We start from the raw sequence: 230686 nt of genomic DNA on the forward strand, positions 1-230686 counted from the left end.
TGCGCCACCGCCACACCATCTTCTTCAGACGGCCGCTGTTGTCGCCGGGCCTGGTGTTGGAGATCTCGTCGTAGCCGAGACGCCGCGCGATCCACTGCCCCAGGTTCTCGTCGCCCTGACCGGTCCGGTTCGCGTTCGTGCCAGTCCCGGGGGCGGCGGCCCGTGTGACGGATTCGACCGAGATCGGGTGGCTGTTGCCCAGGTAGCGGCCGTAGTACCGGGGGGTCCCCTGGTCGGGAGGGTTGGCGGTGAACGGGTCGGTGAAGTCGATCCGCTGCGGGAGGCTGCCACGAGACGACTTGAGACCGCCCATCAGCGTGATCTCCACCCCGTCGGGGATGGTCTCGGGAACGCCCGGGGCGTCGTCTATGGCCAGGGTGACGTTGAGGTCGGCCCGGTAGTCCTGGCCGTCGCCGACCATCTCGGTCGTCCGTGAGACGGTCTGACCGGTCTCGCTGGACTGCTGCCAGGTACTGGATTTGTATCCCGCGCTGAACCGGAATCCCGGCAGCGGCGTGAACGCTCCGGAGGCCAGGAAGTGTCCGCTGAACCCCGCCCCGATGCGTTTCGGGTTGCCGCTCATGGTCGCGGTGGACTGCGCGTTCTGCTCCTGGAGGTCGTGCAGTCCCTTGTACTGGGCCCTCCGGGTGTCGGACCGGCCGGGGATGCTGCCGGGGCGCCACGCGTTGTCCCGGGAGGCCAGGTTCAGGGTGTGGGTCCGCCCGCCGGAGTCCGTGACGGTGACTCCCCCGGGGCGGAAGAAGGGGCGGGGGTCCCTGGCGAGCAGATCGCGGAACCTTTCGAGGACCTGGTCGTCGGTCCGGTTCGGAATCCGCTCCCCGACCACACGGAGGACCTCGTCGGAGTTGACCCGGACACCGTACGACTCGATCCACATGGTCGTGATCAGGTAGTCCAACTGGTGGGTCGGGTCCTCGGTCGAGGAGGCGGTGGCCTCCGGCGGGGAGGCAGGCGGAGCCGGGACGATCCGCAGTTCCTCGTCTTCGGGGATGCTCTGCAGATCGGCGGGTGGCACCGGTTGCTGTTCGGAGGTCTGGTCGCCCCGGGAGGCGGCGGTCTCTTCGGTGGGGGGTGTGGCGGGTGGTCTGTTCTCGTTTGTCCGTGCTGTCTCCGTGGTGGTCCGGGTGGTGTTCGGGACGGGGGGCGGGGTGGTCTCTTCGGTGGGAGGTGCGGGGGGTGTGGGGACGGCGGGGCGGGGTGTCTGGGTTGGAGGGGTGGTGTTTTCGGAGACGGGGGTCTCGTTGGTGGTGGCGGGGTGGTCGGTGAGGAGGGGAGGGGTGTCCTCCTGCGCTGCCGGGGCGGTCTCCCCGGCGGAGGCGGTGTCCGCCGGAGGGGCGGCAGCGGAGTTGCCCGTCGTGGCCGGAGGCGGGGAGACAGGAACGGATCTTGGGGAGAAGGCCCCCCGAAGCGTGCGGAAGACGCTCCGAGCGGAGAAGACGAGGGGGTTGGTGTTGACGAAATCCCTGAGCATGGCGGTCAGGGTGGCGTCGGCAGCCCGGAAGGCGGCCTCGGCGCGAAGTGCCCGGGAGAGTTCCGCGGCGAGTTCGTGCTTCACCCGGTCGGGCTCGGAGGTGGTGGCGAGTTCGCTCTGCAACTGCTGGACCCGCTCCCAACTGGTGCGGGCGTCGCGGAGGTGGGTGAGCACGACCTCGTTGAGGCGGCGCACAGTGTCCAGGGAGGGGCGCTGGGTGGACGGAGAGTTCTCCCGCGTGGACGGCTGGGACTCGGCTCCGTGCGGGGCGGACGGTGCCGTCTGCTCGGGAGCGGGGGCGAGCTGGTCGCGGATGTCCCCGTACCGCTCGTCGGAGTCGTGCGGGGACTCGCCCTCGTCATCGCGGGGGCTGTCGTCCATCTCCACGTCGGAGTCGTACGGGTTCGACGCCTCGTCCTCGGTGTCCCGGTCACCGTGGGAGCCGTTGTCCGTCTCCGTGTCGGTGCCGGGGTTGCCGTGGGGGGTGAGGTGGGTGAGGGCGGTGTGGAGTGCGCCCGAGTCGTGCCAGGTGGCCCATTGGGTCTGTGTGATCTGGGCCATCTGGTCGGGGGTGAGGGTGGTGCTGGTGTAGGGGGCGACGACCTCGGGCAGCGGCAGGCCGGTGATGTGGTGGTTGTGGTAGGCGGTGAACAGGGGCAGGATCGAGCGTTCGTTGAGGAACGGCAGCCGGTGGGGGGAGAGAGTCTGGACGACGGCGTGGCGGATGTGCTCGGGCAGGTCGGAGGGGAGCAGGGGACGGCTGCCGTTGTCGGGGGTGTCCGTGTCCGGGCGCGGGGACTCGGTCGCGTCCCAGTCGATCTCGGAGGCGCGGTCCTCCCACCCGTCCGGACCGGTCTCGGGTCGGTCGGCGGAGGCCGTGGGCTGCGGTGCGGTGACGGACTGCTCGTCCTCGGGGAGGTAGCCGGTGTGGGCGTCGCCGAGGGGGGAGGGTTCCCAGTCCTCGGAGGGTTCCCAGCCGTGGGGGACGATCTCGGCCTCGATGAACCAGACGTTTTCGATGGGGCCGTTCTCGGTGCGCTGTGCGGGGCGTTGGTAGGCGGCGTGGACGACGAAGCGGGTGTCGCGGGGCAGCAGGATCTCGCGTTCGCTGGGGGCCTCGGACAGGGAGCGGACGTTGAGGCCGGGGTGTCCCTGGGGGACGCGGATCATGAGGTAGGCGTCGCGGTGGGCGGCGGCGCGGGTACCGATGCTGGTCGAGGCGAAGCTGTTGTCGGTGTGGACGGTGCCGACCAGGTTCCTGACGGCGTCGGTGTCGAGTCGGCCGCCGGGGTTGTGGGTCTCGGCCATGCGTCTGATGTAGTCCCACTCCACGCCGCGGTGGACGATGAGGGGAGCGGGCAGGGCGGACTTGGCGACGGCCTGGTCCAGGTTGTTGACGAGGGACAGGAAGTCGTCGTGTCGGTAGGCGCTGACGTCGCCGTCACGTAGTCCTTTCTTGACCAGGGTGTAGTCGGCGCCGGTGTAGTCGACGACGGCGTTGCGTTCGGCACCGGTGAGCACGGCTGTTCCCTGTGGTACGGGGGTGTGCGGTGGGGCCGCGGCCACGCGCAGGCGTTGGTCGGCCCAGGCCGTGGCCTGGTCGTTGTTGGTGAAGCGTAGGGCGTGGTGCATGCCCACACCGCCGGGTTCGTCTGGGTGGCCGTGCCAGTGGGGTGCCGGGGGGACCTGGTGGCGGATGTCGTCCTCGCCTCGCAGCACCTCGCCGTCGGAGTCGTCGGCCTCCGAGTCGGCCTCGGAGTCGCTGTCGGAGGTGTCCATGGGGTCGGGGCGGTCGGCGGAGGCCGTGGGCTGTGGTGCGGTGACGGACTGCTCGTCCTCGGGGAGGTAGCCGGTGTGGGCGTCGCCGAGGGGGGTGGGTTCCCAGTCCTCGGAGGGTTCCCAGTTGTGGGGGACGATCTCGGCTTCGATGAACCAGATGTCCTGTGGTTCGGTGTTGCCGCTGCCGGGGCGGATGGCTGGGCGTTGGTAGGCGGCGTGGATGACGAAGTGGGTGTTGCGGGGGAGCAGGATCTCGCGTTCCTCGTCCTGGTACTCCGCGCCGTCCCTGACTGCCATGACATTGAACGCCGGGTGCCCCTGGGGGATGCGGAGCATGAGGTAGGCGTCGTAGTTGAGGGGGGAGTGGGTGCCCAGGGAGGTGGAGGAGTAGCTGAGCTCGTTGTGGACGGTGCCGACCAGGTCGCGCATGGAGAGCGGGTCGTTGAGGTCGGCGCCCAGGCCCGCGATGTAGTTGGTGCTCACTCCCCGGTGGACGAGGACGGGCGCGGGCAGGTGCGAGTGGGTGAAGAGGCTGTCGAGCTCCGTCACGAGGTCGAGGAATTCCTCCTCGCTGCGGTCGGGGTCGTCCACCCGTCCGTGGCGCAGGCCGGACTTGAGGAAGTCGTAGCCCTCGTCGGTGTAGTCGTGGACCGAGGCGGCCTGGTCCTCGGTCAGGTCGGGCACCGGCAGGTAGTGGGCGGCCCAGGCGACGGCCTGGTCGTCGTCGTGGAAGCGGAGGGCGTGCGGCATGCCGGTGCCGCCGGGTTCGTCCGAGTGGCCGGGCCATTGCGGGGCCGGGGGGAGGAGGTCGCGGATGTCGCCGTACCGTTCGCCGCCGTGCTGGCCCGCTGCCTCGCCGCCGCTGCGGGAGCCGTCGTCCGTCTCCGCGTCGGTGTCGGGACCGCCGTGGGGGGCGAGGTGGGCGAGGGCGTTGTCGAGGGCCCCGGTGTTCTGCCACCGCTGCCACTGGGCGCGCATGATGTCGGCCATCTGCTCGGGGGAGAGGGAGGCGCTGCTGTAGCGGGCGACGACCTCGGGCAGGGGCAGGCCGGTGACGTGGTGGTTGTGGTAGGCGATGAACAGCGGGAGGACGGAGCGTTCGTTGAGGAAGGGCAGGCGGTGGTGGGAGAGTTCCTCGGCGATGGTGTCGCGGATGTCCTCGGGCAGGTCGGAGGGGAGCAGCGGACGGCTGTCGGCCTCGGCTTCGGGACTGCCCGTGTCCGCGCGGGGAGACCCGGCCGGGTTCCGGTCGGTCACGGAGGAGTCGCTGGACGTGTCCATGGGGTCGGGGCTGTCGCCGGGATCGTCCGCGCCCGCGTGCACGGGGCCGCCCGTGTTCCAGTCGACGTGGAGCATGTTGACCTGGACGGTGGGGTTCTGCTGCCACTGGGCGAGGGCGGCGTCGGCGGCTGCCTGGACCTCCGGGGCGGGAGCGGTGTGGGTGGGGGCCGGTGTCGGGGTCTGCTGGCTGGTGTGGGTCTCGCCGGGGGCGGGTGGTGTGGTGTCGGTGGGGGGTTGGGGGGGGCGGTGGGGGGTGCCGTCGGGGTTCCAGGTTCCTCCGTGGTCGGTGAAGGTTTGGCGGGCCTGGGCCAGGTCGGTGAGGGCGCGGTCGAGTTCGCGGGTGGCGCGGGTGAACTCTTCCTGGGCGGTGAGGGTGGCGGTGCGGTTGCCGCGTGCGGCGTCCAGGTGGGCGGCGGCGAGGTCGAGTTCGGCGTTGGCGGCGTCGACCCTGAGTTGGGCGGCCTCCACCTTTCCGCCGAGGTGGTACGGGTCGGTGTCCGCGAGCGCGAAGTTGGTGCGGGCGTCTTCGAGGTCGGTCTCGAAGCGGACCACGTCGGTCTGGGCGCGGGCCACCCGCACCCGCGCCTCGTCGGCCGCCGGGCCGCTCGGCTCGGAGCGGGAAGCGGGCTCGGTGGTGTCAGGTCGGGGAGCGGGGGCGGCGCCGTTCCAGGTGACGGGAGGCGTGAGCGCCATGAAGACCTGCGGTCCGCCGTCCCGCCTCGCGACGAGGGCGAGGAAGTCCCGGCTCGCCCGGAGGGCCTCGTCCTGGAGTAGGTCGGCGAGGCGGTTCAGGCCGGGGGCCTCGTCGGGGAAGGGAAAGGCGTCGGTGTCCGCCCGTTGGGCGAGGTCCCGGAGGAGAGACGCGTCCTCGGTGGCCCGGAGCGCCCGCCGGTGGGCGTCGTGGAGGGCGGGGCTGTCGTCGGGGCCGGGAGCCTGGGTCCGGAAGGGGTGGTTGGGGCCGAGGGCCGCGGGACGCAGACCGAGGGTGCGGGCGAGTCCCAGCGCGCGGGAGCGGTAGTCGTCGATGGTCTGGAGGGCCTCGTCGTCCGGGTTGTCCTCGGAGAGCAGGGGTTCGGCGCGCTGCCGGACGTCGGCCAGCGCCGCGGCCACGTAGTTCCGGAACTCCCGGTCGGCCCTGTCGCGGAACCAGCCGGCGAGGTCGTTCAGGCCGGGGGTCTCGTCGGGGTAGAGGAAAGAGGGGTCGGTGTTCGCCCGTTGGGTGAGGATTTCGAGGGAGGCAGCCTGGGCGTTGAGTTCCTCCGCCCGCCGGTGGGCGTCGTGGAGGGCGGGGCTGTCGTCGGGCCGGGGGGTCAGAACCCGGAGCGGGTGGCTGTCGGGGAGCCTCGCGAGGCGCAGGCCGAGGGCGCGGGCGAGGCCCACCGCGCGGTAGCGGTAGTGGTCGATGGTCTGGAGGGCCTCGTCGTCCGGGTTGTCCTCGGAGAGCAGGGGTTCGGCGCGCTGCCGGGCGTCGGCCAGCGCCGCGGCCACGTAGTTCCGGAACTCCCGGATGCTCTCGCCGCGGAGCCGTCCGGCGAGGTGCTCCAGGCCGGGGGTCTCGTCGGGGGAGAGAAAAGAGGGGTCGGTGCTCGCCTCGCGGACGAGGGCTTCGAGGGAAGAGGCCCGGGTATCGAGCCGGGACAATCGCAGGTAGGCGTCGAGAACGGCGGGGGCGTCGCCGGGGAGGGGGCCCAAACCCTGGAACCGGTCGTTGTCGGTGAGGCGCTCGAAGTCCAGGTTGAAGGCGAGGGCGAGCGACTCCGCGCTTCTGCCGTAGTCGTCGATGGTCTGGAGGGCCTCGTCGTCCGGGTTGTCCTCGGAGAGCAGGGGTTCGGCGCGCTGCCGGGCGTCGGCCAGCGCCGCGGCCGCGTAGGCCCGGACCGCCCGTTCGGCCTCGGCGGTGGAGCGGGCGGCGAGGTCGTTCAGGGCGGCGACTTCGTCGGGGTCGAGGAAGGACACGGTGTCCGCGGTGTCGGCGAGGGCCTGGAGGAGAGCGGCCTGCCGGTCGGCGGTCGACGCCTGCTGGTACCTGGTGGTGAGGAGCGGATGCAGAGGGCGGAATATCCGCGCCCGCGTTGTGAACGAAATGTCCTCGCGGGGAGCCAGATCGAGGAACCCGGCCAGGACGAGGGCCAGATCGCGGTAGTCGGCCTCGGCCTGGTGGGCCTCGTCCCGGAGTCGGGCGACCGTCTGCCGGTGCCGGTCGAGGTCGGCCCGGTCGCTTCCGGAGTCTCGGGCGGCTTCGTGGTTGTCGATGGCCTCGCGCCAGGCCGCGCTTTCGGTGGCGGCGCGTTCGCGGGCTTCGGCCAGCGCCGTGGCGAGGCCGGTGCGGAAGGCACGGTCGGCTTCCTCCCAGAGGCGGTCGGCCTCGTTGCGGAGACGGTTGGCCTCGTCGCGGAGCCAGGCGGCCTCGTGGGGAAAACCGGTGGTGGCCGCGTTGGCGGCCCACAGTGCGTACTCGGCGGCGCTGTCGCGGAGCCGGGCGGAGTCGGAGAACGTGTTGACGATCCGGAAGCGCTGCTTCTCCGGGAGAGCCCGGAGTCCGGAGGGCACTCTCCGCTCGTCGGAGGTGGTGGGGGAGACGACTCCCAGGGCCTGGGCCTGTTCGCGGGCGAGACGCTGGTACAGGTCGGTGAGGGTGTCGAGCTGTGCGGCCAGGTCGGCGCGCTGGTCGTGATCGGTGGGGGCGAGTTCGTCGATCTGTCGACGGAGGTGGTCGATGGCGTGGCGGGTACGGGCCAGGTGGCGGCCGCGCCGCTCCACGGCCACCGGCTCGGGTGAGCGCTCGCCGAAGCCGTCCTCGTCGGGGCGGTATTCGGGGGCGGGATCGGAGTCTGGGGCGGGGTCGGGATCAAGGTCGGTGTCGGTGAGGAACGCTTCGGCGGCGTCGGGGGTGACCAGCGGAGCGAGGACGTAGTGCACCAGCCGGGTGTAGGCGTCGGTGATGAGCTCGTTCAGGTTGGACCTTCCTCCGAGGAACTCGAGGTTGGCCCGCGCCACGTCGGTGTTCCAGGAGTTGAGGTCGTCCCAGGAGGGGGTGTCTCCCAGATCGAACAGCCGTCCCTGCCAGTACTCGAGCTGCTGCTCCAGGTTCTGCCCCACCGCGGTCTCGGCGCGGTGGAGGTCGCGCAGCCGGTTGGCGGTCTCGGCGCTGGACAGGTCGGTGGTGACGCCCAGGACCCGGGCCAGTTCGGTGGCGGACTCCCTGCCCCGTTCGCTGGCCTCCCTGACCTGGGTGGTCAGGTTCTCGTACTCCGTCAGTCCCTGTTGTGCCTGGGCGAGGTGGAATTCGGCGTCCCTGGTCGCGGTCTCGACACGGTTGCGCAGATCGGTGAGCTGCTGGTCGCGGTCGGCCCCGTCGTCGGGAGCGGGTGTGGTGTCGTACTGGAGTTGCAGGGCCCGTCTGCGGGCTCGGTGGTAGTTGGCGCGGGCACGCTGGGCGCGCGCCTGGTCGCGCAGTCGGGTGTAGTCGCTCTCCAGGTCCCGGACGGTCTGGAGCAGACCGCTGCGGGCGGCGGTGTCGCTCGTCCGGGCGAGTTCCGCCTGGGCGCTGACGAGGGAGGCGAGAATCCTGTTGGCCTCGCTCTCGTACTCGCGGGCCTCGTTGCGGAGTTCGGTGGCCTGGCGCTGGGCGTCCTCGATGAGGGCGGAGTAGTCGGGAGTGGGGGCGACCCGACCGGGGTAGGGCGGCGGGGCGGTGACGTCGGGGGCGCTGCCGAGGTCGGCGAGTTCCTCCTCGTGGGCTTCGCGCAGGCGTTGCTGTTCTTCGTAGTGGGCGTGGTGGTCCTGCGAGTTCCGAAGCGTCTCGTCGGCCCGTCGGCGCAGGTTGAGGAGGTCGGTGACGGTGGACGAGAGCTCCTCCGAGCGGTTGCCGACGTTCTGGACGAGTTCGCTGATCTCCGTGTGTGCCTGCTCCAGGTCCTGGTGGGCGAGGTCGCGGCTCGCCTGGAGGATGGTTGTGTCGGTGCGGGTGGATTCGGCGGCCTGGAACTGGGCGTCCAGCGCGTACCAGGTGCGGGCGTGTCCGGCGGCGTTCAGGTAGGCGTCCCGCATCGCGGACGCCGGGGGCGCCAGGTCGGGGTCGCCCTCGGCCAGTAGCGGGTCGGTGTATCTCAACAGGTCGGCCAGTTGCCGGGCGCGGTCGTGGTAGTCGTGCAGCAGGGCGTGACCGCTGTCGGGGGATTCCGGGTTGCCACGGAACTCGCTCACCGCGTCTGAGATGAGGTTCCGGCGGTCCTCGGGAGTGGCCGTGTCCGGCAGGCGGTCGAGGACAAAACGCCCGTAGTCGCGCAGCATCCCCGCACTCAACTGCCAGGCGCGGGCCTCAACGGGGGGGAGGTCGTCCGGACACTCCCGCTCGATGAGGGCGTCGACATCGGACAGGATCTGGTCGGTGTCCGGTCGGCCGGGGGAGGCGAGAGCCGTGTGGATGAGGTTGGCCGCGTCCTCGAAGACCTGGAAGGCCGGATGCAGCAGACTCCGCGACTCCGTGGAGGAGGCCGTGTCCGAAGCGGCTACGGGGATGTTGTCGTCGTTGCTGTCGGAGTCGCTGGGGGCGAAGTCGCTGTCAGGGCTGCTGGGGACGAAGTCGTTGTCGGTGGGCGGGGGGAGGCTGTCGGAGTCGCTGGGGACGGAGTCGCTGTCGGGGACGTTGGGGACGGAGCCGTCGTCGGTGGGCGGGGGGAGGCTGCCGGAGTCGTTCTGGAGGGCGGTGTCGAGGTGGCCGTCGCCTGTGGGGCCGCTGTCGGGAACGGTGGCGGCGTTCTCCGGCGCCTCGGAGGAGGACTGGGTCCGGGGAATGTCGACGGGAACGGCGGGGGGCTGCGCGGGGGTGTCCGTGGCGGCCTGCGGCTCGTTGGAAGGAGGTGCGGGAGGAGCGGTGTCGGGCGCGGGAGCATGCCGACGCGGGAGGACCAGGTCCCTGAGCCGGCGTCCGGCTCTCCTCAGGTTCGCGCGGACCGGGAAGGCCGTGAGCTGGACTGGCTCGGTGGGGCCGCCAAGCATCCACTGCTTCTGGGCGAGCACGATTTCCTGGTACCGGTCCAGGGCGTTGCCGGCCCGGTCACGGGCGTCGGCGAGCTCCTGTTCCAGCCGGGCGGCGTCCGGGGAGTGGTCCGCTTTGGTGAGCGCGTTCTCCAGTCGGGTGGCGTCCTTGAGGCTGTCGGCCCCGTCGTTGAGCCGGTCCAGGGCGAGATCGGTGAGGAAGCGGAGCGTGTCCCAGGATCGGAAGACGTTGGGCGGCGCCGGGGTGTCGCTGTTCTGGTCGCCCCGGTCGTCGGGGTGTGCCGGGATGTCGGCCTGGGACTCCGCGTCGGGATTCCGGCCTTCTCCGGTGGAGACGGTCCCGGACGGAGGGGGGCTGTTGTGGCCACTCCGGTCGTCGGCGCGTGCTGGGGCGTCGGGCGTGGACACCGTGGCGGGAGGAGTGCTACCAGCATCCGGGGTGAGGGCCATCCGGAACACGTCCGAGTAGCCACCGTCGCCCGTCGACTCGGTCGGAGGGACGGCCGTGTCGCCGAGCGTGCTTCCCGGAACGCTCGACGGGGTCGGGGAGACAGCCGAGACGTCAGCGGACGTGGACGCGTCGGAGGACGACGGTCGGGTGTTCTCCGGGGTGAGCGGTGTCTGTCCGCCGGAGGAGTCGGAGTCCTGGGGGGAGGCCGACCGGGAGTCATGGGACGGGTCCGTCTCGGCTCTGGTGGGCTTCGCGGAAGATCCCGTCGGGGTAGCTGTCCGGTCGCGGCGGCCCGCCCCCGGGTCCCGATCGCCCGCCGCCTGGTCCGTGGGCTGGACGGTGGAGGGCCCGGCGGGTGGCGCGGGAAGGTGTTCGGCCGTGGTCGGCGCTTCGGAGGTCCGGGCCACCGGGCCGGTCGGGGACCCTGCCTGCGGTGCGGTGCCAGAACGCGGACTGCCCGCGCCGTCCACCGGGGCCGTGGTCTCCACGGAGGAGGGGGCGGGGCGCGGACCGGGAACGCCGTCCGTCCGGCCGGGGGAACCGGGAGCGTCCGCGGCCGGGCCGGGGGTCCCGTCGCTGAGGCGGGGAGTGGCGTCAGCGTGGATGCCGGTGGAGGGAGGTCCGCTTCTGCCGGTGCTGTCCCCGAGAGTGTCGGGGGCGCTGGACGGGTCTCCGGAGACGGCCTCCGGGGTGCTTCCGTCGACGGTGTCCGTTGCGGTGTGTTCGGGGTGGGATTCCGAGGAGCGGTGGATCGACGTGTCGTCTCCGGACCTTCCGGAAGCCGAACCATCCGGGGAGGTCTGGGGCGGGAGGGACGTCTCTGTGGGTGCGGGGTTCTGTTGGGAGGTCGCGGTGGAGGGGTGCGGGCCCCGGGAGACGCCTTCCTGCCCGTCTTCCGATTCGACACGGACCGGCGGGGTGTCGGTGGGGGACTGGCCACTCTGGGAGGAGAGGGTCTGCGAGGGCCGTCCGGTCGACGGGGTCGTCCGGGGGTCGGTGGTGGGGGTGTCGGTGGAGCGGTTCTGCGGTTGTGCGCCTGCGGTGGTCTGGTGGTTTCCGTTGTTGGTGGGGGCGGGCTGCGGGGTGGTGCCGGGGGGTGTGGTGGTGCCGGGGAGGGGGGAGGTGGCGCCGGGAACCAGGGAGGTGCCGTTGTCCTGTGCGGAGTCCGGGGTGATGTCGTGCAGGGCGAAGGCGGTGAGGGGCGGGGGGGTGGGGATGGTGAGGCCTGCGAGGGGACCGTGGCCGTTGGACTGGGCGGTGCGGAGGGAGTTGATGAACTCTTCGGCGGCCGATCTGTTTCGGGCTGGGTCGTGCGTTTCGCCGTCGTGGGACTCCTGAGAGTCCGGGGTGTTGTCCTGGGAGGTGTCGCGGGCCGGTCTGTCGTTCCCGGTGGTGTTCTTGGGGTCGGTGTTTCCGGAGCTGTCGGGGGTGGTGGTCCGGATGTCGGGCGGGGTGACGGTGAGGTCGGGGGTGTGTGAGCCGTCGGAGGCCGTCCGGGACGGAGCGGGGGACGGAGGAGGCGTGGAGCGGTTCTGGTCGTCGTTGGAGCCGCCGTGGTTCTGGTCGGGGTCGCTTTTTTCGGTGGGGGTGTTGGGTGGGGGTGGGAGGGTGATGTCTCCCATGTTTTTGAGGGTGTCGATGGTTGTGAGGCCGCCGAGGGTGGCGAGGTTTTGCAGGGCTGCGGTGGAGGCTCCGGCGACGGCGGACATGCCGGAGGCTTCCCAGCCTTTGTCGGTGAAGAGGAGGTTGGTGAGTCCTTCGCCGACGTAGCCCTCGATGGCGCCGGTGCCGGCGGCGAGTCCGGCGTCGCGGAAGCGGTGGGCCCAGGTGGTGCCGTAGGTGTCGAGGGTGGTGGTGAGGGCGTCGGGGATGTTGTGGGAGAGGTGGTTGCGGAGGCCGGGGGGCAGGTTGGTGGTGGTGAGGGCGTCGTCGAGGCTGGTGCGGAGGTGGGGGGTGCCCCAGTTCTTGGTGAAGGTGTGGGCGTAGGTGTCGCCGATGGTGCGGGCCTGGTGGGCGCCGAGGGTGGTGCCGAGGTGTTTTTCGAAGAGGTTGGCGAGGTCGTCGCGGAACTGTTGGGCGGTTTTGGGGTTGAGCCAGCCGGTGTCGTTGCGCCAGGGGGCGAGGAGTTCGTTGCTGTTGTTGCTCAGGAGGGTGGACAGGTCCTGGTGGAAGTCGGGGCCGAGGTCGGGGTCGCCGTCGGGTGTGGGTGTGGTGTCGGGTGTGGGTGTGGGGTTGGGGACGGTGTCGGGGGTGGGGTTGGTGGTGGGGGTGGGGTCGGGTCGGTAGGGCGGGGGTGGGTCGGTGATGTCTTTGTAGGCGGGGGGTGGGTCGAGTTTGGGGAGGTTGTTGAGGTTCTTGGTGAGGATGCCGGTGAGTTCTTTGCTGATGAAGGCGTCGATGCCGGTGGTGAGGGCGGCGGAGATGAGGCCTTCGATGAGGGCTCCGGCGGCGGCCATGCGGGTGAGTTCTTTGTCCCACTCGTCGCGGTTGCCCTGGTCCTGCTGGATGCGTTGGATGAGCAGGTCCATGGTGACGCCGAAGAACTGGGCGATGAAGAGGTTGCCCAGGAGGGTCCAGGTGAGCCAGTTGAGGATGCGGCGGATGGCCTGGTGGCGGATGAATTTGAAGAAGGCGATCCAGGTGAGGGAGGCGCCGAAGGTCCATTGGGCCATGGCGATGGCCCAGGCGATCTCGATGGCCAGTTGGATGAGTTGGCCGATGATCATCCATTTGGCGTATTCGACCTGGTTGGCGGCGTTGCGGGCGTATTTTTCGATGTCGGCGGCGAGTTGGGCGGCTTTGCCGACGTAGTTGCGTTCTCCTGCGGTGAATTGTTCGAGGGATTTCTCGAAGTATTCGGTGGCGTGGCCGTCGAAGGTGACGCTGACTTTGCGGCGGAGGACGATGATGAGTTCGGGGAGTTCGGTGTCGAGGATGTGGCGGGTGACGGAGTAGACGTCGCCGAGTACGCGGAGTTTGTCCTCGTCGGCGCTGGGCCATTTGGTTCCGGTCAGGCCGTAGAACAGGTCCCGCAACTCGTCCGGCAACTCCATACCCATGGCCGGCTACCAGGCTCGCGAGGAACGGAGGGAATCCCTGTGGAAACGGACGGTGTCCAGAAAGGAAACGGATTGTCCGCTGCCGCCTCCGATCGAGGCCGTTCCACGGAAAAGGCAGCACTGCGGCACAGGTGAACCCCTTCGCGTCCGGAAAAGACAGTCGCTTCTGCCGCACCGAAGTTATTACACCAGATTTACTCTGCCGCCTTCTGCAAGAAACTATTTCCTGCTTCTTCGTCCGTTGTTAGTCTCTGGTAGCTCATGGCGATACGCGGAACGGGGCCGGGCGGGGAGGGAGCCGGGAGGGAGACGCGGTCCGGGGAGGTGGATCCGGGCGGCGTATCACCTCCGGTGGAACGACAGCTCCGGGCGGGGCCCGATGGCCTCCCACAGTTCCTCGACCGCGTCGGGGACGCCCTGGATCTCGACCTCGTGCTGGGAGACCAGCTCCGTCAGGGAGACCTCGCCGAGCACCAGCCTCGTCAGAGCCTCGGTGGACAGCCGCATCCCGGCGAGCCACTCGGGTGGCACCCCCTCGTGGACCCGGAGCACGCTGTTGCGCAGCAGCAGGCCGAACTGCTCACCGGTGTCGCTCATCTCCACGCCGATGCTCACCGTCCGGTCCCCGGCCTGTTCCGGTATCACCCGGAACCGCAGGTTCTCGAGGAGCACGTGCGCGGGGAGGGGAAACAGCCGCTTGACGGCGTCCCGGACGTCGGAGAGTCGCAGATCCCCCGATGCGTCCATCGCCGCGCAGTGGTACCAGTTGCGCCGCAGGGGATTGGACTCCTGGTCGCCCAGGGCGTGCAGTGCGCGGGACAGCGCCGCGCGTCCGGCCTCGTCCTCCGGACCGGCGGCCACCACCAGGCGCGCCAGTTCCGCCGCCCACTGCGGGTCGCCGCCGTCCAACGCCTCGGCCGAGGCGGCCAGTACGCGTTCCTGTCCGCCCATCAGCGCGATGCTGCGCCGGGCGTGCTCCGCGCGCGGGGTGGGCGCCAGGTCCACGGCGTTGCCGGAGAACCAGCCCACGTACCTGGAGTGGTGCTGCAGCGCGCTTCCCGTGAAGTTCCCGTGGAGCGGTCGGGAGAACGGCCCTTTCAGCACCTCCTCGGGGAGGGTGATCTGATGGGCGATCTCGTCCGCGGGTGCCCCGCTCAGGATGTGCCGGACGGTCTGGTCGTGGAGGTAGTCGATGGCGTCCAGGTAGGTGGAGAGCATGTCGCGGATCCGCCGCGTGCCCAGCAGGGGCTCCATCCGGGTGCTGGCGAGGCGTTGCAGGTCCATCGTGGACAGGTGGGTGAGCAGGGCGTGCCAGCTTGCGGAGACCTCCGCCCGCGCCCCCTCGATGGCCATGAAGTTGCCCGGTGTGGCGTGGAAGTCGTTCGCGATGACCGCCGTCCGGTACTGGGGCAGGTGGAGCCCGAGCGAGGCGTCGAAGAAGAGGCCCGTGCTGAAACAGCGGATGCGCAGCCCGGCCAGGCTGACCTCCTCGCCGTGCCGCACGGTGACCGTGGGCGCGATGTGGGGGGCCGGGGGCAGGCTGTCGGTGAGGGCGCGGCGCAGCATCTGGGGGAGGTCGTCCGTCTCCCACAGTTCGGAGCCGTACTGGAGCGTGGCCATGGTCACCTTGAGGTAGATGATCTCCCGGAGCGGTGCCTCGGGATGCCTGCCCCAGGACTCGTGGGCGATGACGGGGATGTGCTCGTTCCGCTGTTCCTTGAGGAGCGCTTCGACGCCCGTGCAGTGGGAGCTGACCGGTTCTCCCAGGATCACGGCCTCGACCGGTTTGTCGAAACGGGCGGCGAGGGTCCGGGCGATGGCTCGCCCCTGTTCGGGACTCCGCCCGCTGCCCAGGAGGACGAGGCCGTCAGGGCCTTCGATGACCACGCAGTTGACGAGCGAGCCGTTCGCGGCCCGCAGGTTCCAGACGGACGTGCCCTCGACCGGAACGGGTTCCGGCGGCTGTGCGCTGTCCCCCCGCGGGGCTCGGCGGGAGAATGTCTGCTGTACCGGTTTCGAGTAAGACGACGGGTGGGACAACATTCCTCCCCTGGCGTTGTCCGTTGTCCGGCATCACGCGGCGGCTCCGGTAGGCACTGGTCGGTCCGGTCGGAAGCCGACGCCGTACTCGTGGTCGGCACGGCTACCCACAGAACATCCATGCTGCTCCCAAGAGGGTCAGAGCCGCTCCAATCCCGTCTCACGAATTCACAAATGCTCAAAAGAGGGGATTCCGGAGGGTGCGGCGGCGCCCGTCAGGCGCGGGAGCGCCGGGAGGGGAGAGGAGGAAGCGCGGACGCCGCTCCGCGCGTTCACCGCCAGCCGTAGCGTTCCCGTAGCACCGCCGCCACGCGCCAGAACGTGTCGGAGTCGACGATCGCGCCCTCGCGGCGGATCTCGTGCTCCTCCAACTCGAACAGGCGGTCCAGTCTCACGTAGGAGACCCGCCCAGCGCGGTCCCAGGCGCCCGAGCCGAGCAGCAGCCAGTCCTGCTCCTCCCAGTGGTCGGGCTCCCGGCTGGAGAGCATCAGCGCGTGCAGAGCGCTGCCCCTGCGGCCCACCACCAGCAGGGGGCGGTCCTTGCCCAGGGCGGGGTCCTCCTCGAAGGGAACCCAGGTCCACACGACCTCGCCCGCGTCAGCGAGGCCGTCGCGTTCGGGCGCATAGGCCAGGACCGTGGCGTTGCGCAGGGTCGGGACCTCGCGGATGGCTCCCTCGTGGGGGTGGGGCGGCCGTGCCCCGGAGTCGGCGGAAAGATTGTCCACGGAGACGATCTTAGGGACGTTCCGCCGGAGTGCTCCGGGACTGCGCTGCCCGGGTTCCGGGCGGGACCGCCGCACCGGCCGGTCGACGACCGCGTCCGCGGACCGGTTCAGGGCGCCGTCGAGAAGTCCAGCAGGGACAGTTGCCCCGTCCCGCGGCGTTCCAGGGCCAGCAGCCACTTCTTGCGTTCCAGGCCGCCGCCGTATCCGGTGAGGTCGCCCGAGGCGCCCACCACCCGGTGGCAGGGCACGATGATGCCGATCGGATTGCGTCCGTTGGCCAGTCCCACGGCGCGGGAGGCGGAGGGGTTGCCGATCCGCTCGGCGAGCTGGCCGTAGGAGAGCGTCTCGCCGTAGGGGATCTCCAGGAGGGCGTCCCACACCGTGCGCTGGAACGGGGTGCCCTCGGGCGCCAACGGCACGTCGAACGCGGTCCGCCGCCCCGCGAAGTACTCCGCCAGCTGGGTCTCGACCTCGGTGAACGGCGTCGGATCGGGACGGCCGAAGAACTCCTCGGCCGGTCGGTGACGCTGTTCGGCCAGGTACAGGCCGACCAGCGCGCGGTCGGCGGCCACCAGGGTCAGCGGACCGATCGGGCTGTCGGTGACGGTGTGGACGCGCTCCCGCGTCGGAATCACGGCGGTCAAGATCACTCCTCGGCGTCGGCCTGCTCGTGGGGTGGCGCTCCTCTCCAGTATCGACGCGGGAAGCGGTCCGGTCGTGCGTTCTCCGTCCGGACGGCTCCGTGCGCGGGACCGCGCCGTGTACGACGCGTCCACGCCGGGGCCGTCCGGACGGTCGCCGGAGCGGTCAGCGGTTCTCGTTGTCGGAGTTGTGGTTGGGCAGGGGCTCCTCGGAGCGCCCGTCGCGATGGCCGTTCAGGTCCTCGGGCAGGTTCCGCGACGTCGGGATCCACAGGCGCATGGCGCCGCGGCGCAGCTTCCGGGAGGCCTCGGGGCGCTGCTCGGAGTCGGACCGGCCCGCGGAGGGGGAGCGCAGCGTTCCCGCGCCCAGGGAGATGAACAGGATCAGCAGGGCCGGGATCACCAGCGCGGAGGCCAGTCCGACACGGTCGGCGGCGAAGCCGATCATGGGCGGTCCGAGGAGCGGGCCGAAGTAGCCGATCGCCGCGACCGTGGAGAGGTCGCGGCCCGACCGGGCGGGGTTGTCGTTGGCCGCCGCGTTGAACAGTTGCGGCACGATGCCGGACAGGCCCACGCCCACCAGTGCGAAGCCGATGACCACGGGGATCTGGAGGGGCAGGACCAGGGCGAGGAACAGTCCGGTCGAGGCGAGCAGGGCCCCGCTCCGTACGACGATGACCGGACCGACCAGGGCGACGAGGCGGTCTCCGACGAGGCGGCCCGCCGCCATCATGGTGGCGTAGGCGGCGTAGGTCGCCGACGCCGCCGTCTCGGAGCCGCCCACCGCCTCGCGGGTGTACAGGGCGCTCCAGTCCGTGGCGGCGCCCTCGGCGAGCATGCAGCACAGGGCGAGCAGGCCCAGCAGCATGATTCTGCCCCGGGGAAGGGAGAGGCGGCGGAGCCGCGGCGCGGTGCGTGCGCTCCGGACGGGGGGAAGCGGGTGGTCGGTCAGCCACTTGCGCACCGCCAGCGAGAGGAAGGCCAGCAGGGACGCCGCCCCGATGAAGGTCGTCGTGACCTCCAGGCCCGCCTTCACGCAGAGCGTGCCCGCGATGGCGCCCAGACCGCCACCGATCGAACAGACGGCGTGAAAAGAGACCATGATCGGACGTCCCCATTCGCGCTGCAGCCGTGCCGCCTGCAGGTTGGCGGACACGTTGAGCAGGGCGTGGCTCGATCCGAGCAGGAGCAGGGACAGCACCAACTGCTCCAGGTTGGTGGCGTAGCCGGGGGCGACGAGTGCGGCGCTGGTGGCCAGGGCGGTGGCCGGTACCACCGTCCGGCCGTCGAAGCGGTCCAGCAGGCCGCCCATCAGGCGGATGGTCAGCACCCCGCCCAGTGCCAGGGCGAGCAGGGCGATGCCCAGTTCCCCCTCGTCGACCCCTGTCTGGCGCTTCACCGCGGGGATGCGCGAGGCCCAAATCGCGATGACCGATCCGGTGACGAAGAAGTACGCGTACAGCGCGATTCTGGCTCGTCGTAGCCGACGTGGAACGGGGCGTCCGCCGCGTGGGCGGGAGGGGCCGACGGGCTGGCTCTCAGACATGCGCTCATCACCTTCTCGAAATTGCAGATTCTGGACATGGCGCACTGTTGTGGGTTCGACAGTGGGGGCCTGCGCACGGGAAGGGGCCGTGACGGCGATGAACGCGGCTCACCCGAGCCGGACGCCGCCTCCGGGGAAACGGCCGGGATCCGAGGTGGATTCACATGTGTTCTGTAAAGAACCCGGTAATTGGAGGCTACCCAGAAAGTAGCTTCGAAGAAGCCGGAACGAAGGAAAACCTGCGCTCCCAGACCCCTCCGGAGCAGGGAAGATGCCCGAGAATCCGTGCCAGCAAACGGGTTCGGAGAGACGGATTATTTCTGGTTGAAGTCTGAACTTCCCTCTGCTCAACAAGAGGTTGAGCGGCATCGGCGAGCAATTCACCCATTTGTTGGATTCGGTATTTGTGGCCGCTGTGCCGAGAATGCGAGGGACCGAACACCTCGGGGCAAGAGTCCGAAATTCCCGTCCGGGTGCGCCGGAGGCCCGGCCGGAGCGGAGGCGGTGTGCGACACGCGACAGGTCGGCCCGGAACGGGCCGGGAGGCGGAAACGCCGGACGGGACGGTCTGGACCGTCCCGTCATCAGGTCACAACATGCGATGCGCCACACCGGAGAAGCTTCCGAGTGTGGCGCCAACGGTGGCCCCAGCAGGATTCGAACCTGCGACACCCGCTTTAGGAGAGCGGTGCTCTGTCCCCTGAGCTATGAGGCCGGACCCTCTCTAGGGTAACGGAATCGACGAGTGGATGTGGCAGAGCCGTGAAGACGGGACAAGCAGGGCGAATCGTTGAGTAATCTTCGTAGCGATCGGGTTGTCACGGCTGTCAGGTGATGTCCGCCACACGTCGCTGTGGGCGGCGCCCCCCAAGCGGCAGACTCGGGGACACAGAGTCGAGGCTTATCCCCGGAACCACCCATGATCAGCAGAAACGACAGGAGTGGCGGCCTGCCCGCAAACAGGTGCCGCCCCGGTCGTACGGGCTTTCGCTTCGTCGCCATGTCCGCATGCGGTCATGGAGTATGTTGCGGTCCGGCCACGTGAACCATCAGAGCCAAGGCAGCGGAGGAGCCACGTGCCGTTCGTTCTCGATGTCGGGCGGAGTCGTTGCCGCGCGGCGAGGAACGGGACACCGTCCGTCTCGAACAGTCGGTCCCGGTCGCGAGCCGTGGTGACGGTGCTGCTCACCCTCGTTCTGACCGTGCTGGTGAACACCGGAGTGTCGCCGCTGCCCGTCCGGGCGGACGACGAACTGGAGTCCCTCAGGCAGCAGGCCGAGCAGGCCAGGGAGGAACTGGAACAGGCCACCGAGGAGTACACCGAGCGTCAGGAGGCGCTGGAGGAGGCCCAGGACGAGCTGGTCAAGACGCTGCACGAGCTGCAGCAGACCGAGGGCAAGATCGCCGACATGCGCGTCCCCCTCGTCGAGCTCGCCATCACCCTCTACAAGCAGCCCGACGTGGGCATCCTGGGGTTCTTGACCTCCGACACGATCGAGGGCGACCTCCGGGCCGAGGCGCACGTCCTGAAGCTCTCCTACGACCAGGAGGAGCTGCTGGAGGAGGCCGACGCACTGCGCGACGAGCAGATCGAGCTGACCGAGCAGGCCCAGGAGTTGCAGTCGCAGACCCAGTTGGAGCGGGTCGAACTCGAGGACGACCTGGAGGAGCTGCGCAGGCAGTCCGAGGAGAGCACCGAGGCGCTCACCCAGGAACTGGAGGACCGGGGGCTGTCCGTGGACGCCTACATGGCCGGGGTGGAGTGCGATCCCAGCGCGAGCGCGAAGGCGGCAGGCTACCCCAACGGGCTGCTGCCCACCGAGTCCCTGTGCGAACTGCACGTCGACGGCCACTACCTGCGCGCCGACGCGGCGACGGACTTCCTGAGAATGAACCAGGCCTACATCCAGGAGTTCGGCACCGACATGTGTGTGACCAGCTCCTACCGGGACCTGCAGAACCAGCACCGCGTCTACGCCCAGCAGCCGCCGGGGTACGCTGCCGTGCCCGGTACCAGCAACCACGGCCTCGGCATGGCGGTCGACCTGTGCGGCGGGGTGCAGAACCAGGGGTCAGCGCAGTTCAACTGGCTGGAGGCGCACTCCCGCGAATACGGCTGGTTCCACCCGCAGTGGGCCTACTCCAGCCCCTTCGAGCCCTGGCACTGGGAGTACGACCCCTCCTGACCGGTCCGGGCCGTTGCCGCCCGAGGCGGCCCACCCGCACGGGGTGGGCCGCCGCCGACGTCACACTCCCATCTTCTCGGGCACGATCTCGCTGGTGCAGTACGCGCACCGGATGGCCTTCCTGCTGATCTGGCTGAAGCAGGACGGGCACTCGCGGTGGGTGGCCTCCTCGTCCCTGGCGAAGCGCTCCATCACCTTGGTCATGGGCAGCACGATGAGGAAGTAGAGGATGGTGGCGGTCAGCACGAAGGAGATCAGGGCGTCGATGAACGCGCCGTACTGGAACTCGCTGTTGTTGACCGTGAAGGTCAGGTCGGCGAACTTCGGCACTCTGCCGAAGATCCCCAGCAGCGGGGTGACGAAGGCGGTGGTGAACGCGGTGACCAGCTCGGAGAAGACCGCTCCGATGACAACCGCCACGGCGAGCTGGACCAGGTTGCCCTGGAAGAGGAACTTCTTGAACCCGTTCATCCGAACGGCTCGCTTTCTGTAGGGGGATACGGGGGGACGGGTGCGCGCCGTGCGGCGGCGCGCACGGCGCTCAGCGTATCCGTCAACCGCGGATGGCGATCGACAGTCGACCGGCTCCGGCGTGACCCGCCAGGGAACGCGCCTCCTCCTCGGTGACCGCGAGCACGACCAGCGCCCCCGCCTCCCCCGCCGCCGGGTCCGCGGAGGGAACGGCGACCACCGGGCGGTCCGCCACGATCGTGCGGGCGGCGACCGCGCCGTCCCCGGCGAATCCGGCGGCCAGCGGGTCGCCGACGGCGGCGAGCACGTCGATCCGGCTGCCCGGCCGAAGCAACGCGACCGCGTCGGCGTCGGCGAGACGCACCGGAGCCGCCACCAGGTCGGCGCCGTAGCCCGCCGCCGGAGGGTCGGCCAACCGGACCTCGGTGAGGATCTCGCCCGCGCGCACCGGGGACCGCAGCGACACCCCCTCGACCCGGTGCCCGGCGGGCAGCGCCCCCTCGGGCAGCAGGGCCTCGGGGACCTCGCGCACGACCGTGTCCGCCCCGGTCAACGGGGCGAGGCCGGACAGGTCGCGGGCGGCCACCAGGACCTCGGCCGCGGGCGGCGGGGGAGGGCGCAGCACCAGCAGCGCCCCGGCCGCGGCCGTGGCCGCGGACAGGGCGCCCAGAAGCCGCCGCCAGCGATGCCAGCGGAACCGGAGCGGACGCCGGGAGGAGTCGGATGTGGCGTTCATGGACACCGAAGGTAGACGGGCCGAGGCAGCGTGGATCAAGGCTGTCCACAGGGAATCCCGCCGCTCGCCCGGGACCCGGATCGGTCGGCCCGCGGAGGACGGACCCGCGCGGCGTCTCGCGGGGTGCGCGGACCGATGATCCCGGCACCAGGGGACTGCTTTCCGCGCTTCCCGACCCCTGGTGTCGATCCCGACGCCCGCGCCCCCACCGACGGAAAGGTCCGAGGACATCCCGCACCACCAGGACCGGGAAAGGAACACGGCACGCGAAAGCCCCCGCACCCCTGAGGGCTGGCGGTGGAGTGGCCGGCGCGCGAAGCGCCTGAGCCGTCCACGCCCCCGCCCTCCGCACTGCGAAGGCGATCCCACACCACAGGGAGAAAGGACACCGACCACCGTCGGAAGAGACGCAGCCCTCGCACACCCGACCCGCCCCGGTGGTATCGCCTCGACCAGGCCGGTGCCAAGACTTCACCGGGTTCTCGGTGACACGGAGCACCCCCTGGAAGGGGAGTGCCCCGCCTGGGAGGCTCGGGTATGTCGTCGATGTTTGGGGGATTGCGATGGACATGCCAGTGGTGAACTCGTGCGAGGCGGAAGCCTGCGTGTACAACACCGACCGCGCCTGCCGCGCGCTGGCCATCACCGTGGGCGACGTCCGCCATGCCTACTGCGACACCTTCTTCGACGCCCCGGCCAAGGGCGGCGATCCCGCCACCACGGGCCACGTCGGCGCCTGCAAGATGTCCGACTGCCAGCACAACGTCCAGTTCGAATGCCAGGCTTCGGGCATCGCCGTCGGCTACCGGCAGGAGCAGGCGGACTGCCTCACCTACTCGCCCGCCTGAACGGCGGTTCCATGCCGGCCCCGTACTTCCGGGCGGCGGCCGCGCTGCCGGGCGCGCCGGGGCGGCGTACCGGCGAAGGCCGCGAGCAGCGCCACGGGTCCGCACGTCCGAACCGGTGGTCATCCCCGTCGACGGACAGTCCGCGGGTGCTCGTCGCAGGCCCGGTGCGGTGGAGGCGGCGCGGACCCCGCCGCGCACACCGTGAGGGCCGTCCCCCGCGGACGGGGAACGACCCTCACGGGCAGGTTCGGGGTGCGCCAGGGCGCGGATCTCAGGCGGCGGAGGGGGCCTTCGTGCCGCCGGAGTCGCCGGACGAGGAGGACTCGGAGGACGAGGACTCGGCCTTGGCGGGCTTGTCGCTCTTGGAGGAGCCCGTCAGCGCGGAGCTGTTGGAGCTGGACGTGCTGTCGGTGCGGTAGAAGCCCGACCCCTTGAAGACGATGCCGACAGCGGAGTACACCTTGCGCAGCTTGCCCTGGCACTCGGGGCAGGTGGTCAGCGGGTCGTCGCTGAAGCTCTGCACGACCTCGAGATCGGCGCCGCACTCGGTGCAAGCGTACTGGTACGTAGGCACGGGTCCTCCTAGCTGGCACTCTCACCCGACGACTGCTAAATAGTACGCCGTCGGGCCACATGATCGCGACAACGGGGTGGTGACGCCGTCTCGACCGGGAACTACTCGCCGGGAGCAACGCGGCGGTGTCCACCGTTCGTGCCCCGTGTCGGAGGTGAGATCCGACACGCTGGAGTTCGGCTTCCGGCGCTCCTAGCGGTTCCCCAACCACACCACCCCGCGCCCGGGAGTCACCGCCCCCCGGACCGGGCGGTCGTGCTCCTCGGTGGGCACCGACTCCACCAGTTCGGTGTCGTAGACCACGGCCAGCGACACCGCCCCCTCGCCCGCCCGGGCCAGCGCCCGGTCGTAGCAGCCCGCCCCCCGACCGAGCCGGTACCCCGCGGCGTCCACCGCCAGGGCCGGGCAGACCAGCGCCGAGACCCCGCGCACCGCGTCCACCCCGAGACGCGGACCGGTCGGCTCCACCAGGCCGTGCCCGGCGGGAGCCAGCGAGTCGGGACCGGTGTAGGGCGCCCAGTCCAACTCCCCGCCGTCCAGGAACACCGGCAGCAGCACGGTGCCGCCGCGCTCGGACAGGGCCGCCACCAGCGGGCGGGTGTCCGGCTCCGAGCCCACCGCGTAGTAGACCGCCACAGTGCGGCCCGAGGACACCTCCGGCAGCGCCAGCACGGCGTCCCGGATCGCCGCCCCGGCCGCCGCGCGCGCCCGTCCGGACAGTTCACGTCGCGCCGCGAGCACCCGCCGCCGCAGCTCACGCTTGCTCAACACGCCGTCCATGGTCGGCAAGTCTGCCAGCGGCGCCGGAGGGAATGAACGCGAGGTGACGCGGCCACGAAATCACAGCGGGGAAAACGCCGGTGCCCATCCGTGATACGTGTCTGACATGACGGTGTCTTATGGTGCGGATCATGGCAGATGAACAGCACACCGTAACCCAGGTCACCAAAGCGGTGATCCCCGTCGCCGGACTGGGCACCCGATTCCTGCCCGCCACCAAGTCCACACCCAAGGAGATGCTGCCGATCGTCGACAAACCGGCGATCCAGTACGTCGTCGAGGAGGCCGTCTCCGCGGGACTCGGCGACGTCCTGATGATCACCGGACGCAACAAGCGCTCCATCGAGGACCACTTCGACCGGGCCTACGAACTGGAGGAGGCGCTGCGCGTCAAGGACGACATCGACCGGCTCAACGCGGTCCGCGAGTCCAGCGAACTCGCCCAGGTGCACTACGTGCGCCAGGGCGAGCCGCGCGGACTGGGCCACGCGGTGCTGTGCGGCGCCGCGCACGTGGGCGACGAACCGTTCGCGGTGCTGCTCGGCGACGACCTCATCGGCGCCCGCGAGACCCTCCTCAAGCGGATGATCGAGGTCCGCCAGACCTACGGGGGCAGCGTCATCGCGCTCATGGAGGTCGCCCCCGAACAGGCCTCGCTGTACGGGTGCGCCGCGATCCGGCCCACCGACGAGTCCGACGTGGTGACCGTCACCGACCTCGTGGAGAAGCCCCCGGTCGGCCAGGCGCCGAGCCGCTGGGCGATCATCGGCCGCTACATCTGCGACCCGGCGGTCTTCGACGTACTGCGCAAGACGCCTCCGGGCCGCGGCGGAGAGATCCAGTTGACCGACGCGCTGCGCGAACTCGCCCGGAGCGGCCCAGAGCAGGGCGGCCCCGTCCACGGCGTGCTGTTCCGCGGCCAGCGCTACGACACCGGCAACAAGATCGACTACCTTCGCACCGTGGTGGAATTCGCTTGCGACCGCCCGGACCTGGCCGAGGAGTTCCTTCCATGGCTGCGTGACTTCCTCGCGGAGCACGGGACCGACTCCACCGAGTAGGCCGAACGAACGAACACGGCGGGGGAAGCCGATGAAGAGCGTCGAACAGCACGTCAACGACATCCTGGCGGTGGTCACCCCACCCGAGCCGATCGAACTGGACCTGCTCCGGGCGCACGGAGCGGTCCTCGCCGAGCCGGTCACGGCACAGGTCGCGCTTCCCCCGTTCGACAACTCCGCCATGGACGGCTACGCGGTCCGCGCCGCCGACGTGGCCGCGGCCACCGCGGAGGCTCCGGTGTCGTTGCCGGTCGTGGCGGACATCCCCGCGGGGGACTCCTTCACCTCGGCCATCCCCGAGGGCTGCTGCGTGCGCATCATGACCGGTGCGCCGATGCCGGTGGGCGCGGACGCGGTGGTTCCCGTGGAGTGGACCGACGGCGGCGTGGCCACCGTGGCGATCCACCGCGCGGCCGAGGCGGGCAACGCGGTCCGCCTGGCGGGCGGAGACGTGGAGAAGGGCGCCGAACTGCTGCCGCCCGGAGTCCGGATCGGACCCGCGGAACTCGCGGCGCTCGCCTCGGCCGGCCGCCGCTCGGCGCGGGTCTACCCGCGTCCCCGGGTTGTCGTCCTCGCCACCGGTGAGGAGCTGGTGGAGCCGGGGCGCCCCCTCGGGCCCGGCCAGATCTGGGACTCCAACAGCTTCATGCTCACCGCCGCCGCGATCGAGGCGGGCTGTGAGGCCTACCGGTACGGCTTCGTCGGCGACGACCCGGCCACCGTGGCCGCCACCCTCCAGGACGCGCTGGTGCAGGCCGACATCGTCATCACCAGCGGAGGCGTCAGCATGGGCGCCTACGACGTGGTCAAGGACGTGCTCCTGCGCATGGGGACGGTCCGCTTCGAGAAGGTGGCCGTGCAACCGGGCATGCCGCAGGGCTACGGCACCGTGGGCAGGGACCGCGGCGTGCCCATCATCACGCTCCCCGGCAACCCGGTCAGCGCCTACGTCTCCTTCCACCTGTTCGTGCTGCCCGCCCTGCGCAAGATGAGCGGTCTGCCCCAGGAGCAGCTACCGTCGGTGCGGGCCCGGCTGCTGGCCCCGGTGCCCTCCTCCCCCAGGGGCAGGCGCTCCTACCTGCGCGCGGTACTGGACTACGACGCCTCCGAGGGGGAGATCGCCTACACGGCGCTGCCCGCCACCCGGCAGGGCTCGCACCAGTTGTCCGCGCTCGCGGCGACGAACGCGCTCGTGGTGGTCCCCGAACAGGTCACCGAACTGCCCGCGGGCAGTGTTGTCGAGGCGGTCCGGCTCCCCTACCGGTAAGCTCCCGCTCGTATCCCGAACCAGGAGAGCCCACAACCACTCATGTCCAACGCGCACCCTTCCGGTTTTCCGCATCTCGACCCCTCCGGCGCGGCCCGCATGGTCGACGTGTCCGCCAAGGAGGCCACCGCCCGCTCCGCCGTCGCGACCGGCCGGGTCCTGCTGTCGGCCGAGACGGTCGCGGCCCTGCGCGGAGGCGGGGTGCCCAAGGGCGACGCGCTCGCCGTGGCCCGTATCGCCGGGATCCAGGGCGCCAAGCGGACCCCCGACCTCGTCCCGCTGTGCCACCCCATCGCGGTGCACGGTGTCGACGTCGACCTGACGGTGACCGACAGCGGGGTCGACATCAGGGCCGCCGTGCGCACCGCGGACCGCACCGGCGTCGAGATGGAGGCGCTGACCTGCGTGATGACGGCCGCACTGGGGCTCATCGACATGGTCAAGGCCCTCGACCCGGAGGCGGTCGTCACCGACGTCCGGGTGGAGGAGAAGACCGGAGGCAAGACCGGCCACTGGCGGCGCTCCGCATGAGCGGCGCGACCGTCCCCCGGGTGGTGGTCGTCACCGCGTCGGACCGGGCTGCGGCCGGGGTGTACGAGGACCGGTCGGGGCGGCTGCTCGCCGACCTGGTCGCCGAGACGGGCTGCACGGTCGACGGGCCGTGGGTGGTGCCCGACGGCGAGCCCGTCGCCGAGGCGCTGCGCCGCGCGCTGTCCGAGGGCTACGACGCGGCGCTGACCACCGGTGGCACCGGGCTGGGACCGCACGACGCCACCCCCGAGGCCACCCGGCCGCTGCTGGAGTACGAGATTCCCGGACTCGCCGAGGCGCTGCGCGCGGCGGGCCGCGACAGGGGAGTGCCCGCCGCGGTGCTCTCCCGGGGACTGGCCGGGGTGGCCCGTGCCGGGGACCACCGCATGCTCGTGGTCAACCTGCCCGGATCCTCCGGCGGGGTACGCGACGGCATGGCGGTGCTCGCTCCCGTCCTGGTCCACGCCGTCGACCAGATCCGGGGCGGCGACCACCCCCGCCCGTGACCACCGGAACGGGAACTTTTCCGGGATCGTCTTCCCGATCGGCGGGTGAAGGAGAATGATGGGTCGTGGAGGGCGACACGAGGACGGTGAGACGGATGCGTGGTTGGCCGGTGTCCCTGGCCGAGGGGGATGTCGGGCTGCGTCCGCTCAGGCTGCGTGACGCCGCCGCACTGCGCGAGACCCGTGCCCGCAACGCCGAGTGGCTGCGTCCCTGGGAGCCCACCCACCCCGAGACGCCGCTGCAGCAGGACGGACTGCTGCCCTACCTGGTCATGGTGCAGTCGATCCGCAGGGAGGCCCGCCACGGCGTCGCGATGCCGTGGGCGATCACCTGGGCGGACCGGTTCGTCGGTCAGCTCACGGTCGGCGCGATCACCTGGGGGGCGGCGCGTTCGGCGCAGGTCGGCTACTGGATCGACAGCGCCTACGCCGGACACGGGATCATGCCCACGGCCGTCGCGTTGGCGGTCGACCACTCCTTCTTCACCGTGGGCCTGCACCGGATCGAGGCCAGTATCCGCCCGGAGAACCACAAGAGCCGCCGCGTGGTCGAGAAGCTCGGGTTCCGTGAGGAGGGGCTGCGCGAACGGCAGTTGCACATCGACGGCGCGTGGCGGGACCACCTCTGCTACGCCCTCACCGTCGAGGACGTCCCCGAGGGGCTGCTCGCGCGGTGGCGGCGGACCCGGATGCGCCAGAGTGAGGCGGGGAAGGCGCGGGGAGCGGTGCGGAGCCGGTTCGAGCACCCCTGAAACGGCGCGGGGACCTCTTCCGGGACGATCCGGATCCGGAACGCGCGCCACGGCTTCGGTCGAGTTCCGGGCATGGGGAGCGCCAGTTTGCTACTCTCCGTATCTGTTGGGCGGCTTTCTGTCCGGTCCGTCTTGACCAGTGCCTTCTCCGGGAAAACGGGGGCCGGAGATAAAGGACAAGAATAGATCTCACGACACTCCGGTTCCAATACCGCGCATTCCTGGACACCGGGTCGTACGGTGCGAATGGGCGCATCAGTGATGCGGACAGTGTGTACATATGGTGCGTGGGGACGGCAGGATGACGAGTGGCAGGGTGACTCCAGGGCTCACCGTGCCCTGGCCTGCGGGTCTCCCCTCCGCGGAATGAGCGCGCCCGTGAGGTCGGCACCGGAGCACACGCGAGAGGGACGCCGGACGACGTTCATGGACCGGCGATGCGAGGAGGGGCGTTGAGCAGCTCTCCTCTGTATCTGGCGATCGTGGCCGTGTGGATTCTTGTCCTCGTGCCGATGCTGCTGCGCCGCGACGCCGCCGACCCCGCCGCTGACGGACTCCGCCGCGACCCGGTCGAGGACGGCGAGGCCGGGGACGGGCCCGACGGAGAATCCGAGGCCGCCGAGGCGACCGGGGAGGTGCCCGAGGACGACGCGGTGGCGGAGACGGACGTGGAGCACTCCTCGCACCGGTCGGTCACGCACACCACACGGTCCGAGCCGCCCCCCGTGGTCACCCGGCCGGTCCGCGCCAGCCGGGCCAGGATCATCGCGCGTCGCCGTCGCCGCACCAGCGGGCTGGTGCTGCTGCTGCTCGCCACCGGGGTGGCCGTGGCCGTGGACCTGGGGCCGTGGTGGGTGCTCGTTCCGCCCGCTGTGCTGATGGCGGGGCATCTGGCGCTGCTGCGCGAGGCGGCCAGGGCCGACGCGGAGCGGCGCGCCGCCGAACTGGCCAGGCGGCGCCGCCGCGAGAGGACGCGCGCCCGCCGCGCCGCGGACGCCGCACGCCAGGCCGAGATCGTCGAGATCACCGACCGGCGCAACCAGGTCTACGACCAGTACACCGACGCCCAGCGCCGTGCCGCGGGCGACTGAGGGGACGCCGCTCCGGCGCCCCCGGGGTCCGGCGGAGCCTCGTGTCCCGGTGGACCCCGATCCGTTCGAAACAGCGCTGCGAAGCTGGTAACCTCTTAGACGTCGTCTCGCGGCGACAGGCAAGGGGCTATAGCGCAGTCCGGTAGCGCACCTCGTTCGCATCGAGGGGGTCAGGGGTTCAAATCCCCTTAGCTCCACATCAGAAGGCCCGTCCCATCCGCTGGGGCGGGCCTTCGCCGTACACGCGCGCCGATTCTCTTTCCGGTGGGACTTCGGGGCGCCGAGGCCGGTCCAACCGCGTCCACAAAGATCATCACCGGTTTATCGCACCGCGGCCGAGGACGGGAAACAGAACCGAATTCCGACCGCGGGCCGACGGCAAATCGGTGATCCCCGACAGCGCCGCCCGAGGTGAATAGCCGCCCGCCGACCGGAGCGGCCCGCGCCGGTCGAGCCCACCGGAACTCCGCTTTTCCCGGCTTGTACCGGGGACCGCGCAACTCATTGGGCCCAATGGGCGAGAGCCGTACCGGTGGCCGGAGCGTCCCGCACCACTTCGGTCCCGCAGGCGCCGTCCGGCAACGCACATGCCCCGGACGCCAGGAGGACCGCGGCGCTCCCACCACCACCGAAAGGCGCCCCGCCGGAGTCCCGCGGGTTCCGGCGGGCGGGAGAACTCCGGCTTTCACCGTGCTTCGGGAGCAGAAGCCCAGCTCCCGAATAGTGACTATCAGCGCGAAGAATCTCATTGCGGCTGAACCGTGAAAATTGGGCTCTTCTGGGTATTGTGCACTTCCCGCCCTATAGGCCATCTTGTGACACGGGGATGGACATGAGTGACAACCGAAGGGTGCATTGTGATCAAGAAGATCTGCGTAGTGGCCGCCTTGACCACCGCGGCCATATTCGGCTCGGCCGGTGCGGCGTCGGCTGACGCACCGGGTACCGAGTTCAGAGGCTGGACCTGGTGGTTGGGGACCGGGACCACCGAAATCGCCGACGAAATCGCCGACGCCGTCGTGGCGGAGAGCGACGACGACGGCGGGTTCACCATCCTCGGCTGGACCTGGTGGTAAAGACCACGACCCCGACGCACTCGTGACTCCGGCGCCCGGTTCCGCGCTCCGCGGGCCGGGCGTCCGTCCGTCCCGCAGCCCGGGTGTGTCCACTCCAACGGCGATGACCGAACCACCGAAACGGAGGACCGTAACCGCCGCCGGTGCTTCGGATGGTTCCGTGGCCGCGGCCACCACACGGCCACAGCCTGCCCGAACCGACGGCAGCCACGCCTCCGCCCGCCGTGGGGGATTGACGGACACGGCCGCCGGTCATGCTTCTGGACGACCTCGCGGCGCGCGAGGACACCACACAGCCGGGCTCGGCCCCCGGCCGGTTGCTGTCCCGCCCGGCGCGGCCACGAACGGGAGGGAGCGACGTGACAGACCGGTCGGAGCAGCACGACGAGGGCGGATACTACTTCGTCGACGACACGTCGGAGAACGTCGCCGACCCGTCGACCGAGGCGGCCTCCGCGGAACCGGAGCCGCCCGCCGCGGAACCGGAACGCAGCTTCCGACGCACGACTCCGGCACAGCTCAAGAGCATCCGCCCGGAACGGCCCAAGGGGTACTGGGGGCTGGTCTCCGGAACCGGGCTGTACGTGGTGGCCTCGGCGGGAAGCGCCGCCTACCTCCCGGTCGGCGTGCGTCTCACCGGGCACGCCGTGTTCTGGCTGGCCCTCGGGGCCGCGCTGCTGGCGACCGTCCACCGGGAACGGACACACGGATGGGAGCCCGGGCCCCGGTGGCCGTGGGCCGCCGCGCTCGTCTGCGGCACCCTCGCCGTCGAGGTGCTCGTCGCGGCGGTGAGCCCGCTGTGGATCATCATCGGTTCGGCGGTGGTGCTGTCCGTGGTCGTGCTGATCCTGCTGATGCTGGGATGACAGCGCGGCGGACGGGAGACCCGCCCCGCACGGGCCGCGACCGCCCCGGCCGTCAGGTGGCCTCGTCGTCGAAGGGCGGACGCCGGCCGTTCAACCGCGCCGACACGCTCAGCGGAGCCGCGTCCTCCTCGTCCGAGGCCTCCCAGAAGTGCTTCTGCACGAACCGTTTGGGGTTGAGGTCCTCGACGTCGAAGTCCCTGTACTCGGGCCCCAGTCCCTCGCGGATGTCCTTCTTGGCGTTGTCGGCCAGACGGCGCAGTTGCCGCAGCGCCCGACCGGCCTGCGCCGCGAACTTGGGAAGCTGGTCGGGCCCCAGGACCAGGAGCGCGAGAATCCCCAGGACGAGGAACTCGCCCGCCCCGATATTGAACATGCGCCTTCCTCCACAGAGCCCACACGATCCGGCCTCCTAGCAGATTAACCCTTCCCGGAGGGCCCACCCGCCAGCACCCGACCGTTCCCGCCACGTCCCGGTGACCCCGCTCGGCTCCCCGGTCCCAGCACCAGCCTGGCCGTCAGCAGCACCACCGCGCCCAGCAGCCAGCCGCCCAGCGACTCGCTGAGCCAGTGGTAGTCCAGGACGGTCATCATCGTGCCTACCGCGGCCACGGGAACAAGCGAGAAACCCAGGGCGAACCGCAGCCGTCGGGGGTGGGGAAACAGCCCGCTGCCGCCGAAGAGCAGCCACGCCGCCAGCGGATAGGTGAGCGCGGCGTTCGCCGAGTGCCCCGAGGGAAAGGAGACGTATCCCTCGTACGACCCCGCACCGGAGAGGAGCGCGGCGCCCGCCCAGTCCACCACGTTGCCCCACCCCGGTGCGACGACGTCCACCCCGAGCACCGGGGGAGTGCGGCCGACCGCCACCTTCAGCAGGGTGCCCATGACCGCCAGCGATCCCAGGCCGGTCAGCACCGCCAGGATCGGCCGAGGACCGTTCCCGCGCAGCACCGCCCACAGGCCCAGGCCGACCAGCAGCGGAACCGTCACCAGGCGCTGCCCCAACCGCGCCACGGCCACCGCCAGCGCCAGTAGCGGCCCCTCCGGCTGGCGCGGGTCGACCAACGCGTGGACCGGCCAGTCCAGCGCGGTCAGCGGCCCCTGCACCAGCACCTGCCAGGTCACCACCGCCAGCGCCGCCACCGCCGCGGCCAGCCAGCCCACCAGGGACAGCGGCCGGGCAGGGGACCCGTCCGGGGAAGCGGTCCGGTGCGACGTCACTGCCCGTCCTTTCCACGGATCGACTCGGCGGAGTTCAGCCTAGATCCCGTACCCCCGGACAGGGGGCAACCGGACTCCCCGTCCGGGCACCGCCGCCCTCCCGGCGGACGGAACGGGACGTACCGGAGGCCTCGGGCGCTTCACGCTGCCCCCGCACCGACACGTTAGGGTGACCCGGAAAACACACGGGACGAACGGGGGAACAGGTGGCGGGCTGGGGGCTGCGGGAACAGGTGGCCGGGCTCGTCGACTCCCGGTGGTTCCAGAACACCGTCATCGCGATGATCGTGGTCAACGGGATCATCCTGGGACTGGAGACCTACGAGGCCCGCTTCGAGTTGCTGGACCACAACTGGATGCTGGTGGAGGGCTGCTTCCTCGCCTTCTTCGCCACCGAACTGGCACTCAAGATCCTCGCGCGCGGAGCCGCGTTCTTCAGGGACGCCTGGAACTGGTTCGACCTGGTCGTGGTGGGAATCGCCCTGGTCCCCCTGACGGGAAGCTTCGCGGTCCTGCGGCTGGTGCGGGTGCTGCGCCTGCTCCGCCTGGTCAGCGTCATCCCCAGCCTGCGGCACATCGTCAACGCGCTGTTCCGCTCCGTTCCCGGCCTGGGCACCGTCATCGCGCTGCTGTTCGCCGTCATGTACACCGCGGCGGTCATGGGCGAGCAGCTGTTCGGGGAGATCTCCCCCGGCTACTTCGGCAACCTGGGAGTCAGCCTCTACACCCTGTTCATGCTGCTGACCACGGAGAACTGGCCGGACATCTCCGACTCGGTGATCGACCAGGCCCCCTACGCCTGGATCTTCTTCGTCAGCTACATCGTGATCAGCGCCTTCATCGTGCTCAACCTGATCATCGGTGTGATCGTGACCACGATGGAGGAGGAGGTCAACGCCCACCGCTGGGAGGAGGACCAGGAGTTGGAACTGGCGCAGCACCGAACGGTCATGCTGCGCCTGGACCAGTTGAGCGAACAGGTCGCCATCCTCTCCGCGCAGTTGAGAACGCTCGGCGTGGCCGTCGAGGAGGCGAGCGTCCAGCAGGACGGACACGAACGCGTGCAGAACACGAAGCGGCCCCCCGCCGGAAGGAGGCGGAGGGCCAGAAGAAGAAACAGGCGACGCTGAACGCTTAGAGCGCCCGAACGTCAGACGCCTGGGGGCCCTTGGGGCCCTGGGTGATCTCGAACTCGACAGCCTGGTTCTCTTCCAGGTTCCGGAAGCCAGTACCCGCGATCGCCGAGTAGTGCACGAACACGTCCGGGCCGCCGCCGTCAACGGCGATGAACCCGAAACCCTTCTCAGAGTTGAACCACTTCACGGTGCCCTGAGCCATCTGCTCTCCCTTGGGGACTACAGCGGGACCGCACTCTGCTGGTCCCGGGTTGCTGAGCGCCCGTCCCCGGGAGTCACCACCCAACCGACCAGCGCCCACGTGAGTTCCGCGAGGCGCCTGGGGCATCCATGGAAACTACAACCGCAACCGGGTTCGACCCTACCAGCAGCAAACCGGAAATGCAGAGACTCCAACGCCGTGATTTCCGGAGAAAAGTCCGCATTTGTCCGAGTGGCGTTCCTAACATTTGCCGCCACCGAATTCTGTGCTAGGGCCTGTTCGGCGGAGCCGTCCGGACCAGCGAGCGGCCGTCCGCGGCGCCCCCCGACGGCCGAGGACCCGGAACGACCCGCCGGACAGGCCCCGAAGCGGTCAGTCGCCCCCGCCGCTGCCGTAGATCCAGGTGGAGAACCACATCCGGTCCGCCCACTCCTGGTGCGGGATCACCTCGGCGCTCAACACCGGGTACAGGTAGGTGAAGTTCGCGATGGCCAGCAGCATGAGAACCCCGTAGACCACCCCGCCGACCACCCGGGACCACGGCGAGAACCCGGGACGGTCCCCGGCCGGCCCCAGCAGCAGCCCCATCATCAGCACGATGGCCAGCACCAGGAAGGGCAGCATCGGCAGCGCGTAGAACAGGAACATCGTGCGCTCCGGGAAGGCGAACCACGGAAGCCAGCCCGCGGCCACGCCCAGCAGCGCCGCACCGGCCCGCCAGTCCCGGTACGTCACCCACCATCCCAGCATCACCACACAGGCCACGATGGACAGCCACCACACGGCCGGGGTGCCGATGCTCAGAATCGCACTGGAGCACGACGCCGCCCCGCACCCGGTCACGTCGCCGTCGTAGTAGAACGCCACCGGAGTGCGCATGATCAGCCACTCCCACGGCTGGGAGGCGTAGTCGTGACCGGCGTTCAGGTCACTGTGGAAGCTCCAGATCCGCCAGTGGTAGTACCCCAGACTGATCAGCGCGTTCGCCGCCTCACGCAGCGGGTCCGGCAGGAAACCGGTGTAGGAGCCGACCTGGGGGGTCTGGTTCGCCCACTGCCGACCCCAGCCGCCGTCGGTGAGCAGCCAGCCGGTCCACGTCGTCAGGTAGACGACCACGGCCACCCCCACGGTCTGGAAGAACGCGGGGATCGCGTCGAAGGACAGCCAGCGCCCCCACACCCGCCGCTGCCCCACACTGCGCCGGGCCCCGTAGTCCCACGCCACCGTGAGCAGACCGAACGCCGCGAGATAGAACAGCGCCGTCCACTTCGTGCCGCACGCCAGTCCCAGGCACACTCCCGCGGCGATCCGCCACCAGCGCACCCCCAGCCAGCGGACCGCGACCCCCTCCGGGGAACGCGCCCGTTCCAGACGCGCCGCCGCGGCAGCGGCCCACCGCTGCCGCAGCCCCGGCCGGGGCTGCGGTCCCGCCTGCTCCGCCGTCTCCACCGCCGCGGCGGGCACGGGTGCGGGCGCCAGCGCCCGCGCCGCGTCGGAGACCAGCGTCCACCAGAACACCGCGAACGCGCTGACGGTGCCGCGCCCCGCCTCGGTGGCCGAGGCCAGCCGGGCCCGGGCGCGGTCCCGGTCGATGACCAGGCAGCCGAACCCCGCCAGGATCCAGAAGGTCAGGAAGATGTCCACCATGGCGATCCGGCTCAGGGTGAAATGCAGCCCGTCCACCGCCATGATGACCCCGGCGGACGCCCCCAGCAGCACCGAACGGGTCATCCGCAGCGCGATGCGCACCAGCAGCAGCACCGACAGCGCGCCGAACAGCGCCGCCGCGATCCGCCACCCCGTCGGGGTCATGCTCTCCCCGAACGACAGCAGACCCCACAGGGTGTCGCCCAGGGCGATCAGCCACTTGCCGAACGGCGGGTGCACCACGAAGTCGCCGCCGCCGCTGAAGATCTCGGACGCGCCGTGGTTCAGCAACTCGTCGGCGTTGTCCACGGTCTCGTGCTCGTAGCCGTACTCGCGCAGCGCGAAGGCGTCCTTGGCGTAGTACGTCTCGTCGAAGTAGATCTGGTCCGGCTCCCCGAGCCGGATGAACCGCAGCGCTCCGGCGAACGCGGCGACCAGCAGCGCGGCGACCCATCCCGCCCACGCGGGGGCGGGCATCTCCGGTACCAGTCGCTCGCGCAGCGACGGCCGCTTCGAGGGAGGGGGCGGAACCTCGTCCAGTAGGGCTGTGGTGCTCATGCGCTTGGTTGGCGAGTACGTCCCCGGGACGCGCGACGCGTCCGGGAAAGACGCCGACTCCTTTCCGTTGACCCGCTGACGGGACGGTCCCCGCCGGTCCACCGGATCGTGCCCGTTCGACCGGACGCGACCGGGACAACGCCTGGTGGACGTAGCCGCACATCATTCGGTCACGTCGGATCGCGCAGTGTCTCGACGGAGTGCCGGAACGTCACGGTGGGAGGGCCGGGCGTCCCGTCACCGGTCGAAGCGACAGCGCGGTCCCGGCCATACTAGAGCGAAAAGAGGGGCGGACAGCAGGGGCGGGGAACCCCTCGAACCATCCTCTTACCCATCACCCAACGGAACGGCGGGGACGGAGAGCCAGTGGCCGACCAACCCAACGACGTGCGGCCGGGAACGCTGACCCTGGCCGGGCTGCCGATCGGACACCGCGACGACACCACACCACGGCTGCGCGCGGCCCTGGAGAACGCCGAGATCATCGCGGCCGAGGACACCCGGCGGCTGCGCCAGTTCGCCGCCAGGCTGGGCGTACGGCCCGGCGGTGAGACCGGAGCCAGGATCGTCTCCTACTACGACGCCAACGAACGCGACCGGGCCGAGGAGCTGCTCACCGACCTCAGGGGCGGCCGCGACGTGCTCGTCGTCACCGACGCGGGCATGCCCGGCGTCTCCGACCCCGGATACCGCCTGGTCACCGCGTGCGTGGCGGCCGACGTGCCGATCACCGTCATCCCCGGCCCCTCGGCGGTCACCACCGCCCTGGTGCTGTCGGGCCTGCCCACCGACCGCTTCTGCTTCGAGGGCTTCCCGCCCCGCAAAGGGCTGGCCACCTACCTCGCCGACCTCGCCGACGAACGCCGCACCATGGTCTTCTTCGAGTCCCCGCACCGGGTGGCCGCCACCCTCGCCGCCATGGCCCGCGCGTTCGGCCCCGACCGGCCCGCCGCGCTCTGCCGCGAACTCACCAAGACCTACGAGGAGGTCCGCCGCGGCGGACTCGCCGAACTCGCCGAATGGGCGGCGGAACACGCCCGCGGCGAGATCACCCTGGTCGTGCGGGGCGCGCAGAGAACGGCCGGCGCGCGCGCACCGGAGGACCTCGCCGCGGCGGTGGCCGCCTACGAGGAGGAGGGGAGTCCCCGCAAGCAGGCCATCCAACAGGTGGCCAGGGAACGCGGCCTCCCCAAACGCGAGGTCTACGACGCGGTGCACCGCACCCCCGGCGACTGACCCGCGCCGTCCCGGAACGGCGACGGGGGCGCGGTCCGCCACGGATCGCGCCCCCGCCGGGAGTCGGCGCCTCCCGACTACACCACCGCGCCGTCGGTCTTCTCGCGGGCGACCCGCAGCTCCTTGCGCTGCTTGGTCTTGCGCTCCTTGACCACGTGCGGCGGCGGCGTCCTGTCGAACCGCTGCAACCAGATCGCCAGCGGCACCGCCACGAAGACCGTGGAGAACATGCCGGAGACCAGGCCCACCAGCATCGCGATCGAGAAGTCGGTGAGCGAGGACCCGCCGAACACCGCCAGAGCGGCCAGGATGAACAGGCCGCCCATACCGGAGTTCACCGTGCGGGGCAGCGTGTGCAGGATCGCCGTGTTCGCGATCGAGCGGAACGACCCCTTCGGGTTGTGCGCCCACTCGTCACGCACCCGGTCGAACACCACCACCGAGTCGTTCACCGAGAAACCGATGATGCTCAGCACCGCGGCGAGGAACACGCCGTCGATCGGCTTGCCCAGCCACGCGAACAGGCCCACCACCAGCACGATGTCGAAGGCCAGCGCCGCCATCGTGGACACGCCGAAGGACCAGCGGAACCGCCACGCCAGATACGCCATCTGCAGCACCAGCGCCGCGATCAACGCGATCAGCGCCTTGTTGCGAAGCTCGTCGCCCATGCTCGGGCCGATCTTCTCGTCACTGATCCGCTGGACCGTGCCGCCCTCCTCGGCGAGCGCCTCCTCGATCTGGGCGGCCTCGCCGTCGGAGATCTGCCCGGTGCGCACCGAGATGTCGCCGTCCTCGACCTCCTGGACCACCGCCTCGGGGTAGCCCGCGTCCGCGACGATCTCCCGCGCCTGGTCGGCGCTGAGCGACTCGGTGACGGAGAAGTTCATCGACCGGCCGCCGGTGAACTCCACACCGAAGTTCGGCGAACGCACGAACAGGCCGAGGATCGCCACCAGCGCGACGGCCGCGGTGACACCCAGCCACAGCGAGCTGCGCTTCATCAGGTCCGGGTTGGTCGCCACCAGCCACCTGCGGATCATGCTGGTCCGGGCGATACCGCTGCTGGCGGGGAACTTCCGCACGATCAGCGGGACGACCGCCACCGACACCGCCAGCACACCCAGCGCGCCCGACACGAGCAGCAGCGGGTTGTCCAGGCTCAGGCCGTCGGACAGCACCGCCACCAGCGCCACGGCCAGCGCCGCCACACCGACGAGCCACAGCCGACGCGCCGGGGTGGACCGGGAGACCGCCCACTCCATCAGCACGCGGGCGATGAGCAGCGCCGAGATCATCGACGCGATCGTGCCCAGCCCCAGCGTCACGCCGAAGCCCTGGACGGTGCCCGACGCGAAGAAGAACAGCAGGACCGCCGCGATGAGCGTGGTGACGTTGGTGTCCAGAACGGCGCTCCACGCCTTCTGCGAACCGGTCGTGAACGCCTTGAGCAGGTTCGGCGGGATCGCGCGCCGCCGACGCCGGGTCAGCACCCCGGCCGCGGCCTCGTCCTGCTCCTTCTCGGTGGCGTCCGCCATGCCCGCCGACTTGTTGGCCTGGTAGACCTTGTCCTGCCGCTGGTACTCCTCACGCGCCCGCTCGAAGATCAGCACGTTGGCGTCGATCGCCATGCCGATGGCCAGCACGAAACCGGCCAGACCGGGCAGGGTGAGCGTCGCCCCCAGCGCCACCAGCGCCGCGTAGGCGATGACGGTGTAGCACAGCAGCGCGATGGAGGCGAGGAAGCCCGCGAAGCGGTAGGTGACGCTGATGTAGACGGCGGTCAGCGCGACACCGATGAGACCGGCGATGAAGCTGGCCCGGATGGCCTCGGCGCCCAGGGTCGGGCCGACCGTCTGGCGCTGCACCTCCTCGACCGGCAGCGGCAGCGAACCGCCCTCGATCAGCAGGGCCAGTTCGTTGGCGGTCTCGCTGTCGAAGCCACCGGTGATGGAGGTGCGTCCGCCGGACATGCCCACGTCGCAGGCGACGTCGGTCGCGTCGACCTCGGGCGAGGAGATGATCTCGTTGTCCAGCACGATCGCGATGCGCCGCTTCGGGTCGCCCGACGGGTTGCAGGCGGCGTCGCCGGTCAGCTCCTGCCAGGCGTCGCGGCCGTCGCCCCTGAACTCGACGTTGACCATCCACTCGGTCTGCAGTTCGTTGAGCGCGGCCTCGGCGCTGGCGACCTGCTCGCCGGTGAGCGCGGCCTCACCGAGCTGCAGCATGGCGCCGGACTCGTCGGCGAGCGTCAGCGCGACGTCCTCGGGGTTGGCGGGCTGGGCGGACGGCTGCTCGGGAGCCTGCTCGGCGCCCTCACCCTCGGCGGGGGCCTCCTCGGCGCCCTCGTCCTCGGCGGGGGCCTCTTCGGTGCCGTCGGCGGGGGCGTTGGCCTCGTCGGCGGGCGCGTTGCCGAAGTCGCCGAACATCCCGCCCGTGCCGGCGTCCTGCTGCATCCCCAGCACCGGGTGGATGGTCAACTGGGCGGTCTGGCCGAGCACCTCGGCGGCCTCGGTGGGGTCCTGGACACCGGGAAGCTCGACGATGATCCGGTTCTCCCCGGAACGGGACAGCGTCGCCTCGCTGACACCGAGGGAGTCGATCCGGTTGCGCAGCACCTCGACGACCCGGTCGGTGTTCTCGGCGGTGGCCTCGGTCCCGTCGTCGGCGTCCCGGGTCTCCAGGATGATCTGGGTGCCGCCGCTGAGGTCGAGCCCCAGCGTCGGCTTCATGAACCAGCCGGCGGCGAACGCGCCGGCCATGATGAGCAGGGATATGAGCGCACGCAGCCAGCGCGCTCCGGACCCTGGTGAACTGGTCAAGACGGACTACCTCTCACGACTCTGAAGGGGAAAGAAAGGGGGAGTGCGGCGGCACGGGGGGAACCGCGCGCCGTCGGGGGTGCTCACACGAGCGTCGTGAGTGGCGGAGCCCGAACCGGGGGCAGGCCGACGAGCGCGCCGGAGACGGGGACGGGAGCGGACGCCGACGGGGACACCCGCCACGCGCTTCCCGGAACCGGGACCGACACCGGGGACGGCGCGTACCCGTCGGGCAGGTCGCGCGGGGAGGCGGCCTGCTTCCCGTGCCACTTGGCCAGCGCCAGGGAGACGGCGGTGGAGTCGTTGGCGGGTTTGACCACCGCGTGCGGCCACGGCTTCGCGACGGCGACCGCGGTGGCGGGCACGGACCCGCTCCCCGTCCTCGGCTTCGGCGCCGACGGAGACTGCCCGACCGCCAACAGCACGGCCAGAACAGCGGCCAGAACACGGGAGACCGTGGTGACCACCTTCTTCCAACGCGTGACGAACGGACAGTGAAGTTACGGACACACACCCTATCCGTGTGACAGAAGAAAAGAGACGGGCAGACGAGCACCGATTCCGGACGTTCCCACCCGGGAGGAACCGCAGGCGGAGCGGTTCCCGGCGGGTGGGCGGATGAAGACCGCCCGGCTTGGCTCTAGGCTTGAGGCATGTCGTCGAAACGCCACATTCTGACTGCGGTGGCCTGGCCCTACGCCAACGGCCCCCGCCACATCGGGCATGTTTCCGGGTTCGGGGTCCCCTCCGACGTCTTCGCGCGCTTCCAGCGAATGTCCGGCAACGACGTGCTCATGGTCAGTGGCACCGACGAACACGGAACGCCGATCCAGGTGCTGGCCGACCAGGAGGGCATGACCGCCCGCGAGCTGGCCGACCGCTACAACCGGATCATCGCCGAGGACCTCGTCGCGCTCGGACTGTCCTACGACCTGTTCACCCGCACCACGACCGCCAACCACTACGCGGTGGCGCAGGAGCTGTTCACCGGTCTGCACCGCAACGGCTACATCTTCGGCAAGACCACCAAGGGCGCGATCTCGCCGTCCACGGGCCGTACGCTGCCCGACCGCTACGTCGAGGGCACCTGCCCCATCTGCGGCTACGACGGCGCGCGCGGGGACCAGTGCGACAACTGCGGCAACCAGCTCGACCCGATCGACCTGATCAACCCGAGGTCCAGGATCAACGGCGAGACGCCGGAGTTCGTCGACACCGAGCACTTCATGCTGGACCTGCCCGCCTTCGCCGAGATCCTCGGCGAGTGGCTGAAGAGCAAGCAGGGCCAGTGGCGGCCCAACGTCCTGAAGTTCTCGCTGAACCTGCTCGACGAACTGCAGCCCAGGGCGATCACCCGCGACCTCGACTGGGGCGTGCCGATTCCGCTGGAGGGGTGGCGCGACCAGCCCAACAAGCGCCTCTACGTCTGGTTCGACGCGGTCATCGGATACCTGTCCGCCTCCATCGAGTGGGCCAGGCGCACCGGCGACCCCGAGGCGTGGCGCAGGTGGTGGCAGAACGACGAGGCCGAGTCCTTCTACTTCATGGGCAAGGACAACATCGTCTTCCACTCCGAGATCTGGCCCGCCATGCTGCTCGGCTACAGCGGCAGGGGAGCCAGGGACGGCGAGCCCGGGTCGCTGGGCGCGCTGAACCTGCCCACCGAGGTGGTCTCCAGCGAGTTCCTGACGATGGAGGGCCGCAAGTTCTCCTCGTCGCGCCGCGTCGTCATCTACGTGCGCGACTTCCTGGAGCGCTACGACGCCGACGCGCTGCGCTACTACATCATCGCGGCCGGACCCGAGACCCAGGACACCGACTTCACCTGGGCCGAGTTCGTGCGCCGCAACAACGACGAACTCGTGGCGGCCTGGGGCAACCTGGTCAACCGGTCCATCTCGATGGCGGCCAAGAACATCGGCCACATCCCCGAGGCGGGCGAGCTCACCGACGTCGACCGCGCGGTGCTGGACACCTCGAAGGCGGCGTTCGCGACCGTGGGCGAGCGGCTGAACCGGTCGCAGTTCAAGGCCGCCCTCCAGGAGGCCATGCGCACGGTCGCCGAGGCCAACAAGTACATCTCCGACCAGGCGCCCTGGAAGCTGAAGAAGACCGACCCGGAGCGGATGGCGACCGTCCTGCACGTCGCCCTCCAACTGGTGAGCGACGCCAAGACGCTGCTCACCCCGTTCCTGCCCGCCTCGTCGAACAGGGTCCACGAGATGCTCGGCGGCCAGGGCACGTGGACGGGCATGCCGCGCCTGGAGGAGGTCACCGACGCGATCGGCGGCGAGGAGGGCGTGTCCACCTATCCGGTGATCACCGGCGACTACGCCGACAACGAGGCGCGCTGGGAGTCGGTGCCGATCGTGCCCGGCACCCCGCTGAAGCCGCCGACGCCGCTGTTCCGCAAGCTCGACCAGTCCGTGGTCGACGAGGAGCTGGCCCGACTGGAGGAGGCGGCCGGATAGCGGTCCTCCCCTCCGTCCGGTCCTGACGCCGCGGCCACTCCCGAACGCCGGGAGTGGCCGCGGCGTCGTTTCGGGGGTCAGGGCAGGAGTCCGGCGGCCAGCAGGGTGAGCAGGCTTCCGGCGGCGAAGGCGAGCGCGGGGGCGGCGGCGCACAGGGCGTCGGCGATGCGGCGGCGCAGCGGGGTGCGGAGTCTGCGGGCGTAGTAGTCCTCGGTGGCGTGGGCGGGCCAGTGCCGGCCGGTCCGGTGGGTGCCGCAGGCCAGGGCGCGCAGGTGGGCGATGTGGTCGGTGGTGGCCGGGCCGTCGGCCGGTTCACGCTGCTCACGCTCCCCGAGCACACCGCACCCGGCCTCGTCTACATCGAATACAGCTACGGTAGCCTCTACCTTGATCGCAAAGACGACCTCAAGCGCTACTCCTGGATGTTCGAGCAGCTTCACGCCGACGCTTTGGCCCCCAGCGCGACCTCGTCTCTCATCCGGCAGGTGATGAAGGAACTCTCATGACCAACGCCGAGTCTTCCAGACCTCTCCAAGACGCGGTTCTCCCTCCCACCTCATGGCGAAAGAGTTCCTACAGCGGCGGAACCGGCGGCTCCTGTGTGGAGGTCGCCACCGCTCCCGACGTCTCGGCCGTCCGCGACACCCGGCACCGGCACCTGGGGTATCTGGAGTTCCCCATCGCCGAGTGGGCCGCCTTCCTCACCGCCGCCAGGCGCGAAGCCCTCTGATTGACGTGACGCTGCCACGTCAAGCGGCGAGTTGGTGGGTGGTGTGGAGGGCGTGACCTTGACGTGAGAGGGCGGTAACCGCAGTTCACAGCCTTCATCCGTCAAGATCATCGGTGTTGGGGGCGGCGGGTGGCCACGGACCGGGGCTCGGGTGGACGGTGAACCGGCCGGTGTGCTTCGGCCGGGAGGCCCGGCAGCCTTACCGGGGGCTTGGGTGGTGGAGGGGCTGGGAGGTGAGGCGCCGCGGTGGTAGTCCCTCCGGGGACCGGAGCGGCGGTCAGGGTTGCCGCGCCTCGCGGCCGAAGCACCACCGCCACCCGACCGCCGACCCCGGCCCTGACCTCGTTGATCCTGACACAGTGGGCCGCCCGACCGCGTTCCGGTGCCCGCTGCCGTCAGGACCACGCCCGTCGGGACCAGGCCCAGAAGTCCAGGGCCGGGTCGGCCAGTGCCTCGACCACATCGGGATCGCCCAGGACGGCCGCCGCACCGGGAAGATGACGGTCGCGCAGGATCGAACGCATGCACACGAACGCGGCGGCGCGATCCCGCGTGAGAGCGGCGCGGTTGAGGCCGAAGACCTCGATGGTCGCCTCGCCCCGTTCGGACAGCGCCTCGTACTCCCCGAGGGTCAGCAGCAGGCTGAGAAGCAGGTAGCGTCCTCGACGCTCGGATCGACCAGCCGTGGGGTCCCGCCGTCCGCCCGAGGGAAGCGTTCGCGCTTCTCGTGGCTGTTGCAACGGGAGTAGGCGAGCAGGTGATCGCACCAGTCGAAGGTGCGCGGCGGAGTCTCGGCGATGGGTTCGGAGTGACCGATGTCGGTGCCGAGACTGTCGCCGCAGTACATGCACCGGTCGATGCCGGTGGCCATCGTGGAGAGCAGGTCCCGCACTGCTCTGCGGACGTCCCGCGCCGCCTGCCGCCTGCTCCGCGCCGTCTTGGGCGTGGCCCCGGCGCTCCGTAGCGCTTTTGTGCTCATGGTCAGCCGGTCACTCACTGAGGTTTGAGTGGTGGGTGCTGTGGTGGGTGCGGGTTGCTTTCCGGAAGGGTCGGGGGAGGGGGTATTCCGCCTGGGTGTTCGGGGTGGCGGGCCACCGGGGGCTGGACTGGAATACCCCGGCCGGGGCCTGGCTGGGACACCCCCGGCGGGGGTGCGGAGTGGGCCGGGGGACTGGACGGGCGTGCGTGGTTCCCGCAGACCCGGTCCTCCACGGGAATCCCGCCATCAAACCCCGGTCAGTTGTTCGGGCAGTCCCACCCGCCGGATGCGGATCAGGTCAGGTCCGGTTGATCCGTCCCGCAACCTCGTCCACCCGAGCGGTGAGCGAACTCGTCAGGGTCTTCCTCAACCGCTCGTACTCGCTCACCTCTTCGGGAACGGCAGTGCCGCGCAGCACGGCGGACTCCAGGCGCGCCAGCCGCCGTCGCTTCTCCTCGGCACGTTCCGAGTAGGGCGAGTCGGTCCCGAACAGTTCGGTGAGTAGCGCGTCGTCGCCGCTGCCGTAGACCACCCGCTCGTACAGGTCCTCGGAGACCACGCGGGGCGGTTCGTCCTCGTCCACGCCGGGCAGGTGGATCAGGCCGCCCGGGTCGGCGCTGCGGCAGATGTGGGGACTGTGCGTGGACACGACGAACTGGACGCGGGGGAAGTGCCGCTTCAGCCAGTCGCCGATGGTCCGCTGCCAGCCCGCGTGCAGGTGCGCCTCGACCTCGTCGACCAGCACCACGCCGGGGCAGACCACGGCCGGGGAGCCGCCGTGCTCGCCGACCATCCCGGGGCCGAACACCTCGAAGGCGTGCCGCACCAGGTCCGCCACCAGCGCCACGACCACGCGGTGGCCGTCGCCCAACTCCCCGAGCGGGAACTCCTCGCCGCCGCGGGCCACCCACAGGCCGTCGCCGTCCAACCGCACCACCCGGAACCCGTCGGGCAGCAGGCCGTCGTCGAGTAGCGAGAGCACGAACCCCGGCAGTTCGGCGAAGCCCTCCCGCCACCCCAGGTGGACGCCGGTCAGCCACCGCAGACCCTCGGCGAGCGAGGAGTCCGCGCCGAACAGGTCGGCGAGCCGGGACACCGACCCCGGCACGGGCACCGGCCGCCCCGACCGCGGCCATCCCCCGTCCGGCCGCCGGAACGGGCCGTAGCCGACGACGAACCAGCCCCGGGGCTCCTCCGTCCACGGGCCGTTCTCCAGCAGGACCGTCCGGTCCGGTTCGATGAGGAACTGCGGCCGGGCGCCGCCGAAGTCACTCCAGTACAGTTCGGCCTCGAACGGCTCCCGCAGCACATCCCGCCCTCTGGAGCCGCGGTCCCAGTCCGGGTCCGGCCGGACCAGCGCGCGCACCCGGCCGTCCGTCTCCCCCCGCGACAGCCAGCCCCGGAAGTCCGACACCAGGCCGCGCCCCACCGTAGGCCCGACCAGCGCCAACGCCAGCGCGCGCAGCAGCGTCGTCTTCCCCGCCCCGTTGGGTCCCGCCAGCACCGTCCAGCCCGCGTGGCCGCCGTCGGGGCGGGTGAGCCGCAGTTCGGCGCTGCGCGCACCGTGGAACCCGCGGATTCCGGAGACAGCCAGCTCTGCGACGTACAAGAAGCGCTCCGAGCACGGGGTGGGGAGGGGGGACCGTACCCCGCCAGGATAGGTGCGTTCCGCCCCGGCCCCGTGGCCCACGCCGCAGAGCGGGGAGTCCGCACCCTCCATAGACTTGCCTTCCGTGAGCAAGAGCAAGCGCCAGCGAGAGAACCGGGACCGGGCACGCACGGAGCCGCCGCCGCTGCCCGAACCGCTGCGGGTGGCGGTGCCCGACTGCCACACCCACATGGACATGCAGGGCGGCGACGTCGCGGCGATCGTGGCCAGGGCCGCCTCGGTCGGGATCACCCCGCTCGTGCAGGTCGGCTGCGACCTGCCCGGGTCGCGGTGGGCGGTGCGGGCCGCGACCGAGCACGACACGGTGTGGGCGGCCGTGGCGCTGCACCCCAACGAGGCCCCGCGCATCGTGCACGGCGTCACGGCGGAGGAGGCCACCGAGTGGGACCCGGTGCGTCCCGCCGGGGGAGAGGCCGCCCTGGACGAGGCGCTCGCCGAGATCGACGCCCTCGCCGCCCACGAGCGGGTGCGCGCCGTCGGCGAGACCGGGCTGGACCACTACCGCACCGGCCCCGAGGGCCGGGCCGCCCAGGAGCGGTCCTTCCGGGCCCACATCGCCATCGCCAAGAGGCACGGCAAGGCGCTGATGATCCACGACCGCGACGCCCACGACGACGTGCTGCGCGTCCTCGCCGAGGAGGGCGCCCCCGAACGGGTGGTGTTCCACTGCTTCTCCGGCGACGCCGAGATGGTCAAGGTCTGCGCCGACCGCGGCTACTACATGAGCTTCGCGGGCAACGTCACCTTCGCCAGCGCCCAGCAGCTGCGCGACGCCGCCGCCGTCGCCCCGCCGGACCTGCTGCTGGTCGAGACCGACGCGCCGTTCCTCACCCCCAAGCCGTACCGGGGCCGCCCCAACGCCCCCTACCTCGTCCCGCACACCCTGCGCGCCCTGGCCGAGGTCAGGGGCACGGCCGAGGACGACCTCGCCGAGGCCGTGGCCGCCAACGCCCGCCGCGCCTTCGACCTGCCCTGACCCGCGACGCCGGAAGTGGACACGGCCGTGCTCCCGGAGCCACCGGGAACGGCCGAAGGCAACTCCGGGAGCACGACCACGTCGGGGCTCAGAGGTCCACGCCCCACTCCTTCAGGGTCTCCGCCAGGTCGGGCGCCGCCGTGCCGGGGGCGCGCGTGTTCCGGCCGGGGGTGCGGCTGAACCGCGGCGCGGGGCCCGGGTAGACGACGTCGCCGTCGCGCACGACCGACCCGCGCGCCCTGACGTGCGGGTGGTCGGCGGCCTCGGCCATGCTCAGTACGGGCGACACGCACGCGTCGGTGTCGGCGAAGACCTCCGCCCACTCGTCGCGGGTCCGCGTGCGCAGTACGGCGGCGAAGCGCTCCCGCAGCACCGGCCAGCCCGAGGCGTTCCACTGCTCGGGCAGTCCGGCCGCGTCCAGACCGGTCCGCTCCAGAAACACCGCGTAGAACTGCGGCTCCAGACAGGCCACCGCCAGGTGGCGGCCGTCGGCGCACTCGTAGACGTCGTAGAACGGCGCGCCCGTGTCCAGGTAGTTGGCGCCGCGCTCGTCACTCCACAGCCCCTGGGCGCGGTCCTCGTACATCATCGACATCAGCAGGGCGCTGCCGTCCACCATGGCCGCGTCCACCACCTGGCCCCGTCCCGACCGGCCGCGCTCCACCAGGGCGGCGAGGATGCCGGTGACCGCGAACATGCTTCCGCCGCCGAAGTCGCCGAGCAGGTTGACCGGCGGAACGGGGGCCTGCCCCCGGCGGCCCACGCTGTGCAGCGCCCCGTTCAGGGAGATGTAGTTCATGTCGTGCCCGGCCCGCCGGGCCAGCGGCCCGTCCTGGCCCCAGCCGGTCATCCGGGCGTACACCAGCCGCGGGTTGGCCGCCAGGCACTCCTCGGGCCCCAGTCCGAGCCGTTCCATCACCCCGGGCCGGAACCCCTCCAGCAGGACGTCGGCGGCGGCGACCACGGCACGCACCGAGCCGATCCCCTCCGGTGACTTCAGGTCGGCCTCCAGGGTCGGGCGTCCCGCGCTCATCTGCGGCCGCCGCGCCCCCGGGGCGAGCGCGGGAGAGCCGGGGCGGTCCACCCGGACGACATCGGCCCCCAGGTCGGACAGCAGCATGGCCGCCATCGGCCCCGGCCCGATCCCGGCGAACTCCACGACGCGGATCCCGTTGAGCGGTCCCATGCAGCAGCCTCCGAAGTGCGACGAACCAAACTGGAAAAAGACGCGCTCCCATTGTGCTCCCCGGCGGGGAGCGGCCGTGGGCGGGGCGGCCGTGCTCCCGCGGACCACGGGTGGGACACGCCATTCGGAAAGGACAACAGCGGGTAGAATTACCAGGAAAGCAGAATTTCTCCAAGTGACGGCATCGGTCCCGAAAAACGCGAATCTCCCGGCCATTTCCTCCCGCAATCCCGCGGCAACGCAGAAAGAGATCCGCTGGCGTGTCCGTTCCCTCCACCGTGCCCTCCGCCCCCGACTGGCAGTTGCGCGTCCGAACGTTCGACGGCGATACGGCGGGCGCCGGGGTTCTCGTCTCGCCGCGCCACGTCCTCACCTGCGCCCACGTGGTCTGCGCGGCCCTGGGAAGACCCTGGGAGGAGGCCGGTACGCCGCGCCCCGCGGAACCGGTGGCGCTGGACGCGCCCCGCGGCGGTGGCGCCTGGCAGGCCGCCGCGACGGTCCTCGACGACGGCTGGTTCGTCGACCGCTCCCCCTGGGACGCCGCGGTGCTGCTGCTCGACCGCCCGGCCCCGGCCGCCCCGCCCACGCTCCGGAGCCGCGGCGGCGCCGACCGGCCGGGGCGCGCGGTGAGCATGGTGGGCTTCTCCGCCGACGAGGCGCCCGCCGGGGTGTGGTCCCACGGGGTGCTGATCGGCCGGGGCGGGCGCCACCACGAGCACGTCCAGTTCGACATCAGGTCCTCGACGAGCGCCCGGATCACCGGCGGATTCAGCGGCAGCGGTGTCCGGGAGGACCCCGGTGGGGCGCTGGTCGGCATCGTCTGCGACGCCCACCAGGACGACAGGGGACTCGGGGTGAGCGGCTGGATGATCCCCGTCGAGACCGTTCCCAACGTGTGGGGCGGCGACGTCTCCGCTCCGCCGTCGCAACCGCTCCGGGACAGCCCTCGGACGGTGCACGCCCTCGCCCTCGCCCTGGCCGAGACGCCCACGGTTGCCGATCCGGAGGCCAGGCGGGAGTTCTACCGCCTCCTCGCCCCCCGGATCCGCCGCAGCCTCCGCGTCGACCTCGCCCCCGGGCTCTTCGCCTCCCGGCTCGTCGGGGTGGCGCGGGACCACGGACTGCTGCACGAGGCGGTCGCCGCGCTCGACCTGCTGGAAGAGGGCAGTCCGCCGATGCGGCGGGTCTGGGAGGCGGCCGGACCGCTGCTGGACCGGGAATGAAGCGCGCCCGCGCGAAACTGGTGAAGGCGCTGTGCGACGTGCCGTCGGTGTACGACGGGACACGGCGGAGCATCCTGTGGGAGTACCTCCCCGAGCAGACCAGGGGCCTTCTCAGGACGGAGGGGGCGGCGAAGGACTTCGCCGAGATTCTGGTCTCCCTGTGCGTCAGGCAGCGGAGACTGTGGACGGTGCTGCGCTGGATCCGCGACCTCGAGGACGACTCCCTGCCCGTGCGGGGCGCGTTCGACGCCGCCGACCCCCTCCTGGAGGACGAGGAGTGGGAGCTGTTCGGCCTGGTCCCCGAGGACCGGTACGGGGTGGAGGCATGGCGGGAGCTGCGCCGGGCACTGCACGCGCTCCCCTGCACCGGCCGGATACACGACGCCTACGAGAGCGCCGTGGCGCACCTGCTGCTGAGACCCGAGACCCCCGAACCCGTGACCGCGTGGGAGGCCTACCTCGACCTACGGGACATCGGTCCCGACCTGCAGAACAGGAACCCGGACGGGGTCTTCCTGCACTGGGTCGCGAAGCTGACGTCCGAGGCCGGCGGTGTCGGGGCCGTGCACCGGTGGCTCTCCCACCGGGAGGCGCTCTTCGGCGAGGCGTCGCGGGAACCGGAGGAGGAGCCGTCCGTCGCGGACGACTCGCCGCCGAGGCTCCTCATCGAGGTGGTCCCCGACCCGGACCCGAACAGGCTGCGGATCACCCACTGGACGGTGACGCGCCCCCTCGTCGGCGCGGAACCGGTCTTCAGCGCCACCGAGGAGCTGACCGGGATCACCGAACAGGAACTGCCCCACCGGGTCTCCGCCCTGATCAGCAGAGCGGAGAGGCAGCAGCGACGGATAAGTCATGAGAGATTCCGACTGGAATTCATATTTCCGTTTTCGCTGCTCTTCCGGTTCGCCGTGCAGCACTGGCGGCTGAGCGCACCGGAAGGCGTCGATCCGCCGCGGATCGGCTCGCGGTACGAGATAATCCTCCGCAGTAGAGAATTCGTCCGCGGTGAGAACGAGGAATACCTGTACGCCCGGGGCTCCTGCGAGCGGCGCTGGCAACTCCTGGAAGACGGGGAGGAGCACGGGTTGGCCAAGAGCGCGTCGGAGGACGACATGCCTCCCGGAAGAAGCATGACCGAGTATCTCGGCGATGAGCGTATCGTGGCCTTCATCGCCTGCGAACGCCCCGACGCCGACTGGAAAAGCCAGGTGCATACGGCCGTGTACTGCGGGGTGCCGGTGGTGGCGTGGCAGAGGACGGAGAACGGCAGGGACCTTCGGCCCCGGTTCCGCGAGCTTCTCACGTGTGAGGGGGAGAGAGTGTACAGGGCGGGTATCAAGAACCTACCGAAGAACCTGTACGTCTCCCGCTCCAGAAACAGCACCCCGGAGGAGCGGGAGAGTTCCGGTGAAAGCTATGCCCTCTCCGTGATTCATCACGACTGCCAGCAGATATTCCTCGGCCAGGGGGACATGCTCTCCACCGGAAACATCCAGTAGACCCGAAGACCGGCACGAGGGGCACGCCAATGGCCGTATCCGAAACACCGGGTTCCGGAGCACCCCATTCCACGGAAGAGGGAACGGCGGTTCCCGAATGGTGGATCTTCCACGGCACCGGACGTCCGCGGCCCCACCTCGACCTCGCCGCGGAACTCCCGCCCCCGCCCCGGTGGCGCACCTACGGCGGCGGCCCGCACCTGCCGCCCCCGCCACCGGTCGACGAGGACGAGGAGACCGGACGCGTGCTCGGCGTCGCCCCGACGGCCCTCGCGCCGCGCCGCCCCCTCGGGGAGAACGAACGCGCACGCCTGTCGAAGGTCAACGCCGCCCTGTACCTGCGCCGCCCCCTGCTGGTCCAGGGGCCGCCCGGGGTCGGCAAGTCCGCTCTGGCCGCCCAGCTCGCGCGGGAGCTCAACCTCGGCCGGGTGCTGCGGTGGACCGTCGACAGCCGCAGCACACTCCGCTCCGGAGTCTATGACTACGATCCGATCTCCCAGATCCACGACCTGAACCTGGAGAGCGTCCGGTGCGGACCGCGCACGGCCGCGGACCGCCGCTACGCGCCCACCGACGAGGAGACCGCGCACCTGCGCAGCAGCGCCCAGCGGATCGGGCGCTACCTGCGCCTGGGGCCCCTCGGCACCGCCTTCCTGCCCTACCGGCTGCCCCGGGTCCTCCTCATCGAGGGCCTCGACCGGGGCGACTACGACCTCGCCACAGACCTGCTCACCCTCCTGGAGCGCGGCGGCTACACCATCCCCGAACTGCACCGGCTGCGCACGGTCGCACCCGAGATCACCGTCCCCACCAACGACCCGCGGCGCGAGGCGACCATCACCGACGGAGAGGTCCGCTGCTCCGCCTTCCCGGTCGTGGTCATCACCTGCGGTACGGAACGCCCCTTCCCGCCCGAGTTCCTGCGCAGATGCATCCCGGTGGAGCACACCACACCGACCGGGGCGGAACTCGCCGACATCGTCGCGGCCCACTTCTCCGGCGGGCTGCCCGCCCACGCGAACTCCCTGATCACCGACTTCCTGCGGCGCGGCGCCGAAGGATCGACGCTGGCCGTCGACCAACTGCTGAACGCGGTCCACCTGGCCACGGTCATCGACCCCGGAGCGGACGGGGCACTCGACGAGGACCTCCTGCGCGAGCTCTCCGCGCTGCTGTGGCACCGGCTCACGGACACGCTCGGATGAGCGACCCCCGCCACGCCCCCGAGCCGGACCGCGCGGCGCGACGGCCCCGGTCCGGACCGACGCGGGGATCCGGCGACACGCCTCCGCCGGTCGCCGGATGGGAACTCGCCGACGCGGTCTACCTCGCGGCCTGGCGGGAGGCGAGGAGTCCCGGCGGCGTCCACCCGGCCGACACCGCACCGACCGCACCGGTCCCGGCGGAACGGCCGCCGGAGTCCGCCTCCGCCGACCCGGGCAGGCCGGGGACCGCCTTCCCGGCACTGCCCGACCGCCAGGGCCTGGTCCGCGCACTGCGCCCGTTCCACCTGCGCCTCCCCGACCCCCACTGGCCGCGGTTCGACCCCGAGACGACCGCACGCGACCACGCCCAAAACCTGCTGACCGCGGCGGAGACCCCGGGGACGCGCGGCCACGGGCCGGTTCCGCTCGTGCCCCGGTCGACGCCGGACACCCGGCCGGGGGTCCGCCTCACGGTCCTCGCCGACGAGAGCGTCTCCATGCTCTTCCAACAGCAGGTGGTCAAGGACCTCGTCGGCCTGCTGCGCTCCTCGGGGGCCTTCCGCTCGGTGCGGCTGCGGCGCTTCGAGTCCGACACGGCGACCCCCGCCCGTGTCGTCGTCCACGGCCCCGACGACGACACCGCCCCCGACCAGGGCGCGCTGCGCGTCGCCGTGGTCCTCAGCGACGGCGTCGGACAGGGCTGGGCCACGGGAAGCGTGCAGAGCTGGCTCGGCGGCCTCGCGCGCCGCCTGCCAGTCGGCGTCGTCCACCTGCTCGCCCCCCGCCAGTGGCGCAGAACCGGCATCCGCCCCGAACCGATGGAGGTGACCGCCTCCGCCGCGTCGCGCGCCCCCGCCAACCGGCACTACTCGGCGCGCCCGTTCCAGTGGCCGGAGGAACTCCCCCTCCCGGAGACCGGGGCAGCGCCCCCGGAGTCCTCGCTGGTCCTGCCCGTCCTGCCGCTGCGCGCCGAAGCCATCCGGACATGGGCCGAGTTCGTCATGGGCCGGCGCGCCGGACGGACCCTCAACGTCAGCGCGCTGCGGGTGGTCCCCGACGACGCCGCCGCCAACGCCGTCGCCCCCGAACGCGGAACCGGGACCGACACCCCGGTCGAAGCGGTGCGGCGCTTCCACCACAACTCCTCCGCGGCGGCGTTCCAGCTCGCGGTGGACCTGGCCGCGGTACCCCTGACCGGCCCGGCGATCGACACCGTGTGCCGGTGGGGCTCGGGCCGCTCCCCGGTCCCCGAACTCACCGAGATCCTCTTCAGCGGACTGGTCCGCGCGGTCGACTCCGCAACCGCCACCCCGGCCCGGCGGATCGAGTGGGAGTACCGGACCGGCATCCGCAGAACACTGCTGTCCCTCGGCGGACGCCGATCCCGCATCCGCAGCGTGCTGGCCCTGCTGGCCTCCTCCTTCGCAGACGCCGACCCCTGGTTCCGGGTGCTCGGCCAGATCCTCGTCGGTGACGACGTCCGGCTGCCCGAACTCGACGAGACGTCGCTGCGGCTCGCCGACGACACCCTGCCCGCCCTCGAATGCATCGGACTGACCAGCGGATACCGCGAACTGGTGCGGAGCGTCAGCGGGCGCACACTGCCCGGGGGAGAGGTCGTCTACCAGGGGCGCCACTCCGTCCACCTCGACCGGGCGTACGGCGCGGAGGCGACGGCGCGGCGACCGGGCGTCGCCGTCGGCGGCCGTTCCGGAGAAGCCGCCCGGGCGCCGCACCTGTCCAACACTTCCCCTACTCCCACAGCCGAGAGCACCACGACGTCCCAGGGGGCCGCTTCGATGCCAGGAAACCCGTCAGACAGCACCGGTTCACGCCGCACCCGCCGCTTCGGGAGCGCCGCCACCGCATGGGGGAGCATCCCGCCGCGCAACCCCATGTTCACCGGCCGCGGCGAACTGCTCACGAGCCTGCGGGGACAGCTGGTCGCCAACTCCGAGCAGGGACGGATGGTGCCGAGCGTGCTGAACGGCATGCCCGGCATCGGCAAGACGCAACTGGCGACGGAGTACCTGTACCGCTACAGCGAGGACTACGACCTCATCTGGTGGGTGCGTGCCAACCAGGCCAACCAGATCCACGAGGCCTACGCCCTCCTCGCCCAGGAGTTGGGGGTGTTCCAGCCGGGCTCCTCCATCAGCAGCATGGTGCACACCGTCCGCGAGGCGCTGCGCCGAGGCGAACCCTACGCGCGGTGGCTGCTGGTCTTCGACGACGCCCAGAAGCCCGAGGACGTCGCCCCCTACCTGCCGGTCGGCGGCGACGGGCACATCGTCATCACCTCCCGCAACATGGTGTGGGCGGCGCGCGGCTACCACGCCACGCTGACCGTGGACGTCTTCAGCCGCCAGGAGAGCATCGACCTGCTCCGCAAGTGCGGTCCCGAGGACCTCACCGACAGCGAGGCCGACGAACTCGCCGATGTCCTGGACGACCTGCCGATCGCCCTCCGGCAGGCGGCGGCGTGGATGAACGAGACCGCCACCCCCGCCTCCGAGTACCTGGCGCAGTTCCGGGAGAAGCGGTCGGAGGTCCTGCCGACGCTCAGCCCGGCCGATCCCGACTACCCCGTCACGGTGGTCACCGCGTGGAACGTCTCCCTGGACAAGCTCGCCACCACCAACCCGGCGGCACTGCAACTGCTCCAGGTCTGCTCGTTCTTCTCCACCGCGCCCATCCCCCGCTACCTCTTCGCCTACGCCCGGGACATCCCCGCGCCCCCCGCGCTCAGCGAGGCGCTGGGCAACCCCACCAAGCTGGGGCGCGCCTTCGGCGAGATCAGCCGCTACGGACTGGCGCAGATCAACCACCGTACACACACCCTCCAACTGCACCTGCTGGTGCAGCGCGCGCTGCGGTTCTCCCTGTCGGAGGAGGAACGGAGGTACCTCCGGCACTGCGCGCACATGCTGCTCGCCAAGAGCGACCCGCACGACACCTCCCCCGAGGCGCGGAGCCGCTACGCCCAGCTCCTCCCCCACATCTGGGCCTCCGAGGCGTGGGAGTGCGACGACCCCTGGGTGCGTGAGCTCGTCATCCAGCAGATCTACGTCACCGACCTGCGCGGCGAGTACGACGACGCCAGGAAGCTCGCGAAGACCGCGCTGGCGGCGTGGCGGACGCGGCTCGGCGCGACCGCTCCGGAGACCCTCCGCGCCGAACTGCGCCTGGTGCGCGTCCTGCGGAACCTCGGCGAGCACCGCAGGGCCTACGAGCTGTGCGAGCGGGTGCTGAACATCCTCACCGAGCGGCACGGCCCCGACGCGGGAGAGACGCTGGAGGCCAGCAACGAGTTCATCCGCGACCTGCGGTTCGCGGGAAGGTTTCGGGAGTCCACGGAGCTCGCCCGCACGGTCTACGACAAGTACCGGCGGCTGCTGGGACCGGACGATCCCGAGACGCTGGAGGCCACCCACCGCTACGCCTACGCGCTGCTGCTCAGCGGCGACCACCGGCGGGCCGCCGAGCTGTTCTGGGAGGCCTACCAGAACAAGGAGATGATCCTGGGGCCCAACGAGCCCACGACGCTGGCGTCGGTCGACGGCTACGCCGACGCGCTGATAGAGGCGGGCGACTACACCGAGGCCCTGCGGCTGCAACGGGAGAACACCGAGCGGGTGCGGGAGCTCTTCGGACTCAGGCACCAGGGCACGCTCAGCAACATGGGCTCGCTCTCGGCCATGCTGCGCCGCGCCGGTCACCTGGACGAGGCGGTCAGCCTCTCCGAGACCGTCTGGCGGGAGGCGAGCAACCGGTTCGGCGCCGAGAGCCGCGTGGCGTTGTACGCCGCCTCCAACTACGCGACGTCCCTGCGGACTGTCAACCGCTACCGCGAGGCCCTGGAACTCGCCGAGGAGGCGTGCCGCCGGTACGCCGACCTGCTCGGTGAGGACCACCCCCACGTCGCGGCGGCCAACGTGAACCGGGCGGTGACCCTGCGCGTCCTGGGCCGGGCTGCCGAGGCCCGCGCGATCGACGAGCAGGCGCTGCGGGTGCTCACCGAACGGCTTGGGGAGGAGCACACCAGTACGCTCGCCTGCGCGGTCAACCTGGCCAGCGACCTCTTCGCCCTCGGAGACGTCTCCGGGGCGCTGCGCCGCGACTCCGAGGTGCTGGAACGCTGCCGCGGGATGCTGACCGACCGGCACCCGCTCACCCTCCTGGCGCGGCGCAACCTCGTCCTGGACCGGCGGGGGGCGGGCGAGGACGTCGCCGAGGAACTCGCCGTGGTCGAGCAGTTGTACGTCGAGATCATGGGGGACCAGCATCCGGCGACGCTGTCGGTGCGGCAGGGAATACGCGGAAACGCCGACGTCTATCTCGGCCCGCTGTGAGGGCGGGGAAACGGAACAGGGCGGAACGGACAACGGAACGGAAACCCGAACCGGCCTCGCGGCCGGTTCAGAAACCGTGGAATTTCACCTGGTGGATGAACGAGACCCACTCCTCTGCCGGGACGGGGATCTCCGTGGAATCCGGGTGGACCGAATCACGCATCACCACGGCTCTCCAGCGCGGAAAACGCACCTCGACACATGCGTTCCCGTTATTTTCCTCGGAGTGGCTCGATTTCCGCCAGGACGTTCTCTCCTGACCGGAAGCGGCGGGGGGAACCGGGACGCGCTCCCCCGGGGCACACGCGTCCCGGTTGACACTGGACTCCATTCGGCTACCCGTCGTCGTCTGGTCCTCTGACACCGTTCTCGACCCGTGACAGCGCCATTGCGGTGCACGGTCCTCCCTCACCGGAGAATTCAGCCGGTTGTCGACTATCGGGTTATATCCCCAAAACCCGTAAACTTCAGTCACTCGAATGCGGGGCGGCTCCGACCCGGAAAAACCCGTTGCCACCGGTCTTCTCCGCCCCCGCGACCGGGAAAGGAACGCAGATGACCCAACTCGTCGCCCTCACCGTCGACAACGAGACGGAAATCCTCGTCGAACCCGCGGGAACCCGCAGCGGCCCCGTCAATGTGGCCCGGCCCGGTGTCCGGCAGGCGCGCAGACACCTGGAGCAGGTTTTCGGGCAGGTCCGCCAGATCGCCGAGACCGTCGCCGACAAGATCCGGGACCTGCCGCAGCGCCCCGACGAGGTGACCGTGGAACTCGGTGTCGGACTCACCACCACCGCCGACGTGTTCATCGCCCAGTCCACCGCGAACGCCGCGTTCAAGGTGACGCTCACCTGGAAGGCGGCCTCCCGGGAGGAGTGAACCCCACCCGCACCCGCCTGCCACAATGGGCGGGTGACCGAACCCGACAGCGCCGACGTCCGCCTGCTCACCCCCGCCGACGTGCGGCGGCTCGCCGACAGGCTGGGGGTGCGCCCCACCAAGACCCTCGGCCAGAACTTCGTCATCGACCCCGGCACCGTACGACGGATCGTACGCGCCGCGCAGGTCGGCCCCGACGACGTCGTCGTCGAGGTCGGCCCCGGACTCGGTTCGCTCACCCTGGCGCTGCTGCCCCACGTGCGCCACGTCACCGCGGTCGAGATCGACCCCCGCCTCGCCGAGGCGCTGCCCGAGACCGTCGCCGCCCACGCCCCCGACCTCGCCCACCGGCTGCGGGTGGTCGCCGCCGACGCCCTGCGCGTCACCGAACTGCCCGACCCCCAGCCCACCGCGCTGGTCGCCAACCTCCCCTACAACGTGGCCGTCCCCGTGGTGCTGCACCTGCTGCGCCTGCTGCCCTCACTCGACAGGGGGCTGGTCATGGTGCAGGCCGAGGTCGCCGACCGGTTGGCCGCACCCCCCGGTGGACGCTCCTACGGCGCGCCGTCGGTCAAGGCCGCCTGGTACGCCGAGGTGCGCCGCGCCGGAGCGATCGGCCGCACCGTGTTCTGGCCGGCGCCCAACGTCGACTCCGGACTCGTCGCGCTGCGCCGCCGTCCCGCGCCCGACACCGAAGCCACCCGCGAGGAGGTCTTCGCGGTCGTCGACGCCGCCTTCGCGCAGCGCCGCAAGACGCTGCGCGCCGCCCTGGCCGGCTGGGCGGGGTCGGCGGCCGCCGCGGAGGCCGCCCTGCGCGCCGCCGGAGTGGACCCCAGGGCCCGCGGGGAGGCACTGGAGGTCACCGACTTCGCCCGGATCGCCGAACACCGCCCCTGACTGAGGCCGCGGGACCCTACACCGGCTGGCCGTTGTCCAACCCGAAGGTCATCCCGTGGCTGTCCCGCGAACCGCGCAGTGTCAGAGACTGCGGTTCGCCGGCGATGGGAACCAGGAAGACGAGCCGCCCCTCGACGGTCTCGCCCTGGCCGATGGGACCGTCCCAGAGCGGGTCGAGCAGCTCCTCGCTGCGGGGCGGCTCGGCCTCGATCTCCTCGCCCCCCAGATCGAGGGTCTGCAGTTCGGGGGAGAACTCCAACGGCACGCTCGAGACGTTGCGCACCTCGATCCGGAACACGCAGTACTCGAAGGGGCCGTTGATGATCCGGCGTCCCCCGGCCGAGTCCGAGCACTCCGTTTCGAGAACCCGGGACTCCAGGACACCGTCGGACTTCAGCCCTCCGTCCGACTCGGACCTGCCCGGAGGGTCCTCCTTGGACTCCTCGGGAGCGGCGGGCGCGTCCTGGCCCTGCTCCCCCTGGGAGTCGCTCCCGCCGAACGGGAACCCGTTCACGAACGACACCGCGACCATGCCGAGGAGCACCGCCAGCAGTACCGCCCCGACCACCACGAGGGCCACGACCAGCCGGGCCGGACGGCCGTCCGGGCGCATCGGCCGGTGCGGCGGAAGCGGATTCGGCGGCACGTACGGGCGCGCCTGGACCCCGCCCGTCGCGGACTGCTGCGGTGGTGCGCCGGGTGGCTGCCCCCCACCGCCCGTGTTCGGCGGAACGGCCGGGAACTGCCCCGTGTGGTGCGGTCCAGGCGGCCCCTGGCGCTGCGGCATCGGGGAGTTCTGCGGCGGCCCCTGCGCGCCCGCGGGCGGATGCGACGGCATCGGCCCGGGAGCCCCCTGCTGCGGGTAGGGCTGCGGCACGACCGCGGTCTGCGGAGGCCGCATCCCGGTGTGCGCCTGGTGGGCGCCCGGCGGCGGATACCCCGGCGGCACCGGAGGCAGGTTCGGCCGCCACGACTGGTGCAGCGCATGGCTGACCATGTCGTTGGCGTCGTTGTTCGCCGCCCCTCCGGCCAGCTCCAGCAGCAGCTCCTGCGCGCTGGGACGCTGGTCGGGGTCCTTCGCCAACGCCCTGGCGACCAACCGGTCCAACGGGGCGTCCAGACCGCCGATGTCGGGCTCGGCGAACAGCATCCGCTTGCCCAGCGTCATGGCGTCGCCGTTGCCGAACGGGTGCCTGCCGTTGCCCGCGAAAGCCACCAGACAGCCCCAGGCGAAGATGTCGGCCTTCGTGGTGACCTTCTCCTCCAGCAGCTGCTCCGGCGCCATCCACCCCGGACTGCCCATCACGATCCCGGTCTGGGTGTGACTGGTGGAGGTGTTCAGCGCCCGGGCGATACCGAAGTCGATCACCCGCGGCCCCGACAGCGACAGCAGCACGTTCGCCGGCTTGAGGTCGCGGTGCACCAGGCCCGCCTTGTGGATGGCGGCCAGCGCCGCGGCCACGCCCAGCGCGAAGCCGTGCAGCGTGCCCGAGTCGAGCGGCCCGTGCTCGGCGATGTGCTCCGCCAGCGCCGTCCCGGCGATGTACTCGGTGACCATGTACGGCCGGTTCTCGAACGTACCGTGGTCGAGCACCTTGGCCGTGCAGAAGGAGGCGACCCTGCGGGCGTTCTCCATCTCGTCGCGGAAACGCGCCCGGGTGGCCTCGTCGAAGGCCAGCTCGGGGCGGATGACCTTGATCGCTACATGGGTTCCCTTCTCCGGGGCACGGCCCAGGTAGACCGTCCCCATTCCTCCGCTGCCCAGACGTCCGACCAGCACGTAAGGACCGATGGTCGCCGGGTCTCCGGCGGCCAGCGGTTCCAGGTTCTTCGGGAGCCCATCCGACGGCAAGCGATCCTCCCCGACGGTGTCCAAACTCCGTCTCGGCCTCAACGGTAGCGGGGATTGTGCCCCGATACCCACCCACACGGACCGTCGGGTCCGGAGTGGCAACGCAAGCGACGCCGGTGAAACGAGAATCGCTGCTGTTTGGTGGACCAACCATCCCGAGCGCGACGGGTGACCCACCCAAGAATCCCATACTGGGCGCCCGGATTCACAGAGGCGGGGAGTCCCGTACGATCTAGGACTCGTGAACGCTACGACGGCCGTCACCGTACGTGTCCCCGCGAAGGTGAATCTGCAACTCGCGGTGGGCCCCGCCCGCGACGACGGCTACCACGGCCTGGTCAACGTCTTCCACGCCGTCTCCCTCTTCGACGAGGTCACCGTCTCCGCAGCCCCCGACCTGCGGCCGGGGACGGCGGCCCTGAGTGTCGACGGCGACCGGCCCGACCACGTCGCCCGCGTCCCGCTCGACGACGGCAACCTCGCGGCGCGCGCGGCGGCCCTGCTGGCCCGCGAGACCCCGACCGCCACCGGGGTGCGCATCCACCTGAGCAAGGCCATCCCGGTCGCCGGGGGCATGGCCGGGGGCAGTGCCGACGCCGCCGCCGCACTTGTGGCGTGCAACACACTCTGGGGCGGGGGAGTCTCCCGGACGCGGCTTCTCGAACTCGCCGCGGACCTCGGCAGCGACGTCCCCTTCCCGCTGCTGGGCCGCACGGCCGTCGGCACCGGGCGGGGTGAGCGCCTGGCCCCGGTTCCGGTGCGCGGAACGTTCCACTGGGTCTTCGCCCTGGCCGAAGGCGGACTGTCCACGGCCGAGGTGTTCGCCGAGTACGACCGGCTGCGGCCGGACGCCCCCCAGCCCCGGCTCGACGAGGAGCTCGTGGCCGCGCTCGCCGCCGGAGACGCCCTCCGGCTCGGCGCGGCGCTCGGCAACGACCTGCAACGGGCAGCCCTGTCCCTGCGCCCCGGCCTGGGCGCGGTCCTCGACGTCGGCCGCGACGCCGGAGCGCTGGGCGCGATCGTGTCCGGCTCCGGACCCACCTGCGCCTTCCTCGTCGGGTCCCCGGACCGCGCCCGCGAACTCGCCGCGGCCCTGCGCGACTCCAAGGAGTGCGCCGACGCCGTCATCGCCCACGGCCCCGTCCCCGGAGCCACCGTCGTGTGACCCCGCCCGGGAGGGCACGGGGGGCGCTTCGCCCCAGAGGGGCGCCGGCCCCTAGACCCCGCCCTCCCCGGCCGGTTTGAGCAGGGGAGCGCCAGGCCCCAGGGCGGCCAGCGCGTCGTCGCTGTTGTGCAGTCCGCACGAACGCAGCGACAGGCACCCGCAGCCGATGCACGACGTCAGCCGGTCCCGCAGCCGCTGCAGCGCGTCGATCCTCGTGTCCAGTTCGTCCCGCCACACCCGCGACAGCCGCGCCCAGTCCTCGGCGGTGGGCGTGCGCTCGTCGGGAAGCGTGGCCAGCGCCTCCTGGATCTGCGTGAGCGTCAGCCCCACCCGCTGCGCGGCCGAGACGAACGCCAGACGGCGCAGCGTGCTGCGGTGGTAGCGGCGCTGGTTGCCCGCCGTCCGCTCCGCGCGGATCAGCCCCCGCGCCTCGTAGAACCGCAGCGCGCTGTGCGACATCCCACTGCGCTCGGCGAGCTGGCCGATGGTGAGCCGAACCGGAAGGTGTCCCATGCCTGACCTCGCTCTCGTGTCTCCCATCCGGCCTTAACCTAGCTTGAGGTCTCCCGCCGGCCGCGCGGCCGCGCCCCGGACACCGCCGCCCCGCCCGTACACCGCACCCCGCCGCACCCGCGACAATGGAAGACGATGAACCTCGTCAACCTCCAAGACGTCTCACTGGCCTACGGCCCTCTGGTGCTCCTCGACTCCGTCTCCCTCGGGATCGACGAGGGCGAGCGGATCGGCATCGTGAGCCGCAACGGCGGCGGCAAGTCCACACTCGTGTCCGTCATCGCCGGACGGCTCCCACCCGACTCCGGCCGGGTCGTCCACAGTCGCGGCCTGCGGGTGGGCTTCCTCCACCAGCAGGACAGCTTCCCCGACACCACCGTCGGCCGGTTCGTCCTGGGTGAGAGGGCCGAACACGAATGGGCGGGCGACGCCCGGGTCCGCGACGTGCTGCGCGGCCTGCTGTCCGGCTGGGACCTCAACACCCACATGGCCCGGTTGTCCGGCGGGGAACGCCGCCGCGCCGGACTCGCCAGGATGCTCATCGACACCCACGACCTGATCGTTCTGGACGAACCCACCAACCACCTCGACATCGAGGGCATCGCCTGGCTCGCCGAGCACGTCAACGGCCGCCGCGAGGCCGTCGCCGTCGTCACCCACGACCGCTGGTTCCTCGACGCGGTCACCCACCGCACCTGGGAGGTCGTGGACGGCCGGGTCGAACGCTACGAGGGCGGGTACGCCGCCTACGTGCTCGCCAAGGCCGAACGGCAGCGCCTCGCCCAGGCCGCCGAGGAGCGCCGCCAGAACCTCGTGCGCAAGGAACTGGCCTGGCTGCGCCGCGGACCGCCCGCCCGCACCTCCAAGCCCAAGTTCCGCATCGACGCCGCGAACGCGCTCATCGCCGACGAACCGCCCGTCCGCGACACCGTGGAACTGGTCCGCTTCGCCAGCTCCCGACTCGGCAAGACGGTCATCGACGTCAAGGACGTCACCCTCAGGGCCGGGGACACCACCCTGCTGGAACACCTCACCTGGCAGCTCGGCCCCGGCGACCGGATCGGCCTGGTGGGCGTCAACGGCTCCGGCAAGACGACGCTGCTGCGGCTGCTCGCCAAGGAGCGCGGCCCCGACGCCGGACACGTGCGCCACGGCAAGACCGTCAACCTCGGCCACCTCTCGCAGAACCTCACCGAGCTGGACCCCGAGGCCCGCCCGCTGCAGGCGGTCACCGAGATCCGCCAGCACGTCACCATCGGCAGGAAGGAGCACTCCGCCAGCCAGATGCTGGAGCGCTTCGGCTTCCGAGGAGAACGCCAGTGGACCCCCATCGGCGACCTCTCCGGCGGTGAGCGGCGGCGGCTGCAGCTGCTCAGGCTGCTCATGACCGAGCCCAACGTCCTGCTCCTGGACGAGCCCACCAACGACCTGGACATCGAGACGCTGACCGAGCTGGAGGACCTGCTCGACGGCTGGCCCGGGTCACTGGTGGTGGTCAGCCACGACCGCTACTTCCTGGAGCGGATCTGCGACCGGGTCTTCGCCCTGCTCGGCGACCGCACCCTGCGCCACCTGCCCGGCGGCGTCGACGAGTACCTGCGGCGGCGCGCCGAGACGGCCGACGGCGGAGAGGTCCCCCAGGACCGCTCCCGGACCGACGCCGACGAGGCCCGGCAGGACGCTCCCAGGCTGTCGGCGGCCGAGCGCCGGGCGGCGCAGAAGGAGATGCAGCGCATCGAACGCCGCATCGACCGCATCAGCGCGCGAGAGACCGAACTCCACGCGCTCATGGCCGAGGCCGCCGACGACTACACCCGTCTGGCGGAACTCGACGCCGAACTCAAGACCCTCACCGCCGAGAAGGCGGAACTGGAGGACGCCTGGCTGGCCGAGGCCGAGAAGACGGGAGACTGACCGTCCTGCCGCGCTGCCCGCGTCATCCCTGCGCGGGCGGCGGGCGGGACGCTCCTCCCCGCGGGAGCGGGACGCCGCTCCCGCGCTCAGTCCCGCATCACCTCCTCGACGAGCGCGGCGACCTCCTTCGCCCCCGCCTCGTTGAGCTGGACGGCGGGCCCCCGCTCGGTGTCGCACATCCACGTGTACCGGCACACGTTGCGCACGTTGGTCGGCAGTCCGTCCTCGCCGTCCTCGGGAACCTCGAAGTTCTCCATGTCGAACCGTGTGGCCACGTTCGCCACGGTGATCCCCTCGGCGTTGTAGGCGTCGGTGACCGTGCCGTTGATCGCGGCGAGCATGCCGTTGGTGTAGTTGGCGGTGTCCTGGTAGGTCCGGTCGTCGTCGTCCTCCGCCGCGACGGCGCTGGTCACCTCCTCGGCCAGGTACATCGCCAGCAGCGGGTTGTAGGAGGTGACCCCGACGATCTCGACGTCCTCACCGGCGGCGGCACGCAGCCGCTGGGCGATCACCGGGGCGTCCTGCGCGACCTGCTCCAGGTTCTGCGCCACGCACTCGCGGTCGATCGCGGTCGTCAGTTCGCCGTCCTCGCCCCGGGCGCACGAGAAGAGGTTGTTGCCGCCGATGTTCACCGTCACCAGCCGCACGCGGTCCCTGTTCTCCTCCAGGAACGCCTCGGCCGCGGCCAACTGCGAGCCCTCCTCGTACTCGCAGCCCTCGGCGCCGCCGTTGACGAAGGTGGCGGTGTTCTCACCGGCGCACCCCAGCTTCACGTGCTCCACGCCCGGGGGGTCGTCGGACAGGGACGAGAACACCACGTCGGTGTAGCCCTGCTCGGTCTCGACGGGTTCGCCCGACTCGTCGGGCTGCACACCGACCGCCAGGCCGTCACCCAGCGACAGGTAGTACTGCGTCTCCGCGTCGCCCGAGCCGCAACCCGAGGCCGTCAGCGCCACCGCGGCCGCGGCGGCGGGGATCCAGGAAAACCGGCGCATGTTGTCTCACGTCTCTTCTCTCGCAGGTGAATCGGTTCAGCGAGCCCCCTGCGTAGCATGCCGGTAACAGACCGCAAAAAGCTAGTCATGGACAGGTCACGACTTCTGTCCGCTACCGGGGACGTGCGGCGCCGCACCACCCGCCGCAGCGCCAGAAACCCCGAGACGGCCGACGGACCGGACAGGTCACTCCGGCCCGTCCAACGGCGCGAGAACCGTCCGCAGCAGCGCGGCCAACCGGGCGCGCTCGGCGCTTCCGAGCGCGCCCAGCAGCGACTCCTCACAGCGCAGCAGGTCCGCCAGAGCCGCGTCCACCCGCTCCCGACCCTCGTCGGTGAGCCGGACCAGCACCCCCCGCCGGTCCGCCGGATCGGGAAGCCGACGCACCAACTGGGCCTGGGCCAACCGGTCGATCCGGTTCGTCATGGTCCCCGAGGTCACCAGCGTGGCGCGCAGCAGGCGTCCCGGACTCAACTCGTAGGGAGCACCGGAGCGACGCAACTCCGCGAGCACGTCGAACTCCCACGGCTCCAGATCGTGCTCGGTGAACACCGAGCGGCGCGCGCGGTCGAGGTGCCGGGCCAGCCGGGAGACCCGGCTCAGCACCTGGAGCGGCTCCACGTCGAGATCCGGGCGCTCCGCACGCCACGCCTCGACCAGACCGTCAACCTCATCACGCATACACCCAGCATATCTCTTGATATCAAGATAACCGGCGGAACGCGGCCGACACTCAGTCCCGCCTGCGCGACCGCGCCGCGTCCACCCCCGGCTTGGCGTCCAGTCGCGACAGCCCGTTCCACGCCAGGTTCACCAGGTGCGCCGCCACCACCTCACGCTTCGGGCGGCGCACCTCCAACCACCACTGACCGGTCAACGCGACCATGCCCACCAGCGCCTGCGCGTACAGCGGAGCCAGCTTCGGGTCGTAGCCGCGCGACCGGAACTCCTCCGCCAGCACGTGCTCCGCCTGGGTGGCGATGTCACTGATCAGACTCGCGAAACTCCCCGTCCCCGAGGCCGCGTGGGAGTCACGCGCCAGGATCCGGAACCCCTCGCTGTGCTCCTCCACGTACCGCAGCAGCGCCAGAGCGGCGCCCTCCAGCTTCTGCCGCGGACTCCCCTCGACCAGCGCGTCGCTGACCAGGCCGAGCAGGCACTGCATCTCGCGGTCCACAACAACCGCGTAGACCCCCTCCTTGCCCCCGAAGTGCTCGTACACCACGGGCTTGGAGACCCCGGCGCGGGCCGCGATCTCCTCCACCGACGTGGCGTCGAAGCCCCGTTCGGCGAACAGTTCCCTGCCGATCGCGAGAAGCTGTTCCCGGCGCTCCTTGCCGGTCATGCGCTGCTTTTTACGGGCCTTGGGATTCTGTTCGCTCACGGCTTCCATCATGGCCGATTCGGTCAGGCCGCAACACGCTTGGCGGCCAGCCGCTCGGGGTCGGGCCAGCGCACCTTGGTGGCCCACCCCAGCTTCTCGAAGGCCCAGATGATCCGGGCCGAGATGTCGATCTGCCCCTTGAGCACCCCGTGCCGCGCGCAGGTGGGGTCGGCGTGGTGCAGGTTGTGCCAGGACTCCCCGAAGGACGGGATCGCCAGCCACCACACGTTGCGGGATCGGTCGCGCACAGAGAAGTTCTCCTCGCCGATGGTGTGGCAGATGGAGTTCACCGACCAGGTGATGTGGTGCAGCACCGCGACGCGCACCAGGCTCGCCCAGAAGAACGCGGTGAACGCGCCCCACCACGACATGGTCACCAGGCCGCCGATCACCGGCGGGATCAGCAGCGAGGCGAGCACGAACACCCAGAAGTACCGGTCGATGCGGACCAGGTCCCTGTCCTTGAGCAGGTCCGGGGCGAACCGCTTGGGCGAGGTCTTCTGCTCGTCCAGGAACAGCCACCCCATGTGCGCGTAGAACATGCCCTTGGCCACCGAGCGCCAGTCGTCGCCGAACCGCCACGGCGAGTGCGGGTCGCCCTCGTGGTCGGAGTACTTGTGGTGGCGGCGGTGGTCGGCCACCCACTTGATGACCCCGCCCTCGATCGCCATGGACCCGGCGACCGCCAGCGCGATCTTCAGCGGGCGGTTGGCCCGGAACGAGCCGTGGGTGAACAGGCGGTGGTAGCCCACCGTGACGCCCAGCCCGCTGATGAGGTAGAAGGCCACGCCGATGATGACGTCGGTCCAGGTCAGTCCCCACCCCCAGGCGAAGGGCACCGCGGCGGCGACCGCCAGCAGCGGGATGAGGACGAAGGCGAAGACGGTGTAGCGCTCGGTCCTGCTGCGCTTCTCCTCCAGGATCTCCGGCTCGGGAGCCGGTCTTGCCTTCTGGAGCAGTTTCTCGGATGTCGCGGACATTGCCCACCTCGTTCTGGATGGCCGTACGGATTGGAAGGGAGCCCCCGGACGGACGGCCCGCCCGTGGGCGGGACCGGCCGCACCCCACCTCACCAGGCGAATCCTGGTCGAAAGGGCGGATGGACGGACGCGCAGGACCGCCACCCGACCACCGGCGGTCGGACAACCTATGCCTACGTAACCGTAACCTACGGCACCGTAGGTCTGGCAAGGGTGAGGAGCCCGTGATTCTCGAATACGCGCCCCCTACCCCGGCCACCAGGGAAGATGCGGCAGAAAGTGTCACCGGAGCGGCAGAGGTCGCTTACTCGGACAGATTCCGCCTGTGGACAACTCCCGAGAGCCCGGCGACGGGTCGCGGCGCCCCGCCAGGCTGGGCACATGACACAGAACAGACGTTCGAACGCCGACGGTGACGACTCCCTCCGCGCCCGCGTGCTCGACCTGCGCGAGCGGGGCTGGAGCAACCCCGACATCCGCGCCGAACTGGGGCTGAGCGGCTGGAAGCTCACCCAGCTCCTCCAGGGCCACGTCGAGCCCGCGCACGCCAACCTCGCCAACCGGGCCAGGACCGAACTGCGCGCCCAGGCCCGCGACCTGCGCGAGCAGGGTTGGAGCTACGACGCGACCGCCCGCAGGCTCCGGGTCTCCAAGAGCAGCCTGTCCGTCTGGCTGCGCGACCTGCCGAAGCCGGAGACGTACCATCCGGGCGAACCCCCCGAAGGATCGGGGATGACTCCGCAGGAGTGGGCGGAGCACTGCGCTCACCGACAGGAGCGCTACCGCCGACGCAAGGCGGAGGAGCGCCGCGCCCAGGTGGTCGAGGCAGCCAAGGAGATCGGCGAGTTGACCGACCGCGAACTCCTGATCGCGGGGGCGATCGCCTACTGGTGCGAAGGCTCCAAGAGTAAGCCGTGGCGGCGGCAGGGGGAGGTTGTCTTCGTCAACAGCGATCCCCACCTGGTCCGGATGTTCCTGCGCTTTCTCGAACTGTGCGGGTGGAGCCGCGACGAGGTGACGTTTCGGCTGAGCATCCACGAGAACGCGGACGTCGAGGACGCCACCCGGTTCTGGTCCGAGGTGGTCGGCGTACCGCCGGAGCGGTTCCGCAGGCCCACGCTCAAGAAGCACAATCCCAGGACCGTCCGGAAGAAGACCGGCGACCACTACCACGGCAGCCTGGTTCTTTACGCACAGAAGAGTTCGAGGCTCTACCGCCGGTTCGAGGGATGGGCCAGGGCGGTCATGCAGGGGACGGAGGAGGCGGTGACCGAGATCGAGAACACCGAGGAGCCGCCCTGGTAGCGGGCTGCTGAGGGGGCGTTGCTGAGGGGGCGGGGAGAACGGCAGGGCACCCGCTCCCCGGCCGACAGCCACACAACCGAGATGCTTCCGAAAGCGGGAGACGTTAAGGTGGCGGTAGAAGAAGTTGGTGGGTTCCACATCCACGGATGTGTGAGTGTGCGACGCTGTCCTCCAGCGGCCTGCCATCCCGGATGATGTAATTGGAAGCATGCGGGGTTTTGGTCCCCGTCGTCCAGGTTCGAGTCCTGGTCCGGGAGCACCCTTCACTGACCAGCGGAAACGCCTTCAGTGGGAAACTTCATAAAACGGACATCGGGGTTCGAGTCCCAGTGGCTCGGGCCCCGTTCCCGTCCTGCGGGCGCCGTCCTGTCGGCCGTGACCCGCCCTCCGAGGTGCTCCGGAGCGCCCCTCAGCCCGGATGTATGCTGCCTGTGTCGGCCCAGGACGTGAGTTCAGCATGCCCTGACGGGCCCTTCTTCGCCGTTTCGCCGACACCGCGTGTCGAGCACGGGGCCGCTGACCGCCGCGTATCGAACGCACAACACCCATCCGGTTCATCCGCCAGCGACATGAGGAGTCGCCGCCAGTGAGCGCGAGCCGTCCAGCTGCTGTCATCGTCCTTGCGGCGGGCGAGGGCACCCGCATGAAGTCCAGGCGTCCCAAGGTCCTCCACGAGATCTGCGGGCGGAGCCTGCTGGGACACGTCCTCGCCGCCGCCGCCGAACTCGAACCCGAACGCACCGTCGTGGTCGTGGGCCACGCCCGCGAGCAGGTGACCGAGCACCTCAAGGCCATCACCCCGGACGCCGTCACCGCCGTCCAGGAGGAGCAGAACGGCACCGGCCACGCCGTGCGCATGGCCGTCGAGGCGCTGCGCGCCCAGGGCGTCGAACTCTCCGGCACGGTTGTTCTCACCTGCGGCGACACCCCGTTGCTGCGCGGAGAGACACTGCGCGGCCTGGTCACCGCGCACGAGGAGGCGGGCAACGCCGTCACCGTCCTGTCGGCCCGCGTGCCCGACCCCACCGGCTACGGCCGGGTGGTGCGCGACGCCGACGGCGTCTTCACCGCGATCGTCGAGCACGCCGACGCCACCGAGGCCCAGCGCGCGGTCGACGAGATCAACTCCGGCATGTACGCCTTCGACGGCGCGCTGCTGTCGCAGGTGGTCCACCGGCTCTCGGCGGACAACGCCAAGGGCGAGGAGTACATCACCGACGCGGTGGCCCTGCTGCGCGGCGACGGCCACCGGGTGGGCGCCCACACCGCCTCCGACCGGACCGAGGTCGAGGGGGTCAACGACCGGGTGCAGCTCGCCGAGGCGCGCCGCCTGCTCAACGCCCGCCTGCTGGAGCGGCTCATGCGCGGCGGCGCCACCGTGGTCGACCCGGCCTCCACGTGGGTGGACGTCGACGTCGAGGCGGGGCGCGACGCGGTGATCGAGCCGCAGACCCAGTTGCAGGGGCGCACCGTCGTCGGGGAGGGCGCCCAGGTGGGTCCCTCCACGGTGCTGTGCGACACCGAGGTGGGGGAAGGCGCCGCCGTCTCGCACACGGTCGCCCGCGAGGCGGTGATCGGCGCGGAGGTCACGGTGGGGCCCTACGCCTACCTGCGCCCCGGCGCGCGGCTGGAGCGCGGGGTCAAGGTCGGCACCTACGTCGAGGTGAAGAACTCGGTGGTGGGCGAGGGGTCCAAGGTGCCGCACCTGACCTACGTGGGCGACGCCGACATCGGCCGGGGGGTCAACATCGGGGCGTCGTCGGTGTTCGTCAACTACGACGGCGTGAACAAGCACCGCACCGTGATCGGGGACCACGCGCGGACCGGCAGCGACAACATGTTCGTGGCTCCGGTGCGGGTGGGCGACGGAGCCTACACGGGTGCGGGCACGGTGGTGCGCGAGGACGTGCCGCCGGGGGCGCTGGCGGTGTCGGCGGGTTCCCAGCGCAACATCGAGGGCTGGGTGGAGCGCAAACGTCCGGGTACTCCGTCGGCGCAGGCCGCGGAGCGGGCCCGGGCCGGCTCGGAGGAGGATCGGTGAGCGCGGCGCTGGCGCGTCTGGCTCCGGACGGGCTTCCGGGCAGGCGAAGAGAGAACAACCGGAACTATGGGGGATGTTAACGTGACCGGCATGAAAGCCGCGGGTCAGAAAAAACTCATGCTCTTCTCGGGGCGCACCCATCCCGATCTCGCGGAGGAGGTCGCGGCGGAGTTGGGTATCCAGGTGGTTCCCACCAGGTTCCAGGACTTCGCCAACGGGGAGATCTTCGTCCGCTACCTGGAGTCGGTGCGGGGCAGCGACGCCTTTGTCATCCAGTGCCACTCCGATCCGATCAACAAGTCCATCATGGAGCAGCTGATCATGGTGGACGCGCTGAAGCGGGCCTCGGCCAAGCGCATCACCGTGGTCACGCCGTTCTTCGGCTACGCGCGGCAGGACAAGAAGCACCGCGGTCGGGAGCCGATCTCGGCCCGGCTGATCACGGACCTGTTCAAGACCGCGGGCGCGGACCGGTTGATGGCGGTGGACCTGCACACCGACCAGATCCAGGGATTCTTCGACGGTCCGGTCGACCACCTGTTCGCGCTTCCCCTCCTGGCCGACTACGTGGCGGCGAACGTGGACCTGAGCAACGCGACCGTGGTGTCGCCGGACTCGGGCCGGGTGCGTACGGCCGACCGGTGGGCCGACCGGCTGGGGACGCCGCTGGCGATCGTCCACAAGCGGCGCGACCCGGACGTGGCCAACGAGGTGCGGGTGCACGAGGTCGTCGGTGAGGTGCGGGGGCGCACCTGTGTCCTGGTGGACGACATGATCGACACGGCGGGCACCATCGTGAAGGCGGCGGACGCCCTGTTCGAGCAGGGCGCGGCGAAGGTGATCGCGGCGGCGACGCACGGGGTGCTGTCGGGGCCCGCGGTGGACCGGCTGTGTGACTCGCGGATCTCCGAGGTGGTGATCACCAACTCGCTGCCGATCCCCAAGGACCGCCAGTTCGACAAGCTGACGCAGTTGTCGATCGCGCCGATGGTGGCCCGTGCGGTCAACGAGGTCTTCAGTGACGGTTCGGTGACGAGCCTGTTCGAGTGATTCGCGCGGGTGCCGGTCAGCGGGCGCCGGGTTCGCTGACCGGCCTGCCGTGCGCGAGGTGTCGGGCGAGCCGTTAGACTGCTATGAGCTTCCCCGCGTCCGCGGGGCGATCTCCGTGCTCGCGCGGGCCGCTTGGCAGTGGCACGGCGAGATCGTGTGTGTTCCCCGCGTGGGTGGGGTTTCCCGCTGGTATGGAGCGGGGCTGTTTTTCGTAGAGGCCGTGTCTCCCCGTCGTTGCGGGGGATGATCCACCAAGGAGTTTCGTCGTGTCCGAGGTACGTATCGCTGCCGAGCCGCGCACCGAGTTCGGTAAGGGCGCCGCGCGCCGCGCCCGTCGCGCGGGCAAGGTGCCGGCCGTCCTCTACGGCCACGGCACCGCCCCCCGCCACATCAATCTGCCGGGCCACGATCTGATGCTCGCTCTGAAGACCCCGAACGTGCTGCTGCGCCTGGAGGGCGTCGAGGGTGGAAACAACCTCGTGCTTCCCAAGAGCGTGCAGCGTGACGCGATCAAGGGGTTCCTGGAGCACGTGGACCTGCTGGTGGTGGAGAAGGGCGAGAAGGTCGCGGTTGAGATCCCGGTGACGGTGACCGGTGACGTCGCCGCCGGTGGGGTCGTCAACCAGGAGCTGGTGCAGGTCGAGGTGTTGACGGAGGCCACCCACATTCCCGAGGGGGTCGAGGTGGACGTGACCGGTCTTGAGGCCGGTACGCACATCACCGCGGGTGAGCTGAAGCTGCCCGCGGGGACCGAGCTGTCCACGGCCGCCGACACGATCGTGCTGACCGTGTCGGCGGATGTCGTCGCGGAGGCCGCCGCCGAGGAGGCGGCCGAGGGCGGGGCCGCCGCGGAGTAGGGCGACGCCGGAACGGTTTCTGTGGTGATGCGCGGTCTTCTCACACGGTTGTGGGGAGGCCGCGCGGTCGTGTCCGCGGGGTCTGCTGCGCGAGCGGTGGGGAGTGGTGAGGTGAGCGGGGAGCGCTGGCTGGTTGTCGGGTTGGGCAATCCGGGGCCCAAGTACGCGGGCAACCGTCACAACGTGGGTTTCATGGTGGTGGACTCGCTGGCGGCGCAGCGGGGTGAGCGGTGGCGGGCGCACAGGGCGCACGCCGAGGTGGTGGAGACGCGGGTCTCCGATGTGCCGGTGGTGCTGGCCAAGCCGCGTTCGTACATGAACCTGTCGGGCGGGCCGGTGGCGAACCTGTGCGCCTTCTACAAGGTGCCGGTCGAGCGGGTCGTGGTGGTGCACGACGAGCTGGACATCCCGTTCTCCGCGTTGAAGTTGAAGCGGGGCGGCGGGGCGGCCGGGCACAACGGGCTGCGTTCGGTCACGGCGTCGTTGGGGTCCCCCGACTACGTGCGGGTCCGGGTGGGGATCGGACGTCCGCCGGGGCGGATGGACGTCGCCGCGTTCGTGCTGCGGGACTTCTCCGCGACGGAGCGCAGGGAGTTGGACGTGCATGTGGCGCGTGCGGCCGACGCGGTGGAGACGGTGCTGACCTCGGGGTTGGAGAAGGCCCAGCTGATCTACCACACGGCCGCCTGAGCGGGCGGTGTTCCGGGCCGTCCGGAGTCGGTTTCCGGGTGGGAGTCGCCGTTTCGGGGCGGGGACCGTGCGAGACTGGTGGGCGGGTCCGGATGTGCGGATTCCGGGAGTGACGCGTTCGGCGTCCGGGATGGGAGCATACTGAACCTGGTGAGCACCATCAGAGACGATCACGAGGTGGCGCGTGACCTGGCTGTGGAGGCCGGGCAGCAGCTGATGCGGCTGCGGGAGCGCAACGGATTCGACGAGCCCGAGGTGTTGCGGACCCTGGGGGACCGGGTGTCGCACGAGTTTCTGTTCTCCGCGTTGGGGCGGTTGCGGCCCAGTGACGCGGTGCTGTCGGAGGAGGGGGTGGACGATCCCCGGCGGTTGAGCGCGCGCCGGGTGTGGATCATCGACCCGCTGGACGGCACCCGCGAGTTCGGTGAGGCCGGCCGGGTCGACTGGGCGGTGCACGTGGCGCTGTGGGAGAACGGGGAGTTGGCCGCGGGGGCGGTGTCGCTGCCCGCGCAGGGGAGCACGCTGTCGACGGTGGACCCGCCGTGGCTGCCGGAGGAGCGTCCGGCGGAGCAGCGGTTGCGGATCACCACGAGTCGGACGCGGCCTCCGGACTTCGTGCGGCGGTTGGCGAACCGGCTGGGAGCCGAGCTGGTGCCGATGGGGTCGGCGGGTGCGAAGATCTGCGCGGTGATGCTGGGGATCGCCGACATCTACATTCACGCGGGCGGCCAGTACGAGTGGGACAGCGCGGCTCCGGTGGCCGTGGCTCGGGCCGCCGGCCTGCATGTCTCCCGGATCGACGGGAGCGGGTTGACCTACAACCGGTCCGACCCCTACCTGCCGGATATCCTAGTATGTCGACCAGAGTTGTCGGGTATGTTGTTGGCCAGCATCCGTAACGTAGCGGATCTGGACAACGCGGGTCCACACGCCGGAGCCTGAGGCCGCGCCTCGGCTCGGGCGAACGGAGCGAGCACGAGGCGGGTTTCCATGAGTCAGGCCAGTGACGCCGTCGGGCGGTATCAGCTTTCGCAACTCGACTTCCTCGAGGCCGAGGCGATCTTCATCATGCGGGAGGTCGCGGCCGAGTTCGAGCGTCCGGTGCTGCTCTTCTCGGGCGGCAAGGACTCCGTGGTCATGCTCCGGATCGCGGAGAAGGCGTTCTGGCCCGCTCCGATCCCGTTCCCCGTGATGCACGTCGACACCGGGCACAACTTCCCCGAGGTCATCGAGTTCCGCGACAGGCGGGTGGCCGAACTGGGGGTGCGGCTGATCGTGGCCTCGGTGCAGGAGCAGATCGACGCGGGCAAGGTGGTCGAGACCACGGGCCGGTGGGCCAGCCGCAACCGGTTGCAGACGGCCGCGCTGCTGGAGGCCATCGAGGAGAACAGCTTCGACGCGGCGTTCGGCGGGGCGCGGCGCGACGAGGAGAAGGCGCGCGCCAAGGAGCGGGTGTTCTCGTTCCGGGACGAGTTCGGCCAGTGGGACCCCAAGAACCAGCGTCCCGAGCTGTGGAACATCTACAACACCCGCGTCAACCGGGGCGAGAACATCCGGGTGTTCCCGCTGTCCAACTGGACCGAGTTGGACGTGTGGAACTACATCCGCCGCGAGGAACTGGAACTGCCGTCCATCTACTTCGCGCACCGGCGCCGGGTGTTCGAGCGTGACGGCATCCTGCTGCCCGAGAGTCCCTTCGTCACGCGCGACGAGGACGAGGAGGTCTTCGAGGCCTCCGTCCGGTACCGCACGGTGGGCGACATGACGTGCACCGGCGCGGTTCTCTCCACGGCGACCGAGCTTGACGAGGTGATCGCCGAGATCGCGGCCACCCGGATCACCGAGCGCGGCCAGACCCGCGCCGACGACCGCAGCAGCGAGGCCGCCATGGAGGACCGCAAGCGCGAGGGCTACTTCTAGCCGCTCTCCTCCCACTCCACCCATCCGCGCCTATGCACTTGGACCACTTGCTCATGAGTACTGACATTCTGCGGTTCGCCACGGCCGGTTCCGTCGACGACGGCAAGAGCACCCTGATCGGCCGACTGCTCTACGACTCCAAGTCGATCTTCGAGGACCAGTTCGACGCGGTGGAGCGTACCAGCCGGTCCCGGGGGGAGGAGCAGGCCAACCTGGCGCTGCTCACCGACGGTCTGCGCGCCGAACGCGAGCAGGGCATCACGATCGACGTGGCCTACCGGTACTTCGCGACCCCGCGGCGGACCTTCATCATCGCCGACACGCCGGGCCACATCCAGTACACCCGGAACATGGTCACCGGGGCTTCCACGGCGGACCTGGCGGTGATCCTGGTGGACGCCCGCAAGGGGTTGCAGGAGCAGAGCCGCAGGCACGCCTTCCTGGCCACGCTGCTGCAGGTGCCGCACCTGGTGCTCGCGGTGAACAAGATGGACCTGGTGGACTACTCCGAGGAGCGGTTCGAGGAGATCAAGAAGGAGTTCTCCACGTTCGCCGCCAAGCTGGACGTCACCGACCTGACCTTCATCCCGCTCTCGGCGCTGCACGGCGACAACGTGGTGGAGCGGTCGCTGAACATGCCGTGGTACGACGGCCCGTCGCTGCTGCACCACCTGGAGCACGTGCACATCGCGTCCGACCGCAACCTGATCGACGTGCGTTTCCCGGTGCAGTACGTGATCCGGCCGCACCGGGCCGACGACCCGGACCTGCACGACTACCGGGGCTACGCCGGCCAGGTGGCGGGCGGGGTGCTCAAGCCGGGGGACGAGGTGGTGCACCTGCCGTCGGGGCTGACCACGCGGATCAGGCGGATTCTCACCGCGGACGGGGACGTGGCCGAGGCGTTCTCCCCGATGTCGGTGACGCTGCTGCTGGAGGACGACATCGACATCTCGCGCGGCGACATGATCTGCCGTCCCCACAACCGGCCGAGCGTCACCCAGGACGTCGACGCGATGGTGTGCTGGATGGCGGAGGGGCGTACGCTCACGCCGCGGACGAGGTTGCTGATCAAGCACACCACGCGTACCGCCAAGGTGATGGTTCGCGACCTGCGGTACCGGTTGGACGTCAACACGCTGCACCGCGACGAGTCGGCGGCGGCGCTGGAGTTGAACGAGATCGGTCGGCTGTCGTTGCGGGTCACCCAGCCCCTGTTCGTCGACGAGTACCAGCGCAACCGGTTGACCGGCGGGTTCATCCTGATCGACGAGGGCACCAACACGACGGTGGGCGCAGGCATGATCCTCAGGGCCGGGTGACGCGCCCGGGGCCGGGCGTGGCCGGTGGCGTGTCAGCGCCGCGGTTGGGCCGGGCGTGGTCCGGACGCGGCGTCGTGCCGTCTCCGGTGCCGGTTGCGGACCGGGAGCCGTCCGGGTGAGGGGCGGCACAGCAGTGCGGTGCGGGTCGGGGTGGTGACCCGGTCGTGGATCTCGACGGGGAGGGTCGGCACTCCCCGTATCCGGGCCAGGACGAGGAACGGCAGGGTGTCGCGTGCGCCGGTGGAGACGACCACGGCGGGGCGGTACCGGCTGAACAGGCGGATCGCCGTGAGGGTGTTGCGGAACAGGGCGGTGGCGCGCCGGAGGAGGGGGTGGCGCGGCCGGGCGTCCGGTTCGGGGGGTTGCCGGGCGGCCAGGTCGGCGGTGCGCAGGGTGATCCAGAACCGTTCGTGTCCGTGCCACCAGGGGCGCGGGGGCCACAGTTGGGCGAGGTGCCCGCCGTTGGCGGCCACGAGCAGGACGGGTGAAGAGGTCATGGCCCAATAATTACATGACTCAGGGTTATGTAGCCATTACCTGAAGTGATAGTGCGCTGGTTGCGGGGTTATGGCCGGTTTGTTTCCGTGGTGTGTTCGGGAGGCGCATACCGTGGTGGCATGCGTCTGACCGTTTTCACCGACCTGTCGCTGCGTATCGTGATGCGATTGGCCGTCGCCGAGGAGGAGGCGCTCACCACGCGCTCGGTGGCCGCGATGATGGCCGTTCCCTACACGCACGCGGCCAAGGCCGTGGCGCGGCTCAGTGAGATGGGTCTGGTGGAGGCGCGGCGGGGGCGCGGCGGCGGACTGCGGCTCACCCGGGCGGGGTTCTCGGCGACCGTCGGCTCGATCGTCCGGGAGTTGGAGGGCGCGGGGGACGTCGTGGGGTGCGAGGACGATCCGCCCTGTCCGCTGCGGGAGGCCTGTCGGCTGCGCGGCGAGCTGCGTCGGGCGCAGGAGGCGTTCTTCGCGGCACTGGACGAGGTGACCGTCGAGTCGCTTGTGGCGAGTCCCACAGGGAAGATTCTGGTGGCGCTCCAGCCTCCCGAGCAGACGCCGTAGACCTGCTCCGACCTGCACAGGTGGTGCCCCGGTGATTCCTGGGGGGTGGATGGGGGAGTGGAGGCGCGCTCTTTAATATGCATCTGAGATGCAAATTAAAGGGTCCTCGAACTCCCCAACCCCTGGAGGGCGCATGCTGTCACCGCAGTCCGCCGAGATCGTCCGTGCCACGCTCCCGGTCGTGGGAGCCCACCTCGACCAGATCACCGCCCGTTTCTACGCGACGATGTTCGCGGACCGTCCCGAACTGCTCGACGGTCTGTTCAACCGGGCCAACCAGGCCAACGGGGAGCAGCGCAGGGCACTCGCCGGGTCCATCGCCGGATTCGCCACCGCGCTGCTGGACCGTCCCGACGAGCGCCCCGACGCCATGCTGGCGCGGATCGCCCACAAGCACGCCGCCGTCGGGGTCACCGAGGACCAGTACGTCGTCGTACACAAGTACCTGTTCGGCGCGATCGCCGACGTCCTGGGCGAGGCCGTCACCCCCGAGGTCGCCGCTGCCTGGGACGAGGTGTACTGGCTGATGGGCGGCGCGCTGATCGCGATGGAGGCCCGGATCTACGCCGAGAAGGGCGCCGTCAACGGCCGCACCTGGCGGGAGTGGACGATCGTGGACCGCCGCGAGGAGACCCCCGACGTGGTGTCGCTCACCCTGCGGCCCGACGACGACGCACCCCTCCCCGAGGTCCGGCCCGGACAGTACGTCAGCGTCCGCATGCGCATGCCCGACGGAGTCCACCAGCTCCGCCAGTACTCCGTCTCCGGCGGAGACGAGCGGAGCAGGCGGATCACCGTCAAGCGGGTCCGCGGCGGCAGGGGAGCCCCCGACGGGGAGATGTCCACCCTGCTGCACGCCGACGCCCGCGTGGGCGACCGCCTCACCGTCTCCGCGCCCTTCGGCGACGTGGTCCTCACCGACGGCGACCGGCCGCTCGTGCTCGTCTCGGCGGGCATCGGCTGCACCCCCATCGTCGGCATGCTGCACCACCTCGCCGCCACCGGTGCCACCCGCCGGGTCCTGGCGCTGCACGCCGACCGCTCCCGCGACGCCCACGCGCTGCGCGAGGAGACCGCGGAGCTGGTCGACGCGCTGCCGCGGGCAGAGCGGATCGTCTGGTACGAGGAGGGCGACGGCGGCCGGACCGGCCGGATGGACCTGGGCGACGTCGAGATCCCCGCCGACGCCGAGGTCTACCTGTGCGGCCCGGTGCCCTTCATGCGCGACGCCCGCGCCCAGATCCTGGCCGCGGGTGTTTCCGCCAGGGCGGTCCACTACGAGGTGTTCGGCCCCGACCTGTGGCTCCCGGAGAGCTGACCACCCCGGCGAATCGCTCCGCCGCGGCCCGCGCCGGCTGACCGGCGCGGGCCGCCGCCGTCGAATCAGTCCCCGCCGCCGCCGTCTCCGCCGCCCCAGTCGAAGTCCCAGCCCCCGGAGTCGCCGATCTCCGCGCCCTCGCGTCCGTTCCGGCCCCTGCGGCGCTTCTTCCCGCCGATCGGCAGCAGGAGAACCACGGCGAAGAGGACGACGAAGACCACCGGAGCCACCAGCAGGATGTCCATCCGGACTCCTTTCCACCCGTCAGCGACGGCCCCGGCCGCTCATCCCGGTGGAGCCGTGCCGGACACCGCCCGGACGAGTGCAGGGGACCCGCGGAAACCGGTAGAAGTGTGGAGAACCCGAGAAAATCAGCCCTGCGGTCGCTTCCGGCCGGGCTCGAAGATCGCCTCCACCAGCTCCGAGCACCACCTCAGCAGTTCCCGGTCGCGCAACTGCTTCCCGCCGATGCCTCCGGCCTTGGGGACCGGCACCAGCAGGGTGTGGGTGGCGTTCTTGAGGATCGACTTGGGGTAGAGCCGACGCAGCCGCAACTGCTGGGACTCGCGCAGCTCCACCGGGGCGAACCGGACCTGGCTGCCCTGCAGGACCACGTCGGTGAGTCCGGCACTCCTGGCCAGCACCCGGAACCGCGCCACCGCAAACAGGTTGTCGACCGGCTGCGGCGGCTCGCCGTAGCGGTCGACCAGCTCCTCGCGGACCGCGGCGATGTCGTCCTCGCCCGCGACCTCGGAGATCCTGCGGTAGGCCTCCAGCCGCAGCCGCTCCCCCGGCACGTAGTCGTGCGGGATGTGCGCGTCGATGGGCAGCTCGACCCTGGTCTCGACCTCCTCGGCCGCGTCCTGGCCGCCCTTCAGCTCGCGCACCGCCTCGCCGACCATGCGCACGTACAGGTCGAAGCCCACGCCCGCGATGCTGCCGGACTGCTCGGTGCCCAGGATGTTGCCCGCGCCCCGGATCTCCAGGTCCTTCATCGCCACGTACATGCCCGCGCCGGTCTCGGTGTGCTGGGCGACCGTGGCCAGCCGCTCGTGGGCGGTCTCGCTGAGCGGCTTGTCCGGCGGGTACAGGAAGTAGGCGTAGGCGCGCTCCCGTCCGCGCCCCACCCGGCCGCGCAGCTGGTGCAGCTGCGACAGGCCGTAGTTGTCGGCCCGGTCCACGATCAGGGTGTTGGCGTTGGGCACGTCCAGACCCGACTCCACGATCGTGGTGGAGACCAGGACGTCGAAGTTCTTCTCCCAGAAGTCGACCATCACCCGTTCGAGCTGCTGCTCGTTCATCTGGCCGTGGGCGTAGGCCACGCGCGCCTCGGGTACCAGGCGGCTCAGCGTGGCGGCGACCCGGTCGATCGTGGCCACCCGGTTGTGCACGAAGAACACCTGGCCCTCGCGCATCAGCTCGCGCCGGACGGCCGCCGCGATCTGCTTCTCGTCGTAGGGGCCGACGAAGGTGAGCACCGGGTGCCGCTCCTCGGGCGGGGTGAGGATCGTGGTCATCTCGCGGATGCCGGTGAGCCCCATCTCCAGGGTGCGGGGGATGGGAGTGGCCGACATCGCCAGCACGTCCACCTGGGTGCGCAGCCGCTTGAGCGCCTCCTTGTGCTCGACGCCGAACCGCTGCTCCTCGTCGATGATCACCAGCCCCAGGTTCTTGAACCGGGTCTCGGGGGAGAGCAGCCGGTGCGTGCCGATCACCACGTCGACGTCGCCGCTGAGCATGCCCTCGCGGGTGCGTTCGATGTCGGCGTCGGTCTGGAACCGCGACATCGGCCGGACCGTGACCGGGAAGGACGCGTAGCGTTCGGTGAACGTGGACAGGTGCTGCTGGACCAGCAGGGTGGTGGGCACCAGCACCGCCACCTGTTTGCCGTCCTGCACCGCCTTGAAGGCCGCGCGCACCGCCACCTCGGTCTTGCCGTAGCCGACGTCGCCGCAGATCAGCCGGTCCATGGGCACCGACTTCTCCATGTCGCGCTTGACCTCCTCGATCGCGGCGAGCTGGTCGGGCGTCTCCACGTAGGGGAAGGCGTCCTCCAGTTCCCGCTGCCAGGGGGTGTCCGGCGCGAACGCGTGCCCCGGCGACGCCTGCCGCGCCGAGTACAGCCGGATCAGGTCGCCGGCGATCTCCCGGACGACCTTGCGCGCCCGGTTCTTGGTCTTGGTCCACTCGGCGCCGCCCATCTTGGACAGGGCGGGAGCGTCGCCGCCGACGTAGCGGGTGACCTCGTCCAACTGGTCGGTGGGCACGAACAGCCGGTCGCCGGGCTGGCCGCGTTTGGAGGGCGCGTACTCGATGACCAGGTACTCGCGGGTGGCGCCCTGGACGCTGCGGCTGACCATCTCGATGTAGCGGCCGATGCCGTGCTGCTCGTGCACGACGTAGTCGCCGGGTTTGAGCTGGAGCGGATCGACGCCGCCGCGGCGGCGGCTCGGCATCCGGCGCATGTCGCGGGTGGAGGAGCGCTGCCCGGCGAGGTCGGTCTCGGTGAGCACCACCAGGCGCACCGAGCGCCACACGAAGCCGTGCTCGATCAGTCCGGTGGTGACCGTCGCCACGGCGGGGTCGGGCGGTTCGGGCAGGGAGTCGCGCAACTGCGTGCCCAGGCCCGCGTCGCGCAGCATGGACGTCAGCCGTTCGGCCGGCCCCTGCCCGGGGGTGAGCAGCACGACCCGCCACCGGTCGTGCAGCCAGGACTTGACGTCGGCGATCGCGCGCTCGGTGTCGCCCCGGTAGGCGTCCGCGGCCGACGCTCCGACGAGTACGGAGTCGTCCTCCTCGGCGGTGGCGGAGACACCCGGGTCGAAGGGGGTGACGGTCCACCACGGCAGGCCGAGCTGGTCGGCGCGCGAGCGGAGTTCGGCGATCGACTGGTAGGCGGAGCCGCCCAGGTCGATGGGGGCCGCACCGCCGGAGGCCGCGTTGATCCAGGACGCGTCGAGGAACTCCTGGCTGGTGGCGACCAGTTCCTGGGCGCGGGTGCGGATGCGCTCGGGGTCGCAGCCCACGATGTGGGTTCCCTCGGGCAGCAGGTCCAGCAGCAGTTCCATGCGGTCGGCGAGCACCGGGGCGAACGCCTCCATGCCCTCGACCGTGACGCCTTCGGCGAGCTTGCCCAGGACGTCGGCGAGCGCCGGATGTTCGGCGGCGAGGACGCGGGCGCGTTCCCGCACGGTGTCGGTGAGCAGCAGTTCCCGGCAGGGCGGCGCGAACAGTCCGGCCCCGGCGTCGCCGCCGAAGCGGTCCGACCCGGTGATGGAACGCTGGTCGGCGACCTGGAAGTAGCGGATCTCCTCGACGGAGTCGCCCCAGAACTCCAGGCGCAGCGGGTGTTCCTCGGTGGGCGGGAACACGTCGAGGATGCCGCCGCGCACGGCGATGTCGCCGCGCTTCTCCACCAGGTCGACGCGTGCGTATCCCGCGTCGACCAGCGCCTGGACCACCTCGTCCAGTTCGACGGAGTCGCCCGTGCGCACCCGGACCGGTGTGAGGTCGCCGAGCCCGGCCACCAGCGGCTGCAGGACGGCGCGGACGGGGGCGACGACCACCCGAAGGGGCGCGGTGAGCGGGTCGGAGGGGTCGGGGTGGGCCAGGCGGCGCAGCACCGCCAGGCGCTGCCCCACGGTGTCGGAGCGGGGAGACAGGCGCTCGTGCGGCAGGGTCTCCCAGGCGGGGAACAGCGCCACGGAGTCGGCGGGCAGCAGCGAACCGAGGGCACTGCTCAGGTCGGAGGCCTCACGTTCCGTGGCGGTGACGGCCAGGATCGGGCGTCCCGCGCCCACGGGGGCGTCGGAGGCGAGTCCGGCCACGACGAAAGGACGCGCCGCGGGGGGCGCGACGATGTCGAGGTGGGGATCGCGGCCGCCGCGGGCGGTCTCGATCGCCCGGTTCAGGGCCGGGTCGCCGGTGACGACGGAGAGAAGTCCATTAAGGCTCATATCACCAGGTGGGGCGTGTGATGGTTGGTGCCCGCCGCGTGGCGGGCGCGAAACGGAGGCGGAGTCGGCACTCCTCGGGATACAGCCTACGCGGGGCGCTGTGCCGACCGCATCAGGTATGGGTGACCGGTGGAGGCGGAGTCGCCTACGGTGGTGGCCGCCGTACCGGGCCGCTCGGAGAACAACACGGAAGGACCCCGCCGTGTTCCCGGAATCCGGTCTCCCGGCGGCCCGACCAGGGGAGGGTTCCAGGTGGCCCGCGCCCCAGGGGGCGTGTGACCGGTGCCGGGACGTCGGGGAGAAGAGTTTCCGGGCGTTCCGGGCCCGGGAGAGGTTTTCGGGGAGCCCGGACCGAGGCCCCCGGGGACTCTCCCCTCGGGCCCGTGCCTTCCCCCGGGCCTCTCCGCGGCTCCCAATACCCTTGGCGGGGATGTCCGATCGACGAGGGAGCCGTGATGACCCACCCAGCCGGAGGGCCCGCCGCCTTCACTCCGGGGCCCCAGGGGCTGGCCCACCTGGAGTTGCTGCTGGCCGGGAGCTGTCCGCTGCCGGGGTTCATGACGCGGGCCGAGGCCGCCCGGATCGGCCGCTCCGGGCCGCCCCCGGCGGGGGCGCCGTGGCCGGTGCCCGTCGAGCTGTCCGTTCCCGACGAGTTCGCCGACGCCCGCGCGCTGGTGCTGACCGACCCCGAGGGCGCGCCGCTGGCGGAACTGGCGGTCACCGAAACCCACCGGGACGGGACGGTCCGCCTGGCCGGGGAGGTCCGCCCGGCGGCCCCGCCGGTGTACGGTTCGCTGCGTTCCCTGCGGTTGACCGCCCGGCAGGTGCGGTCCTCGCGGGACGAGCGGCGGGCGCTGCTGGCCGTGGTCGCCGACCGGCCGCTGCACCACCGCGCGCTCGCCCGGATCCGCGCCGCCCTGGAGCGCCTCGGTGACGCCGACCTGCTGGTGCTGGTGGACGTCCCGTTGGACGCCGAGGGGGCCGCGCCCGCCGTGCTCGCCGCCGGTCCGCTGCTGCCGGAGGGCACCCGGTTCGCCGCCGTCACCCTGCCCGTCGCGGCGGCCGACGGCGCCCCCGAGTGGTCGGCCGAGCGGCACGGCCTGCTCGCCGCGCACGTCGCCGCCGCCTACGGGGCCACCCACGTCCTCCTGGAGAGCGCCCGCGCGGTCGAGCCGCCGTCGGGTGCCCCGGTGAAGGTGCTGGCCGCCGAGGAGTGGGCCTACGACACCGCGCGGCAGCGGTGGCGGCCCGCCGAGGAGGCCGCGCCCGGGCACGCCCGCCGGGAGCTGACCGAGGCCGACGTGGCGGAGGCACTGGACCACGGCAGGCCGCTGCCCGAGTGGTTCACCCCCGAACCGGTGGCCGCCGCGCTGGCCCGGATGCGCCCCTCCCGCGCCGACCGCGGCCTCACCCTCTTCTTCACCGGGCTGTCGGGGTCGGGCAAGTCCACGGTGGCGCGCGGCGTCGCCGAGGAGATCCGCCGGGCCGGGCGCACGGTGACACTGCTCGACGGGGACGTGGTGCGCCGCATGCTGTCGTCGGGGCTGACGTTCTCGCGGGCCGACCGCGACCTCAACATCCGCCGGATCGGGTACGTGGCCTCCGAGATCGCCCGGCACGGCGGTGTGGCGGTGTGCGCGCCGATCGCGCCGTACGCGGCGACCCGCGCCGAGGTGCGGCGCATGGCCGAGGACACCGGCGACTTCTTCCTGGTGTACGTGGCCACCCCGATCGAGGTGTGCGAGGCACGGGACCGCAAGGGCCTGTACGCCAAGGCGCGCGCCGGGGAGATCCCCGAGTTCACCGGGGTCTCCGACCCGTACGAGGCGCCCGAGGACGCCGATCTTGTCATCGACACGTCCGCGGAGAGCGAGGCGGAGTCGGTGGCGCGGGTCGTGGCGGCGCTGCGCGACGGCGGTTGGCTGCCGCGCTGATCCGGCGGCCTCCGCCGCGCGTCCGCCACAATGGGAGGTATGAGCGAGCACAACGGCACACCCCCGGGGCACCGGCTGGTCGCGCTGGTGGAGGTCATGGACACATTGCGGCGCGAGTGCCCGTGGGACGCCCAGCAGACGCACCGGTCGCTCGCCAAGTACCTCATCGAGGAGGCCTACGAGGCGCTGGAGACCATCGAGCGCGGCGACTGGGACACCCTCGCCGAGGAGCTGGGCGACGTCCTGCTCCAGGTGGTGTTCCACGCGCGGGTCGCCGCCGAGTGCGGGGCGGACGGCTTCACCATCGACGACGTGGCCGACGCCATCATCGCCAAGCTCGTCCGCCGCCATCCGCACGTGTTCTCCGACACGGCCGTGGAGGGCGCCGACGAGGTCAGGGCCAACTGGGAGGCCATCAAGGCCGCCGAGCGCGCGGCCAGGGGGGAGCGGTCCGACGTGTCCGTCCTGGCCGGGGTGCCGTTCGCGCAGCCCGCCGCGCTGCTCGCCTACGAGTTGCAGAAGCGCGCCGCGCGCAACGGCGTGCCGGAGGACCTGATCGGCGACGACGGCGGTCCCGGCGGGGAGCTGTTCGCGGCGGTGGAGGCCGAACGGCGCCGTTCGGCCGACCCGGAGATGGACCTGCGCGCCGCGGCCCGCCGGTTCGACGCCCGGGTGCGCGCCGCCGAGGAGGCGGCCCGCGCCGACGGTCTGGACCCGCGCGGGCTCACTCCCGAGCAGTGGCGCTCCTACTGGGCGGAGTAGTCGGCCCGACCCCGAGCAGGACAGCGCTCTTCGGGGCGGAGGGCCGGGCTCCGGGGCCGTGGACCCCGCCCCCGCCGAAGCGCGGCACCTCTGGTGGGCCGGACAGCGGTTGACCGACCGCACGGCCCACGGGGTGTTCGTGCCGTGGCGGGGCGGGGGAGCCCGTCTCGTCCGTCCCCGGCTTCGTCCGGCCTTCCCCGTCCCGCAGGCAGCCGGGGCGTGCGGCGCTCAGGAGGCCGAGCCGTCGGCGGCGCTCCTGGTGGCGGCGAGAGCCCGGTTCCACACCTCGCCGACCACGGTGGACGGCAGTTCCACGGTGGGGCCGCCGTCGTGTTCGGAGGCTGCCGCGGGGCGGCGGGCCTGGTCGCCCACGCGCAGCCACAGTCCGACGACGATCCAGCTGGTGACCAGGGAGGAGCCGCCGACGGCCAGCAGGGGGAAGGTCATGCCGCTCAGCGGGATCAGCAGGGTGATCCCGCCCACCACCACGAACACCTGGAAGGCCCACAGGAAGGCCAGGCCGGTGGTCATCAGCTTGACGAAGACCTCACGTGCGGCCAGCGCGGCCCGGAAGGCGCGTTCCACCAGCAGCAGTGTGGCCACCAGGACCGCCGCCAGTCCGGCCAGGCCGAACTTCTCGCCCAGCGACACCATGATCAGGTCGCTGTCGGCGGCGAACAGGGTGGAGGCTCGGCCGGTGCCGAAGCCGACGCCGAGCAGCCCGCCGTCGGCGAGCGCGAACAGGCCGTCCACCACCTGCCGGCTGCCCTGGGGGTCGTGGTAGACCTCGGGGGAGAAGGCGTGCAGCCAGATCGTCACGCGCTGTTGGACGTGCCAGAAGAGCAGGTGGGCGGCGTAGGCTCCGGCGAGGAACATCGCCAGGCCGATGCCCGCCCACGACTTGCGCTGGGTGGCGGCGTAGAGCATCGCCAGGAACAGGGTGAACAGCAGCAGCGAGGTGCCGAGGTCCTTGGTGCCGACCAGGATGAGGATGGCGATTCCCCACGCCGCCGTCATCGGTCCCATGTCGCGCATCCGGGGCACGCTGAAGATCTTGACGCCGCGCACCGTGATCTGGGTGGCGGCCAGGGACAGGGCGTCCCGTTTCACGCCGAGGTAGGCGGCGAGGAAGACCACCAGCGGGATCTTGGCGAACTCCGAGGGCTGCACGGTGAAGTCGCCGAACGACAGCCAGCGTCGGGCGCCGTACTGGTCGAGTCCGACGACGGGCAGCATGGGCGAGGCGAGCAGGGCGAGTCCGGCGAGCGCCATCAGGTAGGGGTAGCGCTGCAGGTGCTGGGGGCGGCGTACCAGGAGCAGCGTGGCCAGGCAGGCGAGTTGCCCCAGGCCGGTCCACATGAGTTGCCGCGGGGCGGTGGCGTCGGAGTCTCCGGCTTCGGCGTGCAGGCCCCAGATGAGGATGAGGCCGATCCCGTTGAGCAGGACCGTCAGCGGCAGGATCAGCGGATCGGCCCAGGGTGCGAGGAACCGCAGTGCGACGTGGACGGCCAGGGCGCCGGAGCCGAGGACGGCGGTGAACGTCCACAGCACGTCGGGTACGCGTCCGTCCAGTTGCAGTCCGGCGAGGCCGAGACCGATGGCGAACACCGAGAGAGCCACGGTCAGCATGGCCAGTTCGGTGTTGCGCCGCCGCCCGTGGCGGGGCGTGGTCTCGTCGGTCATGTCCCGCCTCGTTGGTCTGTGCGGTGGCACAGCGGACATAGCGAACTATAAGCGGACGGCGGGTTCCGGGTGGTGAGGCGGGGTGGCGAGTCGCCGCAGGTGGGGAGGGTGGGCGCGGGTCAGCCGCGTGCGGCCTCCGGTTCCGGGGCGGCGGCGCGTGCCGCCGCGGAGTCGGTCAGGTGGGCGCGCAGGGACCAGGCTGTCGCGGCGGCCCAGAGGGTGAGGACCAGCAGGTAGACGGCGGTCTGTCCGGTTCCGTCGACGGGCAGCCAGTCGCTGTTCATGACGGTGTGGGCGTTGGTGAGGATGATCATGCCGCCGACCACGGAGCCCAGGACGCGCGGGGGGACGTAGCGCACGATCCAGGCGGCGAAGGGCGCGGCGGCGGCTCCGCCGATCAGGAGGGCGACGGCCCAGGGCAGGTTGACCCCGGAGTGGCCCAGGCCGGTGAGGAAGCCCGCGCTGGCGGAGAGGGCCACGATGAACTCGCCGGTGGCCACCGAGCCGACGACCCTGCGCGGTTCGAGTCGGCCGCTGGCCAGCAGCGCGGAGGTGCCGACCGGGCCCCAGCCGCCTCCTCCGGTGGCGTCGACGAATCCGCCGACGAGGCCGAGCGGGGTGAGGAAGCGACCGCGCAGGGGCTTGCCGAGGTTGCCGCTCGGCAGTCCCCGGACGGTGAAGCGGAGGAGGACGTAGCAGCCCAGCAGCAGCAGGATGCCCGACATCAGGGGGGCCGCGGCCTGGGTGGACAGGCTGCTCAGAACGGTGGCGCCGCCGAACGCGCCGATTCCGCCGGGGATCGCGATGCGTCGTACGACCCGCCAGTCGACGTTGCCCATCCGCCAGTGCGACAGACCCGACGACAGGGTGGTGCCGATCTGGGCCAGGTGGACGGTGGCGGAGGCGCCTGCCGGTGTCGCGCCGACCGCCAGCAGCAGGGTGGTCGAGGTGACGCCGTAGCCCATGCCGAGACTGCCGTCGACGAGTTGGGCCAGCAGGCCGACCACGCCCAGCAGGATGAGGGTCTGCATCGCGGAGGGAGCCTTCCTGATTTTTTCTACTTGTTCGGTAGGAATGGTAGACGAAGGTCCCGCGTGTCGCCCAGGGGTCGCGGTGTGTCGGTCCGCCTTTGTGGGTATCGAGGAGACGTCGGGTTCGCGACACGCCGGAACGGCACCCCGGGAGTGAGGTGCGTCTCATGGTTGCGAAACCGGATATCCCCGTCGATCAGCGGATTGGGAAAAATGGACTAAACCAATCCGGGGTGTGGGGGAGACGCCGCGGTACCCGGATCGGTAGGCTCTGGGTGGTTCGCGCGGTGGCCGAGGAACACTTTCCCGTGCCGTTGCGTGACGAGGTGTCACCCCACCGACCGGGTCTCGGACAGCGCAGTGCGCGGACCGACCGGGACCACGCACAGACGCGAGGAAATGGAGTACTACGTTGGCGTCGATCGAGGCAGTGCAGGCGCGGGAGATTCTCGACTCCCGCGGTAACCCGACGGTCGAGGTCGAGGTTCTGCTCGACGACGGGACGACCGCCCGGGCGGCTGTCCCCAGCGGTGCGTCCACCGGCCAGTTCGAGGCGGTCGAGCTGCGTGACGGCGGCGACCGCTACGGCGGCAAGGGCGTTGAGAAGGCCGTCGCCGCGGTGAACGAGGAGATCTCCGACGAGATCATGGGCTACGGCGCCGAGGAGCAGCGGCTCATCGACAACGCGCTGATCACCCTGGACGGCACCCCCGACAAGTCCCGCCTGGGCGCCAACGCCATCCTGGGCGCGTCCCTGGCCGTGGCCAAGGCGGCCGCGGAGAGCGCCGACCTTCCGCTCTTCCGCTACCTGGGCGGCCCCAACGCCCACGTGCTGCCGGTGCCGATGATGAACATCCTCAACGGCGGCGCGCACGCCGACACCAACGTCGACATCCAGGAGTTCATGATCGCCCCCATCGGGGCGCCGAGCTTCCGTGAGGCGCTGCGCTGGGGCGCCGAGGTCTACCAGGCGCTCAAGGCGGTGCTCAAGGCCCACGGGCTGGCCACCGGCGTCGGCGACGAGGGCGGGTTCGCCCCCAACCTCGACAGCAACCGCGCCGCGCTCGACCTGATCACCGAGGCCGTCACCAAGGCGGGCTACACCCCCGGCAGCGACATCGCGCTGGCCCTGGACGTCGCCGCCACCGAGTTCCACTCCGACGGCGCCTACCAGTTCGAGGGCAGGAGCCGCAGCGCCGAGGAGATGGCCGCCTACTACACCGAACTGGTCGACGCCTACCCGCTGGTGTCCATCGAGGACCCGCTGGACGAGGAGGACTGGGCGGGCTGGAAGTCCCTGACCGCCGCCCTGGGCGACCGGGTCCAGCTCGTCGGCGACGACCTGTTCGTCACCAACCCCGAGCGGCTGCGGCGCGGTATCGACGAGGGCGCCGCCAACTCGCTGCTGGTCAAGGTGAACCAGATCGGCACGCTCACCGAGACCTTCGACGCCGTCGCGCTCGCCCAGTACAGCCGCTACACCGCGATGATCAGCCACCGGTCCGGCGAGACCGAGGACACCACCATCGCCGACATCGCGGTGGCCACCAACGCCGGGCAGATCAAGACCGGCGCCCCCGCCCGCAGTGAGCGGGTCGCCAAGTACAACCAGCTGCTGCGCATCGAGGACGAGCTCGACGACGCGGCCGTCTACGCCGGAGCGGGCGCGTTCCCGCGCTTCGCGCGGCAGGGCTGATCCCGTGCCGAAGGCGCCGGAGCCGCCGAAGGGCCGCCGTCCGCGTACGACGGGGGCCCCGGTCTCCGGCGCCTCCGTGTCGCCACCCAGCGGGAGCGGCGGCTCCCCGCGGCGGCGGTCCCGACGGACCGCGGACGCCACCGCGCCGCGCGACCGCGGGGGCTCCGGCGCGGAGCCGACCGGCAGGCCCGCGCTGACCAGCCGCGCGGCCATCCTGGCGCTGCTGGTCTGCGTGATCGCGCTCAGCCTGGCCTACCCGCTGCGCGAGTACATCGCCCAGCGCGCGCAGATCGCCCAGCTCAAGGAGGAGCGCGCGCACACCCGGCAGGCGGTCCAGGAGCTCGCCGAACGCTACGAGGAGTTGCAGGATCCCGCCCACATCGAACGCGAGGCCCGCTCCCGGCTGCACTACCAGTACCCGGACGAACAGGCCTACATCCTCCTCGGCGAGACCTCCGAGGAGGAGGAGGTCGAGGACAGCGGTCCACGGGAGCCCTGGTTCGTCGAGCTGTGGGACTCGGTCGCCGAGGCGGACCGGCCGGACGCGTGAACACCGTGCTCCGGGCGGACCGGAGGCGCGGAGCGGAGCCGCGGCCTTTCCGGCGGGAGTAGGCTGAGAGGCGTCATGACTTCCGCAGAGCACAATCCCGACGGTCGGGCCGCCGCCGAGGACGTCGCGGCCGTCCGGCTCCAGTTGGGACGGCCGCCGCGCGGCGTGCACGAGGTGGCGCACCGGTGCCCGTGCGGGCTGCCCGACGTGGTGCGCACCGCGCCGCGCCTGGAGGACGGCACCCCGTTTCCCACCCTGTACTACCTGACCTGTCCCCGCGCGGCCTCGGCCGTCGGCACGCTGGAGAGCAGCGGGCTGATGCGCGAGATGACCGGGCGACTGGAGGACGATCCCGAACTGCGCGCCGCCTACGCCGAGGCGCACGAGTCCTACGTGGCCGAACGCGACGCCCTCGCCCGAAGGATCGGGGTGGAGCCGCTGCCCGAGGGCATGCAGAGCGCGGGCGGCATGCCGAGGCGGGTCAAGTGCCTGCACGCGCTGGTCGCGCACGAGTTGGCCGTGCCGGGGAGCAACCCGCTCGGGCGGGAGGCCCTGGACAAGCTGCCCGAGTGGTGGGACCGGGGGCCGTGCGTGTGTGTGGACGACAGCACCGACAACACCGAGAGGAACGGCGGGGGCCAGTGAGAACGGTCGCGGCCATCGACTGCGGAACCAATTCCATCCGTCTGCTCGTGGCGGGAGTGATCGACGCGGACGGCGACGACGTCCAACTGCTGGACGTGGAGCGCCGCATGGAGGTGGTCCGGCTCGGCCAGGGCGTGGACCGCACCGGAGCGTTCGCCCCCGAGGCGCTGAGGCGCACCTTCGACGCGCTGACCGAGTACGCCGAGCTGATGCGCGGCCACGGGGTCGAGTTGGGGGCCGACTCCGTGCGCATGGTGGCCACCAGCGCAACCCGGGACGCCGCCAACCGCGACGAGTTCGTGGCGGGCGTGCGCGGGATCATCGGGGTGGAGCCCGAGGTGATCAGCGGCGACCAGGAGGCCGAGCTGTCCTTCGTGGGCGCGACCGCCGAACTGGAGGCCGAGGGGGCGGAGGCCGGGCTGCCCCGCCCCTACCTGGTGGTGGACATCGGCGGCGGCTCCACCGAGTTCGTGCTCGGCCACGTCGGCGACGACGGCGCGGTGCGCGCGGCCCGCTCGGTCGACATCGGCTGTGTACGGATGACCGAACGGCACTTCCACTCCGATCCGCCCACGGCCGAGCAGATCGCGGCGGCCACCGCCGACATCGAGGCGGCACTGGACGAGGCCGCGGCGACCGTCCCGCTGGCGGAGGCCGCGACGGTGGTGTGCGTGGCGGGGACGGCCACGACGGTGGCGGGGATCGCGGAGGAGCTGCCCGCCTACGATCCCGAGCGCATCCACCACGCCCGGGTACCGGTCGGCCGACTGCGGGAGATCACCGCCGAACTGCTGGCCATGCCGCACGAGCGGCGCGCGGCGATCGGCGTCATGCACCCGGGGCGGGTGGACGTGATCGGTGCGGGCGCGCTCATCCTGGAGCGGGTGCTGACCCGGACGGGGGCGGCCGAGTTCGTGGCGAGCGAGCATGACATCCTGGACGGCATCGCCTGGAGCCTGGCCCTGGAGGGGTACCGGGAGGAGTAACGCCGTACTGTCCTCCGTATCCGTGGGCTGACCAGGGGCTTTCGTCCCGCCGTTCGACCCTGGACACGTGAACCGGGTCACGTCGCCACAGGCTTGTGAATCCGTTCACATGTGCTCTGACCTGGCCAAACAGGCTCTTTGGGCGTTTTATCCTGGTCTAAACCTTTCCAAGCTGCGCCTTGGATGACGGGGGATGCTTGTGAAAGAATGCACAAGCAGGACGAGGGAGGCGAGATCTCGTCTTGTGTCAAAAATCGCATGGTTTCTGTGAAAAACCACAGGCAGGCATGACAGTCAAAGAAGACTTACCGATCTTCGCCGTCCGCGGCGATGGCGGAATCGGGGAAGCAGGGGCGGAACAGCGATGACCGAGAGCAGGAACTACCGACTGGTCCACGGCGGTGGTGACGAATCGGAGATCCCGCACGTGCTCATCGTCGGCGGTGGGTACCTGGGCATGTACACCGCGATGCGGCTGGAGAGGAAGTTGGGACCCGGCGAGGCCCGCATCACCGTCGTCGACCCCAACTCCTACATGACCTACCAGCCGTTCCTGCCCGAAACGGCCGCCGGAAGCATCTCCCCGCGCAACGTCGTCGTCCCGCTGCGCAAGGTCCTGCGCCGGACGCGGGTGCTCAACGGCCGGGTGGTCCGCATCGAGCACGCCAAGCGCAGGGTCGAGTTCGAGTCGAACCAGGGCGAGCTCCGCGACATCGCCTACGACCACCTCGTCATGGCCGCCGGAGCCGTCTCGCGGACCCTGCCCATCCCGGGCCTGGCCGAGCACGGCATCGGCATCAAGACCGTCGAAGAGGCCGCCTACCTGCGCAACCACGTGCTGGAGCAGCTCAACATCGCCGACTCCACCGACGACCCCGCGGTGCGGCGCAAGGCGCTGAACTTCGTGTTCGTCGGCGGCGGGTTCGCGGGCGCCGAGGCCATCGCGGAACTGGAGGACCTCGCCCGCGACGCCACCCGGATCTACCCGTCGATCGGCATCGACGACCTGCACTTCTACCTGATCGAGGCGGCCGACCGCATCCTGCCGGAGGTGGGCCCCGAGGTCGGCGCCAAGGCGCTCAACCAGTTGCGGCTGCGCGGTATCGACGTGCGCCTGTCGACCTTCCTGGAGTCGGCGGTCGACGAGCGCATCAAGCTCAGCGACGGCACCGAGTTCGAGGCGGGCACCCTGGTGTGGACCGCCGGAGTCAAGCCGAGCCCGGTCGTGCAGGCCTCCGACCTGCCGCTCGGCCCCAAGGGCCACGTGGACACCAGCGAGTACCTCACCGTCAACGGTGTGGAGAACGCCTTCGCCGGCGGCGACAACGCCCAGGTGCCCGACGGCAACGGCGGCTACTACCCGCCCAACGCCCAGAACGCGGTCCGGCAGGCGCCGGTCCTGGCCGACAACGTCATCGCGACCCTGCGCGGCAGGGAGCTCAAGCCCTACCGGCACAAGAACCTGGGCGCGGTCGCCGGGCTCGGCATGAACAAGGGCGCGGCCCAGCTGTTCGGCAGGATCAGGCTGACCGGCCGCCCGGCCTGGCTGGCCCACCGCGGCTACCACCTGCTGGCGGTCCCCACCTTCAACCGCAAGCTGCGGGTCCTGTCGGACTGGACGCTCGGCTTCTTCCTCCGCCGGGACTTCGCGTCGATCCCGGAGATGAGCCAGCCCCGCCAGGCGTTCGCCGAGGCCGCCCGGCCCCAGGTCGAGAACGGCCACCTGCTGCGCCGCGTCTCCTAGCACAACGGGCTCCGCCGACACCCGGGCGGAGCCCGCGGGCGCTGCGGGGAGCGACGGCGTGAGGTTCACGCGTCTGTGGGCCGCGACCCTCGAAGGGGCGCGGCCCACAGACGCGTGGGGAAGTAAAACGCCGAACCACGGAAAAAGCCGTGTGTGACCGGTATGCTAGATAAGCCCTCGTAGCCCAATGGTAGAGGCAGGCCCCCTAAAAGGGTCACAAGTGTCGGTTCGAATCCGACCGGGGGTACCAGGCCAGTACCTCCGGGACCGCCTCGGCCCCGCAGGGAGAAAGCGTCAGGGGCGCTGCGCCCCGGGGGTGCCGGGCCCCCGCCCTCCCGCACCGTGAGGACGGTTCCGCGCCAGGGACTCAGGCGCTGTGGGGTGCGCGGGACGTTCTTCCGTCCCGCCCGTCTCCTTCCGGCGCAGCGCCCCTTCCACCCCGTCCCGCCCCGGGACCGATGTTCCACGCCCCCGGAATCGAGACCGCCCGGATCTTCCCCGAGGGCCGAGGCCCCCGCCCTCCAGGGCCGGGCGGGCCTGAGCGCTCCCCTCGCCCCCGGCCCGCGTCTTCGCAGGGCAGCCAGCCCCTCGGCGTGATCTCCGCGCTGTTGGAACCCCCGTCCGCGGGTAGGTATCCCATCGGCGGCCACCGCACCGAGCCCTTTTCGAATCCCGAACCATCCGTTCGACCCGAGACGCCGCCCCCCGCGGGCTCCCACAAGGGGCCCGTCCAGCGTCTGTCCAGTCCGACCACGACACGCACCAGGGGGTCACCACCATGGACGCCGTGACAAACGTTCCCGCACCCGTGAACGAACCCGTCCTGTCGTACGCGCCCGGCAACCCCGAGCGCGCCGAACTCATCAACCAGCTCAGGGCGCTGTCCTCGGAACCCACCGAACTGACCATGACCATCGGCGGCGAGCGGCGGATGGGCGGCGGCGCCCGCGTCGACGTCGTCCAACCGCACAACCACGCCTCCGTCCTGGGCACCCTCGGCAACGCCACCCACGACGACGCCCGCGCCGCCGTCGCCGCGGCCAAACGCGCCGCCCCCGCCTGGCGCGAGACGCCCTTCGACGAGCGCGCCGCCGTCCTGCTGCGCGCCGCGGAACTGCTGTCGGGCCCGTGGCGGCAGCGGATCAACGCCGCCACCATGCTCGGCCAGTCCAAGACCGCGGTCCAGGCCGAGATCGACGCGGCGTGCGAACTCATCGACTTCTGGCGGTTCAACGTCCACTTCGCCCGCCGGATCATGGCCGAACAGCCCATGGCCAACGCACCGGGAACGTGGAACCGCATCGACCACCGCCCACTGGAGGGGTTCGTCTACGCGATCACCCCGTTCAACTTCACCGCCATCGCCGGGAACCTGCCCACCGGGCCCGCGCTCATGGGCAACGCCGTGGTCTGGAAGCCGTCGCCCACCCAGACCCTCGCCGCGTACCTCACCATGCGGCTGCTGGAGGAGGCCGGACTGCCTCCCGGCGTCATCAACCTGGTCACCGGCGACGGCCTGGCGCTGTCGGACGTGGCGCTGTCCGACCCCGACCTGGCGGGCATCCACTTCACCGGCTCCACCCGCACCTTCCAGCACCTGTGGCGCACCGTCGGCGAGAACATCGCCACCTACCGCGGCTACCCGCGCGTCGTCGGGGAGACCGGAGGCAAGGACTTCGTCGTCGCGCACTCCTCCGCCGACCCCGACGTGCTGCGCACCGCCCTGCTGCGCGGCGCGTTCGAGTACCAGGGCCAGAAGTGCTCGGCGGCCTCCCGCGCGTTCGTCGCGCGCTCGGTGTGGGAGCGGATGCGCGACGACTTCCTCTCCGAGGCCGAGGCGCTGCCCATGGGCGACGTCACCGACTTCCGCAACTTCATGGGCGCCGTCATCGACCGCCGCTCCTACGACCGGCTGGCGACCCTGCTCGACGACGTGCGCACCGCGTCCTCCGTCGAGGTCCTGGTGGGCGGCACCGCCGACGACAGCGTCGGCTACTTCGTGCGCCCCACCGTCCTGCTCGGCAGCGACCCCGGCCACGAGATCTTCTCCACCGAGTACTTCGGCCCGGTCCTGGCGGTCAGCGTCTACGACGACGACGCCTACGACAAGGTGCTGGCGGCGGTCGACAGCGGCGCCCCCTACGGACTGACCGGCGCGGTCATCGCCACCGACCGCACCGCGATCGCCGAGGCGACACGGACACTGCGGTTCGCGGCGGGCAACTTCTACGTCAACGACAAGCCCACCGGCTCGGTCGTGGGCCAGCAGCCGTTCGGCGGCGCCCGCGCCAGCGGCACCAACGACAAGGCCGGGTCCATGGCCAACCTCATGCGGTGGACCAGCCCCCGGGTGATCAAGGAGACGTTCGTGCCGTCCACCGACCACCGCTACCCGCACCAGGGGTAGCCGTGGGAGGAAAGGACCGCGGAATGCTCCGCACCGCGCTGCTGCTGGCCGCGCGCTCCGACCGCTGCCGCGCGTTCGTGGAACGCGCCCCCCTCACCCGGGGCGTGGTGACCCGGTTCGTCGCCGGGGCGACCCTGGAGGAGGCGCTGCCCGTCGTCCGGCGGCTCACCACCGACCGGCTGGTCACCCTGGACCACCTGGGGGAGGACGTCACCGACGCGGACCGGGCCGCCGACACCGTCGACGCCTACGTCCGACTGCTGGCGGCGCTCGACCTGCACGGCCTCACCGAGCGGGCCGAGGTGTCGGTGAAGCTGTCCGCGCTCGGGCAGGCGCTGCCCGTCGACGGGCAGCGGATCGCGTTGGACAACGCGCGGCGCGTCTGCGCGGCGGCCGACGCGGTCGGCACCACGGTCACCCTGGACATGGAGGACCACACCACCACCGACTCCACCCTGGAGATCCTGCGGGAACTGCGTGCCGACTTCCCCGGAACGGGCGCGGTGCTCCAGGCCTACCTGAGGCGTACCGAAGCCGACTGCCGGGACCTGGCCGTGCCCGGGTCGCGGGTGAGGCTGTGCAAGGGCGCCTACGACGAGCCCGCCTCGGTGGCCTACCGCGACCGGGGCGAGGTGGACCGCTCCTACGTGCGGTGCCTGCGCGTCCTCATGGACGGCCCCGGATATCCGATGGTGGCCTCGCACGACCCGCGCATGATCCGGATCGCCGCCCACCTGGCCGGTGCGGCCGGGCGTGACGCGGACTCCTACGAGTACCAGATGCTCTACGGCGTCCGCGCCGACGCGCAGGCCGGGTTGGCGGCCCGGGGACACCGGGTGCGGGTGTACGTGCCCTACGGCGGCCAGTGGTACGGCTACTTCATGCGCCGACTCGCCGAGCGCCCGGCGAACGTGGCGTTCCTCGCCCGCGCGCTGGCCGGTGGCCGGAACCGGACGGCGTGGCCACCGAGCGCGGTGTGACACAGATGTGGGAACCTCTTTGGCACCGAGATCCGTTACGTTGATGGCATCAGTGTCACGCCTTCGAAAGGTGCAAACAAGAATATGCGGAAGCGCAGTTCCAACCCCGTGATCAAGCGGGCCCTGGCTGCCGCTCCGGGAAGCGCGGGCGCCTACCCGCAGCCCGGCTACGGTCAGCCCTACCCCCCGCAGGGCTACGGTCAGCCCCACCCCCAGCCGGGCTACGGTCCCAACCCGTACGGGACCCAGCCGGGCCATGCGCCGGTCGGCCCCGGCTACCGGGACCCCAACTACCGCCCGGTGACCATCGACGACGTCGTGATGCGGACCGGCTTCACGCTCGGCACCGTCGTCCTGGGCGCCGTCCTCACCTACTTCCTGGCGATGTCCAACCCGGCGCTCGGTCTCGGGCTGCTGGTCGTCGGCGCGATCGGCGCGCTGGTCATGGGTCTGGTCATCGCCTTCACCAGGTCCACCAACCCCGTCCTGATCCTCCTCTACGCGGCGTTGGAGGGTCTGTTCGTCGGCGGGTTCAGCTTCCTGCTGGAGGCGTCCCTCGCGGGAGTGGCCCCCGGCGGCCTGGTGGTCCCCGCGGTCTTCGGCACGCTGTTCGTGGCGGGCACCATGCTCGCGCTCTACAAGTTCCAGGTCATCCGGGTCACCAACACCTTCGTCAAGGTCGTGACCGCGGCGGTGATCGCCTTCGCCGTGCTGGTCCTGGCCAACCTCGTCCTCAGCTTCTTCATCCCGGGCGGGCTGGGCCTGCGCGAGGCGGGACCGCTGGGTCTGGCGGTGAGCGCCATCGCCATCGTCCTGGCGGCGCTGGTGCTGGCCATCGACTTCAAGGACGTCGACGACGCCCTCGCGCTGGGGCTGCCGGAGAAGGTCTCCTGGCAGCTCGCGTTCGGCCTGACCCTGTCCCTGGTCTGGCTCTACATCGAGATCCTGCGTCTGCTCTGGATCATCCAGTCGATGTTCAGCGAATAGACGCGGCCGTAGCGCAGGTGGAACGCCTCTTCCCGCTTGGGAGGAGGCGTTCTCGCTCTGCGGTCAGGACCGTGCTGCGGATCCGGAGCTCCTCTGGTACGGGACCGGGGTGTGGCTGCGGCGGCGGCGGTCGAACTCCTGGACGATCGCGGTGGCGTACCCGTGGCTCAGACCGTACTCGTCGGCCAGCCAGTGCGCGCGTTCCACGCAGTTGGTCAGCGCGGGACCTTTTCCCAGGATGTCGAACCACTCGTGGAGTTCGTGTCCGGTGGTGTCGGGGATCCGCGCGAGGAGTTGTGCGTGGATCTCCGGAGAGTGGGTTACCGGCATGGGCACCTCCAAAGTGAGCGGCACTTATCAAGGACACTGCAATACGATTGCGGTTCGGACAAGGGAGTTGTGGAACCTTTTACGGTCCGCTCCGTAGATCAGTCTTTGCGTTCGGAGGGCGGTCGGGGCGGCACCACCGGCCAGCGCCGAGAAGGTCCCCAAACAACGGCAAAGCGGGGCACTCGCCGTGAATGCCCCGCCCGTGCGGCCCGCCGGTGGGTCAGCCCACCGCCGGGGTCAGTTCAGCCGTTCGAAGACGGCGGCCATGCCCTGTCCACCGCCCACGCACATGGTCTCCAGGCCGAAGGTCCTGTCGTGGAACCGCAGCCCGTTGAGCAGGGTGGTGGTGATCCGCGCGCCGGTCATGCCGAACGGGTGGCCGACCGCGATCGCACCGCCGTTGACGTTGAGCTGGGAGTCGATGTCGATGCCCAGGTCGTCGGCCGACGGCAGCACCTGTGCGGCGAACGCCTCGTTGATCTCCACCAGGTCGATGTCGCGGATCGACATGTTGGCGCGGGACAGCGCCTGACGGGACGCCTCCACCGGGCCCAGGCCCATGATCTCGGGGGACAGCGCGCTCACTCCGGTCGACACGATCCGCGCCAGCGGTGTGATGCCCAGTTCGGCGGCCTTGGTGTCACTCATGATGACCACCGCGGCCGCGCCGTCGTTGAGCGGGCAGCAGTTCGCGGCCGTGACCGTGCCGTCGGGGCGGAACACCGGCTTGAGTTCGGCGACCTTCTCGTAGGTGGTGCCGCGCCGGGGGCCGTCGTCGGTGGAGACCACGGTGCCGTCGGGCAGCGTCACCGGGGTGATCTCGCGCTCCCAGAAGCCGTTGTCGATGGACTTCTCGGCCAGGTTCTGCGAGCGCACCCCGAACTCGTCCTGGCGCTGCCGGGAGATGCCGCGGATCTGTGCCACGTTCTCGGCGGTCTGCCCCATGGCGATGTAGACGTCGGGAAGCTCGCCGTTCTCGCGCGGGTCGCGCCAGGGCTCGGCGCCGCCCTCGGCGCGCTTGGCGGTGCGCGCCTCGGCGGAGGCGAACAGCGGGTTCTTGGTGTCGGGCAGTGTGTCGCTGTTGCCCTTGGTGAAGCGGCTGACCATCTCCACGCCGGCGGAGACGAAGACGTCGCCCTCACCGGCCTTGATGGCGTGGAAGGCCATCCGGGTGGTCTGGAGTGAGGACGAGCAGTAGCGGGTGACGGTGGTGCCCGGAACGGAGTCCAGGCCCAGTTGCACGGCGATCACGCGGGCCAGGTTGTGGCCCTGCTCACCGCCGGGCAGTCCGCAGCCCAGCATCAGGTCGTCGATGGTCTTGGGGTCCAGTTGGGGGACCTTGGCCAGTGCCGCGGAGATGATCTGCACGGCCAGGTCGTCCGGTCGGATGTCTTTGAGTGAGCCCTTGAAGGCCCGTCCGATCGGAGAACGCGCCGTGGCGACGATGACGGCTTCAGGCATGTTCTCGGCCTTTCTAGGAAGCGCTGACGGGAATCGCCCGCAGACCACGGGCGGCGGCGACCTCGTTACCCGAAACGCTAGCCGGTACCACTCTCGACGGGCGTGTCCGGGGTGGCCTTAACCGAATGAGAATCGGTTTCTGTTTTGGTGATGGTGTCGGAGCGGGCGTTCTCGCGGCGCAGCAGCCACGCCCACAACCTGCGCGGGCCCTGCCCGTCACCCGTCCGCGCGGCCTGTCTGACCTCGCTGCCGACCTGCTCGACGGCCTCCGCCGCGGCCCGGTCCACCGGCAGGACCTCGGCCTCCTCACTCCGCTGCGGCTCGACCGGTCCGGGCAGCAGGTCCATGGCCGCGCACACCGCGGGCAGCACCACCGTGACAGCCCGCGCATACCCGCGGGCCGAGGGATGAAAACGGTCGGGACCGAACATCTCGTCGGCGTGGAGCGCGAACTCGTCGGAGAGCAGGTCGCCCAACGCCACGGTGCTGCCGCCCTCCTCCACCACCGCCACCGTCTGCGCGGCGGCCATCTGCCGGGAGGCACGCCGCGCGACGGCACGCAGCGGCTGCGGGATCGGCTGCACCGTGCCGAGGTCGGGACAGGTCGCCACCACCACCGCCGCGCCCGCGCCCACCAGCTCGCGCACCACCTCCCGCAGGTGCGCCACCGCGTCGACGGGGCGGACCCGCCTGATGACGTCGTTGGCCCCGATGAAGACCACCGCCAGGTCCACCCGGCGGCCGCGGACCCTCTCCCACTGTCCCACCAGCCCCTTGGAGGTGGCGCCCACCTTCGACACGTCCCGCAGCCGCACCGGCCGGTCGGCGGCGGCCGACAGCCCCGAGGCGAGGTGCACCGGCGGGGTCTGCCTGGGGTCGTCCACCGCGAAACCCGCGGCGGTGGAGTCCCCCATCATCACCAGGGCGATCGGCTCGCCTCCGCCGACGCCGTAGACCCCGTTGACCCGGGGGCGCTTCCACGGGGTGACCCCGATCGCCCGGGCCGCCATCCTGGCCTGGAGATACAGCAGGACGACGGTGCTGGCGGCCAGCAGGGTCAGCCCGCCGCCGCCGAACGCCGTCGCCGCCGCGATCCGGCGGGCCCGCGCCGCGCGTAACGCCATGCCATCGCCTCCTGACGGTGAGGGGAACCGTTCCTACTCCCAAGTAATACCCGGAGACAGCGGACGGCAGTCGGACCGGCAGGAGGCGCGCCCGTGGCGAATACCGGGCGGGACGGAGACGTTAGGGTCGGACGGAGACCGGGGGACCGGTACCGCACGGCACCGGCCGCCGCCCGCACCGCCGCCGCACCGGGAGGCGGGGCGGCGGCCCAAGGGGAGGGAAGGGACGTTGATGCGGGTCTACAACTCTTTGATCGAACTGGTCGGCGACACCCCGTTGGTTCGGTTGAAGAAGGTCGCCGCAGGACTCGCGCCGACCGTGCTGGCCAAGGTGGAGTACTTCAACCCGGGAGGATCGGTCAAGGACCGCATCGCCCTGCGCATGGTCGAGGACGCCGAGCGGAGGGGCCTGCTCGGGCCGGGCGGCACCATCGTGGAGCCGACCTCCGGCAACACCGGCGTGGGTCTGGCCATCGTCGCCGCCGAGAGGGGCTACCGCTGCGTGTTCGTCTGCCCCGACAAGGTCGGCGCCGACAAGCTCGCGGTGCTGCGCGCCTACGGCGCCGAGGTGGTGGTCTGCCCGACCACGGTCGCCCCCGACCACCCCGAGTCCTACTACTCGGTCTCCGACCGCCTGGCCGCGACCATCCCCGGCGCCTGGAAACCCGACCAGTACGCCAACCCCAACAACCCGGAGTCGCACTACCACAGCACCGGCCCCGAGATCTGGAAGCAGACCGAGGGCCGGATCACCCACTTCGTCGCGGGGATCGGCACCGGCGGCACGATCACCGGCGTCGGCCGCTACCTCAAGGAGGTCTCCGACGGCCGGGTCAGGGTCGTCGGCGCCGACCCCGAGGGCTCGGTCTACTCCGGCGGCACCGGACGGCCCTACCTGGTCGAGGGCGTCGGCGAGGACATCTGGCCCGCCACCTACGACACGAGCGTCTGCGACGAGGTCATCGCGATCGGCGACAAGGAGTCCTTCCTCATGACCCGCCGCCTGGCCAAGGAGGAGGCGCTGCTGGTGGGCGGCTCCTGCGGGCTCGCGGTCGCCGCCGCGCTGCGGGTGGCGGCCACCGCCGGACCCGACGACGTCATCGTGGTGCTGCTGCCCGACGGCGGCCGCGGCTACCTCGGCAAGATCTTCAACGACGAGTGGATGGCCGACTACGGCTTCCTGGACACCGAGACCGAGGAGGCCACGGCGGGCCAGGTTCTGGCGGCCAAGGACGACACCCTGCCCGAGTTCGTGCACACCCACCCGCACGAGACCGTCGGCACGGCGGTGGCCATCATGCGCGAGTACGGCGTCTCCCAACTGCCGGTCATGAAGGAGGAGCCGCCGGTCATGGCCGCCGAGGTGGTGGGTTCCATCGCCGAGCGCGACCTGCTCGACGCGCTGTTCAACGGCCGCGCCCAGCTCGGCGACCCGGTGGAGACCCACATGAGCCGCCCGCTTCCGGTGGTGGGCTCCGGCGAGCCGGTGAGCCGCTGCGTGGAACTGCTCCAGGGGGCGGGCGCGGTGGTGGTGCTCGTCGACGGCAAACCCGCGGGCGTGCTGACCCGCCAGGACCTGCTGGCCCACCTGGCGGGCTGAGCGGAATTCCGGACGGTCCCGCGTGCGTGCCGGGCGCGGGGCCGTCCCGCCTTGCCCTCCGGCTGGTTTTCCGTAACCTCCGACGCCGGGACGCGGGCGGGTCGTCTAGTGTTCTCCTCGGTATTACCAGCGAGTACAAACGGAGACCCGGTGTCGCGGCTGCTTTCCTGGATGGTGCGCACGGCCTGGTCGTGGGCCCGACGCAAGGCGGACATCCGCCACGGCTCACGCGCCGCCGCGCGTTTCGCCGCCTACGGCGAGGGCACCTCCATCGCCTTCCCGCCCGCCACCATCTTCGGCGAGCCCTGGATCGAACTGGGCGCGCACACCCTGGTCGGCGCCGACATCACCCTCAGTGCCGGATACGTGCCCGGCCTCGACCTCGGCCCCAGACCGCTGCTCACCATCGGCGACGGCTGCACCATCGGCCGCGGCTCGCACGTGGTGGCGCACCGCTCCATCGTGTTCGGCGACCACGTCTTCACCGGGCCCTACGTCTACATCACCGACCAGAACCACGGCTACACCGACCCCGACACCCCGATCGGCTACCAGTGGCCCACCGAGGCCCCGGTGCGCATCGGCTCGGGCTCCTGGATCGGCGCGAACGCGGTGATCCTGCCCGGTGTGACCCTGGGCCGCAACTGCGTGGTGGCCGCGGGCGCGGTGGTGCGCCCCGGCGACTACCCCGACCACAGCGTCGTCGCGGGCGTGCCCGGCAGGGTGGTGCGCCGCTACGACCCCGAGGCGGGGTGGGACCCGCCGATGCGGGAGGACTCCGTCGCGGACCGCAGCGCCGACGCGGGCCCGGGCGCCGGTGAGGGACCGGCCACGGCGACGCGCGGCGGCGCGGGCCAGTAGCGTCCCGGTACTACTGTGGCCCCATGAGCTACGAGGGGTTTGAGACGCTGGCCATCCACGCCGGTCAGGAGGCGGACGCCGAGACCGGGGCGGTGGTGGTCCCGATCTACCAGACGAGCACCTACCGCCAGGACGGTGTGGGCGGCCTGCGCGGCGGACACGAGTACTCCCGCACCGCCAACCCGACCCGCACCGCGCTGGAGGAGTGCCTGGCCGCGCTGGAGTCGGGCGTGCGGGGCCTGGCGTTCGCGTCGGGCATGGCCGCCGAGGACACGCTGCTGCGCACCATCGCCAAGCCGGGCGACCACCTGGTCATCCCCACCGACGCCTACGGCGGCACCTTCCGCCTGGTGTCGAAGGTCTTCGAGCGGTGGGGGCTGAGCTGGGACGCGGTCGACCTGTCCGACACCGAGGCGGTGCGCGCCGCCGTGCGCCCCACCACGGTCGCGATCTGGGCGGAGACCCCCACCAACCCGCTGCTCAACATCGCCGACATCGCCGCGCTGGCGGAGGTCGCGCACTCCTCGGGCGCGCTGCTGGTGGTGGACAACACCTTCGCCTCCCCCTACCTGCAACGCCCGATCACGCTCGGCGCGGACGTGGTGGTGCACTCCACCACCAAGTACCTGGGCGGCCACTCCGACGTGGTCGGCGGCGCGCTGGTGGTGGCCGACGCCGACCTGGGGGAGCGCCTGGCGTTCCACCAGAACTCGATGGGCGCGGTCGCGGGACCGTTCGACGCCTGGCTGACCCTGCGCGGGATCAAGACGCTCGGAGTGCGCATGGACCGGCACAACGCCAACGCCGAGCGTGTGGTCAACGCGCTGGTCAGCCACCCGGAGGTCGCCTCGGTGCTCTACCCCGGGCTGCCCGAGCACCCCGGCCACAAGGTGGCGGCCGACCAGATGCGCGGCTTCGGCGGCATGGTGTCGTTCCGGCTGCGCGGCGGCGAGGAGGCGGCGCTGCGGGTGTGCGCGAAGACGAAGGTGTTCACGCTCGCCGAGTCCCTGGGCGGCGTGGAGTCGTTGATCGAGCACCCGGGCAAGATGACGCACGCCTCGGCGGCGGGCTCCCCCCTGGAGGTGCCGAACGACCTGGTGCGGCTGTCGGTGGGCATCGAAACAGCGGATGATCTGGTCAATGACCTGCTCCAGGCGCTGGAGCCGTAGACGGCACTCCGCCACCTCCGGTGGTCTCGGCGAGTATGGGCCATGATCAACGATCATGGCCCTCTCTCGTCGAGATCACCGGGGGACGGGCACTACGCCGGGAAACCCCGGAACTGGCCGAACCGGTTGTACTCCGCCGTTTTGAACAGCGCGTAGAACTTCACCAGGCGGCGCCGCTCGTCCAGGTCGAAGTTGGTGGCCGTAGCCTGGAGCAGCACGGCGTCCATGGTGTCGACCTCGCCGACCGCGGAGCCGTTCACATAGTCGACCACCTCGGAAAACGCCGACTGGTCGTCCAGTTGCAGCCAGCGGTTGACGGTCATGGCGTAGGCCATTCCCTGCGCGGTCTCCCCCGCGCCCTGAAGTATCCGCTGCCAGTCCACCACGGAACCGCTCCCTTCCGTCCGGAGTTCACGATGACCCTTGACGCCAGGGGGGTGTCGGGGCTGTTCTGCTCACCCGTGGTGCCAGAACCAAGAATGCGTCCGCCGTCACGTCCCATCAATCCCGAATTGTGGGGATAGTCGGGCGGAGCCGTGTCCGAGAGCATGGGAGGAGCCGTTCCCGTCCCGCGCCCGTGAGGCATCCCATGCGTGTTCCCTCCGGCCGAGCGGTCCCGCTCGCGCTCCCCGCCGTCCTGCTGCTGACCGCCTCCTGCGGCGTGCTGCCCGGCACCGGTCCCGCCGAGCCGAGGCCGTCGCAGCCGCCGAGCCCGTCGGCCCCGTCCAGCCCGACCCTGCCGACCCTGCACGAACTGGTACGCGCGCACATCGCGGATACCTGGGCACACGAGGCCGAGTACACCGGCCGGTGCGAGGCGCTGGGCCTCTCGGAGCAGGCCGACATCGCCCGACGGAACGGGGTGTGCCTGGCGCTGTTCGCGGACTGGCGGGACAGCACGGTGTTCGTGCTCGGCCCGCCCGCCTCCGAACCGGTCGAGGCGCTGCGGCTGACCACCCCCGACGGCACGCACTGGGAACTGGCGGAGTCCCACGTGATCGAGGACCCCTACGCCCCCGGCCCGCAATGGCTGGAGGAGGCGGCGCGCACCAAGGACGACCCCGCCGAGTGGGAGATCACCGCGCCCACCATGGCCGAGGTCGCCGAGACCTGGCTGGCCGACCGCTACCTGCCGCTGGACTGCGAGCACGGCGACGGCGACCACGAGGGCCGCGACGCCTGGTGCCCGCAGGCGGAGTCCCCCGAGCACGAGGAGACCCCGCCGCCCGACGGGCGCGGTTCGGTGCTGGTCACCTACAACGCCGAACCGCGCTACCGCCTGGTCATGGAGTATTCGGGGGATGCCTGGTCCCTCACCGAGACGGTCGCCACCGAGGACTTCGCTCCCACCCACTTCCTCGACGGGTCCACTCTTCTGGGCAGGATGGCGTCAGACGGTGAGCTGCACACCTTCGACCTGGACTCCGAGACGGTGATCCAGGTGACGGCGAGCGCGGACGGCGCGCCGGAGCGGCCCGCGTGAGCCTCGGCCCCGACCGCAGCACCATCGCGTTCCCCGACTCCCCGGAAACGGCGCCGAAAAGCCGCACGGTCCCGGTGGCGGGCGGTGCGCCCGAACCGGTGTTCCAGGAGGCCGAGGGCGGCCACGAACCGGAACCGGACCTCCCAGACCGCGGCCCCGGAATTCCTCGCCCTTCACCGCGTCCGCTTCACCGAAAAAGGGAACAGGTTTCCGAGGAATTGCCGATATCTGCCAGGAACGGCGTGGCGGAGCCCTCCGGAAAGATCCGGAGGGCTCCGCGCCCGGAGGGGATCAGGGCTGCTTTCAGCCGAGGTTCCTCTGCTGGACGTCCCACTCGGTCGAGCAGAGGCCGCAGTCGGGGCCGACGAACTGCTGGCGTGCGTTCTGGTCACCCTTGAGCTGCCATTTCAGCCATTCGGTGCCCACCCGGCCGTACTCGCCGCCGTTGGGCTCGCCGAAGGTGCCGTAGTGGCCGACGTCCAGGTGGCCCATGAACGCGGGCAGGCCCGAGGGCAGGCGGCTCCAGTCGTCCAGGGCGTTGGCGTAGGCGATGTCGTCCGGTCCTCCGGTGAAGTAGGCGATGGGGGCGTGCAGTCGGGTGAGCAGGTGGTTGTCGCGGTCGCTGAGCAGGCCGCTGTTCCACAGCACGGTGGTGGTGATCCGGGGGTCGTCGGCCACCTCGTAGACCTCGATGCCGCCGCAGGACTGGCCCATGACCGCGATGCTGTCGGTGTCGAGCCTGCCCCGGTACGGGCTGAACCAGCGGTCGTTCTCGTTGATCGCCCAGTCGATGGCCTCGGTGAGCATCTCGGAGTCGGTGCGGCCGAAGCCGCCCGGGCGGCCGTTCGCGATGACCAGGAACCCGTGCGAGGCGAACTCGGTGAGGATGTTCTCGAACATCGTCCCGTCCGCCAGGCAGCCGCCGTTGCCCCAGGCGACGATCGGCAGTCGCTCGTCGGCGGGCAGGTCGGCGGGCCGGTAGATCGTGTGTCCGGGGAGCCGGAAGGTGGTCACGTACTCGGCCGGGTGGGGACCCGTTCCGCCCGTGGCCGCGACGGCCGTCCCCGTCGACAGGGGAAGGAGAAATGCGGCCATCAGCAGACCGGCAAACAGGCTCGATATTCGACGCGTCAGACGTCGGGATCTCATATCGCCACTCCTAGAAGATCAAAGCGGACGTTCGCGGTACTTTTTCGGGTCCGCTTTCCGCCAAATATTCGACAGCGGAATCCGGGAGTCAACACCGTTCCGAAGGGACCGGTGATTTCACCGATGGCCACCAGATGGTGAATACCGTTTCCAGCCGGCCGGGTGTATCGGCAGGTGAGGAGTGGCATCAGGAGGCGGGATGCGGTTTACCGGTTCGGAGTCAGCGCAAATCCGTTTTCCGCGCCGGTGAATTCCGGTCGCGGCCGCGTGGCCCCGTCGCCACGGCCACGACCGGCGGTGGCGAATGGCGGTGGAAGCGAGGTCACCGCCGGGAGCGCCGCGACAGCAGGTCCCTCACCACGTACGAACCCAGCCGGTCCGGGTCGGGACGCACGGTGCGGCCGCCGTTGCGGGCGACCAGGGCGGTGACGAACTCCTCCAGGCGGGGATCGTCGGCCAGCGAGAACACGGTGATGCGGGCGCCGCGACGGGTCATCCGGTCGACCTCCGCCAGCGTCAACTCGGTGGTGCGGCGCGCCGGAGGATACGAGAAGAGGGGAAAGCCGCCGTCCTCAAGGTGCGCGGTCGGCTCGCCGTCGGTGACCACCAGCACCACCGGCTCGAACCCCGGGTGCCGGTCCAGGTGCCGTCCGGCGAGCAGCAGCGCGTGGTGCAGGTTGGTGCCCTGCACCGGCTCCAGCGACAACTCCGCCAACTCCCGAGGCGCGAGCACGCGGGCGTGGTCGTTGAACCCGATGATCTCCACCGCGTCCTGCGGGAACCGGGTGGACACCAGCGCGTGCAGCGCCATCGCGGTCTGCTTCGCCGCCCCCCACAGGTCGCGCTGCACCATCGAGTACGACAGGTCCACCAGCAGGCACACCGCCGCCGCGTCGCGCCGCTCGGTCTCGGCGACCTCGAAGTCGTCGGCGCGCAACCGGAGCCGCCCGCCGTCGTCCGGGCCGCGCCGGGCCGCGTTGGCGAGCGTGCGCACCGCGTCCAGCGGCTGCTCGTCGCCGAACCGCCACGGCCGGGTGGTGCCGGTCAGCTCCCCGGCCGCGCCCACGTCCCGGGTCTCGTGGGAGCCCGCACGTCCGCCCGAGGCCGACAGCACGTCGCGCAGCGCCGTCTCGCCGAGCCTGCGCACCGCCTTCGGGGTCAGCTCCAACCGGTTGCGCGCCCCCGAGAGGTAGCCCTGGTCGCGCAGTTCCCGCTCCAGTTCGCGCAGCCGCTCCAACTCCTCGGCGGCCGACCGGCCCAGGGCGCGCCGCACCGCGTCGGCGTCGACGTCGTCCAGTCGGGCGCCCGCGTATCCCTGGCCCAGCGCCTCCTCCAGTTCGGCGAGGTCGGCGAGTTCCGCGACCGCCGCGGTGGCGTCGCCCATGCCCAGCCCCGCCGTGCCGTCCATGTCCACCCCGCCCGACCAGGCCAGGTCCGGGCGGCGGGCGCGCAGCCGTTCGCCGAGTCGCTGCATCGCGTCGGCCAGCCCCGCGTCCTCCATGGCCTGGCGGCTCAGCTCCAGCAGTTCGGCGCGCTGCTCCGGGGTGAGCGAGTCCAGCATGCGCTGCGTGGCCGCCGCCTGCCGCGCCAGCGAGTCGACGAGTTCGTCGAGGTCGCGCGGGTTGTCGGGGAAGAAGTCACCGAACTCGGCCATGAAGCGGTCGAAGTCCCCCTGGGTGTGTTCGCCGCGGTTGTCGGCGTCCAGCATCGCGTTGAGCGCGTCCAGCATCGCGCCCACCCGCCGCAGGTCCTCGGGCGTGCCCCGCGCCATGGCCTGCTTCATGCCCCGGAACTGGGCGTCCAGGACCTCGCGGCGCAGCAGGTCGCGCAACCGGTCGAAGGTCTCTCGGGCGTCCGGGGAGCGCCACCGGTAGTCGGAGAGTCGGCGGATCGCCGCGGCCGGGTCGGCGGGCAGGTCGTCGAGTTCGCTCTCCCGCAGCCGCGCGTCGTCACCCGGATCGGGGAACAGCGCCGCGCGCTCCTGGCCCACGGCCTGGTCCAGCAGCCGCCGCGCCTCCTCCAGCGTGCCGTCCAACCTGCCCCGGGAACGCAGCTCCCGTCCGCGCTCCCGGATGCGCCGCGCCAGGTCGTCCAGCCCGGTCAGGCCGCGTGTGCCGCGCCGCAGCAGGTCGCGCAGCGCCCGTGTGGGCGAGGCGCCCGCCATGACCGAACGCCCCAGGTCGTCCAGCGCGGAGCGCACGTCGTAGGGGGGACGCAGCGGGTCGGGACCGTCGTCGTAGCGTCCGTACCGGAAGCCGCCCATGTCACAGCCCCTCTCGACTCAGGTCCGGTAGCGCGCCCCGTCCGGCAGCGTGTCCTTGGACAGCCGCCGGTTCAGGTACAGGCCCTCCAGCGCGAACTCCACGGCCGCCGCCGCGTACCCCGGGGTGGCCGCCGGGTCGTCGTCGCCGTCCGGTGCGACCCGCTTGACCAGCTCCGCCAGGCCGGTGAACGGACCGACCCGCTTCAGCAGCTCCTCGGCGCCCACCAGTTCGCCCGACTCCACGGTCGCGCCGGAGGAGAAACGCTCGGTCAGCGGCCCCAGGTCCACCCCGCCCAGCACGCGGCGGAACGCGTCGTAGACGGCGCGGCGCAGCAGGTGCCCCAGCACGTCGGACTCGCGGCCCTCCTCGGACACGTCGAACTCGACCTTGCCGCGCAGTGTGGCCACCACCGACGGCAGGTCGCACACACGCGCCACCGCCCGCTGCTCGCCCGCCAGCGCGGCGCGGCGCTCCGCGGAGGCGGCGACCGTCTCCAGCGCCGCGATCGCGAACCGCGCCGACACGCCGGAGCGCTCGTCCACCGACGGCGACTCGCGCACCAGCCGGGTGAAGCGGGCCACGACCTCCACCAGGTGCGGCGGGACGCGCACTCCCGCGGACAGGTCGCTCTCCTGCTCGATCAGCGCGATCTCGTCGTCGAGCTCCGGCGGGTAGTGGGTGCGGATCTCCGCGCCGAACCGGTCCTTCAACGGCGTGACGATCCGGCCCCGGTTGGTGTAGTCCTCCGGGTTGGCGCTGGCCACGATCAGCATGTCCAGCGGCAGCCGCAACTGGTAGCCGCGGACCTGCACGTCGCGCTCCTCCAGCACGTTGAACAGCGCCACCTGGATGCGCGCGGCGAGGTCGGGCAGCTCGTTCAGGCAGAACACGCCCCGGTTGGAGCGCGGCACCAGCCCGTAGTGCACGGTCTCGGGATCGCCCAGGCTGCGCCCCTCGGCGAGTCTGACCGGGTCGACGTCGCCGATGAGGTCGCCGACGCCGGTGTCGGGTGTGGCGAGTTTCTCACCGTAGCGTTCGTCGCGGTGCCGCCACACGACGGGCAGGTCGTCGCCGTACTCGGCGGCCATGCGGCGCGCCTGCGGGGAGACCGGCGCGTAGGGGTGGTCGTTGAGCGCGCATCCCGCCACGGCCGGACTCCACTCGTCCAACAGGCCCGTGAGGGTGCGGATCAGCCGTGTCTTCCCCTGGCCACGTTCGCCCAGGAGCACCACGTCATGCCTGGCGAGTAGCGCCCGTTCGAGTTGCGGCAGTACGGTCTCGCCGAACCCGACGATGCCGGGGAAGCGTTCCTCACCGGATCGCATCCGCCGCAGGAGGTTCTCGCGGATCTCGTCCTTGACTGGTCGGTACTGGTGCCCCGAAGCGCGCAGCGCGCCCAGGGTGTGCGGAAGGTCGACGTGATCGGGCACACGGTCGAGTCTATTCACGGGGTGCCGGTCGTGGATGTCACGGGTGTGAAGATTCCGACCCTCTCTTCCGGGACCGTGACCCCGCCTTGGCCTCCGCCGGGCAGACGTCGGCGAATCCTCGGCGGAGATTGGGAATGTTCTGGTCCCACGGGGAACGGTCAACAGAGACAATGGCGGTGCCCGTGAGAACCCGCTCGCGGTGGACGGCGAGGAGGCGACAGTGGCCCGGTTCAGCGATGCTCTGGCTACCGGGGTCGACCTGGTGAGCGCGGCCGAGCGCGCCGCTCGGCAGGCGCTCGGTCAACTCGACGGCCCGGCCGACCTCGTCTGCGTGTTCGTCAGCGGTTTCGACCCGGAGGAGGTGACGCTCGCCGGGGAGCGCGTCATGGCCCTGGCCGAGGAGGCGACCACCATCGGGTGCAGCGCCGACGGCGTCATCGGCGGAGGGCGCGGAGCCGAGGGGCAGGGCGCGGTGAGCGTGTGGGCGGCGATGCTGCCCGGCGTCACCATGACCCCCTTCGAACTCGCCGCGGTCCCCGAGGGGGACCATCTCGCGGTGGTCGGCATGTTCCAGCCCACGCCCGCCGACCGGGCGGTGCTGCTGCTGGCCAACCCGTACGTCTTCCCCGCGCACTCGTTCGTGCGCCGCAGCGAGCCCGTCCTGGGCGGCCTGCCCATCGTGGGCGGACTGGCCGACGGCGCGTACGGCGGCGACAGCGTCCGGCTGTTCCTGCAGGGCGAGACCGTGCAGGCGGGAGCGGTGGGCCTGCTGATCGGCGGGGACGGGGTGCTCGGAACGGTGGTCAGCCAGGGCTGCCGCCCCATCGGACCGTCCATGGCCGTCACCAAGGCGGAGGACAACGTCCTGCTGGAACTGGCGGGCACGCCCGCCTACGAGAAACTCGAGGACATCGTCAGCACGATCTCCCCCGAGGAGCAGGACCTGGCCGCGGAGGGGCTGCACATCGGCATCGCCATCGACGAGTACGCCGATCGGCACGAGAGCGGCGACTTCCTGATCCGGGGGGTGCTCGAAGCCGACCCCGAGCAGGGGACGGTCACCATCGGGGACGTCGTCGAGGTCGGTCAGACGGTCCGGTTCCAGGTCCGCGACCACGACACCGCCGAAAACGACCTGCTGGAACGGCTGCGCCTGTTCGCCCGCGACACCGAGGGAACCGCCGAGGGCGCCCTGCTGTTCTCCTGCAACGGCCGGGGCAGCGCCATGTTCCCCTCGCCCGACCACGACGTGCGCTGCGTGCGGCAGGCCCTCGGGATCGACGCGGTCGGCGGGTTCTTCGCCGCGGGTGAGATCGGGCCGGTGGCCGGACGCAACCACCTGCACGGTTTCACCGCCTGCATGCTGGCCTTCAGGGGATGACGGCCCGCCCGGCGGACCGGACGCGAAACCGGCCCACCGGGATGGCGCGAGAGTGTCCCGGCCCTGACCGGGGGTGAATCGCGTTCGGTGCGAGCGGGATGGTCTTTGCGCCGATCGACCAGGGCCTGCTGGTCGAACAGCAGGGTGCGGCCGATCCCGGCGTCCCGGGCCGAACCAGGCCGACCAGGCGATCCGCCGAGCCCGCAAGGACATTCCCCGGCTCACCGGCCTCCCCGCGCAGGCAGCACAGCAGATCCTGAAGCAGTACCACCGGGCGTGGGTCAACCGCTGGGAAGACCGCGCCGAAGCGCCCCGGTTCAGGTCCCGTGCCCGCGCGAAGACGACCAACGACCGGCACATCGTGTTCGGCACCCACCGGGAGTGGGAACGCCGACACCGACGCCGCGAGGAACATCCACCTGGCTGCCCTCGAGGCAGCACGAGAACCCGCGCCGGGAAGCGGCGTGGCAGGACGCGGGGCCCTCCAGCCGTCAGGCGGGGCGGCGAAGCGTCAACCGAAGCGAAAGAAGGCCCGTGGTCGTCCTTGAGCACGAAGCCTCCGCGTTCACGCGGAGGAGACCTCACCGGGTGACCACGACAACCGTCCGCGACATCTTGTCGTGCAGCGCCTGGGAGTTCTCGTCGCCGAGCACGAACAGGCAGGCCACGAAGACGAGGACGTGCCCCAGGCACGGCAGCGAGTGCGGCAGTCCGAACGCCGCGCTGCGCAGGGCGCTCTGCCCCTGCGCCGGGGGCGCGCCGGTGACGCTGACCACCTTGAGCCCGGTCATCATCTTGCCGGGGGTGCGGCTGGCCGCGGCGACGAAGAACCAGTCGTACAGGAAGGCGGCCACTCCCCAGCCGAAGAGGAACAGCAGACCGAGCACGCCGTCGAACGCCCTGGAGGTCTCCTCCATCTCGGGGTAGGCCACGAAGAGGAACAGCAGGATGCCGAAGGTGAGCAGTGACACCAGGATGGTCAGGAGGACGTAGTCGATGACCCGCGCGCCCAGACGGTGCCCGAAACCGGCGAGGGGCAGCCCCAGCACGGGGTGGACGCGGACGCCGGGGGACGGCCGGGGCGGCGGGTAGCCTCCCGCCACCCCGGGGTAGGGGTGGGGGATCCCGTACGGCTGTTGCGGGTTGTGCCAAGGGGAAGTGCTCACCCGAGCATTATCACCGGCAGCGCCGACACGCGCGGCCGCTCGCAGGTCCCGCAGGTCGGCGTTGAACAGCACCTCCGGTCCCACGGCGCCGCCGAAGGTGAGCGCCCCGGGCCGTGGAGCAGCGGGTCCGCCACGAACACGTCGATCAGGAGCGCGACCACGCGCAGTCCCCACACCGTCCCCGGGGACGGCTGCGGGAGGTGCTGGTGGGGGGCGCGGTCCTGGGATTCCACGGTCGGCACGGGGAGAGCCGGAGACGACTGTGGTTCCGCGGTGGCGGCGCGACCACGGTCTCGGAGGATGTTGTCCGTTTCCGGCCCCCGTCCCGTCGGGCCTGACGACGTGGACCCCCGCAACGCGGAAGGGGTGGCTCTCGGCCACCCCTTCCGCGTTGCGTTTCCGGGGTTAGGCTCCGCCTCCGTAAGGTACGGCGTCGATGATCTCCACCGTCGCCTCCCGGCCGTTGGGGAGCTTGTAGGTGGCCTTGTCACCGGCCTTCTTGCCGTTGATGGCCTCGCCCAGCGGTGACTTGGGGGAGTAGACGTCGATCGGGGCTCCGCTCTCCTCGCGGGAGGCCAGGAGGAAGGTGATCTCCTCGTCGTCCCCTTCGAACTTGATCGTCACCGTCATTCCGGGGCTGACCACGCCCTCGCGGTGAGGGGCCTCACCGACGCGGGCGTTGTTCAGGATCGACTGCAGGTGTGCGATACGGGCCTCGATCTTCCCCTGCTCTTCCTTGGCGGCGTGGTAGCCGCCGTTCTCCCTCAGGTCGCCTTCTTCCCGAGCGGCTTCGATCCGATCGGCGATCTCGATGCGACCAGGCCCTGACAAGTACTCCAGCTCTTGGCTGAGCCGGTCGTACGCCTCCTGAGTGAGCCAGGTGACGTTGTCATCACGGGTCTCGGTCACGGGAACTCCCTCGATGGTTCTAGGGACCGCGCCCGGGGGCGCGGCAGATGAAATTACGAGATTAGCACCGAGCTCCCCGAACGGGATGACCATGGAAAACAGCATCTCGGCACGTGTGTCTCCGCTATGCGGGACGTGACATCACGCACCGAGGGCCATGATCCGCTCGGGGGGTCTCGACGCGGCTGCTCCCTCACGGGAGCGGTCGGGAACTACTGGTTGGCTGTTTCGCTTTTGAAAGCTTGTTCCCTGCAGGAGACGACTTGTACCGCCGAAGCTCGACGAACTGTGTTGATCGTCGCCTCCACGTCGCGGAGTCCGCCCTCGACGGTCACCTCGGTGTGCCCGATCTCGACGTGCTGGGCGTCGTAGGCGTTGATCAGACAGAGCGCTCCGTCGCGGCTGTTGGTCTGGAAGGAGATGCGGGCCTCGGTGTCGGAGACGATCTTCCAGGCGACCGTCTGGTGGTGGACCTGGCCCAGCGAGTTGCCGCCGTAGCTGAACAGGGCGATGCCCCAGCCGATCGTGAAGACGACGGCGGCGATGACGCCGAGTACGAAGAAGAACGGCTGGTTGCCCAGGCGTCGCCGCGTGCCCGAAACCGGCCGGGCGGCGGTGGGCGTGGTGTTTTCGGGCTGGGGCGGCATAAGGGAATCTCCGGGAGTGGGACCTACGTTGTCTAAGATATCCCTGCCTCCACAGGCTCACGCTCCGCCCGTGCTGTTTCGCGTCGGGTCAGTGCGGCCGCACGGACCGTGCGGAGCGGCGAACGCCGTCCGACCACGATCACCGAGGGGCTTCCCAATTGTCCGACCGCTTGCGGCTCATGGCCGTGCATGCCCACCCCGACGACGAGTCGAGCAAGGGCGCAGCCACCATGGCGCGCTACGTGAACGAAGGCGCGGAAGTGCTGGTCGTCACCCTCACCGGTGGTGAACGCGGCTCGATCCTCAACCCCGCCATGGACCGCCCCGAGGTCCTGGCCAACATCGGCGAGATCCGCCGCAAGGAGATGGAGGAGGCCCGCCGCATCCTCGGCGTCCGCCAGGAGTTCGCGGGTTTCATCGACTCCGGGCTGCCCGAGGGCGACCCCCCGCCGCCGCTGCCCGAGGGCTGCTTCGCCGTGCAGCCGCTGGAGGTCGCCTCCGAACCACTGGTGCGCATGGTCCGCGAGTTCCGTCCGCACGTCATGCTCACCTACGACGAGCAGGGCGGCTACCCGCACCCCGACCACATCATGTGCCACAAGGTGTCCGTCGAGGCCTTCGACGCCGCCGCCGACCCGACGCGCTACCCCGGCGCCGGAGAGCCGTGGCAGACGCTCAAGCTCTACTACCACGTGTCCTTCCCGCGCGAGCGCTTCGAGGCCATCGCCAAGATCCTCACCGACCGTGGTCTGGAGAACCCGTTCGCCGAGTGGATGGAGCGGATGGAGAAGCGCGACTACCCGCAGTGGGAGATCACCACGCGGGTGAGGTGCGACGACTACTTCGAGACCCGCGACCGCGCCCTCATCGCGCACGCCACCCAGATCGACCCCAACGGCTTCTGGTTCGCCGTCCCCAACGACGTCCAACGTGAGGCGTGGCCCACCGAGGACTTCCACCTGGCCCGTTCGATGGTCGACACCGAACTGCCCGAGGACGACCTCTTCGCGGGCATCCGCGACACGGTGTGAGAATGGAGTCATGAACCTTTCGGCGTTCCAGCTCGCAGACTCCGTGAACGACCTGGCGACCCCGGGCGTTCTCGGATTCGTCGTCATCGCGCTCATCGGCGGGGCGCTGTTCCTGCTCATGCGCTCCATGCGGCGGCACCTGGACACCGCGCGCTCCAACGACTTCGGCGCGGACACCGCCGAGACGTCCGTGTCCGGGGACTCCGCGAAGAGCGAGGACTCTCAGAAGAGTGGGGACGCCGAGCGGGCGGAGTGAGCCGCCCTCCCGGCCGTGCGCGGCCCCGTCCCGACAGGGGACGGGGCCGCGACCGATCTCGGGGGTCCCGGTGGTGTCCCGCGCCCCCGCAGTGGGCAGGGTAGGAGACATGCCCAACCGTCTCGCCCAAGCCACCAGCCCCTACCTGCTGCAGCACGCCGACAACCCGGTGGACTGGTACCCCTGGGGAGAGGAGGCGTTCGCCGAGGCACGACGGCGCGACGTGCCCGTCCTGCTGTCCGTCGGCTACGCCGCCTGCCACTGGTGCCATGTCATGGCGCACGAGTCGTTCGAGGACGAGCAGACCGCGCGCATCATGAACGCCAACTTCGTCAACATCAAGGTCGACCGCGAGGAACGGCCCGACGTGGACACGGTGTACATGGAGGCCACCCAGGCGATGACCGGGCAGGGCGGCTGGCCCATGACCGTCTTCGCCACGCCCGACGGCGCGCCCTTCTACTGCGGCACCTACTTTCCCCGGGAGCACTTCCAGCGGCTGCTGCTGGGCGTGTCCCAGGCGTGGCGCGCCGACCGCGTCGGAGTGATCGACCAGGGCAAACGCGTCGTCGACGCGCTGAGCGCACCCCGCTCCCTCCCCGGCGGCCCGCCGCCGGACGACGCGGCGCTCGCCAGGGCCGTCGAGCTGCTGGCGGCCGACTACGACCAGCTCAACGGCGGCTACGGCAGCGCACCCAAGTTCCCGCCGTCCATGGTCATGGAGTTCCTGCTGCGCCACCACGCCCGCGTCGGCGACGACGCCGGGGCCGACGCCGCGCGCATGGTCCGCCACACCGCCGAGGCGATGGCCCGAGGCGGCATGTACGACCAGCTCGGCGGGGGATTCGCACGCTACTCCGTGGACGCCGCCTGGGTGGTGCCGCACTTCGAGAAGATGCTGTACGACAACGCCCTGCTGCTGCGCTGCTACACCCACCTGTGGCGGCAGACCGGGGACGGCCTGGCCCGCCGGATCGCCCTGGAGACCGCCGACTGGATGGTCGCGGAGCTGCGCACCGACGAGGGCGGTTTCGCCAGCGCGCTGGACGCCGACAGCGAGGGCGAGGAGGGCCGCTACTACGTGTGGACCCGCCCGCAACTGCGGGAGGTCCTGGGCGAGGAGGACGGAGACTGGGCCGCCGACCTGTTCGCCGTCACCGAGGAGGGCACCTTCGAGCACGGCACGTCGGTGCTGCAGTTGCGCGCCGATCCCGACGACCCCCGGCGCTACGCCCGGGTCCGTGACAGCCTGCGCCGGGCGCGCGCCGAACGTGTCCGGCCCGCCCGCGACGACAAGGTGGTCACGGCGTGGAACGGGCTGGCGATCGCCGGTCTCGCGGAGGCCGGAGCCCTGCTGGACCGCCCCGACCTGGTGGATCGCGCCCGTGAGACGGCCCGGCTGCTGGTGGACCGCCACTACGCGGACGGGCGGTTGGTCCGCGCCTCGCGTGACGGGGTCGCGGGGCCGAGCGCGGGTGTGCTGGAGGACTACGCCGACCTCGCCGAAGGGCTGCTCGCCCTGCACGCCGTCACCGGCGAACCGGAGTGGGTGGGGATCTGCGGCGCCCTGCTGGAGACCGTGCTGACCCGCTTCTCCGACGGCTCGGGTGGGTTCTACGACACCGCCGACGACGCCGAGTCCCTGTTCAACCGGCCCCAGGACTTCACCGACAACGCCACCCCCTCGGGGTGGACCGCGGCCGCGGGCGCGCTGCTGAGCTACGCCGCGCTCACCGGTTCCAGCCGGCACCGCGACGCGGCCGAGGCCGCACTCGGAGTGGTCGCCAAGCTCGCGGAGAAGGCGCCCCGGTTCGCGGGGTGGGGACTGGCGGTGGCCGAGGCGTTCCTCGCGGGGCCGCTGGAGATCGCGGTGGTCGGACCGGTGGAGGACCCCGCGACCGGGGAACTCCACCGCACCGCGCTGCTGGCCACCGCTCCGGGGGCCGTGGTGACCAGGGGAGACGGTGTCGACGACGGCGGGATCGGACTGCTGCGGGACCGGTCGCCGGTCGGCGGGCACCCCGCGGCCTACGTGTGCCGCAACTTCACCTGTCGGCTGCCCGTCACCACAGTCGACTCCCTGACCGCCGAACTCGCCGGGGCCCGAACCTGAGGAGGGGAAGGGGGCGCCCTTCCGGAGCAAGCCCCCACGCAGGCTCCGAAAGGGCGCGATCACGGGTGCGCCGCGCGGATAACCTCTCGCCAGCGTGCTCCCTGTCTGATGAGATGCAGGAAACAGCCGAATGGTTTACGGGCGGATACCGTGAATTCCGTCCGTTCGCCACGCGGGTCCGCGGGGTTCGGCGGTGACGAGAGGAGGAGCGCGTGCGGACAGTCAGAGCTGCGGCGTTCCCGCTGGCCGCGGCGGTTCTTGCGGTTCCGGCGTGCGGGTTCGGCGCGCCCTCGCAGGTGCTGCCGGGACTGGCGCATCCGATGGCCTCGGCCGACTCGGGGTTCCACGTCACGGACGAGGACACCCTGCACGACTACAACGGGATCAACCTGGTGCTGCCCGCCGGTTGGCACGTCGACATCGCCGACAACTGTCTCTCCCCGCCCGGTGTCGTCCCCGGTCCGGGCGGCGGCTGTCCGGCCACGGCGCTGCGCATCCGTCCCGACGCGTCCGCGGACGGCATCATCGACTCCGGGGGCGCCGATCTGGAGGACCCGGACAGGTGGCGGCGCCCCTGGGCGTCCTGCCCCCAGGACCCCGGCGTGGGAGAGCAGATCCGGGCCGAGGACGCCGAGATCACCGAGCACGGCGAGTTCGTTCTGGTCAGCGGTGAGCAGGCGGAGTACAGCGAGTGGACGGTCACCTGCACGGGCGGCGGTTCCTTCCGCACCCGCGCCTGGTACGTCGCCGAGGTCGACCTCGAGTTCGACGTCCCCGTCATGCTCGACGACGCCGCGGACGGCTACGACGCGATCGTCCGCTCCACGGACCTGTCCCGCTACAAGCAGATCTCCTGACGGCGCCGCCGCTCACGACGTCAGCCGGGTGCCGTCCAGGATCTCCGCCACGACCAGGGGCTGGTGCTCGGACTGGCGGATCTCCAGGTACAGGGTCTGGTCGCGTTCGCGGTGGTGCAGGGCGGCGACGGTGAACACGCCCTCCGAGGAGCAGTCGGACCACTGCCACACCTCGCCGTTCCAGCGGGCGTTGACGTACCGCTGCCGTTGCGGTTCGCCCTCGCAGGGACCGGAGGAGATCAGCCGCGCCAGGTCCGGCTGCCGGGTGCCGGAGGCGAGCAGCCCGGCGAACAGCCCCGACACCTGCGCGTCGGGGTCGGACCAGGCGGCCACGTCGGTGGCGACCAGCAGTCCCGGTTCGTGGCCGCCGGGCATGCCCAGTTCCCGCGGCGACCATCCGCTGATCTGCATCTGGCGGGCCCACGGGATCGGGACGCGGACGTGCAGCTCGCCGCTGGAGTCGTAGACGTCCACCAGGGGCAGGCTCGGGGAGGCCGCGGCCGCCGTGGTCACCGACAGCACGGCGGCGGCCACCACGGTCGCCGCGCCCAGACGCGCCCAGGCGGTCCGGTGCCGCTGCCACCACGGCACCGCCGACTCCAGGTCGGGGGACATGCGGATCTCCCGGATGCGGTCGGTGAAGGTGGCCGCGTCGGGGGGACGGTCGGCGCGGTTCGGCGACAGCGCCGACATGATCAGTTCGTCGAGGGCGGAGGGCAGGCCCGGACGCAGCCGGCTCGGCGGTATCCGCACCGGCGGGCGCGGCGGGCGTCTGCCGGTCAGCAGTTCGTAGGCGACCGCGCCCAGTGAGTACACGTCGGCGCGCACGTCGATGTCGCCGCCGATGACGCTCTGCTCGGGGGACATGTACCCGGGGGTGCCCGCGGACGCGGTGAACCCGGACGCCTCGTCGATGCTCTTGGCGAATCCCAGGTCGGCCACGAGGACCCGTTCACCGACCGGGCTGGACTGCAGCAGCACGTTCGACGGTTTGATGTCGCGGTGGATGGTGCCGTGCCGGTGCAGCACCGTGACGCCCTGGCCGATCTCGGTGAGCAGGCGCAGCGCCTCGTCCATCGGCAGGGGGCCTTCGGAGGCCCGGTCGGCGACGCTGCCCCGGTCGGCGTAGGTCATCACGAAGTACGGGCGCTCGTCGGGCAGGGTACCGATGTCGTGGACGCGCACCAGCCACTCGGAGTCGGCCTGGCGCAGGATGCGCGCCTCCTCGACGAACCGCTGGTGGATGTCGAGGTTGTGCGCCCAGTTCTCGGCGAGCACCTTGATGGCGACCGGGGTGTCGAGCAGGTCGTCGTGTCCCAACCAGACGGTGGCGAACGAGCCCGACCCCAGCCGCCGTAGGACGCGATAACGCCCGAAACGCTCCGGTTGTGCCACAGATACTGCTTACCACGTTGCGGGTTTCCCGTGAAGCCGACGATGATCCCGGCAACGGAGGGCCGAGACCGCGGAGAACGACCCCGCCTGCCGGGACCGCGGTGGGAGTCCGCCGGAGGGGAACCCGGAACCGGGAGGAACCGTCTCACCCGGCAGGCAGATCTCCGTGAACAGGTTGGCCAACGATCCGTAAAAGTGTGTCAACCTTTTTGGGGAGGTATGCGTGTAACACCAGGACGAGAGCATCGTCAGTGGGGAGTGTCCGCCGTGACCCAAGCAGATCAGTCTTCCGGATCAATACGCCCTGCCTCCGCCCCGGGCGAGGAGGAGTCCCTCGAAACCCTGGCGCTGCGCGCCAGGGAAGGCGACCAGTCCGCGCTCGAAGAGCTCCTGCGCCGTATCCAGCCCGACGTCCTGCGCCGCTGCGCCCGGTTCCTGCCCTACCGGCAGGACGCCGAGGAGGCCTGCCAGGACGCCCTCATGCGGGTGGCCTCCAGCATCCACCGGTTCCGCGGCGACTCGATGTTCACGACCTGGCTCTACACGGTGGTCTCCAACTCCGCGCGGCAGACCTACCGGTCGTTGAAGCGGCGCTCCGCCGAGATGCCCACCGAGGCCGACCGCATGCCGCACCAGAGCGACCCGCGCACCACCAGTGTCATCGCGGGCTCGCGGATCGACCTGCTGGAGGCCCTCGACCAGTTGGAGCGCGACCGGCCCAACCTGGTGGCGCCGCTGGTGCTGCGGGACCTGTGCCAGATGGAGTACGGGGAGATCGCCGCCCAGCTCGACCTGGCGCTGGGCACCGTCAAGTCCCGGATCCACGAGGGCCGCAAGCGGGTGCGCAAGGCACTCGCCGTGAACTAGGCCCTGTTCCGAAAGCCTCCACCGAACAGACCCCGGCGCCCGCTCCGGAGGACCGGATGGTCCCGGACGTCATCCCCGGCCCGATTTCTTGACTACTGTTGGGGACTGACCGTCGGCTTCGAGCCCGTCGAACGATCATGCCCGCGGTGGCGTTCCCGGCCCGCCGACGCGCCGGGAACGCCCGCGGTGCAGCCGGTGCCGTCTCCGCGGCCTCGAACGGAGCAAGCGAGGTATTACCGTCATGGGGCTGTTGCGCATCCCTCTCTACCGGTTGTACGAGCGACGTCTCGAGCGTGCGCTCAGCACGGTCGAGATGCCCAGACACGTGGGGGTCATCCTCGACGGGAACCGCCGGTGGGCCAAGGTCAGCGGGCTGTCCAGCCCGAAGGAGGGACACCGGGCCGGAGCCGAGAAGATCTTCGAACTGCTCGGCTGGTGCGACGAGGTCGGTGTGCAGGTGGTCACCCTGTGGCTGCTGTCCACCGACAACCTCTCCCGGCCCGCGGAGGAGCTGGAGCCGCTGCTGGCCATCATCGAGCAGACCGTCCAGCGGCTCCGGGACGAGGGGCGGCGGGTCAACCCCATGGGTGCCCTCGACCTGCTGCCCGACTCCACGGCCCGGATCATGAAGGAGGCGGGAGCCGTCACGGCGAACAACCCGGGACTGATCGTGAACGTGGCCGTGGGCTACGGGGGGCGGCGGGAGATCGCCGACGCGGTCCGTTCGCTGCTGCTGGCCGAGGCCGCCAAGGGCACCACACTGGAGGAGCTGGCCGAACAGCTCGACATGGACCACATCGCCGAGCACCTCTACACCCGTGGCCAGCCCGACCCCGACCTGTTGATCCGGACGTCGGGGGAGCAGCGCCTGTCCGGTTTCCTGCTGTGGCAGAGCGCCCACTCGGAGTTCTACTTCTGCGAGGTCTTCTGGCCCGCCTTCCGCAAGGTCGACTTCCTGCGCGCGCTGCGCTCCTACAGCGTCCGCCAGCGACGTTTCGGCTCCTGACAGCGCCGTTTCCGGTCACGGACGGGAGACGAAAATAACGGACAGTTCACGAACAGGTTGAACAAAGGCCTTGCTCTTTCAGATGAGCGGGGTACCTTCGATAGCAGGTGGCGGGGTGCGTATCCCTGCCGCTCGGGAGGCCCCGACTCATTGATGCTCCTGGCGACACAGGAAACCATCACGACGGGGGCCGGTCCCGGCCCTCGCGGGGCTGGTCCCGGTCCTTGGATTCCCGTGAGTCTAGGGCGCTTCGCCGCGCCCAGGGGGAGAACGAGTGGCTAGTTCCTCGACCGTCCGCCGTGACCCTGCCCGCCTCAGCTCCACCGCCGAGGAGAGCGCCCGGCGCACCTACGTGCTCGACACCAGTGTCCTTCTCGCGGACCCGATGTCGATCACCCGCTTCGCCGAACACGAGGTGGTTCTGCCGATCGTCGTCATCACCGAACTCGAAAGCAAGCGGCACCACCCGGAGTTGGGCTATTTCGCCCGAGAGGCGCTGCGTAAGCTCGACGACCTGCGGGTCGCCTTCGGCGCTCTCGACTCCCCGGTGGCGGTCAACGACCAGGGTGGCACGCTGCGGGTGGAACTCAACCACAGCGACCCCGAGATCCTTCCGGCCGGGTTCCGGCTGGGGGACAACGACACCCGGATTCTGACCGTGGCGCGCAACCTCGCCGCCGAGGGCGACGACGTGGTGCTGGTCAGCAAGGACCTGCCGCTGCGGATCAAGGCGTCGTCGGTGGGGCTGGCCGCGGACGAGTACCGGGCCGAACTCGCCATCGAGCACGGCTGGACCGGTATGGCGGAGCTCGAGGTCCCGGCGCACCGGATCGAGGAGCTCTTCGCCGACGGCACCGCCGAGATCGACGAGGCGCGGGACCTGCCCTGCCACACGGGTCTGGTACTGCTCTCCGAGCGCGGCAAGGCCCTGGGGCGGGTGCTTCCCGACAAGTCGGTCAAGGTGGTGCGCGGCGACCGCGAGGTGTTCGGACTGCACGGCCGCAGCGCCGAGCAGCGCATCGCCCTGGACCTGCTCACCGACCCCGACGTCGGCATCGTCTCGCTGGGCGGCCGGGCGGGCACCGGCAAGTCCGCGCTGGCGCTGTGCGCCGGTCTGGACGCGGTGCTGGAACGGCGCCAGCACCGCAAGGTCGTGGTGTTCCGGCCGCTGTACGCGGTCGGCGGCCAGGACCTGGGATACCTGCCGGGGACCGAGTACGAGAAGATGACGCCCTGGTCGCAGGCGGTGCACGACACCCTCTCGGCGCTGACCACCCAGGACGTCATCGACGAGGTGGTGGACCGCGGCATGCTGGAGGTGCTGCCGCTCACCCACATCCGGGGCCGTTCCCTGCACGACTCCTTCGTGATCGTGGACGAGGCCCAGTCGCTGGAGCGCGGCGTGCTGCTGACCGTGCTGTCGCGGCTCGGCGAGAACTCCCGGGTGGTCCTCACCCACGACGTCGCGCAGCGCGACAACCTCCGGGTGGGCCGCTACGACGGTGTGGTCGCCGTGATCGAGAAGCTCAAGGGGCATCCGCTGTTCTCGCACATCACGCTGACCCGTTCGGAGCGCTCTCCGATCGCCGCGCTGGTCACCGAGATGCTCGAGGGCTGACCGGGACCCGCGTCGCAACGCCCGGCCGGGATGTCCGGCCGGGCGTTCGCCGTGTCGGGACGCGAATCCCACCGGTGGAGTTGTCGGAAAACGGGCAGACGGAATGTGACTTATGTCACCCCCGGTTCAGGTGTCACGGCCCGGAGATCATGCGGCAAGGTTGATCCTGTTCCCTTACCGCCCCGAGAGCGCGCGTCCCGCATGTGTATGCGGTGACCCCCAGCACGCCGCGCGCGGTGATCTTCGGCGACACGGCGGCCGGTGGTGCACGCCAATCCGCCCGTCGCGGCCACCCCTCACCCGTGGAAGATCCGGGGCATGTTCGAGCGCGTGCGAGACCACCGGGCATGCGACCGTCGAAAGGCCGATCCTTGCTGAAGAACCGGATTTCGCTGCGACTCGCCACCGCGGCGGGGACAGCGGCGCTCACCGTCGCGAGTGCGGCGTTCGGCTTCTCCGCCTTCGCCGACACCGGCGCCCAGACGGACCAGACCGCCTCGGCCGCCATCCTGCCCAACGAGGCGGACACCGACTCCTTCTTCCCCGAGACCGAGGAAGGAATCCCTGCGGGGCAGCTCGAACAGGCCGGAAGCCAGCGCGACCAGGCGGTGAACCAGGCCGTGGCCACGGCCGACGGCACCCTGGAGGAGGAGAAGGAGGAAGAGGAGGAACCGCAGCAGTCCATCCCCAGCGGCGACCCCAGGGGCATCGCCCAGGCCATGCTCGCCGACTACGGGTGGAGCAGCGACCAGTTCGGCTGCCTCGACTCCCTGTGGGAGAAGGAGAGCAACTGGAACCACCTGGCGCAGAACCCCAGCTCCGGCGCGTACGGCATCCCGCAGGCGCTGCCCGGGAGCAAGATGGCCAGCGCCGGGGACGACTGGCAGACCAACCCCGCCACCCAGATCAAGTGGGGTCTGGGCTACATCCAGGGCCGCTACGGCAGCCCGTGCGCGGCCTGGGAGCACTCGCAGAGCGTCGGCTGGTACTGATCACCGCACCGCGACACGGACAACGCGGCGGCGGCCCCGAGGGCGGGGCCGCCGCCGCGCCGCCTTCACCCGGACTACTGCGAGTTGGTCATCGACAGCACGTCGAGTGCCTCGTCCAACTGGGCCTCGGTCAGCCTGCCGTCGGCGACGTACCCGCGCTCGATGACCACCTGCCGGATCGTCTTGCGCTCCGCCAGCGACTGCTTGGCGACCTTGGCGGCCTCCTCGTAGCCGATGTAGCGGTTGAGCGGGGTGACGATCGACGGCGACGACTCCGCGTACTCGCGGCACCGCTCCTCGTTGGCCGTGATCCCGGACACACACCGGTCGGCGAACACCCGGGAGACGTTCGCCAGCAGCCGGATCGACTCCAGCACGTTGCGGGCGATCAGCGGAAGCTGCACGTTCAGCTCGAAGTTACCGGTCGAACCACCGAACGCCACCGCCGCGTCGTTGCCCACCACCTGCGAGGACACCTGCAGCATCGCCTCGCACAGCACCGGGTTGACCTTGCCCGGCATGATCGAGGACCCCGGCTGAAGGTCCGGCAGGAAGACCTCGGTCAGCCCCGTGCGCGGACCCGACCCCATCCACCGGATGTCGTTGGCGATCTTGCAGAAGCTCACCGCGATCGTGCGCAGCTGGCCGGACAGCTCCACCAGACCGTCGCGTGCCCCCTGCGCCTCGAAGTGGTCGCGCGCCTCGGTCAGCGGCAGCCCCGTGGTCCGCGCGATCTCCGCGATCACCTTCGCCGAGAAGCCCTCGGGCGTGTTGATGCCGGTGCCCACGGCCGTGCCGCCCAGCGGCAGCTCCGCCACGCGGGGCAGTGCGGCCTCCAGCCGCTCGACGCCGTAGCGCACCTGCGCGGCGTAACCGCCGAACTCCTGCCCCAGGGTGACCGGGGTGGCGTCCATCAGGTGGGTGCGGCCGCTCTTGACCACCGTGGCGAACTCCGACGCCTTCGCCGACAGCGCCGCCTCCAGGTGCCTCAGCGCCGGAATCAGGTCGTTGACCAGCGCGGAGGTCGCCGCGATGTGGATCGAGGACGGAAAGACGTCGTTGGACGACTGCGACGCGTTGACGTGGTCGTTGGGGTGGACCGGCTCACCCAGGCGCTCGGTGGCCAGCGTCGCGACGACCTCGTTGGTGTTCATGTTGCTGGACGTGCCCGAACCGGTCTGGAACACGTCCACCGGGAAGTGGTCGTTCCACCGCCCCGCGGCGACCTCCAGGGCGGCCTCGCGGATCGCCTCGGCCATGTCGGCCTTGATCACGCCCAGTTCGGCGTTGACCGTGGCGGCGGCGGCCTTGATGTGGCCCAGCGCGGCGATGTGCGCCCCCTCCAGGCCCTGCCCCGAGATGGGGAAGTTCTCGACCGCGCGCTGGGTCTGCGCCCGCCACTTGGCGTCGACGGGAACCTTGACCTCGCCCATCGAGTCGTGCTCGACGCGGAATTCAGTCATCGTGAAAGACACCTCCAGGACAATCCTCAGACCAAAGACTGCCAGATCCGCACGTGAGCCCCCTGCCCAGCCCTCCCGCAGCACGGGCGGGGCGCCGCCGCACCCCGCTATTCCAGCTCACGCGGTCGGCGGCGGCCGCGCCCCAGCCACCTGCGGCCCCTGGGCGCGCTGACCCGCAGCGAACCGAACAGCGAGAACCCGTCGACCTCCAGAACCGGGGCGTCACGCAGCGGGGAGGGGCGGACGGAGGCGGTCCGCCTGCCGAGGAAGGACCAGCCGCGCACCCGGACCTCCAACCCCTCGGGCACCCGGATGACGATCCGCCCGAAAACGGTGGAGGCGGTCATCTCCACCCGGTCCCGTGTCAGGAGCGCGTCGCGCAGGTCCACCTCGGCGGTGCCGAAGAGCGAGAGCACGAGCTGGCGCGCGGGCACCACCCAGCGTCCGGTGCGCCGGTCGTTGCCGAACAGCGCGGAGACGGGCGTGACGTCCAACCGCAGCGGCTGGGCGTCGGGCGGCAGCAGGTCGGCGGTGATGCCCACGAGGTCGCCGAGCCTGCGCGCCGCGTGGACACGGTCGCTGCGCTCCTGGAACTCCTCCAGGTCCAGACGGCCGTCCTCGACCGCCTCGCGCAGCACCGCCAGCACACGTTCCCGGTCGGCGTCGGAGGCGCGCAGCCGCTCCGGGGGAGGTCCCTCAATCACCTAATACCCTCCGAGGAAGCCCCGGCCTTCAGGCCGGGGAGGAATCGGAACCCTGCGGAGCAGGGCAGGGAAGGACGAGTCGCCCCGAGGGCGATCCGTTGTCTCCGTCCACGGTGGCGAGGAACCCCCCAAGCAGGTGGACGGTCTCGGAGTCGAGAGACCCACCGAAGTTCCCCGCGAGGACGACGACGGCATGCCGAGCGGCCGGCGCCACCAGGACGGTCCTGACCGAAATGGGCCGCGAGCACGGGCGGAACATCCACCTCGTGCATCCCGCGCACACCACCATGGACCGCGCACGGTGCGGAGCGAGAGCCAAGCACGCACTCCCCCTTTCAGAACGTACCTACACCTGCGCGCGTGCGCAGCCGCGTCCCCCAGGGACAAGAACTCCGCGCACGTGATGCTGGTCCGGGCTGGTCTCATCCCGGCTGGTGCTGAAGGCCTGAGACCCCTGGGGACGCTGTCCCCCGGGGGCAGCCTGAGCCGGGAATCCCCTCCCTTCAGGGATGGGAGGATGCCAAACCGTCAACGGTACTTCCCGACACCACCACGGCCGCGGAAAAACATTAGGAGCGCCGGAGAACGCCGAACTACGGTAGGTCCATGACTCCGTCGCCACAGCCCGACCAGTCCACCCTCAACCCGTGGGAACCCGCTCCGCGGCCGGCGATCTCCCTGCGCGGAGTCGTCAAGCGCTTCGGCGACATCACCGCGGTGGACGGCCTCGACCTCGACATTCCCGAAGGCACCGTCCTGGGGCTGCTCGGACCGAACGGCGCGGGCAAGTCCACCACGATGCGCATGCTCACCGCGCAGAGCCGCGCCGACGCCGGCGAGATCAGCATCCTGGGCCACCCCGTCCCCAAGGAGTCGAAGTGGGCGCGCTCCCTCATGGGAGTGGTGCCCCAGCACGACAACCTCGACGAGGAACTCACCGTCGAGGAGAACCTGCGCAGCTTCACCTACCTGTACCGGGTGCCGCGCCGGGAGCGCGCCGCCGCGGTGGAACGGGCGCTGCGGATCGCCCATCTGGAGCACCGGCGCGACGCGTTCACCGAGAAACTGTCCGGAGGCATGCGCCGCCGCCTGCTCATCGCCCGCGGTCTGGTGCACCGGCCCCGCGTGGTGCTGCTCGACGAGCCGACGGTCGGTCTGGACCCCCAGGTCCGCCAGGAACTGTGGGGACTGATCACCGCGCTGCGCGACGAGGGAGTCACGGTCCTGATGTCCACCCACTACATCGAGGAGGCCGAACGGCTCTCCGACGAGGTCGCGCTCATGGCCGGGGGGAGGATCGTCAGACGCGGCGTCCCCGCCGACCTGATCACCGAGTACGCGGGGAAGACGGTCGAGGAGTACGCGGTGGGGCTCGACGGCGTCGAGGAGCTGGAGAACGTCGTGCACGCCGCCGGATTCACCACCCGCCGCACCGGATCGGCGCTGTCGGTGCTGCGCGCCGAGGACCTGCCCGACTCGCTGCGCGACCGGCTCGGCAGCGGCATGCGCCGCGCCAGCAACCTGGAGGACGTGTTCGTGACACTGACGGGGGAGAAAGTCGAATGACGGAGACCGAGGACACGACGGTGCAGCGCACCGCCGACCCGCGCACCCGGCCGGGGGGCTTCGAGTTCACCCCGATCGCCGGGGTGCTGGCCCGGGAGTGGGCGCTGTACCGGCGCACCTGGGCGCCCATCACCTTCTCCGCGATCGTCGAGCCGGTGCTGTACCTGCTCGCCTTCGGCATGGGGATGGGCGCGCTCGTCGGCAGCATCGGCGGCTACGACTACATCGAGTTCCTCGGCACCGGCATCGTGGCGATGGCGGTGCTGTTCTCGTCCATGTTCCCGGGGCTGATCAACACGTTCGTACGCCGCCGGTTCCAGCACTCCTACGAGGGGGTGCTGGCTGCACCGGTCGACGTGCGCGAACTGGTCACCGGCGAGGCGCTGTGGATCGCGTTGAAGGCGGGCGTCTACGGCTGCGCCCCGCTGCTGGTGGCGATCGGGTTCGGACTGGAACCCACCTGGGCGATGCTGCTCGTCCCGTTCGTCGGCGTGCTCACCGGATTCGGGTTCGCGCTGCTCGGCATCCTGCTGTCGGCGGTCATCCCGTCCATCCGCATGGTGGACTACGTCATCTCCGGACTCATCACCCCGCTGTTCCTGGTCGCCGGGACGTTCTTCCCGATCGACCAGCTACCGGAGTGGGCGCAGGCGGCGGCCCTGGTCAACCCGCTCTACCACTGCGTGCAACTCGTCCGCGGCACCGCCTTCGGCATCGGCGTCCTGCCCGCCCTGGGACACCTCGCGGTGATCGCCGTGTTCGCCGCGGCCGTGTGGGGCCTGGCGGTCTACCGCATGCACCGCCGCCTCATCGACTGACCCGTACCGGAAGATACAGCGGAGCCCCGGAGCCCGGAAGCGCGACGTCGCCCTGACGTGCCGCGTCCGGACCCGGGGCTCCTTTCCGTGTCCGCCCGGGCGGACACGGGCGGCCTACGCGGGGCTGGGCACCCAGCGCAGGACGGCCGACACCGAACCGGCCTCGTGGAACCGCAGGGCGCCGCCCAGGCCGCCCCACTGCTCGGGGTAGGCGTCCTCCTCCATCTCGGCCACGGCCCGCAGGTCCATGTAGAGCGCCAGGTGCGACTCCTCCAGGCCGGTCATCGTCTGCCGGAACACCGGGTCGTCACCGAGCCGTCCCGTTCCGGCGGTCCCCATGGAGACCACCGTGGTGTCGCCGTCGGCGGTGACCGTGGGGGTGGGGCCGTAGGAGTAGCCCGACGGAGCCATGAGATCGCTCCACAGTTGGTTGTCCGCACCGGTCAGACGCAGGTCGAAGGACACGTCGCCGGAGCCGAAGAAGTCGGAGCTCTCCAGGTCGGTGATGCCCATGGCGGTCTTGGTGCCCAGGATCTTGTGGAAGTCTGCGGGCAGCCGGATTCCCAGCTCCCGCAGCAGCGCGTCGGTGTCCTCGTAGTCGGGGACGGACTCGATGCTCTCGCGGTTGGCCTCCCAGACCGCCTGGGCCACGCCGTCCAGTCCGTCGCCGCCGAAGGCGACGACGGAGTTGTCCGGCAGGTCGTGCAGCGCGGTGATGCCGCCCGGGGGAACGGAGTCGGCGAACAGGACGGTGCCGTCGACACCCGCGTTGAAGACCTTGGTCTCGAACTCCAGGTACTCGCTCTCCACCCGCACGACCGCGGCGAACCGGCCGGTGACCTCGCCGATCTCGGAGAGGTCCTCGAGGCCGACCTCCGACGCGGCCGTCTCGCTCCGCGCCAGCGCGCCGTAGTCGGTCCACAGCGCGGCGACACCGTCACCGATGTCGGCGATGTCGGCGGAGAAGGTCTCGTCGTCCTCCAGCGTGCCGTGCTGCTCGACCTGGGTGTGCAGGTCGTTGAGCGCGGTCTGGGAGTCGCTGAGCAGCGCGAAGTCGTCGGAGACCTCGAAGAAGAGGGTGTCGTCCTCGGCCTGGATACGGGTCAGCGTCTCCTCGGCGAGGTCCTCGTCCTCCACGGCGACGGCGGCGGCGAACAGGAGCTCCTGCCCGGCGCCCTCCCACACGGCGACCCCGAAGCGCTGACCCAGCCAGGGCTCGACCTCCGACGCGTAGTCGAGGTTGAGGTCCGGGTACATCTCCTCGAACAGTTCCTGGCCGAAGTCGTCCTCGGCGCTGCCGAGGTCGTCCTTGACGGTCTCGGGAAGCCGTTCGTAGAACTGGGCGTAGGACGCCCACTGGCCGCCGGTGGGTTTGAGGTCCACCTTGGCGAACGCCAGGGAGGAGCCGGGCAGCACCGACTCGGGCTGCGGTCCGCCGAACAGGTTGCTCACCAGTGCCGTCGACGCCCACACACCGCCGCCGACCAGGGCGATCGCCACGACGATGGAGACGGGGATCAGCCAGACCGGTTTCCTGCCGGGCGGCGGCCCGGGTGGCCCGCCGTACATCGGCTGTCCCGGCGGCGGTTGTCCGGGACCGCCCGGCCCGTACGGCTGAGCCAGGGGCTGGCCCATGGGCGGGCCCTGGGGGGCGGCGTAACCGGGACCGGTCGGCTGTCCGGGAGGTGCTCCCTGAGGCTGTCCCTGGGGGTGGTATCCCGGACCGGGGGGCTGTCCCGGTGGCGGCTGCTGCCCCCACCGGGGCGGTTGGTTGTGCGGGTCGGGGTAGGACATCGGACCTCCGGACGAGCGGGGGGAGTCTCACGGTTTTTCCGGTCGTCTATGACTACCGGAGGGGTGTGACAGTTCCTCCCGATACGGCTTCGTGCCCGAAAAGTGACCGGACCCCGCCATGATGGCCGGATCCGGTCAGAGCCGTCCGCGGGTTCGCCGGTCAGTTGGCGGCCGAGAAGTCGACGCCGCTGTAGGTGGCCAGCTTGCTGAGCTGGTGCTCACTGGTCACGCGGCGGATGGTGCCGCTGCGTCCGCGCATGACCAGGGACTCGGTGGTGGCGCCGCCGTCGGCGTAGCGGACCCCGCCGAGCAGCTCCCCTCCGGTGATGCCGGTCGCGGCGAAGAAGACGTCCTCGGAGGAGACCAGGTCGTCGGTGGTCAGCACCCGCGCCAGGTCGTGCCCCGAAGCCTCGACCCTGCGCCGCTCCTCGTCGTTGCTCGGCCACAGACGCCCCTGGATCACACCGCCCAGGCACTTGATGGCGCACGCGGCGATGATGCCCTCGGGGGTGCCGCCGATGCCCAGCAGCAGGTCGACGCCGGTTCCGGCGCGCGCGGCCATGATCGCCCCGGCCACGTCGCCGTCGGTGATGAACTTGATGCGGGCGCCGGTCCGGCGGACCTCGTGCACCAGTCGCTCGTGCCGGGGCCGGTCCAGGATGACCACCGTGATGTCCTGCGGGCTGCCGCCCTTGGCCTTGGCCACCGCGCGGACGTTGTCGGCGACGGGGGCGTTGATGTCGACCACGTTCGCCGCGGCCGGACCGGTGACCAGTTTCTCCATGTAGAACACGGCGGACGGGTCGAACATGGAGCCGCGCGGGCTCACCGCGATCACCGACACCGCGTTGGGCATTCCCATCGCGGTCAGCCGGGTGCCGTCGACCGGGTCCACGGCGACGTCGCACTCGGCGCCGTTGCCGTCGCCGACCTGTTCGCCGTTGTACAGCATGGGGGCGTTGTCCTTCTCACCCTCCCCGATGACCACCGTGCCCTTCATCGACACGGTGCTGATCAGGTGGCGCATTCCTCGGACGGCGGCGCCGTCCGCCCCGTTCTTGTCGCCACGGCCCACCCAGCGCGCGGCGGCCAGCGCCGCGGCCTCGGTGACCCGTACCAGTTCCAGGGCCAGGTTGCGGTCGGGAGCGTCGTGCGGGATCGGTACCGGAGCATTCGCAGTGGTCATGACAGGCCCTTTCCGAATCGGTTCTTCCGCCCGAAGGTGCGGAGAACGCGCCGATTCTCTCAGCTTCGTCGGCCGCTGGGTCGTGCGGGACCCGCTGGCGTACTCTCTTCAACACTAGGCGAGCCCTTCGCACGCGATTGGGGACGATTGGGTTGACTGTGGAGAAGGTGGAAAAGCCGGTGCGCGTCTCGGCCCGGGGAGCAGCCACACGCACCGCGCTGCTGAAGGCCGCATCGCACGTGTTCCGCACGGTCGGCTTCGACAAGGCCGGGGTCAGCGAGGTCGTCGCCTACGCCGGAGCCAGCGTCGGGAGTCTGTACCATCACTTCACCGGTAAGGCGGATCTCTACCTGGCGCTGTACGAGGAGTTCCAGCAGCGCCAGCAGGACCGGACGCACCAGGCGGTCGCCCGGGCGCGGGCGCGGGGGGAGAACAGCCCCCACCGGCTCATGAACATCGCCGCACGCGCCTACCTGGAGGGGTGCATCGAGGAGCGCGAGACCACCCGGCTCTTCTACAGCGGTGACAGCCCTCCCGGATTCGAGGCGCTCATGCGCGAGCAGCTGCGGGAGTGGACCGGCCGCAACGCCGCCCTGTTCCGCAAGGCCGACGAGCCGGTGGACGAGGCGCTGCTGCTGATCGTCAGCGGGTCGATCTCGCTCGCGGCGACCGAGGTCATCAACCGCGAGGACCTCGACGACGCCCGCGGGTTCGCCGACGCGGTGGTGGAGCGGCTGAACAGCCTGACACCCCGGTCGGAGTGAGCCGCGACCATCGGGCAAGCTGGAGGCGACAGAACCGGAAACGCGGTGACGGGGTGGGAAGAACCGCATGAGCAGTGGTGGTCGCCGAACCGACAGCACCTTTCTCGGCTACGCGATCGTGCTGGGCGCGATCGCTCTGGTGGTGCTGGTGATGACACTGGTGGTGGACGCGCGCAGGGAGGAGCGCATCCCCACCGTCGACTACACCGCCGACGCGCTCACGCTCGGCGAGATCGCGCCGTACCGGGCGTACGCGCCCGAGGGACTGCCCGAGGGGTGGACGCCGACCAGTTCGCGGCTGGAGACCGGCGGCGCGCTGCCGGGTGGGGAACCGACCGAGCCGGTCCGGTGGACGCTGGGGTTCGCCACCCCCGAGGACCGGCACGCGGCCTTCCACATCAGCGACGCCGACCCGGAGGAGTTCATCGCCGAGGTCAGCATGGACGGGGAGCCCGACGGCGAGTCCACGGTGGACGGCCAGGTCTGGGAGCGCCGGTACAACGAGACCGAGGGTGAGCGCTCCCTGGTGCTGCGCACCGACGACGCCACCCTCGTGGTCAGCGGCGGCGCGTCCTACGAGGAGTTGGAGACGCTCGCGGGGGCACTGGAGCCGCAGACACCCCCGCAGAGGTGAAATCCTCGGTATGAGGGGCTGGGGTCTGCATTCCGACACCGTGCGGCGTCGGCGGCGTGAATCGGCCCCGGCTCGTGGTCACACGTCTCCGACCGACAAGGAGCATCCCCCATGCCGTGGTCCGTCAACGGCGAGATCGAGTTCGGGCCGATCGCGCTCACGCTGACCATCGCGCTGCTGGCGGCCACGATCGTGGTGGAGCCGCTGGCGGGACGGCGATCGTTCGCGAGGCTGCGCGCGGCCGCGGACCACGACCCCGGCGCGCTCATCCGCTACAGCCGCGAATCACTCGTCGCGTCCGCGGTCCTGCTCGTGGCGGACATCGCGGTACTGGCCACCGCGGTGTCGCTGCCCACCGCCGCGGTCGGGCTGGCACTGGTCGAACCCGAGGCCGTGGTCCGGGGCGTCCGGTCACTCGTCACGGTGACCGCTGAAGGACCGCAGGACGTCAGCTGGCTGGGGTATGCCGTCCTGTTCGTGATGTTGCTGGTCACAGTGCTGGGCCTCGTGGTCTTCCTGTCGGCCAGGGTGGCGGTGGTCCGGACCCAGCGCAGGGACGGCCTGCCCTACCACCTGTCGCCCGAAGCCGCGAAGCTGCCCGAGGCCTCCCGCCGACTCCTGCGGATCGTGATGCCCGTGACCGCCGCCCAACGCAGGTGGGTGGCAGCAGCGGCGGCAGCCGACGAGGCGGAGACCGTCCTGCGGTTCTACGGGATCTTCCTCGCCCTGCTGATCGGTGTGGTCGGAATGGGTCCCGTGGGGAGCTGGGCCGTGGTGACGACGCTGTCCCTGCTGCGTTCCCTCGTGACCGTCGGCCAGTGGCGGCCGGCGTGCGAGTACGCCTTCATGCACGCCGTGGCCGCGGCGCTGTACCTGTTCTTCCTGCCCGGCAGCCTCCTGGTGCCGCTCCTGGTGACCGCCCACAACAGTGTGATCAAGGCCCTGACCCCCGTCACCGGACAGCGGGAACGAGGAGTCATGGAGGTGCTGCCCGACACCGAGGAACCCCGGTAGCGGCGGGAACGGTCAGAACGGGGCGTCGCCGTCCCCGTCGTCCGGGGAGTCCTCGGCCAGGGCGGCGGCGAGCTTGGCGCGGGCGCCCTCCAGCCACGCCTCGCACGTCTTCGCCAGCTCCTCGCCGCGCTCCCACAGCGCCAGGGACTCCTTGAGGGTCAACCCGCCCGACTCCAGGCGGCGCACCACCGTGTTCAGCTCCTCGCGCGCCTCCTCGTAGCTCAGCTCCGGTTCGGCCGCCGTGTTCTCACCCATCATTCCCCCTCGTCGTCGCTTCTGTCCTTGGCGATCGCGGTCAGTCCGTCCTCGGCGAACCGCAACCGCAACTCCTCACCCGGCGCCACGTCGGCCGCCGAGCGCACCACCGTGCCGTCGGCGCGCCGCACGATCGCGTATCCCCGCGCCAGCGTCGTGGCCGGGGACAGCGCGTGCAGCCGGGCGCGGGTGTGCGCCAGGCCGTCGCCCGCCCGGTCCAGGGCCGCGGTCAGGGCGCGGCGGCCCCGGTCGCGCAGTCCCAGGACCTGCTCGACCTGCCGGTCCAGCTCCCGCACGGGACTGGCCAGCACCGGCCGGGACCGCACTCCCGCCAGCCACGCCTCCTCGCGGGCGATGCCGCCCCGCAGCACCCGGCGCGCCCGGTCCCGCAACTGGTGGACGAGCTGCAACTGCTCGCCCACGTCGGGCACGACCTTCTTCGCGGCGTCGGTGGGGGTGGAGGCGCGCAGGTCGGCCACGTAGTCCAGCAGCGGGGTGTCCTGCTCGTGCCCGATCGCGCTCACCACCGGGGTGCGCGTGGCCGCGACCGCGCGCACCAGCGCCTCGTCGGAGAACGGCAGCAGGTCCTCCAGGGAGCCGCCGCCGCGCGCGACGATGATGACGTCGATCTCCGCGCGCGCGTCCAACTCCTCCAGCGCGGCCAGCACCTCGCCCACCGCGCGGTCGCCCTGCACCGCGACCTCGCGCACCTCGAACCGCACCGCGGGCCAGCGTCGGCGCGCGTTCTCCAGCACGTCGCGCTCCGCGGCGGAGTCGCGCCCGCAGACCAGGCCGACCACGCCGGGCAGGAACGGCAGCCGCCGCTTGCGGGACTCGGCGAACAGGCCCTCGGCGGACAGGGTCTGCCGCAGCCGTTCCAGCCGGGCCAGCAGTTCCCCCAGACCGACGTGGCGGATCTCCAGGGCCTGCAGCGCGAAGGTGCCGCGCGGCACGTAGAAGTCGGGTCGGGCGTGGACGACCACCCGGGCGCCCGGCTCGAGGGCGGGCGCCGCGGCCTGCAGTACCCGGATCGGGCAGGTCACCCGGGCCGACACGTTCGCCACCGGATCGCGCAGGGTGATGTAGGCCATGCCGCCGCGCCGGTTCAGTTCCGCGATCTGCCCCTCGACCCAGATGCGGCCGAGCCGTCCGATCCAGCCGCCGACGGCCTGCAGGACGACGCGTACCGGTTGCGGGGACTCGGGGGAACTCTCCATACCCATGTGCCGAGCCTAGACGCAGCCACCGACATCGGCGCGGGACCGCGGGCTCAGACCCCCCACGTCTTGGCGACGCGGACCGCCACCTCCACCGCCTGCAGGCGTCCCGCCTGGGCCGCGCGGGCGCGCCCGGCCGGGTTCAGCGGATCGCGGCCGAACGCGGCCCTGGCCTCCGTGCTCGGGGTGACCAGCGCGCCGCGTGCGCCTTCGGGTAGGCCCGCCGGCTCCGGTCCGGGGCAAAGCAGCGGACCGGCGCCCGCGGTGGGCGCCAGCACCACCACCCGCTCGTGTCCGGCGGCCAGGTCCGCGTTGGTCGCGGACCGCACGCTCGCGTCGATGTACCACCGGCCGTCGATGTCCACCGGCGGCCACAACCCGGGGACCGCGCTGCTCGCCGCAACCGCCCGCACCAGGTCGACCCCGTCGTTCCGGGAGAACGTCCGCAGCGTGCCGGACCGCGCGTCCACCGCCGTGAGCACCAGGTTGTGCTCGGGCCAGGCGTGCGCGGGCAGCCGGGAGGCGATGACCCGCTCCCGCACCGCCTGGGAGAACCGCGCGGAGGAGGCCGCGACCAGTCCGGCGCGGGCCCGCCCCGCCTCCGGGGAGCGCGCCGTCAGCAGCGCGCCCGCCACCCGCACCGCGGCCGACCACCGCGGCCGGGCCGCGATCTCGGCGTCCGCCGGCGCGAGCTGCCGCTCGTACAGTTCGTCGAGTTCGATCCCCGAGGTGAGCTGCGCCCCCGCCGAGGCGCCCGCCGAGGTACCCAGCACCAGGTCGGCGTCCCGCAGGTCCACGCCCATGTCCCGCAGACCCGCGAGGATCCCGATTTCCCAGGCGAGCCCGGCGATGCCGCCGCCACCCAGCACGAGCGCCTTGCCCATGGGAGAGCACCCCTCCGATCAGAGTCCCGCTCACATCGGTCCAACGATACGAGCACAGGGTCGGCCCGCAGGAGGGCCGCCGGGAGCGGGCCGCGCCCCGCGGCGGCCGGTGGACATGACGGAACCGGAACCGGACGGCCCGACGTCCGACCCCGGTCCACTGCCGTCACCCCGTGTCGACGACCGCTACTCGGTGGACTGCGCCTCCAGCTTCGCCACCCGGTTGTCGAACATGCGCACGAACTCGGGGCGGTTGGCGTGGGCGGCCTCGTAGGCGCGCAGCTGCCGGACCTGGTCGATGGTGAGCTTGCGCAGTCGGGCGCGCACCGAAGGCAGCGTCAGGGAGTCGTAGTTGGGCAGCGGCGCCTCCTCGGGGGCCTCCGCGGACTCCTCGGGGGCCTTCTCGGCAGGCTGCTCAGCGGCCCTGGTCTCCTCGACCGCCTCGGTGAACGCCGAGGTGGGCGCCGCCACGGTCTTGGCCTCGGCGACATCCAGGGTCTCGGCGATCTCCGCCCTCTCCTCCGGGGACAGCGGTTCGTCGCCGCCGGACTCGGGTTCGGCCCCGGTCTCCGCGGCGCTGTCCCCCCCGCCCCTGGCGGTTTCGGGGGCCTGCTCGGGAGCCCCGGCGGCCTCGGGCGCCTTGGACGTCTCCAGCGGTTTGCCGGGCTCGGGCGGCTGGGTGGTGGGACGCTGCTCGCCGGAGGAGACCGCCTCGGTGGCGAACTCCGCGGCGGCGTCGGCGTCGGCGGTCTCGGCGGGCGTCGTCTCGGTGACGTCACCCTCGGCGCGCGTGGCCGGGGCGTCGGCGGCGGCCATGTCCTCGGGTTTGCTGGAGACCACGGGACGGGTGGACCTGCCGAAGAGGCGCTTGAAAGCGTCGCTGATCTTACTTGCCAGGGAGGGCTTGGACATGGGACTCGGAGGCTCCTGAACGTTCACGGTCAAAACGGTGCGGGCACATCCGACGGGGCCTTGAAGGACGCTGTCGGGACGGCGGCGGTGTGTTGTGGTTGCGCAGATAGCCAGAATAAGGGAGTTTCACTCGTCACAGCAGGACGGCGAGGGGGAATTCGCCAGGTCGGAACCGGCGTGAGTTCCCCGTGTTATCCCCGGATCGCCGGTGCCTCGGGTGGTTCCCGCGGCGGACGCGGCCCGTAGGATGGTGGACATGACTGCGACGAACCGCCGCCGTGTCCTCCTCGCCAAACCCCGCGGCTACTGCGCCGGGGTCGACCGCGCCGTCATCACGGTCGAGAAGGCCCTCGAACAGTACGGGGCGCCCATCTACGTCCGCAAGCAGATCGTGCACAACACGCATGTGGTGCGCACGCTGGAGGAGCGCGGCGTCGTCTTCGTCGAGGAGACCTCCGAGGTGCCCGAGGGCGCCACCGTCGTCTTCTCCGCGCACGGGGTCTCCCCCCAGGTGCACCAGGAGGCGGCCGAACGCGGCCTCAAGACCATCGACGCCGCCTGCCCGCTGGTCACCAAGGTGCACAAGGAGGCGCAGCGCTTCGCCTCCGAGGACCTCGACATCATCCTGATCGGGCACACCGGCCACGAGGAGGTCGAGGGCACCAGCGGCCACGCCCCCGAGCACATCCGGATCGTCGACGGCCCCGAGGAGGTCGCCGACATCGAGGTCCGCAACCCCGACCGGGTGGCCTGGCTGTCGCAGACGACGCTGTCGGTGGACGAGACCAACGCCACCGTCCAGGCGCTGCGCGAGCGGTTCCCCAACCTCATCGACCCGCCCAGCGACGACATCTGCTACGCCACCTCCAACCGCCAGGCCGCGGTCAAGGAGATCGCCCCGCGGTGCGACCTGTTCGTCGTGGTCGGCTCGGCGAACTCCTCCAACTCGGTCCGCCTGGTCGAGGTCGCCCGCGACGCCGGGGCCCGCGCCTCCTACCTGGTCGACAACGCCACCCTTCTCAAGGAGGAGTGGCTGGAGGGCGTCACCACCGTCGGAGTCAGCAGCGGCGCCTCGGTGCCCGAGATCCTGGTGCGCGAACTGCTCGACCGGTTGGCCTCCCACGGCTTCGACGACGTCGAGGAGGTCGAGACCGAACGGGAGAAGCTCACCTTCGCCCTCCCCAAGGAACTGCGCTCCCGGCGGGCCAAGGACGACGGTTCCCTGGTCGGCAGGTCGCTTCCGGTCTCCCCGGCCTGACCTCTCAGGGGCCGCGGCGGAGCCGACGGGGGTGGCGGCCGTTCAACTCGTCGCCCAACTCCCGCACGTTGCGCAGCAGACCGCGGACCAGGGTGATCACCAGCAGCAGAGCGGTTCCGCCGAACAACCAGGGGGCGACGTCGGCGAGTCGGGCGCCCACGCCGATCGCCACCCCGCGCACGAAACCGTCGCCTCCCGCGGTCAGCAGGCATTCGGCGGCCAGCACGCCGCCGAAGTAGGCCAGCGGCGGGCTCACACTCAACGCCAGCAGGTCGCTGGGGCGCACGGTCAGGGCGGTCAGGGCACAGGCGGTCACGAAGCCGACCCCGTTCACCACGTGGTGTTCGACGGCGCTGGCCGCCAGCGCCGAGACGAAGCTGACCAGCACGACGCACACGATCGCGCCACGCGCGGTGAGCCGAAGCGGCGGTCCGACCGAGCGGGAGGACGCGCCGTTGCGGTGCCGGGGCGCCGAAGCGGACCGGCGCGGCATACGGGAGCCGCGCGTGTCCCGTCCAGCCATCACCGCGACTCCCCTCGCATCGCCCCTGGTAGTCAGTGTCTCACTTCGGGTGAGGTGTCCCGTTCCTCTTCGCCTGCCGTGTCGCCGACTCCGGCCGCGGAACCACCGTCCGGCGTCGCACCGTACAGCCCGCCGGGCGCGTGCGGCGTACCGGCCCGGCCCTCACGGGCGGCGTCGAGCAGTTCCGCCGCGGTCAGGGGCCGGGTCTGCTCCCGCACCCCCTGCGGCGCGTCCAGGTCGCCGTCCACCAGTCCCAGTTCCCCGAACCGGCGTGCCGTCACCAGCACCCGGTTCTCCAGCGAGCCCACGGTCTGGTTGTAGGCCGTGACCGCCCGGGACAGCGCCCTGCCGAGGCCGTCCATGTGACCGCCGAGCGTGGCGAGCCGCGTGTGCAACTGCTTACCCAGTTCGAACACCTGCCGTGCGTTGCGGCTCAGCGCCTCCTGCTGCCACGCGTACTGGGCGGTGCGCAGCAGCGACACGAGCGTGGTGGGCGTGGCGATGTGCACCCGCCGGGACATGGCGTACTCCAGCAGTTCGGGGTCGTGCTCCAGCGCCGGGGCGAGGAACGCCTCCCCCGGGATGAACAGCACGACGAACTCGGGAGCGGGGGCGAACGCCGCCCAGTACGTCTTGGCGGCCAACCGGTCCACGTGCGTGCGGACGTGCCGGGCGTGCGCGGTGAGCCGGGCCGCCCGCACGTCGGGGGAGTCGCTCTCCACCGCCTCCAGGTAGGCGGCGAGCGGCACCTTGGAGTCCACGACGATGTTCTTGCCGCCCGCCAGCCGCACCACCATGTCGGGACGGCGCGCGCCGTCGTCGGTCACGGCCGTGGCCTGCTCCTCGAAGTCGCAGAAGGCCGCCATCCCGGCCAGTTCGGCGACACGGCGCAGCTGCAACTCCCCCCACCGGCCGCGGGCCTCCGGCCTGCGCAGCGCGGTCACCAGGGCGTTGGTCTGGTCGCGCAGCCGGTCGGAGCCCTGCCGCACCATCTCGACCTGTTGGGCGAGTTCGGCGTGGGCGGCGCGGCGTCCCGCGTCCACCTCCCGCAACTGCTCCTCGACCCGTGCCAGCGTCTCCCTGAGCGGAGCGACCAGATGCTCGATCGCCTCGCGGCGGCGGTCCAGGTCGTTCTCGGCCGCGAGGTGCACCGCCTTGAGCCGCCCCTCGGCCAGTTCCAGGAAACGCCGGTTCGCGCCGTCCAGGGCCAGCGCCGACAGCGACCGGAACCGCTCCTCCAGTCGCTCGTCGGCGTGCGCGGCCCGCTCCTCGGCGGCCTGGGCGCGCGCCCGTGCCTCGGCGTCGCGCGACCGCGCCAGCGCCCAGCCCAGGGCCGTGCCCACGCCCACCCCCACCAGTAGTGCGAGGATCACAGAAAACCCGTCCATGGTCGGCCATGCTCTCAGGCCCGACGCGGCAGGGGGTCCCTGCCGCACGCGGGACACCGGTGGCGGTCCGGCGCCCGCGGGGCCCGCGGCGGGCCGCAGACCAGCACGGGGGTGCTCGGCGACGATCTAGACTCGATTGTCGTGAGTCTGTCTATCGGGATCGTCGGCCTGCCGAACGTCGGCAAGTCCACGCTGTTCAACGCACTGACCAAGAACGACGCTCTGGCCGCGAACTACCCGTTCGCCACCATCGAGCCCAACATCGGTGTGGTCGGTGTCCCCGACCCGCGCCTGGACACCCTGGCCGAGATCTTCGGTTCGGCCAGGACCGTTCCGGCCACCGTCACCTTCGTGGACATCGCCGGAATCGTCCGGGGCGCCTCCGAGGGGGAGGGCCTGGGCAACAAGTTCCTGGCCAACATTCGCGAGAGCGACGCGATCTGCCAGGTCATCCGGGTGTTCGAGGACCCCGACGTGACCCACGTCGAGGGGGGCATCGACGCCGCGCGCGACATCGAGACCATCAACACCGAGCTGATCCTCGCCGACCTGCAGACCCTGGAGAAGGCGCTGCCGCGGCTGGCCAAGGAGGCCCGCACCAACGCCAAGGACAAGGAGAAGCAGCTGGTCCTGGCCGCGGCCGAGGGGGCGCGCAAGATCCTCGACGAGGGGCGGACCCTGTTCGCGGGCGCCCGCGACGCCGGACTCGACGTCGCGGTGCTGCGTGAGCTGAACCTGCTCACCGTCAAGCCGTTCCTCTACGTGTTCAACGTGGACCTGGAGGAGTTCGCCGACGAGACGCTGCGCGCCAAGCTGGCCGACCTGGTGGCCCCGGCCGAGGCGATCTTCCTGGACGCCAAGATCGAGGCGGAGCTCATCGAGCTCGACGACGCCGAGGCGGCCGAGCTGCTGGAGTCGATGGGGCAGACCGAGTCCGGCCTGGCGCAGCTCGCCCGTGTCGGGTTCGACACACTGGGCTTGCAGACCTACCTGACGGCGGGGCCCAAGGAGGCGCGCGCCTGGACCATCCGGAAGGGCGCCACCGCCCCCGAGGCGGCCGGGGTCATCCACACCGACTTCCAGCGCGGCTTCATCAAGGCCGAGGTCGTCTCCTACGACGACCTGGTCGAGGCGGGATCCATGCAGGCCGCCAGGGCCGCGGGCAAGGTCCGCATGGAGGGCAAGGACTACGTGATGGCCGACGGCGACGTCGTGGAGTTCCGCTTCAACGTCTGACACGGGCCCGGACCCGGAGCGCACCGCGGACGCGGCGTCCGGGGACCGTGGACGCGGCGGAGCCCCGGCCCGCGCTCCCCGGCCACGGGCCGGGCCCGGGAACGCCCCGTCACGGAGCGGGACCGCTTCGGGGCGCATCGTGACCAGCGGAACCGGCCCGGTCCGAACCCCAGTGTGACCAGACGCCACATTTTTCTATCCGCACCGACATTTCCCCCTTTCCGGGCTATCCGGAAATAACGCTGTGACCTCGTCTAATCTCCTCATGGGGTAAAACATTGACCCGGTCGTGCCGCTTTCTCGCGTCGCGGCTTCGGGTAGAGATATCGGATTGGGGAGAAAACACCATCCGGTAATGCGGCCGTAGATCCCAAGTCATGCCGCACCATGGAAGATGGGACAGACAGACGGACGGAAGAACCGGCGCCCCCCAGGTGGGGGACGCCCGTGTGGATGGAGGCGCGATGGCTGGCAGGTCGGCCGTTGGGCGCGGGGGCGTCATCGACGAGGACGCCCCCGGCGCGGCGGATGAGGCCTTCGACGCCGCTCCCGCCCGCGGCGGGGGGCGGCCCCGCGCCGGATCGGGCGGGCGCTGGTGGGTGTGGGTCGGCCGCGCCGTGCTGTGGGCGTTCATCATCGTGGTGATCTTCAACGGCGTCTGGCTGACGCTGCGCGAGAACTTCTTCCCCCCAACGGTCCAGCAACCGGTCGAGACCGAGGGCGTCGAGTTCCCCGAGACCGCGGCGGCCTCCCTGGCGGTGCGGTTCGCCGAGGTCTACCTCAACGCCGACCCCGCCGACGCCGAGCAACGCGCCGACGCCCTCGCCGAGTTCGTCCCCGAGGGCCGCGCCACGGCGTTCGACCTGCCCGGCGCGGAGCTGTCCGCCACCGGCATCGAGGTGCTCGTCGTCGACGTCAAGGACGAGCACAACGCGCTGGTGCGACTGGCCGCCGACATCAACGGCGAACCCATGACCCTGGACGTCCCCGTCTACGCCGACCAGGGCGGCACCGCGCTGGTGGTGTCGGGCCGCCCCGCGCTGCTGGCCGCCCCGGACAAGGCCACCCTCCCCGACACCTCCTTCGAGACCGACTCCGACGCCCGGGCCGAACTGGAACCGATCCTCAGGGGGTTCTTCGAGGCCTACGCGCAGAACCACGAGCACCTCGACCGCTACCTCGAGTCGGGAGCCGACATCGCCGCGCTCCCCGACGGAGTCCTGCAGTTCGGATCGGTCACCGAGGTCAGGGTGCCCGCCGCGGCCCAGGGCACCCAGGAGGACGTGCGCGTCGCCCAGGTCACCGTGGTGTGGCGGGTCCCCGGGGGCGACGAGCCCGCCGAACTCACCCAGAGCTACGACGTCACCGTCGTCAGAAGCGGCGGGTCCTGGTACGTGCGCGACATCCAGGGTGCGCTCAACTCGTTCGGGTGACCGGCGCGCCACAATGGTCGCGACCAGCCCAGCCACCAGTCAAGGAGAGGCAAGGACCATGCAGGACAGAACCCAGAACACGGAGGAGGCCGGCTAGATGCTTCCCCTCCTCACCGGCTTCGTCGCCGACGCGGCGTCCCCCGTGCTGCACCTTGCCGCCGAGGTGACCGACAGCCCCAACACCACCGGGCTCGCCGACTGGCTCCGCGGGTTCTTCGGTCCGCTCTTCCTCGTGATCGTGTCGATCGTCGCGATCTTCTTCCTCTTCACGAGGGAGATCACGCGGTTCGCGCAGTTCATCATCCTCGCGATCTTCATCGGGATCGTGTTCTACGTCCCGGGGATCATCGAAGTCCTCGCCGTCGCCATCGCGCGGGCCATGGGCGTGAACACCGAGTAGGGAGGCCGGGGACGTGGATCTGCCCACATACACCAGGATCTGGCGTATCGAGAAGCGGTTGTACAAGCTGTACGACTTCCGGCTGCCGTACCCGGTCTCGCTCGTCACCATCGGTGTCTTCGTGGGCACGACCGTCGTCTGGTGCCTGCTGATGAGCCTGGTGGGAGTGCCCTTCGCTCCCCCCGTCGGCCACGTGCTGTGGCTGGTCCCCCCCGGGGTGATCACGTTCCTGGCGACCCGCCCGGTCATCGAGGGCAAGAGCCTCACCGGGCTGCTGCGCTCCCAACTCGTCTACGGCGCCGAGGCGAGGGTCTACACCCGGCTCGCCCCCCAACGCGAGCCGGAGCGGATCGTCGTCTCGGCGCTGGTGTGGCGCCGCGACCCGGCCGCCGGGCCGCTGCCGACCCCCGGCGGCAGGACGGCCCGGCGAAGGGAGCGGCAGCGCGACGCCCGCCCCGACACCGCCGCCGAACCCGTCACCGAGTCCACGGCCGCCGAGGAGGCGGTCGCGCCCGCCGACGTGGCCGCCCCCGAACCGGCCGCGCCGCGACGTCCTCGGGAAACCGTCCGGACCGCGGGGAAGCAGCGGGGAACCGGGCCCTCGCTGTCCCGGCGCGTGCTCAACTACTTCGGGTTCGGACTGGAGCCGGACCGGTCCGCCGACACGGAGACAGTCTCCCCTCCCACCCCCCGGCGCCCGGAGCCGAGAACGCCCGCCACCCGGCGGACGGAACTGGCCCCCACCAGGAGCCGGGACGACGCACCGAGCCCTTCTTTCCTGTCGGGACGCGACGTGGGAGACACCGCAGCGCAGACACACGAGGACGAGGACTGGTATGCCGCTCTCGGCATGGCCTCGGGCCTGACGCCGTGGCCGCCGGACGAGAAGACGTCCGGAGCCGACCGTCCCGCCGAACCGGAGGAGCCGGACGACGGGGAGTCGCAACGCAGAGCGGCCGAGGAACGCGCCGCGGCACGCCGCCGGGCCGAGGAGATCATGTCCGCACCCGAACCGGAAGCGCCGGCCGAGTCCGCCCCCGCCTCCGCAGCGGCCGAGGAACCGGAGGCCGCGCGGGCCGCGTCCCCCGCCGACATCCCCACCCAGCCGTCCAGGGCCGAGGACTTCATGGACAGTGACGCCGAGCGCGCCCACCAGCGAGCCGGACGCCGACTGCGCGGCCGTGCCCAGGGGCGGACGATCGCCCGGCGGAGGGAGCAGGACCGCGCCGAGACCGCGGTCGAGACCGAGCAGTCCCCGCAGTCCCCCAGCCGGGCCGGGCACGGCCACGGCACGGCCCTGCCCGCCACCCCGGAGGAGGCGCGCGAGGAACGCGAACTCTCCCGACCGCGCCCCCGACCGCACGCCGCCCCCTGGGACCTGCCTCCGGTGGCGCGCACCACCGGCACCGGGGTGCCCGAGCCGAGCCCGTCCACCGCGTCGTCCCCGTGGGACGAGATCCGCGACGCCGCTCCTCCGGCCGCGACGGAGACCGCCGGGACCGCAGAGCGGGAGACCGAGGAGGTCCCGGCCGCCCCGGTCGACGACACGGCCGCAACCGTCGGGGGCGACAGCCCGGAGGAGAGCCGGGAGACCGGTGCCGCCGACACCGGTGACGCGGAGGAGCCCTCCGCCCGGGCGGAGGGCGCAGGGGCCGCGGACGGCGGGAGTCCGGCGGAGCCCGCCCCGCGGGAGATCACCTCCCTCGCCGACCGGATCCGCGCGGGCCGGACGAGCCGGATGGGCAAACCGCCGCTGGAACTGGACCACGGCACCGGCGAGCACGACAGCTTCACCGACGTCACCCGGCACCGGTCCACCGAGGGAACCGCGCAGGAGGAGCCCCCCGCGTCCTCCGCTTCCGCGTCACCCGAGGCCGAGCAGTCCGCGACCACACGGGCCGCGGAGCCGGACGTCCCGGCCGAGACCCCGCGCAAGCCCCACTGGGAACTCGACCACGGGACCGGCGCGTGGGAGCAGATCGCCGCCGCCCGCGAACAGGAGGCCGCCGAACCGGCGCGCCCCGAACCGGAACCGGAACGGCCGGAACCGGCCGCTCCCGCCGCGGCCCGGCGCAAACCGCCGCTGGAACTGGACCACGGCACCGGCGAGCACGACAGCTTCACCGACGTCACCCGGCACCGGCGCACCGAGGAGGAACTGGCCGCCATCGAACAGGCCGCGCTGCGCCGACGCGCTTTGGACGGCGAGCGGACCAACACCCCCGAACCGGACGACGGCCCCGCCGCCGGGACGGAGCGGACCGACCCGCCCCGCCCGTCGAACCGACTCGCCCGAGGAGTGCGTTCGGCGGGCAGCACCCCCGACACGGCCGACGGCACCGACAGCCCCGACCGCGGACCGGCCGCAGCCGAACCGGAACGCTCCACCGAACCGGAATCCGAACGCGGCCTGCTCACCCGGTTCGTCGACAACGCCCGCAGGGTCGGCGGGATGCTCACCCCCGCCCGGGGAACCACCGGTCGGGAACGGGGCCACGACGGACCGGACCGGGAGGTCCCCGCCGACAAACCCGACCTGCAACTCGACCACGGCACCGGCGAACAGCAACTGTTCTCCGACTCCACCACGCCCGGCCGCGGCAGCACCCCGCCGGCCACCGCGCCCGACGACCGCGAGACCGCCGCACACACCGAGGACTCGCCCAGCGGCGGTACCCGAGGCTGGCGGCGCCTGGCCCGCGTGGTCACCGGAGGCAACTCCGCCAACTCCAGACCCCAACTCCCACCCGCCGAACTGGAGCGCCTGCGCACCCCCCTCGACGGGTCCCGCGGCCTCGTCGTCCTCGGCTGCACCGGCGGCGCGGGCCAGACCGTCACCACGCTCATGCTCGGCCACACCCTGGCCGCCTACCGCGACGACCGCGTGGTCGCCGTCGACATCAACCCCGGCCCCGAGAGCCTGTCCCGGCGCGTCCGCACCGAGACCCCCGAGACCCTCACCTCGCTGCTGGCCAACACCGACGCCCTGCACGTCTACTCCAGCCTGCGCGGCTACACCTCGCAGACCCCCAGTGGCCTGGAGGTCGTGGCCACCCTGGACGACCCGTACGTGCAGACCCTCGACGACCGCGACTACGCCACCCTCACCGCGACACTGCGACGGCACTACACGATCACCCTGCTCGACCCGGCCGCCACCGGAGTGGCCCGCGCCCTGCCGGTGGTCGACGGACTCGTCCTGGTGGCGCCCGCCAGCTCTGACGCGGCCCGCTCGGTGGCGTTGACCTTCGAGTGGCTCGACGGCCACGGCTACGCCGACCTGCGCTCCCGGGCGATCGTGGTCATCAACGGCGTCAGCAGGCGCAGCCTCGCCGACGTGGACGCGGCCGAACAGGTCGCCCGAGGCAACTGCCGCGCCATCGTCCGCGTCCCCTGGGACGACCACATCGCCGCCACCCAGTCCGTCATCGAGGTCAGGGCGCTGCGCCAGACCACGCGCCGCGCCTACGCCGCACTGTCGGCGGTGGTGGCCGCGAACCTCGCCGCCCACGCCACGTCGGAGGCGAAGCGGTGACCCCCGTCCCGTTCCCCCGCCCCACACCCGCGCAGGAGGAGAGCCGATGAACGTCAGCAGACGCGCCAGCAGGCTGGCGGTCCGCTACTTCGACGATCGCGTGCTGCTCAGCGACACCGAAGCCTGGGCCTACTTCCGCCTGCCCACGATCTCCTACGAGTTCTCCACCCCCGAGGAACGCGAGGCCCTCGCCACCAACATCACGATCGCGCTCGCCGCGATCCGCATGAACGACGCCGAGGTGCACCTGCGCGTCGCCCACCGCACCTACCCGGCCGCGGAGTGGGCGACCCGGCTCGACACCACCTCCGACTCCGGCCCGGGCTGGTACGACTACCTCGACGAGATGTACCGGCACGTGTGGGCCAAGGACTTCTGGACCAAGGAGGTCTACCTGGGGGTGCGCCTGGGGCAGCGCGGAGTGCGCGCCCAGCTCTCCCAGGGCGTGTTCGCGCAGCTGTTCGGCGTCTACCAGCGCACCGAACAGGTCCTCGGCATGGAGGACCACGCCATCGACGACCGCGAGATCGCCCGCTGGACCGACCACGCCGAGCGCCTGGGCCGGGCACTGGCGGCCAGTTCCCTGCACGCCCGCCATGCCCACGCCTCCGAACTGGCCTGGCTGCTGCGGCACGCCGTCACCAGCACCGCCGAAGAACCCCGGGAGTCCGCCGCGGGGCGCCGCCGCTGGGGCCGCGGCGAGATCGAGGCGCTCGTCGACGGGGTCATCCACAACGGCCGCTCCCACCTGCGCCTGGAGCAGCCCGGCGGCGAGGCGTACGTGTCGTACCTGTCGTTCTCCCGCTTCCCCGACCTCATGCCGTTCCCCGACGGCGAACCGTGGCTGCACTACGCCGACGCGCTGCCGTTCCCCGTCGAGGCGTCGCTGCGCATGAAACTGGTGCCGCCCGCCAAGGCCAGCAAGGACGTCTCCCGCCGCCTCGCGCACGCCCGCGACATGCAGGCCCACATGAGCGAGGCCGGAGCCGAACCCGACATCGCCCTGGTCGAGCAGATCAGCGCCGCGCGCATGCTGGAGCACGGCATCACCAAGGAGCGGCTGCCGTTCGTGTACGGCTGGTACCGGCTGATGGTGGCCGCGCCCACCGAGAACCTGCTGGTGCAGCGGGTCGAGGCGGTGGTCGAGCACTACCGCGACATGGGCATCGACATCACCCAGTCCACCGGCGACCAGTTCTCACTGTTCTGCGAGTCGCTGCCGGGCGACCGGCTGCGCCTGGAGGCGTACGTGCAGCGCCAGCCGCTGCGCACCCTCGCGGGCGGCATGCCCACCGCCACCGTGGACCTGGGCGACCGCCGCGACACCAGCGGCGCGGGCTGGATCGGCCCCTACATCGGCGAGACGATGGGGCGGGCGCGCTCCGTCGTGCACTTCGACCCGATGGTCGCCGCCGCCCGCAACCGGCCCACCGCCATCGCCATCACCGGCGAGCCCGGCGGCGGCAAGACCACGCTGGCGCTGCTGCTCATCTACCAGTTGGCGCTGCGCGGGGTCACGGTCGCGGCCATCGACCCGAAGGGCGACGCCGAGTCCCTGGTGCGGCTGCTGCAGCGGCGCGGCCGCAAGGCGCGGATCATGTCGCTGGAGTCGGCGCAGGCCGGACTGCTCGACCCGTTCGGGTTCGGCGACGACCTGCCGACGAAGAAGACGATGGCCACCGAGACGCTGCGGCTGCTGCTGCCCCGCATGAGCGAGGAACGCGAGTCGGCGATGATCCAGGCGGTGGCGGCGGTGGCGAACCAGCCGCAGCCCAGCCTCGGCAAGGTCGTCACCCACCTGGAGTCCTCCGACGACGCGGCGTCGCGCAACCTCGGCGCGGTGCTGCGGTCCATGTCGGAGATGCGACTGGCCAGCCTGTGCTTCGACCCGCAGGGCGACACCCAGGTCGACACCGAGGGGTGGACCACCGTGTTCACGCTCGGCGGGCTGACCCTGCCCGACTCCGCGATCCACCGCGACGACTACAGCTACGAGCAGCGGCTCAGCGTGGCGCTGCTCTACCTGGTCAGCCAGTTCGCGCGCCGCCTGATGAACGGCCTGGACCGGCGACTGCCGAAGGCGATCTTCCTCGACGAGGCGTGGGCGGTCACCTCCACGCCGGAGGGCGCCAAACTGGTGCCCGAGGTGTCGCGCATGGGCCGGTCCCGCAACACCGCACTCATCCTGGTCAGCCAGAACGCCGGTGACCTGCTCAACGAACAGGTGACCAACTGCCTTTCCAGTGTCTTCGCCTTCCGCTCCACCGAGCGGGTCGAGGTGCGCGACGTGATGGCACTGCTCGGAATCGAGCCGTCAGAAGAGCACATTGCCGCGTTGCGCAACCTCGGGAACGGGGAATGCATCTTCCGGGATCTCGACGGGCGAGCCGGGCGTATCGCCGTCGACCTTGTTTCGGAGGAGTTGCTTCGGTGGCTCGACACCAACCCGACACGGCGAAAACCCCAGGTTGAGGAGGACGGCGCTTTGGTGGGCAGCACCGCGCGGGACATTCGGGAGCCGCTGTCATGACGTTTCTGGGCCGGGTGCGGCGAATCGACTGGCGGCGGACCGCGTTTCTGGTCACGTTCCTACTGGCTTTTCTGCTTGTCCCTGTCGGATCGGTTCAGGCCGCGGTTCCGGGGTGCGAGGGAGAACCGGCCCCCCAACCGGAGGCGGCGGGTTCGGGAGCGGACGGACTGCTGGTGCCGCCGAGGTCGCAGTCGTCCATCGTCGGATCGCCGGACGGCCTTCCACCCGACGCGAGTATTTACGGTCAGTACGGAACCGCCGGACAGCAGTGGCACACCATTCGTGAATCGTGCGTGGACAAACTGAGTTCCAGCGCGGTCGCCACGCTGAGCAACACCGCCTGGGACCTGTCCAAGACCATCAACCAGTCCACCATCACGGTCTACCAGGCCGCCACCTCCGACGGGTTGCTCGACAGCTTCAACGACGTGGTTGTCAGTGTCATCGCAGAGCTCCGCGAAGGGATCTGGCGTCCGCTCCTGCCGACGGTCGTCATCCTGGGAGCCATCTGGCTCGGCTGGTACGGACTCATCCGCAAACGGGTCACCCTGACCATCGAAAGTTCCGTGTGGATGGTGCTCGCCGCCACTCTGGGAATCTGGATACTTGTCAACCCGGCGCAGATCATGGGATATGCCAGCACAGTGGTCAACGCTGGCGGGAACCTAGTCAACAGCTCTATATCAAGAGTTTCGGTCCCAGGAGCTTCCGGGACATGCCCGGCTGGCGCACCTGAGATAGAGAGAGCGGAATGGGAAAGCGAGAATGATTTCGCGGTCCGCAGGAATTCTCAAATGCTGTGGTCGGGGCTAGTCTGTAGGCCGTGGATTGCCGGTGTCTTCGGATCTGGGGAAGTGGCAGAAAGTGCTGCCGCGTTTCATGGTATGAGTCTCCTTGAGGCGCAAGGTGTCAGCAGGATTGAGCAGAAGCAGATAAGTGATGGGGAAATAAATCCTGTTGAATTAATTCAAGACAAACAGGAGAATTACCAAGAGATTGCTTCAAGCGTCGAAGAATCTTATCCCGGCGTCTATCCGCTTTTTGAAGGTAGTCAGCAAGGAAGTCGATTGGGTGTAGCAACCCTTGCGCTTTTCTCTGCGATATTCGCTGGTGGATTGATTCTTGCTGGATCCGTGGCACTAATCGTCCTGAAGATCGGCTTCTTGCTTCTGCTTCTGCTGTCTCCGGTTTTCTTGCTGATCGGCATTCACCCTGGGTATGGACGCACAGTCCTGATCCGTTGGGTGGAGATGCTGCTGGGCCTGCTACTCAAACAGATTTTCGTGGTCCTGCTCATTGCGCTGCTGGTCATGTGCTATGGCCTGGTAATGGCTTCCGGTCTGGGCTGGGGTCTCCAGATGATCCTGCTGGCTCTGTTCACCGTGGCCCTGTTCATCTACCGCAGGCCGTTTGCGAACCTCTTCGCCTCGGTGAACGCCAACACCTTCACCTCGCGCATGGTCAGCGACGCGGTCAACAGTCGGGTGCTGGAGGCCAGCGCCAACGTGCTTCCGCCGGTCGCCTACATGAAGGCGCAGAAGTGGGGACTCAACCGGGCGCCGCAACTCGCCGCAGGGGCTGCTGCGATCCCGGCCGGAGCCGCCGCAACGGCGGGTGCGGCCGAGACCGCCGACACGGTGCGCGGCGACGCCGCGACGGAGACCGGGGGCGAGGCGGACACCGCCGCCGAGAGCGGAGGGCGCGCCCGGGCCCGGGGCACGGCCGGTTACGGCCGGGCCAAGGGCGGGGCGGCTCCGCCGCCGCTGAACCTTGACGGTGCCTCCGGCGCGGCCCGGCCCGGTGCCGCCCCGCAGCGGGACTCCTCCCAGGCACCTCGGCTCAACACGGCCTCCGCGGCCGCCGGTGGCGGACTCTTCGAGGGAACGGGAGGTGGTGAGCGGAGCGGCAGCATCCCGCCGCGTCCCTCCGGCGGATACACCGGAGTCGGAGACACCGGGTGGAGCTCGGTGTTCGGCACCGGTTCCTCCGGCAACGCCAGACGTGCCGAGGCGCCCCCGCGCAGCGGCGGGGACGCCGCACCGCCGAGGCCGGACTCCGCCGCTTCGGGAACGGGTCTGTTCGGCGGACGGACGGAGACCCCGCCGCAGGGCAGCACGCTGCCCCGGCCCTCCCGCTGGGCTGGCTCCGGCACCCGGGGTGAGAAGAAGCGGACTCCGCCTCCGTCCCGGCCCGCCCCGCCCCCCGCGCCGAGCGAACGGGGTGGGGGAGACGGCGGGACCTGGCTGACCGGATCGAACAAGAACAGCGACGCACCGGTCAGTCCATTCTGGGCGGGGGAGTCCGCGCGCCGCGATCGCAAGCGGGACGTCCCCTTCTGGTTGGACGACGACTGACCCGACATGTGAGGACAGCGGGGCCGCCCCGGCCCCGCCCCACCATCCCCGACCCCCGGACCAGATCCCACAGCCCAGCAGGAAGCCCCCATGCCCAAGCCACTCTCCGACGGTGCGCAGCGTCTTGTCTTCGGCGTCCTGATCGTGCTCCTCGTCTCCTTCGGCATCTACTGGAGCGTGAGCACCCCCGGCACGTCGGATCCGGAACCGAAGGATCGGACAGCCGAGGAGAACGGCGGCGGCACGATGGTGGAGGACGGCTCCGACGGACCCGCCGTCCCCATCCCCACGACGGCGGCCGAGGACATGACGCTCGCCGACTGGCTCCCCTTCGCCGAGGAGGAGTTCGTCGCGGCGGCGGTCGTCGCGCAGGCCTTCGCCACCGACTACGGCACCGTCGACTATTCCGAATCCCCCGAGGAGTACTACGAGCGGCTGGGGCGGTACGCCACCGAGGACTACGCTCGGACCCTCGCACAGAGTTCCGGGGCCGAGGCGCTGTGGGGAGAACGCGCGGAGCAGGAGGCGGTGTCCACCGGCCGGGCCGACGTGCGGTCGGTCCGCGACTTCGACGACGAGTCCATCGTCTTCGTTCTCAGGGTGCAGTCGATCACCGAGGGAAACGACGGCGAGACCCAGAACCTCGGCGACTTCGCCGTCACCATGGTCAGGGAGGGCGGGGAGTGGCGGGTCTACGACTTCCAGCCCGCTGACGCGGGCAACCTGGGGGGTGGCTGATGCTCAGGATGTTCGTCCGCGTCCCTCCGTCCGATGACGGCAACTGCGCCACCCAACTCGGCATCGGGGTCGGAGTGCTCGTCGCGGGTGTGGTGGGTATCGCGGTGATCGTCATCCCGCTGGCCACCACGGTCAATCAGAGCGCCGCCAATCTCACCGCCGGTGGACTGGACTGCACCACCGAGACCGAGCAGGTGGCGGCCTCCGGATACGCCGAGGACTCCATTCCGGAGAACTACCTGGAGCTCTACCGGGAGGTTGGCGAGGAGAAGGGCGTCCCCTGGAACGTTCTTGCCGGAATCGGCCAGGTGGAGAGCCACCACGGCCGCTGGGAGGGGCCGGGTATCACCGAGGGCCACAACGACTGGGGTGCGGCCGGGCCGATGCAGTTCGGCGCGCTGGACGGATCGGCGGCGGGCAACAGTTGGGGCGGTGAACCGATCATGCCGGTCGAGGACCGCCCCGAGGAGGGATACGGCCAGGACGGCAACGGCGACGGCATCGTGAGCGTGTACGACCCGGCGGACGCCATCCCGGCCGCGGCCGACTACCTGCTCGCCCACGGCGCCGAGGACGACCTCCGGCAGGCGATCTACGCCTACAACCACGCCTGGTGGTACGTGGAGGACGTCCTGGGCTGGGCGGAGAAGTACGCCGACGGCGACTACACCGCCGGTGCCTCGGTCACCACGGCGGTCAACTGCACCCTGGACGCGGACGGCGAAATCATCGGGACCGCACCGGACGACCTCACCCAGGCGGTGGTGGACTGGGCGCTGGCCCAGCGCGGCAAACCCTACGTGTGGGGCGGCACCGGACCGAACGGCTTCGACTGCTCGGGGCTGATGATGCGGGCCTACGGGAGCATCGGCGTGACGATTCCCCGCGTCTCCCAGGACCAGTGGAACTTCGGCCCCCGGATCGAGAAGGGCCAGGAACAGCCGGGGGACCTGGTCTTCTTCGACGTACAGCGCGCCGGGGAACCACCGGGGCCGGGACACGTGGGCATGGTCATCGGCGACGGGCTGATGGTCGAGGCGTGGTGCACCAACTGCGGACCGATCGCGGTACGCGAGTACGACAGCCCGAACAGGTCAGCGATCATGGGATTCACCCGGCCACTGGAAGCGCCGGAAGCCAAAGCACAACTGGAGAACCGATGACAGAGAAACAAGGGCTTCATGGGGTGAAGGCATTCTTTGTGGTCGTTTCTTCTGGACTTATTGCTGGGTTTCTGGTAGTTGCAATTGTTACTTCTTTTGCTCGAACGATTCTTTTTGCGGTAGAGGAAGGTGCTGCTTCTGCGGAGCAGGGGCAAGTTCTTGTGCAACAGACTGGAGAAGCTCACGAATCAATCCCTCCGGAAGGGCTTGATATATGCGAGCTTACGATACAGACCGTATCCGGGGTCTCCTTGCGTCCGAGCGGAGAATCTGATAGTCCTCCAGAGGAGTCAACTGAAGACGGAGTTTGGTCTTCTTCTGATAGTTGCTCCTGGGAGCTGGTTCCTGAATATGGTGTTTCGGTTCCTTGGAATTTTTACCTAAACTACAAGATGGTTCTGGGGAGTCCGGAAGGCGAGTCTGGGGTAGAGATTTCGAGGGCGGATTTTCTGGAATTCCTGGAGTCTTCACCGTCGCTTCTGGGTGAAGTCATCAGCGAGGGGCAAGGGGAGGGGGTTGACGAGTCGTACTATTTCTATGGGGCTGCTGATGATGATCCCAGGGTGACTCGTTACGTGTTTGTTGGGCGTGTCAAGAGCACGTCCTATCAGATAATTTTTGATGACATCAACTCTGGGAGTTCTGGAGAGAGGGTTCCCCTCTCGGCGTTCCAAAACGAAGCCGAAAAGATTAATTCAAGAATGGCGATAGATCTTGCCGTCTGGGTTCCTGACTAAAAGCGGCTCCAGGTATTCCAGGGAACCGAGTGAGACGATTTTCAATGCCGCCGAACAGTAGACCGTGCCGTCGCCGCATAGCGGACGCTGGATCGGTGCAGGCCACCCCACAACCCACACCGGTCCCATCGACTATCCCTCCGAGAGCTACAGAGCAGCCCGCCGCCACGGTCGGGGAAGTGTTCGACCTCCGCGCAGCCATTCGTCCAGTGCGGTGAACGCCAGGTCTGCGGCGTTCCAGGCGCGTTCGCGCAACGCCTCCGACAGCGCGTCGTAGAGTGTGTCGGCGTGGTCGGCCTCCCAGAATCGGTCCGACATCCCCACCTCGTTCGGTTCCTCGTCGATGTGTGCGTTCGCGGCGACCCAGCGCGCCCCCTCGGCCAGATCGTGGGTGTCGGGGCCGGGGCCGTGGCCGAGGGCGGAGACCAGCCAGGTGTTGTCCAGGGCGCGGGTGACGTAGCCGAGTGTGCGTCCCCGGGAGTCGGAGACGACGTAGTGCGCCGGAGTGCCGTCGGGGGTCTCGGCGGACAGTTCCGGAACCGGGTTGACCTCGTAGTCCCGCATCAGCAAGCCTCCGTCCACCCCAGCGGCAGGTCCGTTCCCGGACCGGACCGGGCCGCGCTGGCGCGCGCACGTTCCCGCTGTTCGTGGGCGATGAGGTAGGGCCGGACCAGGGTCGCCTGCGGGGGCTCCTCCGAGGCGGCGCGCGGGGTCCAGGCGAGGTCGGGGCCGTGCGGGACGGCGGTGGCGGTCAGCACCCGCGTCGTGTAGGGCCGGACCCGCGAGGCGGTGGCCCGCACGGTAGGCGGGGCGGGCGGACGGTTGTCCGAGTGCCGGACTTGAGTGGGCCTCTCCACCCGCTCTCCCCGGGGCGCTCGGTGCAACCCACGGGACGGACGGATCATGCGCAGCGCAACAGCGCACACGCCGAGTAGAGTTCTCATGTCAGCGCTCCCAGGAAGCGTTGGCCGTGCTCCCGGACCGTGCCAGCGGTCGCGGGAGTCCTTTGTTCGTAACCTTACCTTGACCGTGTCATGCCCTGCCATGCCATGACACGAACTGAGTCTCTTTTCCTTGGACTGGCATTGTCTGGTTATGGACCAGACGCCTATCCCCGACGGATACGGGCCAGACAGCGAACTGGACTACGAGGGTCCTGACCCGGTGTGGCTGCAACTCGCGGCTGTCCTGATCGCACGGATCGACCGAGGGGACTACCAGCCGAAACGCCCGATCCCCAGCATCGTTCAACTCGTCCAGGAGTTCGGTCTGGCAAGGGGGACCGTGCGGAAGAGCGTCGCCCTGCTGGAAGCACAGGGATATGTGCGGACCGTCCCGGGCAAGGGAAGCTACGTCCTCCCCCGCGAGTGACCCCACCAGTGATGGCCTTGACGCCAGGGCCTCCGAACCGCGAAAGCAGCCCTCTGCCGTCAAGATTGCCGAGGACGGTTCAGCTCGCCGTGGCCGCCGCGTAGCTCCACACGTCGGTCGGCATCTCGTGGTGCAGCCGCCAGACGATCCCCATCGGGTTGCTGCCCCGGTGTTCCACGTAGTCGGCGGGGCCCAGCAGCATCCACGGCTGGACGGTGCCGAAGTCGGTGGTCTTGCGGTGGCGGACGAACAGCAGGACGTGGCTGCCCTCCTCCCGGTGGCGCTGGTAGCGCAGTCCGGTGGTGGAGGTCTCGGAGGTCCGGTTCTGCGACTCCCAGTGGAACAGCCGTTCGTTCAGCGCGTAGTCCCGGTAGCGGGTCTGCGGGGAGAAGTCCCTCTCGTCCTTCTCCAGGGTGACCAGCAGCGCGTCGGTTGCGATGTTCGGGCACCACTTCACTCCCTCGCGGAAGTTGGCGGGAACCCTCCTGTGCGCGCCGCCGAGTCCGCTCTGCCCGAGCGCGGGCAGGATCTCCTCACGGCTGTAGGAGGCGTGCACCGCCAGCGGCAGCCCGGGCGCGGTGTCCAGCAGCAGCGGCACGGGGGCGTGCCGGGCCTGCGCCAGGCCGTGCGCGACCACCTGGCGCAGCTCGTCGCGGACCCGGGGATGGTCGCGGAGCCGGTCGAACCCCCGCTGGTAGGTGGGGAACCGCCCGCCGTCCGGCCACAGCGAGAAGAACAGCATCCGGGCGAACACCCGGTCGCGTTCGTCCAGATCGGCGTAGGCGGGGGCGTCGTCCGCCAGGAGCCGGGTGTAGGCGTCGGCCCGAACCGGGTCGTCCACGTGCAGGAACGCGGAGACCCGTCTGAGGAGGGCGGTCTCCCCGTCGGGGGCGGAGTCCGGGAGCAGACCGGCGCGCCGCAGCAGCCCCGTCCAGGACCGTCCGGAACGGTAGACCTCTCCGGCGTCCCGCCCGCTCCCTGCCAGGTACTCGGCCAGCCGGGGGGTGCCGTGGGAGCGTATCTCCGCCGCGAGGCGGGGCGCGGTGACGTCGATCTGGCGCCTGATGTTGGCCAGGACCGTCTCGCGGGCCCTGGGGTCCAGAACGATCTGGCAGCCCGAGGGCAGCCGTGGGAACCCCTGCTCCACGCCTTCGACGAGGCGTTTGCGGGTGAGGTTGGTGAGTGCCCGGAACTGGTGGTCGAACCGGAACTCGCGGCGGTGCTGGCCGATGAGGTCGAGCACGGTCAGTACAGCCTTGCCCTCGGCGCGCCGCAGCCCCCGGCCGAGCTGCTGGAGGAACACGGTCGCGCTGGAGGTGGGGCGGAGTAGCAGCAGGGTGTCCACGTCGGGGATGTCGACGCCCTCGTTGAACAGGTCGACGGAGAACACCACCCGCACGGTCCCCCCGCGGAGTCCGGCGAGCACCTCGCGGCGTTCGTCCTCACCGCTCCTCCCCGACAGCGCCCGGGCGTTCAGCCCGGCCTTCCGGAAGAAGGCCGCCATGTACTCGGCGTGGGCGACGGACACGCAGAACCCGAGGGCGCGCATGGCGTTTGGGTCGGCGACCTTGTCCCGGACCGCCCTGAGCACCAGTCGGGCGCGGGCGTCGTTGCCGGTGAACAGCGCGCTCAGTTCGTCCCGGTCGTAGCCGCCGCGTTTCCAGGTGACCGCGCTCAGGTCGGTGCTGTCGGAGATCCCGAAGTAGTGGAACGGGCTGAGCAGGTCGCTGTCGAGCGCTTCCCACAGCCGCAGTTCGGCGGCGACGCGCCCGCCGAAGAACTCGTCCTGGACGTTGACCCCGTCGGCGCGTTCCGGGGTGGCGGTGAGTCCCAGCAGCTCCCGGGGCCGGACGTGGTCGAGCAGCCTCCGGTAGGTCGAGGCCGAGGCGTGGTGGAACTCGTCGACCACCACGACGTCGAAGTGGTCGGAGGGGAGGTCCGCGAGGCCGCGTGCGCTGAGCGCCTGGATTCCGGCGAACACGTGCCGCCAGGCGCGGGGCCGTTCGGCGCCGAAGAGCAGTTCTCCGAAGTCCGCGTCGTTGAGGACCTCCTGGTAGGTGCGGCGCGCGTGCTCCAGGATCTCCCTGCGGTGCGCGACGAACAGCAGGGTCGGGGCGTCGCCGTGGGCGTGGCGCAGCCGTCGGTAGTCCAGGGCCGCCATGACGGTCTTGCCGGTTCCGGTGGCGGCCACCAGCAGGTTGCGGTGGCGGTCGTGGACGAGGCGTTCGGCCGCCAGTTGCTCCAGCATGTCCCGCTGGTGCGGGAACGGGCGGACCTCCAGTCCGGACAGGGTGACGTGGCCGCCGGGGGAGGTCCGGCCGCCCGCCACGGCCAGGGCCTCGTCGAGCCGCGCGGTGTCGCGGTGCGGAAGGTAGTCCTCGAACGCGGGGTCGCTCCAGTAGGAGTCGAAGGTGGCCGCGAACTTCCGCAGCACCGCCGGGGTGGCCACCGCCGACAGGCGGACGTTCCACTCCAGGCCGTCCAGCAGGGCCGCCCGCGACAGGTTGGAACTGCCGACGTAGGCGGTGTGGTATCCGCTGTCGCGCCAGAACAGCCACGCCTTGGCGTGCAGCCGGGTGGAACGGGTCTCGTAGTTGATCTTGACCTCGGCGCCGAACTCGGTGACCAGCCGGTCCAGGGCGCGGCGTTCGGTGGCGCCGAGATAGGTGGTGGTGATGACCCGGATCGGTACTCCGCGGGCGCGGGCGGCCCTGAGCGGCTGCTCCAGCCAGCGCAGTCCGTGCCACTTGATGAAGGCGCACAGCAGGTCGATCCGGTCGGCGGTGGCCAGTTCCCGGCGCAGTTCCGAGCCGAGGCCGGGGTCGTCGGGCGCGTTGGTGAGCAGCGCCGCCTCCGACAGCGGGGTGGCCGGACGCTGGGTGAGTGGGATCTCCTCCCGGTCGGTGAGCGCGAGCAGTTGCCGGGGGCCGTCCAGCACCCGTTCGGAACCGGCCCCGGAGCCGTCCGGTGGGCCGAGCACGTCGAGGATCCGGTTGGCGGCGGCCACGCGCTCCTCCGGGGCCAGGCCGTCGAGGGCCCGCTCCACCCGGTCGGCGACGTAGCGGGCCAGGACGTGCGGGGCGGACTGCTCGCCCACCTTCCCGCGCACCACCCGCCATCCCCGGGTGGACAGTTCCTCGACGTACTGTTCGAGCCGGTCGGTGAGCAGGCTCTCGTAGAGTCCGGCGGCGGGGCGGGGGTCGTGTGGGGGACGGGGCACCGGGGGTCCTTCGCTGGGGATGCTCCCGTGGTCGCGACGGCGGCGGGCCGGTTCCGTGGTCAGGGGCCCGCCGGCGTCGGGATCACCGAGAGGCGGGGGTGGTGCGGCGCGACAGCAGCCAGGTGGCCACGGCTCGCCAGCCGATGAGGCCGGTGGCGAGGAACAGCGACGCGACCACGATGAACGGCACGGCGATTCCGCCGCCGGACAGGGCGCGCAGCGCCATGCCCCCCGCGACGGTGATCGCCCACACCCCCAGGCCGGTGCGGATCGGTGCGGCGGGCAGTTGCCACGCCCGGGTCACCAGCCAGCCCAGCGTGAGGGACGCGGCGAACGGCCACAGGGTGGTGAGGACGCCGAGCAGTGCGTTGGCCTCGCCGTGACTGGACCGTCCGATCAGCACGAACAGCACGACCACGGCGGCGTCGACAACAGCGGCCGGAAGAGAACGCATGAGGCCAGCCTAATCAGGGATGGTTCGCCGTTCTGCCGGGGGCCGGGCGCGGGGCAGGCCGTTTCGGCTGCTGGTCGGACCACCCGGCCTCGCGGGAACGGCCCCGGGGACACCGTGGCGTCCGGGGCCGCCGGTCCCTGTCCGGGAGCGCGGTCGCGCCTCCCGGCCGGAGTGCTCAACCGGTGACCAGGTCCAGGTCGAAGTGGGACAGGAGCGGGTTGAGCGGCTGGAAGTAGGTGACGCCGCCCAGAGTGCAGTTGCCGGAGCCGCCCGACGTCACGCCCTGGCCCTGGGAGCCGGTGAGCCAGGGGCCGCCGGAGTCGCCGCCCTCCGCGCAGGCGGTGGTGCGGGTCAGACCGGTGACCGTGCCCTCGATGTAGCGGACGGTCTGGTTCTTGGACCTGATGGTGCCGCAGCGCCACCCGGTGGTGGAGCCGGAGCGGCAGACGGAGGAGCCGGTGGCGGCCTCCCGCGATCCGGCGACGGTCACGTTCTCCCCGTTGTAGCGGTTGACGAGGGGGGTGACGGTGTCGGCGTCGGTGATGCGCACCCACCCCATGTCGCGTCCGGGGAAGTACGCCCCGGCGACGGTTCCCTCGGGATCGCTGGTCTCGGTGCCTTCTTCGCCGCAGTGCCCGGCGGTGGCGAAACCGGACTCCGAACCGCGGCGGACCGAGAAGCCGATGGAGCAGCGGTAGCCGTCGAAGTAGTACGGGTTGCCGCCGATGATGTCGGTGAACAGTTGCGGCCGCTCGTCGCTCTTGGTGACGCGGACCGCCCGTTCGTCGACTCCGGCCCGGGCCACCAGGGCCTCGGCCGCGGCGGTGCCGCCCTCCCGCACGGTGATGACCACCGAGTCGTCGGCGATGTCGGCGTACCAGCCGGTGACCTGTTCGTCCGCCTGGTCGGCGACCGAGTTGAGGGAGTCCACGAAGCCGTTGAGGGCGGACTCGCCGAAGGTGACGACCTCGGCGTTGGCTCCGGCCCGCTCGACGGTGGGCACGGCTTCGGGGTCGGTCACCGCGATGGTGAGTTCCCCGCTGGCCGCGTCGAGGTGGACGCCGCCGAAGTCGGAGCCGAGAGTGTCGCGCAGTTCCGCTTCGCGGTCCATCGCCTCGGTCTCGGCCGTGCGCAGCCGTGCGACCTCGGAGTCGGTCAGGCCGAGGTCCCGCTTGAGTGCGTCGTGCCGGTCGGCGGAGGCGGGCGTGGCCGAGGCGGTCAGTGCGGTGGCCACCATGCCCGCGGTGAGGAGGGTGCGGAGGGTTCTGTGGGTGGAGGGTTGTTTCACGAACCGTTCCTTTCTGGGGTGCGGAGTCCGTGGCGCGGGCGGTGCCGACGAACCGGTCGGTTCGCTTCCCGGGCAGCGATCCTCCGCATGGGGGGACACCGACCCGCCCATCGGACAATTGGTAGTCGATTACTTACCCTCCGTAGTTGAAAGCATGCTGGTCTGCGCCGTTAACCTTGCCGCCGACGGGACCGAGTCCGCGGACAGACCCCGTCGGCGGCGGTTCGGCGGTGGACCTCAGCCCAGCCGCAGCGCGTCGCGGAGAAACTCCACCTGCAACAGCAGCAGGTTCTCCGAGACCGTCGGATCGCTGGCCATGTGCGTGGCTCCCGACAGCGGCAGCACCGTGTGCGGCCGTCCCGCCGCCAGCAGCGCCGAGGACAGCCGCTGCGTGTGCGCGAACACCACGTTGTCGTCGGCCAGACCGTGGATCAGCATCAGCGGACGCCGCAGCCCGGGCGCGTCGACCAGCAGCGACTCCCGGTCGTAGCGCTCCGGATCGGTGTTCGGGTGCCCCAGGTAGCGCTCGGTGTAGTGGGTGTCGTACAGCCGCCAGTCGGTGACCGGCGCACCCGCCACCGCCGCGTGGAACACGTCCGGCCGGCGCAGCACCGCCAGCGCCGCCAGGTACCCGCCGTAGGACCAGCCGCGGATTCCCACCCTCGTCAGGTCCAGGCGCACCCCGAACGCGTCCGGCGCGGTCTCCAGCGCCGCCACCTGGTCGTCCAGCACGGTCCCCGCCATGTCGCGGTGGATGGCCTGCTCCCAGGCCAGGCCGATGCCGGGGGTGCCGCGCCCGTCGGCGATCAGCACCGCGAACCCCTGCTCGGCGAACCACTGCGAGGTCAGGTAGGCGCCCTGCGCGCCGAGCACCCGCTGGGCGTGCGGCCCGCCGTAGGGGTCCAGCAGCACCGGAAGCGGCTCGGAGTCGGGGGTGTGCCAGGACGGCAGCACCAGAGCGGCGGGAATGCGCCGCTCGCCCAGCCGCCGCAGCCGCACGTTCACCCCCGGCAGGTCCGGGCGTTCGGCCAGGCTCTCGACCGCGACGACCGACCGCTCGGAGCCGGCCCCCCGGACGATCGCGGTGCGCACGCCCGGAGCGGACAGGTCGCGGCGCTGCACGACCAGGGTGCCGCCGACCAGCCGGCCCGAGTGCACCCCCGAGGGGTCGTCGACGCCGGGGAAGAGCACCTCGGCGCGCGTGCCCTCCTGGCCGTCGTACAACCACAGCCGCACGTCCTGGGGCCGGTCCGGCGGCGACGCCGAGTACAGCACCCGCGAGCCGTCCACGTCCAGCAGCGCCCGGACGTACTGGCCCGGAGCGCTCACCACCTGGTCGCCCCGGTACAGCACCCGCTCGCCGTCGGCGTCCACGCCGAAACGCAGCGCCGTACCGGAGGAGTCGAAGGCCGGAACCCCCGGCATGATCTCCACCCAGACCTCGGAGGTCTCCGTCCACAGCTCCCGGAGATGCCCGGTGAGCGGGTCGGCGGCGAAGGCCCGCACCGTGCGCTGGGCGCGGTCCTGCGCGGTGAGGACCACCGTCGAAGCGCCGTCGAGCTGGTCCGTCCACCCCGCGGTGACCAGATAGGGCAGTTCCGTCCGGTCCCACTCCACCCACACCGGCCCTCCCGAGCCGTCCGCGCGCAGCACCGCCAGCCGCACCTCGGCGTTGGCGGTTCCCGCCGCCGGGTAGGCGACCGTCTGGGCGGCGGTCTCGGGACTGCCGGGGTCGCTGATGTGCCAGCGCCGCACCGGGGTGTCGTCGACCCGCGCCGCGAGCAGGAAGACGCCGTCCGGCGACCACCACATGCCGCGGTGGCGCCCCATCTCCTCGGCGGCGACGAACTCGGCCAGACCCCAGGTGACGTTCTCCCCGTCCGGTTCGGCCACGACCCGGTCGCCGCCGTCGACGTCCAGCACGTGGACGGCGCCGCCGCTGACGTAGGCCACCGACCGGCCCGTGGGGTCGAGCACCGGGTCGACGACCGGGGGCGACGCGGGCAGCTCCCGGGGGGCGGACGCGCCGTCCAGGTCCACGCCGTAGAGCCTGCCGGACAGGGTGAAGACGGCCCGGGTGAACGCCCGGTCGACGCTGTAGGAGACGATCCCGCCGCCCGCCTCGCGCAGCCGCTCCCGCCGGGCCCGCTCCTCCGGCGGCAGGTCCTCGCCGGTGTCGCCGATCGTGCGCGGGTCGGCGACCAGGCGCTCCGAGCCGTCCGGCTCCGCCACCCACAGGCAGGTCGCGGTGTCCGTGCCGTGCCTGCCCCGCAGGAACGCCACCCGCCGACCGTCGGGGGAGATCTGGAACGAACGGGGCACGCCGATGCTGAAACGCTGGGTACGGGCGTATTGTCGTGGGAAGCTCATGCACCGAATTCTGGCAGCCGGAGCAGGCGGCGCAGGGACGCCCGCGCCCTCGTGGCGTTTCGGGGAGCCGCGTTCCCGACGGCCCCGGCCCGTGAGGGTATCGTCGCCGACATGAGAGACCGCCGCCTGCTGCTGGTGCACGCCCATCCCGACGACGAGACCATCGTCACCGGGGCGACCATGGCCAGATACGCGGCCGAGGGCGTCCACGTGACCCTGGTGACCTGCACCCTCGGCGAGGAGGGCGAGATCATCCCGCCGGAGCTGGCGCACCTGGCCGGTGACCGCGAGGGCGGGCTGGGCGAGTACCGCGTCACGGAGCTGCGCCGGGCCTGCGCCGCGCTGGGCGTACGCGACCAGCGGTTCCTCGGTGGAAGGGGCCGCTACCGCGACTCGGGGATGATGGGCGCGCCCAGCAACGACGACCCCGCGTGCTTCTGGCGCGCCGACGTGGAGGCCGCGGCGCACGAGCTCGCGATGGTCATCCGCGAGGTCCGCCCCGACGTCATCGTCACCTACGACGACAACGGCGGCTACGGGCATCCCGACCACATCCAGGCGCACCGCGTGACGGTGCGCGCGTTCGCCAGGGCCGCCGAACGCACCCTGCCGGGCACCCCCTGGCAGACCCGCAAGTTGTACGCCGTCGCCCATCCCCGGACGCTGCTGTCCGCGTCGGTCGCGCGCATGCAGGCCGACCCCGGTCCCTTCACCGCGCCCGAGTCGATCGAGGACATCGCGCCGGGCACCCCCGACGAACTGGTGACCACCCGCATCGACGCCTCCGACCACTGGGCGGCCAAGGCGACGGCCATGCGCGCGCACGCCACCCAGATCACCGTGGCGGGGGAGCGGTTCGCGCTGTCCAACGACATCGCCCAGGAGATCTCCGCCGTGGAGTACTTCACCCTGCTGCGCGGTCCCGCGCCCCGCCGGGGACCCGACGGCTACGAGACCGACCTGTTCGACTGATCCCCCGGTCCTCCCGGCTCGGCGGGACGGCCGGCGGAGCCGGGAGCGGTCCACCAGCGGCTAGGCTGCCAGACGTGGCCACTTCCTCGTCAGAGCAGACCGACCCGCTGCCGGAGCCAGCCGCCGCGGCGGACACCGGTGTACTGGACCGCCGGCTGGGGACCGCGCTGGCCGTGCTGAACGGCGTGTTCCTGACGGTGCTGGGCTTTGTCGCCGGGATCGTGCTGTCCGTGTGCGCCGGCTGGCTGTCGTGGCTGTGGCTGACCGGAACGGTCGGCCAGGTCCTCGGTATGGTCACGATCCTGCTGTTCCTGGCCGTCCTCTTCCTCGGCGGGCGGGCGATCGGCTGGGGGACCGGAGCCAGGTGGGGACCGGGGGCGTTCGCGGTCGGGTGGGTCCTGGCGAACTCCGCCCTGACCGGATACGTCGCCGGAGGCGACGTCATGGTGACCTCCGCCACCCCCAACTACCTGCTTCTCTACGGCGGAGTGGGGGCGGTGATCCTGGCGACCGTGCTCACCCCCGACGCCCCGAGACCCGTCACCAGGGGCGGGCGAACGTCTGACCCCAGTTGAGGTAGATCTCGTTCACGTCGACCAGGGTGAACAGGGCGAACACCCCGTCCATGAAGACGGCGTTGACCGGCGGGCACCACACGACGGCGAAGATCGCCACCGTGCCGAAGATCGCCGCGTTGCGGCCGGGCCGCCACCGGTCCAGCCCCTCCGCGACCGCGTCGAAGGTGTCGGTGCCGGGTACCGGGAGCAGGTTGAGCAGCACCGCGCTGACGTTGAGGTAGCACAGGAACATCAGGGACACGATGGCCCAGTTGTTCGTGACGGAGCCCTCGGGGACGAGCAGCATCACCACGGCCGCCAGCACCGCGGCCAGCACCGCGTTGGTCAGCAGACCGCCCAGGGCCACCAGGGCACGGCGGCCCCGGCCGGAGACCGCCGAACGGTCCAGGTGCACGGCGGGACCGTTCAGACCGAACGAGCCGACCAGCATGTAGGCGACCGGCAGCACCAGCCCGGCGCCGAGTTCGCGGAAGGCGAACGGGTTGAGCCGCAGGTAGCCGGTGCCGCGCAGCGCGCGGTCGCCGAACCGGTAGGCCAGCAGCGAACGCACGTACTGCTGCAGGGTCAGGCAGATGATCCAGCCGCCCAGGATGAACAGGAACGGCGCGTAGGCGCTGTCCCAGCCGAGCGTGGTCTCCTCGGCGCGGGTCCACGACAGCCATCCGGCCAGCGCGGTCACCCCCACCAGCAGGAGGAACACCGGACTGGGCGCGAGGTCCAGCCTGCTGGCGGCGGGTTCGGTCTCGGCGGCGGCCGTCGGCTCCCCGGCCGCCCGCTGCGGGGCCGGATCGGACGTGGACATGCTGCTCCCGCTGGTCGCGAAGCGGATCGAACGAGTCGAACCGACTGGGAAAGGAACCACTGCCAGGCTAGACGGTCCCGGGGAGCACCCCGCGCCAGGGGAGAGATCCGGGGCCGCCTCGGCCCGGGAGCGGACTCCCGGGACTCAGATGGACGCCGACGGCGCCGTCGCGGACAGGTGGATCGCGGTCAGCGCGAAGGCCCGCCCCACCTTGGTCAACCGTTTGGCCCGACCCTCGCCGAGCAGGTCCGGGCCGGCCACGCAGCCCAGGATCTCCAGCAGCCAGACCACGGTGATCAGCACCGACCGCACCTGGTCGGTGCGCGGACGGCCTCCCGTGACGTCGTCCTCCCACCCGGCCCGGATCAGCAGCTTGCAGGCCTCCTCGGCGATGTCGACGTCCTCGTCCCGGCGCGGGGTGACCACCGAGCGCGGGGAACGCAGCAGGAGCAGCCCCAGCAGGGTCTCGGTGGCGGCCTGCTCGAAACCGTCGGTCATCAGCACGCTCTCGGCGACCGCCCGCCACAGTTCGTCGATGTCGTCGCGTAACTGCCGCCCGTGCCGGGTCAGCACCAGGCGGCGGCCCGACCGGCGCACCGCCCGCATGGTGCGCAGCAGCTTGTGGAGGGCGATGAGCTGCATGACGTCGGTCTCGCTGCGCGGCGGCGACGGCGTGGTCGCCCAGCCGAACTCCTCGCACAGCGCGCGCACCACGTTCGGCGACATGTAGCCGATCTGGGTCAGGTTGATGCCGTCGGCGGCGTAGTCGAGCAGCCGCCGCACCGGAGCGAGCGCCTTGGGCGCGTCGTGCGGCACCTCCGCTCCCGCCGCGATCTGGCCGCGCAACGGAATCAGGTGCTCCCGGTGCGGGTGGGAACGGGAGGACAGCCACTCGTTCACCCGCTCCTGGCGGATCTTGTCCAGGTGACTGAGGCCGCGCGGGTCGGGCTGGGTGAGGAAGCTGCGGGCGCGTTCCTCCTGGGCGGCCCGCCAGCCCCGGGTTCCCGGACGCACCTCGCCCACCGCGATCGCCAACTCCAGGGCCGCGGACGTCTCGCGGTAGGCCTCGATCTCGGCGCTGCCCAGAGCCGTGCCCCAGGTGAGCTCGGGAAGGTCGGGCGGGGTGACCCCGGAGGAGCGCATGCTGCGTTCGTAGGCCGCCATCCCGTTGTCGTGCGAGACCGCGTAGGCCCGCAGGACCTCGCGGGTACGCTCCGAGGTGCAGATGTCGGCATAGCGCTGCAGGTCGAGCAGGCGGAACAGGGAGCCGAGCGAGTCGGTGACGAACTGCCACTCGCTGGGCTCCGAGGCGAACCGCACCGGAAGCACGTGCCAGCAGAACTCCTGGACCGCGCGTTGGGTCAGCGACTCCAGACGCCGTCCGGCGATGAGGGTGTCCAGCGCGCTCTCGGCGGTGCGGGCCGCGGCGGGATCGGTGCGTGCGAGGTTGGCGAGAGCGACGGCCACGGTCTCCTGCATGGCGTGGTTTCCCACCTCCTGCCTCGTTCCGCCTTCGGTCAGCCTCTCCTGGTCACTCGGAATCCGGTGTGCCGCGGCGCCGGGGCGGCTGTCGTGGCACGACCCGGCTGGCGACCACGTCGCCCGCGTCGACGTGTGCGACGGAACCGTCGCGGCGGCGCAGCACCAGCACGTCGTCGTGCCATGACTCCAGTACACCGACGATATCCCGGAATCGTCCGTCCGGCAGCCGGAAACGCACGGTGACGCGCTGTCCGGTGTCGTCCGGGGTCACGGAGTGCGTCAACCTCGCGACGTATCCCAATGTCGCCACCCCCGATTGTGGTCCGCGCCGCTTGCACCGCAATACTAGGGAGAGCGGTACCCGTGTCCTCTGGCCGTTAGACCCGTTTCGGGGCGTTGCCGGTTCTTCCGCGCAGGCCCGTCCCGGAGACGCACCGGACCCCGGTTGCCCACTTCGGTGGTGGTCGGTCAGAAGTACCGCGACGCAGCAGCCACATACGCGGTCCACGTGGCGAGACCGAGGAGGAGTACGACGTGACCTACGTCATCGCGCAGCCGTGTGTCGATGTGCTCGACAAGGCGTGCATTGAAGAGTGCCCCGTCGACTGCATCTACGAGGGCGAGCGCATGCTCTACATCCACCCCGACGAGTGCGTCGACTGCGGCGCCTGCGAGCCGGTGTGCCCTGTGGAGGCCATCTACTACGAGGACGACCTGCCCGGTGAGTGGTCGGACTTCCACAAGGCCAACGTCGAGTTCTTCGACGACCTCGGTTCGCCCGGCGGCGCGTCCAAGCTCGGCAAGGTCAACAAGGACCACCCGATCGTCGCGGCTCTTCCGCCCCAGTCGGAGGAGTAGGGCGGATCCGGCCGCCGCGCACGCGGCGGCCGAGGACCGACCACGCCGCCGCCCGCCCCGGAGCCTCCGGCCCGGACCGTCCCGCGGTGGTGTCGCCGTGTCATGCCCTGAACGGGGCGAGCACGCCGGTGAACGACAAGCCCGCTCCTCTCGACCGGGACGGTACGGGGAGCAACACGACGAGGGGACGTGGCGACAATGGCCGAGCGGCGTCCGGTGGCCGACCGGCTGCCGACCTTCCCGTGGGACCGGCTGACTCCCTGCAAGGAGACCGCGGCACAGCACCCGGACGGCATCGTGGACCTGTCCGTGGGCACCCCGGTCGACCCGGTCCCCGAAAGTCTGCGTGCGGCGCTGGCCGCGGCCTCCGACTCGCCGGGCTATCCGCAGACGTACGGCACCCGGCGGTTGCGCGAGTCCATCAGCGGCTGGCTGGAGCGCCGCCACGGGGTACGGGTGGACCCCGACGCCACGCTGCCGACCATCGGCTCCAAGGAGCTGGTGGCCTGGCTGCCCACCCTGCTCGGGCTCGGGCGGGGCGACACCGTCGTCTTCCCGGAACTGGCCTACCCCACCTACGACGTCGGCGCGCGCCTGGCGGGAGCCACCCCGGTCGCGGCCGACGGACTGGCCCAGTTGGGACCCGTGCGCCCCGGCCTGCTGTGGATCAACTCCCCGGCCAACCCCACCGGGCGGGTTCTCGGAACCGAGCACCTGCGCAAGGTGGTGACCTGGGCGCGGGAGCGCGGGGTCGTCGTCGCCTCCGACGAGTGCTACCTGGACCTGGGGTGGGAGGGCACGCGGCCGCTGTCGATCCTGCACCCCGACGTGTGCGGTGGCTCGCACGAGGGACTGCTCGCCGTCCACTCGCTGTCCAAGCGCTCCAACCTCGCCGGATACCGGGCGGGTTTCGTGGCGGGCGACGCCGGGCTGGTCCGGCGGCTGCTCGCGGTGCGCAAGCACGCCGGGATGATCGTGCCCGCTCCGGTGCAGGCGGCCATGTGCGCTGCCCTCGACGACGACGTGCACGCCGCCGAGCAGAAGGAGCGCTACGCGGCCCGCCGCACCCTGCTGCGCGACGCGCTGGAGGGCGCGGGCTGGCGCATCACCCACTCGGAGGCCGGTCTGTACCTGTGGGCCGCGCATCCCGACCACGACGGGTGGGGATCGGTGCGGCTGCTGGCCGAACGGGGCATCCTGGTGGCCCCCGGGGAGTTCTACGGCCCCGCGGGAGCGCGACACGTCCGGGTGGCCTTCACCGCGACCGACGAGCGGGTGGCCGCCGCGGCCAAGCGCCTCACGGAGCTGTGACCGGACAGGGGCACAAAAGCCCCTGTCGCGGGGAGTTCCAGGCGGCCTCGCCCCGCCCCGGCCTCGGGCACAGGCCCCCCGGGCTCCGCTCAGCGCAGGACCAGTTCCTCCGACACCGTCTGCGTGGTCTGCCAGCCCTCCTCACCGGACTCGGCGGTCCAGCGCCGGTCCAGGTAGGTCACCGAGGTGAGGCCGTAGGAGGAGGCGTGGGCGACCGCCCACTGGGCCATCGCCCAGCCGAGGTCGCCGGTCTGGCGTTGGGCCGTGCCCAGTTCCTCGGGGCCGACGCCGAAGACGCGCCGCAGTTCCCCGACGGCCGCGGCCACGTCGGTGGTGCCCGCCTCCTCTTCGGGGAACCAGCAGGTCACAGCCGCTCCCGCGGCTCCGGTGAAGGCCTGCGCCATGCTCCGGGAGCGCGCCTCGTGCTGGTCGTAGGCGAATCCGTCGGCGCTGCGCTGCACGGCCTGGGCCGCCTCGTAGACCGGGAGGTCCAGGTATCCCTCGACCGTCACCAGTTCCTCGTAGAACCTGCTGCTGGCGTAGACGGGGTCGATGATCTCCTCGGGGCTGCCCCACTCCATGGAGGGACGCTGCTGGAACAGGCCCAGCGAGTCGCGGTCCCCGTACTCGATGTTGTAGAACTTCGACTCCTGCCACACCGTGGCGTAGGAGACGACAACGGCGTGCGCGGGGAGGTCGCGGGAGAAGGCCACGCCGGCGACCGTCGCGGCGTTGGCGGCCTGTTCCACCTCCAACGTGTCGGTGTCCTCCTCGGTGGCGAGCCGGCAGCCGTCCTCCGGGGGAGGCGGTGACAGGTCAAGAGGCTTGATCGAGCGCATGACGTAGATCCCGGCCGCGACCAGCAGGCCACAGGCCAGGGTCAGGACGACCAGGATCTTGACGAATGCGGAAATCCTTCGACGCTTTCTGGGCACGAGCAGACCATATAGATTCAGTAGGAAATCACGCTATGGAACGACGAAACTCCCATAGCGCGACATAAGGGCGTTGACGGCCGGTTGTGGCAGACACACGCTTTGATGCACGGTGCGGCGCAGGAGTTCTCGGTTTCGGCGCCACGGCCGGTCCGCCGCGCCGCCGCGGAACGGTGTGACCGACGCCACGGCGCGCGGGCCCCGGTGGCAACCGGTTTTTCCCGGTCAGGGCGGAACCCAGTAGGCTCCTCAGCCATGACCACCTCGTACACCAGTCCGCTGCCCGAGAGCATCGACGAGCTCTGGGAGCGCCGCGCAGAACTCACACCCGACAGCACCGACGCCCGTGACGTCATCGTGGGCGCGGTCGACCAGATCGACACCGGCAAGGCCCGCGTCGCCTTCGTGGACGCCGCCACCGACGAGGTTGTCGTGGACCAGCGCGCCAAGCGCGCGATCCTGCTGAGCTTCCGTGTGCTGGGCATGGAGGAGTCCACGGTCGGCGGCTTCCGCCACCACGACCGCATCCCGCTGAAGACCCGCCTCGACGGGGTGCGCGTGGTGCCCGGCGCGATCGCCCGGTGGGGCGCCTACCTCGCGCCCGGTGTGGTGCTGATGCCGTCCTTCACCAACATCGGCGCCTACGTCGGGTCGGGCACCATGGTCGACACCTGGGCCACGGTCGGCTCCTGCGCCCAGGTCGGCGAGAACGTGCACCTGTCCGGCGGCGTCGGCGTCGGCGGTGTCCTGGAGCCCCCGCAGGCGTCCCCGGTCGTCATCGAGGACGACGCGTTCCTGGGCTCGCGCAGCATGGTCGTCGAGGGGGCGCGGGTGCGCCGCGGCGCCAAGCTCGGCGCGGGCACCATCCTCACCGCCTCGACACGCGTGTTCGACGCCGAGACCGGTGAGGAGCTCAGGCGCGGCGAGGCCCCCGCGTGGTCGGTGTGCGTCACCGCCAACCGGGTGAAGAGCTTCCCCGGCGGCGACTTCGGCATGCCGTGCCTGCTCGTGCTCAAGCGCCTGGAGGAGGGCCAGGAGCACGACAAGCTCGCGCTCAACGACCTGCTCCGCGAGCACGGCGTCAACGCCTGACCCGTTCCTTGCGCCGGTCCCCGCGCCCCACGGCGGCCCGGGACCGGCGCCCCCGTGCCGCCCAGATCCGACCAGACCGGAAGCGCAGCCATGCTGGACCTCACCGCGGACGTCCGCGACCTCACCGCCCACCTCGTCGACATCGAGTCGGTCAGCGGGGAGGAGAAGCCCCTCGCCGACGCCATCGAACAGGCGTTGCGGGGGTTGGCGCACCTGACCGTGCTGCGTGACGGCGACGCCGTCGTGGCCCGCACCGACCTGGGCCGGGGGCGGCGCGTGGTGATCGCCGGACACATCGACACCGTCCCGACCGCCGACAACGTCCCCTCCCACGTGGCGGACGGCAGGCTCTACGGCTGCGGGACGTCCGACATGAAGAGCGGTGTCGCGGTGCAGCTCAAGCTGGCCGCGACCGTCACCGAGCCGGTCCACGACCTCACCTTCGTCTTCTACGACTGCGAGGAGGTCGAGGCCGAACGCAACGGGCTGCGCCGTCTCGCCGCCCGTCATCCCGACTGGCTGCGCGGGGACTTCGCGGTGCTGATGGAACCCACCGGCGGCCAGATCGAGGGCGGCTGCCAGGGGACCATGCGCGTGGAGGTGACCGCACGCGGCGTCCGCGCGCACAGCGCCCGGTCGTGGATGGGACACAACGCCATCCACGAGGCCGGGCGGATCCTGGACGTGCTGCGCGCCTACACCCCGAGGCGGCCCGAGGTCGACGGGCTGCGGTTCCACGAGGGGTTGAACGCGGTCGGCGTCACCGGGGGAGTGGCGGGCAACGTCATCCCCGACACGTGCGTGGTCACCGTCAACTACCGGTTCGCCCCCGACCACACGCCGGCATCCGCCGAGGCGCACCTGAGGGAGCTGTTCGAGGGGTTCGACGTGCGGGTCACCGACGTCGCCGCCCCCGCCCGCCCCGGCCTGGACCATCCGGCGGCGGCCGCGTTCGTGGCGACGGTCGGCGGGGGCCGGGCCCGCGCCAAGCTCGGCTGGACCGACGTCGCCCGCATGGCCGAACTGGGGATTCCCGCGGTCAACTACGGTCCGGGCGAGCCCACACTGGCGCACACCAGGGACGAGTCCGTGTCGCTGGAGGAGATCGTGACGGCGGAGCGCCGAATGGTCGCCTGGCTGACCGGCGCGGCCTGACCTGCGGCGGTTCGGACCACTTCCGGACACCGTAGCGTGACCTGAACTTCGGTGGGTGAGAACCCGAAGTGGGTAACGTTGCGACATGACGGATTCTCGATCTGAAGAGCGACAGGCGGGTCCCCTCACCTACCGGGGCAAGGCCGTCCCCAAGGGCACCACCGACCAGCGGCTGCTGGACCGCCGCGGTCCCTCGGACTGGGTGCACACCGACCCCTGGCGGGTACTGCGCATCCAGTCGGAGTTCGTCGAGGGTTTCGGCATGCTCTCCGAGGTGGGACGGGCCGTGTGCGTGTTCGGTTCGGCCCGGATCAAGCCCGGAAACCCCTACTACGAACTGGGCGAGACGATCGGCGAGAGGATCGCGCAGGCCGGTTACACCGTCATCACCGGCGGTGGACCGGGGCTGATGGAGGCCGCCAACAAGGGCGCCAGCGAGGCCGGCGGCACGTCGATCGGTCTGGGCATCGAGCTTCCGTTCGAGCAGGCGCTGAACGACCACATCAACATGGGCGTCACCTTCCGGTACTTCTTCGTCCGCAAGACGATGTTCGTGAAGTACTCCCAGGCGTTCGTGGTGCTGCCGGGCGGCTTCGGCACGCTCGACGAACTGTTCGAGGCGATCACCCTGGTGCAGACCGGCAAGGTCACCCGGTTCCCGGTGATCCTGATGGGGACGGAGTTCTGGGCCGGGCTGGTGGACTGGATCCACGAGCGGCTGCTCACCGAGGGGCTGATCTCGCCGCACGACCCCGACCTGCTCCACCTCACCGACGACCCCGACGAGGCCGTCGAGATCATCCGCGGGGCGCACGCGCAACTGGAGCAGGCGATCGAGGAGGAGGAAGCCGTGGCCGGACTGGAGGAGGCCCTGCACGAGGCCGAGCGGACCTGAGCCGCGCGGCCGGCCCGGTGGTCCGCGCCGCGATCCCATCGGGAGTGCGGATGTGGCACGATCGAGGGTGTGATAGCCATCCTGATCCTGGCGGCACTGGCCGCCTTCGCGGTGCTCGTCACCGTGGCGGTGCTGGTCATGGGGCACGGTGGGCAGTTGGCACGGTTCGAGGCCGATCACCCTCCCCTCGACCTGCCCACGGACCGGCCCGTGACCGGACGTGACGTGGCGCGGATCCGGCTTCCTCTGGCGCTGTGGGGATACCACGTGCGCGCCGTGGACGAGGTGCTGGACCGGGTGACCGCCGGCATCGAGGAACGCGATGCGCGGATCGCCCAGTTGGAGGCGAGGCTCGGCGACCGCGCCTCCTCCGCGGACCAGCCGCCTGTGTGGTACCCGCGTCCGCCCCGGGAGGCGTCCACCGGGAGCGAGGCGCGGCGGGTTCCCGACACCGATGACGCCGACGCCGATCCGGCCTGGGAGGCCGGGGGAGCGGAGCGCGACACCGGCTACACCGAACAGCGCGACGAGGTCGGAGGCGGCCGACGGTGAGTACGAGCGGTCCGCCCCGCCCGGCTGGCGGGGCGGACCTCCCCGAGGGGGCGGCGGTGCCCGGTCCCGACGGTCTGCGCCGCTGTCCGTGGGCGCTCGGCACCGAGGAGCTGCTGCGCTACCACGACCTGGAGTGGGGCGGGGTGGTCCGCGACGACCGGGGGCTGTTCGAACGCGTGAGCCTGGAGGCGTTCCAGGCGGGGCTGTCGTGGCTGACCGTGCTGCGCAGGCGTCCCGCCCTGCGCGAGGTCTTCCACGGTTTCGACATCGCGGCCGTGGCCGCCTTCACCGACAGGGACGTCGAGCGGCTGCTCGCCGACGCCCGCATCATCCGCAGCCGCGCCAAGATCGAGGCCGTGGTCGGCAACGCCCGCGCCGCCCTCGACCTCGACGGGGGACTGGCGGAGTTCGTGTGGCGCCATGCGCCTTCGAGTCCGCCTCCCGCTCCGGTGACCGTCGCCGACCTGCCCGCGGCCACTCCCGAGAGCACGGCTCTGGCCGGGGAGCTCAAGAGGCGCGGTTTCCGGTTCGTCGGCCCGACCACCGTCTACGCGATGATGGAGGCGGTGGGGATGGTGGACGACCACCTGGCCCACTGCCATCGCAGGGGTGTGTCCGCCGCGGCGGGCGACCCTTCGGGGGTCTCCTCTCTCCTGCGGTGACCTGCTCCCTCCCGGCGGAGAGGGACGGCTTTCTCCCGGAAGGGTGACAGAACCCAACAGAACCGCCTTTGTGTGACTTTCGTCACTGTGTTTGTCTATGTGGGCGCGGTTCGCGTGGCTTATCCTGATTCGCTGTATCGCGAACGGCCTCTCCACGCACGTTCGCATCGTTGGAGGAGAGCGATGATCGATTCGCGCCAGAGTCCTCACTCCGAGCCTCTCGCCGGGGAACAGCGGTGACCGCGCCCCCCAGTTCGGAACGTAGCCGCTCCACGGCGGCGTCTCCGATCCGGGAGATGTCGCTGTGGCCTCCGCCGCGGTCCAGTCGGCACAGCGGCAGGCGCGTCAGGCTCCCGTTCGTCCTCGGCGCCGCCGCGCTGGCGCTGGCCGCCGTGGTCGGCGGCGTGACCTGGGCGCTGTGGCCCGACGAGGAGCAGCCCTTGGTCACCGACGGCATCCCCCACAGCTACGCGGGGAGTTGGAGCGGCGAGATGGCCCAGTACGACGAGGCCGGGGAACTGGTCACCGACTGGGTCGTGCGGCTCAAGCTCGACGAGGGAACCGACCGGGGCAGCGCCGACCTGCTTCCCCTCGACTGCCGGGGCAGCATCGTCCTCACCGAGAGGACCGACGACTTCCTCGTGTTCGAGTACGCGGAGACCTACGATCCCGAGAACCGCTGCATCGACGAGAGCACCCTGACCCTGGCCCAGCAGGTTCCGGGAACGCTCGAGGCCGAGTGGGTGGGGACCTCCCGCGAGGGAACCGTGATGACCTCCACCGGTACTCTCAAGTAGGTTCGTCCCATGCCCGCCGCCCACCCAGGTACACGGCGGCGGGCCCACACGACCGGGAGGACCGATGGCCGATCCGGCCCCCTTGATCGACGCCGACCCCACGCGAATCGGTGAGTACACCCTGCTCGGACGGCTCGGGCAGGGCGGCCAGGGAGTCGTGTACCTCGGCACCGGCCCCGACGGCGCGCAGGTGGCCGTCAAGACACTGCACGGCGACGCGCTCGATCTGCCCGGGCTGCGCGCCCAACTCGCCGAAGAGGTCGAGATGGCCCGTCGGGTCGCGCGCTTCTGCACCGCGCAGGTGCTGGCCGCCGACCTGGAGTCCGATCCTCCCTACGTCGTCAGCGAGTACGTGGAGGGTCAGTCGCTGCAGGCGGTGGTCCGGCAACAGGGGGCGCTGGACGGGGCCGTCCTGGAACGGCTCGCGGTGGGCACCCTCACCGCCCTGGCCGCCATCCACCAGGCCGGGATCGTGCACCGCGACTTCAAGCCCGGCAACGTGCTCATGGCGCCCGGCGGTCCCCGGGTGATCGACTTCGGCATCGCGCGGGCACTGGAGGGCACCGCGATCCTGACCAGCAGGATCGCCGGAACCCCCGCCTACATGGCCCCCGAGCAGATCACCGGCGGTCCGCTGGGACCGGCCGTGGACCTGTTCGCGTGGGGCGCCACCATCGTCTACGCCGCCAACGGCAGGGGGCCGTTCGGGCACGACTCGCTGAAGGCCGTGGTCAACCGGGTCGTCAACGACGATCCGGACCTGGGGGAACTGAACGGCCCGCTGCGGGAGATCGCCGAGCGCTGCCTGGACAAGGACGCGAGCCGGCGGCCCACCGCGGCCGAGGCGCTGATGCTGGTGCTCGGGGTCGAGAACGCGCCGCCGCCCGACGAGCCCACCACCGACACGGCCGTGCCCGTCGCCCACCAGACCCTTGTCGCGGGCGCGATCGCCGCGGCGGACACCGGAGCCCAGGAGAGCGCGGCAGCCGAGATCTACCGCTCCTACCCGCCGGTGAACCCGTCGCCGCCGGGACCGGGGGCCGTCCCGCCTCCCGTCCAGCCGCCTCCGGTGGCGCCTCCCGGGCCTCCGTATCCGACCGGCGGCCAGCAGCGTCTGCCGTACCCGTACCCCACCGGTCCGCAGCGCCCCGGGTATCCGGGCGCCCCGTACCCGAACCCGCCGGTCCCCTCCGGACCGGGCCAGCCCTACCAGCCGCCCGCCCGGCCGCACTGGACGCCGCCCACCGGACCGCATCCGGGGCAGCCCGTGCCGCCGCAGCCGCAGTACCCGGGGCGGCCGCCGTACGGGCAGCAGCCCGCCAACGGCACCAGCACCGGGGTCGTGATCGGCGTCATCGGCGCGGTCGTCGTCGCGGGGCTGCTGGTCTTCGTGCTCGTGATCGCGGCCATCAGCAATCTCGGCTGACCCGTCGGTCCCGGCGGGAAGGCGGTCGGCCGTGCGGGCCCCGGTCGTCAGGAGTGGCGCGGAGTCAGCGTCCCTGGAAGGTCGGCCGCTGCTTCTCCAGGAACGCCAGGGTGGCGTTCAGGTGGTCGGCGGTCTCGGCGCACTGGTCCTGGAGCCTGGCCTCGATGTCCAGCGCGCTGGGCAGGTCCAGCGTCGCGCCGAACGCCACCTCCGCCTTGATCGCGGAGTAGGCCACGGTCGGCCCCGAGGCCAGCCGCTCGGCGAGCTCCCGTGCGGCGCCTTCCAGTTCCTCGGGCTCCACCACCCGGTTGACCAGGCCGATCTCCAGGGCCCGGTCCGCCTTGACCGGCTCGGCCAGCAGCAGCATCTCCATGGCCCGCGCCTGCCCGACCAGCCGCGGCAGCGTCCACGACGCGCCCGAGTCCGCGCCCAGGCCCACGTTGGCGAAGGCCATCAGGAAGGACGCCTTGGTGGAGGCCACCCGCAGGTCGCAGGCGAACGCCAGCGCCGCGCCCGCGCCCGCCGCCACCCCGTTGACCGCGGCGACGATCGGCTTGGGCATCCGGGTCATCGTCAGCACGATGGGGTTGTAGTGCTTGCGCACGGTGTCCTTGAGCCCCTCGTTGTCGCTGAGCGCCTGCCCGTGCTCGTCGAGGTCCTGTCCGGCGCAGAACGCCCTCCCCGCTCCGGTGAGCAGCACCGCGCGCGCCCCGGCGTCGGCGCGTGCCCGCTCCAGGGCCTCCAGCAGTTCCTCCTTGGCCGCCGTGGTCAGCGAGTTCAGCGATTTCGGCCGGTCCAGGGTGATGGTGGCGACCCCGTTGGCGACCTCGTAACGGACGTTTTCTTTATCGGACATGAACGCTCCCTGTTCAGGTAGGCCCGGAATATGCGAAGTGCGGTCCGCGTACGGAACTGTCCCGCCTGATGGACACGGGGACCAGACGGGGGTGGAGAAGTCCTGGGGCGGCGGGGCTACAACTGTAACCGTCCTGCGATCTTCGAGTTTCGTGGGGTTCGGAGGCTCCCGGTCGTTTCCAACCCGGGCCCGGAACCGAGATAATGACAGATCAGTGATTCGTTCACTGAGTCACGCGGATTCGGCCCGCTCCGCACTCCGGACTCGTCGCGGCGATCCGGGACGCCGATGGACCGACTCACACGCGCGACCATCGTCTAGGAAAGGGGATACGGCATGGCGGCGATGAAGCCGAGGACCGGAGATGGACCGATGGAGGTCACCAAGGAGGGTCGCGGCATCATCATGCGGGTTCCGCTGGAGGGCGGTGGGCGTCTGGTGGTCGAGCTGACCCCGGCCGAGGCCGGTGAACTCGCCAACGCACTCAACGAAGTCGTCGGTTAACGGCCCGTCCCACCATTGTCCCAGCGTGCCACCGGGCGTTCGGACCTGACCTCGACCTCGTCCCCACCTCAGGAGTCAGTGAGAGCGTTCGCCCCGGGCACGCGATGACCAAGGAAGAATGTGAGCGTCCGTGCCTGTCGCTACGGAGATCCACCCGGTCGAAGGTGTTCTCGCCGAATCCACGGCTGACCGTGTCGCGCTCGTCGTCCGAACCGGAGCGGACGGGCCGCAGCCGGTCATGGACGGGGTGGGACTGAGTCCGACCGATCTCGACGCCCGGTTTCCCGCTTCGGTGGCGCGGCTTCTCGACACCTACGACTTCAGCGGAAAACCGGGGCAGACCGTCGAGTTCCCGGTGGATCTCGGCCGGGGACCGGTCCGGTTGACCTTCCTGGGGATCGGCGACGCCACCCCCGCGGAGATGCGCAGGGCGGGCGCGGCGTTCGCCCGCTCGGTCAGGGGGAGTTCCCGGGCGGCGGTCAACGTCGCCGCACCGGAGCACGGTCCGGCCGCGCTGACCGCGTTCGTGGAGGGGGCGCTCCTCGCCTCCTACACGTTCACCCTGGCCGAGACGCCCAGGAGCGCCGTACCCGCTCCCCGGCTCGACCTGCTCGGGTCGGCGGCAGAGGAGGCGGCCGACCCGGTCCGGCACGGCACGGTCCTGGCACGGGCCACCGCCACGGCCCGGGACCTGATCAACACCCCCTCGGCGGAGAAGGACCCCGCCTGGCTCGCGGCCCGGGCCGAGGAGATCGGCGGCGAGGCGGGCCTGTCGGTGCGGGTCTGGGACGAGACCGCCCTGAAACGCGACGGGTTCGGCGCGATCCTGGCCGTCGGACAGGGAGCGGTCCGTCCGCCGCGACTGGTCGAGCTGTCCTACACGCCGGAGAACCCCGCGGGGCACGTGGTCCTGGTCGGCAAGGGCATCACCTTCGACACCGGTGGCCTGTCGTTGAAGCCCAACGACAACATGAAGCTCATGAAGACCGACATGAGCGGCGCCGGAATCGTGCTGGCCGTCCTCGCGGCGCTGCGCGACCTCGGGGTGCGGACCAGGGTCACCGGGCTGATGGCGCTCGCCGAGAACGCCTTCTCCGGCAGCGCCGTCCGGCCCGGCGACGTGCTGACCACCTACAGCGGCCGCACTGTCGAGGTGCTCAACACCGACGCCGAGGGACGCCTGGTGCTCGCCGACGCGATGGGCTACGCCGTGGCGGAACTGGCGCCGGACGTCCTGGTGGACGTGGCCACGCTCACCGGTGCGGCCAAGGTGGCGCTGGGCACCGGGATCGGCGCGCTGTTCGCCACCGACGACGACCTGGCCGCCGCGCTCGTCGACGCGGGCGAACGGTCGGGTGAGGCGCTGTGGCGGCTGCCGCTGCAGGAGGAGTACCGCGACACGCTCGACTCGCCGGTCGCCGACCTGGCCAACGTCGGCGTCAAGTCCGACTACGGCCATCCCGGGGCCACCGAGGCCGCGCTGTTCCTGCGCGAGTTCGTCGGCTCCGTCCCCTGGGCGCACCTCGACATCGCCGGACCGGGGCGTTCGATGAGCGAGGAGGGCGTGCTCAGCAAGGGAGGCACCGCGTTCACCACCCGCCTGCTGCTGCGCTGGCTGACCGAGCGGTAGTCGACGCTCCCGCACGGGCCCGGCGGTCAGGCGGTGCTGACCGCCGCGAGCAGGCCCGCGCCGACCGGAAGCAGCAGCGGAACCAGGGTCTCGTCCTCGTGGACTAGGCGGCCCAGTTCGCGGACCGCGGCGCCCGCGGGGTCGGCGGCGGCCTCCAACGGCCCGTCCCGCACTCCGTCGGTGTCCAGAGCGCCGTGGTAGACCACGATCCCGCCGGGGCGCAGCACGCGCAGCGCCTCGGCCAGGTACGCCGGGTACTCGGCCCGGTCGGAGTCCAGGAAGACCATGTCGTAGGCGGCGTCGCGCAGCCGGGGCAGCACCTCCAGGGCGCGGCCGTGGATGAGCCGCGTCCGATTGGCCGCGAACCCGGCCCGCCGGTAGGCGCCGCGCGCGAACTGCTGACTCGCGGGATCGACGTCCACGGTGGTCAGCACCGAGTCGGGGCGCATGCCGCGCAGCAGCCAGAGGCCCGAACTGCCGCACCCGGTACCGATCTCCACGACCGCGCGGGCGCCGATCACCGTGGCCAGGAAGCGCAGCGCCGCCCCCGTGGTGGGACTCACCGGACGGACGTCCCAGTGCCGCCCCTGCTCCCGGGCGGCCGCCAGGGCGTCGTCCTCCACCGCGTACCGCTCGATGTAGGCCAAGGTGTCGTCTGGGTGGGCGATGACGGCCTCCCCCGCTGCGCCGGATACGAACCTGGTCCACGCGGACAGACGGTCTCGTGGCGGTGGGTATCGTGACTGTTACACCGAGTCCGCGCTTCCTGGCACAGACTAGCCCCAACGGCTGCCGGTGCGCGGGATGTGGAACTTAATCGCCCTCCGCGGTGTTAGAGAAACAGACAGGGTCACGCCCCCCCGCTTGCCCCGCCGCGTGGACCGAGCGCCGAACGAAGGGAGCGCCAGTGGCAGGTCCTGACTCTGCCGTTGACTTCGGGCACTGGGAACCACCCAGTTGGGACGAGGTCGTGCGCACTCACTCGGCACGGGTCTACCGTCTCGCCTACCGCCTGACCGGCAACCAGCACGACGCCGAGGACCTCACCCAGGAGGTCTTCATCCGGGTGTTCCGGTCACTGGCCAACTACACGCCCGGCACCTTCGAGGGCTGGTTGCACCGCATCACCACCAACCTGTTCCTCGACATGGCGCGCCGCCGTGCCCGCATCCGCTTCGAGGGCCTGGCCGAGAGCGCCGACGACCGTATCGAAGGCCGTGAACCCTCCCCGGCGCAGGCCTACGACGACCGTCACTTCGACGCCGACGTGCAGGCGGCCCTCGACGCCCTGCCTCCCGAGTTCCGCGCCGCCGTCGTGCTGTGCGACATCGAAGGGCTCTCCTACGAGGAGATCGCGGCCACTCTGGGGGTGAAGCTGGGCACGGTGCGCAGCCGCATCCACCGCGGCAGGGCCCAACTGCGCGCCGCGTTGGAGCACCGCCGTCTGACCGCCGAACGAGTCGGGGAGGTCAAGGAAGCATGAGCCACCTGGAGGAGCGGCTGTCCGCCTTCGTCGACGGCGAACTGGGACACAGCGACCGGGACCGCGTGCTGAGCCACCTGGCCGGGTGCGAGACCTGCCGGTTCGAAGCCGAGATGCTGCGCAGCCTCAAGCAGCGGCTGTGCTCCCTGAACGCTCCGGAACCCGCCTCGGACTTCCTCGGCCGACTGCTCTCCCTTCCCGACGACGCATCCTCGGGTGAACCGCCGCACGGCGGCGCCGAGCCGTTCGCGGCGACCCCTCCGCTGGGCGCCGGCCGTCCGCTCGGGGGCGCCACCGCCGTCGAGCGGCGTGACCATCCCGTGCGCGGGTTCACCCGCTTCCGGTCCGGCTGGGGAAGGGCCCGCTACGCGGTGGCGGGGGTCTCGGTCGTGGCGGCCACCCTCGGGACGGCCTTCGTCGCGGGAGGCGACCCCGCCCCCGCCGACCAGCCCGTGGTCTCTCCGGCGCTGGTCGACTACGCGATCGAGCACGCGGCCGTGTCCGGTCAGGCGCTGCTGGGCGATCCCGTCACGGTTCCGATGGTCACGACGCGGTCCACGGAGAACGGGACGATCCGGACCGCGGAGTCGGACACCAGCGGCTCGGAGCGGCCGGGCGACTCCCGCACCCGGTGAGCGGGGAGCACAACGGGTCCGCACACCGTCGGGGGCACGCGACGGTGTCGGCGGCCGTGCTGTGCGTGCTGCTGTGCCTGATCGCCGTCACCGTGGCCGCGGACTCCCGGGCCGTCCCGCCCGCCGAGCGGCGCGGCGGCGACGGTATGGCGATCCTGCGCCGTGCGGTGGAGCTCGACGACGGACTCCACTACGCGGGGGTGCGTTCGCTGTCCTGGCGCGACAGCGCGGGCCGCACCGAGACGACCCTGCTGCACGTCCTGCACCGGCCCGAGGTGGGCACGCTGGTCAGACCGGTCCGGGAGACCGGTGGGGGAACGGACGTCCTGGTCGGTTCGGGGGCCTGGGGCGACCCCGACGGCGCCGTCCTCGCGGTTCTGGAGAGCAACTTCTGGGTCGACGCCGACGGCGCCGAGAAGGTCGGTGAGCGTTCCGCGCTGCGCGTGACCGCACGGCGCGACAACGGGCAGCTCGCGGCCCGGTTCTGGGTCGACGAGGCGACCGGTCTGCTGCTGCGCCGCGAGGTGTACGACACCGACGGGGAGCTGGCCCAGGCCGGTGTCTTCGAGTCGATCCGGTTCGGAGCCGACGCGGTCGCCGCGGCGGACGACACGGCACAGTCCGACACCACGGTGGTGAGCCGTCCCTGGGGTGACGAACTCGACGAGCGGGAACTGGACCTGCTGCGTTCCGACGGGTGGGCGCTGCCCGAGCAGCTTCCCTGGGGGTTCACGCTGGTCGAGGCACGCTCCACCGGGAGCGGGAGCAACCGGGTGACGCATCTGACCTACTCCGACGGGATCTGCGTGATCTCGGTGTTCACCCAGCGCGGGAGCCTGGGCGCGGGCGCGGTCTCGGGACTGCGCGCGGTGGAGGAGGACGGCGCGCTCGTCCACGTCGCCGACGAGGGCGGCCAGCACCAGCGGATGTGGGAGGCGGACGGGTTCGTCCACACCGTGCTCGCCGACGCCCCCGAAGGCATCGTGTCCGGCGCGTTGCGCACACTGCCCCCGCCCGACGGCACCGGCTTCTGGGCGCGGGTGGGCAGGGGCCTGGACCGGATGGGAACCTGGCTGGAGTAGTGCGCGTCCCACCAGAATGGTGCGGACAGACACGGGTTTCGGGCGGACGCGAACCCTGTTAACCGACGTTTATGTTGTGTGCGCCAGGATGGATCGGGCAGCGATAGACGGAGAGCACATGACCGACGAAACCGGACGCCGTGACTTCGGGGGAGAGGCGGAAAGCCCGGTGACGGACCCGGCGGTCCACTCCGGACCGACCATCGGCCCGTCCGCAGCGCCTGAGGGAGCCGTCGCCCCGGCACAGCAGGGCGGAGTACCCCAGGAACCGTGGGGATCCCCGCAGGGGCGGCCCGTGCCGCCGTCCCAGGGGCATCCCGCCCGACCGCCGTGGTCCGTCCCCGGGTGGACGCCGACCGGACCGGGGCAGCCGCAGTCCGCTCCGCCGCCCTCCTCCCAGACCTGGGCGGGCGGCCAGCAGCCGCCCCCGCCTCCTCCTGTCCCGACGTGGCCGGGCGCTCCCGCACCGTCGGGCGGCACGGGCATGCACCAGCCCCCGCACGGCCCCGCGGGCCCCCCTGGGCAGTGGCCCGCGGGCGCACCCGGCGGCGGACACGCAGCGGCGCCCGCGCGGAAGCGCCGCGGTGTCCCGGTGTGGGCGATGCTGCTCGTCGTCGCGGTCGTGGCCATGGCATCGGCCGGTGTGGGCGGTGCGGTCAGCGCCTCCCTGGTCGGCAACGAGCCCCCGGAGCCGCAGGGCTCCAACGCGCTGAACAACGAGGTCCCCAGCGACGTGCCCAGTCGCGCCCCCGACACCATCGCGGGGGTCGCGCAGCGGGTCAGCCCCAGCGTGGTGTCCATCCGCAGCGCCAGCCCGCAGACCGGCGGGAACGGTTCCGGTTTTGTCATCGAGGGCGACTACGTGGTCACCAACAACCACGTCGTCGACGCGGTGGAGCGGACCGGCATCGAGGTCGTCTACAGCGACGGCCACGTCAGCAAGGCCGAGGTGGTGGGCGCGGCGGCCTCCTCCGACCTGGCGGTCCTGCGACTGGCCGACCCCCTGGACGTGGAGCCGCTGGAGTTCGGCGACTCCGACGAGGTGACCGTCGGGGACACCGTCATCGCGATCGGCGCGCCGCTCGGCCTGGAGGGCACCGTCACCTCCGGTATCGTCAGCGCCCTCAACCGTCCCGTCACCGTCGGCGAGAGCGGCCAGGAGGCCTACATCAGCGCGATCCAGACCGACGCGGCCATCAACCCCGGCAACTCGGGCGGACCGCTCGTCAACGAGCAGGGCATGGTGATCGGGGTGAACTCGGCGATCGCCACCATGGGCAGTCTCAGCGGGGAGCAGACCGGAAGCATCGGTCTGGGGTTCGCGATCCCGTCCAACCAGGCGTCGCGTGTGGTGGAGCAGCTCATCGAGACCGGTGAGGCCCCGCACGCCGTCATCGGCGCGGTCATAGACCTGCAGTACCGGGAACAGGGCGCGCTGATCCTGGAGGAGCGGGAGAACGGCGGCGACACCATCGTGCGGGGCGGCCCCGCCGACCAGGCGGGACTGCGCCCCGGCGACGTCATCGTGGAGTTCGACGGCACTCCGGTGCGCGACGGCAACCAGCTCGTCACCCTGATCCACACCAAGGCTCCGGGCGACCGGGTCGAGATCCGCTACGAACGGAACGGCGAGGAGCACACCACGGTCATGGTCCTGGGATCGTCGAACGACTGACCCCGAGGTGGTCCCACCGGGGAGGCGCTGCGGGGGCGAAAAGGCCCCCGGCGCCGACCAGCGGCGGGTTCGGATCAGCGGCTGGTCGGGCTGAGGCCCAGCATCATCCCGGCCAGGCCGCGCGGCTTGCCGACGAGCTCCTCGGCAATGGAGCGCAGCACCTTGCCCGCCTCGCTGTCGGGAGCGTCGAGTACCAGCGGCATCCCCCGGTCGCCGCCCTCGCGCAGCGCCACCTCCAGCGGCACCTGCCCCAGCAGCGGAACCCTGGTGCCCAGGGCCTTGGTGAGTCCGTCGCAGACGGCCTGGCCGCCGCCCTCGCCGAACAGGTAGACCCGCTCGTCGCTGCCGGGAGCCTGGTAGTAGGACATGTTCTCGATCACGCCCGCGACCCGCTGGTGGGTCTGCGCGGAGATCGCCCCGGCGCGCTCGGCGACCTCGGCCGCGGCCTGCTGCGGGGTGGTCACCACCAGGATCTCGGCGCCCGGCAGCAGTTGGGCGACGGAGATGGCGACGTCGCCGGTGCCCGGGGGCAGATCCATCAGCAGGACGTCCAGGTCGCCCCAGAAGACGTCGGCGAGGAACTGCTGCAGCGCCCGGTGCAGCATCGGCCCGCGCCACACGACCGGCTGGTTGCCCTGGGTGAACATGCCGACCGAGATGACCTTGACGCCGTGTGCGGTCGGCGGCAGGATCATGTCCTCGACCTTGGTGGGACGGTCGTCGGCGCCCAGCATCCGGGGCACGGAGTGGCCGTAGATGTCGGCGTCCACGACACCCACCTTGTGTCCCTGGGCGGCCAGGGCGGCGGCCAGGTTCACCGTGACCGAGGACTTGCCGACACCGCCCTTGCCGGAGGCGATGGCGAACACCTTGGTGAGCGAGTTCGGCTTGGCGAACGGGATCTCCTTCTCGGCCTGTCCGCCGCGCAGCTTCGTCTGCAACGCCTTGCGCTGTTCGTCGCTCATGACGTCGAGCGTGACCTTCACGCCGGTGACACCGGGCACCTTGCTGACCGCGGCGGCGACGTCCTTCTCGATACGGCCCCGCATGGGGCAGCCGGCCACCGTGAGGTAGATGCCGACCGCGACCGTACCGTCGTCGTTGATCTCGACGTTCTTGACCATGTCGAGCTCGGTGATGGGACGGTGGATCTCTGGGTCCTTGACGGTGGCCAGAGCCGCGTTCACCTGCTCGGTGGTGGGTGTGGAGGACATGTCATCAATGGTACGAAAGCCCAGGTGTGAATCGCGCAGGCGGCCTCGGCGGCTCTTCCGGAGAAAGCCGTGACGTGCTCTTAACACCCGCAATACACAACCCGCTAGTAGTGTCGGACGAACGATGGGCAACGCGCTACCACCATGGTCGTCCGGACCCGACCCGCGGGAGCGGTCGGCTCCGCAGCATTCCCAGATCTGGGCGTCGCCGGGCCGGGCGGGAGGACAGGGGTCGGACGCGGTCTGGGCGTGGCCGCCTCCCGTGGCACGCAGACCGCGGACGGTCGAGCCGCCCCCGGGCGTTCCCTACCACCGGATGGCCCGAACCGAGACGCACCGCTGGTGGAAGCCGCCGTTGACACTGGGACTCGCGGTGCTGCTGGTCCTGGGGATGACCGTTTTCACACTGGTCGTGGTCGAACTGGTCAAGGCCATCCAGCGCATCCCCGAAGACGTCGAACTGTTCGGCGACCCCGTTGCCGACCTCGCGGTCAACCTCCTGGCGCTGGCGCTGATGATCCCGGCGGTGATGGTCGCCGTGCGGGTCGTCCAGAAACGCCGGATCGGTTCGCTGGCCTCGGTCGAGGGACGGCTGCGCTGGCCGTGGCTGTTGCGCTGCGCGGTGGTCGCCACGGTGAGCGTCGCGGTCTCCTTCGGCATCCTCAGCGTCCTGTACCTGCTCAGCGAGCCGGGGGAGCCGCTGTTCGGCGAGTACGTGGGCGCCCGCCGGTTCGCCTTGGCGGTGGTGGTCGTCGTGCTGCTGGTGCCGTTCCAGGCCGCCGCCGAGGAGTACGCCCTGCGGGGATTCCTCATGCAGATGGTCGGCGCCTACGGAAGCACGTCGTACGGAGACCGGCGGCCGGGTCCGGTCGCCGTGGTCAACCGCGTCCTCGCCAGTCCGGTGCCCGCGATCCTGGTGAGCGGACTGGTGTTCACCGTCATGCACGACTACTCCGGCTGGGCGACGGCCGAGGTCGCGCTGTTCGGTCTGGCCATGGCCTGGCTCGTCTGGTACACCGGAGGCCTCGAGGCGGCGATCACGCTGCACGTGGCGCACAACGTGGTGGCGTTCGTTCTCTCCGCCTACGAGGGCCTGCCCGACCCGTCGGGCAGCATCGGAAGCTGGCAGGGGGTCGTCGCGACCGCCCTCCAGTTGGGGCTGTTCTGCCTCGTGGTGGTCTGGATGGCGCGCCGCGCGAGGGTGCGCCGCACCACTCCCGACCCCCACGCGGCGCTTCCCCCGCCTCCCGGGGGCGAAACTGCTGGTCCCGGTCACGACCACGGCTGACAGGCACGTTTTCTCCCGGACCTTCCGGGTAGCACCCGGACAACCATGAAGACTGTCCCTTCGTGTCCTCGCTGTGGGCGCGTCGTCCACGAACCCGATCTGTGGTCGAGCGCGTGGCGATGTGACGCGCACGGACCGGTCGTCCCCCTGCGCGCGGTGCGCGACCCCGGCGCCGCCTCCCTGGAGCTCCTGCTCGACGAGGCGAGGGTGCCGGTCTGGATTCCCTGGCCGCTGCCGTCCGGATGGGTCCTCACCGGATTCGCCGAGGCCGGGGACGAACGCACCGGAATCCTCGCCGCCGCGGTCGCCCTGTCCGGTCCGGCCCCGTTGGGCGGAGTGGGGGAGCTGGTGGTGGTCGCGGAGGAGCCCGGCGTCGGACTCGCCGCCCGGATCGCCGGGGTCGGTGGCCCCGACCCCGGGGACGGCTTCGACCACGACCCCCCGAACACCAGGGTCCGCAACGACGGCCACGAGATCCACCTGTGGAGCGTCGACGGCGGACCGGAGCGCGCGATCTACGTCGGAGAGGCGATGGCCCAGTGGCTGTGGTTCGTCTTCGACTCGGCCGACGGCGGCGTGCTCATGTGCGAGATCGACGCCGTGCGAGACCTGCGCGACGCCCGTGACGTCGGTCCCTTCCCGGACCTGCCGTTCGGGGCGCCCTCCCCGTTCCTGGTCGAGGCGCTCAAACCGGCCGGATGAGTCGGCGCTGGCCTATGATCAGGGCGATGCGCATCGACCTGCACTCCCACAGTTCCGTCTCGGACGGCACCGAACCCCCCGCCGCCGTCGTCGACCGCGCCGTCGCGGCCGGACTCGACGTCCTGGCGCTCACCGACCACGACACGGTGGCCGGGATCGCCGAGGCCGCCGCGCGCCTGCCGTCCGGGTTCACCCTGGTCCCCGGCGTCGAGCTGTCCTGCGCCCACCAGGGCTCCACCGTGCACCTGCTCGGCTACCTGTTCGATCCGCAGCATCCCGAGCTGACCGCCGAGCTGCGCCGGATCCGCGACGACCGCGTCGTGCGCGCCCGGGCCATGGTCGACCGGCTGCGGGCCGAGGGGCTGCCCGTCACCTGGGAGCGGGTCCGCGCCATCGCCGGGGACGTGGAGGGCCGGGACGTGGTCGGCCGCCCGCACATCGCCCGCGCCATCGTCGAGGTCGGCGGGGCCGAGGACGTCCCGGACGCCTTCGACCGGTGGATCGGGGCGGACAAGCCCGCCCACGTGGCCCGGTACGCGCTGGATCCGGTGCGGGCGGTGCGGCTGGTCCGGGAGGCGGGAGGGGTGTGCGTGCTCGCGCACCCGGCGCGCAGTGAAGGGGGAGGCACCACGGCGGTCCCCGACGAACTGGTCGAACGCATGGCCGAGGCCGGACTCGGCGGGATCGAAGCCGACCACCCCTCGCACGACGACGCCGAACGCGCCCACTGGCGGCGGCGCGCCGAGGAGTTGGGGCTGGTGGTCACAGGTTCCAGCGACGACCACGGCGAACTGACCGGGCACCGGCTGGGCTGCTCGACCACGGACCCGGACGCCTACGCCGCACTGGTGGCGCCGGCCACCGGAGCAGCCCCCCACGTGGGGTGACGGCAGCGCCGCAGGACTCTTGAGTACTTTTAACCATTCCGGCCGATACTGTCGGCGAGCTGCATGGACGCGGGCCGCGGAACGCCGGGCAGGCCCGGGGCTACCCCGGGGCGGTGCTCCGCGACAGCGTCGGATACCCATCAGGAGCGTCCGGCCGTCACAATAGGCCCGCACCAGTTCTTGTGAGTCGTAGACCAACCGAAGGGGCGGCACGTGTTCTGGAAGCGGAAAGCCAAGAAGAAGGACGATGCCGAGGCGGACGCCGCTTCGACCACCGCCAAGGACACCGAGGAGACGGAGGACGCGGAGGCGGGGAGCGACGCCGACGCTGACGCCGCGGCCGAGGAGAGGAGTGGTGACGTCGAGGAGACCGACGCCGCGGCCGAGTCGGACGAGGACGCCGACGGCAAGGAGGCGGAGACCGACGTCGAGGGCGGCGGGTCCGAACTGCCCGTCGAACGGGTCGAGATCCCCGGCACCCTGGAGGTCGACGGCGAGGAGTACGAGGTCGTCACCAACACCTGGATCGTCCAGGTCGACGAGGACGGTGTTGTCGTCGTCAACCCCGGCCAGGACGCCAAGGCCGTCCTCGACGCGGTGGGCGACCGCGAGATCTACCTCGTGGCCTGCACCAACGGCTACCAGCCGCACATCGCGGGCGCGGTGGAGGTCGCCGAGCGCGACGAAGCCCCGATCGCCGTGCATCCCAGGGAGCTGCGCCGCTGGCGCAAGGTCCACGGAGTGGAGCACAACCCCGAGATCGAGGCCGAGGGCGGCGGCAGGCTGACCATCGGCGACGTCGAGCTGGAGATCCTGGCCACTCCCGGCACCGCTCCCGGATCGCTGTCCTACTACTTCCCCCACCTGAAGGTGGTGTGCAGCGGCGACACCCTGCTCGCCGGGCAGCTCGGCACGGTCGGCGAGGGTTACCTGGACTACACCACCCAGCTCGCCTCCGTCGGCGAGGTCCTGCTGTCCCTGCCCGAGGAGACCCGGGTGCTCCCTTCCACGGGAGAGGAGACCACCATCGGCGCCGAGTCGAAGAACTTCGACTCCTGGGTCGCCGGAGAGTAGTCCCCGAGCCGCCGTCGGCCGTGGCATCGGCGGAACGGAGCCGTCCGCGGGCGGCCTCCGCCGATGCCGCGGCCGGAGGGTCAGCGGGGCTCCGCGCCGTTCCAGAAGCTGGTGAGAGCACTCGCGGTGGTCTCGGGAGCCTCCACGTTGGGCGAGTGGGCGGCGTCGGGGATCACCACGCGCTGCGCGCCCAACCGCTTGGCCATGTCCGACTGGGTCTGGGGTGACCAGGCGTCGTCGTTCTCGCCGTAGAGCACCAGTTTGGGAAGGTCGGCCGCGGCGAGTTCGGCGGTCCGGTCCGACGCGGAGGTCACCTCCTGGGCCATCCGGAGCAGCCCCAGCGGGTGGTTGGCGAGCATCCGCTCCCGCAGGAACACGTGGATCTCCTCGGGAAGTCCCCGGGCCTGCTGCGGCTCCTCGAAGTGCGCCCACCAGATCTGGTTCATCAGTTCGCGGGTCGGGGAACCTCCGAGCACGGCCATCAGCCGCTCGGCGTCGTTGACCCGCGACGCCCCCTCCACCCCCGCCGGACCCGAACTCATCAGGGTGAGGGACAGCAGCGGGACCTCAGCCGCGAGCACGGTCTCGCGGGTGACCAGACCGCCGAAGGAGTGTCCGAGCAGGTGCACCGGTCCCTGGTCGACGGCGTCGACGAAGTCGGCGACGACCCCGCCCAGCGCCGCGCACGAGTAGGCCTCCGGATCGTCGCTGCCCGGGGACTCGTACTGGCCGGGCAGGTCGATCGCGTACACCCGGCGCCCCGCCTGGGCCAGCGTCTGCAGCAGCGCGATGAAGTCTTCCTTGCTGCCGGTGAACCCCGGAACCAGGACCGCCGCGTGGAGTTCGCAGCCGCCGACGACCGGACTGGCGGCCAGGGCGGCGACCGGGCCGGACGGGGTGGTGACGTCGACGCGCTCCACCCCGGGCGGGAGAGTCAGAAACCGAGGAGTACTCACATGGACTCACCCTAGACGATGCGGTTCCGCGGGCGGTTTTTCGAGGACGCCGGGTCTTCCGGGTGAGCAGACCCGGCATCGCGTCTCAGTCCTGGTCGTTGTTGGCCTCGACGCCGCCCCGGGAACGGCGGCGGGTGCGCTTGCGGGTCCGGGCGGGGGAGTCGCCGTCCGCGGCGGCCGGTTCGCCGGTGGAGTCCGCCGTGGCGGCGCCGCGCCCGGTGGGCGCTCCGCCCCGGGTACGGCGACGGTTGCGGGAGTGCCGCCGACGGGGACGCTCACGGTCGTCGGCACCGCGCCTCGTCCGGCCGCCGGTCTCGCCGATGTCCTCGACGTCCTCGGCTTCCAGACCGGCGCGCTCCCGCTCCTCCTCGGCGAGCACGCCCTTGGCGCCCGACGGGATTCCCAGCGCCTCGAAGAAGTGCGGGGAGGTGGAGTAGGTCTCCTCCGGGTTGCCGAACGGCAGTTCCAGCGTCTTGTTGATCAGCTTCCAGCGGGCCACCTCCTGCCAGTCGATGAACGTGACGGCGGTGCCCGAACGTCCGGCCCGGCCGGTGCGGCCGATCCGGTGCGTGTAGGTCTTCTCGTCCTCGGGGCACTCGTAGTTGACCACGTGTGTCACGTCGTCCACGTCGATTCCCCGGGCGGCGACGTCGGTGGCGACCAGCACGTCGATCTTGCCGTTGCGGAACGCCCGCAGGGCGCGCTCGCGCTGGCTCTGTCCGAGGTCCCCGTGCACGGCCGCGGCGGCGAAGCCGCGTCCCCGCAGTGCGGCCGAGACCTGGTCGCAGACCCGTTTGGTCTGGCAGAACACCATGGTCAGACCGCGGTCGCGCGCCTGGAGCAGGCGGGCGAGCATCTCCAGTTTGTCCAGCGGGTGGGTACGGAAGACGTGCTGGGTGACCTGGCCGGAGCCGGACCGCTCGGAGTCGTCGCCGGCCCGCACGTGGGTGGGGCGGCGCAGGTACCTGCGGGACAGGCTCACGATCTCGCTCGGCATCGTCGCCGAGAACAGCATGGTCTGCCGCTGTTCGGGGGTCTTGGCGAGAATGCGCTCGATATCGGGCAGGAAGCCCAGGTCGAGCATCTTGTCGGCCTCGTCCAGGACGAGCGAGGAGGCTTCGGACAGGTCGAGGTGGCGCTGGTTCTCCAGGTCGAGCAGGCGTCCCGGAGTTCCCACGACGATGTCCACGCCGTTGCGCAGTGAGGTGATCTGCGGTTCGTAGGCGCGCCCCCCGTAGACGGTGACGATCCGCGCGCCGGTGCGTTTGCTGGCGGTGGTGAGGTCGGCGGCCACCTGGATGGCGAGTTCGCGGGTCGGCACGATCACCAGGGCACGGGGGCGCCTGGCGCCGCCGGGCCGGGCGTGCACGCTCTGGAGCAGGGGAAGTCCGAAGGCGAAGGTCTTGCCGGTGCCGGTACGGGCCTGACCGATGATGTCGGCGCCGGTCAGGGCCAGGGGCAGCGCCAGGGTCTGGATGGGAAAGGGAGAGACGATGCCTTCGGCCTCGAGGGCGTCGGCGATGTCGTCGATGACGCCGAGATCACGGAAGGTCGTCTGCGGACTGCTGGTGTTGTCGGTGGTGGTCAGGATCCATGCCTCCATCTGGGCGGGCCGCGTGCGCGGCGGTGCTTGTGGGCGGACGGGCTCGTCGTCGAGCTCGTTGCGGTCGCGGCGGTCCGGCGCGGCTCATCGGAGCCGGGGATCCGCGTGGCGCGTTGTCACGCCTGGGCGGGGCCGGGGCCGTCGGGCACGGACGCGCGACCGGTTCTGGGCCGTCCGCTTGCAGTTGTCATGACGCGTGGCCACTCCGTGCAGGGCGGTCGCCGCCGTAGGATGCGGCGGCCCGTTTCCCGTCGTGGGTTCGTACGTCCGTACCGGGTCACAGGGCCGCTGCCGAACGTGTCGGTGGATCACTGCGCGGGCCTCCAGGTCGGGGCGACGCGACCGGCTGCGACGGGGCGCTTCGCGTGCGACCGACGGGTGCCGGCCGCGGCTTCGAGTCTAGCCTGCGTGTTCAACGCTGGATAGAGCACGACGCCGTGCCCTGTCCGCCTGTGGAGGACAACGTGCCAGGTGCCGCCGATAGTCCCGGCGTGGAGGGTCCTCTCCGGGAGGGCGCTACGCTGAGGGGTATGAGCTCCGCAGCCGCTCCGAAACCCCATGACGTCACCCCGGTCGAGCGCGGTGTGATCGACCTGCTGGGGCTGCTGGCCTATGCCGAACTGGTCTCGTTCTTCCGGCTGGCCTCCGACGCCGAACTCGCGCCCACCCTGGGGGACAAGGGGGAACTCGCGGCGTTCGCGGCGATGGAGCAGACCCACCACCGGCTGCTGCGGAACAGGCTCGTGGAGTTGGGGGTCGACCCCGAGGCCGCGATGCGACCGTTCGTGGAGCCGCTGGATGCCTGGCACGCCCGCACCGCACCGCAGAACTGGGTGGAGAGTCTGGTCAAGGCGTATGTCGGAGACGGGATCGCCGCGGACTTCTACCGGCAGATCGCCGAGTTGACCGACGACGAGACCAGGGAGCTGGTCACGGGGGTGCTCTCAGAGGAGGGACGGGCCGAGTTCATCGCCGCCAAGGTCAAGCAGGCGGTGGCCGACGATCCGAAGCTGGCCGGACGGCTCGCGCTGTGGGCGCGTCGCCTGGTCGGCGAGGCCCTCAGCCAGGCGCAGCGGGTCGCCGTCGACCGGCCCGACCTCGCCGCGCTGCTGGCCTCGGGCAACGCCGAGGGCGGGACCGGCGATCTCGCCGCGGTCAGCCGGGTCTTCGCCAGGCTGACCGACGCGCACAACGCCCGACTGCAGGCCATGGGCCTGGGGAGCTGACCGGGCGGCCGGGATCACCTTCTCCCGCGAAGCCGCCTGTCCCTTTTGCGGTGTGTAGGCGTATATAGTCGGCGTTGTCATTATTTCCCCGCCGTCCGGTGTCTCAGGACGGCTGTTTCCTGAGGTACTCATCCACATGCGCAGTGGGTTCTCCGCCAACTGCCCGCTGGTCCGGCTCACGCATGCTTTCGACAGCTTCGGGCTGCGGGAAGACTCTTCGGCTCCCGGACTGGTCGCCCAGGTCGACCAGCACGTCGCCGGTGTCCGCGATTCGCTGTCCCGCGACGGTCTCCCGTTGACCCGCCGCAGCCTCACGCACTACCTCCAGGGGTTCCTCGACGGGTGCCGCGAACGCGGATGGCACTCCGACGGGGCGGACTACGACTGGGAGACCCTGCGGCTGCTCGCCGTCTGCAGGCTGGCCAGAGAAGAAGGCTTCGTCTGCTAGGTTCGCGGCGCCTTCTGGGAAACGTCACCGTGGTGATCTGTGAATTGGTGACGAAGCTTCGCGCGGTGGGCGTACGCTAAGCCCTGTCCGGAGTACGGTCGCGCGTTCTGCACCGGTCCGTGGGAGGGAATGGGAACGGGCCGCGCGAGCCGGAATGTGAACTCCGCCGCTACAGGCTGGGCACCTCCAGCCCTATGACCGAAATGCGGCAACCGTTGTGCCGCGAGAAAGGAAAAGCGAATGGGGAGCGGTCGGCACGGGGCGGCGCGTCCACCGATCGGAGTCCTGATCCACCGGGATCGCGTCGACTTCTCCATCTACGGTCTGCAGGCGGTCGTCGCGCTGGTCATCATGATCGCCACGGGACCCGGCAGTCTGGCCTTCTGGCTGTGCTTCCTGCTGCTGTTCGCCGGAGTCGTCCTCTTCTTCCGACGTATCGACCGGCTGGCCCGCGAGGAGCTCGCGGGAGAGGACCTGCTCTGACGCCCCGCCCCGCGGCGCGCGACACATCGGGTCGGCGACCGTGACAGCCACGGGACGCGCCCGCCCGCCGAACCCCCGTCAGGGGACGGGGACAACGGGCGGGACGCAACCGCCTCGGTGGCCGGCCGCGGGCTACCTGCGCTCGTGTCGGGGCGCCACGATCCGCTCGGTCGGAGCCGTGTCCCGTTCCGGGGCACGCGCCGCCCCACCCGGGCGGGAGCCCATGGCGTCGGCGCGACCCCGCTGGTATCCGCCCTCCTCACGGAAGCGCTTGGTCTCGTCCTCGGCCGTGTCCAGCCAGTTCGCCCAGCGCTGCTGCATCGGGCGGACCAGACCGCCGCCGACACCGACGATCAGAATGCCCGCCGCGGTGGCCAGCACCGTGATCAGCACCGGAAGGGTCACCGAGACGGCCACGCCGATCTGGTTCAACGCGGCGATGACGCCGAGGCCGAGGATGAACACTCCCGCGGCGTTGGCCAGCAGCCTGCCGTAGCTGAGACCGCCGAGCGCGTCAGAGGCGAGGTCGCGGACGGCTCGCGCGATCAGGGCGGCCACCACGACGATGATCAGCGCCACGGCGAGCTGCGGCAGCCACGCGATCACGCCGTTGAGCAGTTGGGTGACCGGGTTGTCGGGCCCGAACGCGCTGAAGGCCAGTTGCAGGACGATCAGCACACCCGCGTAGTAGACGAACTTCCCCGCGATGTCGCTGGCGCTGAACCGGCTGCGCTGGAAGTACCTGCCCAGACCACCGCGCTCCAGAGCCCGGTCGAGGCCGACCTTGGCCAGCCCCTTGGTGACCAGGCGGCCGATGAGTTTGGCGAGCAGCCAGCCCAGGACCAGGATGACGAGGAAGACCACGAGCCTGGGAATGAAGGCCACCACGGTGTCCCAGACGTTGCCGAGGCCCTGCCCGACGTCGGTCACGGCCAATGGTGTGAACATCTCGTCCCTCCCCACAGAGGCGGTTCCGTCGGACGGCGGCCGGAGGGCCTCCGGAGTGCCGCGGCGTACCGACCGAACCGGGAGAATGCCTGTCATCTCGGCCACTACCCCCGAGTCGGTGGACGAACCACGGGCGGGAACCATGGGGAGGAGGACGCGGACCGCGCGTCCGGACCGGACAGTCAGATCCGGGTGAGGTCCCAGCCGCTGATGCCGCGCCAGGCGAGGCGGGCGATGAGCTGCTCGGCGGCGTCCTTGGGGATGTCCCCCCGGCTCAGCCAGTAGCGCGCGCTGGTCTCGGCCATGCCGACCAGGCCGATGCTGAGCAGGTGCGCCTCCTCGTCGGAGACGCTGGTGTCCTGGCGGATGACCTCGCCGATGAGCTCGGCGCACCGGAGCGTGGTCTGCTCGGTCTTCTCCCGCACCGCGGGCAGGTTGCGCAGGTCGGACTCGAAGACCAGACGGAACGCCTCACCCTCGCCGGAGACGAAGTCGAAGTAGGCCTTGAAGCTCGCGGCGACCCGCTGCCGGTTGTCGTCGGTGGACTGCAGCGCGGCCCGCTGCTTTTCGACCAGGGCCTCGGAGTGCTGTTCCAGCAGCGCCAGATAGAGCTCCAGCTTTCCGGGGAAATGCTGGTACAGCACGGGCTTGGAGACACCGGCCCGCTCGGCGATCTCGTCCATCGCCGCCGCATGGTATCCCCGCTCCACGAAGACCTGCTGGGCCGCGGCGAGCAGTTGCCGTCGACGGGCCACCCGGGGGAGCCTGGTTCCCCGTGGGCGGGCTTCTGAAGGAGCCGTCACAGCCACACCCTCCGAACTGTTCGCGGCGTCGAGCGCCGCGTCCTGATCTGGTCGTCTCAAATGGCCTGGGAGGACCGGCCGCGACCGACACGTACCGCGCTATCTTACTCGCCCGTAGGTCATCGGCCCCATCCGCCCAGGTCGGATGCCCGCCACACCACGACAGACCCGGCGCGGCGGATCCGGCTCAGCGGTAGTCGTCCTCGTCTTCGGGAACCTCGAGCGCCTGCTCGACGGCGTCGGCCTCGGGGACCTCCAGACCGGTCTCCAGAGTGAGGGCGGGGGGCTCGTCATCGGCGGCGCCCTGCTCCGCGGCGTCGGCCTCGGGGACCTCCAGACCGGTCTCCAGGGAGGGTCCGGCGGCCCGTTCGCCCTTGACGGCGCCCTGCTCCGCGGCGTCGGCCTCGGGAGCCTCCAGAGGGGGCTCGTCCTCCGTGTTGCCCGGTGCGACGTATGGGCGCTTCGCCTCGGCTGCCATGAAGACTCCCGTCGGTCGGTGTCGGTCTCCCACCGGGCCCGCCGTCCCACGAACCCTGGGAAGCGCCGAAGGACCGGTGCTGAGCTGCGGGGAGACAGTCGGCCCGGCAGTTCTTCCGTTCCCGTATCCCCAGGAGGGAATGATAAACCCCACCCCGTAGGTTGGGATAATGAGCAAGCTCGCAGCGTGCGACACGGTCGAGGCCCGCGCCCGCCGCGAGCACACGCCGCGTCATCGATCGTTTGAGGAGCTGTTGTGTCGCTGCCGCCGCTGGTCGAGCCAGCCGACGAGCTGACCGTTGACGAGGTGCAACGGTATTCGCGCCACCTGATCATCCCCGACGTCGGCATGGACGGTCAGAAGCGTCTGAAGAACGCCAGGGTTCTGGTCGTGGGTGCGGGCGGGCTCGGCTCTCCCGCGCTGCTGTACCTGGCCGCCGCCGGTGTGGGAACCCTGGGCATCATCGACTTCGACGTCGTGGACGAGTCCAACCTGCAGCGTCAGGTCATCCACGGCCAGAGCGACATCGGCAAGCCCAAGGCCGAGTCCGCTCGGGAGAGCATCGAGGAGGTCAATCCCTACGTCAACGTCGTCCTCCACAAGGAGCGGCTTGACTCCACCAACGCTCTGGAGATCTTCTCGGGCTACGACCTGATCCTGGACGGTACCGACAACTTCGCCACCCGCTACCTGGTCAACGACGCCGCCGTGCTGCTGAACAAGCCGTACGTGTGGGGGTCGATCTACCGTTTCGACGGCCAGGTCAGCGTGTTCTGGAACGAGTACGGGCCCAACTACCGCGACCTGTACCCCGAGCCGCCGCCGCCCGGAATGGTGCCCTCCTGCGCCGAGGGGGGCGTCCTGGGCGTGCTGTGCGCCGCCATCGGGTCGGTCATGGTCAACGAGGCGATCAAGCTGATCACCGGTATCGGCGACCCGCTGGTCGGCCGACTGATGATCTACGACGCCCTGGAGATGACCTGGCGGACCGTGAAGGTGCGCAAGGACCCCGACGCCGAGCCGATCACCGAACTGATCGACTACGAGGCGTTCTGCGGCACCGTCTCCGAGGAGGCGCAGCAGGCCGCGATGGGCTCCACCATCACCGCCCGCGAGCTCAAGGAGAAGATGGACAGGGGCGAGGACTTCTTCCTCGTCGACGTCCGGGAGAAGAACGAGTACGAGATCGTCAACATCCCGGGCGCGGTCCTCATCCCCAAGGGCGAGTTCCTGACCGGCGAGGCGTTCGCCAAGCTGCCGCAGGACAAGCAGATCGTCCTGCACTGCAAGTCCGGCGCCCGCTCGGCCGAGGCGCTGGCCGCGGTCAAGAACGCGGGCTTCGGCAGCGCCGTGCACGTCGGCGGGGGCGTGCTGTCCTGGATCGAGACCATCGACCCGAGTCTGCCCAGGTACTGATTCCGGCTGCGTCCGAAGGGGGCCGTCGCCACGCGCGGCGGCCCCCTTCGGCGTCCGCGCCTCCGGGCGGCGTGAGTTCCGCACCGCCTCGGGTAGCGGTTCCGCAAGCAGCGGAGGCGCGGCCGGGAGGTGCGTGATGAGGGGACGTTGGGACGACTGGGTGGCACTGACGGCAGGCGTCGTGGCGTCGGTCAGTTGGGTCTGGCACGGCCTGTTCGGCGTCGGCATGGTCGCGCTGTTCCTGGTCGGGGTGACCACGGTGTTCACCGCGGTGATATCCATCACCCGACCGGGGCTGATCGTCAGTGAGCTGATCCTCGTGGTACTGGGGGTGCTGCTGTTCCTCACCCCCTGGCTGGTGGGCTTCGCCGGGGAGCCTGCGGCGGCGTGGACCGCCTGGATCCTCGGCGCCGTCATCGCGGCCATGGGCGCGGTCGGCGTCCCGCGGAGCGGGAAGTCCCGCCGCGGACTGAGGCCCCACGGACCGGACGGGTCGGAGACGCGCTCGCCGACAACCCACTCCTACCGTTGAGGGACTGGCGAGGCCCGGGACCGGCCCACCCTCTGGGGGCGGGTGGCTTCCGCACCGCCCCCCGGGGGGCGGGCGGAGGCGCACGGCCCCGGGGTGAGGCGGTCCGGGAACTCGCCCCCAAGCCGCCCGGCGGTGGATTCGCGGCCCTCCCGCCGGGGCCGCCTCTGCCGCTAGAGTGTGCGGCATGTCACGACCCGGTGGTTATCCCAGCGAGTACGCGGAAAGGGTCCTCGAGTTCGTCCGGTCCATCCCCGAGGGAAGGACCATGTCCTACGGGGACGTGGCCGAGTACCTCGAGGAGGGAAGCGCCCGTTCGGTGGGAGCGGTCATGGCGACCTGGGGAGCGGACGCGCCCTGGTGGCGGGTGGTGTTCGCGGACGGCGCCCCGCCCTCCAGCCGTCCGGAGCGGGCACTGGAACGCTACGCGGCGGAGGGCACGCCCCTGACGCTCGACGGCACCCGCGTGGACATGGAGCGGGCCCGCTGGGACGGAACCTCCTGAGCTCCGGCGACGGCCCCGGTGAGACGGCCGCGCGACGCGACTGTCACCGGCGTCTGATGAACTAGGTCGGGTGAACACCCCCCCGTACCGTCTCGTGCGCCGGACGCAGCGTGTCGCGCCCGCCCCGAACCTCGACGACGACCAGCGCCGGGTGGTCGCCCACCGGGGCGGCCCGCTGCTCGTGCTCGCCGGACCGGGGACCGGGAAGACCACCACGATCGTCGAGGCGGTGGTCGACCGCATCGACAACCGGGGCGTGGACCCCTCGCACGTGCTCGTACTCACCTTCAGCCGCAAGGCCGCCCAGGAGGTGCGCGAGCGCATCACCGCGCGCCTGCGGCGCACCACCCGCGAACCGCTCGCCCTGACCTTCCACAGCTACGCCTACGCCCTGATCCGCCGGGAGTTCCGGCTCTCGGGCGACCAGGCGCCCCGGCTGCTGTCCGGTCCCGAGCAGTTGATGGAGGTCCGTGAACTGCTCGCGGGCGAACTCGGCGACGGCGCCCGCGACTGGCCCGAACCGCTCCGCCCCATGCTGCACACCCGGGGCTTCGCCGAGGAGCTGCGCGACTTCCTGATGCGCGCCCAGGAGCGCGGTCTGACCGCCGACGACATCCGGGAACTCGGCCGCCGCCACGAGCGGCCCGACTGGACCGCCGCCGGAGGCTTCCTGGAGCGCTACACCGGTCGCTTCGACGTCGCCCCGGTGCCCACCTTCAACTACGCCGAACTGGTGCGTGTCGCCGCCAACCTGCTCAACGACCCCGAGGTGCAGGCGCGGGAACGCGCCGCGCGGCAGGTCGTGTTCGTCGACGAGTACCAGGACACCGACCCCGCCCAGGAGGAGTTGCTGCGCGCGCTGGCCGGGGACGGACGCGACCTGGTCGCGGTGGGCGACCCCGACCAGTCCGTCTACGGCTTCCGCGGCGCCGACGTGCGCAACATCATGGAGTTCCCCGACCGGTTCCGCACCGCCTCGGGCGAACCCGCCCCCGTGGTGGCGCTGCGCACCTGCCGTCGCAGCGGTCCGGAGCTGCTGCGGATCTCCCGCAGCCTCGCCCAGCGGCTGCCCGCCGCGCCCGGGCCCCGGGGCGGCGGGGTCAACGCCCACCGCAGGCTCGTCCCCGTCGAGGACGCCGATCCCGGCCGGGCCAGGGTGCTGCTCGCCGAGAGCCCCACCCAGGAGGCCGCCGCCATCGCCGACATTCTGCGCCGGGCCCACCTCATCGACGGCGTGCCCTGGTCGCGCATGGCGGTGCTGGTCCGTTCGGCCACCCGGCAGGTTCCGGTGCTGCGCCGCGCCCTGATCGCCGCGGACGTCCCGGTGGTCGTCAGCGGCGACGAACTGCCGCTGGCCGCCGAACCGCTGGTGCGGTCGCTGCTGCTGCTGATCCGCTGCGCGCTGCACCCCGACGACCTCGACGAGAACGCCGCCCGTGAACTGCTGACCAGCGCGTTCGGTGAGGCCGACAGCATCCGGCTGCGCAGGCTCGGCCGGGCGCTGCGGCGGCTGGAACTCGACGCCGGAGGCAACCGCCCCGCCGCGGCCCTGCTCGCCGAGATCCTCCGCGACCCCCGCGACCTGGTGATGATCGACCCCGAGGTGCGGGCGCCCGCCGACCGCATCGCCTCCCTGCTGGGCCTGGTCCGTGACAGCACGGCCGAGGGAGCCTCCGCCGAGGAGGTGCTGTGGCGGGTGTGGCACCGCTCCGGGCTGGCCGACCGGCTGCTGCGGGCCAGCCAGGCGGGCGGGCGGCGCGGCGCCGCCGCCGACCGCGAACTGGACTCGGTGGTGGCGCTGTTCGAGAACGCCGCACGCTACTGCGACCGGCTGCCGCCCGGCGCCCCGGAGGGGTTCCTGGAGGACCTGGAGGCCCAGGAGATCCCCGGTGACACGCTCGCCGAGCACGCCCCCCACGGCGAGGCGGTGCGCGTCCTCACCGCGCACCGCTCCAAGGGACTGGAGTGGGACCTGGTCGTGGTGGCCGGGGTGCAGGAGGGCGACTGGCCGGACCTGCGGCTGCGCGGCTCCCTGCTGGGAATCGAGCAGTTGCTCGACACGGTCTCCGGGTTCGCCGAGACCTCCCCGGCCGCGGTGGTGTCGAAGCTGCTGGACGAGGAGCGGCGGCTGTTCTACGTCGCGCTCACCCGGGCCCGGCGGGAACTGGTGGTGACGGCGGTCGGCGGTGAGGACACCGAGGAGCGACCCTCCCGGTTCCTCACCGAACTCGGCCTCGGCGAACCCGAACGGGTGGCGGCGGGACGGCGGTGGCTGTCGCTGCCCGCCCTGGTCGCCGACCTGCGTTCGGCGCTGCTCGACCCGCGGAGCGACCCGCCGGTGCGCCGCGCGGCAGCCGCCCACCTGGCCCGGCTGGCCGACGAGGGGGTGCGGGGCGCCGATCCCGGCGAGTGGTACGCCCTGACCGAACTGTCCGACGACAGTCCACTGGTGCTCGACGGCGAGCAGATCCGCGTCTCCCCGTCCCAGGTCGAGAAGTTCGGCGCCTGCGAACTGCGGTGGCTGCTGGAGACGGCCGCGGGCGCACAGAAGCCGCACACCTCCTCCGGACTGGGCAGCATCGTGCACGCGCTGACGGTGCTGGCGGCCGGGGGAGCCGACCTGCCGGAGATCCGGCGGCGCATGGACCGGATCTGGTCGGAGTTGGACTTCGGCGGCCCCTGGTACGCCGAGAAGCAGCGCGAGAAGGCCGAGGACATGCTGGCCCGGTTCCTGCTGTGGCAGCAGGACAACCCCCGGGAACTGGTCGCCACCGAGGAGGGGTTCCGGGTCGAGGTCGACGACATCGAGATCGTGGGCCGCGTCGACCGCCTGGAGCGCGACGCGGAGGGGCGCGGCGTCGTCGTCGACATCAAGACCGGGCAGGCGGTCTCCGACCGCGAGATCGGCCGCCACCCGCAGCTCGGCGTCTACCAGTTGGCGGTGCTCATGGCCGCTTTCGAGCACTACGGCCTGACCGCCCCGGGCGGCGCGGCCCTGCTGCAGATCGGCGACAGGCGCAAGACCGCGAAGGAGCAGGCCCAGCCCGCGCTCACCGACGACCCCGACCCCCGCTGGTCCGAACGCCTGGTGCGGGAGGTGGCGTCGGGCATGGCGGGGGCGCGGTTCAAGGCGGTGTCCAGCCCGTCGTGCCGCCACTGCTCGGTCCGCTCCAGCTGTCCGGCCCAGAGCGAGGGCGACCACGTGTCGTGACGACGCGGTGATCCCGACACCGGCGGGCACCCGACCGCGGAGGGCAGGCCCCCGCAGTCAAGATCATCGGTGCTGGTCGAAAGAGGGTCTGGAAGAATGCCCGGGTCAACGTAGCCGACAGGGCAGGACCCCCCATGACCGACGTCTACGGACCCGCGCAGCTCGCGCGGCTGCTCGGGCTGCCGGAACCCACTCCGGAGCAGGCCGCGGTCATCGCCGCACCGCTGAGTCCCGGACTGGTGGTGGCCGGGGCCGGTTCCGGGAAGAGCGAGACCATGGCCGCCCGGGTGGTGTGGCTGGTCGCCAACGGGCACGTGCGCCCCGAGAACGTGCTCGGCCTCACCTTCACCCGCAAGGCCGCCGCCGAACTCGCCGAACGCGTCCGCAAACGGCTCGACCAGTTGCGCGGCGCGGGTACGGTGCCCGACGAGGTGCTCGACGGCGAACCCGCCGTCTCCACCTACCACTCCTACGCGATCCGCCTCGTCGGTGACCACGCGCTGCGCGAGGCCGTGGAACCGAACACCCGCCTCGTCTCCCCGGCCCTGGCCTGGCAGCTCGCCCACCGCGTGGTCAGCACCTACGACGGGCCGATGGACGCGGTCACCTCCGCGCCCTCCACCGTGGTGCGCGACGTCCTCGCCCTCGCCGGAGAACTCGCCGAACACCTGCGCACCCCCGACGACGTGCGTGAGTTCGGCTCCTGGCTGCGCTCCCGCGCCGCGGCCCTGAAGAAGATCCCCGCGGCCACCCGCGACCTGCTCGCCACCCAGCGCCACCGCGAGCAACTGCTGCCGCTGCTGGAACGGTTCGCCCGGCTCAAGACGGACCGCGAGATGATGGACTACGACGACCAGATCGCGCTGGCCGCCCGCATCGCGCAACGCCACCCCGAGGTCTCCCTGATCGAACGCGGCCGCTACCACGTGGTGCTGCTCGACGAGTACCAGGACACCAGCCACGCCCAACTGGTGCTGCTGCGGGCGCTGTTCGGCGACGGCCATCCCGTCACCGCGGTCGGCGACCCCTGCCAGTCCATCTACGGCTGGCGCGGCGCCAGCGCGGGCAACCTCATCAGCTTCCCCACCCACTTCCCGGAACGGCCCGGCAGACCCGCCCCGGTCCGTCAGCTCGCCACCAGCTTCCGCAACGGCGAGCAGGTCCTGGAGGTCGCCAAACGCGTCGCCGAACCGCTGCGCGCCGAGGCCGACACCGTCCCCGTCCTCTACCCGGGGCCGGCGCGCGTCGGTCGGGGTCGGGTCACCTGCGCGCTGCTGCGCACCGAGACCGAGGAGGCCGCCTGGGTCGCCGAGCAGATCGACCTGGCGCTGCGGGAGTCCCGCGACCGGCACACCGCGCCCGACGGTCTGCCCTGGCCCGAACATGACAACCGGGGGCCGCTCGGCCACGGCGACGTCGCCGTGCTGTGCCGCAAGCGCTCCCAGTTCCCGGCCCTCCGCCACGCGCTGGAGGAGCGCGGCATCCCCGTCGAGGTCGTCGGCCTGGGCGGGCTGATCGAGGTTCCCGAGGTGCGCGACATCGTCGCCACCCTGCGCGTGCTGCACGACCCCACCGCCGGACACGAACTCGCCCGGCTGCTCACCGGACCCCGCTGGCGGCTGGGGCCGCGCGACCTGGTGGCGCTCAACAGACGCGCCGTGGAACTCGCCAGGGAGGCACGCCGCGACCTGCGCGGCCAGGCCGCCGAGGAGACGGAGGAGGAGACCGACCCGCTGCGCCAGACCGTCCTGGACCTGACCGCCGAGACCGGAAGCCTGGTCGACGCGCTCGACGACCTCGGCCCCGCCGAGCACTACTCCGAGACCGGCTATCTGCGGCTGTGCGCCCTCGCCGACGAGTTGCGGGTGCTGCGCGGCCGGATCAGCCAGCCGCTGCCCGACCTGATCACCGACGTGGAGCGGGTCCTCGGCCTCGACGTCGAGGTGGGCGCCCGCCCCGGCCGGGACCAGGTCGCCGCCCGCGCCGACCTCGACGCCTTCGTGGACGCCGCGGTGCGCTTCTCCGGTTCCACCGACACCCCCACCCTGCACGCGTTCCTCGCCTACCTGGACTCCGCGGAGGACACCGAGCACGGCCTGGCCCCCGGCGAGCGGGTCGGCTCCAGCGACACCGTCAAACTCATGACCGTGCACGCCGCCAAGGGGCTGCAGTGGCCGATGGTGGTCGTGCCGGGGCTCAGCCAGGGGCAGTTCCCCGGCGTCGCCAAGACCGTGAAGAGCTGGACCGGCAGGGCCGCGGAACTGCCGTTCGCGCTGCGCGGCGACCGCGCGGGCCTGCCCGACCTGCCGGACGTGGGCGCCGATGACCTCAAGGGCTTCATGGCTGCCGAGCGGGACCGTGAGCTGATGGAGCAGCGCCGCCTCGCCTACGTGGCGGTGACCCGCGCCGCGTTCGCGCTGCTGTGCACCGGGCACTGGTGGGGACGGGAGGCCAAGCAGCGGCGCGGTCCCTCCGTCTTCCTGGAGGAGGTCCGTGAGGTGTGCGCGGCGGGCGCGGGCCGGGTCGCGGTGTGGGCCGACCCGCCCGAGGACGGCGAGGGCAACCCGGAGCTGGCCGAGGACGCCCCCGTCGTCTGGCCGCTGGACGGAGACACCCGCCGCGACGCGGCCGCGGCCGCGGCCGAGCTGGTGACGCGGTACCGGGACGGGGGCTGGGAGCGGGAGCTGAACCTGCTGGACCGGGCCGTGCTGCGTCCCGGAGCGCGCCGCCGGACCCGCGACTGGGCGCGCGACGTGGAGCTGCTGCTGCGCCACCGTGCCGCCGAACCCTCCGGCGGGCAGGCCGTCGAGGTGGAACTGCCCGCCCACCTGACCGTGTCCTCACTGGTGTCGCTGGCCCGCGACCCCGCAGCGCTGGCCCGGCAGATCCGCCGCCCGCTGCCGCGCCCGCCCGCGCCGCACACCCGCCGGGGCACCGCCTTCCACACCTGGCTGGAGCGGCGCTTCGGCCAGCAGAGCCTGGTGGACCCCGACGAGCTGCCGGGCGCCGCCGACGACACCGCGGGCGGCGACGCCGACCTCGACGAGCTGCAACGCCGGTTCGAGGAGAGCGCGTGGGCCGACCGCACTCCGCTGGACGTGGAGGTCTCCTTCGAGACCATCATCGGCGACCGGCTGGTGCGGGGCCGCATGGACGCGGTCTTCCACGACGCCGAGCACGACGTCTACGACGTGGTGGACTGGAAGACCGGACAGCCGCCCACCACCGCCCGGGAGCGCCGCGCGGTGGCCGTGCAGTTGGCCGCCTACCGCGTGGCCTGGTCCCGGATCGTCGACGTGCCCCTGGACCGGGTGCGCGCGGCCTTCCACTACGTCCGCCACGACCGGACGGTCCGCCCCGCCGACCTGCTGGACGCCGACGGGCTGGCCGCCCTCATCAACACGGTCCCGGAGGCCGGGCGGGGAGGCGGCACCGAGGCGGGGCCGACCGGCGGGCGGCCCGAATCCGGCCGCGAAGAAAGGCGAGCCCCTCTTGACTGACTGAGGTTTGGGTGTTCGGTTCTGCGGTGGGCGCGGGTTGTTTTCGGAGAGACCGGGGAGAGGCGTGGCATTCCACCTCCGCGTTCGGGGTGGGCCACCACCGGCAGCCGGTGGTGGCCCATCGCGGGGGTTGGTGTGGAACGCCCTGGGTTGATCGGCCGCCCCCTTCTTCTCCACACGGCCGGTGTCCGCCGCGAAGGCGGCCGTCACACCTCGGTGAGGAGGTCCTTGCTTTGTTGAGGCAAGCCTTTCTTGACTGAGGAAAGCCTTTCCTGGGTGATGGCTCAGACGGTTCCTGTTCCCCTGTCGGGAATGTGTACGGGCGACGTCGGCGGGTACAGCCAGAAACAACGAGGAAAAGGCGGTGGTTTCGCGGGGTGGTGCTCGGATGCGGCGTCCGGGAGGTCCGCAGCCGGTGGCAGGCAGTCCGCCGAAGCGTGCCATACTGGCTGCTGCCTGCCGATTTCCCTGACCGACCGGGGCCGCCGCAGCCGCGGGAACCGGGCGTACCGGCTGCGGGCGGAAAAACTTCGGCCAGGTTTCCCTAACTTTGGCTCGCCTGTCCTAAAGTTTTTCAACAAAGGCTTGCCTGAGTGGTGGCAATCATTCTTCCATTGCTTTTCCGCTCCTTTTCTCCGTGTTATTTTCGACTCATGGCTCCGTGGGTGCGGAGTTTTTCCGGTGATTCCGTGGACCGCTCGGGGCCACTTCGGGGGAGCGGTTTCCGCGTTTGGGAGCAGAAGGGAAACACGGCGCAGACATGAAGGAGACCGTGCAGATCGAGGACCGTCCGGACACCACCGCGCAGATCACCGTCGACCACGAGGCCCGCACCGGCGGGTTCGCGCAGCGGCTCAACGCCCTGCGCGCCGGAGTCCTCGGCGCCAACGACGGCATCGTGTCCACCGCGGCCGTCGTCGTCGGCGTCGCCGGAGCCACCACCGCCGAGGGGCCGATCCTCATGGCCGGTCTCGCGGCCGCGGTCGGCGGAGCCGTGTCGATGGCACTCGGCGAGTACGTCTCCGTCAGCAGTCAGCGCGACAGCGAGCGCCACCTCATCGATCGGGAGCGCCGCGCCCTGGCCGCCGACCCGGAGGGCGAGCTGCGCGCCCTGGCCCGCAGCTACGAGGAGCGCGGCATCTCCCCGGCGACCGCGCGGCGCGCCGCCGAGGAACTCTTCGCCAGCAACGCGCTGGAGGCCCAGATGCGCGAGCGGCACAACATCGACCCCGACGAGGTCACCAGCCCCTGGCACGCCGCGATCGCCTCGTTCGCCGCCTTCGCGGCCGGCGCGCTGCTGCCGCTGCTCGCGATCCTGCTGCCCGCCCCCGACCTGCGGGTCCCGGTGGCCTTCGGCGCGACCCTGCTGGGACTGGCGCTCACCGGGGCGGTGGCCGCGGGCATCGGCGGCGGCTCGCAACTGCGCGCGGCGGCACGGGTGACCGTGGGGGGTGCGCTGGCCCTGGCCGCCACCTACCTCATCGGGTCGCTGCTCGGCACCGCCGGCGTGGTCTGACCCGCCGACGGCGCCGACACCGCGCCCAGGCGAATCCGGCCGCCCGAAGCGACGGACCGGGCCGACCGGTCGTAGGCTCATAGGCGCGTCGGACACCACGGGAGGGGACGGACAAGACGATGGACGTGCGCGCCCACATCCAGGCGAACCGGGACGACTTCGTCGCGACGCTCAGCGAGTGGCTCACCATCCCGTCCGTCTCCGCCGACCCCGCCCGCCACGGCGACGTGCGCCGCTCCGCCGAGTGGCTGGCCGACCACCTCAGACGGACCGGCTTCCCCACGGTCGAGATCTGGGAGACCCCCGGCCTGCCCGCGGTCTTCGCCGAATGGCCCGCCGCCGACCCCGACGCCCCCACCGTCGTCGTCTACGGACACCACGACGTGCAGCCCGCCGATCCCGTCGAAGCCTGGCAGACCCACCCGTTCACACCCACGGTGCGGGGGGACCAGATGATCGGGCGCGGCGCCTCCGACGACAAGGGCCAGATCCTCTTCCACACCCTGGGACTGCGCGCCAACCTGGCCGCCTCCGGCGCCGACGCCCCGCCGGTGACCGTCAGACTCCTGGTGGAGGGAGAGGAGGAGTCGGGCTCACCGCACTTCGCGGACCTGCTCACCCGCCACCGCGACCGGCTGGCCTGCGACGTCGTGGTGATTTCCGACACCACCATGTGGGCTGCGGACACGCCGTCGATGTGCGTGGGCATGCGCGGACTCACCGACTGCCAGATCGACGTGCACGGCCCGCGCAGCGACCTGCACAGCGGCTCCTTCGGCGGCGCCGCCCCCAACCCGGCGCGCGCCCTGGCCGCGCTGCTGGCGGGACTGCACGACGCCGACGGCCGGGTCGCCGTTCCCGGCTTCTACGACGAGGTCGTCGAGGCGTCCGAGACCGAACGGGCCAGCATCGCCGGTCTGCCGTTCGACGAGGCCGCGTGGCTGGCGAACGCCACCAGCGACGCGGCGGTCGGCGAGGCCGGATACAGCGTCCTGGAGCGGATCTGGCTGCGCCCCACCGCCGAGATCAACGGCATGTGGAGCGGATACACCGGAGAGGGCGGCAAGACGATCGTGCCGCGCTCGGCGCACGCCAAACTGAGCTTCCGCCTGGTCCCCGACCAGGAACCGGCCCGCATCCAGGAGTTGGTCCGCCACTATGTGCGGGACAACCTGCCCGAGGGGGTGCGCGCCGAGGTCCGCTTCCACGGACCCGGAGTGCGCCCGTGCGCCTCCGACCTGGGCTCGGCGGCGGTGCGCGCCGCCCGCGAAGCCATGGCCAGGGCGTTCGGCACCGAGGTCCGCTACACCCGTGAGGGCGGCAGCGGACCCGAGGCCGACCTGGCCGACATCCTCGACGCGCCCCTGGTGTTCGTCGCGGTGGGACTGAACTCCGACCGCATCCACGCGCCGAACGAGAAGGTGGAGATCCCACTGCTGCTCAAGGGCGCCGAAACCGTCGCGTACCTGTGGGACGCCTACGCCACCGCGCTGCGCGACCGAACCGTTGAAGAGAGATGATGGACGAACAGTCCCTGATCCCCGCCCTGTCCCGAGGAACACTGGACAGCCTCGGACACCGGCGCAGAGACGACCGGTGGCTGGCCGAGGCCTGGGACGACCCGCGCACCCGGGTGCTGGTGCTGGAACGCGGCGACCCGGGGGAGCACGGCTGGCCCCGAGCCATGGAACGCCAGACCCGGGCCCTGGTCACCACCGGCACCGCCCATCCCGAACTGGTGTTCCGCAGCCCCGAGCAGGCCCCCGAGGGGGAGCGCTACCTGCTGGGACAGGACGACGAGGGCCGTGTCTACTTCGCGGTGCGCGCCGAGCCGGGAGCGGAGCCGGCCGCCGAACCCGGAACGGAACCGGCCTCGCTGCGCCGCGTCGGCGCACTGCTCGGCGGACGCGACGCGGGACTGCTCACCCACGCCGTGGCACTGGCCAACTGGCACGCCGAGAACGGGTTCTGCTCCCGGTGCGGCTCACCCACCCGGATCGGGGCGGCCGGGCACGTGCGGATCTGCGACGTCGACGAGTGCGAGCACTACCCCAGGATGGACCCGGCGGTGATCATGCTGGTCCACCGGGAGGTGGGCGGCGTCGAGCAGTGCCTGCTCGCCCACAGTCCGAACTGGCCGGACAACCGCTACTCGGTGCTGGCCGGATTCGTGGAACCGGGGGAGTCCCTGGAGCAGGCCGTGGCCAGGGAGGTCGCCGAGGAGGTGGGTGTGGCGGTCACCGATCCCGTCTACGTGGGCTCGCAGCCGTGGCCGTTCCCACGCAGTCTGATGCTCGGCTACTTCGCCCGGGCCGTGGGCAGCGCACCGCGGACCGACTACGAGGAGATCGCCGACGTCCGCTGGTTGCGCCGCGAGGAGTTGCGCGACGCGGTCGACAGCGGTGAGATCCTGCTTCCCGGTTCCGTCTCCATCGCCCGCAAACTCATCGAGCGCTGGTACGGGGGGAGCCTTCCCGGCGAGTGGTGACGGGACCGACTCCGCTACCCGGCGCGCCGCGACCGCTGCGCCCGGATCGCCGAACCGTCCCGGGCCAGTTCCTCGGGGAGGGCGATCAGCGGGTTCAGGGTGCTCTCGACCACGTCCTGAGCCAGTGCGGCGACCTTCTGACCGCGGCCGCGGGCGGCACGGCGCAGCCGTTCGAAGGCCGTGCGCGGGAGGAGCCGGTGCCGCTCGGCGAGCACGCCGATGGCCTGCTCGACGACCACCCGGGTGCGCAGGGCGTGCTCCAGTTGCAGCACCGTCACCCGCAGCCGTTCCGCCTCGGACAGGCCGGCCGTCACACGGGGCGGCGAGGGGAGGTCGGCGGACGCGTCGTCGGCGCCCAGCAGGTCGGCGAGGACCATGGCGTTGAGCAGGTCGGGAAGCTCCTCCCCGGCACCGTCGACCCGCCAGCCCGCCGGAGTCCGGCGGATCAGGGCGGTGGACCGGGACCCTGTCCCGCGGTCCTGTTCGTGGCGAGCTGATGTGTGTGGTACCACGCCTCCCCTTCCCGTGTCTCTGTGGTGGAACCGGTCACCGCCGCCCGCCGTCGGGCGGCGGTCTTCCCTCACGACCGGGTCGCGAGTTTCTCCTTGACCTGAGCCAGCGACGGATTGGTCAGCGCGGTGCCGTCGGCGAAGAGAAGAGTGGGAACGGTCTGGTTGCCACCGTTGACCCGCATCACGAACTCCGCCGCTTCGGGGGTCTGCTCGATGTCGACCTCCGTGACGGGGATTCCCTCGCGCGCCAGCTGGCTCTTCAGCCTCCTGCAGAAGCCGCACCAGGGGGTGGTGTACATGGTGATCTGTGCGGTGGTGGGGGTCGCCATAGCCTTTTCGGTTCTCCTTTGCCGTTACCTGGCCTCGACGTCGGATGCCGATTACCCCAACACAGACAACCGTCTCCAACTTCCCGATGCGGTTCGCATGCCCTCTCTGATGCCGTCGGGCGCGTCGAGGTTCCACGGAATTGGTGCCGGGAAGCCGCATGTCCACAGCCCGGCGGGAGACCTCCCGGAGCACGGGGGAGCACGGGGATACTTGAGAGACTGGGCGGACAGGTGAGCGTGCGGTGGCCGGACAGGCGGGAGGGCACGGAAGAGGCGCTGCGCGAACCACCCCGAACCGACCGGACGGATTGGAGAGACTGCTGATGGGGCCAGACGAAACCGGTGGGCCGCGTCCGACCGGCGCTCCGGGAGGAGCGTTCCCCCCGCCCGACGAGCTCCTACGCGGACTGGACCCCGAACAACTCGAAGCGGCCCGGTCGGTACGCGGACCCGTGTGCATCCTGGCCGGTGCGGGAACCGGCAAGACCCGCGCCATCACCCACCGGATCGCCTACGCCGTGGCCACCGGGGTGGTTCCCGAGCAGCAGGTCCTCGCCGTGACCTTCACCACGCGCGCCGCGGGGGAGATGCGCGGGCGGCTGCGGGCGCTGGGCGCGCCCCGCGTGCAGGCCCGCACCTTCCACGCCGCCGCGCTGCGCCAGCTCTCCTACTTCTGGGGCGAGGCGGTCGGCGGCCCCAAGCCCACCCTCATCGACAGCAAGATCAAGACGGTCGCCGCGGCCGCGCACGCCTGCGGCTTCCAGGCCGACCGCACGGAACTGCGCGACCTCGCCGGTGAGATCGAGTGGGCCAAGGTCACCCAGATCCGTCCCGTCGACTACGAGACCGCCGTCACCAAGGCCGGACGCACTCCGCCGATGCCCTCACGCGACGTCGCCCGCGTCTACGAGGCCTACGAGGAGTTGCGCGGCGAGCGCAACCTGCTCGACTTCGAGTCGATGCTGGAACTCACCATGGCGATGATCCACGAGTCGCCGCGGATCGCCGAGCAGATCCGCAGGCAGTACCGCTACTTCGTCGTCGACGAGTTCCAGGACGTCAACCCGCTGCAGAAGCAGTTACTGGACGCCTGGCTGGGCGACCGCGACGACATCTGCGTCGTCGGCGACCCCAACCAGACCATCTACACCTTCGCCGGAGCCACCCCCGGCTACCTCACCGGTTTCTGCGCCACCTACCCGCACGCCACGTTCGTCCGGTTGGTGCGCGACTACCGCTCCACACCGCAGGTGGTCCGGGTCGCCAACACCGTTCTCAGGGGGAGCGGCAGCCACACGACTCCCCCCGAGCACCGCCTCGAACTCGTCGCCCAGCGTCCCGACGGACCCGAACCGGTCTACACCGAATACGACGACGAGCCCGCCGAGGCGACCTCCGTGGCCCGCAGGATCGCCGCCCTCATCGACTCGGGGGTGCCCGCCCGCGAGATCGCGGTGCTGTTTCGCACCAACTCCCAGTCCGCCGCCTACGAGCAGGCGCTCGGCGACGCCGGAGTGCCCTACACGGTGCGCGGCGCGGCCCAGTTCTTCGACCGCCCCGAGATCCGCGCCGCCCTGCACACGCTGCGCGGCGCGGCCCAGGGCGACGGCGGCGCACCGATGGTCCAGACCGTCCGCCACATCCTGCAGCAACCCCAGATCGGCCTCACCGACACCGCTCCGGAGGGACGGCAGGCACGTGAGAGATGGGAGTCGTTGGCCGCGCTCGCCCAGCTCGCCGAGGACATCGCCGGGCAGCGGCCCGAAGCGACTCTCGCGGACTTCGTCGCCGAACTGCGGGCCCGGGCGGCCACCGAGCACGCTCCCGGGTTCGAGGGGGTCACCCTGGCCTCGCTGCACGCGGCCAAGGGACTGGAGTGGGACGCGGTGTTCCTGGTGGGACTCACCGAGGGCATGCTGCCGATCGTCTACGCCGAGACCCCCGAACAGGTCGAGGAGGAACGCAGGCTCTTCTACGTCGGTGTCACCCGGGCCCGCGAGCATCTGAGCATGTCGTGGGCGCTGGCACGCTCCCCGGGCGGCCGCAGGACCCGCAAACCCTCGCGGTTCCTGGACGGGCTGCGTCCCGCGTCGCCGTCCCTGGCCGCCCAGCGCGGGGAGCGACGCAGGAAGACGGCCCGCGTCGTGCGGTGTCGGGTGTGCGGCACGACCCTGCTGGAGGCCGCCGAACGCAAACTGGGCCGCTGCCTGGACTGCCCGTCCGACTACGACGAGGAGCTTCTGGAGCGGCTGCGACAGTGGCGACGCGAGGTCTCCACCGCGCAGAAGGTGCCCGCCTACGTCGTCTTCACCGATGCCACCCTCCAGGCGATCGCCGAGCAGGAGCCGTCCAGCCTCGCGCAGCTGTCCCGGATATCCGGTGTGGGGACGACAAAACTGGACCGCTACGGTGAAGCGGTTCTGACGCTCTGTGCGGGCGGTACGCCCGACCAGGTCCTCAGCGGAGACAGAGAGGAGACGCCGTGAGCGAGCCACCGAGGCAGGAGGCCGCCGAAACCGTTGATTCCGGCCAGAACCTGCAGGAACTGCTGGATATTCTCGACCTCGAGAAGATCGAGGTGAACATCTTCCGCGGACGCAGTCCGGAGGAGGGGCCGCAGCGGATCTTCGGCGGGCAGGTTGCGGGACAGGCGGTGGTCGCCGCGGGGCGCACCGTCACCGAGGACCGGTTCGTCCACTCGCTGCACGCCTACTTCATCCGCCCCGGAGATCCCTCGGTCCCGGTCATCTACGAGGTCGACCGGGTCCGCGACGGGCGTTCCTTCACCACCCGCCGGGTCACGGCGATCCAGCACGGCAAGGCGATCTTCACCCTGTCCGCCTCCTTCCACCGCCCCGAACCCGGGCTGTCGCACCAGTTCCCGATGCCGCAGGTGCCGCCGCCCGAGGAGCTGCCCACCATGCGGGAACGCCTGGTCCAGGCGCTGGGCAAGGTTCCCAGGTCGGCGGACTGGCATCCCTTCGAACGGCGCCCGGTCGGTCCCCTCTCCTACGAGGTGCAGCGTGACCGCAGTCTCATCCGCACCGAGAACCCGGTCTGGCTCAAGGTCAACGGCAAGGTCCCCGACGACCCGCTGCTCCAGGTCTGCCTGATGACCTACGCGTCGGACATGACCCTGCTCGACACGGTTCTGCTGGCCCACGGTCGCACCTTCTCCGGCATCTCCATGGCGAGCCTGGACCACGCCATGTGGTTCCACCGCCCGTTCCGCACGGACGAGTGGCTGCTCTACGCCCAGGAGACCCCGGTGGCCGGCGGTGCGCGCGGTCTGGCGCGCGGTCTGGTCTACACCCGCTCCGGGGAACTGGTCTGCTCGGTGGTCCAGGAGGGACTTATCAGGATTGTGGACGAGGAACACCATTGACAGCGGTGTGATCTCGCGGCCGGATCCGGACACTGTCCAGGTCAAAAATGGGTTGCTGATTTTCTGCGACCCGTTCTAGGCTTGAAGCCATCGAGTTCGCGCTCGTCACGGGAGAAGATCCCGGTGACCGCACACAGTAAGGGAGGTGCTCCGATCAAATGGCAACGCTGATTACCGGACTTGATATGTCCACGGATGCCTGGAGCGCCGCCTACGGCAGTGGTGCGCACGCGAATGTGTCGTATGCGTCTGGCAGTCTCTCGACCATCGGCGAATCAGTCGAGCCGAGAATGCGTCGATTCAAGCACCGTCAGGAACCGCAGTTCGCAGGAGCCCGGCGCCCTTTGGGCGCGGTGGGGAAGTGTCCACTGAGTTACCCGGTCCAGTAGCCGAGGCCGGGTAGTCCTCCCAGTGGCCGCGGGTCCCCACACATGGGGCCGCGGCCTTTTTGGTGTTCCGATCCCGCACTCTTCGGTGAAAGAGCGGATCTGTCGGACTCACGCAGGTCAGGGCCCCGAAAAACCGGATCGGAAAAGATCCGGTGTCCGTTGTCGCCTACCGCGTTGATCACCAGAGAAACAGGGAGGACACCGATGCTTGCGTCGGTCCTTGAGTCCCCGTGGCTGGAGGGAGTCGAGATCCCGTGCCGTTCCCAGCCCGACCTCTTCTTCGCCGAGGCCCCGGCCGACGTCGAGGCGGCCAAGGCGCTGTGCGTGGACTGCCCGGTCCGGGAGCAGTGCCTCGCCGACGCGCTCGAGCGCCGCGAGCCGTGGGGGGTGTGGGGAGGTCAGCTACTGGTGAGCGGCCAGGTGGTCGCCCGTAAGCGCCCGCGTGGCCGTCCTCGCAAGAACGCCGAGCCGATCGCGGCGTAACCGCCTTCCCGACCACTCGTCCGCTCTCCGACACAACACACCTCCGAGCCACGAAAGAGACCACCATGCTGCTGCACGGACTCAACCAGTCACCGAGGACTCCCGACCCCAAGCGTCAGCGCCAGCGGATCGACGCCCGGCACCTCCGGGCGCAGTTGCGTGAACAGCGTCGCCTCGAAAGGTCGACCACACAAACACGGGACACACACCGCTATTGACGCCGCTGTCGGTGTCCTCCGACGGGTGGGGCGGTCCCGGACCGCCCCACCCGGAGGCCTTCCCGCCGCGCCAGAGAACGGACTTTCCGGCAGGCCCCGAACGTGGCCGGATGCGGCCTAACGGAGTGCAACGGAAAGCGTCTGTCAATCGGGACCTCCCGCCGCTGCACGGAATGCGCACCGGCGGGACGGGGAGCGTCCGGTGCCTCGGGCGGGCGGTGGCACCGCCCCTCTGTGGAAGCGGTCTGTTCTGGGATAACGTAAAAATCGTGCCAGCAGATCCGCGAGTTGAGGTGCGTCGGAGTTCTCGTCGCCGGCGGACCGTCTCGGCCTACCGCGACGGGGACAAGACGGTTGTCCTGGTTCCTGCGGGTCTTTCCCACGCGGAGGAGCAGCAGTGGGTGGAGCTGATGCTGGAACGGCTGCGGACACGTGAGCAACGCCGCCGTCCCAGCGACACCGCGCTGCGCACCCGGGCGATGGAACTCGCCGAACGCTATCTGGGCGGACAGGTCCGCCCCTCCAGCGTCAGATGGGTGGACAACCAGAACACCCGTTGGGGGTCGTGCACCCCCGAGGACGGGTCGATCCGGGTCTCGCGCAGACTGTCGGGAATGCCCGGCTGGGTCGTCGACTACGTGCTCGTCCACGAACTCGTGCACCTCCTCGTCCCCGGTCACGGGCCGGAGTTCTGGAAACTCGTGAACCGCTACCCCCGGAGCGAACGGGCCCGCGGCTACCTGGAAGGTGTCAGCGACGCGCCACGCCTGGCAGCCGAAGGGCGCCAGGACCGGGAGGATGGCGTGGACTGAACCCCTCCACCCCACGGAGCACGACGTGAAACGCATGACCGTGGTCCTGCTCACCGCAGGTCCGACACCGGCGTGTCCTCGAGGAGTCGATCCCGCCGAGTTCCGGCTGGCCATGGCCGAGGACGTCTACGAGACCGCCGCCGAACTCCGACTGAGCGAGACCGCCCTGGTCTGCTGCGGGGACCCGGAACTCGCCGCCCGCGCCGTCGGGTTCACCTGGCCGGGCACCCCCGTGTTCACCGTGGGGCGGACCGATCCCGTCCCGGAGGCCTGCGGTGTGCTCGCCGGACGCGGTGTCGACCAGGTCGCGTTCCTCTCCGCCGACGCCCCCGATCTGCCTCCGCTGCTGGTGGGCAAGCTCTTCCGGGCGTTGGGCACCGCCGAAGCGGCGTTCTGCCCGGCACGCGGCGGCGGGCTGGCCGCACTGGCCACGCGGCTTCCCCCGCCCGAATGGCTCGGTTCGGTCACCCTGGACCACCCCGACGCCGTCCACACCCTGGCCGCGGCCCGCCCCACGGTTCGGGCGCTGGCCGCGGCGCCGGGCTGGCACCGCGTCCGTCGCCCCGAAGACCTCGCCGCGCTCGACCCCGGGCTGGAGGGCTGGGAGACGACCCGGGCGCTGCTGTCGGCCTCCGACGGCCGCTGAGCGGCCGCGTCTTCACGGCTCGGGGAGCGGCGGCGGATAACCCCCGGGACGCGGAACCGGCGGATTGTGCACCTGGCAGCCGCGCAGGCCGCGGAGTTCGGGGACATGGCGCCGCACGTAGGAGCCGTCGGGATCTTGGCGTCGGGCCTGCCGCAGCGGATCGAAACGGCAGGGAGGACGCCTGCTGGCCCCGGTGCCCGCAGCCCACTGCCAGTTGCCGTAGTTGTCGGCGACGTCGCCGTCGACCAGCAGGGAGTGGAAGTGGTCGGCGCCCCGTTTCCAGTGGACCCGCAGCACCCGGGTCAGATAGGTGGCGACAACCGTCCGGAGCCCGCCGGGCAGGTATCCCTCCCGCAGCAGTTGCCGCATGCCCGCGTCCACGATCGGAATCCCGGTCGTGCCCGAGCACCAGGCCGCGAAACCGGAGTCGTCCCGCCGCCAGCGGGTTCGGCACGGCCGGTAGTCGACCCGATTCAGGCGGGGAAAGGCCCACGCCACCTGATGGTGGAAGTCCCGCCGGGCCAGCCGGTGGAGAAACGCCACACCTTCGGGGCGGTCCCGCACGGTCAGCGCCACCTCCAGAGGAGAGACGCAGCCGAACCGCAGGTGGCAGCCCAGCCGTGACGCGTGCTCGGGGGCTTCGGAGCGGCTCCCGGCGCGCGCCAACTCCGCGGACCACGTGCGCACCCGGTCCCGGGCCGCGGTGATCCCGCCCCGGAGCCGGTGCGGCGACAGCGCGCCGATGCCGGAGGCGGCGAGGTCGGGACCGGGCAGCGCCCCCACCTCCCGCAGCGGGGGCAGCGCGACCCGTTCGGGGGCGGGCAGGGGAGCGCGCCACCGCGCGGACTCCCAGGCGCGCAGATACGGGGTGAAGATCCGGTAGTGGTCGCCGTGCTCGGGACGCAGCGCGCGGGGAGGGACCACGGTGACCCCCGGGAAGGTCCGGAGCCGAGCGCCCTCGGCGCCCACGGCCTCGGCCAGCCGCCGCGTCCGCGTGGCCGCCAGCGTGCTGACGTCCTCGCTGACGTGTACGGCCACGGCAGCGGTCTCGACCACAGTCCGGACGGTCTCGGCGACCGTGTCGCCCCGGCGGATCACCAGGTCGCCGCCGCGCTCACGCAGCAGGCCGCGCAGGTCGGCCAGGGCCTCCACCAGGTAGGCGATCCGGTTGCGCGCCGAGACGCGCAGGACCGCGGGGTCGAGGACGAACAGCGGGACCACCCGTTCGGCCTCGGCAACGGCGGCGTGCAGCGCGGGATGGTCGGACAGCCGCAGGTCGCGGGTGAACAGGACGATGATCGTGGACATGTGCCCTCCGGGAGAACGAGGTCCGGCGTCGCTCACCCAGTGAACAGGGATGGTCGAGGCCCGCGCCACGTGTTCTCTCCGGCTGTGGAAAACTCCCGGACACCCCGTCCGGGCCGTCCGCCCGCACTCCCCCTCAACCGGCCGGTGCGGCCGCCCGCACCGCCCGGACGGCCGCACCGACCAGGGCGCGGCAGGCGTCGTCGGAGGGCTCGGGCAGGGCGGCCACGTCGAACCAGGCCAGGCCGTCGGACTCGGCCTCGTCGATGACGAGTTCGGCTCCGGCGGGGGCGATCGCCGCGTACTGCACGTCCAGGTGCCACGACCCGCCGCCGCACGGCACCGCGTGCCGGTCCAGCCGGACCGGCACGGGCAGCAGCCGCAGGCCGGGAATCCCCGACTCCTCGGTGGCCTCGCGCAGCGCCGCCGCGGCCAGTGAGGAGTCACCCGGCTCGCAGTGCCCGCCCAACTGCAGCCACAACCTGATCTTGCGGTGCAGGGTCAGCACCGTCCGCTCGCCCGCGGCGTCCAGGACCGCCGCGCTCGCGGTGAGATGTCCCGGCAGGCAGGACCGCCACACGGCGTCCGGATGGCGGTCCAGGTGCTCCAGGTAGGCGCGGCGCAGCTCCTCCTGGGCGGCATCCGGCGCGGTCCACGACGACAGTACCGCGCGGGCGTCGGCGTGCAGACTCAACGGCCGTCCCCGCCGTCGCGTCCGTCCTCGTCGCGCCGCTCCTCGGCGGAGGGGTCCTCGGTCCACCGGGAGATGTCCAGGTCGTCGGAGGAACCGCTGCCGTTGACAAAAGCGTCGGGAGAGTCCAGGTCCTCGCCGGACGGCATCAGGTCGGGGTGCTCCCAGACGGCGTCGCGGCCGTCGATGCCCCGCGCCTCGGCGAGGGCGTTCCACAGCACCGCGGCGTCGCGCAGCCGCCGCGGCCGCAACTCCAGACCCACCAGGGTGGCGAAGGTGTGCTCGGCCGGACCGCCCGAGGCCCGACGGCGGCGCAGCGCCTCGCCCAGCGCGGCGGACTGCGGCAGCCGCTGCGACACCGCCGCGTCGACCACGGTCGACACCCAGCCCTCGACCAGCGCCAGAGTCGTCTCCAGACGGGCCAGGGACGCCTTCTGCTGCGGGGTGTCCTCGGTCTGGAACAGGCCCTGGCCCTCAAGACCCGACAGCGCGTCCTGAAGCGACTCGGGGTTGGCGAAGTCGATGTGCCCCAGCCGGTCCTCGAATCCGCTCATGTCGAAGGACATGCCCATCGCATACTCCTCGACCAGGGTGAACAGGTGCGAGCGCAGCCACGGCACGTGACCGAACAGCCGGTGGTGGGCGGCCTCGCGGGCCGCCAGGTACAGCCGGACCTCGTCCAGCGGAACCCCCAGCCCCTCGCCGAACTCCCTGACCCCCTCGGGCAGCAGCGCGGCGCGGCCCTCACCGGCCAGCGGGAGCCCCACGTCGGTGGAGCCGAGCACCTCACGGGCCAGCTCCCCGATGGCCTGCCCCGCCTGCTGGCCGACCAGCGCGCCGCCCATCTGCTGGAGCATCCCCAGCAGGGGACCGGCCATCATGGCCATCTCCTGCGGCAGGTTCCGGCCCATGGACTCCACCACCCGGCCGGTCAGCGGATCGCACAGCTTCGCCCACGTCGGCATGGTCTTCTCGACCCACTCGGCCCGGCTCCACGCCTCCATCGTGTGTACGCCCGACGGCAGCGCGGTGACCTCGTTCAGCCACAGGTCGGCCAGGCGCAGGGCCTCCTGGACCTGCGCGTAGTGGACGGGCCCGATGCTGGGGTCGCCGTGCTGGGAGACGACGTGTCGGGCGACGGTCGTGGCGGCGGACCAGTTGACACCGCTCGCGCCGGCGTTCTCCTGTGCGGGGCCGGACGCCGACTGTGCGGACATCATGTCGGCGAACTGGCGGAGCATCTGCGCGATCTGCTGCGGGTCCCCGAACGGAAAGCCACCCGGCGGCATGTTGGGAAAATCACCGCCTGAGCCGCCCCGCCCGGCTCCCGAGCCGGAATCGCCCGAGCCACGGCCGGATTCGTCATCCGGGTCATTCGACATGCTGAAACCGAAAGGTAGGTCACTCACGATTAGACCTCAGGCAGGATAGGAACGTCTCCACTGTCACGTTAGCTGGGAGCCGCCCGGAGTGAACACTCAACCTGGCCAGGTTCGCCCACAGCACAGCCAATCCGCCGAAGGACTGGTCGTCGCGGTGACCGGAGCGGCCTCCGGTGTCGGCCGTCTACTGGTGCAACGCCTGTTGACACGCGAGGGTTCCAGAAGGATCGCCGAAGTCGTCGCGATCGACTCGCGGCGGGGAGAGGCCGACGGCGCCGTCTGGCACGTCGCCGACGTGTGCGATCCGCGCCTGGCGGTCCTGCTGGCCGGGGTGGACGTGCTCGTGCACACCGCCGACGACCGCTCCCTGGAGACCCCGCCGAGGCAGCGCCGCGCCCACAACATCCGGGCAACCCAGACCGTGCTGACCGCCGCGGCCGCCCAACGGGTCCCGCGGGTGGTCCTCGTCACCAGCACCATGGTCTACGGGGCCGCACCCGACAACGACGTCCCCCTCGACGAGACGCTCCCGTTCCAGAGCGAGCCGGAGTCCAGCCTGGTGGGGGACTTCGTCGAGATCGAGGAACTGGCGGCGCTGGCCCGCCGCGCGCATCCCGGGCTGTCGGTCACGGTGCTGCGTCCCGCCCCGCTGGTGGGCCCCGGCATGGACACCCTGCTCAGCAGGCACTTCTCGGCCCCCCGACTGCTCACCGTCAAAGGAAGCGCGCCGAAGTGGCAGTTCTGCCACGTCGACGACCTGGCCAGCGCCCTGGACTTCGTGATCCGCACCGAGACCGAGGGAAAGGGCGGAGCGCTCGCCGTCGGATGCGACGGCTTCCTCGAACACGAACAGGTCGAGGAGATCGCCCAGTTGCGCTCCTTCGAACTCCCCGCGGACCTGGCCTTCGGCACCACCCAGCGGCTGCACCGGGTCGGCATCACCCCGGCTCCCGCCAGCGAACTGAAGTTCCTGGTCTACCCATGTGTGGTGGACTGCGCGGCGCTGCGGACGGCGGGGTGGCGACCCGCCCACGACAACGTCGAGGTCCTGCGGGCGCTGCTCGACCACCGCTCCGGCAGGCCCGCCCTGGTCGGCCGCAACCTCGGCCGCAAGGAGGTCACCATCACCGCCGCGGGTGCGGCCGGTGCGGCGGTCGCCGCGATCGGGACCGCGGTCGCAGCACACCACCTGCGTAAACGGCGGAAGAGCTGAATCCGGGACCTCCGGGCCGCCGGGAAATCCACACCCCTGCGAATCGACGGTTCGGACGCGCGGACGATTGGTACTGTCAGGGGCGTGGAAGCCATCGCACTCGCGGAGATACGCGACACACCGCTCTCGATCGACGAGGTCGTCTCGGCGGTCGGAGACGACCGGGCGGGAGGCACCGCCTTCTTCGTCGGCACGGTCCGCGACCACGACCACGGCCGCGTGGTGACCGCGCTGTCCTACTCCGCGCATCCCACGGCCGAGCAGCGGATGCGTGAGGTCATGGAGAAGGTGGTGGCCGACGCCGAGGGACGCGACGTCCACCGGGTCGCGGCCCTCCACCGCGTCGGCGACCTCCGGGTGGGCGACATCGCGGTCGTGGTCGCCGCGGCCGCCGCGCACCGTGAGGAGGCGTTCGCGGCCTGCCGCAGGCTCATCGACGACATCAAGGCCGAGGTGCCCATCTGGAAGAACCAGACGTTCACCGGGGGCGACAGCGAATGGGTGGGCTCCTGTTGACACCGCCTCCGGGTGGGCGTGCCACAGCGGGGAACCGGGCGACATAGGCTTGCGGCCATGTTCCGCCGTGCGATGACTCTGATCGTGTCCGCCGTTCTTCTGGTCGGATTCACGGTCGCAGCACTAGCCGTCCCCGTACCGTATGTCGTGGCCTCCCCGGGCCTGGCGCTGGACACGCTCGGTGAACTCGACGGGGAGCAGGTCATACAGGTCGAGGGGCACCCCAGTTACGAGCACGACGGATCGCTGTCCATGGTCACCGTCCAGTACGCGGGCGGCCCCGGTTCGCGGATGAACCTGTTCACCGCGTTGAGCGCCTGGCTCTCGCCGAGTCAGGCCGTGCTGCCGGAGGAGGCGATCTTCCCGCCCGACCGCAGCGCCGAGGAGGTCAGCCAGACCCAGGCGGTGCAGATGGACAACTCGCAGGACGCGGCCGTGGCGGCGGCGCTCAACGAGATGGACGTCCCGTACGAGACGGCCGCTGTCGTGCACACGGTCAACGAGGACTATCCGGCCGAGGGAGTCCTGCGCTCCGGTGACGTCCTCGTCGAGATCGACGGCGAACCCGTCGCGGACAAGGAGGAGGCCGTGGCGGCCGTCCAGGACCGGTCCCCCGGGGACCCGGTCCGCATCCTCGTCGAACGCGACGGGCAGAAGCAGGAGGTCGAGGTCGGCACCGTCGAGTCCGACACCGGTGACCCCATCATCGGAATCACGGTCGAGAACGACATGACCTTCCCCTTCGACGTCGAGATCAGTGTCGGCGGCGTCGGCGGTCCCAGCGCGGGGATGATGTTCGCGCTGGGGGTCATGGACCGGCTCGATCCGGAGGGACTCACCGGGGGCCACCACATCGCGGGCACGGGGACCATCGACGTCGACGGCAACGTGGGCGGGGTCAGCGGTGTCCAGCAGAAGATGGTCAGCGCCAAGCGGGAGGGCGCCGAGTACTTCCTGGTCGCCGCGGAGAGCTGCGACCAGACCTTCGAGTCGGCCGTCACCGGACAGATCGAGGTGGTCAGGGTGGAGACGCTCGAGGAGGCCGCGGACGCGCTGGAGGACATCCGCGAGGGGGACACCGACGCGCTTCCCCGCTGCTAGGGGCCTGGGGAGAGGCCCAGACGTCGCCTCGGCCCCAGAGGGTCCTGTGGCACCGGGCCCCGGGGGAGGGAAGCGGTGAAGGAGACCCCGGCCGAAGGGAGCGCCGGCGGCGGAGCGCCTCCCCGCTCCGCCGCCGACCCACCCCCCGGGCTGACATTCCACGACCCCTGGGACCGAGGCCGTCGGGACCCCTCTCGGTCAGTCCTCCTCGAAGGTCAGGGCGAGGGCCGACGTCAGCCCCGGAACCAGGTCCTCCCCGTTGAGCACCTGGTCCTCGGCGTCGTAGCTGCGCATCCGGAGAGCCGAGTAGCGCGTCCCGTCCCGCAGCACGCCCGCCACCAGGCGGATCTCCTCACTGCCCGGCTGGTCCTTGGCCCAGGCCCCCGTGTCGCCGCGGTCGGGCGGGTCCAGGGTCTCGTCCGAGCCCTTGACGACCAGGCGCTCCATCACCAGCGCACAGCCCGCCACCGCCTCGGGCCACATGATCCTGCCCAGGGTCTCCTCCAGCGGAACGTCGGCGGGCAGCGGTTCCTGCTCGACCGGGGTCAGGTCCTCGGGGCTCGCGTCCCCGCGGATGCCCAACACCCCGGCGAGGTGGGGTTCCCGTTCCAGCAGGTCGGCGGTAGGCACCAGGGCGTACATCCGGACGGGCTGGTCCCAGCCCTGTTCGGACGCGTGGCGCTCCAGACTCAGAACGGCTTCGCGAATGTTGAAGGACACCTGCTCTGTCTCCCCTGTCCTCGGAACGGTGGTGGTGAAGGACGGATCGGCACACGCTCCCGCGCGGTGCGAAGTATGGTCAAAGTGAAAGGTTGGCCCCAAGGGACTCCAGCCGACCTCGCGGACAGAGTGTCGAAGCCGTCTCGGCCAGGTTTCGGCGCGGTGAAGCGGGAACCCGACAAGGCCTCAATAAGTTGCCACTGTATAGGGGACGCCATGTCCGCACATTCGACCAGCATTGAGCCAACCGGCGGGTGCGAGGGCAGACCGCCACGGGGTCCGGGCCGGACCCGGTTCTGCCCGGGCACCCGTCTGACGATATCCAGTAGGAACGAGGGGGAGGCGTGAGCTTCCGATCGCCCGGCGCGCCGACCGCGCGCATGCCCCGACGGTCCCGATTGCTCGCGCCGGTCGGCGCAGCCGTGGTCGTCATCATCGCGGGCATCATGTTCGCCGCGAATTTCTGGACCGAGTACAAGTGGTTCGCCTCGGTCGACTACACCACGGTCTTCTGGACGGAGTTGCGCACGAGATCGCTGCTCTTCGTCGCAGGAGCGCTGTTGATGGCCCTTGCCGTCGGCCTCAGCGTCTACTTCGCCTATCGAACCCGACCCGCCTATCGGCCGTTCAGTCTGGAACAGCAGGGGCTGGACCGCTACCGTTCCTCCATCGACCCCCACCGCAGGATCTTCTTCTGGGGGCTCGTCGGCGGTCTTGCGCTGCTCACCGGAGCGTCCGCGACCGCCGAGTGGCAGACCTTCCTGCAGTTCACCAACGCGACCGACTTCGGCACCGAGGACGCCCAGTTCGGTCTGGACATCTCGTTCTACACGTTCGTCTACCCGTTCCTCCAGGTGATCCTGGGCTACCTGTACACGGCGGTGGTCATCGCGTTCATCGCCGGCGTGGTGGTGCACTACCTGTACGGCGGGGTGCGGTTGCAGTCCCAGAGCCAGCGCGTCACCCCGGCCGCCCGCGTGCACCTGTCCATCCTGTTGGGCATCTTCGTGCTGCTGCGGGCCGCCGACTACTGGCTGGAGCAGTACGGTCTGGTCTTCTCCACCCGCGGCTACACCTTCGGCGCCTCCTACACCGACGTCAACGCGGTCCTGTACGCCAAGATCATCCTGTTCATCATCGCGCTGGTGTGCGCGGTGCTGTTCTTCGCCAACATCTACTTCAAGAACGCCATGGTTCCGCTGGTCAGCCTGGGACTGCTGATTCTCTCGGCGGTGCTGATCGGCGGCGTCTACCCGGCGATCGTCCAGCAGATCACGGTCTCCCCCAACGAGCAGCGGCTGGAGAACCCCTACATCCAGCGCAACATCGAGGCCACCCGGGCGGCGTACGGCGTCGACAGCGCGGAGGTGACCGACTACGACGCGCAGACCCAGTTGACCACGTCCGAGCTCGCCGCGGAGGCCGAGACCATCCCCAGCGTGCGCCTGGTGGACCCGGCGGTGGTCTCCCAGACGTTCCAGCAGCTCCAGCAGGTCCGCGGCTTCTACCAGTTCCCCGAGGTCCTGGAGGTCGACCGCTACACCACGGGCGAGGACGAGACGGTCGACACCATCGTGGCCGTCCGCGAACTCGACGGTCCGCCCGCGCAGGAGGACCGGTGGCTGACCCGTCACCTGGTCTACACCCACGGCTTCGGCATGGTCGCGGCGGCGGGCAACCAGGTGGACTCCGAGGGACGCCCGGTGTTCCTGGAGTACAACATCCCGCCCACGGGCGAGCTCTCCGACAACGGCGACGGCTACCAGCCGCGCGTCTACTTCGGGCGTGAGGGCGCCGAGTACGTGATCGTCAACGCCGAGGCCGAGTACGACTACCCCGTCGACTCCGACGCGCCGGAGGTCCCCACGGCCGAGGACGCGGTCACGTCGACCCCGAGCCCCTCGCCCGAGGCAGACGAGGCCCAGGCGCCCGCCGGGCAGCAGGAGGAGGCGCCCGCGGAGGAGCAGCCCGCCGACTCCGAGGAGCCCGGCAGCGACAGCGGACAGGCCAACAACTACTACGACGGTGACGGCGGCGTCCAGCTGAGCAACTTCTTCGACAAGCTCATGTACGCGGTGAAGTACCAGGAAGTCAACATCCTGCTCAACAGCGCGATCAACGACGAGTCGCAGATCATCTACGTCCGCGACCCCGCCGAGCGCGTCGAGAAGGTGGCGCCCTTCCTCACCGTGGACGGCAAGGCGTACCCGGCGGTGGTGGACGGCAAGATCGTGTGGATCGTGGACGCCTACACCACCTCCGACCAGTACCCGTACTCCACCCCGATCGACCTGGCCCAGGCCACCACGGACACCTTCACCGAGAGCACCACGGCGGTCAACGCGCTGCCGGGCAACCAGGTGAACTACATCCGCAACTCGGTCAAGGCCACCGTCGACGCCTACGACGGCACCGTGACCCTGTACGGCTGGGACGAGGAGGACCCGGTCCTGCAGACCTGGTCCAAGGCGTTCCCCGACGTCGTCACCAGCAAGGAGGAGATCAGCGACACCCTGCTGTCCCACCTGCGCTACCCCGACGACCTGTACAAGGTGCAGCGCGAGATCCTCGAGCGCTACCACGTCACCAACGCCGACGCCTTCTACGGCGGTCAGGACTTCTGGACCGTTCCCAACGACCCGAAGCCGCAGGCGGGGGAGAACCCGGAGCCGCCCTACCGCCAGACCATCCGCTTCCCGGGAGACGAGGCGGCCATGTACTCGCTGACCTCGACCTTCGTCCCGCGGGGCCGTGAGAACCTGGCGGCGTTCATGGCGGTGAACAGCGACGCGGCCTCCGACTCCTACGGGCAGATGCGGATTCTGGAGCTGCCGCGGAGCACCGCGGTCCAGGGGCCCGGACAGATCCAGAACACCTTCCAGTCGTCGGCCGAGGTGCGCGAGGTGCTGCTCCCCCTGGAGCAGAGTTCGGCACAGGTGACCTACGGCAACCTGCTCACCCTGCCGTTCGCGGGCGGTCTGCTCTACGTCGAACCGCTCTACGTGCAGGCCGGAGGCAGCGACGCCTCCTATCCGCTGCTGCAGCAGGTTCTCGTGGGCTTCGGTGACCAGGTCGCCATCGGCGGCAACCTCCAGGAGGCCCTGAACAACCTCTTCGACGACGGGGAGGCACCGCTGGAGGAGCCCGTCACCGAGGAGGACGGCGGCGGTGAGACCGACGGTGGGCAGGCGCCCGCCGGCGGCGATCTCGCCCAGGCCCTGGAGGACGCGGCCGAGGCCTACGAGGACGGCCAGGCCGCCCTGCGCGAGGGCGACTTCGCGGCCTACGGCGAGGCCAACGAGCGCCTGGAGGATGCTCTGGAGCGCGCCGAGGCGGCGTCCGGCAACTCCGGAGGCGAGTAGGACCCCGCGGTGTCGTGGGAGGGGACGGTCCCTCCCACGACACCGCTCGGGGCGAAACCGATTTGGCGTTGTCGGCAGAGCGCGGTAACGTTGGGGAAAGCAACGCGGGGTGGAGCAGTTCGGTAGCTCGCTGGGCTCATAACCCAGAGGTCGCAGGTTCAAATCCTGTCCCCGCTACCAGAAGACGTCCCCCGGGAAAAATTCCCGGGGGACGTTCTGCGTGTGTGGGGCGCTCTGCGGCCGAAAGGCGGACGAGGGTGACATCCGCCCTCCGGGCCCGGCTGAGCCCGCCCCGGACCGACCGTGGCCCCCACACCACTGTGGGGGCCACGGTGTTTCCCACGGTTCCTCCTACGTGCGGGGAGACGCCGGGGCGCGCTTCGGTCCCGCGCCGACGGAACGCCGTCCCAGGAGAACTCCCAGGCCGATCATGCTGACGGTCAGGAAGAAGTGCAGCCAGTCGTCAGCGGCGTTCAGCGGCACGAAGTTCGCCGCCGACTCCTCGTTGACGAACAGGCCGTACAGCCACAGCAGCAGGTAGATCGCGCCACCACCGATCAGGAAGATCCGGGCCGCGTTGAAGGTCCTGGCCATGGCCACACCGGCGATTCCGAACAGCAGGTGGACGATGTTGTGCAGGACCGACACCTGGAACACGCCTAACAGCATCGCCTCGGACTCGTGTCCGGCGAACTGCATCTGGTCGTAGTTGGTGGTGATGCCGGGGATGAACCCCAGGACGCCGACCAGCAGGAAGACCACGCCGAACGCGAGTGCCGCCTTCTGGACCGGGGAATTGAAGTTCGAGAAGGCACCGCGGTTCGCTTCGGGAACGGACATCTGCTTCTCCCTCACTGATGAGTGCTTTTTGCCGTTGGATTCGTCGAACGGTCAGTGCGCGTCGCAGGAGGGGCGGCACGCAGCCAGGCTGTCAACCAGCCGGCTTCCAGCAGGGCGTCCAGTAGGTAGGTGCGGGGGATACGTCCCTGCGGGGCGTAGCGGAGGTCGATGGACAGCAGGGTCAGCGCGGTTCCCACGCCCACCGTCCGCGCGGTGCGCAGGGAAGCGGGGTCACGCCCGGTACGGGTCTGGGCGCAGCCGACGGCCAGGAGGAGCCCGGCCACGCTGTACTGCAGCCACCGGTCCTGTTTGCGACCGAACACCGCCTCGAAGCTCCGCGTGCTGAGCAGGGGCCACAGTCCACTGACGATGTTGAACACGCCGTGGAACCTGGCGACGGCGGCCTGGTCCAGGCCCCGCTGACCTGTCCGGTCGGCCTCTGCCATACCCGCTCCTTCCGCGGATGCTGCGGTTGCTCATTGCGCGACGCGCTTCCTCTACCCCTGGGGTGGGGCGTTATGCGACGCCGGTGGTCGTGGAGATTCGGGCGGTGACGTGCGGCCGGTGGGACTCTTGATTTGCGTCCTGCGGCGACCGCATCTACTGTGGTGAACACACCGACGCGGGGTGGAGCAGTTCGGTAGCTCGCTGGGCTCATAACCCAGAGGTCGCAGGTTCAAATCCTGTCCCCGCTACCAGGAGTTCCGGGCCGATCGTGCGCCAGCACGGTCGGCCCGGAGCGTGTCCGGGGGTACTCGGGCGACCGTGCCGGGAGGGGCCCGGATCGTCGAGGAGCCCTCTCCCCGGCGGGGCCGTCGGCTAGTGGATGCGTCCGTCGACGATGGTGACGGTCCGGTCGGTGCGGGCGGCCACCTCGGGGTCGTGGGTGACCACGATCACCGCCGTGTTCCGGGAGCGGGCCTGCCCGAGCAACTGGTCCATGATCATCGTGCTGCTGGCCTGGTCCAGCGCCCCCGTGGGCTCGTCCGCGAGGATCAGCGCGGGGTTCAGGCTCAACGCCCTGGCGAGCGCCACCCGCTGCTGCTCGCCGCCGGACAGCTGGTGCGGCTGGGAGGAGACCCGGTGGCCCAGCCCCATCGCTTCCAGCAGCTCCTTCGCGGCGGCGCGGCGACGCGCCAGCGGCACCCCCGCCAGCACCATGGGAACGCTCACGTTGGCCAGCGCGCTGCGCCGCTCCAGCAGGTGGAACTGCTGGAAGACAAAACCGATCCGCTCGTTGCGCAGCCGGGCGCGCCGCCCCTCGCGCAGCCGGGACACGTCGACGCCGTCGAACACGTGCTCGCCCGAGTCCGCGCTGTCCAGCAACCCGATGATGTTGAGCAGCGTGGACTTGCCCGACCCGGACTGCCCGACCACGGCCACGACCTCGCCCCGGGCCACCTCCAGCGAGCAGCCCCTGAGAACGTCGACGGTGGTTCCCGAGACCGTGAAGCTGCGCCGCAGGTCGTGGACGCGCAGCAGGGGACCGGTCAAAGCCTCCTGCTCCTCGGGGGCGAAGAGAGCCTCCACCGGATCACTCCTCCATCATCCAGGCGCCCGACTCCCCGTACTCCTCGGAGGGATCAGCTGGGACGTCGAACTCCTCGGCCAGCGGAACCGGGTCCACGACCCGGTCGCCGGGGCTCAGTCCGGAGACCACCTCGATGTTCTCCCCGTCGGAGATCCCCAGCTCGACCTCGCGGACCTGGGTCGACCCGTCGTCGAGAACGAGGAGGACCTCACCCTCGTCGACCGCTCCCCGCACCGCCGTCATGGGAACGACCAGCGCGTTCTTCGCCTGACCGGTCACGATCGACAACCGGCCCCGTACGCCGGGAAACACCCGCAGCCCGTCGGGAACCCGGCAGGCCAGTTCGAGCGCTCCCTCCGGGCCGCCGCCCGCTTCGCCGTCCGAGGCGCCGCCGGAGTCCTGCGGAGCGGCGGAGCCAGCCCCCAGTGAGAGGAACTCGCAGGCCTCGGGTGCCGGTCCCTGATCGATCTGCAGCAGGATCTCGTCGGGTTCGTCGTAGAACCGGTAGACGTCGTTGGGGTCGACCGAGGCCACCGCACGGAACTCGTCCTCGGTGATCCGTGCGATCTCACCGGGTTCCACCGGGTCGCCGACCGCGAGGTCGCCCAGCCCGGACAGGGTCCCGGTGGCGGGCGCCCGGACAACCGTCTCGGTCGCGGGGGCCTGCCCGGTCTCCTCCCCGCCCGCACCCGGCACGGTGAGGGTCACGACGGGAGCGCCCTGCTCGACGCTCTGCCCGTCGGCCAGCCAGACACGTGCCACGGTCCCACCCGTCCGGGCCTTCACCGCGACCCCGGGCTCTGCGACGATCGTGGCGTCCAGTACCACCCGGGACTCGATGTCCGCGCGCCGTACCTCGACCGGCTGCCCCGCGGCGACGGGCCCCGCGTCCGGGCTCTC

The 230686-nt window shown here is 71.1% G+C and carries 195 protein-coding genes and 6 tRNA genes (2 of these 201 only partly in view); 119 read left to right on the forward strand and 82 right to left on the reverse strand.

Annotation, left to right across the window (positions count from 1 at the left end; all coding sequences use genetic code 11):
* From NI17_RS22625 to NI17_RS22650, 6 genes are all read right to left on the reverse strand, one after another.
* Positions 1–13063, reverse strand: the 5' portion of a protein-coding gene (locus tag NI17_RS22625) for an ADP-ribosyltransferase (protein WP_243597571.1). The gene continues 5513 nt to the left of window position 1, outside the view; only the first 13063 of its 18576 coding nucleotides appear in the window; the start codon lies at positions 13061–13063; the stop codon falls past the left edge of the window.
* Between the two features lie 342 nt (positions 13064–13405).
* On the reverse strand, positions 13406–15106 hold the full coding sequence (locus NI17_RS22630; RefSeq protein WP_084012304.1) for an alkyl sulfatase dimerization domain-containing protein: 1701 nt from the start codon (positions 15104–15106) through the stop codon (positions 13406–13408).
* A gap of 269 nt (positions 15107–15375) precedes the next feature.
* Positions 15376–15828 (reverse strand): type II toxin-antitoxin system PemK/MazF family toxin, encoded by a 453-nt coding sequence (locus NI17_RS22635; protein ID WP_068687403.1) that lies wholly within the window; start codon positions 15826–15828, stop codon positions 15376–15378.
* A gap of 107 nt (positions 15829–15935) precedes the next feature.
* A complete protein-coding gene (locus tag NI17_RS22640) occupies positions 15936–16472 on the reverse strand; it encodes a methylated-DNA--[protein]-cysteine S-methyltransferase (RefSeq protein WP_068687404.1) in 537 nt (178 codons plus the stop codon).
* 163 nt (positions 16473–16635) lie between these two features.
* Entirely contained in the window at positions 16636–18015 is a 1380-nt protein-coding gene (locus tag NI17_RS22645) for an MFS transporter (RefSeq protein WP_119268186.1), read from the reverse strand.
* A 642-nt stretch (positions 18016–18657) separates the two neighbouring features.
* Positions 18658–18730 (reverse strand) — tRNA-Arg (locus NI17_RS22650).
* A 361-nt stretch (positions 18731–19091) separates the two neighbouring features.
* On the opposite strand from NI17_RS22650, the gene NI17_RS22655 reads away from it, so the two are divergent.
* Positions 19092–20201 (forward strand): D-alanyl-D-alanine carboxypeptidase family protein, encoded by a 1110-nt coding sequence (locus NI17_RS22655; RefSeq protein ID WP_084012305.1) that lies wholly within the window; start codon positions 19092–19094, stop codon positions 20199–20201.
* Between the two features lie 60 nt (positions 20202–20261).
* Here NI17_RS22655 and NI17_RS22660 read toward each other — a convergent pair whose 3' ends face one another.
* Together NI17_RS22660 and NI17_RS22665 are read right to left on the reverse strand one after the other, a co-directional pair.
* Positions 20262–20672 carry an MscL family protein gene (locus NI17_RS22660; protein ID WP_068687405.1) on the reverse strand — a complete coding sequence of 137 codons (411 nt, stop codon included), beginning with the start codon at positions 20670–20672 and terminating at the stop codon, positions 20262–20264.
* A gap of 82 nt (positions 20673–20754) precedes the next feature.
* Positions 20755–21408 carry an RcpC/CpaB family pilus assembly protein gene (locus NI17_RS22665; RefSeq protein ID WP_068687406.1) on the reverse strand — a complete coding sequence of 218 codons (654 nt, stop codon included), beginning with the start codon at positions 21406–21408 and terminating at the stop codon, positions 20755–20757.
* 563 nt (positions 21409–21971) lie between these two features.
* Here NI17_RS22665 and NI17_RS22670 point away from each other — a divergent pair.
* Positions 21972–22256, forward strand: coding sequence for a DUF1540 domain-containing protein (locus NI17_RS22670; protein ID WP_068687407.1), 285 nt, complete (start codon positions 21972–21974; stop codon positions 22254–22256).
* Positions 22257–22527: 271 nt separating this feature from the next.
* On the opposite strand, the gene NI17_RS22675 is transcribed toward NI17_RS22670, so the two are convergent.
* Positions 22528–22830, reverse strand: a complete 303-nt coding sequence (locus NI17_RS22675; RefSeq protein WP_068687408.1) for an FmdB family zinc ribbon protein — start codon at positions 22828–22830, stop codon at positions 22528–22530.
* Between the two features lie 192 nt (positions 22831–23022).
* Positions 23023–23610, reverse strand: coding sequence for a 5-formyltetrahydrofolate cyclo-ligase (locus NI17_RS22680; protein WP_068687409.1), 588 nt, complete (start codon positions 23608–23610; stop codon positions 23023–23025).
* 131 nt (positions 23611–23741) lie between these two features.
* Between NI17_RS22680 and galU the strand changes: the two genes are divergently transcribed.
* The 9 genes from galU to NI17_RS22725 all read left to right on the forward strand — a co-directional run bounded on the left by galU (position 23742) and on the right by NI17_RS22725 (position 30760).
* The gene (gene galU / locus NI17_RS22685) at positions 23742–24671 is read left to right on the forward strand and encodes a UTP--glucose-1-phosphate uridylyltransferase GalU (protein WP_068687900.1); all 930 of its coding nucleotides are present in this window, start codon (positions 23742–23744) and stop codon (positions 24669–24671) included.
* Between the two features lie 31 nt (positions 24672–24702).
* Positions 24703–25938: a molybdotransferase-like divisome protein Glp gene (gene glp / locus NI17_RS22690; protein ID WP_068687410.1), complete on the forward strand. Its 1236-nt coding sequence runs from the start codon at positions 24703–24705 to the stop codon at positions 25936–25938.
* Between the two features lie 42 nt (positions 25939–25980).
* Positions 25981–26469, forward strand: a complete 489-nt coding sequence (gene moaC, locus NI17_RS22695) for a cyclic pyranopterin monophosphate synthase MoaC (protein ID WP_068687411.1) — start codon at positions 25981–25983, stop codon at positions 26467–26469.
* The gene (locus NI17_RS22700) at positions 26466–26975 is read left to right on the forward strand and encodes a MogA/MoaB family molybdenum cofactor biosynthesis protein (RefSeq protein ID WP_068687412.1); all 510 of its coding nucleotides are present in this window, start codon (positions 26466–26468) and stop codon (positions 26973–26975) included. Before moaC ends, NI17_RS22700 begins: the two co-directional genes overlap by 4 nt.
* Positions 26976–27061: 86 nt before the next feature.
* A complete protein-coding gene (locus tag NI17_RS22705) occupies positions 27062–27727 on the forward strand; it encodes a GNAT family N-acetyltransferase (protein WP_199859907.1) in 666 nt (221 codons plus the stop codon).
* Positions 27728–28179: 452 nt separating this feature from the next.
* Positions 28180–28818: a divisome protein SepX/GlpR gene (sepX, locus tag NI17_RS22710; RefSeq protein WP_119267959.1), complete on the forward strand. Its 639-nt coding sequence runs from the start codon at positions 28180–28182 to the stop codon at positions 28816–28818.
* 123 nt (positions 28819–28941) lie between these two features.
* Positions 28942–29015: transfer RNA gene (locus NI17_RS22715), tRNA-Ala, on the forward strand.
* Positions 29016–29675: 660 nt separating this feature from the next.
* Positions 29676–29894 carry a hypothetical protein gene (locus NI17_RS22720; protein ID WP_068687413.1) on the forward strand — a complete coding sequence of 73 codons (219 nt, stop codon included), beginning with the start codon at positions 29676–29678 and terminating at the stop codon, positions 29892–29894.
* Positions 29895–30253: 359 nt separating this feature from the next.
* The gene (locus tag NI17_RS22725) at positions 30254–30760 is read left to right on the forward strand and encodes a transcriptional regulator (RefSeq protein ID WP_068687902.1); all 507 of its coding nucleotides are present in this window, start codon (positions 30254–30256) and stop codon (positions 30758–30760) included.
* 52 nt (positions 30761–30812) lie between these two features.
* Here the strand turns inward: NI17_RS22725 and NI17_RS22730 are convergent, their stop codons facing one another.
* Both NI17_RS22730 and NI17_RS22735 read right to left on the reverse strand, forming a co-directional pair.
* The gene (locus tag NI17_RS22730; RefSeq protein ID WP_068687414.1) at positions 30813–31133 is read right to left on the reverse strand and encodes a sec-independent translocase; all 321 of its coding nucleotides are present in this window, start codon (positions 31131–31133) and stop codon (positions 30813–30815) included.
* Between the two features lie 44 nt (positions 31134–31177).
* Positions 31178–31978, reverse strand: coding sequence for a phosphatase PAP2 family protein (locus NI17_RS22735; RefSeq protein ID WP_068687415.1), 801 nt, complete (start codon positions 31976–31978; stop codon positions 31178–31180).
* Positions 31979–32259: 281 nt separating this feature from the next.
* Here NI17_RS22735 and NI17_RS22740 point away from each other — a divergent pair, with 281 nt between their 5' ends.
* Positions 32260–33108: an ion transporter gene (locus NI17_RS22740; RefSeq protein ID WP_369975118.1), complete on the forward strand. Its 849-nt coding sequence runs from the start codon at positions 32260–32262 to the stop codon at positions 33106–33108.
* 4 nt (positions 33109–33112) lie between these two features.
* Here the strand turns inward: NI17_RS22740 and NI17_RS22745 are convergent, their stop codons facing one another.
* Both NI17_RS22745 and NI17_RS22750 read right to left on the reverse strand, forming a co-directional pair.
* A complete protein-coding gene (locus NI17_RS22745; RefSeq protein WP_068687417.1) occupies positions 33113–33316 on the reverse strand; it encodes a cold-shock protein in 204 nt (67 codons plus the stop codon).
* Between the two features lie 372 nt (positions 33317–33688).
* Positions 33689–35521, reverse strand: coding sequence for a dolichyl-phosphate-mannose--protein mannosyltransferase (locus NI17_RS22750; protein WP_068687418.1), 1833 nt, complete (start codon positions 35519–35521; stop codon positions 33689–33691).
* A gap of 366 nt (positions 35522–35887) precedes the next feature.
* Between NI17_RS22750 and rsmI the strand changes: the two genes are divergently transcribed.
* Complete coding sequence (gene rsmI, locus NI17_RS22755; RefSeq protein WP_068687419.1) at positions 35888–36757, forward strand: 16S rRNA (cytidine(1402)-2'-O)-methyltransferase; 870 nt, start codon at positions 35888–35890, stop codon at positions 36755–36757.
* A gap of 77 nt (positions 36758–36834) precedes the next feature.
* Here the strand turns inward: rsmI and secD are convergent, their stop codons facing one another.
* Both secD and NI17_RS22765 read right to left on the reverse strand, forming a co-directional pair.
* Positions 36835–39579, reverse strand: a complete 2745-nt coding sequence (gene secD / locus NI17_RS22760) for a protein translocase subunit SecD (protein WP_084012306.1) — start codon at positions 39577–39579, stop codon at positions 36835–36837.
* An 83-nt stretch (positions 39580–39662) separates the two neighbouring features.
* Positions 39663–39944 (reverse strand): hypothetical protein, encoded by a 282-nt coding sequence (locus NI17_RS22765; protein WP_234401525.1) that lies wholly within the window; start codon positions 39942–39944, stop codon positions 39663–39665.
* A 288-nt stretch (positions 39945–40232) separates the two neighbouring features.
* On the opposite strand from NI17_RS22765, the gene metG reads away from it, so the two are divergent.
* Positions 40233–42050 carry a methionine--tRNA ligase gene (gene metG / locus NI17_RS22770; protein WP_068687422.1) on the forward strand — a complete coding sequence of 606 codons (1818 nt, stop codon included), beginning with the start codon at positions 40233–40235 and terminating at the stop codon, positions 42048–42050.
* 77 nt (positions 42051–42127) lie between these two features.
* Here metG and NI17_RS22775 read toward each other — a convergent pair whose 3' ends face one another.
* Positions 42128–42388: a hypothetical protein gene (locus NI17_RS22775; RefSeq protein WP_068687423.1), complete on the reverse strand. Its 261-nt coding sequence runs from the start codon at positions 42386–42388 to the stop codon at positions 42128–42130.
* On the opposite strand from NI17_RS22775, the gene NI17_RS24770 reads away from it, so the two are divergent.
* Together NI17_RS24770 and NI17_RS22780 are read left to right on the forward strand one after the other, a co-directional pair.
* The gene (locus NI17_RS24770) at positions 42332–42556 is read left to right on the forward strand and encodes a Scr1 family TA system antitoxin-like transcriptional regulator (RefSeq protein ID WP_394326739.1); all 225 of its coding nucleotides are present in this window, start codon (positions 42332–42334) and stop codon (positions 42554–42556) included. The two genes, NI17_RS22775 and NI17_RS24770, sit on opposite strands and share 57 nt — an antisense overlap.
* The gene (locus NI17_RS22780; RefSeq protein WP_068687424.1) at positions 42553–42780 is read left to right on the forward strand and encodes a DUF397 domain-containing protein; all 228 of its coding nucleotides are present in this window, start codon (positions 42553–42555) and stop codon (positions 42778–42780) included. The genes NI17_RS24770 and NI17_RS22780 overlap by 4 nt, the downstream gene beginning before the upstream one ends.
* 395 nt (positions 42781–43175) lie before the next feature.
* On the opposite strand, the gene NI17_RS24500 is transcribed toward NI17_RS22780, so the two are convergent.
* The 3 genes from NI17_RS24500 to NI17_RS22790 form a co-directional block, all read right to left on the reverse strand.
* Entirely contained in the window at positions 43176–43304 is a 129-nt protein-coding gene (locus NI17_RS24500) for a hypothetical protein (RefSeq protein WP_267887153.1), read from the reverse strand.
* 107 nt (positions 43305–43411) lie between these two features.
* On the reverse strand, positions 43412–43759 hold the full coding sequence (locus NI17_RS22785; RefSeq protein WP_147416943.1) for a hypothetical protein: 348 nt from the start codon (positions 43757–43759) through the stop codon (positions 43412–43414).
* 298 nt (positions 43760–44057) lie between these two features.
* Positions 44058–45368 carry an AAA family ATPase gene (locus NI17_RS22790; protein ID WP_068687427.1) on the reverse strand — a complete coding sequence of 437 codons (1311 nt, stop codon included), beginning with the start codon at positions 45366–45368 and terminating at the stop codon, positions 44058–44060.
* Positions 45369–45483: 115 nt separating this feature from the next.
* Here NI17_RS22790 and NI17_RS22795 point away from each other — a divergent pair, with 115 nt between their 5' ends.
* Positions 45484–46404 (forward strand): TatD family hydrolase, encoded by a 921-nt coding sequence (locus tag NI17_RS22795; protein ID WP_068687428.1) that lies wholly within the window; start codon positions 45484–45486, stop codon positions 46402–46404.
* An 88-nt stretch (positions 46405–46492) separates the two neighbouring features.
* On the opposite strand, the gene NI17_RS22800 is transcribed toward NI17_RS22795, so the two are convergent.
* Positions 46493–47590, reverse strand: a complete 1098-nt coding sequence (locus NI17_RS22800; protein ID WP_068687429.1) for a CaiB/BaiF CoA transferase family protein — start codon at positions 47588–47590, stop codon at positions 46493–46495.
* Positions 47591–47850: 260 nt separating this feature from the next.
* Here NI17_RS22800 and NI17_RS22805 point away from each other — a divergent pair, with 260 nt between their 5' ends.
* From NI17_RS22805 to fxsT, 4 genes are read left to right on the forward strand one after another with little or no spacing between them, the layout of a single operon-like run.
* Positions 47851–48813: a trypsin-like peptidase domain-containing protein gene (locus NI17_RS22805; RefSeq protein ID WP_068687430.1), complete on the forward strand. Its 963-nt coding sequence runs from the start codon at positions 47851–47853 to the stop codon at positions 48811–48813.
* A complete protein-coding gene (locus NI17_RS22810; protein WP_068687431.1) occupies positions 48810–50315 on the forward strand; it encodes a hypothetical protein in 1506 nt (501 codons plus the stop codon). Before NI17_RS22805 ends, NI17_RS22810 begins: the two co-directional genes overlap by 4 nt.
* Before the next feature lie 29 nt (positions 50316–50344).
* Complete coding sequence (locus tag NI17_RS22815) at positions 50345–51520, forward strand: MoxR family ATPase (RefSeq protein ID WP_068687432.1); 1176 nt, start codon at positions 50345–50347, stop codon at positions 51518–51520.
* The gene (fxsT, locus tag NI17_RS22820; RefSeq protein WP_119267798.1) at positions 51517–55872 is read left to right on the forward strand and encodes an FxSxx-COOH system tetratricopeptide repeat protein; all 4356 of its coding nucleotides are present in this window, start codon (positions 51517–51519) and stop codon (positions 55870–55872) included. The genes NI17_RS22815 and fxsT overlap by 4 nt, the downstream gene beginning before the upstream one ends.
* 67 nt (positions 55873–55939) lie before the next feature.
* On the opposite strand, the gene NI17_RS22825 is transcribed toward fxsT, so the two are convergent.
* Positions 55940–56203, reverse strand: a complete 264-nt coding sequence (locus tag NI17_RS22825; protein ID WP_084012361.1) for a DUF397 domain-containing protein — start codon at positions 56201–56203, stop codon at positions 55940–55942.
* Between the two features lie 224 nt (positions 56204–56427).
* Here NI17_RS22825 and NI17_RS22830 point away from each other — a divergent pair, with 224 nt between their 5' ends.
* Positions 56428–56751 carry a CU044_2847 family protein gene (locus tag NI17_RS22830; protein WP_068687435.1) on the forward strand — a complete coding sequence of 108 codons (324 nt, stop codon included), beginning with the start codon at positions 56428–56430 and terminating at the stop codon, positions 56749–56751.
* Between the two features lie 33 nt (positions 56752–56784).
* Entirely contained in the window at positions 56785–57648 is an 864-nt protein-coding gene (rsmA, locus tag NI17_RS22835) for a 16S rRNA (adenine(1518)-N(6)/adenine(1519)-N(6))-dimethyltransferase RsmA (RefSeq protein WP_068687436.1), read from the forward strand.
* 16 nt (positions 57649–57664) lie between these two features.
* On the opposite strand, the gene NI17_RS22840 is transcribed toward rsmA, so the two are convergent.
* Positions 57665–59500, reverse strand: coding sequence for a serine/threonine-protein kinase (locus NI17_RS22840; RefSeq protein WP_068687903.1), 1836 nt, complete (start codon positions 59498–59500; stop codon positions 57665–57667).
* 241 nt (positions 59501–59741) lie between these two features.
* Between NI17_RS22840 and NI17_RS22845 the strand changes: the two genes are divergently transcribed.
* A complete protein-coding gene (locus NI17_RS22845) occupies positions 59742–60665 on the forward strand; it encodes a 4-(cytidine 5'-diphospho)-2-C-methyl-D-erythritol kinase (protein ID WP_068687437.1) in 924 nt (307 codons plus the stop codon).
* Between the two features lie 51 nt (positions 60666–60716).
* Here NI17_RS22845 and soxR read toward each other — a convergent pair whose 3' ends face one another.
* The gene (gene soxR / locus NI17_RS22850; protein WP_068687438.1) at positions 60717–61178 is read right to left on the reverse strand and encodes a redox-sensitive transcriptional activator SoxR; all 462 of its coding nucleotides are present in this window, start codon (positions 61176–61178) and stop codon (positions 60717–60719) included.
* Between the two features lie 135 nt (positions 61179–61313).
* Here soxR and NI17_RS22855 point away from each other — a divergent pair, with 135 nt between their 5' ends.
* Positions 61314–63092, forward strand: coding sequence for an ABC-F family ATP-binding cassette domain-containing protein (locus NI17_RS22855; protein ID WP_068687439.1), 1779 nt, complete (start codon positions 61314–61316; stop codon positions 63090–63092).
* 86 nt (positions 63093–63178) lie between these two features.
* On the opposite strand, the gene NI17_RS22860 is transcribed toward NI17_RS22855, so the two are convergent.
* The 4 genes from NI17_RS22860 to NI17_RS22875 form a co-directional block, all read right to left on the reverse strand.
* A complete protein-coding gene (locus NI17_RS22860; protein ID WP_068687440.1) occupies positions 63179–64087 on the reverse strand; it encodes an SGNH/GDSL hydrolase family protein in 909 nt (302 codons plus the stop codon).
* Positions 64088–64273: 186 nt separating this feature from the next.
* Positions 64274–64768, reverse strand: a complete 495-nt coding sequence (locus NI17_RS22865) for a MarR family winged helix-turn-helix transcriptional regulator (protein WP_068687441.1) — start codon at positions 64766–64768, stop codon at positions 64274–64276.
* 52 nt (positions 64769–64820) lie between these two features.
* The gene (locus tag NI17_RS22870; RefSeq protein WP_068687904.1) at positions 64821–65480 is read right to left on the reverse strand and encodes a TetR/AcrR family transcriptional regulator; all 660 of its coding nucleotides are present in this window, start codon (positions 65478–65480) and stop codon (positions 64821–64823) included.
* A gap of 14 nt (positions 65481–65494) precedes the next feature.
* Positions 65495–66451, reverse strand: coding sequence for an acyl-CoA desaturase (locus NI17_RS22875; RefSeq protein ID WP_068687442.1), 957 nt, complete (start codon positions 66449–66451; stop codon positions 65495–65497).
* Positions 66452–66832: 381 nt separating this feature from the next.
* Between NI17_RS22875 and NI17_RS22880 the strand changes: the two genes are divergently transcribed.
* The 9 genes from NI17_RS22880 to cysN all read left to right on the forward strand — a co-directional run bounded on the left by NI17_RS22880 (position 66833) and on the right by cysN (position 75636).
* Positions 66833–67756, forward strand: coding sequence for a helix-turn-helix domain-containing protein (locus tag NI17_RS22880; protein ID WP_068687443.1), 924 nt, complete (start codon positions 66833–66835; stop codon positions 67754–67756).
* 185 nt (positions 67757–67941) lie between these two features.
* A tRNA-Gln gene (locus tag NI17_RS22885) sits at positions 67942–68013 on the forward strand.
* Positions 68014–68342: 329 nt separating this feature from the next.
* Positions 68343–69797 (forward strand): bifunctional UDP-N-acetylglucosamine diphosphorylase/glucosamine-1-phosphate N-acetyltransferase GlmU, encoded by a 1455-nt coding sequence (gene glmU / locus NI17_RS22890; RefSeq protein WP_068687444.1) that lies wholly within the window; start codon positions 68343–68345, stop codon positions 69795–69797.
* A gap of 81 nt (positions 69798–69878) precedes the next feature.
* A complete protein-coding gene (locus tag NI17_RS22895) occupies positions 69879–70847 on the forward strand; it encodes a ribose-phosphate diphosphokinase (protein ID WP_068687445.1) in 969 nt (322 codons plus the stop codon).
* Between the two features lie 266 nt (positions 70848–71113).
* Entirely contained in the window at positions 71114–71704 is a 591-nt protein-coding gene (locus tag NI17_RS22900) for a 50S ribosomal protein L25/general stress protein Ctc (RefSeq protein ID WP_068687446.1), read from the forward strand.
* A 27-nt stretch (positions 71705–71731) separates the two neighbouring features.
* Positions 71732–72394 carry an aminoacyl-tRNA hydrolase gene (gene pth, locus NI17_RS22905; protein WP_068687447.1) on the forward strand — a complete coding sequence of 221 codons (663 nt, stop codon included), beginning with the start codon at positions 71732–71734 and terminating at the stop codon, positions 72392–72394.
* A 150-nt stretch (positions 72395–72544) separates the two neighbouring features.
* Positions 72545–73336: a 3'(2'),5'-bisphosphate nucleotidase CysQ gene (locus NI17_RS22910; protein ID WP_119267986.1), complete on the forward strand. Its 792-nt coding sequence runs from the start codon at positions 72545–72547 to the stop codon at positions 73334–73336.
* 48 nt (positions 73337–73384) lie between these two features.
* Positions 73385–74314: a sulfate adenylyltransferase subunit CysD gene (gene cysD, locus NI17_RS22915; protein WP_068687448.1), complete on the forward strand. Its 930-nt coding sequence runs from the start codon at positions 73385–73387 to the stop codon at positions 74312–74314.
* A gap of 53 nt (positions 74315–74367) precedes the next feature.
* The gene (gene cysN, locus NI17_RS22920) at positions 74368–75636 is read left to right on the forward strand and encodes a sulfate adenylyltransferase subunit CysN (RefSeq protein WP_068687449.1); all 1269 of its coding nucleotides are present in this window, start codon (positions 74368–74370) and stop codon (positions 75634–75636) included.
* 32 nt (positions 75637–75668) lie between these two features.
* Here the strand turns inward: cysN and NI17_RS22925 are convergent, their stop codons facing one another.
* Positions 75669–76133, reverse strand: a complete 465-nt coding sequence (locus tag NI17_RS22925; protein WP_068687450.1) for a glycosyltransferase family 28 protein — start codon at positions 76131–76133, stop codon at positions 75669–75671.
* A gap of 120 nt (positions 76134–76253) precedes the next feature.
* Here NI17_RS22925 and NI17_RS22930 point away from each other — a divergent pair, with 120 nt between their 5' ends.
* Positions 76254–76697, forward strand: a complete 444-nt coding sequence (locus NI17_RS22930) for an Rrf2 family transcriptional regulator (RefSeq protein ID WP_068687451.1) — start codon at positions 76254–76256, stop codon at positions 76695–76697.
* Positions 76698–76830: 133 nt separating this feature from the next.
* On the forward strand, positions 76831–78015 hold the full coding sequence (locus tag NI17_RS22935; protein ID WP_068687452.1) for a globin domain-containing protein: 1185 nt from the start codon (positions 76831–76833) through the stop codon (positions 78013–78015).
* Between the two features lie 65 nt (positions 78016–78080).
* Here NI17_RS22935 and NI17_RS22940 read toward each other — a convergent pair whose 3' ends face one another.
* The gene (locus NI17_RS22940; RefSeq protein WP_068687453.1) at positions 78081–78260 is read right to left on the reverse strand and encodes a hypothetical protein; all 180 of its coding nucleotides are present in this window, start codon (positions 78258–78260) and stop codon (positions 78081–78083) included.
* A 126-nt stretch (positions 78261–78386) separates the two neighbouring features.
* A complete protein-coding gene (mfd, locus tag NI17_RS22945) occupies positions 78387–81971 on the reverse strand; it encodes a transcription-repair coupling factor (protein ID WP_119267985.1) in 3585 nt (1194 codons plus the stop codon).
* 455 nt (positions 81972–82426) lie between these two features.
* Between mfd and cysC the strand changes: the two genes are divergently transcribed.
* On the forward strand, positions 82427–83905 hold the full coding sequence (cysC, locus tag NI17_RS22950) for an adenylyl-sulfate kinase (RefSeq protein ID WP_068687454.1): 1479 nt from the start codon (positions 82427–82429) through the stop codon (positions 83903–83905).
* Positions 83906–83944: 39 nt separating this feature from the next.
* Positions 83945–84667 (forward strand): nucleoside triphosphate pyrophosphohydrolase, encoded by a 723-nt coding sequence (locus NI17_RS22955; RefSeq protein ID WP_068687455.1) that lies wholly within the window; start codon positions 83945–83947, stop codon positions 84665–84667.
* Between the two features lie 228 nt (positions 84668–84895).
* Here NI17_RS22955 and NI17_RS22960 read toward each other — a convergent pair whose 3' ends face one another.
* Together NI17_RS22960 and NI17_RS22965 are read right to left on the reverse strand one after the other, a co-directional pair.
* Entirely contained in the window at positions 84896–86350 is a 1455-nt protein-coding gene (locus NI17_RS22960; RefSeq protein ID WP_084012310.1) for an FtsW/RodA/SpoVE family cell cycle protein, read from the reverse strand.
* Positions 86351–86469: 119 nt separating this feature from the next.
* The gene (locus NI17_RS22965) at positions 86470–87381 is read right to left on the reverse strand and encodes a sulfite exporter TauE/SafE family protein (RefSeq protein WP_068687456.1); all 912 of its coding nucleotides are present in this window, start codon (positions 87379–87381) and stop codon (positions 86470–86472) included.
* A 412-nt stretch (positions 87382–87793) separates the two neighbouring features.
* Between NI17_RS22965 and eno the strand changes: the two genes are divergently transcribed.
* The 9 genes from eno (at position 87794) to NI17_RS23010 (ending at position 97376) form a co-directional block, all read left to right on the forward strand.
* On the forward strand, positions 87794–89077 hold the full coding sequence (gene eno / locus NI17_RS22970; RefSeq protein WP_068687457.1) for a phosphopyruvate hydratase: 1284 nt from the start codon (positions 87794–87796) through the stop codon (positions 89075–89077).
* A gap of 76 nt (positions 89078–89153) precedes the next feature.
* A complete protein-coding gene (locus NI17_RS22975) occupies positions 89154–89627 on the forward strand; it encodes an FtsB family cell division protein (RefSeq protein WP_234401528.1) in 474 nt (157 codons plus the stop codon).
* Positions 89628–89702: 75 nt separating this feature from the next.
* Complete coding sequence (locus tag NI17_RS22980; RefSeq protein WP_068687458.1) at positions 89703–90272, forward strand: DUF501 domain-containing protein; 570 nt, start codon at positions 89703–89705, stop codon at positions 90270–90272.
* A complete protein-coding gene (locus tag NI17_RS22985) occupies positions 90269–91258 on the forward strand; it encodes a Ppx/GppA phosphatase family protein (protein WP_068687459.1) in 990 nt (329 codons plus the stop codon). Before NI17_RS22980 ends, NI17_RS22985 begins: the two co-directional genes overlap by 4 nt.
* A gap of 364 nt (positions 91259–91622) precedes the next feature.
* Positions 91623–93002 (forward strand): NAD(P)/FAD-dependent oxidoreductase, encoded by a 1380-nt coding sequence (locus NI17_RS22990; RefSeq protein WP_068687460.1) that lies wholly within the window; start codon positions 91623–91625, stop codon positions 93000–93002.
* 173 nt (positions 93003–93175) lie between these two features.
* Positions 93176–93252: transfer RNA gene (locus NI17_RS22995), tRNA-Leu, on the forward strand.
* A gap of 528 nt (positions 93253–93780) precedes the next feature.
* Entirely contained in the window at positions 93781–95409 is a 1629-nt protein-coding gene (pruA, locus tag NI17_RS23000; RefSeq protein WP_068687461.1) for an L-glutamate gamma-semialdehyde dehydrogenase, read from the forward strand.
* A gap of 23 nt (positions 95410–95432) precedes the next feature.
* Entirely contained in the window at positions 95433–96389 is a 957-nt protein-coding gene (locus NI17_RS23005; protein ID WP_068687462.1) for a proline dehydrogenase family protein, read from the forward strand.
* A gap of 84 nt (positions 96390–96473) precedes the next feature.
* The gene (locus NI17_RS23010) at positions 96474–97376 is read left to right on the forward strand and encodes a Bax inhibitor-1/YccA family protein (RefSeq protein WP_068687463.1); all 903 of its coding nucleotides are present in this window, start codon (positions 96474–96476) and stop codon (positions 97374–97376) included.
* 63 nt (positions 97377–97439) lie between these two features.
* Here NI17_RS23010 and NI17_RS23015 read toward each other — a convergent pair whose 3' ends face one another.
* The 3 genes from NI17_RS23015 to NI17_RS23025 all read right to left on the reverse strand — a co-directional run bounded on the left by NI17_RS23015 (position 97440) and on the right by NI17_RS23025 (position 100291).
* On the reverse strand, positions 97440–97706 hold the full coding sequence (locus NI17_RS23015; RefSeq protein ID WP_068687464.1) for a DUF4287 domain-containing protein: 267 nt from the start codon (positions 97704–97706) through the stop codon (positions 97440–97442).
* Between the two features lie 237 nt (positions 97707–97943).
* A complete protein-coding gene (locus tag NI17_RS23020; RefSeq protein ID WP_068687465.1) occupies positions 97944–99167 on the reverse strand; it encodes an acetyl-CoA C-acetyltransferase in 1224 nt (407 codons plus the stop codon).
* A gap of 77 nt (positions 99168–99244) precedes the next feature.
* Complete coding sequence (locus NI17_RS23025; protein ID WP_068687466.1) at positions 99245–100291, reverse strand: SGNH/GDSL hydrolase family protein; 1047 nt, start codon at positions 100289–100291, stop codon at positions 99245–99247.
* A 232-nt stretch (positions 100292–100523) separates the two neighbouring features.
* Between NI17_RS23025 and NI17_RS23030 the strand changes: the two genes are divergently transcribed.
* From NI17_RS23030 to NI17_RS23040, 3 genes are all read left to right on the forward strand, one after another.
* Complete coding sequence (locus tag NI17_RS23030) at positions 100524–101891, forward strand: cystathionine beta-synthase (protein ID WP_119267981.1); 1368 nt, start codon at positions 100524–100526, stop codon at positions 101889–101891.
* A 150-nt stretch (positions 101892–102041) separates the two neighbouring features.
* Positions 102042–102752 (forward strand): acyltransferase, encoded by a 711-nt coding sequence (locus NI17_RS23035; RefSeq protein WP_068687467.1) that lies wholly within the window; start codon positions 102042–102044, stop codon positions 102750–102752.
* Between the two features lie 23 nt (positions 102753–102775).
* Positions 102776–103921 (forward strand): cystathionine gamma-synthase, encoded by a 1146-nt coding sequence (locus tag NI17_RS23040; RefSeq protein WP_068687468.1) that lies wholly within the window; start codon positions 102776–102778, stop codon positions 103919–103921.
* A 92-nt stretch (positions 103922–104013) separates the two neighbouring features.
* Here the strand turns inward: NI17_RS23040 and NI17_RS23045 are convergent, their stop codons facing one another.
* A complete protein-coding gene (locus tag NI17_RS23045; RefSeq protein ID WP_068687469.1) occupies positions 104014–104307 on the reverse strand; it encodes a hypothetical protein in 294 nt (97 codons plus the stop codon).
* Between the two features lie 203 nt (positions 104308–104510).
* Between NI17_RS23045 and NI17_RS23050 the strand changes: the two genes are divergently transcribed.
* The gene (locus NI17_RS23050) at positions 104511–105404 is read left to right on the forward strand and encodes a hypothetical protein (RefSeq protein ID WP_068687470.1); all 894 of its coding nucleotides are present in this window, start codon (positions 104511–104513) and stop codon (positions 105402–105404) included.
* A 303-nt stretch (positions 105405–105707) separates the two neighbouring features.
* Here the strand turns inward: NI17_RS23050 and NI17_RS23055 are convergent, their stop codons facing one another.
* The 3 genes from NI17_RS23055 to NI17_RS23065 form a co-directional block, all read right to left on the reverse strand.
* Complete coding sequence (locus tag NI17_RS23055; protein ID WP_234401530.1) at positions 105708–106499, reverse strand: poly(ethylene terephthalate) hydrolase family protein; 792 nt, start codon at positions 106497–106499, stop codon at positions 105708–105710.
* Between the two features lie 376 nt (positions 106500–106875).
* Entirely contained in the window at positions 106876–108816 is a 1941-nt protein-coding gene (locus NI17_RS23060; RefSeq protein ID WP_068687472.1) for a VWA domain-containing protein, read from the reverse strand.
* 18 nt (positions 108817–108834) lie between these two features.
* On the reverse strand, positions 108835–110247 hold the full coding sequence (locus tag NI17_RS23065; RefSeq protein ID WP_068687473.1) for a sigma 54-interacting transcriptional regulator: 1413 nt from the start codon (positions 110245–110247) through the stop codon (positions 108835–108837).
* A gap of 220 nt (positions 110248–110467) precedes the next feature.
* On the opposite strand from NI17_RS23065, the gene NI17_RS23070 reads away from it, so the two are divergent.
* The gene (locus NI17_RS23070) at positions 110468–111628 is read left to right on the forward strand and encodes an FIST signal transduction protein (protein ID WP_068687474.1); all 1161 of its coding nucleotides are present in this window, start codon (positions 110468–110470) and stop codon (positions 111626–111628) included.
* 581 nt (positions 111629–112209) lie between these two features.
* Here the strand turns inward: NI17_RS23070 and NI17_RS23075 are convergent.
* From NI17_RS23075 to NI17_RS23085, 3 genes are all read right to left on the reverse strand, one after another.
* On the reverse strand, positions 112210–112794 hold the full coding sequence (locus NI17_RS23075) for an RDD family protein (RefSeq protein WP_234401531.1): 585 nt from the start codon (positions 112792–112794) through the stop codon (positions 112210–112212).
* Between the two features lie 405 nt (positions 112795–113199).
* Positions 113200–113703 (reverse strand): transcription elongation factor GreA, encoded by a 504-nt coding sequence (gene greA, locus NI17_RS23080; RefSeq protein WP_068687476.1) that lies wholly within the window; start codon positions 113701–113703, stop codon positions 113200–113202.
* A 212-nt stretch (positions 113704–113915) separates the two neighbouring features.
* Positions 113916–114350: a DUF4307 domain-containing protein gene (locus tag NI17_RS23085; RefSeq protein WP_068687477.1), complete on the reverse strand. Its 435-nt coding sequence runs from the start codon at positions 114348–114350 to the stop codon at positions 113916–113918.
* 158 nt (positions 114351–114508) lie between these two features.
* Between NI17_RS23085 and mca the strand changes: the two genes are divergently transcribed.
* The 4 genes from mca (at position 114509) to NI17_RS23105 (ending at position 118607) form a co-directional block, all read left to right on the forward strand.
* Entirely contained in the window at positions 114509–115381 is an 873-nt protein-coding gene (mca, locus tag NI17_RS23090) for a mycothiol conjugate amidase Mca (RefSeq protein ID WP_068687478.1), read from the forward strand.
* 10 nt (positions 115382–115391) lie between these two features.
* Entirely contained in the window at positions 115392–115637 is a 246-nt protein-coding gene (locus NI17_RS23095) for a hypothetical protein (RefSeq protein ID WP_068687479.1), read from the forward strand.
* A 109-nt stretch (positions 115638–115746) separates the two neighbouring features.
* Positions 115747–117750: a thioredoxin domain-containing protein gene (locus NI17_RS23100; protein ID WP_068687480.1), complete on the forward strand. Its 2004-nt coding sequence runs from the start codon at positions 115747–115749 to the stop codon at positions 117748–117750.
* A 212-nt stretch (positions 117751–117962) separates the two neighbouring features.
* On the forward strand, positions 117963–118607 hold the full coding sequence (locus tag NI17_RS23105) for a hypothetical protein (protein ID WP_068687481.1): 645 nt from the start codon (positions 117963–117965) through the stop codon (positions 118605–118607).
* A 12-nt stretch (positions 118608–118619) separates the two neighbouring features.
* Here NI17_RS23105 and NI17_RS23110 read toward each other — a convergent pair whose 3' ends face one another.
* Complete coding sequence (locus tag NI17_RS23110; protein ID WP_068687482.1) at positions 118620–120002, reverse strand: serine/threonine-protein kinase; 1383 nt, start codon at positions 120000–120002, stop codon at positions 118620–118622.
* 267 nt (positions 120003–120269) lie between these two features.
* Between NI17_RS23110 and NI17_RS23115 the strand changes: the two genes are divergently transcribed.
* The 4 genes from NI17_RS23115 to NI17_RS23130 all read left to right on the forward strand — a co-directional run bounded on the left by NI17_RS23115 (position 120270) and on the right by NI17_RS23130 (position 124485).
* Positions 120270–120869 carry an RNA polymerase sigma factor gene (locus NI17_RS23115; protein ID WP_234401532.1) on the forward strand — a complete coding sequence of 200 codons (600 nt, stop codon included), beginning with the start codon at positions 120270–120272 and terminating at the stop codon, positions 120867–120869.
* Between the two features lie 241 nt (positions 120870–121110).
* Positions 121111–121875, forward strand: a complete 765-nt coding sequence (locus NI17_RS23120; protein WP_068687483.1) for an isoprenyl transferase — start codon at positions 121111–121113, stop codon at positions 121873–121875.
* A gap of 352 nt (positions 121876–122227) precedes the next feature.
* Positions 122228–123493 carry an RNA 5'-3' helicase PhoH2 gene (locus NI17_RS23125; RefSeq protein ID WP_068687908.1) on the forward strand — a complete coding sequence of 422 codons (1266 nt, stop codon included), beginning with the start codon at positions 122228–122230 and terminating at the stop codon, positions 123491–123493.
* Positions 123494–123864: 371 nt separating this feature from the next.
* Positions 123865–124485 (forward strand): aggregation-promoting factor C-terminal-like domain-containing protein, encoded by a 621-nt coding sequence (locus tag NI17_RS23130; RefSeq protein WP_068687484.1) that lies wholly within the window; start codon positions 123865–123867, stop codon positions 124483–124485.
* 74 nt (positions 124486–124559) lie between these two features.
* Here the strand turns inward: NI17_RS23130 and NI17_RS23135 are convergent, their stop codons facing one another.
* Positions 124560–125948, reverse strand: a complete 1389-nt coding sequence (locus NI17_RS23135) for a class II fumarate hydratase (RefSeq protein ID WP_068687485.1) — start codon at positions 125946–125948, stop codon at positions 124560–124562.
* Positions 125949–126055: 107 nt separating this feature from the next.
* The gene (locus NI17_RS23140) at positions 126056–126649 is read right to left on the reverse strand and encodes a DUF1707 SHOCT-like domain-containing protein (RefSeq protein WP_068687909.1); all 594 of its coding nucleotides are present in this window, start codon (positions 126647–126649) and stop codon (positions 126056–126058) included.
* A 609-nt stretch (positions 126650–127258) separates the two neighbouring features.
* Between NI17_RS23140 and NI17_RS23145 the strand changes: the two genes are divergently transcribed.
* Complete coding sequence (locus tag NI17_RS23145) at positions 127259–128218, forward strand: ABC transporter ATP-binding protein (protein WP_119267982.1); 960 nt, start codon at positions 127259–127261, stop codon at positions 128216–128218.
* The gene (locus tag NI17_RS23150) at positions 128215–129036 is read left to right on the forward strand and encodes an ABC transporter permease (protein ID WP_068687486.1); all 822 of its coding nucleotides are present in this window, start codon (positions 128215–128217) and stop codon (positions 129034–129036) included. The genes NI17_RS23145 and NI17_RS23150 overlap by 4 nt, the downstream gene beginning before the upstream one ends.
* A gap of 114 nt (positions 129037–129150) precedes the next feature.
* Here NI17_RS23150 and NI17_RS23155 read toward each other — a convergent pair whose 3' ends face one another.
* Both NI17_RS23155 and glpX read right to left on the reverse strand, forming a co-directional pair.
* Positions 129151–130605 (reverse strand): DUF3352 domain-containing protein, encoded by a 1455-nt coding sequence (locus tag NI17_RS23155; protein ID WP_084012314.1) that lies wholly within the window; start codon positions 130603–130605, stop codon positions 129151–129153.
* 385 nt (positions 130606–130990) lie between these two features.
* Positions 130991–132016 (reverse strand): class II fructose-bisphosphatase, encoded by a 1026-nt coding sequence (gene glpX, locus NI17_RS23160; protein WP_068687488.1) that lies wholly within the window; start codon positions 132014–132016, stop codon positions 130991–130993.
* A 158-nt stretch (positions 132017–132174) separates the two neighbouring features.
* Here glpX and NI17_RS23165 point away from each other — a divergent pair, with 158 nt between their 5' ends.
* The 3 genes from NI17_RS23165 (at position 132175) to NI17_RS23175 (ending at position 134428) form a co-directional block, all read left to right on the forward strand.
* Positions 132175–132780 carry a TetR/AcrR family transcriptional regulator gene (locus NI17_RS23165; protein ID WP_084012315.1) on the forward strand — a complete coding sequence of 202 codons (606 nt, stop codon included), beginning with the start codon at positions 132175–132177 and terminating at the stop codon, positions 132778–132780.
* A gap of 67 nt (positions 132781–132847) precedes the next feature.
* Positions 132848–133414: a DUF4245 domain-containing protein gene (locus NI17_RS23170; RefSeq protein ID WP_068687490.1), complete on the forward strand. Its 567-nt coding sequence runs from the start codon at positions 132848–132850 to the stop codon at positions 133412–133414.
* 111 nt (positions 133415–133525) lie between these two features.
* Positions 133526–134428, forward strand: a complete 903-nt coding sequence (locus NI17_RS23175; RefSeq protein ID WP_068687491.1) for a hypothetical protein — start codon at positions 133526–133528, stop codon at positions 134426–134428.
* 12 nt (positions 134429–134440) lie between these two features.
* Here the strand turns inward: NI17_RS23175 and NI17_RS23180 are convergent, their stop codons facing one another.
* The 4 genes from NI17_RS23180 to NI17_RS23195 all read right to left on the reverse strand — a co-directional run bounded on the left by NI17_RS23180 (position 134441) and on the right by NI17_RS23195 (position 137696).
* Positions 134441–134683 (reverse strand): exodeoxyribonuclease VII small subunit, encoded by a 243-nt coding sequence (locus NI17_RS23180; protein ID WP_369974956.1) that lies wholly within the window; start codon positions 134681–134683, stop codon positions 134441–134443.
* Positions 134683–135906 (reverse strand): exodeoxyribonuclease VII large subunit, encoded by a 1224-nt coding sequence (gene xseA / locus NI17_RS23185; RefSeq protein WP_119267983.1) that lies wholly within the window; start codon positions 135904–135906, stop codon positions 134683–134685. The genes NI17_RS23180 and xseA overlap by 1 nt, the downstream gene beginning before the upstream one ends.
* A 47-nt stretch (positions 135907–135953) precedes the next feature.
* Positions 135954–136784, reverse strand: a complete 831-nt coding sequence (locus NI17_RS23190) for a patatin-like phospholipase family protein (protein ID WP_068687494.1) — start codon at positions 136782–136784, stop codon at positions 135954–135956.
* A gap of 186 nt (positions 136785–136970) precedes the next feature.
* Positions 136971–137696, reverse strand: a complete 726-nt coding sequence (locus NI17_RS23195; RefSeq protein ID WP_068687495.1) for a DUF8129 domain-containing protein — start codon at positions 137694–137696, stop codon at positions 136971–136973.
* Between the two features lie 256 nt (positions 137697–137952).
* On the opposite strand from NI17_RS23195, the gene NI17_RS23200 reads away from it, so the two are divergent.
* On the forward strand, positions 137953–138954 hold the full coding sequence (locus tag NI17_RS23200) for a 4-hydroxy-3-methylbut-2-enyl diphosphate reductase (RefSeq protein WP_068687910.1): 1002 nt from the start codon (positions 137953–137955) through the stop codon (positions 138952–138954).
* Positions 138955–138958: 4 nt separating this feature from the next.
* Here NI17_RS23200 and NI17_RS23205 read toward each other — a convergent pair whose 3' ends face one another.
* Both NI17_RS23205 and NI17_RS23210 read right to left on the reverse strand, forming a co-directional pair.
* Positions 138959–139477: a DUF6542 domain-containing protein gene (locus NI17_RS23205; protein ID WP_234401535.1), complete on the reverse strand. Its 519-nt coding sequence runs from the start codon at positions 139475–139477 to the stop codon at positions 138959–138961.
* 32 nt (positions 139478–139509) lie between these two features.
* Positions 139510–140865, reverse strand: a complete 1356-nt coding sequence (locus NI17_RS23210; RefSeq protein ID WP_068687497.1) for a DNA recombination protein RmuC — start codon at positions 140863–140865, stop codon at positions 139510–139512.
* A gap of 141 nt (positions 140866–141006) precedes the next feature.
* Between NI17_RS23210 and ychF the strand changes: the two genes are divergently transcribed.
* The 9 genes from ychF to NI17_RS23255 all read left to right on the forward strand — a co-directional run bounded on the left by ychF (position 141007) and on the right by NI17_RS23255 (position 154991).
* Complete coding sequence (gene ychF, locus NI17_RS23215; RefSeq protein WP_068687498.1) at positions 141007–142101, forward strand: redox-regulated ATPase YchF; 1095 nt, start codon at positions 141007–141009, stop codon at positions 142099–142101.
* A gap of 464 nt (positions 142102–142565) precedes the next feature.
* Entirely contained in the window at positions 142566–143534 is a 969-nt protein-coding gene (locus NI17_RS23220) for a conjugal transfer protein (protein ID WP_068687499.1), read from the forward strand.
* 97 nt (positions 143535–143631) lie between these two features.
* Positions 143632–143934: a hypothetical protein gene (locus NI17_RS23225; protein ID WP_068687500.1), complete on the forward strand. Its 303-nt coding sequence runs from the start codon at positions 143632–143634 to the stop codon at positions 143932–143934.
* A 13-nt stretch (positions 143935–143947) separates the two neighbouring features.
* Positions 143948–147469, forward strand: coding sequence for a TcpE family conjugal transfer membrane protein (locus tag NI17_RS23230; RefSeq protein WP_243597572.1), 3522 nt, complete (start codon positions 143948–143950; stop codon positions 147467–147469).
* 46 nt (positions 147470–147515) lie between these two features.
* The gene (locus NI17_RS23235) at positions 147516–149999 is read left to right on the forward strand and encodes an ATP-binding protein (RefSeq protein WP_068687501.1); all 2484 of its coding nucleotides are present in this window, start codon (positions 147516–147518) and stop codon (positions 149997–149999) included.
* Positions 149996–152353 (forward strand): type IV secretion system protein, encoded by a 2358-nt coding sequence (locus NI17_RS23240; RefSeq protein ID WP_119267997.1) that lies wholly within the window; start codon positions 149996–149998, stop codon positions 152351–152353. The genes NI17_RS23235 and NI17_RS23240 overlap by 4 nt, the downstream gene beginning before the upstream one ends.
* 90 nt (positions 152354–152443) lie before the next feature.
* Positions 152444–153091, forward strand: coding sequence for a hypothetical protein (locus NI17_RS23245; protein ID WP_068687502.1), 648 nt, complete (start codon positions 152444–152446; stop codon positions 153089–153091).
* Positions 153091–154254, forward strand: a complete 1164-nt coding sequence (locus NI17_RS23250; RefSeq protein WP_068687503.1) for a C40 family peptidase — start codon at positions 153091–153093, stop codon at positions 154252–154254. Before NI17_RS23245 ends, NI17_RS23250 begins: the two co-directional genes overlap by 1 nt.
* Positions 154251–154991 (forward strand): hypothetical protein, encoded by a 741-nt coding sequence (locus NI17_RS23255; RefSeq protein ID WP_147416950.1) that lies wholly within the window; start codon positions 154251–154253, stop codon positions 154989–154991. Before NI17_RS23250 ends, NI17_RS23255 begins: the two co-directional genes overlap by 4 nt.
* Before the next feature lie 147 nt (positions 154992–155138).
* On the opposite strand, the gene NI17_RS23260 is transcribed toward NI17_RS23255, so the two are convergent.
* On the reverse strand, positions 155139–155555 hold the full coding sequence (locus NI17_RS23260) for a hypothetical protein (protein ID WP_068687504.1): 417 nt from the start codon (positions 155553–155555) through the stop codon (positions 155139–155141).
* On the reverse strand, positions 155555–155848 hold the full coding sequence (locus tag NI17_RS23265) for a hypothetical protein (RefSeq protein ID WP_147416951.1): 294 nt from the start codon (positions 155846–155848) through the stop codon (positions 155555–155557). Before NI17_RS23265 ends, NI17_RS23260 begins: the two co-directional genes overlap by 1 nt.
* Positions 155849–156086: 238 nt before the next feature.
* Here NI17_RS23265 and NI17_RS23270 point away from each other — a divergent pair, with 238 nt between their 5' ends.
* Positions 156087–156362 carry a GntR family transcriptional regulator gene (locus NI17_RS23270; RefSeq protein ID WP_068687506.1) on the forward strand — a complete coding sequence of 92 codons (276 nt, stop codon included), beginning with the start codon at positions 156087–156089 and terminating at the stop codon, positions 156360–156362.
* Positions 156363–156441: 79 nt separating this feature from the next.
* Here the strand turns inward: NI17_RS23270 and NI17_RS23275 are convergent, their stop codons facing one another.
* The 4 genes from NI17_RS23275 to NI17_RS23290 form a co-directional block, all read right to left on the reverse strand.
* Positions 156442–159582 carry a DEAD/DEAH box helicase gene (locus NI17_RS23275; RefSeq protein ID WP_068687913.1) on the reverse strand — a complete coding sequence of 1047 codons (3141 nt, stop codon included), beginning with the start codon at positions 159580–159582 and terminating at the stop codon, positions 156442–156444.
* A gap of 82 nt (positions 159583–159664) precedes the next feature.
* Positions 159665–160036, reverse strand: coding sequence for a DUF3054 domain-containing protein (locus tag NI17_RS23280; protein WP_119267998.1), 372 nt, complete (start codon positions 160034–160036; stop codon positions 159665–159667).
* A 175-nt stretch (positions 160037–160211) separates the two neighbouring features.
* Positions 160212–161324, reverse strand: a complete 1113-nt coding sequence (locus tag NI17_RS23285; RefSeq protein WP_234401538.1) for a S1 family peptidase — start codon at positions 161322–161324, stop codon at positions 160212–160214.
* Between the two features lie 237 nt (positions 161325–161561).
* The gene (locus NI17_RS23290; protein WP_119267999.1) at positions 161562–163694 is read right to left on the reverse strand and encodes a S9 family peptidase; all 2133 of its coding nucleotides are present in this window, start codon (positions 163692–163694) and stop codon (positions 161562–161564) included.
* Positions 163695–163805: 111 nt separating this feature from the next.
* Here NI17_RS23290 and mshB point away from each other — a divergent pair, with 111 nt between their 5' ends.
* Both mshB and NI17_RS23300 read left to right on the forward strand, forming a co-directional pair.
* A complete protein-coding gene (gene mshB, locus NI17_RS23295; protein ID WP_068687915.1) occupies positions 163806–164666 on the forward strand; it encodes an N-acetyl-1-D-myo-inositol-2-amino-2-deoxy-alpha-D-glucopyranoside deacetylase in 861 nt (286 codons plus the stop codon).
* A gap of 74 nt (positions 164667–164740) precedes the next feature.
* A complete protein-coding gene (locus NI17_RS23300; RefSeq protein ID WP_234401541.1) occupies positions 164741–165241 on the forward strand; it encodes a hypothetical protein in 501 nt (166 codons plus the stop codon).
* Here the strand turns inward: NI17_RS23300 and NI17_RS23305 are convergent.
* From NI17_RS23305 to NI17_RS23315, 3 genes are all read right to left on the reverse strand, one after another.
* Positions 165207–166046, reverse strand: a complete 840-nt coding sequence (locus NI17_RS23305; RefSeq protein ID WP_234401542.1) for a site-2 protease family protein — start codon at positions 166044–166046, stop codon at positions 165207–165209. The two genes, NI17_RS23300 and NI17_RS23305, sit on opposite strands and share 35 nt — an antisense overlap.
* A 144-nt stretch (positions 166047–166190) precedes the next feature.
* Positions 166191–167525 carry a hypothetical protein gene (locus tag NI17_RS23310; protein ID WP_068687918.1) on the reverse strand — a complete coding sequence of 445 codons (1335 nt, stop codon included), beginning with the start codon at positions 167523–167525 and terminating at the stop codon, positions 166191–166193.
* A 52-nt stretch (positions 167526–167577) separates the two neighbouring features.
* Positions 167578–167829 (reverse strand): putative acetyltransferase, encoded by a 252-nt coding sequence (locus tag NI17_RS23315; RefSeq protein ID WP_068687507.1) that lies wholly within the window; start codon positions 167827–167829, stop codon positions 167578–167580.
* Between the two features lie 233 nt (positions 167830–168062).
* On the opposite strand from NI17_RS23315, the gene fdxA reads away from it, so the two are divergent.
* A complete protein-coding gene (gene fdxA / locus NI17_RS23320) occupies positions 168063–168386 on the forward strand; it encodes a ferredoxin (protein ID WP_068687508.1) in 324 nt (107 codons plus the stop codon).
* A 198-nt stretch (positions 168387–168584) separates the two neighbouring features.
* Positions 168585–169697, forward strand: a complete 1113-nt coding sequence (dapC, locus tag NI17_RS23325) for a succinyldiaminopimelate transaminase (RefSeq protein WP_068687509.1) — start codon at positions 168585–168587, stop codon at positions 169695–169697.
* A gap of 89 nt (positions 169698–169786) precedes the next feature.
* Here the strand turns inward: dapC and NI17_RS23330 are convergent, their stop codons facing one another.
* The gene (locus tag NI17_RS23330) at positions 169787–170632 is read right to left on the reverse strand and encodes a hypothetical protein (protein ID WP_068687510.1); all 846 of its coding nucleotides are present in this window, start codon (positions 170630–170632) and stop codon (positions 169787–169789) included.
* A 255-nt stretch (positions 170633–170887) separates the two neighbouring features.
* Here NI17_RS23330 and NI17_RS23335 point away from each other — a divergent pair, with 255 nt between their 5' ends.
* The 7 genes from NI17_RS23335 to NI17_RS24505 all read left to right on the forward strand — a co-directional run bounded on the left by NI17_RS23335 (position 170888) and on the right by NI17_RS24505 (position 177211).
* A complete protein-coding gene (locus NI17_RS23335) occupies positions 170888–171724 on the forward strand; it encodes a 2,3,4,5-tetrahydropyridine-2,6-dicarboxylate N-succinyltransferase (RefSeq protein WP_068687511.1) in 837 nt (278 codons plus the stop codon).
* A gap of 90 nt (positions 171725–171814) precedes the next feature.
* Entirely contained in the window at positions 171815–172879 is a 1065-nt protein-coding gene (gene dapE, locus NI17_RS23340) for a succinyl-diaminopimelate desuccinylase (RefSeq protein ID WP_068687512.1), read from the forward strand.
* Between the two features lie 85 nt (positions 172880–172964).
* Positions 172965–173774 carry an LOG family protein gene (locus NI17_RS23345; RefSeq protein ID WP_068687513.1) on the forward strand — a complete coding sequence of 270 codons (810 nt, stop codon included), beginning with the start codon at positions 172965–172967 and terminating at the stop codon, positions 173772–173774.
* Positions 173775–173843: 69 nt separating this feature from the next.
* Positions 173844–174326 carry a hypothetical protein gene (locus NI17_RS23350; protein ID WP_234401543.1) on the forward strand — a complete coding sequence of 161 codons (483 nt, stop codon included), beginning with the start codon at positions 173844–173846 and terminating at the stop codon, positions 174324–174326.
* A complete protein-coding gene (locus NI17_RS23355) occupies positions 174323–174988 on the forward strand; it encodes a DNA-3-methyladenine glycosylase I (RefSeq protein ID WP_068687514.1) in 666 nt (221 codons plus the stop codon). The genes NI17_RS23350 and NI17_RS23355 overlap by 4 nt, the downstream gene beginning before the upstream one ends.
* A 236-nt stretch (positions 174989–175224) precedes the next feature.
* On the forward strand, positions 175225–175785 hold the full coding sequence (locus tag NI17_RS23360; protein WP_068687515.1) for a hypothetical protein: 561 nt from the start codon (positions 175225–175227) through the stop codon (positions 175783–175785).
* 64 nt (positions 175786–175849) lie between these two features.
* A complete protein-coding gene (locus NI17_RS24505) occupies positions 175850–177211 on the forward strand; it encodes a serine/threonine-protein kinase (protein ID WP_068687516.1) in 1362 nt (453 codons plus the stop codon).
* Between the two features lie 64 nt (positions 177212–177275).
* On the opposite strand, the gene NI17_RS23370 is transcribed toward NI17_RS24505, so the two are convergent.
* Positions 177276–178067, reverse strand: a complete 792-nt coding sequence (locus NI17_RS23370) for an enoyl-CoA hydratase-related protein (protein ID WP_068687517.1) — start codon at positions 178065–178067, stop codon at positions 177276–177278.
* A 336-nt stretch (positions 178068–178403) separates the two neighbouring features.
* Here NI17_RS23370 and NI17_RS23375 point away from each other — a divergent pair, with 336 nt between their 5' ends.
* Together NI17_RS23375 and NI17_RS23380 are read left to right on the forward strand one after the other, a co-directional pair.
* Positions 178404–178571 (forward strand): DUF3117 domain-containing protein, encoded by a 168-nt coding sequence (locus NI17_RS23375; RefSeq protein WP_068687518.1) that lies wholly within the window; start codon positions 178404–178406, stop codon positions 178569–178571.
* A gap of 130 nt (positions 178572–178701) precedes the next feature.
* Entirely contained in the window at positions 178702–180201 is a 1500-nt protein-coding gene (locus NI17_RS23380; protein ID WP_119268000.1) for a leucyl aminopeptidase, read from the forward strand.
* Between the two features lie 26 nt (positions 180202–180227).
* Here the strand turns inward: NI17_RS23380 and NI17_RS23385 are convergent, their stop codons facing one another.
* Entirely contained in the window at positions 180228–180848 is a 621-nt protein-coding gene (locus tag NI17_RS23385; protein WP_369974949.1) for an O-methyltransferase, read from the reverse strand.
* Positions 180849–181108: 260 nt separating this feature from the next.
* On the opposite strand from NI17_RS23385, the gene sigE reads away from it, so the two are divergent.
* The 4 genes from sigE (at position 181109) to NI17_RS23405 (ending at position 185076) form a co-directional block, all read left to right on the forward strand.
* A complete protein-coding gene (sigE, locus tag NI17_RS23390) occupies positions 181109–181684 on the forward strand; it encodes an RNA polymerase sigma factor SigE (protein ID WP_068687519.1) in 576 nt (191 codons plus the stop codon).
* Complete coding sequence (locus tag NI17_RS23395; RefSeq protein ID WP_068687520.1) at positions 181681–182319, forward strand: anti-sigma factor family protein; 639 nt, start codon at positions 181681–181683, stop codon at positions 182317–182319. The genes sigE and NI17_RS23395 overlap by 4 nt, the downstream gene beginning before the upstream one ends.
* Positions 182320–182363: 44 nt before the next feature.
* The gene (locus NI17_RS23400; RefSeq protein WP_243597573.1) at positions 182364–183401 is read left to right on the forward strand and encodes a sigma-E factor regulatory protein RseB domain-containing protein; all 1038 of its coding nucleotides are present in this window, start codon (positions 182364–182366) and stop codon (positions 183399–183401) included.
* 601 nt (positions 183402–184002) lie between these two features.
* Complete coding sequence (locus tag NI17_RS23405) at positions 184003–185076, forward strand: S1C family serine protease (RefSeq protein ID WP_234401545.1); 1074 nt, start codon at positions 184003–184005, stop codon at positions 185074–185076.
* A 74-nt stretch (positions 185077–185150) separates the two neighbouring features.
* Here the strand turns inward: NI17_RS23405 and NI17_RS23410 are convergent, their stop codons facing one another.
* Positions 185151–186290, reverse strand: coding sequence for an Mrp/NBP35 family ATP-binding protein (locus NI17_RS23410; protein WP_068687523.1), 1140 nt, complete (start codon positions 186288–186290; stop codon positions 185151–185153).
* A 262-nt stretch (positions 186291–186552) separates the two neighbouring features.
* On the opposite strand from NI17_RS23410, the gene NI17_RS23415 reads away from it, so the two are divergent.
* From NI17_RS23415 to NI17_RS23430, 4 genes are all read left to right on the forward strand, one after another.
* Complete coding sequence (locus NI17_RS23415) at positions 186553–187578, forward strand: CPBP family intramembrane glutamic endopeptidase (protein WP_243597574.1); 1026 nt, start codon at positions 186553–186555, stop codon at positions 187576–187578.
* Positions 187579–187623: 45 nt separating this feature from the next.
* Positions 187624–188280: a DUF6758 family protein gene (locus NI17_RS23420; protein WP_084012320.1), complete on the forward strand. Its 657-nt coding sequence runs from the start codon at positions 187624–187626 to the stop codon at positions 188278–188280.
* Positions 188281–188294: 14 nt separating this feature from the next.
* Positions 188295–189167, forward strand: coding sequence for a PHP domain-containing protein (locus tag NI17_RS23425; protein WP_119268001.1), 873 nt, complete (start codon positions 188295–188297; stop codon positions 189165–189167).
* Positions 189168–189380: 213 nt separating this feature from the next.
* Positions 189381–190241 carry an MBL fold metallo-hydrolase gene (locus tag NI17_RS23430; RefSeq protein ID WP_068687525.1) on the forward strand — a complete coding sequence of 287 codons (861 nt, stop codon included), beginning with the start codon at positions 189381–189383 and terminating at the stop codon, positions 190239–190241.
* A gap of 80 nt (positions 190242–190321) precedes the next feature.
* Here the strand turns inward: NI17_RS23430 and NI17_RS23435 are convergent, their stop codons facing one another.
* Positions 190322–191197: an alpha/beta fold hydrolase gene (locus NI17_RS23435; RefSeq protein ID WP_084012321.1), complete on the reverse strand. Its 876-nt coding sequence runs from the start codon at positions 191195–191197 to the stop codon at positions 190322–190324.
* An 85-nt stretch (positions 191198–191282) separates the two neighbouring features.
* Positions 191283–192800: a DEAD/DEAH box helicase gene (locus NI17_RS23440; RefSeq protein WP_084012322.1), complete on the reverse strand. Its 1518-nt coding sequence runs from the start codon at positions 192798–192800 to the stop codon at positions 191283–191285.
* A gap of 530 nt (positions 192801–193330) precedes the next feature.
* Between NI17_RS23440 and NI17_RS23445 the strand changes: the two genes are divergently transcribed.
* The 3 genes from NI17_RS23445 (at position 193331) to NI17_RS23455 (ending at position 194957) form a co-directional block, all read left to right on the forward strand.
* The gene (locus NI17_RS23445; protein ID WP_068687527.1) at positions 193331–194026 is read left to right on the forward strand and encodes a ferritin-like fold-containing protein; all 696 of its coding nucleotides are present in this window, start codon (positions 193331–193333) and stop codon (positions 194024–194026) included.
* Between the two features lie 136 nt (positions 194027–194162).
* Complete coding sequence (locus tag NI17_RS23450; RefSeq protein ID WP_068687528.1) at positions 194163–194474, forward strand: DUF6401 family natural product biosynthesis protein; 312 nt, start codon at positions 194163–194165, stop codon at positions 194472–194474.
* A 240-nt stretch (positions 194475–194714) separates the two neighbouring features.
* Entirely contained in the window at positions 194715–194957 is a 243-nt protein-coding gene (locus NI17_RS23455) for a hypothetical protein (protein ID WP_068687529.1), read from the forward strand.
* Between the two features lie 132 nt (positions 194958–195089).
* Here NI17_RS23455 and NI17_RS23460 read toward each other — a convergent pair whose 3' ends face one another.
* The 3 genes from NI17_RS23460 to NI17_RS23470 form a co-directional block, all read right to left on the reverse strand.
* On the reverse strand, positions 195090–195905 hold the full coding sequence (locus NI17_RS23460; protein WP_068687530.1) for a mechanosensitive ion channel family protein: 816 nt from the start codon (positions 195903–195905) through the stop codon (positions 195090–195092).
* A gap of 182 nt (positions 195906–196087) precedes the next feature.
* On the reverse strand, positions 196088–196708 hold the full coding sequence (locus tag NI17_RS23465; protein ID WP_068687531.1) for a TetR/AcrR family transcriptional regulator: 621 nt from the start codon (positions 196706–196708) through the stop codon (positions 196088–196090).
* A gap of 187 nt (positions 196709–196895) precedes the next feature.
* Positions 196896–197186: a hypothetical protein gene (locus tag NI17_RS23470; protein WP_068687532.1), complete on the reverse strand. Its 291-nt coding sequence runs from the start codon at positions 197184–197186 to the stop codon at positions 196896–196898.
* A gap of 255 nt (positions 197187–197441) precedes the next feature.
* Between NI17_RS23470 and moeZ the strand changes: the two genes are divergently transcribed.
* The 8 genes from moeZ (at position 197442) to nudC (ending at position 210351) form a co-directional block, all read left to right on the forward strand.
* Positions 197442–198602 (forward strand): adenylyltransferase/sulfurtransferase MoeZ, encoded by a 1161-nt coding sequence (moeZ, locus tag NI17_RS23475; RefSeq protein ID WP_068687533.1) that lies wholly within the window; start codon positions 197442–197444, stop codon positions 198600–198602.
* Between the two features lie 136 nt (positions 198603–198738).
* A complete protein-coding gene (locus NI17_RS23480) occupies positions 198739–199134 on the forward strand; it encodes an SPW repeat protein (protein ID WP_068687534.1) in 396 nt (131 codons plus the stop codon).
* 184 nt (positions 199135–199318) lie between these two features.
* Entirely contained in the window at positions 199319–199636 is a 318-nt protein-coding gene (locus NI17_RS23485) for an MGMT family protein (protein WP_068687535.1), read from the forward strand.
* Positions 199637–199706: 70 nt separating this feature from the next.
* On the forward strand, positions 199707–202847 hold the full coding sequence (locus NI17_RS23490) for an ATP-dependent helicase (RefSeq protein WP_119268002.1): 3141 nt from the start codon (positions 199707–199709) through the stop codon (positions 202845–202847).
* Positions 202848–202981: 134 nt separating this feature from the next.
* Positions 202982–206347 (forward strand): ATP-dependent helicase, encoded by a 3366-nt coding sequence (locus NI17_RS23495; protein ID WP_068687536.1) that lies wholly within the window; start codon positions 202982–202984, stop codon positions 206345–206347.
* Positions 206348–207107: 760 nt separating this feature from the next.
* On the forward strand, positions 207108–207863 hold the full coding sequence (locus NI17_RS23500; RefSeq protein WP_068687537.1) for a VIT1/CCC1 transporter family protein: 756 nt from the start codon (positions 207108–207110) through the stop codon (positions 207861–207863).
* Between the two features lie 119 nt (positions 207864–207982).
* Positions 207983–209383, forward strand: a complete 1401-nt coding sequence (locus tag NI17_RS23505) for a dipeptidase (protein ID WP_068687538.1) — start codon at positions 207983–207985, stop codon at positions 209381–209383.
* The gene (nudC, locus tag NI17_RS23510) at positions 209383–210351 is read left to right on the forward strand and encodes an NAD(+) diphosphatase (protein ID WP_068687539.1); all 969 of its coding nucleotides are present in this window, start codon (positions 209383–209385) and stop codon (positions 210349–210351) included. Before NI17_RS23505 ends, nudC begins: the two co-directional genes overlap by 1 nt.
* A 14-nt stretch (positions 210352–210365) precedes the next feature.
* Here nudC and NI17_RS23515 read toward each other — a convergent pair whose 3' ends face one another.
* Both NI17_RS23515 and NI17_RS23520 read right to left on the reverse strand, forming a co-directional pair.
* Positions 210366–210863, reverse strand: coding sequence for an ANTAR domain-containing protein (locus NI17_RS23515; RefSeq protein WP_068687540.1), 498 nt, complete (start codon positions 210861–210863; stop codon positions 210366–210368).
* Positions 210864–210931: 68 nt separating this feature from the next.
* Positions 210932–211192 (reverse strand): mycoredoxin, encoded by a 261-nt coding sequence (locus NI17_RS23520; RefSeq protein ID WP_068687541.1) that lies wholly within the window; start codon positions 211190–211192, stop codon positions 210932–210934.
* A gap of 323 nt (positions 211193–211515) precedes the next feature.
* On the opposite strand from NI17_RS23520, the gene NI17_RS23525 reads away from it, so the two are divergent.
* The 5 genes from NI17_RS23525 to NI17_RS23545 all read left to right on the forward strand — a co-directional run bounded on the left by NI17_RS23525 (position 211516) and on the right by NI17_RS23545 (position 217125).
* Complete coding sequence (locus NI17_RS23525; protein ID WP_084012324.1) at positions 211516–213678, forward strand: ATP-dependent DNA helicase UvrD2; 2163 nt, start codon at positions 211516–211518, stop codon at positions 213676–213678.
* Positions 213675–214577 carry an acyl-CoA thioesterase II gene (gene tesB / locus NI17_RS23530; RefSeq protein WP_068687542.1) on the forward strand — a complete coding sequence of 301 codons (903 nt, stop codon included), beginning with the start codon at positions 213675–213677 and terminating at the stop codon, positions 214575–214577. Before NI17_RS23525 ends, tesB begins: the two co-directional genes overlap by 4 nt.
* Before the next feature lie 593 nt (positions 214578–215170).
* Positions 215171–215449 (forward strand): WhiB family transcriptional regulator, encoded by a 279-nt coding sequence (locus tag NI17_RS23535; protein ID WP_068687543.1) that lies wholly within the window; start codon positions 215171–215173, stop codon positions 215447–215449.
* A 487-nt stretch (positions 215450–215936) separates the two neighbouring features.
* Positions 215937–216479 (forward strand): M48 metallopeptidase family protein, encoded by a 543-nt coding sequence (locus NI17_RS23540; protein WP_199859882.1) that lies wholly within the window; start codon positions 215937–215939, stop codon positions 216477–216479.
* A 34-nt stretch (positions 216480–216513) separates the two neighbouring features.
* Positions 216514–217125 (forward strand): glycosyltransferase family protein, encoded by a 612-nt coding sequence (locus tag NI17_RS23545; RefSeq protein WP_119268010.1) that lies wholly within the window; start codon positions 216514–216516, stop codon positions 217123–217125.
* Between the two features lie 12 nt (positions 217126–217137).
* Here the strand turns inward: NI17_RS23545 and NI17_RS23550 are convergent, their stop codons facing one another.
* The 3 genes from NI17_RS23550 to NI17_RS23560 form a co-directional block, all read right to left on the reverse strand.
* Positions 217138–218433, reverse strand: a complete 1296-nt coding sequence (locus NI17_RS23550; protein ID WP_068687546.1) for a cryptochrome/photolyase family protein — start codon at positions 218431–218433, stop codon at positions 217138–217140.
* Positions 218434–218566: 133 nt separating this feature from the next.
* Positions 218567–219124, reverse strand: a complete 558-nt coding sequence (locus tag NI17_RS23555; protein WP_068687547.1) for an NUDIX hydrolase — start codon at positions 219122–219124, stop codon at positions 218567–218569.
* Positions 219121–220530: a zinc-dependent metalloprotease gene (locus NI17_RS23560; RefSeq protein WP_084012326.1), complete on the reverse strand. Its 1410-nt coding sequence runs from the start codon at positions 220528–220530 to the stop codon at positions 219121–219123. Before NI17_RS23560 ends, NI17_RS23555 begins: the two co-directional genes overlap by 4 nt.
* Positions 220531–220591: 61 nt before the next feature.
* Between NI17_RS23560 and NI17_RS23565 the strand changes: the two genes are divergently transcribed.
* From NI17_RS23565 to NI17_RS23575, 3 genes are all read left to right on the forward strand, one after another.
* On the forward strand, positions 220592–221716 hold the full coding sequence (locus tag NI17_RS23565; RefSeq protein WP_234401548.1) for an NAD-dependent epimerase/dehydratase family protein: 1125 nt from the start codon (positions 220592–220594) through the stop codon (positions 221714–221716).
* 84 nt (positions 221717–221800) lie between these two features.
* Positions 221801–222232, forward strand: coding sequence for a molybdenum cofactor biosynthesis protein MoaE (locus tag NI17_RS23570; protein ID WP_068687549.1), 432 nt, complete (start codon positions 221801–221803; stop codon positions 222230–222232).
* Positions 222233–222289: 57 nt separating this feature from the next.
* On the forward strand, positions 222290–223333 hold the full coding sequence (locus tag NI17_RS23575) for a YlbL family protein (RefSeq protein WP_068687550.1): 1044 nt from the start codon (positions 222290–222292) through the stop codon (positions 223331–223333).
* Positions 223334–223531: 198 nt separating this feature from the next.
* Here the strand turns inward: NI17_RS23575 and NI17_RS23580 are convergent, their stop codons facing one another.
* Positions 223532–224053 (reverse strand): PPA1309 family protein, encoded by a 522-nt coding sequence (locus tag NI17_RS23580; RefSeq protein ID WP_234401549.1) that lies wholly within the window; start codon positions 224051–224053, stop codon positions 223532–223534.
* 380 nt (positions 224054–224433) lie between these two features.
* On the opposite strand from NI17_RS23580, the gene NI17_RS23585 reads away from it, so the two are divergent.
* Together NI17_RS23585 and NI17_RS23590 are read left to right on the forward strand one after the other, a co-directional pair.
* Entirely contained in the window at positions 224434–227415 is a 2982-nt protein-coding gene (locus NI17_RS23585; RefSeq protein WP_068687926.1) for a UPF0182 family membrane protein, read from the forward strand.
* A gap of 103 nt (positions 227416–227518) precedes the next feature.
* Positions 227519–227595: transfer RNA gene (locus tag NI17_RS23590), tRNA-Met, on the forward strand.
* Positions 227596–227766: 171 nt separating this feature from the next.
* Here NI17_RS23590 and NI17_RS23595 read toward each other — a convergent pair.
* Together NI17_RS23595 and NI17_RS23600 are read right to left on the reverse strand one after the other, a co-directional pair.
* A complete protein-coding gene (locus NI17_RS23595; protein ID WP_068687551.1) occupies positions 227767–228255 on the reverse strand; it encodes a DUF4383 domain-containing protein in 489 nt (162 codons plus the stop codon).
* A gap of 11 nt (positions 228256–228266) precedes the next feature.
* Positions 228267–228701: a hypothetical protein gene (locus NI17_RS23600; RefSeq protein WP_068687552.1), complete on the reverse strand. Its 435-nt coding sequence runs from the start codon at positions 228699–228701 to the stop codon at positions 228267–228269.
* Between the two features lie 175 nt (positions 228702–228876).
* Between NI17_RS23600 and NI17_RS23605 the strand changes: the two genes are divergently transcribed.
* Positions 228877–228953, forward strand: a tRNA-Met gene (locus tag NI17_RS23605).
* A gap of 121 nt (positions 228954–229074) precedes the next feature.
* Here the strand turns inward: NI17_RS23605 and NI17_RS23610 are convergent.
* Together NI17_RS23610 and NI17_RS23615 are read right to left on the reverse strand one after the other, a co-directional pair.
* Entirely contained in the window at positions 229075–229785 is a 711-nt protein-coding gene (locus NI17_RS23610) for an ABC transporter ATP-binding protein (RefSeq protein WP_119268003.1), read from the reverse strand.
* A 4-nt stretch (positions 229786–229789) separates the two neighbouring features.
* Positions 229790–230686, reverse strand: the 3' portion of a protein-coding gene (locus NI17_RS23615; RefSeq protein WP_068687553.1) for an efflux RND transporter periplasmic adaptor subunit. It continues 105 nt past the right edge of the window; the window shows 897 of its 1002 coding nt (coding positions 106–1002); its start codon lies beyond the right edge, outside the window — the gene reads right to left on this strand; its stop codon occupies positions 229790–229792.

Origin of the sequence: Thermobifida halotolerans, from assembly GCF_003574835.2 — a bacterium.
In the GTDB taxonomy this organism is placed as follows: domain Bacteria; phylum Actinomycetota; class Actinomycetes; order Streptosporangiales; family Streptosporangiaceae; genus Thermobifida; species Thermobifida halotolerans.

Coding starts and splice junctions, on each gene's coding strand:
- NI17_RS22630 (WP_084012304.1), bottom strand. CDS start 15,106: ATGTTGTCCCACCCGTCGTCTTACTCGAAACCGGTACAGCAGACATTC.
- NI17_RS22645 (WP_119268186.1), bottom strand. CDS start 18,015: ATGTCTGAGAGCCAGCCCGTCGGCCCCTCCCGCCCACGCGGCGGACGC.
- NI17_RS22660 (WP_068687405.1), bottom strand. CDS start 20,672: ATGAACGGGTTCAAGAAGTTCCTCTTCCAGGGCAACCTGGTCCAGCTC.
- NI17_RS22665 (WP_068687406.1), bottom strand. CDS start 21,408: ATGAACGCCACATCCGACTCCTCCCGGCGTCCGCTCCGGTTCCGCTGG.
- NI17_RS22670 (WP_068687407.1), top strand. CDS start 21,972: ATGGACATGCCAGTGGTGAACTCGTGCGAGGCGGAAGCCTGCGTGTAC.
- NI17_RS22680 (WP_068687409.1), bottom strand. CDS start 23,610: ATGGACGGCGTGTTGAGCAAGCGTGAGCTGCGGCGGCGGGTGCTCGCG.
- galU (WP_068687900.1), top strand. CDS start 23,742: ATGGCAGATGAACAGCACACCGTAACCCAGGTCACCAAAGCGGTGATC.
- glp (WP_068687410.1), top strand. CDS start 24,703: ATGAAGAGCGTCGAACAGCACGTCAACGACATCCTGGCGGTGGTCACC.
- moaC (WP_068687411.1), top strand. CDS start 25,981: ATGTCCAACGCGCACCCTTCCGGTTTTCCGCATCTCGACCCCTCCGGC.
- NI17_RS22700 (WP_068687412.1), top strand. CDS start 26,466: ATGAGCGGCGCGACCGTCCCCCGGGTGGTGGTCGTCACCGCGTCGGAC.
- NI17_RS22730 (WP_068687414.1), bottom strand. CDS start 31,133: ATGTTCAATATCGGGGCGGGCGAGTTCCTCGTCCTGGGGATTCTCGCG.
- NI17_RS22740 (WP_369975118.1), top strand. CDS start 32,260: ATGATCGTGGTCAACGGGATCATCCTGGGACTGGAGACCTACGAGGCC.
- NI17_RS22745 (WP_068687417.1), bottom strand. CDS start 33,316: ATGGCTCAGGGCACCGTGAAGTGGTTCAACTCTGAGAAGGGTTTCGGG.
- NI17_RS22750 (WP_068687418.1), bottom strand. CDS start 35,521: ATGAGCACCACAGCCCTACTGGACGAGGTTCCGCCCCCTCCCTCGAAG.
- metG (WP_068687422.1), top strand. CDS start 40,233: ATGTCGTCGAAACGCCACATTCTGACTGCGGTGGCCTGGCCCTACGCC.
- NI17_RS22780 (WP_068687424.1), top strand. CDS start 42,553: ATGACCAACGCCGAGTCTTCCAGACCTCTCCAAGACGCGGTTCTCCCT.
- NI17_RS24500 (WP_267887153.1), bottom strand. CDS start 43,304: ATGCGTTCGATCCTGCGCGACCGTCATCTTCCCGGTGCGGCGGCCGTC.
- NI17_RS22785 (WP_147416943.1), bottom strand. CDS start 43,759: ATGAGCACAAAAGCGCTACGGAGCGCCGGGGCCACGCCCAAGACGGCG.
- NI17_RS22800 (WP_068687429.1), bottom strand. CDS start 47,590: ATGGGACCGCTCAACGGGATCCGCGTCGTGGAGTTCGCCGGGATCGGG.
- NI17_RS22810 (WP_068687431.1), top strand. CDS start 48,810: ATGAAGCGCGCCCGCGCGAAACTGGTGAAGGCGCTGTGCGACGTGCCG.
- NI17_RS22815 (WP_068687432.1), top strand. CDS start 50,345: ATGGCCGTATCCGAAACACCGGGTTCCGGAGCACCCCATTCCACGGAA.
- fxsT (WP_119267798.1), top strand. CDS start 51,517: ATGAGCGACCCCCGCCACGCCCCCGAGCCGGACCGCGCGGCGCGACGG.
- NI17_RS22825 (WP_084012361.1), bottom strand. CDS start 56,203: ATGGAGTCCAGTGTCAACCGGGACGCGTGTGCCCCGGGGGAGCGCGTC.
- NI17_RS22830 (WP_068687435.1), top strand. CDS start 56,428: ATGACCCAACTCGTCGCCCTCACCGTCGACAACGAGACGGAAATCCTC.
- soxR (WP_068687438.1), bottom strand. CDS start 61,178: ATGGGACACCTTCCGGTTCGGCTCACCATCGGCCAGCTCGCCGAGCGC.
- NI17_RS22855 (WP_068687439.1), top strand. CDS start 61,314: ATGAACCTCGTCAACCTCCAAGACGTCTCACTGGCCTACGGCCCTCTG.
- NI17_RS22860 (WP_068687440.1), bottom strand. CDS start 64,087: ATGCGCCGGTTTTCCTGGATCCCCGCCGCCGCGGCCGCGGTGGCGCTG.
- NI17_RS22865 (WP_068687441.1), bottom strand. CDS start 64,768: ATGCGTGATGAGGTTGACGGTCTGGTCGAGGCGTGGCGTGCGGAGCGC.
- NI17_RS22870 (WP_068687904.1), bottom strand. CDS start 65,480: ATGGAAGCCGTGAGCGAACAGAATCCCAAGGCCCGTAAAAAGCAGCGC.
- NI17_RS22875 (WP_068687442.1), bottom strand. CDS start 66,451: ATGTCCGCGACATCCGAGAAACTGCTCCAGAAGGCAAGACCGGCTCCC.
- NI17_RS22880 (WP_068687443.1), top strand. CDS start 66,833: ATGACACAGAACAGACGTTCGAACGCCGACGGTGACGACTCCCTCCGC.
- pth (WP_068687447.1), top strand. CDS start 71,732: ATGCGCGGTCTTCTCACACGGTTGTGGGGAGGCCGCGCGGTCGTGTCC.
- cysD (WP_068687448.1), top strand. CDS start 73,385: ATGAGTCAGGCCAGTGACGCCGTCGGGCGGTATCAGCTTTCGCAACTC.
- cysN (WP_068687449.1), top strand. CDS start 74,368: ATGAGTACTGACATTCTGCGGTTCGCCACGGCCGGTTCCGTCGACGAC.
- NI17_RS22925 (WP_068687450.1), bottom strand. CDS start 76,133: ATGACCTCTTCACCCGTCCTGCTCGTGGCCGCCAACGGCGGGCACCTC.
- NI17_RS22930 (WP_068687451.1), top strand. CDS start 76,254: ATGCGTCTGACCGTTTTCACCGACCTGTCGCTGCGTATCGTGATGCGA.
- NI17_RS22935 (WP_068687452.1), top strand. CDS start 76,831: ATGCTGTCACCGCAGTCCGCCGAGATCGTCCGTGCCACGCTCCCGGTC.
- NI17_RS22940 (WP_068687453.1), bottom strand. CDS start 78,260: ATGGACATCCTGCTGGTGGCTCCGGTGGTCTTCGTCGTCCTCTTCGCC.
- mfd (WP_119267985.1), bottom strand. CDS start 81,971: ATGAGCCTTAATGGACTTCTCTCCGTCGTCACCGGCGACCCGGCCCTG.
- cysC (WP_068687454.1), top strand. CDS start 82,427: ATGACCCACCCAGCCGGAGGGCCCGCCGCCTTCACTCCGGGGCCCCAG.
- NI17_RS22955 (WP_068687455.1), top strand. CDS start 83,945: ATGAGCGAGCACAACGGCACACCCCCGGGGCACCGGCTGGTCGCGCTG.
- NI17_RS22960 (WP_084012310.1), bottom strand. CDS start 86,350: ATGACCGACGAGACCACGCCCCGCCACGGGCGGCGGCGCAACACCGAA.
- NI17_RS22965 (WP_068687456.1), bottom strand. CDS start 87,381: ATGCAGACCCTCATCCTGCTGGGCGTGGTCGGCCTGCTGGCCCAACTC.
- NI17_RS22980 (WP_068687458.1), top strand. CDS start 89,703: ATGACTTCCGCAGAGCACAATCCCGACGGTCGGGCCGCCGCCGAGGAC.
- NI17_RS22990 (WP_068687460.1), top strand. CDS start 91,623: ATGACCGAGAGCAGGAACTACCGACTGGTCCACGGCGGTGGTGACGAA.
- pruA (WP_068687461.1), top strand. CDS start 93,781: ATGGACGCCGTGACAAACGTTCCCGCACCCGTGAACGAACCCGTCCTG.
- NI17_RS23005 (WP_068687462.1), top strand. CDS start 95,433: ATGCTCCGCACCGCGCTGCTGCTGGCCGCGCGCTCCGACCGCTGCCGC.
- NI17_RS23010 (WP_068687463.1), top strand. CDS start 96,474: ATGCGGAAGCGCAGTTCCAACCCCGTGATCAAGCGGGCCCTGGCTGCC.
- NI17_RS23015 (WP_068687464.1), bottom strand. CDS start 97,706: ATGCCGGTAACCCACTCTCCGGAGATCCACGCACAACTCCTCGCGCGG.
- NI17_RS23020 (WP_068687465.1), bottom strand. CDS start 99,167: ATGCCTGAAGCCGTCATCGTCGCCACGGCGCGTTCTCCGATCGGACGG.
- NI17_RS23025 (WP_068687466.1), bottom strand. CDS start 100,291: ATGGCGTTACGCGCGGCGCGGGCCCGCCGGATCGCGGCGGCGACGGCG.
- NI17_RS23030 (WP_119267981.1), top strand. CDS start 100,524: ATGCGGGTCTACAACTCTTTGATCGAACTGGTCGGCGACACCCCGTTG.
- NI17_RS23040 (WP_068687468.1), top strand. CDS start 102,776: ATGAGCTACGAGGGGTTTGAGACGCTGGCCATCCACGCCGGTCAGGAG.
- NI17_RS23050 (WP_068687470.1), top strand. CDS start 104,511: ATGCGTGTTCCCTCCGGCCGAGCGGTCCCGCTCGCGCTCCCCGCCGTC.
- NI17_RS23055 (WP_234401530.1), bottom strand. CDS start 106,499: ATGGCCGCATTTCTCCTTCCCCTGTCGACGGGGACGGCCGTCGCGGCC.
- NI17_RS23060 (WP_068687472.1), bottom strand. CDS start 108,816: ATGGGCGGCTTCCGGTACGGACGCTACGACGACGGTCCCGACCCGCTG.
- NI17_RS23085 (WP_068687477.1), bottom strand. CDS start 114,350: ATGCCGCCCCAGCCCGAAAACACCACGCCCACCGCCGCCCGGCCGGTT.
- NI17_RS23095 (WP_068687479.1), top strand. CDS start 115,392: ATGAACCTTTCGGCGTTCCAGCTCGCAGACTCCGTGAACGACCTGGCG.
- NI17_RS23100 (WP_068687480.1), top strand. CDS start 115,747: ATGCCCAACCGTCTCGCCCAAGCCACCAGCCCCTACCTGCTGCAGCAC.
- NI17_RS23120 (WP_068687483.1), top strand. CDS start 121,111: ATGGGGCTGTTGCGCATCCCTCTCTACCGGTTGTACGAGCGACGTCTC.
- NI17_RS23135 (WP_068687485.1), bottom strand. CDS start 125,948: ATGACTGAATTCCGCGTCGAGCACGACTCGATGGGCGAGGTCAAGGTT.
- NI17_RS23145 (WP_119267982.1), top strand. CDS start 127,259: ATGACTCCGTCGCCACAGCCCGACCAGTCCACCCTCAACCCGTGGGAA.
- NI17_RS23150 (WP_068687486.1), top strand. CDS start 128,215: ATGACGGAGACCGAGGACACGACGGTGCAGCGCACCGCCGACCCGCGC.
- NI17_RS23155 (WP_084012314.1), bottom strand. CDS start 130,605: ATGTACGGCGGGCCACCCGGGCCGCCGCCCGGCAGGAAACCGGTCTGG.
- glpX (WP_068687488.1), bottom strand. CDS start 132,016: ATGACCACTGCGAATGCTCCGGTACCGATCCCGCACGACGCTCCCGAC.
- NI17_RS23170 (WP_068687490.1), top strand. CDS start 132,848: ATGAGCAGTGGTGGTCGCCGAACCGACAGCACCTTTCTCGGCTACGCG.
- NI17_RS23175 (WP_068687491.1), top strand. CDS start 133,526: ATGCCGTGGTCCGTCAACGGCGAGATCGAGTTCGGGCCGATCGCGCTC.
- NI17_RS23180 (WP_369974956.1), bottom strand. CDS start 134,683: ATGGGTGAGAACACGGCGGCCGAACCGGAGCTGAGCTACGAGGAGGCG.
- xseA (WP_119267983.1), bottom strand. CDS start 135,906: ATGGGTATGGAGAGTTCCCCCGAGTCCCCGCAACCGGTACGCGTCGTC.
- NI17_RS23190 (WP_068687494.1), bottom strand. CDS start 136,784: ATGGGCAAGGCGCTCGTGCTGGGTGGCGGCGGCATCGCCGGGCTCGCC.
- NI17_RS23195 (WP_068687495.1), bottom strand. CDS start 137,696: ATGTCCAAGCCCTCCCTGGCAAGTAAGATCAGCGACGCTTTCAAGCGC.
- NI17_RS23200 (WP_068687910.1), top strand. CDS start 137,953: ATGACTGCGACGAACCGCCGCCGTGTCCTCCTCGCCAAACCCCGCGGC.
- NI17_RS23205 (WP_234401535.1), bottom strand. CDS start 139,477: ATGGCTGGACGGGACACGCGCGGCTCCCGTATGCCGCGCCGGTCCGCT.
- NI17_RS23210 (WP_068687497.1), bottom strand. CDS start 140,865: ATGGACGGGTTTTCTGTGATCCTCGCACTACTGGTGGGGGTGGGCGTG.
- NI17_RS23220 (WP_068687499.1), top strand. CDS start 142,566: ATGGCTGGCAGGTCGGCCGTTGGGCGCGGGGGCGTCATCGACGAGGAC.
- NI17_RS23225 (WP_068687500.1), top strand. CDS start 143,632: ATGCTTCCCCTCCTCACCGGCTTCGTCGCCGACGCGGCGTCCCCCGTG.
- NI17_RS23235 (WP_068687501.1), top strand. CDS start 147,516: ATGAACGTCAGCAGACGCGCCAGCAGGCTGGCGGTCCGCTACTTCGAC.
- NI17_RS23240 (WP_119267997.1), top strand. CDS start 149,996: ATGACGTTTCTGGGCCGGGTGCGGCGAATCGACTGGCGGCGGACCGCG.
- NI17_RS23245 (WP_068687502.1), top strand. CDS start 152,444: ATGCCCAAGCCACTCTCCGACGGTGCGCAGCGTCTTGTCTTCGGCGTC.
- NI17_RS23250 (WP_068687503.1), top strand. CDS start 153,091: ATGCTCAGGATGTTCGTCCGCGTCCCTCCGTCCGATGACGGCAACTGC.
- NI17_RS23255 (WP_147416950.1), top strand. CDS start 154,251: ATGACAGAGAAACAAGGGCTTCATGGGGTGAAGGCATTCTTTGTGGTC.
- NI17_RS23260 (WP_068687504.1), bottom strand. CDS start 155,555: ATGCGGGACTACGAGGTCAACCCGGTTCCGGAACTGTCCGCCGAGACC.
- NI17_RS23270 (WP_068687506.1), top strand. CDS start 156,087: ATGGACCAGACGCCTATCCCCGACGGATACGGGCCAGACAGCGAACTG.
- NI17_RS23280 (WP_119267998.1), bottom strand. CDS start 160,036: ATGCGTTCTCTTCCGGCCGCTGTTGTCGACGCCGCCGTGGTCGTGCTG.
- NI17_RS23290 (WP_119267999.1), bottom strand. CDS start 163,694: ATGAGCTTCCCACGACAATACGCCCGTACCCAGCGTTTCAGCATCGGC.
- mshB (WP_068687915.1), top strand. CDS start 163,806: ATGAGAGACCGCCGCCTGCTGCTGGTGCACGCCCATCCCGACGACGAG.
- NI17_RS23305 (WP_234401542.1), bottom strand. CDS start 166,046: ATGTCCACGTCCGATCCGGCCCCGCAGCGGGCGGCCGGGGAGCCGACG.
- NI17_RS23310 (WP_068687918.1), bottom strand. CDS start 167,525: ATGCAGGAGACCGTGGCCGTCGCTCTCGCCAACCTCGCACGCACCGAT.
- dapC (WP_068687509.1), top strand. CDS start 168,585: ATGGCCGAGCGGCGTCCGGTGGCCGACCGGCTGCCGACCTTCCCGTGG.
- NI17_RS23335 (WP_068687511.1), top strand. CDS start 170,888: ATGACCACCTCGTACACCAGTCCGCTGCCCGAGAGCATCGACGAGCTC.
- dapE (WP_068687512.1), top strand. CDS start 171,815: ATGCTGGACCTCACCGCGGACGTCCGCGACCTCACCGCCCACCTCGTC.
- NI17_RS23345 (WP_068687513.1), top strand. CDS start 172,965: ATGACGGATTCTCGATCTGAAGAGCGACAGGCGGGTCCCCTCACCTAC.
- NI17_RS24505 (WP_068687516.1), top strand. CDS start 175,850: ATGGCCGATCCGGCCCCCTTGATCGACGCCGACCCCACGCGAATCGGT.
- NI17_RS23370 (WP_068687517.1), bottom strand. CDS start 178,067: ATGTCCGATAAAGAAAACGTCCGTTACGAGGTCGCCAACGGGGTCGCC.
- NI17_RS23375 (WP_068687518.1), top strand. CDS start 178,404: ATGGCGGCGATGAAGCCGAGGACCGGAGATGGACCGATGGAGGTCACC.
- NI17_RS23395 (WP_068687520.1), top strand. CDS start 181,681: ATGAGCCACCTGGAGGAGCGGCTGTCCGCCTTCGTCGACGGCGAACTG.
- NI17_RS23405 (WP_234401545.1), top strand. CDS start 184,003: ATGCTGCTCGTCGTCGCGGTCGTGGCCATGGCATCGGCCGGTGTGGGC.
- NI17_RS23410 (WP_068687523.1), bottom strand. CDS start 186,290: ATGTCCTCCACACCCACCACCGAGCAGGTGAACGCGGCTCTGGCCACC.
- NI17_RS23420 (WP_084012320.1), top strand. CDS start 187,624: ATGAAGACTGTCCCTTCGTGTCCTCGCTGTGGGCGCGTCGTCCACGAA.
- NI17_RS23425 (WP_119268001.1), top strand. CDS start 188,295: ATGATCAGGGCGATGCGCATCGACCTGCACTCCCACAGTTCCGTCTCG.
- NI17_RS23440 (WP_084012322.1), bottom strand. CDS start 192,800: ATGGAGGCATGGATCCTGACCACCACCGACAACACCAGCAGTCCGCAG.
- NI17_RS23445 (WP_068687527.1), top strand. CDS start 193,331: ATGAGCTCCGCAGCCGCTCCGAAACCCCATGACGTCACCCCGGTCGAG.
- NI17_RS23450 (WP_068687528.1), top strand. CDS start 194,163: ATGCGCAGTGGGTTCTCCGCCAACTGCCCGCTGGTCCGGCTCACGCAT.
- NI17_RS23455 (WP_068687529.1), top strand. CDS start 194,715: ATGGGGAGCGGTCGGCACGGGGCGGCGCGTCCACCGATCGGAGTCCTG.
- NI17_RS23460 (WP_068687530.1), bottom strand. CDS start 195,905: ATGTTCACACCATTGGCCGTGACCGACGTCGGGCAGGGCCTCGGCAAC.
- NI17_RS23470 (WP_068687532.1), bottom strand. CDS start 197,186: ATGGCAGCCGAGGCGAAGCGCCCATACGTCGCACCGGGCAACACGGAG.
- NI17_RS23480 (WP_068687534.1), top strand. CDS start 198,739: ATGAGGGGACGTTGGGACGACTGGGTGGCACTGACGGCAGGCGTCGTG.
- NI17_RS23485 (WP_068687535.1), top strand. CDS start 199,319: ATGTCACGACCCGGTGGTTATCCCAGCGAGTACGCGGAAAGGGTCCTC.
- NI17_RS23495 (WP_068687536.1), top strand. CDS start 202,982: ATGACCGACGTCTACGGACCCGCGCAGCTCGCGCGGCTGCTCGGGCTG.
- NI17_RS23500 (WP_068687537.1), top strand. CDS start 207,108: ATGAAGGAGACCGTGCAGATCGAGGACCGTCCGGACACCACCGCGCAG.
- NI17_RS23505 (WP_068687538.1), top strand. CDS start 207,983: ATGGACGTGCGCGCCCACATCCAGGCGAACCGGGACGACTTCGTCGCG.
- nudC (WP_068687539.1), top strand. CDS start 209,383: ATGGACGAACAGTCCCTGATCCCCGCCCTGTCCCGAGGAACACTGGAC.
- NI17_RS23520 (WP_068687541.1), bottom strand. CDS start 211,192: ATGGCGACCCCCACCACCGCACAGATCACCATGTACACCACCCCCTGG.
- NI17_RS23525 (WP_084012324.1), top strand. CDS start 211,516: ATGGGGCCAGACGAAACCGGTGGGCCGCGTCCGACCGGCGCTCCGGGA.
- NI17_RS23535 (WP_068687543.1), top strand. CDS start 215,171: ATGCTTGCGTCGGTCCTTGAGTCCCCGTGGCTGGAGGGAGTCGAGATC.
- NI17_RS23545 (WP_119268010.1), top strand. CDS start 216,514: ATGACCGTGGTCCTGCTCACCGCAGGTCCGACACCGGCGTGTCCTCGA.
- NI17_RS23550 (WP_068687546.1), bottom strand. CDS start 218,433: ATGTCCACGATCATCGTCCTGTTCACCCGCGACCTGCGGCTGTCCGAC.
- NI17_RS23575 (WP_068687550.1), top strand. CDS start 222,290: ATGTTCCGCCGTGCGATGACTCTGATCGTGTCCGCCGTTCTTCTGGTC.
- NI17_RS23585 (WP_068687926.1), top strand. CDS start 224,434: ATGCCCCGACGGTCCCGATTGCTCGCGCCGGTCGGCGCAGCCGTGGTC.
- NI17_RS23595 (WP_068687551.1), bottom strand. CDS start 228,255: ATGTCCGTTCCCGAAGCGAACCGCGGTGCCTTCTCGAACTTCAATTCC.
- NI17_RS23600 (WP_068687552.1), bottom strand. CDS start 228,701: ATGGCAGAGGCCGACCGGACAGGTCAGCGGGGCCTGGACCAGGCCGCC.